The organism is Inquilinus limosus DSM 16000, from assembly GCF_000423185.1.
In the GTDB taxonomy this organism is placed as follows: domain Bacteria; phylum Pseudomonadota; class Alphaproteobacteria; order DSM-16000; family Inquilinaceae; genus Inquilinus; species Inquilinus limosus.
In genome coordinates this window covers 1-162,107 of record NZ_AUHM01000018.1, presented here as the reverse complement: position 1 = coordinate 162,107, position 162,107 = coordinate 1, and the positions used below count along the sequence as shown (strand labels likewise).

Annotated in this window: 157 protein-coding genes, 1 tRNA gene, 1 pseudogene and 1 riboswitch; of the genes and pseudogenes, 90 read left to right on the top strand and 69 right to left on the bottom strand. The window is 69.7% G+C overall.

Going from position 1 to position 162,107, the window contains the following annotated elements:
* Both G537_RS0117105 and oxlT read left to right on the top strand, forming a co-directional pair.
* Positions 1–470 (top strand): annotated as a pseudogene (locus G537_RS0117105) (succinate--CoA ligase subunit alpha); the annotation flags it as partial.
* A 320-nt stretch (positions 471–790) separates the two neighbouring features.
* Positions 791–2,107, top strand: a complete 1,317-nt coding sequence (gene oxlT / locus G537_RS38410) for an oxalate/formate MFS antiporter (RefSeq protein ID WP_034851993.1) — start codon at positions 791–793, stop codon at positions 2,105–2,107.
* An 81-nt stretch (positions 2,108–2,188) separates the two neighbouring features.
* Here oxlT and G537_RS0117095 read toward each other — a convergent pair whose 3' ends face one another.
* The 9 genes from G537_RS0117095 to G537_RS0117055 all read right to left on the bottom strand — a co-directional run bounded on the left by G537_RS0117095 (position 2,189) and on the right by G537_RS0117055 (position 10,053).
* Positions 2,189–2,383 carry a hypothetical protein gene (locus tag G537_RS0117095; protein WP_026871162.1) on the bottom strand — a complete coding sequence of 65 codons (195 nt, stop codon included), beginning with the start codon at positions 2,381–2,383 and terminating at the stop codon, positions 2,189–2,191.
* Positions 2,384–2,550: 167 nt separating this feature from the next.
* Positions 2,551–3,543: a Gfo/Idh/MocA family protein gene (locus G537_RS0117090; protein WP_026871161.1), complete on the bottom strand. Its 993-nt coding sequence runs from the start codon at positions 3,541–3,543 to the stop codon at positions 2,551–2,553.
* Positions 3,540–4,424, bottom strand: coding sequence for a sugar phosphate isomerase/epimerase family protein (locus tag G537_RS0117085; RefSeq protein WP_026871160.1), 885 nt, complete (start codon positions 4,422–4,424; stop codon positions 3,540–3,542). Before G537_RS0117085 ends, G537_RS0117090 begins: the two co-directional genes overlap by 4 nt.
* A 29-nt stretch (positions 4,425–4,453) precedes the next feature.
* The gene (locus G537_RS0117080) at positions 4,454–5,290 is read right to left on the bottom strand and encodes a carbohydrate ABC transporter permease (protein WP_155888634.1); all 837 of its coding nucleotides are present in this window, start codon (positions 5,288–5,290) and stop codon (positions 4,454–4,456) included.
* Complete coding sequence (locus G537_RS0117075) at positions 5,290–6,207, bottom strand: carbohydrate ABC transporter permease (RefSeq protein WP_034851992.1); 918 nt, start codon at positions 6,205–6,207, stop codon at positions 5,290–5,292. Before G537_RS0117075 ends, G537_RS0117080 begins: the two co-directional genes overlap by 1 nt.
* Before the next feature lie 13 nt (positions 6,208–6,220).
* A complete protein-coding gene (locus tag G537_RS0117070) occupies positions 6,221–7,435 on the bottom strand; it encodes an ABC transporter substrate-binding protein (protein ID WP_026871158.1) in 1,215 nt (404 codons plus the stop codon).
* A gap of 17 nt (positions 7,436–7,452) precedes the next feature.
* The gene (locus G537_RS0117065) at positions 7,453–8,415 is read right to left on the bottom strand and encodes an alpha/beta hydrolase (protein ID WP_026871157.1); all 963 of its coding nucleotides are present in this window, start codon (positions 8,413–8,415) and stop codon (positions 7,453–7,455) included.
* Positions 8,412–9,101: a GntR family transcriptional regulator gene (locus G537_RS0117060; RefSeq protein ID WP_034851991.1), complete on the bottom strand. Its 690-nt coding sequence runs from the start codon at positions 9,099–9,101 to the stop codon at positions 8,412–8,414. Before G537_RS0117060 ends, G537_RS0117065 begins: the two co-directional genes overlap by 4 nt.
* 193 nt (positions 9,102–9,294) lie before the next feature.
* A complete protein-coding gene (locus G537_RS0117055; protein WP_026871155.1) occupies positions 9,295–10,053 on the bottom strand; it encodes an IclR family transcriptional regulator in 759 nt (252 codons plus the stop codon).
* Between the two features lie 149 nt (positions 10,054–10,202).
* Here G537_RS0117055 and G537_RS0117050 point away from each other — a divergent pair, with 149 nt between their 5' ends.
* From G537_RS0117050 to G537_RS0116985, 14 genes are all read left to right on the top strand, one after another.
* Positions 10,203–11,267 (top strand): succinylglutamate desuccinylase/aspartoacylase family protein, encoded by a 1,065-nt coding sequence (locus G537_RS0117050; RefSeq protein WP_211230411.1) that lies wholly within the window; start codon positions 10,203–10,205, stop codon positions 11,265–11,267.
* Complete coding sequence (locus G537_RS0117045; protein ID WP_026871153.1) at positions 11,264–12,205, top strand: threonine ammonia-lyase; 942 nt, start codon at positions 11,264–11,266, stop codon at positions 12,203–12,205. Before G537_RS0117050 ends, G537_RS0117045 begins: the two co-directional genes overlap by 4 nt.
* A gap of 73 nt (positions 12,206–12,278) precedes the next feature.
* Positions 12,279–13,301 (top strand): sugar ABC transporter substrate-binding protein, encoded by a 1,023-nt coding sequence (locus G537_RS0117040; protein WP_026871152.1) that lies wholly within the window; start codon positions 12,279–12,281, stop codon positions 13,299–13,301.
* Between the two features lie 29 nt (positions 13,302–13,330).
* Complete coding sequence (locus tag G537_RS42955) at positions 13,331–15,904, top strand: ATP-binding cassette domain-containing protein (RefSeq protein WP_081688861.1); 2,574 nt, start codon at positions 13,331–13,333, stop codon at positions 15,902–15,904.
* Positions 15,901–16,920 (top strand): Gfo/Idh/MocA family protein, encoded by a 1,020-nt coding sequence (locus G537_RS0117030; protein ID WP_081688860.1) that lies wholly within the window; start codon positions 15,901–15,903, stop codon positions 16,918–16,920. The genes G537_RS42955 and G537_RS0117030 overlap by 4 nt, the downstream gene beginning before the upstream one ends.
* A gap of 13 nt (positions 16,921–16,933) precedes the next feature.
* Positions 16,934–17,908 carry an ABC transporter permease gene (locus tag G537_RS0117025; protein ID WP_026871149.1) on the top strand — a complete coding sequence of 325 codons (975 nt, stop codon included), beginning with the start codon at positions 16,934–16,936 and terminating at the stop codon, positions 17,906–17,908.
* Entirely contained in the window at positions 17,905–18,678 is a 774-nt protein-coding gene (locus G537_RS38400) for a creatininase family protein (RefSeq protein WP_081688859.1), read from the top strand. The genes G537_RS0117025 and G537_RS38400 overlap by 4 nt, the downstream gene beginning before the upstream one ends.
* Positions 18,679–18,705: 27 nt before the next feature.
* Positions 18,706–20,199 carry an aldehyde dehydrogenase family protein gene (locus G537_RS0117015; protein WP_026871148.1) on the top strand — a complete coding sequence of 498 codons (1,494 nt, stop codon included), beginning with the start codon at positions 18,706–18,708 and terminating at the stop codon, positions 20,197–20,199.
* Between the two features lie 217 nt (positions 20,200–20,416).
* On the top strand, positions 20,417–21,106 hold the full coding sequence (locus G537_RS0117010) for an N-acetylmannosamine-6-phosphate 2-epimerase (RefSeq protein WP_034851989.1): 690 nt from the start codon (positions 20,417–20,419) through the stop codon (positions 21,104–21,106).
* Positions 21,107–21,151: 45 nt separating this feature from the next.
* Positions 21,152–22,468 carry an ABC transporter substrate-binding protein gene (locus G537_RS0117005; protein ID WP_026871146.1) on the top strand — a complete coding sequence of 439 codons (1,317 nt, stop codon included), beginning with the start codon at positions 21,152–21,154 and terminating at the stop codon, positions 22,466–22,468.
* Positions 22,468–23,361, top strand: a complete 894-nt coding sequence (locus G537_RS0117000) for a carbohydrate ABC transporter permease (RefSeq protein ID WP_081688858.1) — start codon at positions 22,468–22,470, stop codon at positions 23,359–23,361. Before G537_RS0117005 ends, G537_RS0117000 begins: the two co-directional genes overlap by 1 nt.
* Complete coding sequence (locus tag G537_RS0116995) at positions 23,358–24,179, top strand: carbohydrate ABC transporter permease (RefSeq protein ID WP_034851987.1); 822 nt, start codon at positions 23,358–23,360, stop codon at positions 24,177–24,179. The genes G537_RS0117000 and G537_RS0116995 overlap by 4 nt, the downstream gene beginning before the upstream one ends.
* 9 nt (positions 24,180–24,188) lie before the next feature.
* Positions 24,189–25,034 (top strand): MurR/RpiR family transcriptional regulator, encoded by an 846-nt coding sequence (locus G537_RS0116990; protein ID WP_081688857.1) that lies wholly within the window; start codon positions 24,189–24,191, stop codon positions 25,032–25,034.
* Entirely contained in the window at positions 25,024–25,902 is an 879-nt protein-coding gene (locus G537_RS0116985) for an N-acetylmannosamine kinase (RefSeq protein ID WP_034851985.1), read from the top strand. The genes G537_RS0116990 and G537_RS0116985 overlap by 11 nt, the downstream gene beginning before the upstream one ends.
* 16 nt (positions 25,903–25,918) lie before the next feature.
* Here the strand turns inward: G537_RS0116985 and G537_RS0116980 are convergent, their stop codons facing one another.
* Complete coding sequence (locus G537_RS0116980; RefSeq protein ID WP_211230410.1) at positions 25,919–26,839, bottom strand: LysR family transcriptional regulator; 921 nt, start codon at positions 26,837–26,839, stop codon at positions 25,919–25,921.
* Between the two features lie 205 nt (positions 26,840–27,044).
* On the opposite strand from G537_RS0116980, the gene G537_RS0116975 reads away from it, so the two are divergent.
* The 11 genes from G537_RS0116975 to G537_RS0116925 all read left to right on the top strand — a co-directional run bounded on the left by G537_RS0116975 (position 27,045) and on the right by G537_RS0116925 (position 39,421).
* Entirely contained in the window at positions 27,045–28,130 is a 1,086-nt protein-coding gene (locus G537_RS0116975; RefSeq protein ID WP_026871140.1) for an ABC transporter ATP-binding protein, read from the top strand.
* A gap of 49 nt (positions 28,131–28,179) precedes the next feature.
* Entirely contained in the window at positions 28,180–28,893 is a 714-nt protein-coding gene (locus tag G537_RS0116970; RefSeq protein WP_026871139.1) for an HAD-IA family hydrolase, read from the top strand.
* Positions 28,894–28,906: 13 nt separating this feature from the next.
* Positions 28,907–30,214, top strand: coding sequence for an NAD(P)/FAD-dependent oxidoreductase (locus G537_RS0116965; RefSeq protein WP_026871138.1), 1,308 nt, complete (start codon positions 28,907–28,909; stop codon positions 30,212–30,214).
* 40 nt (positions 30,215–30,254) lie between these two features.
* Complete coding sequence (locus G537_RS0116960; RefSeq protein WP_026871137.1) at positions 30,255–31,295, top strand: ABC transporter substrate-binding protein; 1,041 nt, start codon at positions 30,255–30,257, stop codon at positions 31,293–31,295.
* Between the two features lie 21 nt (positions 31,296–31,316).
* The gene (locus G537_RS0116955) at positions 31,317–32,216 is read left to right on the top strand and encodes an ABC transporter permease (protein WP_051248504.1); all 900 of its coding nucleotides are present in this window, start codon (positions 31,317–31,319) and stop codon (positions 32,214–32,216) included.
* Positions 32,217–32,218: 2 nt separating this feature from the next.
* The gene (locus G537_RS0116950) at positions 32,219–33,016 is read left to right on the top strand and encodes an ABC transporter permease (protein ID WP_026871135.1); all 798 of its coding nucleotides are present in this window, start codon (positions 32,219–32,221) and stop codon (positions 33,014–33,016) included.
* Positions 33,013–34,713, top strand: a complete 1,701-nt coding sequence (locus G537_RS0116945) for a GMC family oxidoreductase (protein WP_026871134.1) — start codon at positions 33,013–33,015, stop codon at positions 34,711–34,713. Before G537_RS0116950 ends, G537_RS0116945 begins: the two co-directional genes overlap by 4 nt.
* 218 nt (positions 34,714–34,931) lie before the next feature.
* The gene (locus G537_RS0116940; protein WP_211230408.1) at positions 34,932–35,984 is read left to right on the top strand and encodes an ABC transporter substrate-binding protein; all 1,053 of its coding nucleotides are present in this window, start codon (positions 34,932–34,934) and stop codon (positions 35,982–35,984) included.
* A 28-nt stretch (positions 35,985–36,012) separates the two neighbouring features.
* Complete coding sequence (locus G537_RS0116935; RefSeq protein ID WP_026871132.1) at positions 36,013–37,515, top strand: sugar ABC transporter ATP-binding protein; 1,503 nt, start codon at positions 36,013–36,015, stop codon at positions 37,513–37,515.
* A complete protein-coding gene (locus G537_RS0116930) occupies positions 37,512–38,471 on the top strand; it encodes an ABC transporter permease (RefSeq protein ID WP_026871131.1) in 960 nt (319 codons plus the stop codon). The genes G537_RS0116935 and G537_RS0116930 overlap by 4 nt, the downstream gene beginning before the upstream one ends.
* Complete coding sequence (locus tag G537_RS0116925; protein WP_026871130.1) at positions 38,468–39,421, top strand: ABC transporter permease; 954 nt, start codon at positions 38,468–38,470, stop codon at positions 39,419–39,421. Before G537_RS0116930 ends, G537_RS0116925 begins: the two co-directional genes overlap by 4 nt.
* Here the strand turns inward: G537_RS0116925 and G537_RS0116920 are convergent.
* Positions 39,418–40,323, bottom strand: a complete 906-nt coding sequence (locus tag G537_RS0116920; RefSeq protein ID WP_026871129.1) for an amidohydrolase family protein — start codon at positions 40,321–40,323, stop codon at positions 39,418–39,420. The genes G537_RS0116925 and G537_RS0116920 overlap by 4 nt on opposite strands.
* Before the next feature lie 104 nt (positions 40,324–40,427).
* Between G537_RS0116920 and G537_RS0116915 the strand changes: the two genes are divergently transcribed.
* From G537_RS0116915 to G537_RS0116885, 7 genes are read left to right on the top strand one after another with little or no spacing between them, the layout of a single operon-like run.
* Positions 40,428–41,729: a type III PLP-dependent enzyme domain-containing protein gene (locus G537_RS0116915; protein WP_245579040.1), complete on the top strand. Its 1,302-nt coding sequence runs from the start codon at positions 40,428–40,430 to the stop codon at positions 41,727–41,729.
* 55 nt (positions 41,730–41,784) lie between these two features.
* A complete protein-coding gene (locus G537_RS0116910; protein ID WP_026871127.1) occupies positions 41,785–42,453 on the top strand; it encodes an amino acid ABC transporter permease in 669 nt (222 codons plus the stop codon).
* 12 nt (positions 42,454–42,465) lie between these two features.
* Positions 42,466–43,116 (top strand): amino acid ABC transporter permease, encoded by a 651-nt coding sequence (locus G537_RS0116905; RefSeq protein WP_026871126.1) that lies wholly within the window; start codon positions 42,466–42,468, stop codon positions 43,114–43,116.
* A complete protein-coding gene (locus G537_RS0116900; protein WP_026871125.1) occupies positions 43,103–43,831 on the top strand; it encodes an amino acid ABC transporter ATP-binding protein in 729 nt (242 codons plus the stop codon). The genes G537_RS0116905 and G537_RS0116900 overlap by 14 nt, the downstream gene beginning before the upstream one ends.
* A gap of 31 nt (positions 43,832–43,862) precedes the next feature.
* Positions 43,863–44,654 (top strand): transporter substrate-binding domain-containing protein, encoded by a 792-nt coding sequence (locus tag G537_RS0116895; RefSeq protein WP_034851982.1) that lies wholly within the window; start codon positions 43,863–43,865, stop codon positions 44,652–44,654.
* 54 nt (positions 44,655–44,708) lie between these two features.
* Positions 44,709–45,722: a M14 family metallopeptidase gene (locus G537_RS0116890; RefSeq protein WP_026871123.1), complete on the top strand. Its 1,014-nt coding sequence runs from the start codon at positions 44,709–44,711 to the stop codon at positions 45,720–45,722.
* A gap of 23 nt (positions 45,723–45,745) precedes the next feature.
* Positions 45,746–46,777: a LacI family DNA-binding transcriptional regulator gene (locus G537_RS0116885; protein WP_051248502.1), complete on the top strand. Its 1,032-nt coding sequence runs from the start codon at positions 45,746–45,748 to the stop codon at positions 46,775–46,777.
* A 44-nt stretch (positions 46,778–46,821) separates the two neighbouring features.
* On the opposite strand, the gene G537_RS43680 is transcribed toward G537_RS0116885, so the two are convergent.
* The 5 genes from G537_RS43680 to G537_RS42115 all read right to left on the bottom strand — a co-directional run bounded on the left by G537_RS43680 (position 46,822) and on the right by G537_RS42115 (position 50,640).
* Complete coding sequence (locus G537_RS43680; protein ID WP_155888632.1) at positions 46,822–46,980, bottom strand: hypothetical protein; 159 nt, start codon at positions 46,978–46,980, stop codon at positions 46,822–46,824.
* A gap of 68 nt (positions 46,981–47,048) precedes the next feature.
* The gene (locus G537_RS0116875; protein WP_162146117.1) at positions 47,049–47,924 is read right to left on the bottom strand and encodes a MipA/OmpV family protein; all 876 of its coding nucleotides are present in this window, start codon (positions 47,922–47,924) and stop codon (positions 47,049–47,051) included.
* Between the two features lie 88 nt (positions 47,925–48,012).
* Positions 48,013–49,362, bottom strand: a complete 1,350-nt coding sequence (locus G537_RS0116865) for a sensor histidine kinase (RefSeq protein ID WP_026871120.1) — start codon at positions 49,360–49,362, stop codon at positions 48,013–48,015.
* Positions 49,362–50,114 (bottom strand): response regulator, encoded by a 753-nt coding sequence (locus G537_RS0116860; RefSeq protein WP_026871119.1) that lies wholly within the window; start codon positions 50,112–50,114, stop codon positions 49,362–49,364. Before G537_RS0116860 ends, G537_RS0116865 begins: the two co-directional genes overlap by 1 nt.
* 64 nt (positions 50,115–50,178) lie before the next feature.
* On the bottom strand, positions 50,179–50,640 hold the full coding sequence (locus G537_RS42115; protein ID WP_051248500.1) for a GNAT family N-acetyltransferase: 462 nt from the start codon (positions 50,638–50,640) through the stop codon (positions 50,179–50,181).
* A gap of 116 nt (positions 50,641–50,756) precedes the next feature.
* On the opposite strand from G537_RS42115, the gene G537_RS0116850 reads away from it, so the two are divergent.
* Genes G537_RS0116850 through G537_RS0116830 form a run of 5 tightly spaced genes read left to right on the top strand, consistent with a single transcriptional unit; the run spans position 50,757 to position 56,515 of the window.
* Positions 50,757–51,809 (top strand): LacI family DNA-binding transcriptional regulator, encoded by a 1,053-nt coding sequence (locus tag G537_RS0116850; protein ID WP_026871118.1) that lies wholly within the window; start codon positions 50,757–50,759, stop codon positions 51,807–51,809.
* Complete coding sequence (locus tag G537_RS0116845) at positions 51,806–53,419, top strand: FAD-dependent oxidoreductase (protein WP_034851977.1); 1,614 nt, start codon at positions 51,806–51,808, stop codon at positions 53,417–53,419. Before G537_RS0116850 ends, G537_RS0116845 begins: the two co-directional genes overlap by 4 nt.
* Positions 53,420–53,458: 39 nt before the next feature.
* A complete protein-coding gene (locus G537_RS0116840; RefSeq protein ID WP_026871116.1) occupies positions 53,459–54,727 on the top strand; it encodes an ABC transporter substrate-binding protein in 1,269 nt (422 codons plus the stop codon).
* A gap of 23 nt (positions 54,728–54,750) precedes the next feature.
* Positions 54,751–55,683 carry a carbohydrate ABC transporter permease gene (locus G537_RS0116835; protein WP_051248510.1) on the top strand — a complete coding sequence of 311 codons (933 nt, stop codon included), beginning with the start codon at positions 54,751–54,753 and terminating at the stop codon, positions 55,681–55,683.
* Positions 55,673–56,515 carry a carbohydrate ABC transporter permease gene (locus G537_RS0116830; protein ID WP_026871114.1) on the top strand — a complete coding sequence of 281 codons (843 nt, stop codon included), beginning with the start codon at positions 55,673–55,675 and terminating at the stop codon, positions 56,513–56,515. Before G537_RS0116835 ends, G537_RS0116830 begins: the two co-directional genes overlap by 11 nt.
* A 22-nt stretch (positions 56,516–56,537) precedes the next feature.
* Here the strand turns inward: G537_RS0116830 and G537_RS0116825 are convergent, their stop codons facing one another.
* From G537_RS0116825 to G537_RS38390, 3 genes are read right to left on the bottom strand one after another with little or no spacing between them, the layout of a single operon-like run.
* A complete protein-coding gene (locus G537_RS0116825) occupies positions 56,538–58,655 on the bottom strand; it encodes a xanthine dehydrogenase family protein molybdopterin-binding subunit (RefSeq protein WP_026871113.1) in 2,118 nt (705 codons plus the stop codon).
* Positions 58,652–59,641 (bottom strand): FAD binding domain-containing protein, encoded by a 990-nt coding sequence (locus G537_RS0116820; protein WP_026871112.1) that lies wholly within the window; start codon positions 59,639–59,641, stop codon positions 58,652–58,654. The genes G537_RS0116825 and G537_RS0116820 overlap by 4 nt, the downstream gene beginning before the upstream one ends.
* 3 nt (positions 59,642–59,644) lie before the next feature.
* Complete coding sequence (locus G537_RS38390) at positions 59,645–60,151, bottom strand: (2Fe-2S)-binding protein (protein WP_051248499.1); 507 nt, start codon at positions 60,149–60,151, stop codon at positions 59,645–59,647.
* A 301-nt stretch (positions 60,152–60,452) separates the two neighbouring features.
* On the opposite strand from G537_RS38390, the gene G537_RS0116810 reads away from it, so the two are divergent.
* Positions 60,453–60,788 carry a winged helix-turn-helix transcriptional regulator gene (locus tag G537_RS0116810; RefSeq protein WP_026871111.1) on the top strand — a complete coding sequence of 112 codons (336 nt, stop codon included), beginning with the start codon at positions 60,453–60,455 and terminating at the stop codon, positions 60,786–60,788.
* A 33-nt stretch (positions 60,789–60,821) separates the two neighbouring features.
* Here the strand turns inward: G537_RS0116810 and G537_RS0116805 are convergent, their stop codons facing one another.
* The 5 genes from G537_RS0116805 to G537_RS0116785 all read right to left on the bottom strand — a co-directional run bounded on the left by G537_RS0116805 (position 60,822) and on the right by G537_RS0116785 (position 64,957).
* On the bottom strand, positions 60,822–61,148 hold the full coding sequence (locus G537_RS0116805) for a hypothetical protein (RefSeq protein WP_026871110.1): 327 nt from the start codon (positions 61,146–61,148) through the stop codon (positions 60,822–60,824).
* Between the two features lie 89 nt (positions 61,149–61,237).
* Positions 61,238–62,521: a TRAP transporter large permease gene (locus G537_RS0116800; protein ID WP_026871109.1), complete on the bottom strand. Its 1,284-nt coding sequence runs from the start codon at positions 62,519–62,521 to the stop codon at positions 61,238–61,240.
* A 9-nt stretch (positions 62,522–62,530) separates the two neighbouring features.
* Positions 62,531–63,028: a TRAP transporter small permease gene (locus G537_RS38385; RefSeq protein ID WP_034851975.1), complete on the bottom strand. Its 498-nt coding sequence runs from the start codon at positions 63,026–63,028 to the stop codon at positions 62,531–62,533.
* 133 nt (positions 63,029–63,161) lie between these two features.
* Positions 63,162–64,157, bottom strand: coding sequence for a C4-dicarboxylate TRAP transporter substrate-binding protein (locus G537_RS0116790; RefSeq protein ID WP_026871108.1), 996 nt, complete (start codon positions 64,155–64,157; stop codon positions 63,162–63,164).
* Between the two features lie 32 nt (positions 64,158–64,189).
* On the bottom strand, positions 64,190–64,957 hold the full coding sequence (locus tag G537_RS0116785; protein WP_245579039.1) for an SDR family oxidoreductase: 768 nt from the start codon (positions 64,955–64,957) through the stop codon (positions 64,190–64,192).
* 62 nt (positions 64,958–65,019) lie between these two features.
* Between G537_RS0116785 and G537_RS0116780 the strand changes: the two genes are divergently transcribed.
* From G537_RS0116780 to G537_RS0116765, 4 genes are all read left to right on the top strand, one after another.
* The gene (locus G537_RS0116780) at positions 65,020–66,006 is read left to right on the top strand and encodes a GntR family transcriptional regulator (RefSeq protein ID WP_245579038.1); all 987 of its coding nucleotides are present in this window, start codon (positions 65,020–65,022) and stop codon (positions 66,004–66,006) included.
* A 56-nt stretch (positions 66,007–66,062) separates the two neighbouring features.
* The gene (locus tag G537_RS0116775) at positions 66,063–67,304 is read left to right on the top strand and encodes a cation:proton antiporter (protein ID WP_026871105.1); all 1,242 of its coding nucleotides are present in this window, start codon (positions 66,063–66,065) and stop codon (positions 67,302–67,304) included.
* 61 nt (positions 67,305–67,365) lie between these two features.
* Positions 67,366–67,833 (top strand): HAD family hydrolase, encoded by a 468-nt coding sequence (locus G537_RS0116770; RefSeq protein ID WP_026871104.1) that lies wholly within the window; start codon positions 67,366–67,368, stop codon positions 67,831–67,833.
* A gap of 34 nt (positions 67,834–67,867) precedes the next feature.
* Positions 67,868–68,185: a hypothetical protein gene (locus tag G537_RS0116765; RefSeq protein WP_026871103.1), complete on the top strand. Its 318-nt coding sequence runs from the start codon at positions 67,868–67,870 to the stop codon at positions 68,183–68,185.
* A 5-nt stretch (positions 68,186–68,190) separates the two neighbouring features.
* Here the strand turns inward: G537_RS0116765 and G537_RS0116760 are convergent, their stop codons facing one another.
* The 4 genes from G537_RS0116760 to G537_RS0116745 form a co-directional block, all read right to left on the bottom strand.
* Complete coding sequence (locus tag G537_RS0116760; RefSeq protein WP_026871102.1) at positions 68,191–69,366, bottom strand: glycoside hydrolase family 172 protein; 1,176 nt, start codon at positions 69,364–69,366, stop codon at positions 68,191–68,193.
* A gap of 23 nt (positions 69,367–69,389) precedes the next feature.
* A complete protein-coding gene (locus G537_RS0116755) occupies positions 69,390–70,229 on the bottom strand; it encodes a carbohydrate ABC transporter permease (RefSeq protein ID WP_026871101.1) in 840 nt (279 codons plus the stop codon).
* Positions 70,222–71,169, bottom strand: coding sequence for a carbohydrate ABC transporter permease (locus G537_RS0116750; RefSeq protein ID WP_026871100.1), 948 nt, complete (start codon positions 71,167–71,169; stop codon positions 70,222–70,224). The genes G537_RS0116755 and G537_RS0116750 overlap by 8 nt, the downstream gene beginning before the upstream one ends.
* 232 nt (positions 71,170–71,401) lie before the next feature.
* On the bottom strand, positions 71,402–72,775 hold the full coding sequence (locus G537_RS0116745; RefSeq protein ID WP_051248497.1) for an ABC transporter substrate-binding protein: 1,374 nt from the start codon (positions 72,773–72,775) through the stop codon (positions 71,402–71,404).
* Between the two features lie 200 nt (positions 72,776–72,975).
* Between G537_RS0116745 and G537_RS0116740 the strand changes: the two genes are divergently transcribed.
* The 6 genes from G537_RS0116740 (at position 72,976) to G537_RS0116715 (ending at position 78,575) form a co-directional block, all read left to right on the top strand.
* Positions 72,976–73,986, top strand: a complete 1,011-nt coding sequence (locus G537_RS0116740) for a LacI family DNA-binding transcriptional regulator (RefSeq protein ID WP_034851970.1) — start codon at positions 72,976–72,978, stop codon at positions 73,984–73,986.
* Between the two features lie 124 nt (positions 73,987–74,110).
* Positions 74,111–75,253 carry an ABC transporter substrate-binding protein gene (locus G537_RS0116735; RefSeq protein WP_026871097.1) on the top strand — a complete coding sequence of 381 codons (1,143 nt, stop codon included), beginning with the start codon at positions 74,111–74,113 and terminating at the stop codon, positions 75,251–75,253.
* Complete coding sequence (locus tag G537_RS0116730) at positions 75,250–76,125, top strand: branched-chain amino acid ABC transporter permease (protein ID WP_026871096.1); 876 nt, start codon at positions 75,250–75,252, stop codon at positions 76,123–76,125. Before G537_RS0116735 ends, G537_RS0116730 begins: the two co-directional genes overlap by 4 nt.
* Entirely contained in the window at positions 76,122–77,105 is a 984-nt protein-coding gene (locus G537_RS0116725) for a branched-chain amino acid ABC transporter permease (protein WP_026871095.1), read from the top strand. The genes G537_RS0116730 and G537_RS0116725 overlap by 4 nt, the downstream gene beginning before the upstream one ends.
* Positions 77,102–77,845 carry an ABC transporter ATP-binding protein gene (locus G537_RS0116720; RefSeq protein WP_026871094.1) on the top strand — a complete coding sequence of 248 codons (744 nt, stop codon included), beginning with the start codon at positions 77,102–77,104 and terminating at the stop codon, positions 77,843–77,845. The genes G537_RS0116725 and G537_RS0116720 overlap by 4 nt, the downstream gene beginning before the upstream one ends.
* Complete coding sequence (locus G537_RS0116715; protein ID WP_211230407.1) at positions 77,835–78,575, top strand: ABC transporter ATP-binding protein; 741 nt, start codon at positions 77,835–77,837, stop codon at positions 78,573–78,575. The genes G537_RS0116720 and G537_RS0116715 overlap by 11 nt, the downstream gene beginning before the upstream one ends.
* Before the next feature lie 10 nt (positions 78,576–78,585).
* On the opposite strand, the gene G537_RS0116710 is transcribed toward G537_RS0116715, so the two are convergent.
* Genes G537_RS0116710 through G537_RS0116695 form a run of 4 tightly spaced genes read right to left on the bottom strand, consistent with a single transcriptional unit; the run spans position 78,586 to position 83,381 of the window.
* Complete coding sequence (locus G537_RS0116710; RefSeq protein WP_026871092.1) at positions 78,586–80,469, bottom strand: bifunctional sugar phosphate isomerase/epimerase/4-hydroxyphenylpyruvate dioxygenase family protein; 1,884 nt, start codon at positions 80,467–80,469, stop codon at positions 78,586–78,588.
* A 22-nt stretch (positions 80,470–80,491) separates the two neighbouring features.
* Positions 80,492–81,502, bottom strand: coding sequence for a TRAP transporter substrate-binding protein (locus tag G537_RS0116705; protein WP_026871091.1), 1,011 nt, complete (start codon positions 81,500–81,502; stop codon positions 80,492–80,494).
* Between the two features lie 43 nt (positions 81,503–81,545).
* On the bottom strand, positions 81,546–82,826 hold the full coding sequence (locus G537_RS0116700; protein WP_026871090.1) for a TRAP transporter large permease subunit: 1,281 nt from the start codon (positions 82,824–82,826) through the stop codon (positions 81,546–81,548).
* 3 nt (positions 82,827–82,829) lie between these two features.
* Positions 82,830–83,381 carry a TRAP transporter small permease gene (locus G537_RS0116695; RefSeq protein ID WP_026871089.1) on the bottom strand — a complete coding sequence of 184 codons (552 nt, stop codon included), beginning with the start codon at positions 83,379–83,381 and terminating at the stop codon, positions 82,830–82,832.
* Between the two features lie 222 nt (positions 83,382–83,603).
* Here G537_RS0116695 and G537_RS0116690 point away from each other — a divergent pair, with 222 nt between their 5' ends.
* Both G537_RS0116690 and G537_RS38380 read left to right on the top strand, forming a co-directional pair.
* The gene (locus G537_RS0116690) at positions 83,604–84,425 is read left to right on the top strand and encodes a cyclase family protein (protein ID WP_026871088.1); all 822 of its coding nucleotides are present in this window, start codon (positions 83,604–83,606) and stop codon (positions 84,423–84,425) included.
* A gap of 63 nt (positions 84,426–84,488) precedes the next feature.
* Entirely contained in the window at positions 84,489–85,262 is a 774-nt protein-coding gene (locus tag G537_RS38380) for a TetR/AcrR family transcriptional regulator (RefSeq protein WP_245579037.1), read from the top strand.
* Between the two features lie 219 nt (positions 85,263–85,481).
* Here G537_RS38380 and G537_RS38375 read toward each other — a convergent pair whose 3' ends face one another.
* Positions 85,482–86,381: a shikimate dehydrogenase gene (locus tag G537_RS38375; protein WP_034851967.1), complete on the bottom strand. Its 900-nt coding sequence runs from the start codon at positions 86,379–86,381 to the stop codon at positions 85,482–85,484.
* 331 nt (positions 86,382–86,712) lie between these two features.
* Between G537_RS38375 and G537_RS0116675 the strand changes: the two genes are divergently transcribed.
* Genes G537_RS0116675 through G537_RS0116645 form a run of 7 tightly spaced genes read left to right on the top strand, consistent with a single transcriptional unit; the run spans position 86,713 to position 93,318 of the window.
* Positions 86,713–88,053 (top strand): MmgE/PrpD family protein, encoded by a 1,341-nt coding sequence (locus G537_RS0116675; protein WP_051248496.1) that lies wholly within the window; start codon positions 86,713–86,715, stop codon positions 88,051–88,053.
* Between the two features lie 14 nt (positions 88,054–88,067).
* Entirely contained in the window at positions 88,068–88,877 is an 810-nt protein-coding gene (locus tag G537_RS0116670) for a transporter substrate-binding domain-containing protein (protein ID WP_026871086.1), read from the top strand.
* Between the two features lie 32 nt (positions 88,878–88,909).
* Entirely contained in the window at positions 88,910–89,728 is an 819-nt protein-coding gene (locus G537_RS0116665; protein ID WP_034851965.1) for a transporter substrate-binding domain-containing protein, read from the top strand.
* Complete coding sequence (locus G537_RS0116660; RefSeq protein ID WP_026871084.1) at positions 89,725–90,453, top strand: amino acid ABC transporter permease; 729 nt, start codon at positions 89,725–89,727, stop codon at positions 90,451–90,453. Before G537_RS0116665 ends, G537_RS0116660 begins: the two co-directional genes overlap by 4 nt.
* Positions 90,443–91,228 carry an amino acid ABC transporter permease gene (locus G537_RS0116655; RefSeq protein ID WP_026871083.1) on the top strand — a complete coding sequence of 262 codons (786 nt, stop codon included), beginning with the start codon at positions 90,443–90,445 and terminating at the stop codon, positions 91,226–91,228. Before G537_RS0116660 ends, G537_RS0116655 begins: the two co-directional genes overlap by 11 nt.
* Positions 91,215–91,988, top strand: a complete 774-nt coding sequence (locus G537_RS0116650; RefSeq protein WP_026871082.1) for an amino acid ABC transporter ATP-binding protein — start codon at positions 91,215–91,217, stop codon at positions 91,986–91,988. Before G537_RS0116655 ends, G537_RS0116650 begins: the two co-directional genes overlap by 14 nt.
* A gap of 16 nt (positions 91,989–92,004) precedes the next feature.
* On the top strand, positions 92,005–93,318 hold the full coding sequence (locus tag G537_RS0116645) for an LLM class flavin-dependent oxidoreductase (protein ID WP_026871081.1): 1,314 nt from the start codon (positions 92,005–92,007) through the stop codon (positions 93,316–93,318).
* A 197-nt stretch (positions 93,319–93,515) separates the two neighbouring features.
* Here G537_RS0116645 and garD read toward each other — a convergent pair whose 3' ends face one another.
* The 8 genes from garD to G537_RS38360 form a co-directional block, all read right to left on the bottom strand.
* Entirely contained in the window at positions 93,516–95,054 is a 1,539-nt protein-coding gene (gene garD / locus G537_RS0116640; RefSeq protein ID WP_026871080.1) for a galactarate dehydratase, read from the bottom strand.
* A gap of 13 nt (positions 95,055–95,067) precedes the next feature.
* Positions 95,068–96,006: a 5-dehydro-4-deoxyglucarate dehydratase gene (gene kdgD, locus G537_RS0116635; RefSeq protein WP_026871079.1), complete on the bottom strand. Its 939-nt coding sequence runs from the start codon at positions 96,004–96,006 to the stop codon at positions 95,068–95,070.
* 53 nt (positions 96,007–96,059) lie between these two features.
* Positions 96,060–96,719: a DNA-3-methyladenine glycosylase I gene (locus tag G537_RS38370; protein ID WP_051248495.1), complete on the bottom strand. Its 660-nt coding sequence runs from the start codon at positions 96,717–96,719 to the stop codon at positions 96,060–96,062.
* Positions 96,720–96,747: 28 nt separating this feature from the next.
* On the bottom strand, positions 96,748–96,981 hold the full coding sequence (locus G537_RS38365) for a YciI family protein (protein ID WP_026871078.1): 234 nt from the start codon (positions 96,979–96,981) through the stop codon (positions 96,748–96,750).
* A 149-nt stretch (positions 96,982–97,130) separates the two neighbouring features.
* Entirely contained in the window at positions 97,131–98,033 is a 903-nt protein-coding gene (locus G537_RS0116620) for a LysR family transcriptional regulator (RefSeq protein WP_026871077.1), read from the bottom strand.
* Positions 98,034–98,106: 73 nt separating this feature from the next.
* A complete protein-coding gene (locus G537_RS0116615) occupies positions 98,107–99,036 on the bottom strand; it encodes a LysR family transcriptional regulator (protein WP_026871076.1) in 930 nt (309 codons plus the stop codon).
* A gap of 95 nt (positions 99,037–99,131) precedes the next feature.
* Entirely contained in the window at positions 99,132–100,457 is a 1,326-nt protein-coding gene (locus tag G537_RS0116610) for an MFS transporter (RefSeq protein ID WP_026871075.1), read from the bottom strand.
* 120 nt (positions 100,458–100,577) lie between these two features.
* On the bottom strand, positions 100,578–101,264 hold the full coding sequence (locus G537_RS38360; protein WP_064742156.1) for a FadR/GntR family transcriptional regulator: 687 nt from the start codon (positions 101,262–101,264) through the stop codon (positions 100,578–100,580).
* Between the two features lie 222 nt (positions 101,265–101,486).
* On the opposite strand from G537_RS38360, the gene G537_RS0116600 reads away from it, so the two are divergent.
* From G537_RS0116600 to G537_RS0116565, 8 genes are all read left to right on the top strand, one after another.
* The gene (locus tag G537_RS0116600) at positions 101,487–102,800 is read left to right on the top strand and encodes an L-fuconate dehydratase (RefSeq protein ID WP_026871074.1); all 1,314 of its coding nucleotides are present in this window, start codon (positions 101,487–101,489) and stop codon (positions 102,798–102,800) included.
* Positions 102,797–104,113: an alpha-L-fucosidase gene (locus G537_RS0116595; RefSeq protein ID WP_026871073.1), complete on the top strand. Its 1,317-nt coding sequence runs from the start codon at positions 102,797–102,799 to the stop codon at positions 104,111–104,113. Before G537_RS0116600 ends, G537_RS0116595 begins: the two co-directional genes overlap by 4 nt.
* 67 nt (positions 104,114–104,180) lie before the next feature.
* Positions 104,181–105,398 (top strand): ABC transporter substrate-binding protein, encoded by a 1,218-nt coding sequence (locus G537_RS0116590; protein ID WP_026871072.1) that lies wholly within the window; start codon positions 104,181–104,183, stop codon positions 105,396–105,398.
* Positions 105,395–106,336, top strand: a complete 942-nt coding sequence (locus G537_RS0116585; protein ID WP_034851963.1) for a carbohydrate ABC transporter permease — start codon at positions 105,395–105,397, stop codon at positions 106,334–106,336. The genes G537_RS0116590 and G537_RS0116585 overlap by 4 nt, the downstream gene beginning before the upstream one ends.
* Positions 106,326–107,177, top strand: coding sequence for a carbohydrate ABC transporter permease (locus tag G537_RS0116580; RefSeq protein ID WP_026871070.1), 852 nt, complete (start codon positions 106,326–106,328; stop codon positions 107,175–107,177). The genes G537_RS0116585 and G537_RS0116580 overlap by 11 nt, the downstream gene beginning before the upstream one ends.
* Before the next feature lie 89 nt (positions 107,178–107,266).
* Positions 107,267–108,826 (top strand): HEAT repeat domain-containing protein, encoded by a 1,560-nt coding sequence (locus G537_RS0116575; protein ID WP_081688855.1) that lies wholly within the window; start codon positions 107,267–107,269, stop codon positions 108,824–108,826.
* Between the two features lie 92 nt (positions 108,827–108,918).
* Positions 108,919–109,659 (top strand): FadR/GntR family transcriptional regulator, encoded by a 741-nt coding sequence (locus G537_RS38355; RefSeq protein WP_051248492.1) that lies wholly within the window; start codon positions 108,919–108,921, stop codon positions 109,657–109,659.
* Between the two features lie 9 nt (positions 109,660–109,668).
* Positions 109,669–109,998, top strand: a complete 330-nt coding sequence (locus G537_RS0116565; RefSeq protein WP_026871068.1) for a TfoX/Sxy family protein — start codon at positions 109,669–109,671, stop codon at positions 109,996–109,998.
* On the opposite strand, the gene G537_RS0116560 is transcribed toward G537_RS0116565, so the two are convergent.
* The gene (locus G537_RS0116560) at positions 109,999–110,529 is read right to left on the bottom strand and encodes an AAA family ATPase (RefSeq protein WP_026871067.1); all 531 of its coding nucleotides are present in this window, start codon (positions 110,527–110,529) and stop codon (positions 109,999–110,001) included.
* A 99-nt stretch (positions 110,530–110,628) separates the two neighbouring features.
* Between G537_RS0116560 and G537_RS0116555 the strand changes: the two genes are divergently transcribed.
* Together G537_RS0116555 and G537_RS0116550 are read left to right on the top strand one after the other, a co-directional pair.
* On the top strand, positions 110,629–111,525 hold the full coding sequence (locus G537_RS0116555) for a LysR family transcriptional regulator (protein WP_034851961.1): 897 nt from the start codon (positions 110,629–110,631) through the stop codon (positions 111,523–111,525).
* 124 nt (positions 111,526–111,649) lie between these two features.
* Complete coding sequence (locus tag G537_RS0116550) at positions 111,650–112,669, top strand: SDR family NAD(P)-dependent oxidoreductase (RefSeq protein WP_051248491.1); 1,020 nt, start codon at positions 111,650–111,652, stop codon at positions 112,667–112,669.
* A gap of 27 nt (positions 112,670–112,696) precedes the next feature.
* On the opposite strand, the gene G537_RS0116545 is transcribed toward G537_RS0116550, so the two are convergent.
* Entirely contained in the window at positions 112,697–113,644 is a 948-nt protein-coding gene (locus G537_RS0116545; protein ID WP_026871064.1) for an AraC family transcriptional regulator, read from the bottom strand.
* Between the two features lie 146 nt (positions 113,645–113,790).
* Here G537_RS0116545 and G537_RS0116540 point away from each other — a divergent pair, with 146 nt between their 5' ends.
* Together G537_RS0116540 and G537_RS0116535 are read left to right on the top strand one after the other, a co-directional pair.
* Positions 113,791–114,243, top strand: a complete 453-nt coding sequence (locus G537_RS0116540; protein WP_026871063.1) for a (2Fe-2S)-binding protein — start codon at positions 113,791–113,793, stop codon at positions 114,241–114,243.
* 3 nt (positions 114,244–114,246) lie between these two features.
* Positions 114,247–116,466, top strand: a complete 2,220-nt coding sequence (locus tag G537_RS0116535) for a xanthine dehydrogenase family protein molybdopterin-binding subunit (RefSeq protein ID WP_026871062.1) — start codon at positions 114,247–114,249, stop codon at positions 116,464–116,466.
* 9 nt (positions 116,467–116,475) lie between these two features.
* On the opposite strand, the gene G537_RS0116530 is transcribed toward G537_RS0116535, so the two are convergent.
* On the bottom strand, positions 116,476–117,321 hold the full coding sequence (locus tag G537_RS0116530; RefSeq protein ID WP_211230406.1) for a helix-turn-helix transcriptional regulator: 846 nt from the start codon (positions 117,319–117,321) through the stop codon (positions 116,476–116,478).
* 98 nt (positions 117,322–117,419) lie between these two features.
* Here G537_RS0116530 and G537_RS0116525 point away from each other — a divergent pair, with 98 nt between their 5' ends.
* Positions 117,420–118,316, top strand: a complete 897-nt coding sequence (locus tag G537_RS0116525) for an SDR family oxidoreductase (RefSeq protein ID WP_026871060.1) — start codon at positions 117,420–117,422, stop codon at positions 118,314–118,316.
* Positions 118,317–118,355: 39 nt separating this feature from the next.
* Here G537_RS0116525 and G537_RS0116520 read toward each other — a convergent pair whose 3' ends face one another.
* From G537_RS0116520 to G537_RS0116510, 3 genes are all read right to left on the bottom strand, one after another.
* Positions 118,356–118,574 (bottom strand): hypothetical protein, encoded by a 219-nt coding sequence (locus tag G537_RS0116520; RefSeq protein ID WP_026871059.1) that lies wholly within the window; start codon positions 118,572–118,574, stop codon positions 118,356–118,358.
* 33 nt (positions 118,575–118,607) lie between these two features.
* Positions 118,608–118,859 (bottom strand): hypothetical protein, encoded by a 252-nt coding sequence (locus G537_RS0116515; RefSeq protein WP_155888631.1) that lies wholly within the window; start codon positions 118,857–118,859, stop codon positions 118,608–118,610.
* Positions 118,860–118,942: 83 nt separating this feature from the next.
* Positions 118,943–119,032: transfer RNA gene (locus G537_RS0116510), tRNA-Ser, on the bottom strand.
* 258 nt (positions 119,033–119,290) lie between these two features.
* Here G537_RS0116510 and rplU point away from each other — a divergent pair.
* The 5 genes from rplU (at position 119,291) to G537_RS0116485 (ending at position 122,493) form a co-directional block, all read left to right on the top strand.
* On the top strand, positions 119,291–119,605 hold the full coding sequence (gene rplU, locus G537_RS0116505; protein WP_026871057.1) for a 50S ribosomal protein L21: 315 nt from the start codon (positions 119,291–119,293) through the stop codon (positions 119,603–119,605).
* Between the two features lie 15 nt (positions 119,606–119,620).
* Positions 119,621–119,884, top strand: coding sequence for a 50S ribosomal protein L27 (rpmA, locus tag G537_RS0116500; RefSeq protein ID WP_026871056.1), 264 nt, complete (start codon positions 119,621–119,623; stop codon positions 119,882–119,884).
* Positions 119,885–120,082: 198 nt separating this feature from the next.
* On the top strand, positions 120,083–121,150 hold the full coding sequence (gene obgE / locus G537_RS38350) for a GTPase ObgE (protein WP_051248490.1): 1,068 nt from the start codon (positions 120,083–120,085) through the stop codon (positions 121,148–121,150).
* Positions 121,126–121,599 carry a GNAT family N-acetyltransferase gene (locus tag G537_RS0116490; RefSeq protein WP_026871055.1) on the top strand — a complete coding sequence of 158 codons (474 nt, stop codon included), beginning with the start codon at positions 121,126–121,128 and terminating at the stop codon, positions 121,597–121,599. The genes obgE and G537_RS0116490 overlap by 25 nt, the downstream gene beginning before the upstream one ends.
* Positions 121,600–122,493 carry a phosphotransferase family protein gene (locus G537_RS0116485; protein ID WP_026871054.1) on the top strand — a complete coding sequence of 298 codons (894 nt, stop codon included), beginning with the start codon at positions 121,600–121,602 and terminating at the stop codon, positions 122,491–122,493.
* Here G537_RS0116485 and G537_RS0116480 read toward each other — a convergent pair.
* On the bottom strand, positions 122,478–122,825 hold the full coding sequence (locus G537_RS0116480) for a gamma-glutamylcyclotransferase family protein (protein WP_026871053.1): 348 nt from the start codon (positions 122,823–122,825) through the stop codon (positions 122,478–122,480). The two genes, G537_RS0116485 and G537_RS0116480, sit on opposite strands and share 16 nt — an antisense overlap.
* Positions 122,826–122,978: 153 nt before the next feature.
* Here G537_RS0116480 and proB point away from each other — a divergent pair, with 153 nt between their 5' ends.
* Positions 122,979–124,094 carry a glutamate 5-kinase gene (proB, locus tag G537_RS0116475; protein WP_026871052.1) on the top strand — a complete coding sequence of 372 codons (1,116 nt, stop codon included), beginning with the start codon at positions 122,979–122,981 and terminating at the stop codon, positions 124,092–124,094.
* Here proB and G537_RS0116470 read toward each other — a convergent pair.
* The 3 genes from G537_RS0116470 to G537_RS38340 form a co-directional block, all read right to left on the bottom strand.
* Positions 124,091–124,921 carry a DMT family transporter gene (locus G537_RS0116470; RefSeq protein ID WP_026871051.1) on the bottom strand — a complete coding sequence of 277 codons (831 nt, stop codon included), beginning with the start codon at positions 124,919–124,921 and terminating at the stop codon, positions 124,091–124,093. The genes proB and G537_RS0116470 overlap by 4 nt on opposite strands.
* Before the next feature lie 41 nt (positions 124,922–124,962).
* A riboswitch (TPP riboswitch) is annotated at positions 124,963–125,068 on the bottom strand.
* Positions 125,069–125,111: 43 nt separating this feature from the next.
* Positions 125,112–126,758, bottom strand: coding sequence for a long-chain fatty acid--CoA ligase (locus G537_RS38345; protein ID WP_034851956.1), 1,647 nt, complete (start codon positions 126,756–126,758; stop codon positions 125,112–125,114).
* 109 nt (positions 126,759–126,867) lie between these two features.
* A complete protein-coding gene (locus tag G537_RS38340; protein WP_211230405.1) occupies positions 126,868–127,386 on the bottom strand; it encodes a cysteine dioxygenase in 519 nt (172 codons plus the stop codon).
* A gap of 205 nt (positions 127,387–127,591) precedes the next feature.
* Between G537_RS38340 and G537_RS0116455 the strand changes: the two genes are divergently transcribed.
* The gene (locus tag G537_RS0116455) at positions 127,592–128,086 is read left to right on the top strand and encodes an Lrp/AsnC family transcriptional regulator (RefSeq protein WP_026871050.1); all 495 of its coding nucleotides are present in this window, start codon (positions 127,592–127,594) and stop codon (positions 128,084–128,086) included.
* Positions 128,087–128,382: 296 nt separating this feature from the next.
* Here G537_RS0116455 and G537_RS42110 read toward each other — a convergent pair whose 3' ends face one another.
* Positions 128,383–129,588, bottom strand: coding sequence for a sensor histidine kinase (locus tag G537_RS42110; RefSeq protein WP_155888630.1), 1,206 nt, complete (start codon positions 129,586–129,588; stop codon positions 128,383–128,385).
* A gap of 37 nt (positions 129,589–129,625) precedes the next feature.
* On the bottom strand, positions 129,626–130,426 hold the full coding sequence (locus tag G537_RS0116445; protein WP_026871049.1) for a response regulator: 801 nt from the start codon (positions 130,424–130,426) through the stop codon (positions 129,626–129,628).
* A 200-nt stretch (positions 130,427–130,626) separates the two neighbouring features.
* Here G537_RS0116445 and G537_RS38330 point away from each other — a divergent pair, with 200 nt between their 5' ends.
* Together G537_RS38330 and G537_RS38325 are read left to right on the top strand one after the other, a co-directional pair.
* Positions 130,627–130,866, top strand: a complete 240-nt coding sequence (locus G537_RS38330) for a NepR family anti-sigma factor (protein WP_034851955.1) — start codon at positions 130,627–130,629, stop codon at positions 130,864–130,866.
* Positions 130,867–130,992: 126 nt separating this feature from the next.
* Positions 130,993–131,595 carry a sigma-70 family RNA polymerase sigma factor gene (locus G537_RS38325; protein ID WP_081688863.1) on the top strand — a complete coding sequence of 201 codons (603 nt, stop codon included), beginning with the start codon at positions 130,993–130,995 and terminating at the stop codon, positions 131,593–131,595.
* Positions 131,596–131,654: 59 nt separating this feature from the next.
* Here G537_RS38325 and G537_RS0116430 read toward each other — a convergent pair whose 3' ends face one another.
* Positions 131,655–132,896, bottom strand: a complete 1,242-nt coding sequence (locus tag G537_RS0116430) for an MFS transporter (RefSeq protein WP_026871048.1) — start codon at positions 132,894–132,896, stop codon at positions 131,655–131,657.
* 166 nt (positions 132,897–133,062) lie between these two features.
* On the opposite strand from G537_RS0116430, the gene G537_RS42105 reads away from it, so the two are divergent.
* Positions 133,063–134,988, top strand: coding sequence for an adenylate/guanylate cyclase domain-containing protein (locus G537_RS42105; protein WP_051248487.1), 1,926 nt, complete (start codon positions 133,063–133,065; stop codon positions 134,986–134,988).
* Here G537_RS42105 and G537_RS0116420 read toward each other — a convergent pair.
* Entirely contained in the window at positions 134,985–136,169 is a 1,185-nt protein-coding gene (locus G537_RS0116420; RefSeq protein WP_026871047.1) for a citrate/2-methylcitrate synthase, read from the bottom strand. The genes G537_RS42105 and G537_RS0116420 overlap by 4 nt on opposite strands.
* A 327-nt stretch (positions 136,170–136,496) precedes the next feature.
* On the opposite strand from G537_RS0116420, the gene G537_RS0116415 reads away from it, so the two are divergent.
* The gene (locus G537_RS0116415; protein WP_026871046.1) at positions 136,497–137,555 is read left to right on the top strand and encodes a citrate synthase/methylcitrate synthase; all 1,059 of its coding nucleotides are present in this window, start codon (positions 136,497–136,499) and stop codon (positions 137,553–137,555) included.
* 131 nt (positions 137,556–137,686) lie between these two features.
* On the opposite strand, the gene G537_RS45425 is transcribed toward G537_RS0116415, so the two are convergent.
* The 7 genes from G537_RS45425 to G537_RS0116380 form a co-directional block, all read right to left on the bottom strand.
* Positions 137,687–139,372 carry a calcium-binding protein gene (locus G537_RS45425; RefSeq protein ID WP_051248486.1) on the bottom strand — a complete coding sequence of 562 codons (1,686 nt, stop codon included), beginning with the start codon at positions 139,370–139,372 and terminating at the stop codon, positions 137,687–137,689.
* A 29-nt stretch (positions 139,373–139,401) separates the two neighbouring features.
* Positions 139,402–140,307, bottom strand: a complete 906-nt coding sequence (locus G537_RS38310) for an endonuclease III domain-containing protein (RefSeq protein WP_155888629.1) — start codon at positions 140,305–140,307, stop codon at positions 139,402–139,404.
* Positions 140,308–140,505: 198 nt separating this feature from the next.
* Positions 140,506–141,261 carry an SDR family NAD(P)-dependent oxidoreductase gene (locus G537_RS0116400; RefSeq protein WP_026871045.1) on the bottom strand — a complete coding sequence of 252 codons (756 nt, stop codon included), beginning with the start codon at positions 141,259–141,261 and terminating at the stop codon, positions 140,506–140,508.
* A gap of 11 nt (positions 141,262–141,272) precedes the next feature.
* On the bottom strand, positions 141,273–142,880 hold the full coding sequence (locus tag G537_RS0116395; RefSeq protein ID WP_026871044.1) for a GMC family oxidoreductase: 1,608 nt from the start codon (positions 142,878–142,880) through the stop codon (positions 141,273–141,275).
* A gap of 222 nt (positions 142,881–143,102) precedes the next feature.
* Positions 143,103–143,930 (bottom strand): carbohydrate ABC transporter permease, encoded by an 828-nt coding sequence (locus tag G537_RS0116390; protein ID WP_026871043.1) that lies wholly within the window; start codon positions 143,928–143,930, stop codon positions 143,103–143,105.
* A gap of 3 nt (positions 143,931–143,933) precedes the next feature.
* Positions 143,934–144,815: a carbohydrate ABC transporter permease gene (locus G537_RS0116385; protein ID WP_211230404.1), complete on the bottom strand. Its 882-nt coding sequence runs from the start codon at positions 144,813–144,815 to the stop codon at positions 143,934–143,936.
* A gap of 215 nt (positions 144,816–145,030) precedes the next feature.
* Positions 145,031–146,350 carry an ABC transporter substrate-binding protein gene (locus G537_RS0116380; protein WP_026871041.1) on the bottom strand — a complete coding sequence of 440 codons (1,320 nt, stop codon included), beginning with the start codon at positions 146,348–146,350 and terminating at the stop codon, positions 145,031–145,033.
* 244 nt (positions 146,351–146,594) lie between these two features.
* Here G537_RS0116380 and G537_RS0116370 point away from each other — a divergent pair, with 244 nt between their 5' ends.
* Positions 146,595–147,965 carry a serine hydrolase domain-containing protein gene (locus G537_RS0116370; protein WP_026871040.1) on the top strand — a complete coding sequence of 457 codons (1,371 nt, stop codon included), beginning with the start codon at positions 146,595–146,597 and terminating at the stop codon, positions 147,963–147,965.
* On the opposite strand, the gene G537_RS0116365 is transcribed toward G537_RS0116370, so the two are convergent.
* Positions 147,962–148,558: a CGNR zinc finger domain-containing protein gene (locus G537_RS0116365; protein WP_051248484.1), complete on the bottom strand. Its 597-nt coding sequence runs from the start codon at positions 148,556–148,558 to the stop codon at positions 147,962–147,964. The two genes, G537_RS0116370 and G537_RS0116365, sit on opposite strands and share 4 nt — an antisense overlap.
* 57 nt (positions 148,559–148,615) lie before the next feature.
* Between G537_RS0116365 and G537_RS38305 the strand changes: the two genes are divergently transcribed.
* The 4 genes from G537_RS38305 to G537_RS38300 all read left to right on the top strand — a co-directional run bounded on the left by G537_RS38305 (position 148,616) and on the right by G537_RS38300 (position 152,093).
* Complete coding sequence (locus G537_RS38305) at positions 148,616–149,542, top strand: EamA family transporter (RefSeq protein WP_064742152.1); 927 nt, start codon at positions 148,616–148,618, stop codon at positions 149,540–149,542.
* The gene (locus tag G537_RS0116355; RefSeq protein WP_026871038.1) at positions 149,517–150,593 is read left to right on the top strand and encodes a branched-chain amino acid ABC transporter substrate-binding protein; all 1,077 of its coding nucleotides are present in this window, start codon (positions 149,517–149,519) and stop codon (positions 150,591–150,593) included. Before G537_RS38305 ends, G537_RS0116355 begins: the two co-directional genes overlap by 26 nt.
* Before the next feature lie 188 nt (positions 150,594–150,781).
* The gene (locus G537_RS0116350; protein ID WP_026871037.1) at positions 150,782–151,021 is read left to right on the top strand and encodes a DUF2630 family protein; all 240 of its coding nucleotides are present in this window, start codon (positions 150,782–150,784) and stop codon (positions 151,019–151,021) included.
* A 265-nt stretch (positions 151,022–151,286) separates the two neighbouring features.
* Entirely contained in the window at positions 151,287–152,093 is an 807-nt protein-coding gene (locus G537_RS38300) for a calcium-binding protein (protein WP_051248483.1), read from the top strand.
* Between the two features lie 137 nt (positions 152,094–152,230).
* On the opposite strand, the gene G537_RS0116340 is transcribed toward G537_RS38300, so the two are convergent.
* Both G537_RS0116340 and G537_RS0116335 read right to left on the bottom strand, forming a co-directional pair.
* Positions 152,231–152,602, bottom strand: a complete 372-nt coding sequence (locus tag G537_RS0116340) for a PRC-barrel domain-containing protein (protein WP_026871036.1) — start codon at positions 152,600–152,602, stop codon at positions 152,231–152,233.
* Positions 152,603–153,081: 479 nt separating this feature from the next.
* Positions 153,082–153,804 carry a TerC family protein gene (locus G537_RS0116335; RefSeq protein ID WP_026871035.1) on the bottom strand — a complete coding sequence of 241 codons (723 nt, stop codon included), beginning with the start codon at positions 153,802–153,804 and terminating at the stop codon, positions 153,082–153,084.
* 223 nt (positions 153,805–154,027) lie between these two features.
* On the opposite strand from G537_RS0116335, the gene G537_RS42950 reads away from it, so the two are divergent.
* Both G537_RS42950 and G537_RS42945 read left to right on the top strand, forming a co-directional pair.
* Positions 154,028–154,510 carry a very short patch repair endonuclease gene (locus tag G537_RS42950; RefSeq protein WP_081688849.1) on the top strand — a complete coding sequence of 161 codons (483 nt, stop codon included), beginning with the start codon at positions 154,028–154,030 and terminating at the stop codon, positions 154,508–154,510.
* Between the two features lie 40 nt (positions 154,511–154,550).
* Positions 154,551–156,044, top strand: coding sequence for a DNA cytosine methyltransferase (locus G537_RS42945; RefSeq protein ID WP_034851952.1), 1,494 nt, complete (start codon positions 154,551–154,553; stop codon positions 156,042–156,044).
* On the opposite strand, the gene G537_RS42940 is transcribed toward G537_RS42945, so the two are convergent.
* From G537_RS42940 to G537_RS38290, 4 genes are all read right to left on the bottom strand, one after another.
* The gene (locus G537_RS42940) at positions 156,041–157,027 is read right to left on the bottom strand and encodes a PD-(D/E)XK motif protein (protein ID WP_081688848.1); all 987 of its coding nucleotides are present in this window, start codon (positions 157,025–157,027) and stop codon (positions 156,041–156,043) included. The genes G537_RS42945 and G537_RS42940 overlap by 4 nt on opposite strands.
* A complete protein-coding gene (locus G537_RS0116325; protein WP_211230403.1) occupies positions 157,011–159,278 on the bottom strand; it encodes a Z1 domain-containing protein in 2,268 nt (755 codons plus the stop codon). The genes G537_RS42940 and G537_RS0116325 overlap by 17 nt, the downstream gene beginning before the upstream one ends.
* 98 nt (positions 159,279–159,376) lie before the next feature.
* Complete coding sequence (locus G537_RS38295) at positions 159,377–161,404, bottom strand: ATP-binding protein (protein WP_034851949.1); 2,028 nt, start codon at positions 161,402–161,404, stop codon at positions 159,377–159,379.
* 493 nt (positions 161,405–161,897) lie between these two features.
* On the bottom strand, positions 161,898–162,107 hold a 210-nt coding region (locus G537_RS38290), incomplete at its 5' end, for a transposase (RefSeq protein ID WP_034851947.1).

Here is a 162,107-nt window from a genome sequence, read left to right as displayed (position 1 = left end):
ACCAGCGCGGCAAGATCGGCATCGTCAGCCGGTCGGGCACGCTGACCTATGAGGCGGTGGCGCAGACCACGGCGGCCGGCCTCGGCCAGACCACCTGCATCGGCATCGGCGGCGACCCGGTGAACGGCACCAGCTTCGTCGACGCGCTGGAGCTGTTCCTCGGCGACCCGGAGACCGAGGGCATCATCATGATCGGCGAGATCGGCGGCGACGCCGAGGTGATGGGCGCCGAGTTCATCAAGGCCAGCGGCACCACCAAGCCGGTGGTCGGCTTCATCGCCGGCCGCACCGCGCCCCCGGGCCGCCGCATGGGCCATGCCGGCGCCGTCATCTCCGGCGGCCACGACACCGCCGACCACAAGATCGAGGCCCTCAAGGCCGCCGGCATCGCCGTCGCCGACTCCCCCGCCGCTCTGGGCAGCACGATGATCCGGGTGCTGCAGGGCGGCGCCAGGGCGGCCGCCGAATAACGGCCACGAGATGCTGCGGCGCAGCCACGATTCCGGCTTGCCAGCGCGGCGGAAACGTTCTTTGGTATCTCAGGTTCTGCATTTGGTATGCCAGAGGGCCCGCCATAACGGCCCCGGATAACAACGACATAACCGAGGGGAGGGGCAGCCGATCGACACATCGGCACGACGGGTACTGCTGACCCACCGAATCCGGTCCACGCCGGTCCGGCGGCCGCAGTCCGGCGCACCCCTCCTCGAGGACGATGGCGTCCGTCACGGGCCGTCACCTCCGATGCCATGGGGTTGCCTCAACCGACATGCGAAGGATTGGGACGGAAATGCTGACTGAAACCTCATCTCAGACGGAGCCGGTTCGCAAAGGGCCGCCGGGGGGACGCTGGCTGCAGCTGCTCATCGGCATCGTCTGCATGGCGATGGTGGCCAATCTGCAATATGGCTGGACCCTGTTCGTCGGCCCGATCGATGCGACGCATCACTGGGGTCGGGCGGCGATCCAGGTCGCCTTCACCATCTTCGTTCTGACCGAGACTTGGCTGGTGCCGGTCGAAGGCTGGTTCGTCGACAAGTTCGGGCCGCGCGTCGTCGTCCTGGTCGGCGGCCTGCTCTGCGCCATCGCCTGGGCGATGAACTCGGCGGCGGATTCGCTGACCATGCTCTACATCGCCGCCGCCATCGGCGGCATCGGCGCCGGCGCCGTCTACGGCACCTGCGTCGGCGCGGCGCTGAAATGGTTCCCGGACCGGCGCGGCCTGGCGGCGGGGCTGACCGCGGCCGGCTTCGGCGCCGGCTCGGCCCTGACCATCGTGCCGATCGCCAACATGATCCACTCCTCGGGCTATGAGGCGACCTTCCTGACCTTCGGCCTGATCCAGGGCGGGGCGGTCGTGGTGCTGTCCTTCCTGCTGGCGACACCGGCCAAGGGGCAACTGCCGGTGGTGAAGCCTAAGGTGGTGCAGACCCGCCGCGACTATGCGCCGGCGGAGATGCTGCGCAGCCCGGTGTTCTGGGTGATGTATGCGATGTTCGTCATGGTGGCCTCGGGCGGCCTGCTGGCGACGGCGCAGCTGGCCCCGATCGCGGCCGACTTCAAGATCGGCGACACCCCGGTCAGCCTGCTGGGTCTGACCATGCCGGCCCTGACCTTCGCGCTGTCGCTCGACCGCGTGCTGAACGGCGTCACCCGGCCGTTCTTCGGCTGGGTCTCGGACCATATCGGCCGCGAGAACACGATGTTCCTCGCCTTCTTCCTGGAGGCGGTCGGCATCGTCATGCTGATGGAGTTCGGCCAGGACCCGGTGCTGTTCGTGATCCTGACGGCGATGGTGTTTTTCGCCTGGGGCGAGATCTACTCGCTGTTCCCGGCGACCTGCGGCGACACCTTCGGGTCGCGCTACGCCACCACCAATGCCGGGCTGCTGTACACCGCGAAGGGGACGGCCTCGCTGGTGGTGCCCTTCGCCAATGTCGCGGTCAGCCAGCTCGGCAGCTGGGACATGGTGTTCATCTTCGCCGCGCTGGTGAACGTGGTCGCGGCGGTGATGGCGATGTTCGTGCTCAAGCCGATGCGGGCCCGGGCGCTGGAACAGGCGCGGGCCCAGGCCGCCCTGGACGGGGAGCCGCGCCTCGCCAACTGAACCGGGCCGGGACGACCCCGGCAATCGAGACAATCCCCGGGAGGCAAGCCTGCTTGCCTCCCATTTCTTTGCGCGCGTGCCTCACATCGCCCGCATGAAGCTGGCCCAGGCCGGGTCGGCGGCTTCGGATTCGTCGGGCTGCGGGGCGCGGCCGAAGCGGGAGGCGGGGCGCAGCGCCAGCGGGGCGCGGCCCATCTCCGCCGGGGCCAGCCGGCCCGCGGCATAGGCCAGAAGCGCGAAGCCCAAGGCGGCACCGAGCACGAGAAGGGTGGTCATATCGCTCTCCTGCGTTCGTGTTGCGCTGCACATATGGCAGCGCGGCAGGGAGAGTGCAATGAAATCTGGTATACAAAATACATAGTACAGTTTTGCATTTCTGCATGACAGCCGATGCGCCAGGGAGCGGGCTCTCCCGCTGCTCGCCCGCCCCCGGCCTGCCAAGTCTATCCTTCGACTTGGCGCCGCAGTGTCTCCAGATGCCGCATGGCCGTGACGCCGTCGCGGATGGTGGGAGCGTCGGCCGCCTCGTCGCGGAAGGCCTTCAGCGTCACCTCCAGCAGGGCGTGGTAGCCCTTCACGTCCTCGTTGGCGGCGGCGGTGAAGTTGGGCGACCAGGTCAGGGCGTCCTGAGTGCCGGACAGCGTGGCACCGGGATCCTGGGTCTTGAAGGCGGGGTCGCGGTAGTAGGTCACGTCGATCACGTTGCGCACCTCCAGCCGCCGGTGGTCGCCCATGATCTGGATGAATTCCATCGGCGTGCCGCGCGACTGCACCGTGCCCATGACGATGGTGCCGATGGCGCCGCTGTCGAAGCCCAGCGCGATGTGCATCAAGAGGCGCCCCGGCCCGTTCTCGACCTTGCGCGCCGTGAGCTCGCGGATCGGCGAGGCGGCCAGGAAGGCCGGCAGGTCCATGTAGTGGATGCAGTGGTGCAGGAAGAATCCCGAATAGTCGACCGCGCCGCGGAAATAGGTCGGCGCCGTCATGTAGGAGCCGTAGAAGCCCAGCACCGGGCCGAACTCGCCGCCGCGGACGATGTTGCCGGCGATGCGGTTGCCGATCGACCAGCGTTTCATGAAGCCGACCACCAGCGGCTTGCCGGCGCGCTCCGACGCCGCCAGCAGCTCCTCCGCCTGCGCGAGAGTGCCGCCGGGCGGCTTCTCCATGAACACCGGCAGCCCCTTGGCCAGGGCGGCTAGGCCGATGGCGTGGTGCGCGGCGGGGCCGACCGCCATGCCGACCGCGTCCAGCCCGGGATGGGCCAAGAGGTCGCGATGGTCGGCGTAGGTCGCGCGGACGCCGAACTGGCGGGCGGCGCGGGCCAGGTTGGCGCCGTCGACGTCGCACAGCGCCACGAGCTCGACATCGTGGCGCGTCAGCTGCGGCAGCAGCATCTGGGTCGCGTGGGTGCCGCAGCCGATCCAGCCGATCTTCATCGCCGATGTCTCCCCATCGCCAAAGCGCCGCGCAGCAGGGCCAGGCTATGCGTCAGCTTCTCCGTCTCGTCCTCATGCGGCGGCCGCCATTGCGCGATCGGCACGCCGAAGCGGTCGTCGTCGCGGCGGAACGGCTCGACCGAGATCGGCCCCTCATAGCCGACCTCGGCCAGCGCCCGCGCCACCGCCACCCAGTCGGTCGCGCCGGTGCCGACGAAGCCGCGGTGGTTCTCGTTCGCCTGGAAATGGACGAAGCGGTCGCCGGCCAGGCGGATCGCCTCGGCGATGTCCGCCTCCTCCATATGCATGTGGAAGGTGTCGAGCATCAGCCGCACCTCCGGCCGGCCGACCAGATCGATCAGCTCCAGCCCCTGGCGGGTGGTGCACAGGACGTCGGTCTCGAACCGGTTCAGCGGCTCGACCGCCAGCGTCACCCCGTGGTCTCGGGCGGCGTCGGCGGCCCGGCGCAGCCCGTCGACGCACCAGTCCTGCCGGCGCAGGCGCAGATCCTCCGGCACCGGCGCCGGCGGCCGGCCGGCGAAGACCAGCGGGTTGCCGTAGAGCGGCCCGCCGACGATGCGGGCGCCGAGCTTTTCGGCGCAGTCGGCGGCGTAGCGCAGATACGCGACCCCGGCCTCGCGCGCGGCGGCACCGTCGCCGGTCAGGTTGCGCTGCAGGTTGACCCGGGCGGCCAGGACGACGGAGAGGCCGGACCCCTCCAGCGCCCGGCGGGTCTCGGCGAGGTCGAGCTCGCCCGGCTCCGGCACCAGCAGCTCGATGAAGTCGTAGCCCATGGCGCGGATCCGCTCGAACCAGCCGAAGTGCTCGGCGGTGAAGGGGCGCGCGACCTGCATGGAGATGAGGCCGATCGGGTTCGGCATTGTCGGGATCACTTTCGGTCGAGGGTCGGTCATCCCTTCACGGCGCCCTGGGTCAGGCCGCCGATCAGGCGTTTCTGGACGAGGAGGAACAGGATGGTGGCGGGCAGGGCGCCGACCACGCCGCCGGCGGTCAGCAGGCCCCATTCGATCTGGTACTCGCCGATCAGGGTCTGGATCGCGACGGTCATGGTGCGGACGGTGCGGCCGCCCAGCGTCAGGGCGTAGAGGTATTCGTTCCAGGCGGTGATGAAGATGTAGATGCCGGTCGCGACGAGCCCGGGGATGCAGAGCGGCAGGATCACCCGCCACAGCGCGCCGAGGCGACTGCAGCCATCGGTCATCGCCGCCTCGTCCAGGCTCTTCGGGATGGCGTCGATGTAGCTCGTCATCATCCAGATCGCGAAGGGGATGGCGACGGTGGCGTTGGCGATGATCAGCGCGATGTGGGTGTCGAGCAGCCCGAGCCGCCGCATCAGCACGAACAGCGGCAGGATCAGCAGCACGATCGGGAACATGTTGATGACCAGGAACTGGACCATCAGCAGCCGGCGCCCGGCGAAGCGGAAGCGCGAGAAGGCGTAGGCCGCGGTGACGCTGAGCGTCAGCCCGACCGCGACCGTGCCCAGCGCCACGATCAGGCTGTGGCCCATGTTCGCGAGGAAGCTGGTGCGGCCGAACAGCCGCTCGTAGCTGGCAGCGGTCCAGGCCGACGGGTCGGCGGCGACGCCGCGGCCGACGATGTCGTCCGGCGGCGTCAGCGAGGTCAGCGCCATCCACAGATAGGGGCCGAGCGCGAAGCCCGCGATCAGCAGCATCGGCAGATGGATCATGGCGACGCGCTGCCAGGGGGAGCTGCGGGTGACCATCAGTCCATGGTCCTCGTGGTGCGCCGCAGATAGGCCAGGACGAAGCCGGCGAGCAGCAGAGTGAAGATCACCGCCAGCGCCGAACCGTAGCCGAAGTCGAGATTGGTCCTGGCCTTGATGAAGGCGTAGAGCGGCAGGGTGTGGGTGGCGTAGCCGGGGCCGCCGCCGGTCATGACGAAGATCACGTCGATCGAGTTGGCGACCCAGATCAGCCGCAGCAGCACCGCGGTCGCGATCACCCCGGCGATCGAGGGCAGGGTGATCCGCCAGAACTGCTGCCAGGGCGTCGCGCCGTCGATCGCCGCCGCCTCGTACAGGTCGCGCGGCACCGCCTGCAGCCCGGCCAGGATCATCACTGCAAAGAAGGGGAAGCCCTGCCAGGTCAGGGTCAGGATGATGGCATAGAGCGACGTGCCGGGATCGGCCAGCCAGGGGAAGGCGCCCTGCAGCATGCCGAGCCGGACCAGCACGTCGTTCAGCACCCCGGCGTTGGGGTCGTAGATCCAGCGCCACATCAGGGCGATGACGACGCTGGGCAGCGCCCAGGGGATGATGACGACGGCCCGCGCCAGCGGCCGCCACCAGAAGCGCTGGTTCAGCAGCAGCGCGGTGACGAGGCCGAGCAGCAGCTGGGCCGGGACCGTGATCCCGACCCAGAGCGCCGTGTGCTGCAGCGAGGTCCAGAACACCGGGTCCGCCAGTGCCTTGGCGAAGTTGTCGAGCCCGGCGAAAGGCATCCGGTTCGGCCGGAACAGCACGAATTCGTGCAGGCTGAGGACCAGCGCCTGCAGCATCGGCAGGAACACGATCAGCAGCGTCACCAGCACCGCCGGGCTCAGCAGCACATAGGGCAGGATCCGGGTCCGCTTCTCGCCGCGGGCCGGCGCCGCCCGGGCCGTCGCCAGGGTCATCGACATCGGGTCCTCGGCCTTACTGGGCGTAGAGCTGCTCGATTTCCTGCATCATCTGCTCCGGCGTGATCTCGCCGGTCAGGGCCCGCTGCATCGCCGCCGGCCAGACCGTGTTGACGAAATCAGCGGTCTGGGAGACGGCGGGCAGGCTGTGGGCGAAGGGCAGGGACTGGACGGTGGCGTCGACGAAGCGCTTCTCGTGCAGGGTCCACTTCGCCGCGCCGCTCTTGGTCACCGGCAGCTGGCCGGTGGCCTTGTTGAACTCGACATTGGCGTCGCCGCTGGCCAGGAAGGCGATCCACTTCCAGGCGGCGTCCTTGTCCTCGGCCGAGGACAGGACGGCGAGGGATTCGTCGCCGTAGGAGGTCCAGCGGCCGCCGTTGCATTCCGGCACGGAAACGGCGGAGACCTTGTCGCCCAGCGCCTTCACCATGCCGGCGGAGGAGCCGATGTGGTGGATCGTCATCGCCGTCCGGCCCTGCTGGAAGGCGGCGATGATCTCCTGGAAGCCGTCATTCGGCGCCGAGGGCGGGAACAGCTTCTGGCCGCGATAGAGATCGACCAGCCAATTGTTGGCGGCGATCACCTCCGGCGTCGTCAGCCCGCCCTTCTCGAACTTGGCGCCGGCCGAGAGGACGAAGGGCCCCCAATGGTCGTAGCCGCCCTTGCCGCCGCGGAAGCCGAAGCCCCAGAGGTCCGGCTGCCCGTCGCCATTGGTGTCGCGGGTCAGCGCCTCGGCCGCCTTCTGGAATTCGTCGCAGCTCTTCGGCGGCTGCAGCCCGGCCTCGGCGAACAGGTCGGCGCGGTAGTAAAGATAGGAGACGACGTATTGGACCGGCAGGTAGTACTGCTGTCCGTCCGGCCCGGCATTGATCTTCAGCAGGTCGTCCTGCAGATCGGCCTTGCCGTCCCAGCCGGCGATCCGGTCGTCCAGCGGCTCCAGCGCCTCCATCTCCACCAGCCGCGGCTGGGCGAACAGCTTCACCATCGCCGCATCCGGCGCGTTGCCGCCGGCGATCGCGGTGTAGAGGTTGTCGTAATAGCTGTTCCAGGGGATGTTCTCGGCCTCGACCTTGATCCCCGGATTGGCCGCCTCGAACTTGGCGACGAGATCCGCCACCGGGTTGTCCGGATTGTCGAAATGGTACCAGAAGCGGACGGTGCTCTCGGCCTGCGCCGTCCCCGCGGCCAGAACCAGCAGCGCGGCCAGGGCCGCACCCTGCATCTTCCTCATGACGTTTCCTCCTCCCTCTATGCGTTGTCGTTGAAGCGCCGGGCCCAGGCCCCGGCCTCGGCGAAGGCCGTTCGGGCCTTTTGCAGCGCGGTGGTCATCTGCATGAAGCCGTGGATCACGCCGCGATGGACCCGCACCGGGTCCGCCCGTCCCAGCGCCCGCAGCCGCTCCCCGAGCGCCAGCGTGTCGCTGAGCAGCGGGTCGAGCCCGGCGGCGTTGAGATAGAGCGGCGGCAGCGTCCGCAGCGCGGCGTCCGACGCCATGAGGGGCGAGATCAGCGGCTCTTCCCAGGTGGCGGGATCGGGCGCGTACCAGTCCCGGTACCGGATCATCTTCGCGGTGGTCAGGCCGTAGCCGCCGGGGCCGAAGCGCCGGTGGGACTCGGTGTCGTGGTTGACGGCATAGACGCCGTAGAACAGCAGGCCGAAACCCGGCAGCTTCCGGCCGGCGTCCTGTTCGCGCAGCATCAGCGCCAGCGCCAGGTTGGCGCCGGCGGAATCGCCCGATACGCCGACCGGACCGGCGAGGCCATGCTGCGCCAGCACCTCCGGCAGGGCGCGCCAGGCCGCGATCGCGTCGTCCAGCCCGGCGGGGTAGGGATGTTCCGGCGCCAGGCGATAGTCGATGCCGATCACGGCCATGCCCGTGGCCTCGGCCAGGCAGCGCATGGCCCGGTCATGGGTGTCGAGGCTGCAGAAGGCCCAGCCGCCGCCATGGATGTAGAGGATCGCACCGCGCGCCGATGGCGGCCGGAACAGACGGGCGGGGCGAGGGGCGATGCCACCGGGCAGCACCAGCGCCTCCGTCTCCATCGGCGGCAGCTCCTGGTTCCAGCGGCGGTTGCCCGCCTCGGCCTGGGCCCGGCCCGCGGCGGCCGGCAGGGTGGTCGGGTCCGGCAGGTGCCCGTCCTCGGCGGCCAGCCGCGCCATGATCGCCGCCATCTCGGGGTTCGGGGCGTCGTTCGGATCGAAGCCGGTCATGCCGTGCGGCCCTCCTCGGCGGCGCCGAAGATCGACGGGCCGACATCGACGATGGTTTCGATATGGTGGCCGATGGCGGCGACCGCCGCGGCCTCGTCCCGCGCCGTCAGCGCCTCGACGATGGTCCAGTGTCGCCGGGCCGTGGCCATCAGGTCGCGCCGCTCGCCGCTGCGGGTGATCTTGAAGCGGTGGTTGTGCAGGATGCAGCGGTGCAGCAGCGGCTCCACCGCCGGCAGGCCGGCGGTCCGGAACAGGCGGCGGTGGAAGGCGCGGTCCAACTCGGTCTGCCCGTATTCGTCTCCGGCCCGCGCCTTCGCCTCCATCCCCTCGATCAGGGCGGTCAGGTCCGGCAGCAAGGCGGGGTCGGGGCGCCGCAGGGCGCGGACGATGCCGCGGGTCTCGATGCCATGGCGCAGCCGGAACATCTCGACGGCCTCGTCCTCGGTGCAGTCGGCGACGCGGGTGCCCTTGTGCGGCTGGCGATGCACCAGCCCTTCCTCCTGCAGCGCCAGCAGCGCCTCGCGCACCGTGCCCTGGCTGCACTGGAAGCGCTGCGCCAGCTCCAGCTCCAGCAGGGCCAGCCCGGGCGCGAGCTCGCCCAGCATGATCATGCGCTTGAGGCCGTCGAAGACCTCCGCGCTCTTGCCGGGCCGCACGCCCTCCTGCGCGATGGCGAGCATCTGCATCCCTGATTCGAATTATCGATATTGATAACGATATCGATAATTTGAGGATGTGCAAGCCCGATCCCAACCATAGGCAAAAGCCGTCATGGCGAGCCCGAAGGGGCGTGGCCATCCAGGGCAGCTCGCACCGGCCCCAGGATGGCCACGCCGGCTTCGCCGGCTCGCCATGACGACCCTCGAGGCGTGTTGGGAATCACGCGGCGGTCTGGCTGATCACGGCGCAGGCGCGCTTCAGGGCGTCCAGCGTGTCCATCAGCCGGACCTCCTGCCCGTGGCGCTTGATGCAGGTGATGATCATGCTGGCGACGGCGTGGCCGCTGCGGTCCAGGATCGGGCAGCAGATGTCGGTCAGGCCGACGAAATCCCGGCTCTCATGCAGCTCGAAGCCGCGGTCGCGGATGCGGGCCAGGTCCCTCGTCAGCTCCGCCTCGGTCACCCGGCCCTGCGCCTGGGGCAGGCTCTCGCGGATCAGGCGCTGCTGCGTCTCCGGCGGCTGGAAGGCGATGATCACCTGGCCCGAGGTGGCGTCCACCGCCGGCCGGTTGAAGCCGAGATTGAGGGTGAAGCTGATGTCCGGCTCGCCGGAGACGGAGGCCAGGACGACGGTGCGGCCGCGGTACAGCACCACCAGATGGGCGGAATGGCCGGTCTCGGCGGCCAGCGCGTTCATCACCGGAACCGCCTCGGTCACCAGGTTGCGCACCCGCGGCGTGCGCAGCCCCAGCGAGAACAGCCGGTTGGTCAGCGTCAGGTCGTCGGTGGCCGGGTCGCGGGCGAGGTAGTCCCGCTCCAGCAGCACCATCACCATGCGGAAGATCTCGCTCTTCGACCGGCCCAGCTCATCGGCGATGCGGGTCAGGGACAGCGGCTCGTCGCGGCTGGCCAGCAGTTCCAGGATGTCCAGGCCCTTCTCCAGCGCCGGCGCCGAATAGCCCGCCTTCTTCTCCGTCACATTCAACCCCCAAGCGATTCCGGGCCGGACTGTATCGCCGCCGCCGGCGTTCCGATGAGTGTTTTATATATGATGTTGACATCACCAATAAAACAACCCTAGCGTTTCTCCACGGCGGCGACGACAGCCGCAGGGGGGAGGCATTCGCGGTGGAAAACATCGAGACCGTGGCGGTGGGATCCAGCAGGGGCGGGCCGGCCGTGCGCCGCAGCACGGCGTTCACCGATATCGACTTCGACAAGCCGGGCCGGCAGGTCGGCTTCTTCCACATCCCGCAATCGCCGGACGACGACGCCTGGGGCACGGTGCGCATCCCGCTGGCGGTGATCGCCAACGGCACCGGCCCGACCGTGATCCTCGAGGGCGGCAATCACGGCGACGAATACGAGGGGCCGATCACCCTCGGCGAGATCATCCGCGACCTCGACCCCGGCACGATCCAGGGCCGGCTGATCCTGATCCCGGCGATCAACCTGCCGGCGGTGGTGGCCGGCAAGCGCACCTCGCCGGTCGACGGGCTGAACTTCAACCGGACCTTCCCGGGCGAGCCGGCCGGCACCATCACCCGGCAGATCTCGGCCTATGTGCAGGACGTGCTGCTGCCGCTGGGCGACGCCTTCCTCGACCTCCATTCCGGCGGCTCGTCGCTTGATATCCTTCCGAGCGCGATCGTCGAGCCGGCGGCCGATCCGGCGCATCTGCGGCGCAACATCGACGCCGTGCTGGCCTTCGACGCGCCGATCACCGTCGTGGTCGACAATCTGGGCGAGCCGCGCACCGCCACCGCCGCCGCCGTCGCCGCCGGGCTGACCGTGGTCGGCACCGAGATGGCGGGGGCGGGCACCGTGTCGCTCGACGCGCTGGCCCTCTGCCGGCGCGGCGTGCGCAGCGTGCTGGCGCATCTCGGCGTGCTCGATCCGTCCTTCGCGACGCCGCGCCGGCCCGATCCGAAGGTCTATGAGGTGCTGGGCGCCTCCGCCTATGTCATCGCCAGCGATGACGGCGTGTTCGAGCCCTATCATCGCAACGGCGCCGAGGTGCGGGCCGGGCAGCCGGCCGGGCGGATCCATTTCCTGCACGATCCCGGGCGCGCGCCGGTCGAGCTGCGCTACGGCGCCGACGGCATCGTCTACGCCCGGCGCCAGCCCGGGCGGGTGCGGCCCGGCAACTGCTGCCTGGTCGTCGCCTCGCCCTATCGCGGGAGCCTCGGATGATCGGCTTCGGCGACATCACGGCCGCGGCCGACCGGATCCGCGGCCATGTCCGGCGGACGCCGCTGATCCGGGCGGACCAGCTGCTCGAGGCGCCGACAGCGGCGCCGCTGTGGCTGAAGCTCGAGTGCCTGCAGGTCACCGGCTCCTTCAAGGCGCGTGGGGCGACCAACCGCCTCTTGGCCGCCGACCCGGCGGCGCTGGCCCGCGGCATCGTCACCGCCTCGGGCGGCAATCACGGCCTCGCCGTAGCCCGCGCCGGGCATCTCGCCCGGGTGAAGACCACCGTCTTCCTGCCCGGCAACGCGTCCCCGGCCAAGCGCGCCAAGCTGGCCGGCTGGGGCGCGGAGATCCGGATCGAAGGCATGGTGTGGGACGAGGCCGACCGCGCCGCCCGCGCCTTCGCCGGGGAGACGGGCGCCGTCTACTTCCATCCCTTCGCCGATCCCGAGGTGGTCGCGGGGCAGGGCACGGTGGCGCTGGAGATCGCCGAGGAGCTGCCGGAGGTCAGCCTGTTCCTGATCGCGATCGGCGGCGGCGGCCTGGCCGCCGGCATGGCGACGGCGATCCGCGCCACCTATCCGAAGGCCCGGATCGTCGGCATCGAGCCCGTCGGCTCCCCGACCCTGCGCGCCAGCCTGGACGCGGGGCGGGTGGTGACGCTCGACGCCGTCACCACCGCGGTGCCGACCATGGCCTGCGGCCGCACCGATCCGCGCATCTTCGACATCATCCGCAGCACCGTCGACGAGGTGGTGCTGATCGAGGACCGGGACATGGAGCGGGCGGCGCGCTGGCTGTGGTTCGAGCTCGGCCTCGCCGCCGACCTCAGCGGCGCCGCCTCGGTCGCGGCGCTGCAATCCGGCCGGGTCGTGCCGCGCCACGGCGACGTGGTCTGCGGCCTGGTGTGCGGCGCGGGGACGGACGGCCTCGCCGCCTGAGCGCGGGGCCCGGAGGCAAAGCCCTCCCAACAAGAACACTGCAACCGAGGCTTCACAGGAGAGGACGAGAACGATGATCAAGCATGTGCTGTCCGGCGTGGCCCTCACCGCGGTCCTGGCCCTGTCGGGCCTCGCATCCGCCGCCGAGCCGGTGCTCGGCCTCGCCGCCATCGACCTGCAGAACTCCTTCTTCGTGCGGATGAAGGAGGCGGGCGACACCGCCGCCAAGGACTACGGCGTCCAGGCGACCTGGCAGAGCGCCGAAGGCAGTCTGGAGAAGCAGGTCGCCATCATCGAGAACTTCATCAACCAGAAGGTCGACGCGATCCTGGTCGACCCGCTGGACAAGAACGCCCTGCTGCCGGTGATCAAGAAGGCCGAGGCCGCCAAGATCCCGGTCATCACCATGGGCAACAAGGTCGAGGGGGGCTGGAACACCTCGACGCTGTATCCGGACCAGGAGAACATGTCGATGGTGGCCCGCGCCCTCGGCACGACCCTCGGCGGCGAGGGTGAGGTCGCGCTGCTGGTCGGCACCCGCGGCAACTTCGTCTCCGACACCCGCGAGAAGGCCTTCACCGAGACGTTGGCCAAGGAGTTCCCGAACATCAAGCTGGTCGGCATCCAGCCCACCGGCTGGGATTCGGCCAAGGCCACCGACGCGGCCCAAACCTGGCTGACCACCTATCCGGACCTGAAGGCGATCGGCTGCATCTCGGACTCCATGTGCCTCGCCGCCAGCGCCGTGGCCCAGGCGATGGAGCGCAAGCTGCTCTATGCCGGCTATGACGGCGACGAGGAGATGCACCCGCTGCTCGAGGACGGGTCGATGGTGATGGACGTCCTGACCGGCGCCTATCGCGTCGGCTACTGGAACATCGCGGTCGCGGCGCGGCTGGCCAAGGGCGAGAGCATGCCCAAGGACCTGTACATGCCGACCTATTTCGTCACCTCCGACGCCACCGCCCAGGCGCTGGCCGGCAAGGGGCTGAAGGTCGAGCACATCACGCCGGAGGCGGCGACCAAGGCGGCGAAGGCCTATACCGAGCAGCTGGGGCCGCAGCAGCCCACCTCCGCCATGACCATCGGCCAGTGACCGGAGGGGCGAAGGGCAGGGAGGGGGCCATGTCTCCGAAGACGGCGGATGCAGCCCCGGCGCGGCGCGTCCTGCTCGCCGGCGCGGGTTTCGGCAACGACCTGGTGCTGGCCGGGCTGATCCTGCTGGTGCTGGTCGGCTTCGGCCTGGCCGGGCCCGGCTTCCTGTCCTTCGCCAACCTCGTCTCGATCGGCCAGCAGACGGCGGTGATCGCCATCGTCGGCTTCGCCATGACCGCGGTGATCATCGCCCGCGGCATCGACATCTCGGTCGGCAGCACCCTCGCCGTCGCCGGCATCGTCGCCGCCCAGGCCTACGGCGCGACCGGGTCGCCGCTGCTCGGCATCCTCGCGGCGCTGGCCGCCGGCGGCGCCATCGGGCTCGTCAACGGCCTGCTGATCAGCGCCGTCGGCATCAGCCCCTTCATCGCCACCCTGGCGACGCTGGCGGCGGGGAAGGGTGCGGCGCTCAGCCTGTCCGGCGCCTCCAGCATCCCGGTCGACAGCCCGGTGCTGCTCTGGGCCGGCAGCGCCGACATCGCCGGCGTCCCGGCGTCGCTGCTGCTGGCGCTGCTGCTGCTCGCCGGCTGGTGGGCGCTGCTGCACCGCACCGTGCTCGGCCGCTGGATCTTCGCGGTCGGCGGCAATGCCGGCGCGGCTAGGGCCTCGCTGATCCCGGTCCGCAGCGTGCAGACCCTGACCTATGTCCTGGCCGGCATGTCGGCCGGGCTCGGCGCCGTGGTCATCATCGGCCGCCTCGGCTCGGCCCAGCCTCTGGCCGGCACCGGGCTGGAGTTCGCGGCGATCACAGCCGCCATCGTCGGCGGCACCAAGCTGTCGGGCGGCGAAGGCAGCGTCACCGGCACCGCGCTGGGCGCGCTGCTGCTGGGCGCCATCAACACCGGCCTGTCCTTCCTGCAGGTGCCGCAGCAGGCGATCTACATCGTCACCGGCGGTCTGGTCCTGTTCGCGGTGCTGCTGAGCCAGCGCGACCGGCTGGCGGCCACCGTGGCGAAGTGGCGCCGCCGCAGCCGCGCCGCCCACACGGCGGAGGAGGCGGCCCAGGCCGTTCCGCGCCGGCTGGACCGGCACGAGCTGCGCATCGTCGGCCTCGGCAAGGTCTTCCCCGGCGTCAAGGCGCTGGAGGGCGTGGCTTTCGACATCTGCGCCGGCGAGGTGGTGGCGCTGGCGGGCGAGAACGGCGCCGGCAAGTCGACGCTGGTGAAGTGCCTGTCCGGCGTGCACCAGCCGGACGAGGGCGGGCTGATCCTGGATGGCCGCCCGGTGCGGCTGCGCACCCCGGCGGAGGCGGCGGCGGCCGGCATCGCCGTGATCCACCAGCATTTCAGCCTGGTGCCCGACCTGACCGTGGCCGAGAACCTGTTCCTGGGGCGCGAGCCGGGAGGCATCGCCCTGCGCCGGGCCGAGATGCGGCGCAAGGCGCAGGAGGTGATCGACCAGTTCGGCCTCGGCCTGCGGCCCGACGACCGCGTCGGCAACCTCACGGTCGGCCAGCGCCAGATGGTCGAGATCGCCAAGTCGATGCTGTCCGAGGCTTGGCTGGTGATCATGGACGAGCCGACCAGCGCCCTGTCGACCCGCGAGCGCGACCGCCTCTACGAGCTGATCGGCCGGATGAAGGGGATCGGCTGCGCCATCCTCTACATCTCACACAAGATGGAGGAGATCTTCACCCTGGCCGACCGCGCCGTGGTGCTGCGCGACGGCCGCTTCGTCGGCGACCGCGCGATCCGCGACCTCGACGAGCCGGCGCTGATCGGGATGATGGTCGGCCGCGACATCGGCAACGTCTTCCCGCACCGGCCGGTGCCGCGCGGCGACCTGCTGGCGGCGGTCGAGGACATCGCTGACGGCGGGCTGCTGCGTTCGGCCAGCCTGACGGTGCATGCGGGCGAGGTGGTGGCCCTGGCCGGGCTGATGGGCAGCGGCCGGTCCGAGGTGATGCGCTGCATCGCCGGCCTGTCCGCCCACCGCGCCGGGACGATCCGGATCGGCGGCGCCGAGCTACCGGCCGGCGATGCGCGGCGGGCAAATGCGCTGGGCGTCGCCTATGTGCCGGAGGACCGGCATCTCGAAGGCTTCGTCGGGCCGATGTCGATTCAGGACAACGTCACCCTGGCGTGGATCCGCGCGAAGTCCGCGCTGGGACTGGTGCGGCCATCGGCCCTGGCGGCCGAGGCCGGGCGGCTGATCCGTCAGCTCGGCGTCCGGCCACCCGATCCGCGCAAGCGCGTCGGCGATCTGTCCGGCGGCAACCAGCAGAAGGTGGTGATCGGCAAATGGCTGGCGACGCGCCCGCGGGTGCTGCTGCTGGACGAGCCGACGCGCGGCGTCGATGTCGGCGCGAAGTCGGAGCTGCACGCGCTGATCGCCGAGCTGAAGGCGCAGGGTGCCGGGATCCTGATGGTGTCGAGCGAGCTGCCCGAGGTGCTGGGCGTCGCCGACCGCATCGTGGTGATGCATGAGGGCCGCACCGCCGGCGAGCTGCCGCGCGGGGCGACCGAGACCGAGGTGATGGCGCTGGCCTTCGGCCGCGGCGCCGGGGCGCAACGCCTGACGAAACAGGAGAGGGTAGCGGGATGAGCAGGATGAGATTGGCCATCGTCGGCGCCGGCTTCATGGGGCAGTTCCACGCCCAGGCGATCGCCGGGCTGGAGACGGCGACCTTGTCGGCGGTCGTCGACCTGTCGGCGGAGCTCGGCCGCAAGACGGCCGACCAGTACGGCGCCCGGCACTTCGCGGACATCGATGCGGCGCTGGCCGCCGATGCCGCCGACGCCTATGTCGTGGCGCTGCCGGACACGCTGCATCGCGACGTCACCTGCGCCCTGCTCGAGGCCGGCAAGCCGGTGCTGGTCGAGAAGCCGATGGCGCACACGCTGGAGGCGGCGCAGGCCATGGCCGCGGCGGAGAGAAAGGGCGGCGGCCGCCTGCTGGTGGCCCATATCCTGCGCTTCGACCCGCGCTACGTGCAGGCGGCGGAGGCGGTGCGGGCCGGCAAGATCGGCGACCCGATCCACGCCACCTCCGGCCGGTTCACGGTGCGCGACATCGGCACCCGCATGAACGGCTCCTCCAGCGTCTGCTTCTATCTCGGCGTGCACGACGTCGACGCTCTGCAATGGATCAGCGGCGCCGACGTCACCCGGGTCTATTCCCGCGCCGTCTCCAAGCTGATGCCGAGCCTGGGCGTCCGGTCCGAGGATGCGATCTTCACCACCTGCGAGATGTCGAACGGCATGGTCGGCCAGCTCTATTTCGGCTGGTCGCTGCCGAGCGACATCCCGACCGGGATCTGGGCCCGGACCGAGGTGGTCGGCACCAAGGGCGTGGTCGATCTCGATGTCCGCGACCACGGCCTCAGGGTGCTGTCGAGCGGCGCCTGGAGCCTGCCGGACGGGCTGCACTGGCCGACCGTCAACGGCCGGATCATGGGCGACCTGTACGAGGAACTGCGCCACTTCGTGCAGGCGGTGCGCGAAGACAAGCCCTTCGTCATCTCGCTGCCCGAGGCGCTGCGCGCCGTCGCGGTCAACGACGCGATCCGGCGCAGCGTCGCCAGCGGCCAGCCCGAAGCAGTCGCCGACTGGCGCGGCTGACCGGAGCGGTCCGATGGACATCCGCCATCCCTGGCTCCGCCGCGCCCTCGATCTCGCGCCGCTGCTGCTGCTGATCCTGCTGGTGGCGGCGTTCGGGCTGATCGATGCGCGGGTGGTGACGCCCGACAGCCTGCGCAACGTGCTGGCCCAGGCCACGCCGGTGGCGCTGCTGGGGCTCGGCGCCTTCGTGGTGCTGCTGACCGGGGGCATCGACCTCTCGGCCGGGGTGGCGGTCGCCTTCTGCAGCGTGGTGATGGCCGGGCGGCTGGATGCCGGCGATCCGCTGGCCCTGGCCCTTCTCGCCGGCCTTGCCACCATGGCGCTGCTGGGTCTGCTGAACGGCCTGCTGGTCGGCTACCTGCGCGTGCCGCCCTTCGTCGTCACCCTGGCCACCATGGTGGCGGTGCAGGGGGCGACGCTGTGGGCGGCGCAGAAGGGCGTGCTGATCCTGAAGAGCCCGACACTGAAGGACATCGGCATCGGCCAGACGGCCGGCGTGCCGAACTCCGTGCTGCTGGTCGGGCTGATCGCCATCGGCGCCTGGTGGCTGATGCGGCAGACGCGCTTCGGCCTGCGCACCTACGCCATCGGCTCCGACCCCGCTGCGGCGCAGCTGGCCGGGGTGCCGCTGCCGCGGCAGCAGCTGCTGACCTATGTCGTCGCCGCGGTCTTCACCTTCCTGACCGCGGTGCTGATGATCAGCCGCGTGCCGGTCGTCACCCCCAATCTCGGCGGCACGCCGCTGCTGCTGGACGCCATCGCCGCGGCGGTGCTCGGCGGCACCAGCATCTTCGGCGGCCGCGGCACGGTGGCCGGGGTGGTGATCGGCGCCGTCATCGTCAGCCTCCTGACCAATGCCCTGCGCGTCTTCGGCGTGGACCCCTCCAGCATCGATCTGTTCAAGGGCGCGATCATCGTCCTGGCGCTGATCGCCGATGCCGGGATCCGGATGCTGCGCCTGCGCCTCGATGAAGGACGTATCGGATGACCTCGCCCCCCTTTGCTCCCGGCCCTGGCCGCCTGGCCTGGAGTTCATCACCGGAACTCGGCCAGGTCCGCGGCGCCGTGCTGGTGCCGACCGGCGCCGTGGAACAGCACGGGCCGCACCTCGCCACCGGCGTCGACATCTGGCTGGCGACCGCGGTGGCGCTCGGCGTCGCCGGCCGCGATCCGTCGATCCGGGTGGCGGAGCCGATCTCCTACGGCTCCTCGGCGCATCACCTGGCCTTCCCGGGCACGATCAGCCTGCGGCCCTCGACCTTCATCGCCGTGGTGGTCGATGTCTGCCGGTCCCTGGCCCGCGACGGCTTCTTCCCGATCGTGCTGAACGGCCATGGCGGCAACCGCGGCGCGCTGCAGGTGGCGGTGTCGGAGCTGGGCGCCGACGGCGTGCGCAGCGCCGCCTTCTCCTATTTCGACCTGATCCGCGAGGACGCGGCGGCGATCCTGCCCGATGCCGACCAGGGCTGCGGCCATGCCTGCGCGCTGGAGACCTCGCTGATGCTGCACCTGTTCCCGGGCTCGGCGCGGGAAGGGGCGATCCCGGCCGGCGGCACGCCCTCCTGCTGGCCCGACCCGCATCTCTACTCCCCCAGCCCGATCACGATCTGGCGCGGCTTCGAGGAGATCAATCCGACCGGGGTGATCGGTCGCCCCTCCGATGCCACCGCCGAGGCCGGGGCGAGGCTGTACGAGGCCGCCGTCAGCCGGTCGCTGGAGGCGGTGCTGCGCCTCCGCGACAGCTTCGTGCAGGCCTGACCCCTCCCTCCAACCGAGACGATCCCGATGAAGACGATCAAGGGCCTGAAGGTCACCACCGCGCCGTCCGGCGCCCCGGTCAGCCGCATGCGCATCGGCGGGCGCTGGGAGGAGGGCAGCTCCGGCGAGTTCCTGGAGGTCACCAGCCCGGCCACCGGGGCGGTGGTGGGCTTTGTGCCGCTCGGTACCCGCGCCGACGCGCAACGGGCGATCGCCGCGGCCAATGCGGCCAAGCCGAAGATCGCCGGCCTGTCGGTGTGGGAGCGGGCGAAGCTGTGTTTCGCCGTCGCCGACGCGATCGAGGGCCGCAAGGAGGCGCTGGCCCGCACCCTGTGCCTGGAGCAGGGCAAGCCCTACCACGCCGAGGCGCTGGGCGAGGTCGGTGCCGCGGTCGCCGCCTTCCGCAACGCCGGCGAGCAGATCAAGTGGTTGGAGACGGCGTGCTTCCCGGTCGAGGACCGCAACAAGCGCGCCTTCAGCTTCCTGCAGCCCAAGGGCGTGTTCGGCATCGTCACGCCCTGGAACTTCCCGCTGGCGCTGCCGTCGATCTATTATCTCGGGCCGGGCCTCGCGACCGGCAACGCCATGGTCTGGGTGCCGGCGCCGACCACCTCGATCATCGCCGAGAAGCTGATGGAATGTCTGATCGAGGCCGGCGTGCCGGACGGCGTCATCAACCTCGTGATCGGCGACGGGCCGGAGGTCGGCGACGAGGTGGTGTCCAATCCCGGCACCGACGCCGTCGCCTTCACCGGCAGCTCGGAGACCGGGCGGATCATCGCGTCCCGCGGCGCCGGCAAGCCGCTGATGATGGAGCTGGGCGGCAACGGCCCGACCATCGTCCTCGCCGACGCCGATCTCGACACCGCCGCGGCGCGGGTGGCGGCGGGCTGCTTCGCCAATGCCGGCCAGATCTGCACCGCGACCGAGCGCATCCTGGTGGACGATTCGGTGCACGACGCCTTCGTCGAGAAGCTGGTCGCGGCGGCGCGGGCGGTGAGGATGGGCGACCCGTTCGACCCCGCCACCACCATGGGGCCGCTGAACAACGAGCCGAACGCACAGAAGGTTGACGCCCATCTGGCCGACGCCCGGCAGCGCGGCGCCTCGATCCTGTTCGGCGGCGGCCGGGCCGAGGGGCTGGCGACGCGGCTGCACTACCAGCCGACGGTGATCGCCGACCTGTCGCCGGACAGCCTCTTGAACGTCGACGAGACCTTCGGCCCGGTGGTGCCGGTGCTGCGCTTCCGCGACGAGGAGGAGGCGCACCGTATCGTCGCCAAGAGCCGGCTCGGCCTGTCCGCCGCGGTGTTCACCCAGACCATCCGCCACGCCTTCCGCTGGGCCGAGGCGCTGAAGGTCGGCATCGTCAACGTCAACGAGATGAGCCCCTATTGGGAGATGCACATCCCGGCCGGCGGCGCGGCGGGGACCAGCAGCGGCATCGGCCGCACCGGCGGTCGCCACACGCTGCTGGAGATGTCGGATCTGAAGACCGTGACCATCGACATCAGCCGGTGAGGCGGTCGGCGGCCTCACGAACCCTCTCCGTCATCGCGAGACGCGCAGCGCCGTGGCGATCCATGGGCCGGTGCCACTGGATCGCCGCACCCCTTCGGGGCTCGCGATGACGGGAATGTCCCACAGATCAGAGGGCGGCGACTCTATGAGGCGATGGAGCAAATTTTCATTTAAAAATTCTGATTGATAAAAAGTTCCGTCTCCATACGATGGCGTCATGACCGACGCCGCCTCCGCCCTTGCCTCCGTCCTCGACCGCCTGCGCGGCCGATTGATCGTGTCCTGCCAGCCGGTCGTGGGCGGTCCGCTCGACCGCACCGAATTCGTGGTGGCGCTGGCCCGGGCCGTGGTCGGCGCCGGCGCCGCCGGCCTCCGGATCGAGGGGGTGGAGCGCGTCGCCGCGGTCTGCCGCATCGCCGGCGTGCCGGTGATCGGCATCGTCAAGACCGACCTGGCCGACAGCCCGGTGCGGATCACGCCGCATCTCGCCGATATCGACGCGCTGGCCGAGGCCGGCGCCGGGATCATCGCCTTCGACGCCACCGACCGCGTCCGGCCGGTCGCGGTGGCGGAGATGGTGACGCGCATCCATCGCCACGGCCGCATCGCCATGGCCGACGTCTCGACCCGGGCGGAAGGCCGGGCGGCTGCGGCGGCCGGGGCCGACATCGTCGCCTCGACCCTCGCCGGCTATGTCGCGGGGCCGGAGCCGACGGAGCCGGATCTGGCCCTGGTCGCCGACCTCGCCGCCGACGGCTTCACCGTGATCGCCGAGGGCAATGTCCGGACGCCGGAGCATGCCGCCTCGGCTTTGGCCGCGGGGGCGCATGCGGTGGTCGCCGGCTCGGCCATCACCCGACCGGAGCATGTGACGCGCTGGTTCCTCGACGCGATCGGCGCGGACTGAGGTCCATCCTTCAACCAAAACAAACAGGGGGCAACGACGATGACAATGCTGCGCAAGACCCTACTGGCGGGGCTGGCCCTGCCGTTCCTGTCCTCCGCCGCGATGGCCGGCGAGGTCACGCTGCTGTTCTGGCCGGGGCCGGAAAGCGAGGCGATGCAGAAGGCGATCGACGCCTATAATGCCGGGCCGGGTCAGGCGGACGGCGTCACCGTCAAGCAGCTGCTGTTCAGCCGCCAGGGCTATTTCGAGAAGGAGCAGGCGGATCTCGCGGCGGGGTCGAGCGAGTTCGACCTGGCGCTGGTCACCACCTACACGCTCGGCCGCTACGCGCCCTATCTGGAGCCGATCGACGCCCAGGTGCCGGCCGAGGCCAAGGCGGCCTTCGCGCCGGTGGCGCTGCAGTCCCTCACCCTGGACGGCAAGCTGTATGGCGTGCCGACCGACATCTCGCTGCACTTCCTCTACTACCGCAAGGACCTGGTCGACCGGCTGCTGTCGGACGCGGAGTGGCAGAAGCGCTACGCCGAGATCGCCAAGGAGAAGCTCGGCAAGGACCTGCAGCCCAAGGCGCCGGACGACTGGAACTGGGACGACTGGATCGCCGCCGCTTTGTTCTTCAGCGCCGCCGAGAATTCCGACAGCCCGACCCGCTTCGGCAGCGTGCTGCAGATGAAGAACCTGATCTTCAACGTCATGCTGTGGCAGGCGACGCTGGTGTCGAATGGCGGCGACTGGCTGGCCGACGGCAAGCCGGCGATCGACGGCCCGGCCGGCCGTACGGGCCTGCAGGTCTACAAGACCCTGATCGACGCCAAGGCGACGCCGCCGGGGTCGATCAGCTACGAATACGCCGAGGCCAACGCCGCCTTCCAGGCGGGCCAGGCGGCGACCATGCTGCAGTGGAACGCGGCCTATAACGAGCTGAACGACCCGGCCAAGTCGCCCGCCGTCGCCGGCAAGATCGGCCTGGCCCCGCTGCCGGCCGGCAGCGCCGGGCACAAGACCCATGTCCATTCCCTCGGCATCGGCCTGAACAAGGCGTCGAAGAACAAGGGCGACGCCGGCAAGTTCCTGGCCTGGCTGGCGGGCAAGGACGCGCTGACCGTCTACGCCCAGGCCGGCGGCACCCCGCCGGTGCCGGAGATCCTGAAGGCGATGGCGGCGACCCGGCCGGAATTCCCGCTGGTCGGGGATTTCGTCGACCGCTACGGCTTCGTCGTCACCGGCGGCACCGCCGCCTATGCAGTGCCGGTCTACGAGGTGCTGGCCGAGAAGTTCTCCGCCTTCTGGGCCGGGCAGATCGACCTCGACACCGCGCTGAAGCAGGCGGCCGAGGGCATGGCCGCGCGGATCAAGGGCTGATGGCATCGACCGCGGGGGCCGGGCGCCGGCCCTATGAGGGGCGCTGGGACGGGCTGTGGCTGCTCGGGCCGTTGCTGCTGTTCCTGGCGGCCCTGCTCGGCTTCCCGGCCGTCGCCAACCTCGTCTACAGCCTCAGCGAGGTTCGCTTCACCGGGCTGTGGTCGCCGCGCTGGGTCGGGCTCGACAACTACCGGGCGGTGCTGGCCGACCCGGCCTTCTGGGGCGCGGTCGGCTTCTCCGCCCGCTTCGCCGTGGCGGTCACCGCGGCGCAGCTGGTGCTCGGCTTCGCCCTGGTACTGGCGCTCGACCCGCTGATCGCCAGGCGGCGCTGGCTGATGGCGTTCCTGCTGCTGCCGATGATGGTGTCGCCGGCCCTCCTGGGCGTGATGTACCGGCTGATGCTGAACGACTTCGTCGGCATCATCCCGCAATACCTGCAGATGGTCGGCTTCAACGACAACCTGCTGGGCGTCGACTGGGCCTTCACCACCGTCGCGGCGATCGAGGTGCTGCAGTGGACGCCCTTCGCCTTCCTGGCGCTGCTGACCGCGTATCAGGCGATCCCGGGTGAGCTGGTGGAGGCGGCGCGGATCGACGGCGCCGGGCGCTGGGCGGTGTTCCGCCGCATCACCCTGCCGCTGATGGTGCCGGCGCTGGCGATCACCGGCTTCATCCGCTTCATCGACAGCTTCCGGGTGTTCGACCACATCTATGTGCTGACCGGCGGCGGCCCCGGCACACTGACCCAGAGCCTGTCGATCTACATCTACCGCACCTTCTTCCAGCAGGAGCGGATCGGCCCCGCCGTCGCCGCCTCGATGCTGCTGCTCCTGGCTTCGGTGGTGCTGCTGCGCCTCCTGATGGCCCAGATGCTGAAGGGATCGCGGCGATGACGCGCCTTATCGCCGGGCTGCGCTGGGCCGTGTTCCTGCTGGCGGTCTTCGTTCTCAACATCCCGGTCATCATCACGCTGCTGACCTCGCTGAAGACGACGCTGGACATCAACGCCTATCCGCCGGTCTGGCTGTTCACGCCGACCGCCGAGCACTACGTCACGGTGCTGACCGACCCGACACTCGACTTTCCGCGCTACCTGCTGAACTCGACCGCCATCGCCCTCGGCGGCACGGTGCTGGCGCTGGCGCTCGGCGTGCCGGCCGCCTACGCCATGGCGAAGCTGGGGAAGGGGACGAAAGCCGTCCTGCCCGTGGTCACCAATCTGCGAGCCCTGCCGCTGGTGATCTTCGCCATCCCCTTCTACCTGCTGTACCAGGCGCTCGGCCTGCTCGACACCCGGCTGGGCCTCGCTTTGATCTCCTGCATCATCAACCTGCCGCTGGCGCTGATCCTCTTGGTCGGCTTCCTGCAGGACCTGCCGCAGGAGATCGAGGAGGCGGCGCGGGTCGACGGCGCCTCCACCTTCGCCGTGCTGCGCCACATCGTGCTGCCGCTGGCCCGGCCGGTGCTGGTGGCGGTCGCGATCCTCAGCTTCATCTACAGCTGGAACGAGTTCCTGTTCGGCCTGATCCTGACCACCCGCAGCGCCGTGCCGGTGACGGTCGGGGCCACCTTCTTCATCACCTCCTGGGGCGTGAAGTGGGGCGCCACCGCGGCGGCGATGATGCTGAGCGTGCTGCCGCCGCTCTTGCTCGGCCTCGTCAGCTACCGCTATCTCGGCCGGGCGATGCTGGCGGGCGCGGTGAAGGGGTAGGATATGGCGATGAACGAGATCTCGACCATCGGGCGCAAGGTGCTGGCCAGCCTTCGGGCCACGAACCCCAGCCTGTCGCCGGCGCTGGAGCGGATCGGCGACTATGTGCTGGAGGGGCCGGAACGGGTGCTGTCCCAGACGGTCACCGAGCTGGCTGAGGCCTCCGGCTCCTCGGAGGCCTCGGTGATCCGCTTCTGCCGCGAGCAGGGCTTCCCCAGCTTCCAGGGCTTCAAGCTGGCGCTCGCCACCGAGCTGGCCACGGCCCAGCCGGCGCGGGCGGAGGAAGCGGGCCGGCACGCGCTGTTCCGCATCGTCGACCGCGCCGTCGACGCGCTGCGCCAGACCGAGGACCTGCTGGACCCGGCAGCGGTGGAGGCGGTGGCCGACCGGCTGCGCAAGGCGCGGCGGGTGCTGGTGTTCGGCGTCGGCGCTTCGGCCATCACCGCCCGTTACGCCCAGTACAAGCTGGCCCGGGTCGGGCTGCAGGCGGTGGCGCATGACGATCCCCACATGGCGGCGATGGCCACCGCGGCGATGCGGAAGGGGGATGTGGCGCTGGCGGTCTCCAGCTCGGGCTCCACCCTCGACGTGGTCCGGGCGGCCACGCTGGCGAAGGAGGCGGGCGCCTTCCTGGCGGCGATCACCAACCGGACCAAGAGCCCGCTGACCACGCTCGCCGACGTCGTGCTGCTGGCCGCGACGCCCGAGACGCCGCTGACCGGCGGCGCGCTCACCTCGAAGATCAGCCAGCTGGTGATCGTCGACATGCTGTTCGAGACCATCGCCGACCGCGATTCCGCCGCGCGCGACACCATCCGCCGCACCGCGCAGAGCGTGGCCGATCGTGGCTACTGAAAGGCCAGCGACGGTCGTCGATCTCGGCGGCACCAAGATCGCCGCGGCCCGGGTGGCCGGGGCGACGGTGCTGCAGCGGCGCCAGGCGCCGACCCCGCGCGACGGAAGGTTCGAAAGCCTGGTCGAGGCCGTCGCCGCCCTGGTGGCGGGCTGGGCCGACGGGCCGGTGGGCATCGCCACCACCGGCCTGGTGCGCGACGGCCGGCTCTCCGCCACCAACCCCGGCACCCTGCCGGTGCCGCCGGACTCGCCCCTGATCGCGGCATTGCAGGACCGGCTCGGCGTGCCGGTGCGGGCGGTGAACGACGCCCAGGCCGCGGCCTGGGGCGAGTATCGCCACGGTGCTGCGAAGGGCGTCGGCTCGATGGTGTTCCTGACCGTGTCGACCGGCGTCGGCGGCGGGCTGGTATTGGACGGCGAGTTGCGGGTCGGGCCGGGCGGCCTGGCCGGCCATCTCGGTCATGTCGTGGCGGTGCCGAACGGGCCGCTCTGCGGCTGCGGCCGGCGCGGCTGCGTCGAGGCCGTGGCCTCCGGCCGGGCCCTGGCCGCCGCGGCCACCGCGGCCTTCGGCGAGGCGATGGACGCGCCGGCGCTGTTCCGGCGGGCGGAAAGGGACCCGGCCGCCGCGGCGCTGATCGATCGCGCCGCAGCCGCCATCGCCCGGCTGCTGGCCGATCTCAAGGCGGCGCTGGACCTCGATCTCGCTGTGATCGGTGGCGGCGTCGGCCTGGCGGAGGGATTCCTCGGCCGGGTCGAGCGCGCTCTGGCGGACGAACCGCCGCTGTTCCGTATCCCCCTGCGCCCGGCTGCCCTCGGCCACGACGCCGGGCTGATCGGCATGGCCGATCTCGGCGCCGTCCGGTCATAGTCGCGTCTCCAGGCCGTCAGAACGCCGCGGCGCCGATCCCGAGCTCGGGATAGAGCGCGTCGAGCGCGCCGACATCCGACCGGGTCTGGACGATGATCCAGTCACGGATCTCGGCCACGGCCGTTCGCATCGGCCGGGCCCGCGAATGCACCAGCTGGCACAGCCGTCCGGTGCGCATCAGGCTGCGGGCGGCGGGCACCAGCGCCCCGGTCCCGAGCCAGTGCGAGGAGACCGTCACCCAGCCCAGCGCGATGCCCTGCCCCAGCAGCGCCGCCTGGACCACGATCGCGTAGTCGGAGAAGGTGAGCGTGCTCCTCGGCCCGATGCGGAGATCTTCGAACGCGTCCGCCCAATCCGGGTCGGAGCCGGCGAGGTTGATGATGGTGTTGCCGTCGGCGCCGTTCGCCGCCTTCTGCCGCTCGAGATAGGCCGGGCTGCAGATCGGCAGCATGATCTCGCGCATCACCAGGAACGTCTCGTGCTGCGCGTCGCCCCCGTCGACGAAGCGCATGCCGAGATCGACGTCGTCGACCGGCCCGTGCAGCGGCCCGGCGATCAGCTGGAAGCGCAGGTCGACCGACGGGAACTCCTTCTGCAGCCGGTTGATCCGCGGCATCAGCCAATGGGTGGTGAAGGCGGTGGACAGCGACAGCGTCACCGTCTCGGTGCCCGTGCGGCGGGCCTCGATCTCCCGGATCGCCGCCTCGATCCCGCTGAAGCCCTCGGCGATGCGGCGGTAGAGCGAGCGGCCGTCCTCGGTCAGCGCGATGCCGGCGGCCGAGCGGTCGAACAGCCGCACGCCAAGATGGGTTTCGAGCCGGCCGAGCATGCGGCTGACCGCCGGCTGGGTGACGTTCAGCTCCGCCGCCGCGCGGGTGAAGCTGCCGCAGCGCGCCGCCGCCTCGAACACGAAGAGGGCGTTTGAGGAGGGGAGCATCCGGCGCAGCTGGGTCATAATCTGAGTTTATGGACCGTCCAACCTTTTCGCAATTGCGTCGGTCGGGGGCGTTTGCTGTGATTGACCCATGGCATAGGGATCCCGGACGCGATCGCCCGCTCGGCGGAGAACGACGCGACGGATCCGGTCACGGCCGCTCATGCCTCCATGGCATGCGCGGCGCTCAGGGACAGGGCTCACGACCATGACGCAGCACGGCAGCACGGGCGTCTCGATCCGTTCCGTCAGCAAGCATTACGACGCCTTCCGGGCCCTCGACGATGTCAGCCTGACCATCGCGCCGGGCGAGTTCGTCTCGCTGCTCGGTCCCTCCGGCTCGGGCAAGACCACGCTGCTCAGCATCCTCGGCGGCTTCATCCAGGCCACCACCGGGTCGGTCCGGTTCGGCGACCGCGACGTCACCTTCACCCCGCCGCACAAGCGCGACATCGGCATCGTCTTCCAGAACTACGCCCTGTTCCCGCACATGACGGTGGGCGAGAACGTCGCCTTCCCGCTGCGGGCGCGGCGCCTGCCGAAATCCGGCTGGGCCGGCAAGGTGGCCGGGGCGCTGGCGATGGTCGAGCTGTCCGGCTACGAGAACCGCCGCATCTCCCAGCTCTCTGGCGGCCAGCGCCAGCGCGTCGCCCTGGCCCGCGCCATCGTGTTCGAGCCGCGGCTGATCCTGATGGACGAGCCGCTCTCCGCCCTCGACAAGCAGCTGCGCGACGCGATGCAGATCGAGCTGCGCCATCTGCACCGGCGCCTCGGCGCGACCATCGTCTACGTCACGCACGACCAGCGCGAGGCGCTGACGATGAGCGACCGGGTCGCCATCCTGCGCGACGGGCGGCTGGTGCAGATCGACACGCCGGAGCGGCTGCACGACCACCCGGCCGACAGCTTCGTCGCCAGCTTCATCGGCGAGGCGGCGCTGCTGCCGGTCACCCGTGCCGGACCCGACCGGGTGGCGCTGGGCGGCGCCGTGCTGCGCTCCGGCCGGCCGATCCCCGAAATGGGCGAGCTGCTGCTGGCTGTGCAGACGGAGAAGCTGCTGATCGACGACAGTGCGGGCGCTGACGGCGCCAACCGGCTGTCCGGCCGGGTGTCGGAGATCATCTATCAGGGCGAGAGCCTGAAGGTCTTCCTGACGCTCGACGACGGCACGGTGCTCAGCCTGCGTCAGCCGAGCCATCATGCGGCGCGCCGCAGCGTCCCGCCGGTCGGCGGCCGGATCGCCGTCACCCTCCATCCCGAAGACACCATCGTCGTCCCGCGCGCGGCCGCCTGAGCGGACGGCGCCAATCCTTCCGTTCACAACCCGAGAAGCGAAATCCCCCATGCCGTTCAGCGCCTTCAAAGTCCTCACCTTCGACGTCGTCGGCACCCTGATCGACTTCGAGACCGGAATCCTGGAGTCCGTCCGCCGGATCGGCGGCCGCGCGGCACAGGGGTTGAGCGACGACCGGATCTTCGAGGCCTACAAGCGCGGCCGTGACGCCCACCCCTACCGGTCGAGCGAGGCGATGTTCCATGTCTACAAGTCGCTGGCGGGTGAGCTGGAACTGCCGGCCGACGACCTGGCGGCGGGGGCGTTCCAGCTCGACGTGCTGCGCTGGCCGGCCTTCGCCGATTCCGCCGAGGCGCTGCGCCGCCTGCGCCGCCGCTTCCGGCTGGTGGCGATGACCAATGCCGACCGCACCGCCTTCTCCAGCTATTCCAACACGCTGGGCCATCCCTTCGACGACAGCGTCACTGCCGACGAGACCGGGACGGCCAAGCCGGACCCGAACTTCTTCTCCTTCAATCGCGGCCGGCAGTCGGCCTTCGGCTACAAGTTCGGCGAGATCCTGCATGTGGCCCAGAGCCAGCACCACGATATCGGGATCGCCCGCAAGCTGGGCTACAAGACCTGCTGGATCGAGCGCCGGCAGGGGATGCAGGGCTTCGGCGGCACGCCGGCGGTGGCGACCCTGACCACGCCGGACTTCCACTTCGCGACGCTGAAGCAGCTCGCCGACGCCGTCGAGGCGGCCGAGCCGCGGGCCGCCTGACCGGACCGTACCGATGATGGCCCTCCATTCCCCCAGGCCCGGCGGCAACTCGCTCTGGGCCGCGACCGCGGGCCCGGCGCCGCGCCTGCCGGCGCTGGACGGCGATGCGGCGGCGGATGTGGTCATCATCGGCGCCGGCTACACCGGCCTGTCGGCGGCGCGCCATATCGCCGCCGGCGGGCTCGACCCGCTGGTGCTCGACGCCAACGCGGTCGGGTGGGGGGCCAGCGGTCGCAACGGCGGCTTCGTCACCCCGAAGTTCCGCCTGTCACTGCCTGCCATCGCCGCGGCCTATGGCCGGGACATGGCGCGGCGGATGTACGAGCTGGGCCACGAGGCGGTCGATGCCGTCGAGAACCTGGTCGAGGAGTTCGGCATCGACAGCGCCGGCTTCGCCCGGGTCGGGCTGGTCAAGGCGGCGCACACCGAAAAGGCGCTGGCCGCGGTCGCCGCCGAGGCCGAGTGGATGAAGGCCGAGATGGGCGACGGCCACATCAGCCTGCTGTCGCGCGACGAGGTCCGGGCGGAGCTCGGCTCCGACGGCTTCGCCGGCGGCGCGTTGACCCGCGGCCCCGCCTGCATCCACCCGCTGAACTATGCGCGCGGGCTGGCCGCCGGCCTGTCGGCGCACGGCATCCGCATCCATGAGGACAGCCCGGCGCTGGCGATCCGGCGGGAGCAGGGGGCGGTGGTGGTGGAGACGCCGCGGGGCCGGGTGCGCGCGGGCCAGGCGATCATCGCCACCAACGCCTATTCCGACCTGACCGGCGCGACCCGCGAGATGCAGCGGACGCTGGTGCCGTTCCGCAGCGCCATCCTGGCGACCGCGCCGCTGCCGCCGGACCTCGCCGCAAGCCTGCTGCCGACGCGCCGGATCTGCAGCGAGACGCGGCGGATGATGCGCTGGTTCCGGATCGTCGACGGCCGTTTCGTCTTCGGCGGCCGCGGCGCCTTCGGCAAGACGGATTCGCCCGCGGCCTTCGCGGCGCTGCGCCGCGCCATGATCGCGCTGTTCCCGATGCTGGCCGACATCCCGGTCGAATACCGCTGGTCGGGCCTCGTCGCCATGACGCTGGATTCGGTGCCGCATGTCGGCCGGCGCGACGACCGCACTCTCTTCGCCCTCGGCTACAACGGCGCCGGCGTCGCCATGGCGAGCCTGATGGGCCGCTATCTCGCCGCCTTCGTGCGCGGCGAGACGCCGGATGTCGGGCTGCTCGACGCAAAGCGTCTGGCGCCGGTGCCGCTCTACTCGCTGCGCGAGCCGGCGGTGCGCGCCGTCGCCGGCTGGTACCAGATGCTCGACGCCGTCGGGCTGTGACATGCCGGAGATCCGGCCAACGAAACAGGGAGACAGGACCATGAGATCCGGGCTTCACCTCTTCGCCGCCGGCCTTGCCCTCGGCGCGCTGGCTTCGGGTACCGCCGGCGCCGAGCAGATCACCTTCGTGTCGCAGGGCGGCGCCTATCAGGAGGCGCAGACCAAGGCCATCCTCGATCCGGTGGCCGAGCAGCTGGGCATCACCGTGAACCAGGACAGCGCGCCGGACGCCTGGCCGGTGATCAAGACCCAGACCACGACCGGGAAGCCGATCTGGGACGTGGTCGACACCCCGACCAAGGACTGCCTGCGCGGCGGCGAGCAGGGCATGATCGAGAAGCTGGATTTCTCGAAGATCCCGAACGCCGCCGGCCTGCCGGACGCGTACAAGACGCCGTATTCGGTGGCCTATGAGTTCTATTCCAGCGTCCTGGCCTACAACACGGAGAAGTACGGCGACAATCCGCCGAAGACCTGGGCGGATTTTTGGGACCTGGAGAAGTTCCCCGGCACCCGGGCGCTGCGCAATAACCCGCTGGCGACGCTCGAGGCGGCGCTGCTGGCCGACGGCGTGGCGCCGGACAAGATCTACCCGCTGGATGTCGACCGCGCCTTCCGCAAGCTGGAGGAGATCAAGCCGCATATCGCGGTGTGGTGGACCTCCGGCGCCCAGTCCGCGCAGCTGCTCGCCGACGGCGAGGCCGACATGATCATGGCCTGGAACGGCCGCGTCTCCGCCGTGGCCAAGGAGGGCGCGCCAGTCGCCTTCACCTTCAACCAGGGCATGCTGCAGAACACCTCGCTGTGCATCCTAAAGGGCGCGCCGAACCTCGACACGGCGGTCAGGTTCGTCAACGCGGCGATCGCGCCGGACATCCAGGCCAACTTCCCGGCCTATATCGACTACGGCCCGGGCAATCCGAAAGCCTACGAGACCGGCAAGATCTCGCCCGAGCGCGCGGCGGAGATGCCGAGCGCCCCGGACAACGCCGCCAAGCAGGTGCTGGTGTCCACCGAGTGGTGGAGCTCCCCGGCCGGCGAGGAGGTGCTGAAGCGCTGGGCCTCCTTCATCCAGCAATAGCCGGCGGAAGCAAGGTCATCCATGTCCGCATCGACCATCAGCCCCTCGGTGTCGCAGCCGGCCATCAGGCCGTCGGTGTCGCAGGAACGTCGCGAGCAGCGGCTGACGCTCCTGCTGCTGGCGCCCGCCCTGGCGGTGATCGTCTGCCTCCTGATCGTGCCGCTCGGCTGGCTGGCCTGGCAGTCGATCCGCCAGGACGGCGGCTTCACGCTGGCCCACTACCAGCGCTTCGTGACCGACGATGCGACGTGGATGTCCTTCCTGCAGACCTTCCGCATCGCCTTCACCGTCACGTTGGCGGCGCTGCTGCTCGGCTATCCGGTCGCCTATGTGGCGGCGGCTGCGTCGCCGGGATGGCGGGTCGTGATCCTGGCGCTGGTGGTGCTGCCCTTCTGGACCAGCGTGCTGGTGCGGTCCTACGCTTGGCTGATCCTGCTGCAGCGGCGCGGCATCATCAATTCGGCGCTGACCGATCTCGGCCTGATCGACAGCCCCCTGCTGTTGGTCAACAACGAGCTCGGGACCGTGATCGCGACGATCCACATCCTGCTGCCCTTCATGGTGTTGCCGCTCTACGCCGCCATGCAGAAGATCCCGCGGGAGCTGACCATGGCGGGGGCCAGCCTGGGCGGATCGCCCGCCTTCGTGTTCCTGCGCGTCTTCCTGCCCCTGTCCCTGCCCGGCGTGATCGCGGGGGCGGTCCTGGTCTTCGCCCTGACGCTCGGCTTCTACATCACGCCGGAGCTGCTGGGCGGCGGGCGGACCTACATGGTGTCGATGCTCGTCTCCCGGAACATCGAGGTCTACAACGAATGGGGCGCCGCCTCGTCGATCAGCGTCGTCCTGCTCGTCTGCGTCTTCCTGATCTTCCGGGTCGCCAGCCTCTTCATCCCGTTCGAGCGGATCATGGGCGCGAGGTGAACGTGAGACTCTCCAAAGTCCTCCTTTACGGCTTCGTCGCGTTGGTCCTGATCTGGCTGGTGGTGCCGATCCTCATCGTCGTGCCGATGTCCTTCTCCGGCGCGCGGTTCCTGTCCTTCCCGCCGCCGTCCTGGTCGCTGCGCTGGTACGACTCCTATCTCGGCAATGCGGCCTGGATGCAGGCGACGCGGGTCAGCCTGATCGTGGCCGTGGCGAGCGCGGCCGTCGCCACCGTCCTCGGGACCGCGGCCGCCTATGCGCTGAACCTCACCCGCTCCAAGCTGCTGCGCGGCCTGCAGGTGGTCCTGCTGCTGCCGCTGGTGGTCCCGATCGTGATCACCGCCGTCGGCATCTTCCTCGTCTACGCCAATGTCGGGCTGCTGGCGACCATGACCGGGCTGATCCTGGCCAACGTCATGCTGGGGCTGCCCTATGTGGTGACGTCGGTGCTCGTCAGCCTGCGCAAATTCGATCCGGCGCAGGAGATGGCGGCGCTCAGCCTCGGCATGAACCGCTTCCGCACCTTCTTCGCCGTGACCCTGCCGCAGATCCGGTCCGGCGTGATCTCCGGCCTGCTCTTCGCCTTCATCTCGGCGCTCGACGAGACCGTGGTCGCGCTGTTCGTCTCCGGCGGCCAGTACCAGACCTTGACCAAGCGAATGTTCACCTCGCTGCGTGACGAGATCGACCCGACCATCGCCGCCATCAGCACGCTGCTGACCGCCGTCTCCCTCGTCATCCTCCTGCTGGCCTCGCTCAGCGCCAGGAACGCGGAGCGCAGGGGGGCCGCCGCCGGGTGAACACGGACTGCCTGATCCTGGGAGGCGGCTCCGCCGGCTGCGTCCTGGCCGCCAGGCTGTCGGAGGATCCCGGCCGCTCCGTCATCCTGGTGGAGGCGGGGCGGGACATCTCCGCCGGCAACGTCCCGGCCGACATCCTCAGCCGCTATCCCGGGCGGGCCTATCTCGACACCTCGAACATCTGGGGCTCGCTGACGGCGCTGATGGGATACGGCTGGTCGAACGCGGCCGCGCGCAGCGTCCGCCGCTACGAGCAGGCGAAGATCCTCGGCGGCGGCTCCGCCATCAACGCGCTGATGGCCAATCGCGGCTCGCCCGCCGACTATGCCGAGTGGGAGGCGCTGGGGGCGGCCGGCTGGGGCTGGGAGGACTGCCTGCCTTACTTTCGCAGGATCGAGGCCGACCGCGATTTCTCGGGCCCGCTGCACGGGGCGGACGGGCCGCTCACCATCCGCCGCATCGCCGACGACCGGATCTCGCCCTTCGTGCACCGGGTGATGCAGACGCTGGAGCGGCGCGGGCACCCGGTCCGGGCCGACCAGAACGGCCGCTGGGAGGACGGCGCGTATCGCGGCGCCATCGCGGTCAGCGACTGCGGCGAGCGTCTTCCGACCTCGATCGCCTATCTGACGCCCGAGGTTCGCCACAGGCCCAACCTGACGATCCTGACCGGTTGCCGTGCCGACCGGCTGCTGTTCGACGGCCGCGGCGTCACCGGTGCCGAAATCGTGGGCGCGGACGGCAGGCCGCAGGTGATCGGCGCCCGCGAGGTGATCGTCGCGGCGGGCGCGATCCACACCCCCGCGCTGCTGCTGCGCTCCGGCATCGGCCCGGCGGCCGAACTGCAGCCGCTCGGGATCCCGGTGGTGGCGAACGTTCTCGGCGTGGGGCGCAACCTGATGGAGCATCCATCTATCGCCGTGGCCGCCTTCCTGCCGCCGCGGATGCGGGTGCGGGATCGCGGTGAGCACCACGAGCAGGCGATCTGGCGCTTCTCGTCGGGGCGGGACGGGCTGCCGCAGGGCGACATGCATGCCGCCATCCTGTCGCGGTCCGGCTGGCATTCGGTCGGCCTGCGGATGGGCAGCCTGTTCTTCTGGGTGAACAAATCCTGCTCGCGCGGCTTCGTGAAACTCGCCTCGGCCGATCCGGCCGCCGAGCCGCATGTGGATTTCCGCATGCTGAGCGACCGCCGCGACCTCGACCGGCTGAAGATGGCCCTGCGGATGGGGGCGGAAGTCCTGCTGGATCCCCACATGGACGGGCATCGCGGCCCGGTCTTCCCCTCCAGCTATTCTCCCCGCGTGGCCAGGATCGCCGTGCCCGGCACCTGGAACGCGCTGCAGCGCGGCGCCCTGTCCGCGCTGCTCGACCTGGCCGGGCCGCTGCGCGCCGCGTTGGTCCATGCCGCCATCACCCTGGGGACGACGATGGAGGGCCTGCTGCGCGATGACGACGCAATGACCGAATTCGTGCGCCGGCATGTCGGCGGCACCTGGCATCCTTCGGGCACCTGCCGCATGGGGGCGGAGAACGATCCGGCAGCCGTGACTTCGCCGCGGGGCAAGGTCCACGGCGTTGACTGCCTCCGCGTCGCCGACGCCTCGCTGATGCCGTCCATCCCCTGCGCCAACACCAATGTCCCGACCATCATGATCGCCGAGCGGATCGCCGATTTCATCCAGGACGGGCGATAGGACGGGTCTGCGGAAGCCGTCGGCCGAATGGCTGATGACAACGTTGTCTTGACAGAATCCTGCCGGCCCGTCTCTCCTGGCGCGGGGATGATGTCGTCACGTCGGCGGCGCGTATCGGAAGATTGCGGCCGGCGCGGGGCGGCATCGCACCGGTCCGGGCCCGACCCGGACGAATCGACAACACACCGGGACGGCCCGGGTCAAACGGGAGAGGGATGATGATGAAGGATCTGGCGCGCCGCGCCGCCTGCCGCGCTGCCGTGGCGGTCGCGGCCCTGGGCGCCGCGACCGGCGCGGCCGACGCCGCCGCCAATTGCATCAAGGGCGACCGCAAGCCGCCCTTCACCGTCGGCTGGGCCAACATCTATTCCGTGCCCACCTGGATGAAGCAGACCGAAGGCACCATCAGCACGATGGTGGAGGAGCTGAAGGGCAAGGGGCTGGTCGACAAGCTGGTCATCACCGACGCCCAGGGCAACGCCAACACCCAGATCCAGCAGGTCCAGTCGATGATCGACGCCGATGTCGACGCGATCATCCTGATCGCCGGCTCGGCCACAGCGCTGGACCGCGTGGTCGCCGATGCCTGCGCCAAGGGCATCGCGGTGATCAACTTCGACAGCCTGGTGCAGACCGACAAGGTGACGGCCAAGATCAACACCGACTCGCTCGACTGGGGCCGCCAGGCCGCGGAGTGGCTGATCAAGCAGATCGGCGGCAAGGGCAAGATCATCGTGCTGAACGGCCCGGCCGGCATCTCGGTCAGCGACGACCGCCGCAAGGGCGCGACGCCCGTGCTGCAGGCCAATACGGGGGTCGAGGTGCTGGCCGAGACCAACACCGACTACAACGTCGCCCCCGCGCAGGAGGCGGTGACCAGCCTCCTGTTCAGCAATCCGGAGATCGACGGCATCCTGTCGCTGGGCGGCGCGCTGTCGGCCGGCGCGATCCTGGCGATGGAGCGGCAGGGCCGCGACTATGTGCCGATCACCGGCGAGAACTACCGCCAGTTCCTCGAGCTGTGGAAGCAGCACGAGCTGAAGGGCTGGGCGACGATGCAGCCGAACTGGCTCGGCGCGCTCGCGGTCTACACCGCGGTGCAGGCGCTCTCGGGCAAGGACGTGCCGGCCTTCGTCAAGGTGCCGCTGCCGGTGATCGACGACAGCAGCGTCGACGGCTATCTGGCGCGGGCCGACCAGTTCCCGGCCGACGGCTACATCTTCTCGGAATACGACACGAAGCTGTTCGACACGCTGCTGGCGGCGAAGTGAGCATGGGCTGCAAGGCGGGGGCGGCGCCGTGACGGCGCCGCCCATCCTGGCCGCAGAGGGAGTCTCCAAGGCCTTCTTCGGCAATCCGGTGCTGCGCGACGTCTCGATCGCGCTGCAGCCCGGCCGGGTCCATGCCCTGCTCGGCGAGAACGGGGCCGGCAAGTCGACCCTGATCAACATCCTGTCCGGGGCGCTGCGGCCGGATGGCGGCACGGTGCGGGTCGACGGCCGCGGCGCCGGCCACCTGACGCCGCGCGAGGCCCAGCGCGCCGGCATCGCCGTGGTGCAGCAGGAGCTGAGCCTGGCGCCGCACCTGTCGATCGCCGAGAATATCGGCCTCGGCGCCTATCCGCGGCGGCTCGGGCTGATCGACTATCGCACTCTGGCGGCGCGGGCTCGCGCTGCCTGCGAGCTGGTCGGGCTGGACGAGCCGCTGGACCTGCCGGTCGACGCACTTTCGCTCGGCCGCCGGCAGATGGTCGAGATCGCCAAGGCGCTGTACCGCAAGCCGCGGGTGCTGATCCTGGACGAGCCGACCTCCTCGCTGTCGGCGCATGAGGCGCAGACCCTGGCTCGGCTGGTCCGGCGGCTGCGCGACGAGGGCGTCGCCATCCTCTACATCTCGCACCGGCTGAACGAGGTGCTGGACCTCTGCGATTACGCCACCGTGCTGAAGGACGGCAGCCGCACCGCCGACCGGCCGCTGGAAGGCGTCGACCCGGAAGGGCTGGTGCGGCTGATGGTCGGGCGCGACCCGGGCGACCTGTTCCCGGCCTGGCAGCCTTTCGCCCAGCCGGAGATGGCGATCGAGATCCGCGGCTTCCGCGCGGGCGCGGCGCGGGAGGTCGACCTGACCGTGCGCTACGGCGAGGTGGTCGGGATCGGCGGGCTGGTCGGGCAGGGGCAGGAGGATTTGTTGCTCGGCCTCGTCGGCGCCCTGCCGGCGGGGGCCGATGCCGCACGCATCGCCGGGGCCGACCGGCCCTTCGCCAAGGTGACGGAGGCGACGGCGGCGGGGCTGGCCTATATCCCGGCCGACCGTAAGAAGGAGGGGCTGCTGCTGCCGCACAGCATCGCCTTCAACCTGTTGCTGCCGACCTTGGCGCGGCCTTCGCGCGGTCTGCGCGACCGGGCAGGGGAGGCGGCGACGGTGGCCGACCTCGCCAGGCGCCTGACCATCAAGGGCGACACGGCGCGGCCGGTGCAGGCGCTGTCCGGCGGCAACCAGCAGAAGGTGGCGCTGGCCAAATGGCTGCCGCTGATGCCCCGCGTGCTGCTGCTGAACGACCCCACGCGGGGCGTCGATGTCGAGACCAAGCGGGAGATCTACGTCATGCTGCGGGCGCTCGCCGCGCAGGGGAAGGCGGTGGTGCTGCTCAGCTCCGACACGCCGGAGCTGGTCCATCTCTGCGACCGGGTGGCGGTGATGTTCGCAGGCCGCACCGTGGCGACGCTGGAGCGGCCGGGGATCAGCGAGGAGGCGATCGTCGGCGCCGCCATGGGCGTCGCGGCGCCGGGGCTGGCGGCATGAGCGCGGCAGGGCGGGCCGCCCGGCCGCTCTACCGGGCGATCCAGGGCCGCCGGCACCAGGGGCTGCGCGGGTTGTATCTGATCGTGGCGCTGTTCCTGGCGCTGTATGTCGCGCTGTTCCCGGGGCTGGTCAGCGTCGAGGGCGTCGCCAAGTTCACCCAGAACTGGTTCCCGCTGGCGCTGGTGGCGATGGCCCAGGCGATGATCATGCTGACCGGCGGCATCAACCTCGCGGTCGGCGCCATGGTCAGTCTCGGCGCCGTGGTCGCCGCCACCAGCTTCGACGGCCTCTTCGGCGTGCCCGGCGGGGTGCTGGCCGTGGCCGCGATCGGCCTCGCGGTCGGGGCCGGGGCGGGGGCGATCGTCGCGGTCTTCCGGCTGCCGGCGATCATCGTCACCCTGGCTGGGTCCTTCATCCTCGGCGGCGCGGCGCTGCTGGTGCTGCCGCGGCCGGGCGGCGACGTGCCGGACTGGCTGTCGGAGCTTCTGGCCGGGCATCAGCCCGTGGCGGCGCTGCTGCTGGTGCTGCTGGCGGTCGCCTGGAAGCTGTACCTGGCGACGCCGATCGGCCTCGGCCTCTATGCCGCCGGCGACAACCCGGTCGGCGCCTACCGCTCCGGCGTGCCGGTCGACCTGGCCAAGGTCGTGGCCTATGCCGTCAGCTTCATGCTGGCGGCGCTGGCCGGGCTGTTCGTGGCGGCGCAGACGGGGTCGGGCGACCCGGTGATCGGCACGCCCTTCACCCTCAACTCCATCGCCGCGGCGGTGCTGGGCGGGGTCGGCTTCCTCGGCGGGGCCGGCACCATGCGCGGCGCCCTGGCCGGCAGCCTGCTGCTCAGCGTCATGATCAACGTCATGTTCTTCCTGGGATTTCCGCCCGTGGCGCAATACATCGCCCAGGGGCTGATCATCGTCGGCGCCGTGGCGCTGCCGCAGATTCGCTGGGGGCGGGCATGAGCGCGATCGCCGCGCGGCTGCCCACGATCCTGCGGCACAAGGCGGTGCTGGCCTGGCTGGTGGTGATCGCGGTCTGGATCGTCGCCAGCCTGCTGACCCGCGGCTTCGGCGCCTATGGCCATCTGCGCTACCTGCTGGAGCTCGCGGCCGTGATCGGCCTCGTCGCCGCCGGCCAGACGCTGGTGGTGATCGGCGGCGGCATCGATCTCGCGGTCGGTGCCGTGATTACGGTGACGGCGATCCTGCTGCCGCTGCTGTCGGTGGCCTGGGATCCGACCGGGCTGGTCGGGGTGGCGGCGACGCTGCTGGTGGCGGCCGGGATCGGCTTCCTCAACGGCCTCGGCATCGCCGCGCTGAGGGTGCATCCGCTGATCATGACGCTGGCGATGGCGACGCTGCTGCAGGGCCTCCTGGTGATCGTCGCCGGCGGCAGCGCCGTCACCGTGCGCAACCCGGTGGTCGAATGGCTCGGCTCCGCCCGACCGGCCGGGGTGCCGGTCGGCATCCTGCTCTGGCTCGTGGTCTCGGCCGGGGTGCTGGTGCTGCTGCACCGAACGGCCGTGGGCGCGCGGATCTTCGCCCTCGGCACCAGCCCGCTGGCGGCGCGCCTCTCCGGCGTCGATATCGGGCGGACGACGGTGTTGCTCTACACGCTGAGCGGGCTGATGGCGGGCATCGCCGGGGTGCTGGTGCTGGGCATGAACCGGCAGGGCTATGTCGGCATCGGCGACCCCTACCTCCTGACCTCGATCGCCGCGGTGGTGCTGGGCGGCACCTCGATCCTGGGTGGGCGCGGCACCTATGCCGGCACCATCCCGGGGGCGATCCTCCTGGTCACCATCACCGCCCTGATCACCGTGGTGAACGCCTCGCCCGGCTGGCGCAGCATCCTGTTCGGCGGGCTGATCCTGGGCCTGCTGCTGCTGTCGGGGCGGGAGGCGCGGCGTTAATCGATCCGGTACAGCCGGCGGGCGTTGTCGTGGAACAGCGCCCGCTGCTCGGCCGGGGTGAGGTCCGCGGTGATCGCCTTGAAGCCGTCCCAAACCTGGTCGAAGGAGGCGTGCAGCCCGGCCACCGGGAAGTCGCTGGCGAACAGCGACCGGTCGGGGCCGAAGGCGTCGAGGCAGGCCAGCACCACCTCGCGCAGGCTCTCCGGCGTCCAGTCGTGGTCATAGGCCACGAGGTCGGAGATCTTGAGATGGACGTTCGGCTCGCGCCCCAGCGCCGCCAGCCCGGCGCGCCAGTGGGCCATGCCCTCCGGGTCGCGGTCGGCCGGGCTGCCGCAATGGTTCAGGATGAAGATCTGGCCGGGGAAGTCGCGCACCAGCCGCAGCGCGTCCGCCATCTGGCCGGGATAGATCATCAGGTCGAAGGACAGGCCGTGCCCTTCCAGCCGCGCTAGGCCGCGGCGCCAGGCGGGGTCGTCCATCCGGTCCGGCCGGGCAGCGAAGCTGCGGGTCGGGTCGGGATGCCAGCTCAGGATATCGCGGATGCCGACAACGCGAGGGAAGGCCGCCTGCCGCTCGAGCAGCGCCGCCGCGTCAGGTGACTCGAGCGAGACATGGGCGACGTATCGCGTGGCGATGCCGTCCGCCTTGTCCAGCGTCTCCAGCCATTCCGTCTCCGCCACCGGATCGGCGGGATCCCAGCCGGCCTCGATATGCACGGTCGCGACCACCGGCTGGTTCCGCGCGTCCGCCCGATAGTCGGCCGGCAAATAGTTCCGCCGCAGCGGCCCGCTGTCGCCGAACACCATGTCCCGCGCCGGGCGCAGCCAGGGATGGCGGTCCATCGAGAGGTCCCAGAGATGATGGTGCGCATCGACGATCGGGCCGTCATAGGGCTGGGTCATGGGGCCTCTCCGCGGGGTCATGGATTTGTGACAACGTTGTCTTGACAGATAGCCTGCCGCTGCCGTCTAAGGAAGCCCAGGGACAGGGAAGGGGAGCGGCGATCGTGGCCGACGGGATCATCGACATGCTGCATGACGGCATCCGGGGCGTGCCGCCGGGCGCCGGGCCGATCCCGCTGGACGAGGTGGCCGCGCAAGGCTGGCACCCGGCCGAGGGCACCATGTCACTGCCGGTGCTGACCCTGGACGAGGAGGCTTTCGCCGCCAACCGCGCCCTGATGCTGCGCTATGCGGCGGAGCAGGGGGCGGCGATCGCCCCGCATGCCAAGACGCCGATGGCGCCGGCGCTGGCGGCCTTGCTGGTCGCGGCCGGGGCCTGGGGCACCACGGTGGCCGATATCCGCCAGGCCGCGGTGATGCTGCGCGCCGGGCTGAACCGGCTGATCCTGGCCAACCAGGTCGGCGGTGCGGGCGGCGCCCGCCGCCTGGCCCGGCTGCACGAGGTCTATCCCCGGGCCGAGATCTACGTCTTCGTCGATTCCCCGGAGGCCGCCGCCGCGCTGGACGCCGCCTGGGACGAGGCGCGGCTGGCGCCGCTGCCGGTGCTGGTCGAGGTCGGGGCCGGCCGCGCCGGCGCCCGCGACCTGGCGGCGGCGGAGCGGGTGATCGCCGCGGTCAAGGCCAGCGAGGGCCGGCTGCGCCTGGCCGGAATCGGCGCCTATGAGGGCGCGGCGGCGACGGCGGATGCGGAGCGGACGCAGGCGGCGATCGCCGGCCTCGCCGCGCTGGCGGCGGAGGCGTTCGGCAAAGTCCGCGCCGCCGTCGGGCCGCAGGCGCCGCTGATCCTGACCGCTGGCGGCTCCACCTATTTCGACCTGATCGTGCGGCATCTCGGTCCCGTCGCGGCCGCCGACGGCAAGGCCCGGCTGGTGCTGCGCAGCGGCGCGATCTTCTTCCACGACCACGGCATCTACAAGCGCGGCCTGGCGGCGCTGGACGCCCGGCAGGGCTTCCGCCTCGGCGGCGAGATCGCGAGCGCGTCGGAGGGCTTCCGGCCGGCGCTGCGGATCTGGGCCGAGGTGCTGTCGCGGCCCGAGCCTGGCCTCGCGATCTGCGGCATGGGTATGCGCGACGTTTCCCACGACCAGGACCTGCCGACGCCGCTGCGCCTGCACCGCGACGGGCGCCCGGTGCACGGCTTCGCCGGGCCGGACGAGGCGAAGGTGGCGAAGCTGAACGACCAGCACGCCTTCCTGGCGCTCGACGCCGGCAGCCCGGTCGCGGTCGGCGACGTGATCGAGTTCGGCATCTCCCACCCCTGCACCTGCCTCGACCGCTGGCGCGTGATCTGGGGCGTCGACGGCCGGGGCCAGGTCCGCGCCGCCTATCCGACCTGCTTCGGCTGACCCGGCCCATGACCGCCCCCGTCGCATCTTCGCGTCCTGAAAAGACAACGTTGTCATGGACCGCCTGAACTTCCGGCCGCTCTGGCGTTACGAGGGGCAGCTGCTGGACGGCGCCCTGATGACGCTGCTGCTGACCGGCATCGCCGCGGCAGCGGGACTCGCGATCGGCGTCGCTGGCGCGCTGGCGCTGCGCCACGGCCCGCGGCCGCTGCGGCTGCTGGTCCGCGCCTATGTCGAGCTGATCCGCAACACCCCGGCGCTGATCCAGCTGTTCCTGATCTTCTTCGTGCTGCCGGGGATGGGGCTGAGGCTGCCGCCCTTCGAGGCCGCGGCGGTGGCGCTGAGCCTCTATTTCGGCGCCTACGCCACCGAGATCGTGCGGTCGGGGCTCGACTCGATCCACCGCAGCCAGACGGAAGCCGCGTCCTGCCTCGGGCTCACGCGCTGGCAGGTGTTCCGCCACGTCGTGCTGCCGCCGGCGCTGCGCAACGTCTACCCGTCGATCACCAGCCAGTTCGTGCTGCTGCTGCTCGGCTCCTCGCTCGCCTCGCAGGTCTCGGCGGAGGAGCTGTTCCACACCGCCGGCTTCGTCGAGAGCCGCAGCTTCCGCAGCTTCGAGGTCTATGCCGTGGTCTGCGCCATGTATCTGGCGATGGTCGTGGTCTTCAAGGCGCTGTTCGCGGCGATCGGCCGGCTGGCCTTCCGCTGGCCGGTGCGGCGCTAGGGGAGGGGCCGGATGCGCATCTTCTCCGCCGGCGACCTGCTGTCGCTGCTGTCCGCCCTGCAATGGACGGTGGCGCTGACCCTGATCGCGCTCGGCAGCGGCGGGCCGTTGGCGCTAGGCCTCGCGGTGATGCGGGCCGGACGGGCAGCGCTGCCGCGCTGGATCGCGGCGCTGCTGCTGCAGGCGGTGCAGGGCGTGCCGCTGCTGGGCCTGCTGATGTTCTTCTACTTCGGCATGCCGGTGTTCCTCGGCGTCGACGTGCCGGCACTGGCCGCGGTCGCCGTCGCCTACACCATCTGGACCGCCGTGTTCCTGGGCGAGATCTGGCGCGGCGGCATCGAGGCGGTGAAGCCGGCGCAGTGGGAGGCGGCGGAATGCCTCGGCCTGACCAAATGGCAGCAGTTCCGCTGGGTGATCGGCCCGCAGGCCTTCCGCATCACCCTGCCGGCCACGGTCGGCTTCCTGGTGCAGTTGGTGAAGAACACGTCGCTGGCGTCCGTCGTCGGCTTCGTCGAGTTGGCGCGGGCCGGGCAGATCGCCAGCGCCGCCACCTTCCAGCCGCTGCTGACCTACACCGTCGTCGCTGCGATCTATTTCACGATCTGCTTCCCCCTGACCACCTGGTCGCGCTCGCTGGAGGTCCGTCTCAATGGCGCTCGTTGAAGTCCGGAACCTGCGCAAGCGCTTCGGCCCGGTCGAGGTGCTGAAGGGCGTCTCGCTGGACGTCGAGGAAGGCGAGATCGTCACCGTCATCGGCCGCTCCGGCTCCGGCAAGTCGACGCTGCTGCGCTGCATCAACGCGCTGGAGACGATCGAGGACGGCGAGGTGCGGATCGAGGGCAAGCCGGTGCGCGCCGGGATGAAGGATCTGCGGGCGCTGCGCCAGCGCGTCGGCATCGTGTTCCAGAGCTACAACCTGTTCCCGCATCTGACGGTCGAGCGCAACGTCACCCTGGCGCCGCTCCTGACCGGCCGGATCCGCAAGGACCAGGCGCGGGCGCTGGCGGAAGAGGTGCTGGGCCGGGTCGGCCTGGCCGACAAGATCGACGCCTGGCCCGAGCGGCTGTCCGGCGGTCAGCAGCAGCGCGTCGCCATTGCCCGCTGTCTCGCCATGTCGCCGCAGCTGATGCTGTTCGACGAGGTCACCTCCGCTCTCGACCCCGAGCTGGTGGGCGAGGTGCTGCGGGTGATGGAGCAGATGGCGCGCCAGGGCATGACCATGATCCTGGTGACGCACGAGATGGGCTTCGCCCGCAACGTCGCGACCAAGATCGTCTTCATGCATCAGGGCAAGGTCTGGGAGGAGGGGCCGCCGGACCGGATCTTCGGCGACCCGCAGACGCCGGAGCTGAAGAGCTTCATCGGCTCGGTGCAGTGACCCGAAGCAACAAACAGAAGGAGGTTTTCACATGATCACCGGATTCCGCCGTCTGCTGGCGGCCGCCGTGGCGGTCGCCGCCCTGGCCCTGCCGGCCGCGGCGCAGGCCGACAAGCTGCAGGACGTGCTCGACGCCGGCAAGCTCCGGGTCGGGGTGCTGATGGACGTGGCGCCCTGGGGGTTCAAGGACGAGAAGGGCGAGGCCATCGGCCTAGACATCGACTTGGCCAAACTGATGGCTGCCGACATGGGCGTGGAGCTCGAGCTGGTTCAGGTCACGGGTGCCAGCCGCATCCCGAGCCTGTTGGCCGACAAGGTCGACGTGCTGATCGCCGCCGCCGGAGCCACGCCGGAGCGGGCGCAGCAGGTTGCCTTCTCGCAGCCCTATGCCGCGGTCGACCTCGGCGTCTACGGGCCGAAGAGCATCAAGCCGTTCGAGGATGCAGCAGCCATGGCCGGCCACAGCATCGCCGTCGCCAAGGGCACGACTCTGGACCTGTGGCTGACCGAGAACGCGCCGGACGCCGCCTATAGCCGCTTCGAGGACGCGCCCTCCGCCGTCGCCGCCTATCTGTCGGGCCAGGCCGAGATGTTCGCCGAGAACAGCGCCATCGCCCGCACCGTGTCGCAGCAGAATCCGGGCAAGGAGGTTGAGCTGAAGTTCCTGATCCGCCAGTCTCCCGCCCATGTCGTGATCCCGCACGGTCAGCCGGACCTGCTGAACTGGATCAACACCTTCCTCTACTACAACCGCCTCAACGGCAAGCTGGCGAAGCTGCAGACCACCTGGTTCGGCGCGGCACAGCAATTGCCTTTGATGTGAGACCTCTGCCGCCGCCCGGCCGGCGGCGGCATTCCCTGCGCCCCGAGGACCGAGATGCATACGGGTCTGTTCCACACCATTGATTTCGACGCCGACGGCAAGGTCCTGGACCATCTGGGCCTGCCCTTCTCGGTCGACCGGTCGCCCTATTTCCACGTCAAGGTCCCGGTCGCGCGGATCAAGAGCGGCGACGGCCCGCGTGTGCTGCTGATGGCCGGCAACCATGGCGACGAATACGAGGGCGAGTTCGCCTTGGCCCGGCTGATCCGGCGCCTGGACCCGGCCCGGATGCGCGGAGCTGTGACCATCCTGCCGATGGCCAACGCGCCGGCGGTGCGGGCGTCGAAGCGCTGCTCGCCGCTCGACGGCGGCAATCTCAACCGCGCCTTCCCGGGCGACCCGGACGGCACCCCGACCCAGCGCATCGCCCATTTCCTCGAGCACGAGCTGTTTTCGCGGCACGACGTGGTGTTCGACCTGCATTCCGGCGGCACCTCGATGGCGCATCTGCCCTGCGCCCTGATCGAGCGCCATGCCGACCCCGAGCGGCAGGAGCGGGCGGTGGCGCTGATGCGGGCCCTTGGCCTGCCCTGGGGCTTCATCGCCGACAACGGGCCGGCGGCGCCGACCTCGATGGGCGCGGCGGCGCGGGCCGGGGCGATCGGCCTGTCCGGCGAGTTCGGCGGCGGCGGCACGGTGACGCCGGCGACCATGCGCGGCGCCTCGGCCGCGATCGACGCGCTGCTGCTGGCGCTTGGCGTGATCGACGCGCCGCTGCTCGGCCCTGCGCCGGAGCCCGGGCCGATGCGGCTCCTGTCCCTGTCCCGGCACAGCCAGGCGATCTACGCCACCGCGCCCGGCTGGTTCGAACCGGCGGTCGGACCGGGGGCCGAGGTCGCCGCCGGCGACCTGGCGGGGTGGGTCCACGATCTCGACCGGCTCGATGTGGCGGAGCAGCCGCTGCGCTTTGCCGAGGCCGGCGTCGTGATCTCGCACCGGTTGCACAGCCGGTGCGAACCGGGCGACTGTCTGATCCAGGTGGCCGAGGTGCTGGACACCGGCCGGTGAGGCGCAGGCGGGACGGAGGGGAGATGACGGATTCGGAGAAGCGGCCGCCCCGCATCGACGACGTCGCGCGCATCGCCGGGGTGGCGCCGATCACCGTGTCCCGCGCGCTGCGTCAGCCGGAGAAGGTGGCGGAGGACAAGCGCCGCCGCATCCTGGCGGCGATCGAGCAGACCGGCTACGAGCCCAACCAGGACGCCATCCGCCTGCGCTCCGGCGGCCGGCCGACAGCGGCGGTGACCTCTCCGTCGACCCTCGTCGCCGCCTTCGTCTCCAACATCGCCAACCCGCAATTCTCGCGCGCCGTGCGGGCCTGCGCCGAAGTGCTGGAGCCGGCGGGCTACCGGCTGATGATGGGCGAGACCGCCTATTCCTATGCGCGCGAGACGGCGATGATCCAGTCGCTGCGCGATCTCCGCCCGGCGGCGGTGCTGTTCACCGGCGTGATCGAGCTGGAGGAGAACCGCGAGACGCTGCGCTCGCTCGGCGTGCCGGTGATGGAGACCTGGGCCTATCCGCAGGACCCGATTGACATGCTGGTCGGCTTCTCCAACTTCGACGGTGGGCGGCTGGTCGGCGAGCATTTCGGCGAGCGGGGCTACCGCCGCGTCGCCTATGTCGGCCGAGGCGGCGGCCGCGGCGTGCTACGGCTGCAGGGCTTCAAGGAAGGCTTGGCCAAGCACGGCCTTCGCCCGGCGGCGGAGCTCTCGGTCGAGGGCCCGGCCGGCCTGGCCGAGGGCCGCCGCGCGATGGCTGCGCTGCTGGAACAGGGCGAGCGCCTCGACGCGGCCTTCTTCGGCAACGACCTGCTCGCGATCGGCGCCTTGTTCGAGGCGCGGCGCCGCGGTCTCGCCGTACCGGGCGACCTCGCCCTGGCCGGCTTCGGCGACATCGAGATGGCGGAGGAGTTGGAGCCGGGGCTGACCACGGTGCGGATCGACAGCGACGACATCGGCCGGCGCGCCGGGCGGATGCTGCTCACCCGCCTCGGCGGCGGGACGCCGGAACGCAGCATCGAGCTGGTCGACATCAGCCTCGTGGTCCGGGCGAGCGGGTAGGGAGGCCGGGCTACGGCATGTCGTCCCGGGACGGCATCGGCCCGTCATGGCGGCTCCCGGCGCGGCGGGATCGGCCGGGCCGAGTCCCGGGCGGCGCGGCAGAGAGCCCAGAGATAGGGGGCGGCGCAGAGCAGGATGCCGCCGAGCCAGAGCATGGCGAGGATCATGATGCGCCCCTCCAGGGCTTCGATGAGGCCGAGCACGATCGGGGTCTCCCGTCATCGCCGGTCATCCATCGCCTCCAGGGTCGTGCCGCGGCCGCGGGGCGGGCTCAGAAGCGATAGCCGAGCGCGAGCCCGACCGAGGGCTGCACTTCGCTCTGGGTGATCGGGCTGTCCGCCGCGTCGCCGAGGAGGACGCCCACATTCACGCTCGTGATGGCGACCCAGCTCTCGGAGATCTGCCAGTTGAGGCCGACCCGGAAATCGAGGCTCTTGAACCCGGCCCCGGCATCGAAGCGCTCCAGCCCCGATCTCCGGGACTGTGACGGCGAGACGCCGAAGAAGGTCTGCATGTAATCGTCGTCGGCCCAGGTGGCGGAGAGGCCGGAGGACAGGGTCCAGCTCTCGGACAGCGGCACTTTCACCGACACGCCGGGCCGGATCTGCAGCCCCTCGCTGCCGCCGAAATCCTTGGCGATGTCGAGGCCGAGTTGCACCATGCCGAAGGAATAGGATCCGAAGACATGGCCGCGCGCGGCGGCGTCGATGTCGCCCAGCCCCTTCAGGTGGTCGTCGTCATCCTCGTCCCGGCCCGGCGCCATGTCGATCGACAGGCCCAGCCGGAGGGCTTCGGTGCGCACGACGTTGACGCCGAGCCCGTATTCCATGTCGAGGAAGATCCGGTCCCGCCAGTTGACCGAGACGAAGGGCCCCGGCGTCACCGAGAAGTGGTCGGATCCCTCGTAGCTCGGCCCGATCCGGGCGCCGGCGCCGAGCACGAAGGTCCAGTCGCCGCCGCTGCCATCGTCGACGGCCGGCGGGGCAGGGGCATCCTCCGTCTGCAGGATGACCGCCTCCTGGGCCCCCGCGGGCATGGTGGTCGCGGCGAGGATCAGGCAGGCGCCGGCGAAGGTGAGCGGCGCGCGAATCCTGGTTCCAATATTCCGCTGTGAAGAAAAGGCGGCAGTCGAGAACGACGCTGACATGCAGTTCATCCCGTGGCTCTATGGAGCCGCGAGAATAGAAGTCGGCAGGACAGGCCGGTTTTAAGTTATGTTAAGAGATATTTCCGGCTCATTGGCCGGGGATCGGAACAGTCGCCGGCAGCGACATCCGGACGATCAGGCCGCGCGGCTCGCCGTCGAGCAGCTCGATGCGGCCGCCATGGCCGCGGACGACGTCGCGGGCGATCGACAGGCCCAGCCCGAAGCCCCTTCCTGCGGTCGCCGGGCGGGCGTCGTCGCCCTTGAAGAAGGGATCGAACACCTTCTGGCGCAGCGGCGCCGGAATGCCCGGGCCGTCATCCGCCACCTCGATCTCCGCGGCGCCGGCCTCGCCGAGCTTCAGCCCGACCCGCACCGTCGATCCGTGCTGCACGGCGTTGTCCACGACATTGCCGACCGCGCGCGTGAGCGCATTGGGCCGGCAGATCCAGGCCAGGCGCGGCGGCCCGGCATAGGCGACGCCGTGGCCGACATCGGCGAATTCGGTGCAGACGGTCTGCAGCAGGCTCGATAGGTCGACCCGCGACATCCGCTCCTCTCGGATGCCGGGGTGCAGGTACTCCAGGGTCTCGTCCAGCATGCCGCTGATCCGCACCACCTCGTGCAGGATGCCGTCGCGCAGCTCCGGGTCGTCGATCCGTTCGGCCCGCAGCCGCAGGCGGGTCAGGGGCGTCCGCAGGTCGTGGCTGATCGCGGCCAGCATGCGGTTCTGGTCGTCGATCAGGGCCCGGATGCGGGTGCGCATGTCGTTCAGGGCATCGGCGACCTGGCCGATCTCGCGCGGTCCCCGGCGGTCGACCATCCGGTCGTCGTCGGGCGAGCGTCCGAAGGATTCGGCCGCCGCCCCCAGCGCCGACAGCGGCGCGATGATCCAGCGCACCGCGTAGATCGAGAGGAACAGCACGAACACGATCATCGTGACGATGATCAGGACCGTGGGCTTGAGGATGAACCGCCACAGGCCGGCCCAGGTCGGTGTCGGGAACAGCAGGACGAACCGATCGTCGACCTGCACGACGAGACCATGGCCGGCACCGGAAGGAAGGTTGGCTCCGCGTGCCTCGATGCCCCAAAGGGTCTTCAGTTGATAGGCGATCAGCTCCGACAGGATCGACGTCGGCCCGCCTACAGACTGGGCGGCGAATTCCCCTGACGGCATTCGGATGACATCGGCGCCGGCACGCCGGGCGACGTCGAGGATCCCGTTGGCCTCTTCCGGGGTATCGGCGCTCTGGACGATCTGGGTGATCTTGGCGATTGCAGCCGCCGAAAGGATGACGCCGTCCCGCGCGTCGGGTTCCCTGAAGAACAGGAACAGGACGGTGCCGGTCAGCCCGATGCCGAGCAGCATCGAGGCGGCGACGATCCCGGTGATCTGGCTGACGACGCTGCGCGGCAGCAGGCGAGAGAGAAATCGCATCAGGTGGGCTCGACCCGCTCGGCGAACATGTAGCCGCCGAGGCGCACGGTCTTGATGTAGCGGGGATTGTCGGGGTCCGGCTCGATCTTCTGCCGGATGCGGCTGACATGGACGTCGATGCTGCGCTGGACCGGGCTGGCCAGGCCGCTATGCGTCAGCTCGATCAGCTGGTCGCGCGAAAGCACCTGGCCGGAATGCCGGCACAGCGCCGACAGCAGGTCGAACTCGACGCTGGTCATGGCGACCTGGACACCGTCGGGATCGTACAGCTGCCGCGACGCGGGATCGATCCGCCAGCCGGCGAAGCGCAGCGGACGCCTGCGGCCGTCCTGTCCGCCCTGGACGCGCCGCAGCAGCGCCCGGATGCGCGCCACCAGCTCGCGCGAATCGAACGGCTTGGGCAGGTAGTCGTCGGCCCCGATCTCCAGCCCGATGATCCGGTCGACCGCATCGCCGCGGGCCGTCACCATGATGATCGGGATGGTCGAGGCGGCGCGGAGCCGGCGGCAGATGCTGAGCCCGTCCTCCCCCGGCAGCATGATGTCGAGCACGACGAGGTCGACCTTGGCCCGGCCCAGCATCGAGTCCATCTCGGCCGCGGCGGTCGCGGCGGAAACGGAGAAGCCGCTTTCCGAGAGAACGCCCTGCAGCATCCGGGAGATCTCGAGATCGTCCTCGACGAGCAGCACATGCGGCTGCGCCTCCGGATGCGCCGCTGCGGAGGTCGACATGGTCTTTCTGGGTCCCGCCATGGCCCCATTGTCTCAGCGGGGCGAGGCGCGATCATCCGTCCAAATATTATTTTTTGTAAACGGCTCAGCCGAGGCGGCGGGTCAGCAGCCTACGGCCGTCCCAGGCGAAGCCGAAGCGGGAATAGAAGCCCTCCAGCCCGTGCCGGGCCTCGCCCTCCGGGGTGACCACCACGAACATCTCCGAACAGCCCATCGCCGCGCATCTGGCGGTGGCCGCGGCGATCAGGGCGGCGGCGACACCTCTTCTTCGCGCGGCCGGCAGGACATACAGATCGCCGATCTCGCCGAGGCGGCCGCCCTCCACATAGATCATGGTCGTGACCGTGGCGACGCCGACCGCCGACCCGTCCAGCCAGGCGAGCCCGACCCAGTGATGCGGATCCGCGATCATCTCCCGGACACTGCGGGCGATCATGGCGGCGGGCGTGGCAAACCCTTCCTCGTGAAGGAATCGTGCCAGCAGGTCGACAGCCAGATCGGCCGTGCCGCCGTCGGCATCGACGATCCGGAGCGCATGAGTCGTCATCGAGCCATGATGCCGGTTACGCCGCACGGTCGGAAGCGAGGGCCGGACCCGGCCGGTTGACCTGGGTACCGGATGCCGTTATCGTTCCTGATAATACGTATTATCGAGACGGAGCGATGTCGGGAGGGGGCGCGAGGCTGACGCAACGGGACATCGCAAGGCTGGCGGGCGTCAGCCAAGCGACTGTCTCGCTGGTGCTGAACTGGCGCGGCGACGGTTCGGCGCGGATTCCGGATCAGACGCGGGAGCGGGTGATGCAGGTGATCCGCGCCACCGGCTATGTCGCCGACCCGGCGGCACGGCAGTTGGTCGGGCGGCGCAACCATCTGCTCGGCGTCTTCACCTACGAGCCGGTTTTCCCGACGCTGCAGGCCGATTTCTACACCCCCTTCATGCTGGGGATCGAAGCGGCGGCGGAGCGCTTCGGCTACGACCTGCTGCTGTTCACCAGCGCGCCGGTGGCCGACGGGCGGCGCCGGATCTTCCACGAGAACAACCGGATGCGCCTGGCCGATGGCTGCATCCTGCTGGGCCGCACGCTGGATCGGGACGAGCTGGCCCGGCTGGTGGCCGACCGCTATCCCTTCGTCGCCGTCGGCCGCCGCGACGACGCCGGCGGGCCGGTGCCCTATGTCGGGGCCGACTACATCGACGCCACCGCGGCGCTGGTGCGGCGCGCCGTGGCGCTCGGCCATCGCCGCCTGGCCTTCATCGGCCCGGGCGGCGGCGCCGAATCCTCCGACGACCGCTGGGCCGGGTTCCGATCCGCGGTCGACAAGGCGGGGGTGGACTGGGTGCACGAGCCCGGCGAGGGCCGCGATCCCGGCGAGATCGTGGACGGGCTGCTGCGCGCCGGCGCCACCGCTGCCCTGGTCGAGGACCAGGCCGACGCCGTGGTGCTGGAGCGGGCGGCCCGCGACCGCGGCGTGGCGGTGCCGGACGACCTGTCGCTGATCGCACTGGGCAACCCGACGCGGCCGGTCGCGACCGATATCGATTTCACCTGCTTCCGCATCCCGCGTGAGGAGATGGGGCGGCAGGCGGTCGAGATCCTGACCCTGGTGATGAGCGGCCAGGAGGAGGGGCGGCAGCGGCTGCTGCCCTGCGAGCTGGCCGAGGGACAGACCCTCGGCCCGGCACCCGGCAAGCGGAAGGGACGGCGGGCATGACCCCGGAATTCGATGCGGATGTACTGGTGGTGGGGGGCGGCCTGGGCGGCGTCGCTGCGGCAGCGGCGTCGCTCAGGTCCGGCTGCTCGGTGATCCTGACCGAGGAATACGACTGGCTGGGCGGCCAGCTGACCAGCCAGGCGGTGCCGCCCGACGAGCATTCCTGGGTCGAGCGCTTCGGCGTCACCGCCAGCTATCGGGCCTTGCGTGAAGGCATCCGCGATTATTACCGCCGCCACTATCCGCTGACCGAGCGGTCGCGCGCTTGGCACGATCTCAATCCCGGCGCCGGCTGGGTCAGCCGGCTGTGCCACGAGCCGCGGGTGAGCCTGGCGGTGATCGAGGCGATGCTGGCGCCCTGGCGCGGCTCGGGCCGCCTCAAGGTGCTGCAGCCCTACCGCCCGGTGGCGGCCGATGTCGACGGCGACCGGGTGCGCGCCGTCCGCCTGGCCCATCGCGACGGCGGGCCGGACATCGTCGCCCGCGGCCGCTACGTGCTGGACGCGACCGAGACCGGTGCCCTCCTGCCGCTGACGGGCACCGAATACGTCACCGGCTTCGAATCCCGGGCCGAGACCGGCGAGCCCAGCGCGCCCGAGACCGCCCAGCCGCTGAACATGCAGGCGGTGTCGATCTGCTTCGCCATCGACCATGTCGACGGCAACCACGTCATCGACCGGCCCGCGAACTACGTCTTCTGGCGCGACTACCGGCCGGAGTTCTGGGGCGGGCCGCTGCTGGGCTGGCGGTCGCCGCATCCGCGCACGCTGGAGATCGTCGAGCGCAGCTTCACCCCGAACCCGGACGACGACCCGCTGGCGGTGAACGCCGACCAGCGGCTGAACCCGGGCGACGGCAACCTCTGGACCTTCCGGCGCATCGCCGCTCGCCGCAACTTCGCCGACGGCGCCTATGCCAGCGACATCACCCTCGTGAACTGGCCGATGATCGACTACTTCGAGGGGCCGGTGTTCGAGGTGCCGGAGGCCGAGGCGCAGCGTCACCTCGCCGGTGCCGAGGAGCTGTCGCGCTGCGTCCTCTACTGGCTGCAGACCGAGGCGCCGCGGCCGGACGGCGGCGCTGGCTTCCCGGGCCTCAGGCTGCGCAGCGACGTCACCGGCACGCTCGACGGCCTGGCCCAGGCGCCCTACATCCGCGAATCCCGCCGCATCCGCGCCGAGTACACGGTGGTGGAGCAGGACCTGTCCCTGGCGGTGCGCGGCGCCCGGGGCGCGGTGCGCTACCCCGATTCCGTCGGCGTCGGCATGTACCGGATCGACCTGCATCCCTCGACCGGCGGCGACAACTACATCGATGTCGGCTCCTGCCCGTTCGAGATCCCGCTCGGCGCCCTGCTGCCGCGGCGGATGGAGAACCTGCTGCCGGCCGGCAAGGCGATCGGCACCACCCACATCACCAATGGCTGCTATCGGCTGCATCCGGTGGAATGGAACATCGGCGAGGTGGCCGGCCATCTCGCCGCCTGGTGCCTGAAGCACGACCTGCCGCCGCGCGCGGTGCGGGCGCGGCCGGACCGGCTGGCCGCCTTCCAGGCCCGGCTGGAAGGGCAGGGGGTGGAGCTGCACTGGCCGGAGGTCGTCGGCTACTGACCGGCACTGCCGGATCCAATGGAAAAAGGGGAGGACGCCATGACGCTCGGACGCCGCATCTTCGCCACCGCCGCGGCCGGACTGCTGGCCGCGGCGGCCCTCGGGGCCCCGGCCCGGGCGGAGGGCATCGCGCTCCGGATGACGGTGTGGACCGGCAACAAGGCGCATCTGCAGCTGCTGGACGACATCGCCGCCGCCTACCGCAAGGACCATCCGGAGGTGGCGTCGATCACCTTCGAGACGCTGCCCTTCGACGGCTACACCACGGCGCTGACCACCCAGATCGCCGGCGGCAACGCCCCGGACCTGGCCTGGATCTTCGAGAATTCGGCACCGGATTTCGTCTCCTCCGGCGTGCTGTTGCCGCTGCAGGACACGCTGCGCGCGACGCCGGGCTACGGCTATGACGACCTCCTGCCCAGCGCCACCGCGCTGTGGCGCCGCGACGACGTGCTCTACGCCTATCCGTTCTCGACCTCGCCCTTCGGCGTCTTCGTCAACCTCGACCTGCTGAAGCAGGCCGGGGTGAAGCCGCCGGCGGAGCGGATCGCGGCTGGGGAGTGGGGCTGGGACACCGCCATTGCCGACGCCGCCGCGGTCCACGCCAAGACCGGCAAGGCCGGGCTGGTGGTCCGCGACTTCGACTACAAGCTGTGGGACAACCTCGCCACCGTCTGGAACGGCTGGGGCGCCGCACCGTGGAGCGCAGACGGCAAGGCCTGCGGCTTCGACCAGCCGCCGATGGCCGAGGCGATGCGCTTCCTGCACAAGGCGGTGTTCATCGACCAGGCGATGCCGGGCCCGGGCGCGCCGGCCGATTTCTTCGCCGGCGACGCGGCCATGACCATCACCCAGATCAGCCGGGCGGCTCTCCTGAAGGACGGCGCCTTCGCCTGGGACCTGGTGCCGCTGCCGAAGGGCCCGGCCGGCGAATACGCGGTGATCGGCCAGGCCGGCATCGGCGTGTTCAAGGCGAGGCCCAACGCGAAGACCGCCGCGGATTTCCTGGCCTTCCTGACCAATCCTGAGAATTCGGCGAAGCTGGCCCAGTTCTTCCCGCCGCCGCGCAAGAGCCAGCTCGTCGTCGATCTCCTGGCCAAGGCCAACCCGATGCTGAAGCCGGCGCAGATCGAGGCGGTCGTGGTGCGCGGCATCGAGATCGGGACGGTGAAGCCCAGCCATACCGGCAACGCCCAGATCGCCCAGGTGGTGCGGGCCGGGCTGGACGCGCTGTGGCAGCCCGATGCCGATGTCGACGCCGCGCTGAAGGCGGTGTGCGGCCGGATCCGGCCGCTCCTGGCGCGCTGACGATGGCGGCGCGGACCTCCACGATGGCGGCGGGTCCCGCCCAACCGGTGGAGGCCGCTGCTCCGAACCGGCCGTTCTGGACGCTCCGGCGCCGCGATGTCCTGGCCGGCTATCTCTTCGTCGCGCCGCAGCTGGCCGGCGTCGCGCTGTTCGTGCTGATGCCGCTGGCGCTGGTGGTCTGGTACAGCCTGCACGAATGGAACGTGCTGGCCGGCAGCTTCGACTATGCCGGCGACGTCAACTACCGGCTGCTGCTGGAGGATCCGGAGCTGCCGGGCGTTCTGCGCGCCACCGCCCTGTTCTCGATCGGCCTGGTGGTGTTGAACCTCAGCCTGGCGCTGCTTTTGGCGGTGCTGCTGAACCAGCGGCTGCGCGGCATGACGGTGTTCCGGGCCCTGTTCTTCTCGCCGGTCGTGGTGTCGCTGGTGGCCTGGACCATCGTCTGGGGCTTCCTCCTGCAGAAGGACGGCGGCATCAACGGCATCCTCGCCGTCTTCGGCGTCACCGGCCCCAACTGGCTGCGCGGCGAGACCACGGCGATGCTGTCGGTGATCGTGGTCCAGGTGTTCAAGAATGTCGGGCTGAACATGGTGCTGTTCCTGGCGGCGCTGCAGACCGTGCCGCAGGACCTGTACGAGGCGGCGCGGATCGAGGGCGCCGGCCGCTTCGCGCAGTTCCGCCGCATCACCCTGCCGCTGATCAGCCCGACCATCCTCCTGACCTCGATCATCACCATCGTCGGGTCGCTGCAGGTGTTCGCCCAGATCGCGGTGCTGACCCAGGGCGGGCCGGGGATCTCGACCACCGTCCTGGTCTACTACCTGTACCAGCAGGCCTTCCAGTTCCACGCCTTCGGCTACGGCTCGGCGCTCGCGGTGCTGCTGTTCCTCATCGTCGCGGTGCTGACCCTGGCGCAATGGCAGCTGCGCCGGCGGTGGGTGTTCCATGAGGGCTGATCTCACTCCCCACGCGCGCCTGGCCGTCTACGGCCTGATGTGCGTGCTGGCCATCCCCTTCGTCTTCCCGACCTGGTGGATGGTGACCTCCTCCTTCAAGCCGGTGCAGGAGATCTTCGCCTTCCCGCCGGCGCTGCTGCCGCGGCGCTTCGACCTCGAGGCCTACCGCCAGGTGTTCGAGCTGCAGCCCTTCGCCCTGCAGTACTGGAACAGCCTCTACATCGCCGCGGTGGTGACCTTCGGCACCATGGCGGTGGCGTCGCTGGGCGGCTACGCCTTCGCCCGCATCCGCTTCCCGGGCCAGAACCTGGTGTTCATGGTCGTGCTGCTGGCCCTGCTGGTGCCCAGCGAGGTGACCATCGTGCCGTTGTTCCGCTTCTTCCTGTGGCTCGGACTGGTTAACACCCACTGGCCGCTGATCCTGGTGCCGATCCTCGGCGCGCCCTGCGTGCTGGCGACCTTCATCATGCGCCAGTTCTTCATCACCCTGCCGCCGGAGCTGGAGGAGGCGGGGCGGATCGACGGGCTCGGCCGCTTCGGCCTGTTCTGGCGCATCGCCCTGCCGCTGGCCCGCCCGGCGCTCGGCGCCGTCGCCATCTTCACCTTCCTGCACAGCTGGAACCTGTATCTCGAGCCGATCGTCTTCCTCTCCTCGACCGAGAAGTTCACGCTGCCGCAGGCGCTGACCCAGTATGTCGACGCCTATGGCGGCCCGATGTGGAACGTGCAGCTGGCGGCGGTGACGCTGACGGCGCTGCCCGTGCTGATCGTCTTCATCCTCGCCCAGCGCCAGTTCATCGAGGGCCTGGCCCATACGGGGCTAAAAGGCTGAGCCTTTCGGCGATGGGCGATCGTCACGCCATCAGATGCTCCGGCCGGATCGGCAGCTCGCATACGCGCACCCCGGTGGCGTGGGACACGGCGTTGGCGATCGCGGCGCCGATGCCGATGGCGCCCAGCTCGCCGATGCCGCGAGCGCCGAGCGGGCTGGCATGCGGGTCGGGCGCCTCGACGAAGGCGACGTCGATCTCGCCCACATCGGCGTTCACCGGCACCAGATAGCCGGCCAGGTTCTTCGACAGGAACCGGCCGAGGCGGGGATCCATCTCCGATCTCTCCAGCAGCGCCTGGCCGATCCCCCAGATGATGCCGCCGGTCATCTGGCTGCGCGCGGTCCTGGGGTTGAGGATCCGGCCGGCGTCGTAGACGCCGACGACGCGGCTGACCCGGGGGATCGGGATGTCGCGGTCGACCCGCACCTCGGCGAAGACCGCGCCGAAGCTGAAGATCGGCGGGGTCGTTTCATTGTCGGCCGGCGACCACTCGCCCTCGGCCGACAGCCGCTCGACGCCGAGCCGCGCCAGCGCGCCGGCATAGCCCTCGGGCCCGTTGGCGCCGGCCTCGATCAGCTTCTCTTTCAAGGTCGTGGCGGCGGCCTGCACGGCGGAGCCGACGCTCATCGAGGTCGAGGAGCCGCCGGTGAAGGTGGTTTTGGGCAGCGCCGTGTCGGCGATCGCCAGGTCCACGCGCCCGACCGCCACGCCGAGCGCATCGGCGGCGATCTGGCGCAGGATCGTGCTCAGCCCCTGGCCGACATCGTGCGTCGCGGTCTCGACCAGCACCCGGCCGTCGCGGTCGATGCCGATCCGCGCCGTGGCCGGGAAGCGGAACGCCCGCAGCACCGCGGTCGCCATGCCCCAGCCGACGAGGTCGCGCCCATCGCGCATCGACCGCGGCGCCGGCGACCGGCCGGACCAGCCGAACCGGCGCGCCCCTTCCGCGTAGCACTCCCTCAGCCGCTTGGAGGAGAAGGGGCGGCCATCGGCCGGATAGGCCTCGGCATAGTTCCGGAGCCGGAGCTCGAGCGGGTCGAGGCCGAGGCGGTCGGCCAGCTCGTCCATGGCGATCTCGACCGGGACCAGGCCGACGCCGCCGAAGGGCGAGCGCATGGCGGACGGGCTGGCGCGGTCGAGACGCCGGCGGCGATGGCTGATCTTGAAGTTTGGCGTGGCATACATCGCGGGCGTGTCCCAGCCCGCCGCCTCGATGTAATGGCCGATATGGGAGCCCGCAGCGACCACATCGTGATGCAAGCCGGTCAAGGTGCCGTCGGCCCGGGCGCCCAAGGCCACGGTCTGGCGGGTTGCCGATTGGTAGCCCCAAGCCGTGTAGGACTGAGCCCGGGTCAGCACCAGCTTCACCGGGCGCTCCAGCTCCCGCGCCGCCATGGCCGCGAGCAGCTGGTGCGGCAGGCCCCACAGCTTGGCGCCGAAGCTGCCGCCGATGAAATCGTTGCGGACCCGCACCCGCGCCGGGTCGAGCCCGAGCGCCTGGGCCAGCGCCTCGCGCTCCTCCGCCACCCCCTGGGTCGAGTCATGCACGGTGAGCTGCCCGTCCTGCCACACCGCCAGGATCGCCCCCGGCTCGATCGGGTTGTGGTGCCGGTCGGCCGTGACATAGACGGCCTCGACGCGGGCATCGGCCTCGCGCCGGGCGGCCGCCACATCGCCCCAGGCGGTGTCGAGCGGCAGGCCGAAGAACTCGGTCACCGGCTCGGCCTGATCCGGGTTGGCGAGGAAATCCGCCTCGAACGGCTCCTCGTCATAGGAGACATGGACGAGGCGCGCCGCCTCCGTCGCCTGCTCCGGCGTCCCGGCAACCACCAGCGCCACCGGCTGTCCCTCGTACAGGACGCGGTCGCCCTGCAGCGGCGGCAGGTTGTCTTCCGCCAGCACCACGGTCACCTGGCCGAAGCGCGGTGCGTTCTCATGGCTGAAGATGGCGATCACGCCGGCCGCAGCCGATGCCCGGTCGAGATCAATCTTCGCGATCCGGGCCTTGGGTTTCGTCGCCGGAACGATCACCGCATGGGCCGCGCCGGCCACCGGCGTGTCGGCGGCGTAGCGCGCCGCGCCGGTGACCTTCGCCGGACCGTCCCGGCGGCTGACCGCCTGCCCGATTCCGCCGTTCATGCCGCGCCTCCCGCGATCTGCAGCGCCCGGATGACGGCGCGTTTGGCCAGTTCCACCTTGAAGCCGTTGCCGCGCCGCGGCCGCGCCTCGGCGAAGCCGGCGTCCAGGGCGCGCCGCAGCGCCGGCTCGTCCGCCGACGCCATGCCGCGCAGGGCTTCCTCCGCGTCCCGCAGCCGCCACGGCTTCGCCGCGACGCCGCCGAGCGCGATCCGCGCCTCGCGGATGACATCGCCGTCGAGGTCGAGCCCGACCGCCGCCGAGACCAGCGCGAATTCGTAGGACGCCCGCTCGCGCAGCTTGAGGTAATGCGACCGCCGCGCGGCGGCGGAGGCCGGCACCTCGATCGCTGTGACCAGTTCGCCGGGCTCCAGCACGGTCTCGGGGACGGAGGGGTCGTCGGGCAGGCGGTGGAACTCCGTCACCGGGATCGCACGCGGTCCGCCGGGCCCGTCGACATGCAGCACGGCGTCGAGCGCGGCCAGCGCCACCGCCACGTCCGACGGGTGGGTCGCGATGCAGTGCTCGGTCCAGCCGAAGATCGCGGCCGACCGGTCCTCGCCCGCCAGCGCAGCACAGCCGCTGCCCGGCCGGCGCCGGTTGCAGGGCAGCTCGACCTCGGCCCGGAAATAGGGGCAGCGGGTGCGCTGCATCAGGTTGCCACCGATCGAGGCCATGGTGCGGATCTGGGCGGAGGCGCTCTGCAGCAGAGCCTGCGAGATCGCGGGATAATCGCGCCGGATCGCCGGATGCTCGGCCAGATCGCTCATCCGGGCCAGCGCCCCGATCCGGAGGCCGTGCGCGTCGGCCGTGACGCCGTCCAGGCCGGGAACGCGATTCAGATCGACCAGGCGCCGCGGCGCGGCGATGCCGTCCTTCATCCAGTTCAGCAGCTCGGTGCCGCCGGCGATCACCGCCGTGCCCGGCTTGGCCGCGGCGCCGATGGCCTGCGCCAGGGTCGAAGCCCGTTCATAGGCGAAGCTCTGCATGGGTCAGGCTCCGGTCGCGGCCGCCGCACGCACCGCGGCGACGATCTGCGGATAGGCGGCGCAGCGGCAGAGATTGCCGCTCATGAACTCGCGGATCTCATCGTCCGAGCCGGCATGCCCCTCGCGGATGCAGGCGACCGCCGACATGATCTGCCCCGGCGTGCAGAAGCCGCACTGGAACGCGTCATGTTCGATGAAGGCGGCCTGCACGGGGTGCAGCCGGTCGCCCTCGGCCAGCCCCTCGATCGTGGTGATCTCGCGGCCCTCGGCCATGACCGCCAGCGTCAGGCACGACAGAGCCCGGCGGCCGTCGATGTGCACCGTGCAGGCGCCGCATTCGCCGCGGTCGCAGCCCTTCTTGCTCCCGGTCAGGCCGAGATGGTCGCGGAGCGCGTCGAGCAGCGTGACCCGAGGATCGATCCGGAGGCGCCGCGTGCGGCCGTTGACCCGCAGGGTCACCTCCGCTGTCGCATCCCCGGGAGATTCGATGGTGTTGGGTTCGGCGTCCATATGTCTCGCCCTTCCTGCTGCGCCCGAGGCCGGGTTCGGCTCGCTCGGTTGCTTGGAAGGTATTGGTTGATTGATTTTCCTCAAGTACCTACCTAAAACTCAGGTACTTACCTCGTGGTAAGAATTGTGGAGTTTGTGATATGAGGGAGTCACACCAGCAGTCTTTGAGATCGATTCTTCGGTCTCTTCCCCGTCATGGCGAGGCGCGGAGCGCCGTGGCCATCCAGGGGCCTGTGCCGCTGGATGGCCGCGCCCCTTCGGGGCTCGCCATGACGGGTCAACGTTTCGGGCAGCTGGTATCATGAGGGGAGAGCAGCCCTACAGTTGCGGCCTGGGGCCGGCCCTGGAGGTCATCGGCGGCAAGTGGAAGGCGCTGATCCTGTGGGAGATCCAGCTCCAGCCCCGGCGCTTCGGCGAACTGAAGCGGCTGGTGCCGGGGATCAGTGAGAAGATGCTGATCCAGCAGCTGCGGGAGATGGAGGCGGACGGCCTCGTCCACCGCGAGGTGTTCCATGAGGTGCCGCCGCGCGTGGAATATTCGGTGACGGAACTCGGCGCCTCGCTCAACCAGGCGCTCGGCCCGCTCGCCGATTGGGGCGAGAAGCATGCGGAGCGGGTCGCAGCCCGGCACCCCTGAGCCGTGAGGTTCGCTCCGGCGCGACTTCGTCGATCAGCGTTCGGCGGCCAGCCTTTCGCGGATGTGGTCCGGTCCGCCGGCCATCCTGCGGGCGAAAGGCCGGTCGGGATCGACGACCCGCCAGAAGGGCGCGCTGCCGTCCTGGCTGATGCGCACCAGGTGCCGCTGCGTGGTCACCGGGCAGCAGGCGTCGGCGCCGTATCTCGCTGCGAGCGCGCGCCTCAGTTCGGCCAGGTCCGACAGCTGGCCGGGCCGTGCGGCGCGGAGCGCGTCGGCGATCATGCTCTCGCTCGGGATCAGCATGCTCTGCGTCAGCTCCCTGCCTTTGCGACGCATTTTGATCACCGGTTCTTCGTTCATGGCTCGCCTCCAGACATGATCTCGCCAGAGGACGATCCGGATCGCCGCGACCCGACAAGCCCGGAACAATTTCTGCCGCGTGGCGGCGGTCACGGGCCGAAGATCAGGTTCGGCACGAACAGCACCGCCGAGGGCAGGAAGACGAGCAGCAGCGTCACCAGCGCGACCGCGGCGAACAGCGGCAGGGATTCGCGCGTGTACTCGCCGATCGGGATCTTCAGGATCGAGCAGACGGCGTACATCGCGGCGCCGACCGGCGGGGTGAAGTTGCCGATGGTGGCGGCGACGATGAAGACCAGGCCGAAATGCACCGGATCGCCGCCGAGGCTACGGATCAGCGGCAGGAAGATCGGCGTCAGCATGATGATCAGCACCGTGGCGTCGATGAAGAAGCCGGCCACCAGCAGCATCAGGACGATCAGGATCATCACGATTTCGAGATCGTCGGTCAGGCCGAGAATCGCGGCCGACACCGTGTCCGGCACCCGCTCCAGCACGATGCCGTAGCTGAAGATCGCCGACAGCACGATCAGGAACATCACCGCGCCGACATCGGCGAGGCTGCCTTCGAGCGCCTCGAGGAAGCTCTGCCGCCCGAGCTTGCGGTAGATCAGGAGGCCGACGACCATGGCGTAGACCACGGCGAAGGCGCCGATCTCGGACGGGGTGAAGATGCCGAGGCGCAGCCCCAGCAGCAGGAAGACCGGGAACAGCAGCGCCCAGATGCCGCCGCGCAGCGCCGTTGTCACCTCGGCGACGGTGGGCCGCGCCGCGCGTTCCGGCGGATAGCCGCGGCGCCGTGCCGTCAGCGAGATCGTCGCCGCCAGGGCCGCCCACAGCAGGAAGGCGGGAACGAAGCCGGCGGCGAACAGCCGGCCGATCGAGACCTGGCCGATCGTGCCGTAGATGATCATGCCAATGCCGGGCGGGATGATCGGCGTCAGCAGCGACCCGAAGGACAGAACGCCGGCGGCGAAGCCCCGCGACAGGCCGCGCTTCAGCATTTCCCGTCCCAGCATGCGCGCCTGCATCGCGGCGTCGGCGATCGCCGAGCCGGAGACGCCGCCCATCAGCGCCGCCAGTGCGATCGACACCTGGGCCAGGCCGCCGCGCAGCCGGCCGGTCAGCACCGCCGCGAGGTTGAGCAGCTGCTCGGTGATCCCGGACTTGTTGAGGAAATTGCCGGCGACGATGAACAGCGGCACGGCCAGCAGGGCGAAGTTCTGGGTCTGCGAGACGGTGAGCTGGATCGGGATGGTGTAGGGCAGCTCCGGATGCTGCAGGAAGAACAGCGCGCCGGAGATGCCGATGGCGAACGCCATCGGCATGCCCATCAGCATCAGGACCAGGAAGGCGATGGCGACGATCAGCATGGCGCCGCCTCAGACCGTCTGCGCCGGCTGCCGCTCGGCCGCCGGGACGCCGCGGTGGAGCTGCTTCAGCTTCAGCAGCGTGGTCAGAAGCAGCAGCATCGCCCCGACCGGCAGGCTCATCGTCACCCAGGAGTAGCTGACGTCGGGTATGCCCTGGAAGCTGCGGAAGCGGCTGATCCAGGACAGTCGCAGCCCGGCGCCGATCACGTAGATCAGGAAGGCGGCGATGATGACGAGGTTGCAGGTGGTGAGGGCTCGGCGGGCGGCCTCGGGCAGGCGCGCGGTCAGGATCTCGATCGACATCAGGTCGCCCTTGCGCCAGGCGATGTCGGCGCACAGGAAGCAGGCCCAGGCGAAGAGGCAGGTGGCGAGGTCGGTGGTCCAGTTGAGAGGATAGTGCGCCATGCGCGCGACGCCGCCGAGGAAGATCAGCCCGACCATCGCCACCAGGAAAGTCGCGGCGACCACGGCCTCCGCCCTGCACAGGATGGAATAGACTTTCGCCACGACCCCGCCTCCGCCGTTTCATCCCTCGTCATTGCGACCCCGGCCTTGAGCCGGGGGGAAGCAATCCAGGGCCACTCTACCGTCTTCTGGATTGCGTCGTCGGCTTCGCCTCCTCGCAATGACGGCTTTGGGCTCAGTTCTTGCCGATCTCCTGGTGGACCTTCTGCTTCGCCTCGACCAGGCCGAGGGTCTGGTAAGCCTGCTCGCCGGCCTTGCGGAAGGCGGCCAGGTCGACATCCTCGACGATGGTCATGCCGCGGTCCCGCAGCTCCTTCCTGATCTCGCCTTCCCGGGCGATGATCTTGGCCGAGGTCTCCTGCCCGGCGCGGCGGCACTCCTCGACCAGCGCGGTCTGATAGTCCTGGGGCAGGCTGTCGAAGAACTCGGCGCTGACCACCTCGAAATTCACCAGCAGGATGTGCCTGGTCTCGCTGGCGGTGCTCAGCACCTCGTAGAAGCGGCCGCCCGGAATGTTGCTGTAGACCAGCTCGACCCCGTCGATCGCCCGCTGCTGCAGGCCGGGATACATGTCGCCGAAGGCCATGGCGACCGGCGAGGCGCCGAGCGCGCGGATCGATTCCTGCCAGATCGGCGCCGGCGGGGTGCGGATGCGCTGGCCGCTCAGATCCTCCGGCTTGCGCACCGGCGTGTTGGTGAAGAAGTTGCGGTAGCCCTGCACCCAGTCGAAGCACACCACCTTCAGCCCGTGCTGCTTCGCCAGCTCCTCCTGCCAGGCGACGACGGTCGGGGCGGTGGAAAGCTTGCCCACCTCCTCCAGCGTCTCGACGAAATAGGGGCCGTTGATCACGGCGATGCCGGGGACATAGGTGCCGAGCCGGGCGGCGTCGGTGTTCTGCCCGACATTGGCGCCCTGGCGCATCTGCTCGATGATGTCCTCCTCGACGCCCAGCTGGGCGGAGTGGAAGACCTCGATCTTCAGCCCGCCCTTGGTGCGCTCCTCGACCCGTTGGGCCCAGGCCAGGAAGCCCTCGTGATAGGGCTCGCCCGGCGCCAGCACATGGTTGAAGCGCAGGGTGTAGCTCTCCTGCGCCGCAGCCGGCCCAACGGCCAGCGCCGCGAGGCCGAGCGTGACGCAGACCGGCCGGACCATTCTCCCCCAGTTCGTCATCTGCTGCTCCTTTGCGTCCGTCTCCCTGCCGCTCACAGCGTCTGCCCGCCGTCGACGACGAGGACGGTTCCGGTGGTGAAGGCGGCGTCGTCGCTCGCCAGATAGACCGCGGCGGCGGCCATTTCCGCCACGTCGCCCAGCCGGCCCATCGGCTGGCGGGCGACGAACTGCCGACGCGCCGCCTCCGGGTCGGGGGCGGCGGCGATCCGTTCCTCCAGCGACGGCGTGTGCGTGGTGCCGGGACACAGCGCGTTGCAGCGCACGCCATGGGCGATGACGTCGCGCGCCACCGCCTTGGTCAGGCCGATCACCGCCGCCTTGCTGGCGCCATAGGCGGCGCGGCCGGGCACGCCGGACAGGCTGGAGGCGACCGAGGCGACGTTGATGATCGCGCCGCTGCGCCGTTCCAGCATCGCCGGCAGCGCCGCCCGGATGGTGCGGAACATCGAGGTGACGTTCTGGTCCAGGCTCCGCGCCCAGTCGGCCTCGCTGCAGTCGAGGATGGTGCCGCTGTGCACCCAGCCGGCGCCGTTGAACAGGATGTCGAAGGGGCCTTCCGCCGCGATCGTCCGCTCGACCGCGGGACCGTCGGTGACGTCCAGCCCGACGGGTTTGATCGTGGAGGCCAGGGCAGGGAGGTCTTCCATCTTGCCCGGGGTGCGGCTCGCCGCCACCACCGCTGCGCCCTCATAGGCGAAGGCCAGAGCCACAGCCCGGCCGATGCCCTGGCCGGCCCCGGTCACGAACGCACGCTTGCCGTCCAGCCGGCCCATGGCGCCTCCCATCGGGCGAGCGGACATGCCGCTTCGCTCTCGCTGCACCTGTCGTGTGTCTTATGTATACTTTAGCCATGCACAGGCGGATGACAACCTCCGGCGTCGAGCCGCGGCTGCACCAGCGCGCCTTCGCCATCCTGGCGGCGCGGATCGGCGAAGGCAGCCTGCCGCCCGGCACCCGGCTCCTGGAATCGCATCTCGCCGGCAGCTTCGGCATCAGCCGCGCCCCGGCGCGGCAGGCGCTGGCGCGGCTGGAGGCGGAGGGGCTGGTCGAGCGGGCCGAGGGCCACGGCTATGTCGTCCGCGGTCCGGCCGGGGCTGCGCCGGCCGGGCCGGGGGAGGCGAGGGCGATCGAGCCGCTGCGTCTGACCGCGGCGGCGAGCTGGGAGCGCATCTACCGCGAGGTCGAGGCCGCGGTGGTGGCGCGCACCCCCTTCGCCGGCTGGCGCGTGATCGAGGCCGAGCTGGCGCGCCACTACGGCGTCAGCCGAACGGTCGCCCGCGACGTCATCGCCCGGCTGCATCAGCGCGGCGTGATCCGCAAGGACGACCGGTCGCGCTGGTACGCGCCGGCCCTGACCCGCGACTATGTGGCGGAGCTGTACGAGATGCGCTGGGTGCTGGAGCCGGTGGCGCTGGTCAACGCCGTGCCGGCGGTGCCGCGGGGCTTCGTCGCGACGATGCGCCGGCATCTGGAGCAGGCGATCGCCCGGGCCGAGGAGCTCGACGGCGCGGCGCTCGACGCGCTGGAGACCGAGATGCACGTCCAGCTCCTCGGCCATTGCGGCAACCGCACGATGATGGAAGCCCTGCGGCTCTACCAGTCGCTGCTGATCGCCCACAGCTTCCTCTATCGCTGGGGCCCGCGCCTCTACCCGACCGAGCCCTTCCTGCCCGAGCACATGGCCGTCGTCGAGCGCCTGGAAGCCGGGCGCGTGGCCGAGGCCGCCGGGGCGCTCGAACACCACCTCCGGGCCTCGCTCGACCGCGCCATGGCCCGGATCGACGTTGTCGCACGCGAGTTCCGGCCGGAGCCGCTGCCCTATCTCGCGCCGTATCGAGAGGGCGGCTGAGGCCTTCGGGGCGGCCGCGCAGGAAACCGGCACGGCGATCCTGCTGTTGGCCCGGCATGCCTGGGACGTTCGACGCATCGGCCGCCGTCATCATTGTGCTCGGCCTGCTGGTCCTGCTGTCGGCCTGGCTGCCGCTCGTCGTCCGAAGCCTGCCGCTGTCGCTGCCGATCATTGCCGTGGCCATCGGTTTCCTGGCGCCGCACGGCCCCTGGATCGAGCGCGCCTCCGCGCTGCTGCTCCAGCAGCGGGTGCTGGAGCAGATGACAGAGTTCGTGATCCTGGTGGCGCTGATGGGGGCGGGGCTGCGGATCGAGCGCCCCTTCGGCTGGCGCAGATGGCAGGCGACGTGGCGGCTGCTCGGCATCGCCATGCCGCTCACCATCGCCGCCATGGCGGTGCTGTGCTGGGCGGCTCTCGGCCTGACCTGGGCGGCGGCCCTGCTGGTCGCCGCCGCGCTGGCGCCGACCGATCCGGTGCTGGCCTGCGACGTGCAGGCCGGCCCGCCGGGGGAGGAGGAGGGCGGCGAGGTGCGCTTCGCCCTGACCTCCGAGGCCGGACTCAACGACGGCCTGGCCTTCCCCTTCGTCGTGCTCGCCATGACGCTCGCAACCACACCGCCGGAGGCGGCCTGGGTCCATTGGCTGGCGATCGACGTGGTCTGGAGGATCGGCTGCAGCGCGCTGATCGGCTACGCCGCCGGCCGCGTCTTCGGCTGGCTGACCTTCCGGCTGCCGCGTCTGAAGCTGTCCCGCACCGGCGACGGGCTGGTCGCCGTGGGCGTCACCCTGATCTCCTTCGGGGTGACCGAGCTCGCCGCCGGCTACGGCTTCGTCGCGGTGTTCATCGCCGCGGTGACGCTGCGGGCGACCGACCGCAGCAGCGAGTTCCACGGCGCGATGGCCGAGTTCTCGGAGCAGATAGAGCGCGTGCTCATGGTCGTCGTGCTCCTGGTCTTCGGCGCCGCGATCGGAACCGGCGCGCTCGGCCGGCTCGGCTGGGTCGATATCCTGGCCGCCGCCGCCCTGCTCCTGGTCATCCGGCCGCTGTGCGGCTGGGTCAGCCTGGTCGGCACGCCGTTGCCGCCCGCCGCGCGCGGGCTGATGGCCTTCTTCGGGATCCGCGGTCTCGGCACCTTCTACTACATGGCCTATGCCCTGGACCGCGTGCCGTTCCCGGACGGCGGCCGGCTCTGGACCATCGCCTCCTTCACGGTTCTGGCCTCGATCCTGATGCACGGCATCGCCGCGACGCCGCTGATGGCCTGGGCGGACCGCCGGCGCAGGGCCCGCGCATCCTGATGCCCCTGCCGACCGAACATGCGAAAGATCAGGGTCGTTGGCAGTGGGGACGGTGGTCGCGATGGCGCGGATCTATCTGGATTGCGACGGCGTGCTGGCGGATTTCGACCGCGGCGCCGCGGCGGTTCTCGGCATGCATCCCCGCGCCTATGAGCAGCGGTTCGGGCTGGCCCGGTTCTGGCAGGCGCTGGCGCGCGCGCCGGACTTCTTCGCCAATCTCGAGCTGATGCCGGATGCGATGGAGCTGTACGACGCCGTGCGGCACCTCGACCCCGTCATCCTGACCGGCCTGCCGCGCGGGGCCTGGGCCGAACCGCAGAAGCGGCGCTGGGCCGCGCGATACTTCCCCGGCGTGAAGGTCATTACCACCACGGCGGCGCTGAAATGCGAGCACTGCCATCCCGGCGACGCGCTGGTCGACGACCGGGACACATACCGGCATCTGTGGGAGCAGACCGGCGGCGTGTTCATCCACCACCGCAGCGCGGCGGACTCGATCGCGAAGCTGAGGCAGGCCGGCTTCCTGTAGGAACCGGAGACCGGCCTGCCGCCGTTGACCGGGTATGGCGAAGGAACCCGACACCAGCGCCGGCTGGACGGCGGAGCAGGCCTGGGATGCCCTGGGGCGGATCCGCGTGGTGGTCGAGGCCAGCATCCCGCCCCGCCTGATCGGCAGCGGCGACGGGCCGGAGCCGACTCTCGACCGCGAGGTGCTGGCCCTGGTCCAGGCGATCCGACTGATGGGCGCGCATATGCCCGACCAGCTCGACGAGGCGGTGCTGGCGGAGGCCCGCGCCTGGGGTGCGGACTCCAACGAGAGCGGCACCGCCACGGTCGACGACAGTGCCGACCCCAGCCCCGGCACGCGCGGGCTGCCGTAGCGGCGTCAGCCGCGCTCCTCGAAGGGCGCGCGGAAGCTCGGCAGCCGGTCCGTGACGGCAGGCAGCGGCGGGAAGGGCCTGTGCGGCTCGGCCTGGTACCAGAAGGCGATACTCGACACCTCGTCGTCGCGCCGGTTGGCGTGGCCACGCTCGATCGTCACCCGGATCGACCGCTTGAACACCACCGGATCCTCGATGTGGAACCGGTACAGCGTCACCGGCTCCTGCCAGTTCGGGCCACCGCCGGCGATGATGCCGTGATAGGGGGCGGAGTATTCCTGGTTCGGGCACCAGGCGGTGTTGAAATAGTCCTCGGTGCCGGTGCCGTGCAGCGTCGGCGGCCAGGCGTCATTGGCGCCCGGCGCGCTCTCCGGCCGGCCGGCGATCACCGGCTGCGGCGCCTCCGCCGCGATCTGCGGCTTGCGGCCGGCATCGGGCACCGAGATCCCGGGCTCGCCGTCGACGAAGATCATGTCGTCGCCCTCGCCGTACCAGTCCCAGTTGCGCGAGCGGCGCAGCGAGTAGACGCTCAGCAGGCAGCCGACATAGTGTCCGTGCCCGGCGGCGTCGAGGATGACATGGTTCTTCGCCCCGTCGGTGGTGACGCCGCCGAACAGCACCTCCTCGTTGCTGAGGCCCGCCTCGTCGAAGGGCTGCGGCGCGGCCCGGCGCCACTGGGCGTGAAAGCGGCCGAGGCCGTCCTCCAGCGCATCGTGCAGCTCGAGATCGATGTAGTAGTAGAACAGCAACTCGTGCTCGGCCTCGTTGGTCACGGCGAAGCGCATATGGCTGCCGAAGGGCATCGGGAAGTAGCAGTTGAAGCCGCGGCCGTCCTGCGGGCTCATCTGCAGCGGCAGGCTGGCGAAGTTGCGGGTCTGGGCATGGCCCATGCCGAAGAAGTCGCCCAGCGGGCATTCGATGCTGGGCTCGGCCTCGCCGTCCCACCAGGCGCGCAGCACGATCTTGCGCAGCGCGTGCCGGCTGGCGCAGTTGATGGTAACCCAGATGTGGGTGACGATGCCCGCGCCCGAGGCCTCGGCGATCGTCACCGTCTCGCCGGGCGCGATGTGCAGCCGGTCGTCGTTGCCGCCGGTGCGGTCCCAGCTGGAGAAGCGTCGGGTCCGGGCCTGGCGCAGCTTGGCGAGGCCGCGCAGCGGCGACAATCCGGCATTGCTCTGCATGGGGCTTCCTCTCGTCTCGGCGGCTACTTCAGGCCGCCCGTCTTGATCGATTCCACGATCTGCCGCTGGAACAGGACGAACAGCAGCAGGGTCGGCAGCGCCACCACGGTCGACGCGGCCATGATGTAGTTCCAGGAGGCGGAATACTGCGCCTGGAAGCTGGCGACCGCGACCTGCACCACCCAGAGGCTCGGGTCGGTGGTGATGGTCAGCGGCCACAGGAAGGCGTTCCAGTTGGCCAGGAAGAAGAAGATCGCCAGCGCCGCCAGGATGGGGCGGGACAGCGGCAGCACGATGCTCCAGTAGATCCGCCAGTAGCCGGCGCCGTCGATGAAGGCGGCCTCCTCCAGCTCGCGCGGCACGTTCAGGTAGAACTGGCGCAGCAGGAATATGCCGAAAGCGTTGAAGATCGCCGGCACGATCAGCCCGGCATAGGAGTTCACGAGGCCCAGCTGTCGCACCAGGATGAACAGGGGCACGATGATCACCGGCAGCGAGATCAGAAAGGTCGAGAACATGCCGAGGAAGATCGCCTCCCGCCCCGGGAAGCGCAGCCGGGCCAGGGCGTAGCCGGCCATGGAGTGGAACAGCAGCGCGATCACCGTCACCGATCCGGCGACCACCAGCGTGTTCAGCAGGAACCGCAGGAAGTCGACCTCGGTGAAGACGTAGAGGAAGTTCTCCAGCGTCGGCCGCGCCGGGATCAGCCCGGGGTCGAAGATCTCGTCCGGTCCCTTGAAGGCGATCGAGACCATCCACAGCAGCGGCGCCACGGATGTCAGCGCCAGCAGGGCCGAGGCGAGGAACCAGATCGTCCCGGCCGGGCGGAAGGCGCGGGCGGGGAGGGCGGCGGCGTCAGTCATAGTCGAAGCGCCCGCCGCGCGTGACCAGGAACAGCAGGGCGGTGAAGCCCAGCAGGATCAGGACCAGCACCGAGGCCATCGCCGCGGCGTAACCGTATTCGCCGAACTGGAAGGCCTGCTCGTAGATGTAATAGATCGCCAGCGAGGTGGAGTTGGCCGGGCCGCCCTTGGTCATGACATAGACCAGGTCGAAGGTCTGCGCGCCGGCCACGGCGGCGACCGTCGACACCAGCAGCACGAAGAAGCTGGTCGGCCGCAGCAGCGGCAGGGTGATGTACAGGAAGGCCGCGACCGGCCCGGCTCCGTCGATCCGCGCCGCCTCGTGATACTCGCGCGGGATGTCCTGCAGCCCGGACAGGAAGATCAGCATGTAATAGCCCATCAGGAACCAGACGCTGACGCCGACGATCGCGAACAGCGCGAGCTCCGGATCGCCGAGCCAGGACAGGCCGCCGAGGCCGAGGGCGGCGGAGAGCCGGCTGACCACGCCGATCTTGTCGATCAGCAGCACCTGCCAGATCAGCCCGACCACCACCAGGCTGACCATGTGCGGCAGGAAGAACATCGTCCGGAACAGGCCGGAGAAGCGGCTGCGCCGGTGCACCAGCAGGGCGAGGCCGAGTCCGGTGAGATAGAGGCTGGGCACCAGCAGCACGACATAGAGCAGGGTGACCTTCAGGCTCTCCAGGAACAGCGGGTCGGCCAGCATGCGCCGGTAGTTGGCGAAGCCGACGAAGCGGTAGCCGCCGAAGCCGGTGACACCGAAGAAGCCGAGGCTGAGCGACAGCAGCATCGGCCCGCCGACAAAGACCAGGAGGCCCAGCGCGTCGGGCAGCACGAAGAGATAGCCCGCGATCCACTCCCGATGCCGGGCGGACAGGCGACGGCGCCTCGGCACCACCGCCGTCTGTGAAACTGCAGTTGGCGAGGCCGTGCTCATGCCACCGGTCTTCTTTTCCAGTCCCCCCTCCCCTTGCGGGAGGGGGGCAGGGGGAGGGGTCTGCGCGCGTCCGCGCGCAAATGAATAAGATCGTCTCCATGTTCACCGCTCTCAGCGCACTGACGCCGGCGCGAGCTGAGAGAACCCCCTCCCCCTAGCCCCCTCCCGCGAGGGAAGGGGGGACTGGGGATGCAAGGACGCACGTGATCAGAAGCGCCGTGCATCGCCACGCTCATAGGATCGGCGCGCCGTCGTAGCCGGCCAGGAAGCTGTCGATCTGCTTCGCCGCCATCTCGGCCCGCTTGCCCGGATCCTCGCCGTTCAGCTGGCAGGCCTGGATGGCGTCGGAGATGGCCTTGTACACCTGCGGCGGCACGCGCGGCTCGCCACGGGCGGTCGGGAACACCTGTTCGGCGAAGGTCTTCATCGCGCCGCTGCCATAGGCCTGGGCCGCCTCGGCCTGCTGGAAGGCGGATTTGCGCGGCGGCATGTCGCTCTTGGCCTTGGTGCACCAGTCGACCACGCGCCGCACCGACCCGGCGTCCATCGACCCCAGCGCCCAGGCGCAGAACTTGCCCGCCGCCTCCGGATTGCGGCCGTTGGCGTTGGCGACGAAGGCCCAGCCGCCGGCCACGGTGCGGTCCTGGCCGCCGGCCGGCACCGGCAGCTTGAACACGCCGTATTCGAAATTCGGGTCGGCGTTGCGCATCGCCGCAATGCCCCAGATGCCGACATTCTGCATGGCGCAGTAGCCGGAGCCGAGATTGGCGGCGATGTCGTTGGCGCCGTAGCCCAGCGGCTTGCGCGGGGCGACGCCCTGGGCGATCGCGTCCTGCCAGAATTTCAGGGCGGCGCGGGCGGCGTCGGAGTTGAAGCCGCTCTTGCCGTCTTTCCCGACGATCTCGCCGCCGCCCTGCCACAGGAACGGGTACCAGGTGAAGTTCTGATAATAGCCGGGATTGGTCTCGAACAGGATGCCGAAGCGCCGATCGGTGGTCAGCTTCTTCGCCACTTCGAGAAGCTGGTCCCAGGTCTTCGGGATGTCGGCCTCGCCGAGGTCGGCCTCTTTGAAGGCCTTGACGCTGTAGTAGATCGCCATCGGCTCCACCTCCATCGGCAGGCCGTACAGCCCCTTGTCGACCAGCCGGGTGGCGATGGCGGTGTCGTAGTAATCGGCGCGGGCCTCGGCCGCGACATAGGGGGCGAGATTCAGCAGCGCGCCCCCATTGTGGTAGCGCAGGAAGTCGCCCGGGCTGATCAGGAAGATGTCGGGGCCCTCGCCGGCGGCGAAGGCGGTCTGCAGCTTGGTGCCGTTGATGTATTGCGAGGTCGGGATGTATTCCAGCTCGACCTTGATCTCCTGCAGGTCGTTCCAGGCCTTGACCGTGTCCTGGAACCACTGCACTTGGCCGGGCACCGGCCCGCCTGGCGCGTAGAACTGCCAGAACTTCAGCGGTCCCTCCTGCGCCCGCGCGCGGGAAAGGTAAGGCATCGGCAGCAGGCTGCCGCCGAGGACGGCGGTCCCCGCGGCCAGGATCGTCCGGCGGCCGAGCGGCGCGGGACCCTCGCCGTGTCCGGACACACGGGTGCCGTTGCGGTTGGTCATGGCGGTCCTCCCCTTGTCGCGACGCGTCGTGGCGTCAGCCTGACCAAGCGTCTGAAACCTTTCAGCCGGCCCGGCGAATCTGATGATGTTGCAGCCAGGCGGAGCCGACCGGTGTCCCGGAATTCGGCTGCCACCTTGTTGTTGAAACGTTTCAGAAAGGCTATCATCCGATCCGCGGCTTGGCAACGGCTTCGGGGATCATGGCGACATTGCGGGACGTGGCGAACCGGGCCGGGGTCTCGATCGGCTCGGTCTCCGCGGTGATCAACCGGACGGCCCCGGTCAGCACGGCGCTGCGCCAGCGGGTGATGGAAGCGATCGAGGAGCTGGGCTACGCCCCGGACGGGGTGGCGCGCAGCCTGAAGACCGGCCGCACCCGCACCATCGGCCTGATCATCCCGGACATCACCAACCCGCTCTTCGCCGCCCTGGCCAGCGCCATCGAGCGCGCCTGCGACGCCGCCGGCTACGCGCTGGTGCTGTGCGCCACCGCCGACGACCCGGAGAAGGAGCTGCGGCATCTGCAGCTGATGCGCACCCAGCGCGCCGACGGGCTGATCCTGGTGCTGAGCGGGGTCGAGCCCGGCGATGCCGGGGCGATCCGGCGCCTCGTCACCGTGCCGGCGGTGCTGGTGGACCGCACGCTGCAGGGGCTGGCCGATTTCGATTCGGTCACGCTCGACAACCGCGCCGCGGCGCGCATGGCGATGGAATACCTGATCCGCAGCGGCCATCGCCGCATCGGCATCGTCACCGGCCGGCCGGGGATCTCGATCTCGACCGATCGCTTGGAGGGCTATCGCGAGGCGCTGGCCGAGGCCGGAATCGGTTTCACCGAGGATCTCGCCGCCTGCGGCGACTTCCGCATCGACACGGCGATCGAAGCGACGGTGGCGCTGCTGCACCGCCGGCCGCGGCCGACCGCGATCTTCTCGACCAGCAACCTGACCACGATCGGGGTGATGCGGGCGATCGCCGAGCAGGGCTTCCGCTGCCCGCAGGACGTCTCGGTCGCCGCCATCGACGATTTCGAATGGGCCACCGCATTCTCGCCGCGGCTGACCGCGGTGGTGCAGCCGGTGCAGGCGATCGGCGCCCGGGCGGTGGACTGCCTCTTGGCCCGCCTCGGCGGCACGCCGCCGGCCGAACCGGCGCACCACGTGTTCGCGCCGCAGCTCGTGGTGCGGGACTCCTGCCGCGTGATCGGCTGAGCGGCGCCGCATCCCGTTTTGTCTGATATTTGACGTCATGCCTCTCGTCGCATGAGAGTCCTTGTGGTAGTCGGCCGGGATCGACCCGCAGAACAAGGCTGACCAGGACAGGGAGGAAGACGAGATGGGACCGCGATACATCCTCGGGGCGTGCATCGCCTTGGGCCTGGCCACGGCCGGGCCGGCGAGGGCCGAAGACCCGATCCGCATCGCCGATGTGATCGAGCTGTCCGGCGCCGGTGCCACGGTCGGCACCAATTGGAAGAACGCCATCGAGATGGCGGTCGAGGAGATCAACCAGAAGGGCGGCATCCTCGGCCGTCCCCTGGAGGTCTCGCATTACGATACCCAGACCAATCCCGGCATCTCCCGCGCCCAGGTGCAGAAGGCGCTGGACGAGGAGCCCTATGTGATCTTCGGGCCGATCTTCTCCGGCTCGGTCAAGGTCAACATGATGCTGGCGCAGCAGGCCGAGGTGCCGCAGTTCACCGGCGCCGAGGCGACCGAGATCACCCAGTCCGGCAACCCCTACATCTTCCGCACCTCGATCAGCCAGGCGGCGGCGATGCCGAAGCTGGCGACCTATCTGGCGAACGACCTGAAGGCGAAGAAGGTCGCGGTCGTCTGGGTGAACAACGATTTCGGCAAGGGCGGCCACGACGCCATCCTCGAGCAGATGAAGGCGCATGGCATCGAGGTGGTCGCCGACCTGTCGACCGAATCCGGCCAGGCCGATTTCGCCGCCGATGTGGTGAAGCTGAAATCCTCCGGCGCCGATGCCGCCATCGTCTACACCAATGAGGAGGAGAGCGCGCGCTTCCTGCGCGAGGCCCGCAAGCAGGCGATCGGCATCCCGCTGATCGGCGAGACCACGCTCTTGAACCAGAAGGTGATCGATCTGGCGGGGGAGGCGGCGAACGGCGTGCGCGGCCATGTCGGGCTGTCGGCCGATGCGCCGATCGACACTATCCGCGCCTTCCGCGAGCGCTTCCAGGCGCGCTACGGCTATCTGCCCGACCACAACGCGATCAAGGCGTATCTCGCGGTCTACGCCGTGCGCTACGCCACCGAGAAGATCGGCAAGGTCGACAGCGTGGCGCTGGCGGAGACGCTGCACGGGCTGACCATCACCACCCAGGACGAGCCGGGGATCCTGATCGACACCACCTGGGACGCCAATGGCGACGTCGACCGCGTCAGCTTCCTGGCCGAGGTCGAGAACGGCCGGCAGGTGATCGTGAAGACCCTGCCGAAGCTCGGCCAGTGAATCTCCTGCAGCTTCTCGCCTCGGGCCTGGCGACGGGCGCGATCTACGCCCTCGTCGCCGTCGGCTTCACCCTGCTCTGGCAGACCTCGCAGACCATCAACTTCGCCCAGGGCGAATTCGTGATGCTGCCGGCCTTCTTCATCCTGGCCGCGATGCGCTTCGGCGAGCTGCCGTTCTGGCCGGCGGTCGGCATCGGCGCGGTGCTGGCGCTGGTCATCCTCGGCGTGCTGTTCAAGCGCCTGCTGGTCGACCCGATGCTGCGCCACGGGGTGCTGCCGCTGGTGATCGCCACCATCGCCTTCGGCGTGTTCCTGAAGGAATCGGTGAAGGAGTTCTACAGCGCCGAGGCGCAGCCCTTCCCGGCGCTGGTGCCGGCCGGCGACCTGTCGCTCGGCGGCGTCACGCTGTCGCTGCAGGACCTCGCCGTGATCGCGGTCGCCGTCGCCGCGGTGATCGTGCTGCAGCTCTTCCTCAGCCGCACCCGCACCGGCCGCTGCATGCAGGCCACCGCCCAGAATCCCGTCGTGGCGCGGATCCTCGGCATCCCGGTCGAGCGCATGATCCTCTACACCTTCCTGATCAACGCCGGCCTGGTGACGCTGGCCTCGGTGCTGGTCAGCCCGATCTACCTCGCCAAGTTCTCGAACGGCGAGACACTGGGCCTGGCCGCCTTCATCGCCGCCATCGTCGGCGGCTTCAACCAGATCCGCGGCGCCATCGCCGGCGGGCTGCTGCTCGGCGTGCTCGACAACATCATGGCCGCCTATGTCTCGGCCCAATACCGCGCCGCCGTGCCGCTGCTCCTGCTGATCGCGGTGATCCTGTTCCGGCCGCAGGGCCTGCTGGGCCGGGCCGAGGAGCGCACGGTATGACCCGGCGTCGCTCCATCCTGGCCGGCGTCACGCTGGTCCTCACCCTGGCCGGCCTCGCCGCCTTGCCTTTCGGCCTCCGGTCCTACGGGATCTACCTGATCAGCACCTGGCTGGTGATGACCATCGCCGCGATGGGGCTGAACCTCACCCTCGGCTATGCCGGCCAAGTGTCGATGGCGCAGGCCGCCTTCGTCGGCATCGGCGCCTACACCGCGGCCCTCCTGACCACCCAGGGCTGGCCCTTCGGCGTCGCCTTCCTGGCCGCCGGCGCGATCAGCTTCGTCATCGGCTGGGGTCTCGGCTATCCGGCGCTGCGGGTGCAGCACCACTATCTGGCCTTCGTCACCCTGGCCTTCACCACGCTCGCCTATCTCGTCTTCCGCAACGAGGACTGGCTGACCGGCGGCATCACCGGCATCAGCGGCATCCCGCGGCCAGCGGTGCTGGGCTGGAAGACCGGCTCGGCCGTCGCCTTCTATCATTTCTGCCTGGGCGTGCTGGCGCTGCTGGCGGCCGCGCTGTGGTGGATCCTGCGTTCGTCCTGGGGCCGGGCCTTCGTGGCGCTGCGCGAGAACCCGGTGCGGGCGCAGTCGCTCGGCGTCGACACGCGGCGCTACACGCTGATCGCCTTTGCCCTCGGCTCGGCCTATGGCGGCTTCGCCGGCGCACTCTATGCGCCGCTGGTGCAGTTCGTCGACCCGACGCCCTTCGGCCTCGGCCTGTCGCTGAACCTGCTGCTGATGGTGGTGGTCGGCGGCGCCGGCACCTTCTTCGGGCCTTTCCTCGGCGCGCTGGTGGCGGTGCTGCTGCCGGAATGGCTGCGCTTCACCGAAGGCTACTACCTGATCCTCTATGCCCTGCTGGTGATGGTGCTGATGGCGGTGTGCCCGACGGGGCTGCTCGGCTTGGCCGACCGGCTGGTGCGGCCGGCCCGGCGCAGCCAGACGCCGGCGTCGGCAGCCGAGGAGACGGTTCGATGACCCCGGTGCTCGAGGTCAGCGACCTGCGCCGCAGCTTCGGCGGCATTGCGGCGGTCGATGGCATCTCCTTCGCGGTCCATCCGGGCGAGATCCTCGGCATCATCGGACCGAACGGCAGCGGAAAGTCGACCCTGTTCAACTGCATCCTCGGCCAGCTGAAGCCCACCTCCGGCGAGGTGCGGGTCGACGGACGGACCGTCACCGGCCTGCGTCCCTGCGACCTCAACCGCATGGGGGTCAGCCGCACCTTCCAGCTGCTGCAGATCTTCCCGCAGCTCTCGGTGCGCGAGAACCTGATCCTGGCGGGGCAGGAGCACCGGGGTTCGATGCTGTCCCGCCTGTTCGGCCGGCGCGACGCGGGGCTGGGCGCGGCCGCCGACCGGATGATCGCCTTCTTCCGGCTGCAGCACCTGGCCGACGCCAAAGCCGGGGGCCTCAGCTATGGCCAGCAGAAGCTGCTCGACGCTGCCATGGCCTTGATGGCCGGGCCGAAGCTGACGCTGCTGGACGAGCCGGCCGGCGGGGTCAACCCGACCATGCTGGCCGGGCTGAAGGACCGGCTGGCGGCGATGAACCGGGAGGAGGGGGCGACCTTCGTGGTGATCGAGCACAACATGGAATTCGTGATGTCGCTGTGCAGCCGCGTCCTGGTCCTGGCCGAGGGCCGCATCATCGCCCAGGGCGCGCCGGAGGAGGTCCGCCGCAACCCCGATGTGATCGAGGCCTATCTTGGACACTAACCCGATCCTCGAGCTGGAGGACGTGGTCGCCGGCTACGGCCGGATGACCATCCTCAACGGCACCAGCTTCCAGGTGGCGCGCGGCGCGATCACCACCGTGATCGGCCCGAACGGGGCCGGCAAGTCGACCGTGTTCAAGACCATCTACGGCCTCTTGCCCGCCCGCTCCGGCCGCATCCGCTTCGCCGGCACCGACATCACCAACGTGACGCCGCGGCGGCTGCTGGAGCTGGGCCTGTGCTACGTGCCCCAGGGCCGCAACATCTTTCCCGAGCTCAGCGTCCGCCACAATCTCGAGCTCGGCGGGGTGGCGGCCCGGAGCGTCGCCGACCTGCCGGGTCGGATCGAGGCGGCGATGGACCGCTTCCCCGTGCTGCGCCGCAAGTCGGACCGGCAGGCCTCGACCCTGTCGGGCGGCGAGCAGAAGCTGCTGGAGATCGCCCGCGCCCTGCTGCTGGACCCGAAGCTGATCCTGATCGACGAACCCTCGATCGGCCTGTCGCCGCTGATGGTGCAGGAGACCTTCGCCATCCTGACCGGCCTGCGCGACAAGGGCGTCTCGGTGCTGATGGTCGAGCAGAACGCCCGCAGCGCCCTGCAGATCTCGGATTACGGCCTGGTGCTGGAGCTCGGCCGCACCCGGCTGCAGGACCGGGCCGAGGCCATCCTCGCCGATCCCCGGATTGGCGAGATGTTCCTCGGCGGCGGGATGAAGACGGAGCCGGCCTGAGGAAGCCGCCTCAGCGCCGCGGCATGGTGACGTCCGGCGCAAGCCGCGTCTGCGCCGCCAGGCGGATCGGGGCGTTGGCGGCGCCGAAGCCGGCATAGTCCCGGCGCTCCACGATCTCGAAGAAGAAGCGGTCGGCGAAGCTGGTGGTGTAGAGCTGGAAGAACTCGCCACCGTTGTCGCGGTCGTAGAGGATGCCGGCCTCGCGCAGCCGGTGGACCAGATCCGGTTCCAGGCCGAAGCGGGCTTCGATGTCGTCGTAGTAGTTGGCCGGGATCGGCAGGAACGTGACGCCGCCCTCCCGCATCCGCGCGGCGGTCGCGAAGATGTCGCCGGTCTCCAGCGCGATGTGCTGGATGCCGGAGCCGAAGAACTCCGACAGGAAGCGCGCCGACAGGGTGCGCTGGCTGTGCGAGGCGTTCAGGACGATGCGCAGCGTGCCCTCGGCGTTCTGCACCACCTGGCTGCGCACCAGCCCGGCCGGGTCCGGGATCTCCAGCTCCGGCGTCTTCGCCAGATCGAAGATCGAGCTGTAGAACAGCAGCCAGGACAGCATCTCGTCATACTGCATCGACTGCGACAGGTGGTCGATCCGCACCAGCCCGGCCTCCGGCGCCGCGTCCTCGACCGGGAGGAAGTCGACCTCGCACCATCGCGCCAGGTCGTTGCCGGGATCGACGAAATAGATCAGGCTGCCGCCGACGCCGCGGATCGCCGGGATCTCCAGCTCGCCCGGCCCGACCTCCTGGCGGAAGCCGGTCGCCAGCAGGGCGCCCGCCCGCGCCGTCGCCGCCGCGGCGTCGTCCACCCTGAGGCAGATGGCGCAGGCGGCCGGGCCGTGCATGATGTAGGCGGCATGGGCATAGCCCTCCTTCTCGCGATTGACGAGGAGGCTGATCCCGCCCTGCGACCACAGGGTCACGTCCTTGGACCGGTGCCGGCCGCGCCGGGCGAAGCCGAGGCCGGCGAACAGCGCCTCCAGCTCGATCGCGCCGCCCTCGTCGACCGCGAATTCGACGAACTCGACGCCGAGGCACCGGGCGCGCTCCGGCAGCAGCGTCCGGGTCCGCTCGGCGTCGGGCTTGCGCCGCTCCAGCGTGTCGGCCAGCTGCAGCAGCGACCGCCGCCCGTCGATTGCGACCGACCGGGCCGACCCGGCCCGGAAATGATCGTTGAAGATCTCCAGCGAATAGACGCCGTCATAGCCGGTCGCGGCCACCGCCTCGGTGAACGCGACGACCGGCAGGTCGCCCTGCCCCGGCAGGTTGCGGAAATGCCGGCTCCAGGACAGGAGGTCCATCTCCAGCCGCGGCGCGTCGGCCAGCTGCACCAGGAAGATCTTGTCGGCCGGTATGGCGCGGATGCTGTCCGGATCGATGCCGCGCGACAGGGTATGGAAGCTGTCCAGGATCAGTCCGATGTTCGGATGGCCGGCGCGGCGCACCACCTCCCAGGCGTCGCGGTGGTCGTTGACGTGCCGGCCCCAGGCCAGCGCCTCGAAGCCGACCCTGAGACCGCGCTTCGCCGCCCGTTCCCCCAACTCGCGGAAATCCGCGGCGGCGCGGTCGATGCCGCCCAGCGCCGCCGGCGAGATGTTGGAACAGACGAGCAGCAGCTCGGCTCCCAGCTCGCCCATCAGGTCGAATTTCCGCTCGGCCCGGTCGAACACCCGGGCGCGCTGCGGCTCGGGCATGCCCTCGAAGTCGCGGAAGGGCTGGAAGGTGGTCACGGCGAGGCCGGCGTCGCGCACCATCCGCCCAACCTCGCGCGGCGTCGCGTCGAAGGACAGGAAGTCGTTCTCGAAGATCTCGACGCCGTCGAAGCCGGCGGCGGCGATGGCCTCCAGCTTGTCGCGCAGGTCGCCGCTCAGGGATACGGTCGCGATCGACGTCTTCATCGGACAGACCTTCCGGCGCTGGTCACTTCTTCCGCAGCTTGTCCAGCTCGGCCTGCAGCAGTGCCACGGTGTCCTCGCCGATCTTGGGGCGGAACTCCTCGAACACCGGCGCGGTGGCGGCGCGCAGCTTCGCCACTTCCTGGGGCGGCAACTCGGTGACCTCCATGCCGTTGGCGCGGATCTCGTCCAGCGCCTTGGCGTCCGCCTCGCGCGACACCTGGCGCTGATAGTCCCGCGCCTCGGTCGCGGCCGATTGCAGCAGCGCCCGCTCCTCGTCGTTCAGCTTGTCCCAGAACGCCTTGCTGACCAGGACGATCTGCGGGTTGTACTGGTGGCGGGTCAGGGTCAGGTACTTCTGCACCTCGTAGAACTTGGCGTTCAGGATGTTGGCCGACGGGTTCTCCTGGCCGTCGACGGTGCCGGTCTCCAGCGCGCCGTACAGCTCGGGGTACGGCATGGGCACGGCGTTGGCGCCCAGCGCGTTGAACAGCGCGATCGGGATCGGCGACTGGATGGTCCGGATCTTCAGCCCCTTGGTGTCGTCGACCTTCGCCACCGCATGGCGGTTGTTGGTCAGGTTGCGGAACCCCAGCTCCCAATAGGCCAGGCCGACCAGCCCCTTCTCGGGTAGCAACTGCAGCAGATGGTCGCCGAACGGGCCGTCCATCACCGCGTCGGCCTCCTGCGGCGTGTCGAACAGGAAGGGCAGGTCGACCGCGCCGAAGGCCGGGGCGTTGCCGGCCAGGATGCCGGCGTTCATCACCGCCATCTCGACGATGCCGCCCTGCAGCCCCGACAGGGTCTGCACGTCGCCGCCCAGCGTGCCGCCGGGGAACAGCTGCACGGTGATCTTGCCGCCGCTCTTCTCGGCGACGATCGCGGCGAACTTCTCCATGCCCGTGACCTGGGGATGGCCCTTGCTGTTCGCCGCCGCGAACTTGATGTGCTGCTCGCGGATCTCGGCCTGCGCCGCCGGGGCCAGCAGCAGCGCGGCCGACAGCGCGGCGATCAGGCCGGTCAGGGTCCTGGACATGTGATCCTCCCAGTCTTGCTTTGGTTGTCTTCCGTCGGCCCGGTCATCGGGCCAGCCACTTGGCCGGAACCGTCACCAGCTCCGGGAACAGGATCAGCAGGGCCAGCACCGCCAGCTGGGCCAGGAGGAAGGGCCAGACGCCCTTCATCAGCTCCTCCATGGTCAGCTTCGACACGCCGCAGACGACGTTCAGCACGGTGCCGACCGGCGGGGTGATCAGACCGATCGAGTTGTTGATGATGAACAGCACGCCGAAATAGACCGGATCGATGCCGGCCTGCTTGATCACCGGCATCAGCACCGGCGTCAGGATCAGGATGGTCGGGGTCATGTCCATGGCGGTGCCGACCGCCACGACCAGCAGCATGACCACCGCCATCAGCAGCATCGGACTGTCCATGAACGGGTCGAGCATCGCGGCCAGCTGGCCCGGCAGGTCGGCGACCGTGATCAGCCAGGCGGAAACGCCGGCGGCCGCCACCAGGAACATCACCACGCTGGTGGTCTTGGCGGCCGAGACGAACACGTCGAACAGCTGTCCGGGCCCCAGCTCGCGATAGACCACCATGGCCACGAACAGGGAATAGACCGCGGCGACGACGCCGGCCTCGGTCGGCGTGAACACGCCGAATTTCAGCCCGACGATGATGATCACCGGCAAGAACAGCGCCCACAGGCTGTCGGAGAGGGCGTGCAGGCGCTCGCGCCCGCTGCGGCGGGGCGGCAGGGCGACGGGCTCGTGCCGGATCACCAGCAGCCAGGCGATGCAGAGGGCGAGCGCGATCATCAGGCCGGGCGCGATCCCGGCCAGGAACAGCTTGGTGATCGAGACGCCGCCGATGACGCCGAACAGCACGAAGCCGATGCTGGGCGGGATGATCGGCCCGATGATCGCGGCCGAGGCGATCAGCCCGCCCGACCGGCCGGCGCTGTGGCCCGACTTCAGCATCATCGGCATCAGGAGGGCGCCGAGCGCCGCGGCATCGGCCACCGCCGACCCCGACAGGCTGGCGATCAGGCAGGCGGCGAGGATGACGACGAAGCCGAGCCCGCCGCGGATATGGCCGACCAGCGCCATGGCGAGGTCGACGATGCGGCGCGACAGGCCGCCGGCATTCATCACCTCGCCGGCCAGCAGGAAGAAGGGCACGGCCATCAGCGGGAAGCTGTCGGCGCCGTTGATGACGTTCTGGGCGACGATCTGGGAGTCGAACAGGCCGAGATGGATCATCAGTGCGACGCCGCTGAGGATCAGGGCGAAGGCGATCGGCATGCCGATCGCCATGGTGCCGAGCAGCGACGACAGGAAGACGGCGACGACCACGGCTCAGCCCTTCCGCGCGGCATGCGGGGAGGCGGCATCGAGGGCGGCGAGCTCCTCGGATTCGCGGACCACGATCAGCTCCTCGGGCCCGGCCCGGCCGAGGATCAGGCGGGCGAGGTCGGCCAGGATGATGATCGCGGCCGGCACCGCGAAGGCGATGCCGGCGCCGTACAGCAGCGCCATCGGATAGCCCACGGCCGGCGAGGCGACGTCGAGGTTGATCGTCGCCTGCTCGACGCTGCCCTTCAGCAGCAGCCAGATCGCCAGCAGCGCCAGCACGCCGGAGAGGGCGAGGCAGGCCTTGGCCGCCGGCCGCGGCAGGCGGCGCAGCAGCGTGTCGATGCCGATATGGCCGCGCTCGCGCAGCGCCACCACGGCGCCGAGGAAGATCAGCCAGACGAAGAACAGCCGCGACAGCTCCTCCGACGCGGTCAGCCCCTGGTTGAGGGCGTAGCGCAGCACGACATTGCCGAAGACCAGCACCACCATCCCGGCGAGCAGCAGGGCGATCAGGGCCTTCAGCAGCGCGAAATAGGCTTCGACGGCTAGACGCATCGGGCTCTCCCAGTGGTGGCCGCCGGCCGCGGCTTCGTTGGTCTTGAATTCTTCTTCCTCAGAAATGTACGAACTGGTACGTATAGTCAAGCGTTCGACGAAATCCCGCAGGAATCGGTCGTCGGATGCCTGTCTCCTGTCCAAGCCGGCGGGCAGGGAACGCGCTTGTCGACGCCGGCGGAGCCGCCTCCTCGAGGACGCGGCCAGGGAGAGGAAAGCGCCATGTGCCCACCGGGCTGTCTGGAGACGATCTGCCGCCACGTGACCCGGCGCGGCGTGCTGAAAGGCGGTATCGCGATGGCCGCCGCCTCGGCCGTCCCCGTTGCGGGCGCTGCCGCGGCGCCGGCCGCCCGGTCCTTCACCGACGTGCACGACCTGACCCATCCGCTGTTCGAAGGCTTCCCGACCTTCGACGGCTCGAAGTGGTTCACCATGGAGCCGGTGTTCCGCTACGCGAAGGACAAGCTGAACATCAACCGCTGGACGCTGATGGAGCACACCGGCACGCATATGGACGCGCCGGTGCACTTCTCGGCCGACGGGCGCAGCGTCGACGAGATCCCGGTCGCGGACCTGGTGGTGCCGCTGGCGGTGATCGACATCTCCACGCGGGCGCAGGACGACCCGGACAGCGCCGTGACACCCGACGACATCAAGCGCTGGGAGGCGACGAACGGCCCGTTGCCGGAAGGCTGCTGCGTGGTCATGAATTCCGGATGGCACCGGCTGCTGCACTCGCCGCGCTTCGCCGGGCGGGACGATGCCGGCAAGAACCACACGCCCGGCTTCCACGGCGAGACGGCCCATATGCTGATGACCGAGCGCAGCGTGAAGGGCATCGGCGTCGACACGCTGTCGCTCGATCTCGGCATCGAGACCGGCCGCTTCCCGGTGCATTACTCCTGGCTGCCGAGCGGGCGCTGGGGCGTTGAATGCCTGGCCAATCTCGACGGGCTGCCGGCCAAGGGCGCCCATCTCGTCCTCGGCGGCCCCAAGGTGAAGGGCGGGACCGGGGGGCCGAGCCGGGTGCTGGCGCTGGTGTAGAAGGGGACGCGGCCGCGGCGCGAAAGCGCTTGTTTGCCGCCAGGAAGTTCCGGAGAAGTAAGGGTGGTGTTCGCCGATCGGGGCGAAGGCGTCGGTGCGGGGGCGGGCCAGGAGATGTCGGGCAGGATCAGGTCGGGCGCGGCGGAGCGGAAGACCACCCGCAAGAACGATCCCGAGCGCACCAGGCAGGATATTCTCGAGGTCGCGACCGAGGAGTTCGCGACCTACGGCCTGAGCGGGGCGCGCGTCGACGCGATCGCGGAGCGGACGCGCACCTCCAAGCGCATGATCTACTATTATTTCGGCGGCAAGGAGGGGCTGTACCACGCGGTGCTGGAGAAGGCCTATGCGGATATCCGTGCCGCCGAGGCCGAGCTGCATCTCGAGGACCTGCCGCCGGAGGAGGCGATACGGCGGCTGGCGGAATTCACCTTCGACTACGACGAGGCGCATCCCGACTTCATCCGCCTGGTCAGCATCGAGAACATCCACCGGGCCGAGCACCTGCCGCACACCGCCTCGATCCGCAGCACCAATCTCGGCATCATCCAGACCATCGCATCGATCCAGGAGCGCGGCCGGAAGGCGGGCGTGTTCCGGGCCGAGATCGATCCGGTCGACCTGCACATGCTGATCAGCGCCTTCTGCTTCTTCCGCGTCTCCAACCGCCACACCTTCGGCACCATCTTCCGCCGCGACCTGTCGGAACCGGGGTTGCGGGAGAAGCATCGGCGGATGATCGGCGACGCCGTCATCCGCCTCCTGCAGGGCGGGGCGGAGGCGGCGGAGCTGTCATCGCCCGCGCTATCGGATGCGCACGTCCATCAGCGGAAGTGACCGCGGAGTAGGAGCGCGTAGCCTCTCCCGCTTGCGGGAGAGGCCGGACATCCGAAGGATGTCCGGGTGAGGGGACAGCGGCCTTACCGCGTTCACAGACCTCGCCGCGAGCGAGCGTACGATCCGCCCTATCCTGAAACAATGATCCAAGCATCGTGGCCGGAAGGCCCTCACCCGGAGCCGCTTCGCGTCTCCGACCTCTCCCGCAAGCGGGAGAGGCTACGCAATAGGCGGTTTTCCTCCTGAGTTCACCGACCACCCCGGCCCCAGCGAGGCGAAGTGCCGGGTCATCCGGTCGGCGTCCGGCGCGACGCCGGTGAACAGCCGGAACGCCTCCACGGCCTGGAACACCGCCATGCCGCCGCCGTCGAGCGTGCGGCAGCCGCGGGCGCGGGCCGTGCGCAGCAGCTCGGTCTCGAGCGGGAAATAGACGATCTCGGCGACCCAGTGCCGGGGCGCCAGCAGTTCGGCCGGCAAGGGCAGGCCGGGATATCTCGCCATCCCGGTCGGCGTGGCGTGGATCAGCCCGTCCGCGGCTGCCATGGCGGCGGCCAGATCCGCGCCCGCCACGGCGCGGCCCGCCCCGAACCGGGCGGAGAGGCCGGCGGCCATGGCCTCGGCCCGGCCCTGGTCGACATCGAAGATCGCCAGTTCGCCGATCCCGAGCGACAGGGCGGCGTGCGCCACCGCCGCACCCGCACCGCCGGCGCCGAGCTGGACCGCGCGGTCCCTGCGGACATCCGGCAGGCCGCGCCGGAAGCTCTCGGCGAAACCCCACCAGTCGGTGTTGTGGCCGATCCGCCGGCCATCCGCGAACACGATGGTGTTGACGGCGCCCAGCGCCCGTGCGTCGTCGGACAGCGCGTGCAGCAGCGGGATCACCGCCTGCTTGCAGGGATGGGTGACGTTGAGCCCGGCGAAGCCGCGCCGCTCCGCCGCCGCGACCAGCTCGGGCAGGGCCTCGACCCCGCGGCCGAGCACCTCCAGGTCGATCAGATCGTACTCGTAGCGCAGCCCTCGTTCGGCGCCCTCGCGCATGTGCAGGGCCGGGGTCCGCGACGCCTGGATGCCGGCGCCGATCAGGCCGACACGGATGGCGGCCGGGCGGATATGGGTCATGGGCGGCGGCCCTGGCCGAACTGTCCGAACCGCGGGGCTCCACAAGAATGCGCGATATGTCCTGGACGGCTCATGGTTCCTCGCCGGCGCCGATGTGTCTTCTCTCGAAAATGTACGAACTGGTACGTTCAGTCAATCGCCAGGCAGTGAGGCGCCGGGCAGGAGCGGGTGTCGTGAAAATTACGATCCAATTTTGCTGTTTAATGCAGGAATGGCAGATCGGATGTGAATTCGGTTGTGATCCGCCGCCGGCCTCTGTATGACGCCCCGAGGTGTTTTGCCCGGCATATCGGCCGGCACGCCCAAATCCCCGTTCTGCCGAAAGATCCCCATGGGCGACCGAACGATCACAGCCGCCAGTGCCGGGCTCATCCGTTCCTCGGCCCCGGCGCGCAGCCCGGAGGCGATCGCCGCCGCCCGCGAGGGTGTGCTCGATTTCCTGGCCAGCGCCTTCGGCGGCGTCGGCGACCGCGCCATCCCGCCGCTCGAGGCCGCGCTGGGGGTCGAGGGCGGGAAGGGCTCGGCCTCCGTCATCGGCCGGCGCGACCGCACGGCGCCGCTGGCCGCCGCCCTGCTCAACGGCACGATAGGCCATGCCCTCGACTATGACGACGTCCAGCGCAGCGTCGGCGGCCATCCCAGCACGGTGATCCTGCCGGCCCTGTTCGCCCTGGCGGAGGAGCGCGGCAGCACCGCCGAGGCGCTGCTCGACGCCTATGTCGTCGGGGTCGAGGCGATGGCCCGGATCGGCCTCGCCCTCGGCCGCCAGCATTACGAGGGGGGATTCCACCCGACCGCGACGCTCGGCACTATCGGCGCCGCGGCCGCGACCGCCTTCCTCGCGGGGCTGGACGAGGCGGGCACCGCCCGGGCGCTCGGCCTCGCCACCACCCAGTCGGCCGGGCTGCGGCTGCAGTTCGGCAGCGACGCCAAGCCTTTGCATGCCGGCCTCGCCGCGCGGGCGGGGCTGTTCGCCACCCGGCTGGCGCTGGCCGGCTTCGGCGCGGCCGATGACGCCTTCGACGGGCCGATCGGCTTCCTCGCCGTCTATGGCGGGGAGGGGACGGAGCCGAAGCGGGCGGTCGAAGGCTGGGGCGAGCCGTGGCAGATCGTCTCCCCCGGCCTGATCTTTAAGCGCTACGCCTGCTGCTCCGCCTCGCATTTCGCGGCCGACGCCGCCCTGGCGCTGAAGGCGGAGCATGCGATCGACCCGGCCTCGGTGGTCGAGGCGACCGTGACCTTCGCCCGCGGCGGCGATGCGGCCCTGACCGTGCGCCGGCCCCGCACCGGCCTGGAGGGCCGGTTCAGCGTCGAATATGTCGTCGCGGCGGTGCTGACCGACGGCCGGCTCGGCCTCGACCTCTTCGCCGATGGACCGGTGCGGCCGGAGCTCGCGGCCTTGGCCGCCAAGGTCGAGCGCCGGATCGACCCGGACGCCCCGCCGGTCTCGAACGACCCCGCCACCCGCTTCTCGACCGTCGAGATCCGCCTGGCCGACGGCCGCGTCCTGTCGCGCCGGGTCGACCGGCCGCTGCCTGCGGACGACCTCGCCGCCAAGTTCCGCGACGCCGCCGGCCCGGCCCCGACGCTCGCCGCCGTGCCGGAGATCGTTCGTTCGATGCGCAGCCGGGACGACCTCGCCGCCCTGTTCGCCGCCTTCCGCGCCGCCTGAATCAGAGACAGCCGATGATCCGCTCCCTCGCCCTCGCCGCGCTGCTCGGCCTGATCCCCGCCCTGGCGCAGGCCGATTCCACCCTCGACCGGATCAAGGACCGCGGCACCGTCGCGATCGGCATCCGCATCAACAGCACCGCCTTCGGCTCGCTCGACCCCAAGACCAACAGCTATCAGGGCTTCAATGTCGACCTGGCGGAGGAGATCGGCCGTCGCCTCGGCGCCAAGGTCGAGCTGGTCAGCGTCGAGCCGGCGAACCGCATCCAATTCCTGCAGCAGGGCAAGGTCGACCTGCTGGTGGCCTCGCTGAACGACACGCCGGAGCGGCGCGAGCAGGTGGCGATGGTCCCGACCTCCTACTACGCCAGCGGCGGCATCGCCCTGACCCGGCAGGACAGCGGCATCAACGACTGGGACGATGTCCGCGGCAAGCCGGTCTGCGCCTCGCAAGGCAGCATCCACGCCCGTTACCTGGCCGAGCATTACGGCGCCGAGATCAAGGCCTTCAAGACCTCGTCCGAGGCGCTGGAGACGTTCAAGGCCGGCGGCTGCGTCGCCTCGGCGCATGACGACGTGCTGCTCTACGCGCTGATCAAGGACCCGGCCTGGCAGGGCTACAAGCTGATCCTGCCCGCGGTCGAGGTCAGCGACTGGAAGATCGCGGCACGCAAGGGCCAGGACGACACCGTCGCGGCGCTCGACACCATCATCCGCGACCTGCACCGGACCGGCCGCCTGATCGAGATCGAGAAGGCCTGGGACATCACCCCGTCGCCGGCCCTGCAGGCGCTGCACGACCAGCTCGCCCAGGCCCAACCGTGACCCGGCCAGCCTCGACCCGGAAGGACAAGACCATGCGCCTCGCCGCAACCCTGCTCGCCGCCGCGGGCCTCCTGGCCGCCGCCTCCTCAGCGCAGGCCGATTCCACCCTCGACCGGGTCAAGGACCGCGGCGTGCTGACCGCCGGCATCCTGATCAACGGCACCGCCTTCGGCTTCCTCGACCCCGCCAGCAACACGGTGAAGGGCTTAAACGTCGACCTCGCCCAGGCGGTGGCCGACAAGCTCGGGGTCAGGCTCGACATCGTCACCGTCGATCCGCCGAACCGGGTGCAGTTCCTGCAGCAGGGCAAGGTCGACCTTCTCGTGGCCTCCTTCACCGACACGCCGGAGCGGCGCGAGCAGACCGCGATCATCCCGACTGCTTATTACGAGGTCGGCGGCGCCGCCATGACCCGCAAGGACGGCGGCATCGCCAGCTGGGAGGACCTGCGCGGCAAGACCGCCTGCGCTTCGCAGGGCAGCCATTACGCCCGGCTGCTGGCCACCGAATACGGCGCCGAGGTGCGGGCGCTGAAGACCTCGGCCGAGGCGCTGTCGACCCTGCGGGCGGGCGGCTGCGTCGTCTCGGTGCACGACAACACCCTGATCTATTCGCTGCTGAAGCAGCCGGAATGGCAGGACTACAAGGCCGACCTGCCGCTGATCGGTCTCGGCACCTGGGTCGCCGCGGTGCGCAAGGGCCAGGACGATACTGCCGCCCTGGTCGACGGCGTCATCCGCGACTTGCACAAGAGCGGCGGTCTGATCGAGATCGAGAAGCGGTGGGAGATCGCCCCGCCGTCGCCCTTCCTGGCGCAGATGCATGAGAAGCTGCTGAACGGCGGGTCATGATCGACACCCTGATCGACCGGCTGGCGGCGCTCGGGCTCGACTTCAGCTTCATCCAGGCGGCCTATGACCGCGGCCTGTTCCTCGACGGCGCGGTGACGACGGTCGAGATCGCGGTGCTGTCGATCCTCGGCAGCCTCGCGCTCGGCCTCGTCCTCACCGCCCTGCAGCTGACCCGGCGGCCCTGGCTGGCGGCGGTGATCCGCGCCCAGATCGAGCTGACTCGCAACACCCCGCCGCTGGTGCAGCTCTACTTCGCCTTCTTCGCGCTCAACGCCCTGATCGGCGCGGTGCGGGGCGATGCCGCCGCCGTGGTCACGCCCTTCGCCTGGGTCGTGATCGTGCTGTCGGTCTACAAAGCCGCCTTCAACGCCGAGGCGCTGCGCGCCGGCATCGAGGCGGTGCCGAAGGTGACGCTGGAGGCCGCGGCCGCGCTGGGCCTGACGCCGCGCCTGACCTTCCTGCTGGTGCGGCTGCCGATCGGGCTGCGCTTCGCGCTGCCGTCGCTGGTCAACAACGCCATCGACCTGGTGAAGACCTCGGCCATCGCCTCGGCCATCGCGGTCGGCGACATCACCTACGCCTCGATCATGATCTGGTCGGACCGGGACAACGTCACCGAGCTGATGATCCTGCTGCTGGTCTTCTTCAACATCCTGACCTTCGGCGTCGACCGCATCGGGCGGTGGCTGGAGCTGCGGCTGCGGATGCCCGGCTATGGTCAGTGACGCCGTCGCGGCCCCGCGCCGCCGCACCGCCGCCCTGCCGCTGCTGGCCGCGGCCGCCCTTGTCGGCGCAGCCGCCTGGGCGTTCTGGCCGCAGGTCGCGGACAACGCCGCCCTCCTGGCGCTGTGGATGCCGGTGCTGCTGCTGGGCTTCCTGCAGAACATCCTGATCGGTGCGGTGGCGATCGCGGCGGGCACGGCGGCCGGCCTGCTGGTCGGGGCGCTGCAGATCTCGCCGGTGCGGCCTTTGCGCTGGCCGGCCCGGGCCTTCGTGCTGTTCTTCCGCAACTCGCCCTGGCTGGTCTTCATCTATTTCATGACCTACATCCTGCCGTTCGAGATCGTGCTGGGGCGCAGCTACCTGCCGTTCCCGGACTGGCTGAAGGCCACGGTCGGCCTGGCCCTGCCGGCCTCGGCCAATGTCGCGGAGATCTTCCGCGGCGCCATCATGTCGATCCCCAGCGCGCAGTGGGACGCGGCCAGCTGCCTGTCCTTCAGCCGCGCCCAGATCTTCCGGCTGATCATCCTGCCGCAGTGCCTCAGGCGGATGCTGCCGCCCTGGATGAACCTCTACGCCATCATCACCAAGGGCACGGTGCTGGCCTCGCTGGTCGGGGTGACCGAGGTGCTGACCACGGCGCAGCGCGCCGCCAATTCGGTGCACCGCACCGACTTCACCTTGCTGGTCTACCTGACCGTCTTCCTGCTGTTCTTCCTGTATTGCTATCCGATCGCCCGGCTGACCCGCCGGCTGGAGCGGCGCCATGCCGGACGCTGAGATCCTGGCCGAGCTCGCCGGCGTCGAGGTCACGCTCGGCGGCACCAAGGTGCTGCGCGGCATCGACCTCGCCGTGCGGCGCGGCCAGGCGGTGTCGGTGATCGGCCCGTCGGGCTCCGGCAAGTCGACCATCCTGCGCTGCATCGCCGGGCTGCAGCCGGTCGATCGCGGCACCGTCACCGTCTGCGGCCTGCCGGTCCACGCGCTGCGTAAGCACGAGGCCAAGCGGCCGCTGTGGCGCCGCGTCGGCGTCGTGTTCCAGCAGTTCAACCTGTTCCCGCACCTGACCGTGCTCCAGAACCTCACCATCGCCCCGACCCGCGCCCTCGGCCGCGACGCGGGAGAGGTGGAGCGTGAGGCGCGGGGCCTGCTGGACCGGGTCGGCCTTGCGGACAAGGCCGGCGCCTATCCGTCCGAGCTGTCCGGCGGCCAGCAGCAGCGGGTGGCGATCGCCCGGTCGCTGGCGATGAAGCCGGAGCTGATCCTGTTCGACGAGGTCACCTCGGCCCTCGACCCCGAGACGGTGGGCGAGGTGCTGGCGATCATCCGCGACCTGGTGCGCGACGGCATGACCTGCCTCCTGGTGACGCATGAGCTGCGCTTCGCCGAGGAGATCAGCGACGAAATCCATTTCACCGAGGGCGGCGTGGTGGTCGAGCACGGCCCGCCCGCCGCCCTGTTCCATGCGCCGCGCCACGACCGCACCCGGACCTTCGTGAACCGGGCCCGGCCGGGCGCCCTTCCTTCCGACCGGATCTGAGCGAGCGACGACGAGAATGAGCGAGACCAAGCGCGAGATGAAGCTGGGCCTGTTCCTGCAGCCGCTGGGCCACCACGTGGCCGGCTGGCGCCACCCGGAGGCCGAGGCCGGGGTGCAGGACCTGACCCTGATCCAGCGCATCGCCCGGACGGCGGAGGACGCGAAGTTCGACATGGTCTTCCTGGCCGACGGCCTGACCACCGGCCGCGACGCCCACCCCTCCTGGGTCGTGCGGTTCGAGCCGCTGACCTTGCTGGCCGCGCTGGCGATGACCACCACCCGGATCGGCTTGGCCGCCACCGCCTCGACCACCTATGGCGACCCGTTCACCACCGCCCGCGCCTTCGCCTCGCTCGACCATCTCAGCCGGGGCCGCGCCGCCTGGAACGTGGTCACCACCTCCTATGACCGCTCGGCCAGCAATTTCAGCCGCGAGCAGCATCTCGAGCACGACCTGCGCTACGAGGTGGCGGAGGAGTTCGTGGACGTCGCCAAGGGGCTGTGGGACAGCTGGGACGAGGACGCCTTCCCGAAGGACAAGCAGGCGGGCGTCTTCTTCGACCCTTCGAAGTTCCACGAGCTGAACCACAAGGGCCGGTTCTTCTCGGTCAAGGGGCCGCTCAACGTCGCCCGGGCGCCGCAGGGCCATCCGGTGCTGATCCAGGCCGGCTCCTCCGACGTCGGCCAGGATTTCGCGGCGAAGATCGCCGAGGTCGTGTTCACCGCCCAGTTCGGCACCGACGAGGCGCGGGCCTTCTACCGCGGCCTGAAGGAGCGGGTGGCGGCGCAGGGGCGGCGGCCGGACCAGGTCCACATCATGCCCGGGGTGATGCCGGTGATCGGCCGCACCACGCAGGAGGCGAAGGACAGATATGCCGAGCTGCAGCGCTGGTCGGACGACAGCAACGCGCTGTTCCTGCTGTCCGAGCGCCTCGGCCACGACATCTCCGGCTATCCACTCGACGGGCCGCTGCCGGAGCTGCCGCCCTCGAACCAGAACCGCAGCCGGGCCGAGCTGCTGACCCGCCTGGCGCGCGAGCAGAACCTGACCATCCGCGAGCTGTACCACCTGGTCGCCAGCGCCCGCGGCCACCGCATCGTCTGGGGCACGGCGGAGGAGGTGGCGGACGCGCTTGCCGACTGGTTCACCGGCGGCGCCGCGGACGGCTTCAACATCATGCCGGCCTATTTCCCCGGCGCCTTCGAGGAGTTCACCGGCCAGGTGGTGCCGATCCTGCAGGAGCGTGGGTTGTTCCGGCGGGATTATGAGGGCACGACGCTGCGGGATCATCTCGGGCTGCCATATCCGAAGAGCCGCTGGGCGGCCTGACCGGCCCCAACTGGATAAGCCGGAGCCGCCCCCTCACCCGAAATCGCTTCGCGATTTCGACCTCTCCCCGAGGAGAGGTGTGAAGGGCCGCGGCTCTGACTCCCCTCTCCTTGGGGAGAGGGAGGGGCCCGACGCCGAAGGCGGCGGGAGGGTGAGGGGGATCGGACCGTGCCGCAGAACCGCAGGCTACGACGGCCTCACGTCACCGGCGCCGGGTTGAACAGCGTCAGCGCGTTGAACAGGCCCCAGCGGTCCGACCAGGGCTTGGCTCGGCCGCTGGCGACGTCCAGGATCAGCCGAAACAGGTCCCAGCCGACCTCTTCGATCGTCGCCTCGCCGCTGGCGATCCGCCCGGCGTCGAGGTCGATCAGGTCGGACCAGCGCTGCGCCAGGTCGGTGCGGGTCGACATCTTGATCACCGGCGCCGCCGCCAGGCCGTAGGGCGTCCCGCGGCCGGTGGTGAACACCTGCAGCGTCATGCCGGAGGCCAGCTGCAGCGTGCCGCAGACGAAGTCGCTGGCCGGGGTGGCGGCGAAGATCAGGCCTTTCTTCCGCACCCGCTCGCCGGGCGCCAGCACGTCGACGATCGGGCTCGTGCCCGACTTCACGACCGAGCCCAGCGCCTTCTCGACGACATTGGCCAGGCCGCCTTTCTTGTTTCCGGGCGACGGATTGGCGCTGCGGTCGGCCTCGCCGCGGGCGAGATAGGCGTCGTACCACGCCATCTCGCGGATCAGGGCGCGGGCAACCTCCTCGGTCGCCGCCCGCGGCGTCAGCAGGTGGATGGCGTCGCGCACCTCGGTGACCTCGGAGAACATCACCGTGGCGCCGGCGCGGACCAGGAGGTCGGCGGCGAAGCCCACCGCCGGGTTGGCGGTGACGCCGGAGAAGGCGTCGCTGCCGCCGCACTGCACCCCGACCACGAGGTCGGAGGCCGGGCAGGTCTCTCGGCGGCGCCGGTTCAGGATCTCGAGCCGCGCCTCGGCCATCGCCAGGATCGAATCGACCATGGCGCCGAAGCCGGCCTCCTCCTGCAGCCGGATGATGCCCGGAGGCATGCCGTCGGGCATCAGCCGCTCGGGCTGCAGCTTCTCGCAGCCCAGGCCGACGATCATCACCTCGCCGCCGAAATTCGGGTTCAGCGCCAGGTTCTGCAGGGTGCGGATCGGCACCACCGCCTCGGGCGCGTTAATGGCGACGCCGCAGCCATAGCTGTGGTTCAGCGCCACCACGTCGTCGACGTTCGGAAAGCGGGGCAGCAGCTGCTCCTTGATCCGCTTCACCGCGAAATCCAGCGTCCCGGCCACGCATTGCACGCTGGTGCTGATCGCCAGCACGTTCTTGGTGCCGACCGACCCGTCCGGGTTGCGGAAGCCCTCGAAGGTGTAGCCCTCGAGCGGCGGCAGCGGCGCCGCCGGCCGGGTCGCCAGCTCCAGCCGGTCGAGCGCCGGCGCGGCCGGAACCAGCACCGCCGCTTCCTCGACCCAGTCGCCGGCCCGGAGCGGCCGGGCGGCGCGGCCGATCACCTCCCCGTAGCGCCGGATCTCGGCGCCCTCGGGGATGTCGGTCAGGGCCACTTTGTGGCCCTGCGGCACGAACTGCCGCAGGGTCGGGCCGTCCGGAAGGCGGGTGCCCTCCGGCAGGCCGAAGGAATTGACCACGATGGCGACGTTGTCGGCCTCGTGCAGCCGGATGGTGCGGGGTGTTTCGGCGTGGGCCGTTCCTGGCTCCGGCATCGGCGCCCTCCCGTCAGGCCGCGGCGGCGAAACGGCTCTGCGCCAGGCCCTTGACCAGCGCGGCCAGCTGCTCGGTCTCGGCCTCGGTCAGGTCCACGAGCGGCGAGCGGACCGGGCCGGAATCCCGGCCGACCACCCGCATCCCGGCCTTGATGATCGAGACCGCATAGCCCTTGCGGCGGTTGCGGATCGCGATCAGCGGAAGGATGAAGTCGCGCAGCCCCGCCTGCACCGTCTCGCGGTCACGGCGACGCACCGCGGCGTAGAACTTGGTCGAGAACTCCGGCACGAAGTTGAACACGGCCGAGGAATAGGTGGTCACGCCCATCTCCAGATAGGGCAGGGCGAAGGTCTCGGCCGTCGGCAGGCCGCCGATATAGGTCAGGCGGTCGCCCATGCGCGAATAGACCCGCGTCATCAGCTCGATATCGCCGATCCCGTCCTTGTAGCCGACCAGGTTCGGACAGCGCTCGCACAGCCGGGCCAGGGTCTCGTCCGTCACGATCGCGTTGTCGCGGTTGTAGACGATGACGCCGAGCTTGGTGGCGGCGCAGACCGCCTCGATATGGGCCGCCAGCCCCTCCTGCTCGGAATGGACGAGATAGGGCGGCAGCAGCAGGATGCCGTCGGCGCCGGCGCGCTCGGCCGCCGCCGCCATCTCCCGCGCGATCGCGGTGCCGTAGCCGGCCCCGGCGATCACTGGCACGCGGCCGCGGGTCTCCGCCACCGCCGTGGCGACCACGGTCTCGACCTCGGATGGCGTCAGCGAGAAGAACTCCCCGGTGCCGCCGGCGGCGAACAGCCCGGCGACGTCGTAGCCGCACAGCCAGTCGAGGTTCGAGCGGTAGCGCTCCGCATCGAAGGCGTTGTTGCGGTCGAAGGGGGTGACCGGGAAGGACAGCAGGCCGGAGCCGAGGCGCTGCGCCATCTCGTTCGGGGTCATCTTGGCCATGAATCATCCTCCCGGCGTCGATATTGCGTTCGATGTCGGTTCTAGCGTCCGGATCAATTCCCTTCCAACCCAATTGCTGGATCGATTGATGCGGATTGAGTATCGAATGCCGGGCGTCTGAAGCTCCGACGCGCGCGCCCGACCTCGACCCGGATCACGCAGTCGGCGGCGTGATCGTTGATCAGCCCCATCGCCTGCATGAAGGCATAGACCGTGGTCGGACCGACGAAGGCCCAGCCGAGCTTTTTCAGATCCTTCGACAGGGCGATCGCCTCCGCCGAAACCGAGGCGGATTGCGGCGCCGCGAGCCGCGTCGGGTCCGGCTCGTAGCGCCGGAGGAAGGCGGCCAGCGAGCCTTCGCGCTCGACGAGGTCGCGGGCCCGCCGCGCATTGTTGATCACCGCCCCGATCTTGCCGCGGTGGCGAACGATCCCCTCGTCCTGGAGCAGGCGTTCGACATCGCGTTCGGTGAAGCGCGCCACCCTGTCGAAATCGAAGCCGTGAAAGGCGGCACGGAAATTCTCGCGCTTGGCCAGGATGGTGCGCCAGCTCAGCCCGGACTGGAAGCCTTCCAGGCACAGCTTCTCGAACAGGCGATGATCGTCCGCGACCGGAAAGCCCCATTCGGTGTCGTGATAGGCCAGGAACTCCGGCGCGGCGCCGCACCATCGGCAGCGCGGTCTTCCGTCCGGCCCGGCGATCGTCATGCTCATCGTTCAGCCCCTCCGGACAGGAAAGCACTCAGGCGAGCAGGAAATCCAGCCGCGCATCGGCCCTGGAGGGGGAGAACTCCAGGATCTCGGCTGTCACCACGCCCTTGGCCACGAACGGATCGGCGTCCACCCGGTCCTGCATCTCCGGCCGGCTCGTGCTGTGCGCCAGGATTCCGCCGCCCAGCCGCGGCTGCAGGCTGCCCGCCAGCAGGAACACGCCGTCGTCGAAGCCGCGCTGCAGCCACTCATTGTGGCCCTGCATGAACTGGCCGGCCCTGTTGTCCGAAAACCTGAGAAGGACACGAACATCGGTTTTTGCCCCTGTTGATATCCCGGGGCGGATCTTGGCCGTTCGGGGCCGCGTTCCCACTCGAAATTCCTGCACAGGGTGCTGAAAGAATTTTGATCGGCCTACGCCTCACCCGACAGCAGAGGCGCCGCTGCCTTCAACCTGCGGGCGAGGGCGTCGCACGCGGCCCGCACCCGTGGAACCCGTGCGATCTCCGGATGGACCAGCAGCCACAGGCCCTGGTCCAGGGCCGGAATCGGCGGCTCCGCTTGCACCAGCTCCGGAATGCTGCCGCCGACGAAACAGGGCAGGACGCCGAAGCCGATGCCGGAGCGGACAGCCCGGGCGGCGCCGAGCAGCGTGTTGGCGCGGAAGCGGATGCCGCCGTCGGGCACATGCGCCGCGACCCAGGTGCCGAGTTTGGTGCAGGCCAGCGCGGCGTCGAAGCCGACCCACGGCCGATCGTGGGCCCGGCCCGGTGGCCAGGCCGCCGCCAGCGACGTTTCGGCATAGACGGCCGCGGCCACCGTCCCCACGCGCCGCCCGCGCAGCGCCGGATCCGGGGAATCGGTGACGCGCAGGGCGATGTCGGCGGAGCGCTGCGCCAGCGACAGCACCTGGTTGGAGACCACGAGCTCCAGGGTCAGTTCCGGCGCGTCCCGGCAGATCTCGGCCAGCATCCCGGGCAGGAGATAGTCCGCCACGGCGTCGGGTGCCGTCAGCCGGACCGGGCCGCTCACGCTTCGGTCCCGTCCGGCGATCCGCCCCTCCAGCGCTGCGATGTCCTCCCGCAATCGACCGGCCAGCGCCCGGATTTCCTCGCCGGCCTCGGTCGGGCGGCACAGCGAGGGTGTGCGCTCGAACAGGCGCGCGCCGAGCCGCTGTTCGATATGCCGCAGCCGCCGCGACAGGGTGGGGTGGCTGATGCGCAGGACGGCCGCGGCGCCGGAGATGGTGCCGCTCTCGGCGACCGCCAGCACGAGGCGGAGATCGTCCCAGTTCAAAAGGGCCGTCTGCGAAGCCATGGGAGGGCGGTCTAGCCGAGGTCGTGGCGAAAGGTGATCGAGGATACAGCGAGCCGCGCCGGCGCGGGAGGTTTCAGTCCTCGAGCTCGCTTTCCTTGAGTTCGGCCGGCCGGTGCTGCTCCGCCATCCCGCGGGCGATGTCGAGGACGAGGGGCAGCAGCGGATTGTCGTTGTCCTGCCGCCAGGCGATGTAGAGCTCCGCCGGCCGCGGCGCCGCGAGGTCGAGCGGGCGCAGCGCGACGCCGCGGATCTGCAACTGCAGCGCCGCCTCCGGCACGATCGACAGGCCGAGGCCGGAGCGCACCAGGGCCAGGATCGAATGGATCTGGCTGAGATGCTGGACGTAATCGGGCAGCAGGCCGGACCGGGCGAACAGCTCGATCACCAGGTCGTGGAAATAGCGCGCCTCATGCGGCGCATACATGATGAAGGGCTCGCCGGCGAAGTCGCGGAGCGACAGGCTGGGGGCGGCGGCGAGGGGGTGGTCCTCCGGCACCGCCGCCATCAGCCGCTCCTCGGCGATGCGGAAGCTGTCGGTGCCGGCCTGCACCACCGGCGGCCGCAGCAGGCCGGCGTCGATCTGGCCGGAGGTGAGCGCCTCGGTCTGGTCGGCGGAGACCATCTCCCGCAGCACCAGCGTGGCGTCGGGCAGCCGGCGGCGGCAGGCGGCGACGAGGTCGGGCAGGCAGCTATAGGCCGAGGTGGCGGTGAAGCCGATGCCGATCGCGCCGGCCTGGCCGGCAGCGACGCGGCGGGCCAGGAGGGCGGCTCCTTCCGCCTGCTTCAGCAGGCGCCGCGCCTCGACCAGGAAGCTCTGCCCGGCCGGGGTCAGCCGGACCGACCGGCTGGTGCGCTCGAACAGAGCGACATCGAGGATGCGCTCCAGGATCTGCACCTGCCGGCTCAGCGGTGGTTGGGTCATGTTCAGCCGGGCGGCGGCGCGGCCGAAATGCAGCTCCTCGGCGACGGCGACGAAGCAGCGCAGCTGGTTGAGATCGAACATCAGGGGGCGTTCCGCGGCGGTTGCTGGCGGATACTGCCCCGGCCGGTGCAGTCGGCGAAAGGGGAGGGGCCGGACGGGGCCGGCGCCCAGGCGTCTCACCGCCGCAACTCGACCCGCTTGATCTCGCCGACCACGAAGAGATAGGCGGCCATGGCGATGAAGGCGTTGAGGCCGACGAACAGCAGCGCGCCGTTGAAGGAGCCGGTGGCGTGCAGGATGTAGCCGATGATGATCGGCGTGGTGATCCCGGCAGTGTTGCCGAACATGTTGAACAGCCCGCCGCTCAGCCCCGCGATCTCCTTCGGCGAGGTGTCGGAGACCACGGCCCAGCCCAGCGCGCCGATGCCCTTGCCGAAGAAGGCCAGCGCCATCAGCCCGACCACCAGCGTCGGGTCGTCGACGTAGTTGCAGCCGATGATGGTCATCGACAGCAGCATGCCGCAGACGATCGGCAGCTTCCGCGCCAGGGTCAGCGAGCCGGTGCGCTTGTAGAGGTGGTCGGAGATGACGCCGCCCAGCACGCCGCCGATGAAGCCGCACAGGGCGGGCAGCGAGGCGACGAAGCCGGCCTTCAGGATCGACATGCCGCGATCATTGACCAGGTAGATCGGGAACCAGGTCAGGAAGAAGTAGGTGATCACGTTGATGCAGTGCTGGGCGATGTAGATGCCGAGCAGCATGCGGTTGCCGAGCAGCTGCTTGACGTCGCTCCACCGTACCGCCGACGCGCCGGGCTTGGCGCCGCCGATCGACATCAGCGCGCCGCCTTGCTCGATATGCTCCAGCTCCGCCCGGTTGACCGACGGGTGCTCCTTGGGCCCGTGGATGGTGCGGTTCCACAGGGCCACGAGGACGATGCCGAGCGCGCCCATGACGAAGAAGGCCCAGCGCCAGCCATATTCCTGCACGATCCAGCTGGTCAGCGGGGCGAAGATCACCGGCGCGAAGTACTGGGCCGAGTTGAAGATCGCCGACGCCGTGCCGCGCTCGGCGCTGGGGAACCAGGCGGCGACGATCCGGGCGTTGCCCGGGAAGGACGGCGCCTCGGACAGACCGACGGCGAGGCGGAACAGGAACAGCAAGGCGACCGCGGCGCCGGCGCCGAAGAACCCAGCCCAGCCCTGCAGGAAGGTGAACAGCGACCAGAACAGGATGCCGAGGGCATAGACACGCTTGGTCTCGTAGCGGTCGAGCAGCCAGCCGCCCGGCACCTGCGCCGCGACATAGGACCAACTGAAGGCCGAGAAGATGTACCCCATCGCCACCGGGTCGATCCCGAACTCCTTCGAGAGCGGGGTGCCGGCGACGGAGATGATGGCGCGGTCGGCGTAGTTGAGCACCGTCACCGCGAACAGCATCAGAAGAATCTGATAGCGGACGCGACTCCTGGCGACGCGGTCGACGGCGGTGGTGACGGCCATCGGGTTCCTCCCGGATTCGGCTGTGAAAGCCCTGTTCTCGGGGCGAACCCTAGGAGCCGGTTCGATCCACTTCTATTTCCGAATGGGCATCGATCCATTCAGGAATGGCATTGAAGACCGTCAGTCCCACACCGCCAGCATCTCCTTCTGCACATAATCGAGATGCGCGGCCATCGCCGCCCGGGCCCGGTCCGGGTCGCCGGCGGCGATGGCGGCGGCGATGCCGTCATGGTCGGCCATGATGTGGTCCAAGAGGGCCGGCTGGCGCGCCAGATGCTGGTGGAAAGCGGCGCTCAGCCCCTCCTCGCGGCCGCGCCACAGGGTCAGGGCGATCTCCCGCAGCGCCTGGTTGCCGCAATGCTCGGCGATCAGCAGATGCAGGGCCCGGTCCGAGTCCTGCGACCATTCCCGACGCGCCGTCTGGCCGCGCATGGCGGCGACGATGCCGGCCAGCTCGGCCCGGCCCTCGGCCGTGATGTGGCGGGCCGCCAGCGCCGCCAGCTCCGGCTCCACCACCGCGCGGGCCTGCATGATCTCCAGCGCCGAATGGTCGGCTTCGGGCAGGGGGGCCTTGGCCGCGGCGCGGACGAAGGCGCCGACCCCGATCTTGACCTCGACCAGCCCCGCCACCTCCAGCGCGATCAGCGCCTCGCGCACGGTCGGGCGGCTGACCCCCAGCTCCTGCGCCAGGTCGCGCTCGGAGGGCAGCTGCTGCCCCGGCCTGAACTCGCCCGATTCGATCAGCGCCGTGATCTGCTCGGCGATCTGGATGTACAGCTTGCGATTGACGACCGCCTGAAGGGGCATCGCGCCCTGCCGCTCGATGAAATCCACCTCGGCTCGGCCGGACCAGACGGGGTCGTCTAAATCCCATCTGAGCTGGCCTGACCACTTGACAGCCTAGCCGCAGCGGAGCCCTAATGCCAAGGCCTGCCGTCGCCTGGCAGGGGAATAGCCGCCGGAAGAAGCGGTCGTGGAACGTCGCTTGGCGCCGCCGTCATGGCGCGCCGTTCTGGGACGGAGACACCCGTGAAGATCGATCGGATCAGCGTCCTCGACATCCGTTTCCCGACCGCGAAGAGGCTGGACGGGTCGGACGCGATGAATCCCGATCCCGACTATTCCGCCGCCTACGTGATCCTGTCGACCGACGACGGTCCGGAGGGCCACGGCCTGACCTTCGCTATCGGCCGCGGCAACGACATCGTCTGCGCCGCGATCGAAGCTTTAAAGCCGGCGGTGCTGGGCCGGGACCTCTCCGAGTTCACCCGAGACATGGGAGCCACCTACCGCCACCTGACCGGCGACAGCCAGCTGCGCTGGCTGGGGCCGGAGAAGGGGGTGATGCAGCTCGCCACCGCGGCGATGCTGAACGCGATCTGGGACCTCTGGGCCAAGGAGGAAGGCAAACCGCTGTGGCGCCTGCTCGCCGACATGACGCCCGAGGAGACGGTGCGCTGCATTGATTTCCGCTACATCACCGACGCCTTGACGCCGGCCGAGGCGGAGGAGCTGCTGCGCAAGCAGGAGGCCGGCAAGGCTGCGCGGATCGAGCGGCTGCTGGCCGAAGGCTATCCCGCCTACACCACCAGCGCCGGCTGGCTCGGCTACAGCGACGACAAGATCCGCCGCCTGGTGCGCGAGGCGCTGGCCCAGGGCTTCAAGGCGTTCAAGATCAAGGTCGGCGCCGACCGCGAGGCCGACCTGGCGCGCGCCGCTTTGGTGCGGGGCGAGATCGGCGACGAGCTGACCTTCATGGTCGACGCCAACCAGGTCTGGGATGTCGGCCAGGCGATCGAATGGTCGACCGCCCTCCTGCCCTTCAAGCCGCTGTGGGTGGAGGAGCCGACCAGCCCCGACGACATCCTCGGCCATGCCGCGATCGACCGGGTGCTGCGGCGCTACGGCACCCGGGTCGCGACCGGCGAGCACGTGCACAACCGGGTGATGTTCAAGCAGTACCTGCAGGCCGCGGCCCTCGGCTTCTGCCAGATCGACGCGGCCCGGGTCGGCGGCGTGAACGAGAACCTGGCCATCATCCTGATGGCCGCCAAGTTCGGCGTGCCGGTCTGCCCCCATGCCGGCGGCGTCGGCCTGTGCGAATACGTGCAGCACCTGTCGATGTGGGACTTCGTCGCCGTCAGCGGCAGCAAGGACCGCCGCTTCATCGAATATGTCGACCATCTGCACGAGCATTTCGCCGACCCGGTGCGGATCGTGGACGGCTGCTACGTCGCGCCGACCACGCCCGGCTACTCCATCACCATGAAGCCCGCCTCGCTCCAGGCCCACCGCTTCCCCGACGGCAGCGCCTGGCGCGACGACCAGGAGGCCCGCCCATGAGCGCCACCTTCCTGCCGGAGGAGAAGAAGGCCTGGTTCGTCCACGACCGCTTCGGCATGTTCATCCATTGGGGCCTCTACGCCCTGCCGGCGCGGCACGAATGGGTGAAGAGCCGGGAGGAGATCGGCGACGACGCCTACCGCACCTATTTCGAGCATTTCGATCCCGACCTCTACGACCCGCGCGACTGGGCGGCGCGGGCCCGCAAGGCCGGAATGAAATACGTGGTGCTGACCGCCAAGCACCATGAGGGCTTCTGCCTGTGGGACAGCAAGGTCACCGACTACAAGGCGACCAACACTCCTTATGGCCGCGACCTGATCAAGCCCTTCGTCGAGGCGTTCCGGGCCGAGGGGCTGAAGGTCGGCTTCTACTATTCGCTGCTCGACTGGCATCACCCGGACTTCGCCATCGACGTGCACCACCCGCAGCGCAACCATCCGGAGGCGGCGGCGCTGAACCAGGGGCGGGACATGCGCCGCTACGCCGCCTATATGCGCGACCAGGTGCGCGAGCTGCTGACCGGCTATGGCAAGATCGACATCCTGTGGTTCGACTTCTCCTACCCGAACCGGCCCTACGAGGACCTGCCGGGCAAGGGCCACAAGGACTGGGAGAGCGAACAGCTGCTGGCGCTGGTACGCGAGCTGCAGCCGGACGCGCTGGTCAACAACCGGCTCGATCTCGAGGAGGCGCTGAGCGTGCCGCCCGACATCACGACGCCGGAGCAGTTCCTGCCGCGGGAGGCACCGCGGGTGCTGGGCCAGGCGGTGACCTGGGAATCCTGCCACACCTTCAGCGGCTCCTGGGGCTATCACCGTGACGAGACCAGCTGGAAGAGCCCGGAGCAGCTGATCCAGCTGCTGGTCGACAACGTCGCCATGGGCGGCAACCTGCTGATGAATGTCGGCCCGACCGGCCGCGGCACCTTCGACGACCGCGCCAAGGCGGCGCTCGAGGTCTATGGCCGATGGCTCGATCTGCACGGCCGCAGCATCTATGGCTGCGGCCCGGCCGGCCCCGAGATCCCGGTGCCGCGCGACTGCCGGCTGACCCGCAACGGCAACCGGCTCTACGTCCATCTCTTCGCCTGGCCGTTCCGGCACCTGCATCTCGACGGGCTCGGCGGCAAGGTCGCCTACGCCCAGCTGCTGCACGATGCCAGCGAGGTGAAGCGGCTGGAACCGAAGGACCCCGCGCTGGGCGGCAACACCCATGTGCCGCTGACCGCCGGCACCCTGACGCTGGAGCTGCCGGTGCGCCGGCCCGACGTGACCGTGCCGGTGATCGAGCTGTTCCTGAAGGACGGCTGAGCCCGGCCGGACTCGCCCATCAAGCGCCCGCCCGGCAGAAGGCGGCCGCAGCAGGAGGACGAACGCCATGAAGACGCTGACGACCATTCTGACGGTGGCCGCCGCCGCATTGCTGTCCGCCGCCCCGGCCCGGGCCGAGCCGGTGACCCTGACCTGGCAGATGTGGGCCGGCACCGATGCCGAGATCGAGGCCTGGAAGCATGTCGCCGGGCTGATCAACAAGCAGTACCCCGACATCAAGGTCGAGCTGCAGACCTCCCCCTGGCGTGACTACTGGACCAAGCTGCCGACCCTCGCGGCGTCCAACACGCTGCCCGACATCGTCAGCATCCAGTCACTGCGCCTGTCCAACTTCACCACCCTGTTCGAGCCGCTGGACGATTATGTGAAGGAGGGCTTCGACCTCGGCCAGTTCGACCGCTCGATCCTCGACGGCCTCAGCTATGGCGGGCATCTCTACGCGCTGCCCTATGACTTCGGGCCCCTGGTCGTCTACTACAACCGCGACCTGTTCGCGAAATACAAGGTCGAGCCGCCCAAGGCCGGCTGGACACGGGATGATTTCCTGGCCGCGGCCAAGGCGCTGACCCAGGACGGCAATTACGGCTTCGCGGTCACCGCCAGCGATTGGCTGGAATTCGCGCTGTCCGACGGGGCGAAGTACCTGACCGAGGAGGGCGGGCTGAACTTCGCCGACCCGGAGCTGCAGGCCGCGTTCCAGTCCTACGTCGATCTGGTGACCAAGGAGAAGGTGGCGCCGGTGATCGCGGCCAGCGGCCAGCCCTCCGGCGACATCGCCCGCGGCCGCTTCCTGGCCGGCACCGTCGCCATGTACGTCACCGGCCCGTGGGAGATGATCAACATCCGCAAATCCTCCAACTTCCCGGTCGGGCTGGCGCCGCTGCCCGCCGGCAAGGCCGGCAGCATCACCTTCAGCGCCGGTTCGGGCTTCGGCATCAACAAGGCCGGCCCGCACAAGGACCTGGCCTGGAAGGCGATCCAGGTGCTGACCGGGCCGGAGGCGGAGCAGTATCTGGCATCGCAGGGCCGCGCCTTCCCGGCCCGGACCGCGCAGCAGGGCTACTGGTACGACGTCGCGGCACAAGGCGTCGCCAATGCCCGCGAGACCATCGACTTCGCCCTGAAGAACGCCCAGCCCTACCGCACCACCGCCAACTGGAACACGGTGTACGAGCTGCTGGAGCAATATGCGCCGCTGGCATATAGCGGGTCGCAGACCGGCGCCGAGGTGCTGGACACCGTGCAGGGCCTGGCCGCCGAATGACCGTGCAGGCCCAGGATCTCGGAACGCCGGTGGCGGCTGCCCCGCGGGCGCAGCGGCGGCGTCGGGCCTTCCGGGCGGAAGGGCGGGCCGCCTTCTGGTTCCTGCTGCCCAGCCTGCTCGGCTTCCTCGCCTTCCTGCTGTTCCCGCTGGTGGCGTCGCTGGCGCTCAGCTTCACCAACTGGCAGCTGCTGAACCAGCCGAAATTCGTCGGCCTGGCCAACTACACCCGGCTGTTCACGGTCGACCCCAGCTTCTGGCGGGCGCTGGTCAACACCGTCTTCTACACGACCGAGTACTTGGTGCTGAACATCGTGCTGGCGGTCGGCATGGCGGTCTGGATCTCCAGCCTGCGGTGGGGCAAGCGGTTTTTCCGGCTGATCTTCTTCCTGCCGACCTTCACCCCGATGATCGGCGCCTCGCTGGTCTGGGTGCTGATCTTCACCCCGGGCGGGCTGATGGATTGGCTCGTCCAGTCGCTCGGCCTGCCGATCCCGAACTTCCTGGTCGACCCGAACTGGGCGATGCAGGCGATCGTCATCGTCTCGCTGTGGTCGGGCTTCGGCTACAACCTGCTGCTGTTCGGGGCGGCGCTGGAATCGATCCCGCAGACCTATCTCGACGCCGCCCAGATCGACGGCGCCAATGCCTGGCAGCGCTTCTGGCGGATCAAGCTGCCGCTGATCTCGCCGACCCTGTTCTTCGGCACGGTGATGACCGCGATCACCGCGCTGCAGGTCTTCGACCAGGTCTATTCCATGACCCGCGGCGGGCCCGGCGCCGCCACCGCGACGCTCGGCTTCTTCATCTACCAGAACGGCTTCACCACCTACCGGATGGGCTACGCCTCCTCGATCGCCTGGGTGATGTTCGTCATCATCATGGCGCTCACGGCGCTCCAGTTCCGGCTGCAGCGGAAATGGGTGCATTATGACGACTAGGCCCAAGGCGGCCGGCGCCGTCACCGCCGGCACTCTGGTCTCGCAGGGGGCGATGGCGCTGGTGGCGCTGGCCTTCCTGTTCCCGTTCTTCTGGATGCTGACCAACGCGATCCGGCCGAATGGCGAGGTCCTGGCCGTGCCGCCGCGCCTGCTGCCCAGCGACTGGCAGTGGGGCAACTTCCTCGATGCCTGGGTCTACCTGCCCTTCGGCCGCTTCTTCCTGAACAGCGCACTGGTCTCCGGCGCCGTCACCGTGATCGTGCTGACCGTCTCCAGCCTCGCCGCCTATGCCTTCGCCCGGCTGCGCTTCGTCGGCCGCGACACGCTGTTCCTGACCTATCTCTCGACGCTGATGATCCCGCAGGCGGTACTGGTGATCCCGCTGTTCCTGCTGATCAGCAGGCTGGACTGGGTCAACACCTTCCAGGCGCTGATCCTGCCGGTCGCCTTCGGCTCCTTCGGCACCTTCATGCTGCGCCAGTTCTTCAAGACCATCCCGCGCGAGCTGGAGGAGGCGGCGCTGTGCGACGGCGCCTCGCGGCTGCGCATCCTGGTCAGCATCATCCTGCCTATGTCGCTGCCGGTCCTGGGCCTCCTGGCCCTGTTCACCTTCACGGCGCAGTGGAACAGCTTCCTGTGGCCGCTGATCATCGTGAACGGCACCGAGCATGCCACCATCCCGCTCGGCCTCACCATGTTCCAGACCCAGCAGGGCACGCAGTGGAACTACCTGATGGCCGGCGCCGCGATCTCGATGATCCCCGGCCTGTGCCTGACCATCCTGCTGCAACGCTACATCTTCAGCGGCATCGCCATGAATTCGGGCTTCGGCGGGCGGTAAGAGTTTTAGATGGGATCTAGACTTGCTAAATCCCACTTAGAGTCGCATCATCGGAAGAGCCACAAGAAGGGGGCGGGAAGGGAACGACTATGGACATGCATGTTCCGGCGCAGGCCGAGGCGCCGCGCCTCCTCACCGATGCGCAGATCCGGCAGTTCCTGGCGAACGGCTATCTGGTGCTGCAGACGGCGCTGCCGAAGTCGTTCCACGACCAGATCTTCCAGCGCTTCGACGAGCTGATCGGCGGCGACCGGCACGAAAACCCCGGCAACAACCTCCTGCCGCTGGTGCCGGAGATCAACGCCGTGTTCGAGGACCCGGTGGTGAAGGGCGCGCTGACCAGCGTGCTGGGGCCGGACTACGCAATGCACCCGCACCGGGCCCTGCATAAGAACCCGCCCGGCTCGCCGATCCAGAACTGGCACAAGGACAGCTACTGGGGCTACATGCGCCGGGTGCGGAACCACCGGCCGCGCTGGGTCATGATCATGTACTACCCGCAGGACACGCCGGCCGAGTTGGGGCCGACCGGGGTGGTGCCGGGCAGCCATCTGCTCGCCGCCGGGATCCGGGATCCGGATGCGCTGGAGAAGAACGGCTCCGGCCCCGCCGGATCGGTGCTGATGATCCACTACGACATCTGGCACCGGAAGATGAAGAACCTGACCGCGGACAAGCGGTTCATGATGAAGTTCGAGTTCATCCGCATGGCCCCGGTCGGGGCCCCGGCCTGGCCGCATGCCGACCCGGCCTGGCGGGCGCCGCAGCAGTTGCCGTCCTTTCCGATGGAGGCGGCGTGGAAGGCGCAGTGGCGCTGGCTGACCGGCGGCACCGCGGCCGGAGGCTCGCCGGATCTCGACGCCCTGCGTGCGGCCCTTGCCGGCACGCCGACGCAGGCCGCGACGGCGATGTCGACCATCGCCGATCTCGGCCCCGCCGCCGCGGCGCTGGTGCCTGCGCTGCTGCCCTGGCTCGACGGCGACGACGAGGCGCTGCAGCTCGACGCAGCCTATGCCCTGGGCGCGATCGGCGAGGCGGCGCTGCCGGACCTGCTGCAGCGGGTCGAGGCCGACACCCGCCAGGACCCGGAGGACGGCACGGTCAAGAGCGATGCCGGCCGGCTGACGGCGAAGGATTGCGTCGCCCTGTCCGCCACCTACGGGCTGGTCGAGGTCGGGGCGCCGGCCGTGCCGGGGCTGCTGCGCCTGCTGCGGGACGGCGCCGGCCGGGCGCGCAAGCTCGCCGCCTTCGCCCTCGGCGAGATCGCCGGCACCGGGCCGGAGGTGCGCGACGCGCTGATCGCCGCCACCCGCGACGCCGACCCGCATCTGCGCATCGCCGCGGTCGAGGCGCTGGGGCTGAAGCCGGCCGATGACACGATCGTCGCCGCGCTGGTCCAGGCGCTGGACGACGCGGACGAGGAGGTGCGCTTCGACGCCGTGCTCGGCCTGGCGCGGATGGGGCAGGCGGCCGCCGCGGCGGTGCCGGCGCTCGGCCGGGTGCTGACCGGGGACCCGAACCGGTATGTCCGCGGCTACGCGGTCGAGGCGCTGGCCCGCATCGGGGATGACGCGGCGCACCGGGTGCTGCTACCCTATCTCAAGCTCTCGCGCTGGTGTCCGATGACGACCTCGGCGAGCATTTTCTGACCTGTTTCCACGGCGCGGCATTGGCGGATCGGCGGCTCTCTCCTTCCAGCGGACCTTCACCAGGAGCCCAGGATCCGGAGGCGCTGGCCGCCTTGCTGGAGCGCACCCTGGCCGGCGCTTCCGGCCGCTCGCTCGCGGGCGGGGCGGTGCGCCAGACGGTGCAGGCGCTGGGCCGGGCCATCGTCGCCGGCCGCTACGACAGCGACGGGCCGCTACCGACCGAGACCGAGCTGGCGGCCGAATACGCGGTCGGCCGCAACGCCATGCGCGAGGCGATCAAGGTCCTGGCCGGCAAGGGGCTGATCCGCACCGCCCGCCGCTACGGCTCGCGCGTCCGGCCGCGGGAGGAATGGTCGATCCTCGATCCCGACGTGCTGGCTTGGCATCTGCGCGAACCGGACGGGATCGGCCGCTTCCTGGTCGAGATCTCCGAGCTGCGCGAGATCGTCGAGCCGCGGGCGGCGGAGCTCGCGGCCGAGCGGGCCTCGGCGGAGGAGGCGGAGGCGATCGTCGCCCTGGCGGCGCGGCTGGCGATCGAGGCCATGCCGCAGGTGCTGGACACCGACGTCGCCTTCCACCTGGCGGTGCTGAACGCCTCGCACAACCGGCTGCTGTCCGGCTTCGCCCGGCCGCTCGATGTGCTGCTGCGGGTGCAGTTCCTGGTCTCGGCGCACGGCATCGCCGCGGAATACGCCTACAGCCCTTCGGCCGATTACCATATGGCGATCGCCGAGGGCATCCGCGGCCGCGACCCGCAGAAGGCGCGCGACGCGGTGATGGCGATGCTGACCCGCAACCGCGGCATCGCCGAGAAGGTGGCAGGTCCAGGCTGAGGGGGCGGCATGGCGCGGGATCCGGGGCTGGAGGAGCTGGTGCGGGAGGCGCTGGGCGCAGAGCCCGGCCTGGACGAGAAGCCGATGTTCGGCGGCCTGGCCTGGCTGCTGCACGGCAATCTGCTGTGCGGCGCCCGCGTCGACGGGATGCTGGTCCGCCTCGGCAAGGGCAACGACGGTTGGGCGCTGGAGCAGCCGGACGTCGCGCCGATGATCATGCAGGGCCGGCGCATGCCGGGCTGGGTGCGGGCCGGGCCGGCGGCCTTCGGCGACGACGCCCTGCGCCGGCGGCTGCTCGACGCGGCGCTCGCCTTCGTCCGCTCCCTGCCGCCGAAATAGCTACGCCGCCAGCGCGTCCAGCACGAAGTCGGCGCGCTCGGCCACGCTCACCTTCGGCAGGACGACGACCTCATAGCCGAGCGCCGGATAGGCCTTGAGCAGCCGTTCGTATTCGGCCACGGCCGCGTCGAGGCCGTGGCGCCGCTCCGGATCGGTGCCGTAGATCTCGGGCCAGGGCGGGGTCAGGAACACCCGTCGGTGATAGGGATGCGGCCGGGCCAGCGTCTCCAGCGCCGGCTCGCCGGTCATGTGCTGCAGCGCCGCCGCGGCGTCGACCAGGCCGCGGTCGAAGAACACCCAACCCTCACGCGCCTCGGCCGCGGCGCGGTCGGCCAGCGCCATGGCGACGGCGCGGCGGGCGAAGGCAGCTCCGTCCACCCAGGGCAGCGCCTGGCCGCCGTTCTCCAACTCTTCCTTGACGATGCGCCGCCCGGGCTCCTCCACCACCGCGTGCCCGCGCCGGCCGAGCTCCGCCAGCAGCGTCGACTTGCCGCCGCCCGAGCAGCCGGAGATGACGACGAAACGGTTCATCGGGCCTTCCGCTGACATGAGCGTCTCCTTTCGAGGATAGCGAAACGACGTTATCGTTGGTGTGACATTCGGGGGTGACTGTTCCATCGGAGTCGCCAATTGGCGGTCGATCTCAACCACCTGATCCTGTTCTCGCGTGTGGTGAAGGCGGGCAGCTTTTCCGGTGCCGCGCGGATGCTGGGCCTGCCGAAGGCGACCGTCAGCCGGAACATCGCGCGGCTGGAGGAGGAGATCGGGGCGCGCCTGCTGCACCGCACGACGCGCAAGATCGAATTGACCTCGCTCGGCCGCGCCTATCTCGACGAGGTCGATCTCGGCCTCCGGCATCTGGAAGCCGCGTCCGAGCGGGTCGCGGCGGCGCAGCGGGTGCCCGGCGGCACGCTGCGGCTGACGGCGCCCGTCTATTTCGGCGTGCGCTACCTGATCGAGTGGGTGGCAGAGTTCTGCACCCGGTTCGCGGACGTCAAGGTGGAGTTACACCTCAGCGACGACTATGTCGATCTCATCGAGAGGCGTATCGACATCGCCATCCGCACCGGCCGGCTCTCCAGCTCGAGCCTCGTCGCCCGCAAGCTCGGCCCGGCGAAGCGGATCGTGGTCGCCAGCCCCGACTATCTGTCGCGCCGGGGCACGCCGCGGTCGGTCGGCGACCTGCCCGCGCATGACGCCGTCGTGCTGGGTCCGTCCGTGGACAGCGCCGTCTGGCGGCTCGATGGCCCGCAGGGGCCGGAGGAGGTCCATATGCAGGGCCGCATCGCCGTCAACAGCGCGCAGGCCGCGCTCCGCGCCGCGGTGGCCGGCCTGGGGCTCGCCCTGCTGCCCACCGGCGTCGTCCAGGACGATCTCGATGCCGGCAGGCTCCGGCAGGTCCTGAAACGGCACAGCGTCGACAGCGGCGGCCTGTATGCGGTCTATGCGAGCGGCCGTCATCCCACCGCGGCGCACCGCGCCCTGCTGGATTTCCTCGCCGCCAAGCTTCGCGCCCGGGCTGCCTGACCGGGCGCCGAAGCCGGCACCGCTGTTGGCGCATGTGAGACGGTGTTTCCAAATTGTTGCTCCTACCGCGACGCCTCCCCGCCATGTGATCCTGCGGCCGTCGATGACCACGGGAGGGCGTTCGATGGCCGTGAATGACGAAGGTCGGCTGCGGGCCGGAACCAGCCGCCGGGTGCTGCTGCAGGCCGGCATGGCGGCGGGGCTGATGGCGATGGCCCGCCCGCTCTGGGCGCAGGCGGCGCAGCCTCCGGTGGTCGTGATCACCGGCACCAGCTCCGGCTTCGGCCGCTTGATGGCGGAAGGCTTCGCCCGGCAGGGCGCGCGGGTCTTCGCGACGATGCGCGATCCCGGCGGCCGCAACGCGCCGGCAGCCCGCGAGCTCGCCGCACTGTCCAAGGACGGCCTGAGCCTGGAGGTGGTCGAGATCGACGTGCTGAGCGACGCGTCGGTCGCCGCCGGCATCTCCCGCGTGGCCGCCGCCGCCGGGCGGATCGACGTGCTGGTCAGCAATGCCGGCATCGTCGTCCCGGGCCCGGTGGAGGTGCAGACGCCGGCCTGGTTCGGCGCCAATCTGGAGACCAACCTGAACGGGGCGCTGCGCCTGTACCGCGCGGTGCTGCCGCAGATGCGCGCCCAGCGCGGCGGGACGATCATCCAGATGTCGAGCGCGCTCGGCCGCGCCATCGACCCGATGCTGGGCGGCTATTGCGCATCGAAGCTGGCCGTCGAGGCCGCCGCCGATGCGCTCGCCTACGAAGCCGCCGCCTCCAACATCGAGGTGGTCGTGGTGCAGCCCGCCGGCGCCTACCCGACGCAACTGCAGGCCAATGCGGTGCGCCACTGGGAGCGGATGCTGAACGACCTCCCGGATGCCGAGCGCGCGCGGACGGAGCCCTATGCGCGCCATATCGAGGCGATGCTGGCCGATCTCGTTCCCGATCCGGAGCTCGACCCGAAGGAGGTTTCGGACGCGGTCGTCGCGCTGGCCGCCATGGAGTTCGGCGGACGGCCATCGCGGCTGACGGTCGGCCCCTACAGGGACGGCATCGACCCGGTCAACGCCGCCCACGATCAGTTGCAGGCGGAGATGATCTCGCATAACCGGATCGCGGACCTCCTGACGCTGCGGCCGCAGCCGCGCTGACCGGCGCAGGACGCATCTCGTCCGTGCTCATCGCCCTGTTGCCGTCTCCCCATACGGGGAGACGAGGCGGGCGCCGCGGCCATATTGCCGCGGCGAGCAGCCCATCACCCGCTTGAAGGCGGTGCTGAAGGCGCTCTCGGATTCGTAGCCCAGCGACAGGGCGATTGCGGAGACGGGATCGCCGGAATTCGCCAGCCTGTCCGCCGCCAGCAGCATCCGCCAGCGCGTCAGGTATTCCATCGGCGTCTCCCCGACCGTCTCCCTGAACCTCAGGGCGAAGCTCGATCGCGACATGCCGGCATGCGCCGCCAGCGCCTGCAGCGTCCAGCGATGCGCCGGTCGGGCATGCATGGCGCCGATCGCCGCGCCCATCTGCCTGTCCGCCAGGGCGGAGAACCAGCCGACGCCGCCTCCCGACCCGTCCTCCAGGTGCAGCCGCAAGGCCTGGACCAGCATCATATGGGCGAGGTGCTGAGCGATCAGAAAACCGCCGGGCTGGCGCTCGTGCAGCTCCTGCATCATCCGCTCGACGGACCAGCGCAGCGCCGCCTGGTCCGGTTCCTTCCGGATATGCACGATGGGCGGCAGCATCCGCAGCAGGATGCCGGCATGGTCGCCGCTGACGGCGAAGCGGCTGCCGGCCAGAAAGAAGTCCCCGCCGCCGTTGAAGGTGACGACGCCGCCATCCCGCGCCGGCGGAAAGACAGTGCCGGCATCGACAGGCGCCAAGGCCATGTCGCTGGCCAGCCGGAAGGGCCGGCCGCTCGGCAGCACGAAGCAGTCCCCGGCCCTCAGGCGCACCGGGTCGGGAACGCCCTCCACGGACAGCCAGCACGCGCCGGACACCACGGCGTAGCACTTGATCCGGTCGTGCTGGTGGTCGAACTGGATCGACCAGTCTCCGCCGGCATCGAAGCCGGCCGACACATAGCTGCGCGGCTTCAGCAGCGACAGCACGTCTGAAAGCGGATCCATGAGCTGTCCTGGACGATCGCGAAGATAATGCGGACTTTCCAGCATAGCTCGTCTGTCGGCGGACTCCTATCGTTGGACTATCCAGCGGAGGTGATCCAGGGGCAGTGCCTCCGAAAGCCTGTAACCGGGTGGAGGGAGCAGCCTTCATGACAGCGTTCACGATCAACGGGCGCGCGGTGGACGTCGCCGCCAGGCACGACACACCGCTGCTGTGGGTGATCCGGGAGCATCTGAAGCTCACCGGCACCAAGTTCGGATGCGGCATCGCGCAGTGCGGCGCCTGCACCGTGCATGTCGACGGCGAGCCGGCGCGCTCCTGTGTGACCCCGCTCGAGAGCGTGGCCGGCCGGGCGGTGACGACGATCGAAGGTCTGTCGCCGGACGCCAGCCACCCGCTGCAGAAGTCCTGGATCGCGGAGCAGGTGCCGCAATGCGGCTACTGCCAGTCCGGGCAGATCATGCAGGCCGCAGCCCTCCTCGCGAGCAACCCCAGTCCCACCCGCGAGCAGATCATCGAGCACATGGACGGGAACATCTGCCGCTGCGGGACCTATCTGCGGATCATCAGCGCCATCCAGCGTGCGGCACGGGAGGCCTGAGCCGTGATCGCGACCTTGAAGCCTCACAGCCGCGCACTTTCGCGGCGCAGCTTTCTCGTCACCGCCGGCGGTTTCGGCATTGCCGTCGCGTTCGGCGGCCTGCCCGGAAACGCCTTGGGCGCCGCCGTGACGCTGGCGGCTGAGGGCCATTATCGGCCGAATGCCTGGGTGGCCATTGCGGCCGACGGCACCGTGACCGTCATGTCACCGGCCTCCGAGATGGGGCAGGGCATCATGACGACGCTGCCGTTGCTCATTGCCGAGGACATGGATGCCGACTGGGGCAAGGTGCGCGTCGTCCAGGCTCCGTCCGATGCGGAGACCTACGGCAATCCGGGCTTCTACGGCATCCAGCTGACCGGCGGCAGCGAATCCACGCGGGGCTACTACGAGATGCTGCGCCTGGTCGGTGCCCAGACCCGCAAGGTCCTGATCGCGGGTGCCGCCGGCCTGCTGAACGCACCGGCGGGCGAGCTCACGACCGAGCCCAATCGGGTCGTGCACGCACCGTCGGGCCGCTCGCTCGGTTACGGCGAGATCGCCGCGGCCGGCGAGCTTCCCGATCCGCTGCCGCAGGCGACCGTCGCCGATCTGAAGCCGCGCGAGCGGTGGCGCTACATCGGCGATCCGAAGATGACCCGCGTCGACGTGCCGTCGAAGGTCGACGGCAGCGCGATGTTCGGCAGCGACGTGCAGCTTCCGGGCATGCTGTACGGGGCGGTCTTGCGGGCACCCGTTCAGGACGAGACGCCGGAAGCCATCGACGACGCCGCAGCCAGGGCCGTACCGGGCATCAGGCAGATCGTCCCGCTGCCCTATGGCGTCGGTGTCATCGGCGAAACGATCGAGGCGACGATGCGGGCCAAGGATCTGCTCGACGTGACCTGGAGCGCGTCATCGCGGGTCCGCCGCTACACCAGCGACCGGCTGCTGGAACAGTACCGCAGCGTCGGCCGCGACCTCTCCCGGACGGGCGTCGATGCCCTCGCCGAAGGCGATGCATCGGCGGCGATCTCGGGGGCCGCGACGGTCATCGCGGTCGACTACATGAGCGACCATGTCTGCCACGCGACCATGGAGCCGATGAACGCCACGGCGCTTGTGGCCGGCGACACGGTCGAAATCTGGGCGCCGACTCAGGGCCCGACGGGTACGCAGGGCTTCGCCGCGGAGGTGGTCGGCACCACCCCGGACAAGGTCAAGGTGAACACGACGCTGCTCGGCGGCGGCTTCGGCCGCAAGGCGGAGGCCGACTTCATCATCGATGCGGTGTCGCTGGCCAAGGCGGTGCAGGGCCGTCCGGTCAAGGTCGTCTGGAGCCGCGAAGACGACGTCCGGCACGACAAGTTCCGGCCGCTCGCGGCGCAGCACATCCAGGTCGGGCTCGACGGCGGCGGGGCCATCCTCGGCTGGCGGCATCGCATCGTGGCGGATTCCATTTTCGCCCGGACCATGCCCAGGCTGCTCGAGAGCGCAGGAGGCCATGACGACGTCGTGACCGAGGGCGCGGAGTTCAACTACGCCGTCCCGGCGCATCGGATCGAGTATATCCGCCAGGACAACGGGCTGGACGTCGGCTTCTGGTTCGCGGTCGGGGTCGGCTACACCAGGTTCGCGATCGAATGCGTCGTCGACGAGATCGCGGCGGCCAGAAGTGTCGATCCCCTGGCGCTTCGGCTGGAGTTGCTGAAGGACCAGCCGCGGGCGCGCAGGGTGATCGAGACAGTCGCGCGGATGGCGGAATGGGACCGCCCGCGCGACGAACGGGCGCTCGGCCTCGCCTATTCCGATGCGTTCGGCTCCCACTGCGCACAGATCGCCGAGGTGTCGCTCGACCGGCAAAGCGGCGAGATTCGCGTGCACTCGGTGTGGTGCGCGGTCGATCCGGGGGTGGCGGTCCAGCCGCGCCACATCGAAGCGCTGATGATGACCGGGATCACGAACGGCATCAGCCACGCGCTGTTCGAACAGATCAACATCGTCGACGGCCGGGTGCAGGAGTCGAACTTCGACACCTATCGGGTGATCCGCATGTCCGAGGTGCCCGATATCGAGGTCGCCGTGATTCCGACGCCCGAGAGCCCGATCGGGGGCATCGGCCAGGTCGGCCTGCCGCCGGTCGGTCCCGCGATCGCCAATGCGGTGGCGCGGCTCACCGGCGGCGTTCGGCTGCGGCACTACCCGTTCCTGCCGCAGCGGGTGAAATCGGCGCTCGGGGCCTGAATTCGATCATCATGCCGGCGCGGAGCTCTGCGACCCGATGAGGGACTTGATCCGCTCGGCATCTTCCGGCGTCGCCGGATTGTAGACCACCATGCCGAGATCGGGCCGGCCGTCGACGCCGAAGGCCGAGAATTCGAAGGCGATCGGCCCGGCGATCGGGTGCCGCAGGCGCTTAACGCCCTCGCCGTAGCTGCGGACGTCGTTGTCGCGCCACATCGCTTCGAAGTCGGGACTCTGGCGGCAGAGCTCGTCCACCAGCGCTTCCACCTTCGCCGCGGCGCCGGCACGCGCCGCATCCGCCCTGAACGCCGCCACCACGAAGCGGGCGACGCCTTCCCAGTCGAACTGCGCGGCGCGGACGCGGGGATCCAGGAAGATCAGGCGCAGGATGTTGCGCTGCTCCGGCGGCAGCGAGCCGTAATCGGTCAGCACCGCGGCCGCGGCACGGTTCCAGGCGACGACGTCCCAGGTGGCGGTCTTCACCAGCGCCGGGCTGGGGTCCAGCGCGTCGAGCACGCGCTGCAGCCGTGGCGTGACCCCCTCGGCCGCAGCCTGCTGGTAGCGGATCCCGGGCGGTCGGCCCAGGCCGAGCAGAAAGAGGTGCTCGCGCTCCACATCCGTCAGCATCAGGGCGCGGGCGATGCGGTCGAGGACATCGGCCGAGGGCGCGCCGCCGCGGCCCTGTTCGAGCCATGTGTACCAGGTGGCGCTGATATTGGCACGCTGGGCCACCTCTTCCCGGCGCAGGCCGGGCGTGCGCCGGCGCGATCCGGACAGGCCGAAGGCCGCCGGGTCGAGCTTGGCGCGGCGGTCCTTCAGATAGGTCCCGAGCGGATTGTCGTTCGCGAGCGGCATGCCGATCCTGTTGGGTATTATACCTGTATAAGGTCACTCATTTACCAGCATAGCATGCGGGGAGACAGTCGCCTCCGTCCTCAACCGGAGATGTCCTCATGCGTGTCTTCGTCACCGGCGCCACTGGTTTCGTCGGTTCCGCCGTCGTCCGGGAACTAATCGGCGCGGGCCATCAGGTGCTCGGCCTGACCCGCTCCGACGCAGGCGCCGAATCCCTCCTTGCCGCGGGCGCGCAGCCGCACCGGGGCGACCTCGAGGATCTGGACAGCCTGCGCAGCGGCGCCGCGCGGTCGGACGGCGTGATCCACACCGCCTTCATCCACGACTTCTCGAGATTCAAGGAGAACTGCGAGGTCGACCGGCGCGCCATCGAGGCGCTCGGCGAAGCTCTCGCGGGCTCCGACCGCCCGCTGCTCGTCACCTCCGGGGCCGCGATCCAGGCGAGGGGCCCGATCGCGACCGAGGAGGACGCGCCCCTTCCCAACTCCGACTCCTATCCCCGCATGTCCGAGGCGGCCGCCGCCGCAGTGGCGGCGCGGGGCGTGCGCGCGGCGGTGGTGCGCCTGCCGCCCTCGGTCCATGGCGACGGCGATCACGGCTTCGTCCCGATCCTGAGCCGCCTGGCCCGGGAGACGGGCGTGTCGGCCTATGTGGGTGAGGGGCTCAACCGCTGGCCCGCCGTGCACCGGCTGGACGCCGGCCGAGTCTATCGGCTGGCGCTGGAGCGCGGCCCCGCCGCCGGGGCCCGGTATCACGCGATCGCCGAGGAGGGCGTGCCGTTCCGGGACATCGCCGAAGTGATCGGCCGCCGCCTGGGCGTGCCGGTGGCCTCCAAATCCACCGAGGAGGCGGCGGCCCATTTCGGCTGGTTCGCGATGTTCGCAGGGATGGACGCCCCGACCTCGAGCGAGCGGACCCGGGCCATGCTGGGCTGGGAGCCGAGGCAGCCCGGGCTGATCGCCGACATCGACCGGCCGACCTATTTCGAGGCCTGACGGGCATCGGAGGGGGGCGGCGGAAGGGGGGGAGGCCGGCTACGACCCGCTCTGCGGCCGGATCGCGGCGTCGATCGCCTCCCGCGCCGCATTGCCGACGGCGCCGTCCTCCTCCGGCCCGGGGCCCTGCTGCCAGGTGATCCGGATCGTGCCGTCCGGCTGCACCTGGAACCGGCCGCGGTATTCGCCGCAGTCCACCGTACCCTCGCCGGTCGTGTGGCGGACGGTCCAGTCCGAAGCCTTGTGCCCATGCGCCATGCTCCGCCTCCTCATAGATGGGAAGCCGGGCTCTTACCCTCCAGCATCCAGACGGCCGGACTTGCTCGCCTGGCGCCCGTCATCGGCCCGGGCGCAGGCCTCGTTGGCGGCACGCTGGATGGCGACGGCGTGCGGCCCATCCTCCGGGCCCTCGGTCCAGGTGATCTGAATGGCGCCCTGGCTGTTCTTCTTGTACCAGCCGCGATAGGCGCCGCAGCTCACGGATCCTCCGCCCTGGCCGGAGGGCAGGATGGTCCAGTCTTGCGGATCGTGACACTTCGCCATGCCCGGAGAACCGCCTGCGCGAGGCATGGGTTCCAGGGCTTCGCACCTTGGCGAGCCGCGTCGATCGACTTGTGAGAATGAAATGGCGGAGAGGGAGGGATTCGAACCCTCGGTGCCCTTGCGGACACAACGGTTTTCGAGACCGTCCTATTCAACCACTCTAGCACCTCTCCGCGAGGCGCGGCGGGCGGTGTCGAGACCCCCTCCGCGTGGCCGGCGCGGACCATAGTGGAGAGCGTTCGGCCATGCAAGCGTCGAATGCGGGGCGTTTCACCCGGTCCGCTCCATTCCGGCGTTGACAGCCGGCCGCGCCTGACTATAGTGCCGCGTTCACGGACACGGGTGCTGGTTCCGGCTGGCACCCGTGCCTGTTTTTGATCACCTGAGGACGGACCGCAAGGGGCGTCCTCCCAGTCGACGGCAGCTTGACCATGTTCGCAGTCATCCGCACGGGCGGGAAGCAGTACCGGGTTGCTCCGGACCAACTTGTCACGGTTGAGCGTCTCGACGCCGAGCCCGGCGCGTCCGTCACCCTGGACGAGGTGCTGATGGTCGGCGGCGACGGCGCCATCAAGATCGGCACGCCCGTGCTGGCCGGCGCCTCGGTCACCGCCGAGGTGGTCGAGCAGACCCGTGGCCCGAAGATCATCATCTTCAAGAAGAAGCGCCGCCAGAACTACCGGCGGAAGAAGGGCCACCGCCAGGACCTGACGGTGCTCAAGATCACCGCCATCGCCGGCGCGTAAAGAGGAGATCGACAGATGGCACATAAGAAGGCCGGTGGTTCGTCGCGCAACGGCCGCGATTCGGCGGGTCAGCGCCTCGGCGTGAAGAAGTTCGGCGGCCAGGTCGTCGTCCCGGGCAACATCATCGTCCGCCAGCGCGGCACCAAGTTCCATCCCGGCGTCAATGTCGGCATGGGCAAGGACCACACCCTGTTCGCGCTCGTTCCCGGCAACGTCCAGTTCAAGACCGCCGGCGGCCGGACCACGGTGTCGATCGCCCAGGCGGACGCCGCGGAGTAACGCCTCGCCCCCAGTGGATCAAACCGGATGCTTGATCTCCAAGCGTCCGGATAATGTGATCCACAACTTCAAAGGTTGGGGCTTGCAGGCTTGAGATCTGGTGAAGCGGGGGAATGGGCGACCATTCCCCCGCTTCCTGTTTTTGATGCGACAAGATCGGGGCCGGCCGGCGGGCCGGCGGCACAGAGCGATTCGGCCATGAAATTCCTCGACGAAGCCAAGATCTTCCTGAAGAGCGGCGACGGCGGGAATGGCTGCGTCGCCTTCCGGCGCGAGAAGTTCATCGAGTTCGGCGGCCCGAACGGCGGCGACGGCGGCCGCGGCGGCGACGTCTGGGTCGAAGCGGTGGACGGGCTCAACACCCTAATCGACTACCGCTACCAGCAGCATTTCAAGGCCGAGCGCGGCCATCACGGCATGGGCTCGGACCGTTCCGGTGCCAAGGGGCAGGACACGGTACTGCGCGTGCCGGTCGGCACCCAGGTGCTGGACGACGACAAGGAGACGGTGCTGGCCGACCTGACCGAGGTCGGGCAGCGCGTCCGGCTGCTCAAGGGCGGCGATGGCGGCTTCGGCAACGCCCATTTCAAGACCTCGACCAACCGCGCGCCGCGCCGCGCCGATCCCGGCTGGCCGGGGGAGGAGCGCTGGGTCTGGCTGCGGCTGAAGCTGATCGCCGATGCCGGCCTCGTCGGCCTGCCCAATGCCGGCAAGTCGACCTTCCTGGCCGCCACCAGCGCCGCTCGGCCCAAGATCGCCGACTATCCCTTCACCACGCTGCACCCGAATCTCGGCGTGGTCCGGGTCGACGACCACGAATTCGTGCTGGCCGACATCCCCGGCCTGATCGAGGGCGCGCACGAGGGCGCCGGACTCGGCGACCGCTTCCTCGGCCATGTCGAGCGCTGCGGCGTGCTGCTGCACCTGGTCGACGGCACCCAGGAGGATGTGGCCGAGGCCTATCGCGTGGTCCGCGGCGAGCTCGCCGCCTATGGCGGCGGCCTGGCGGCGAAGCCCGAGATCGTCGGCCTGAACAAGACCGACGCACTGGATGCGGAGACGCTGGCGGCGCGGCTGAAGGCGCTGAAGGCGGCGGCCGGCCGCAAGGCCAAGGTCGTGGCGCTGTCCGGCGCCACGGGCGGCGGCGTGCAGGAGGTGCTGCGCCTGCTCTGGACCCGAATCGCCGAAAGCCGCCCGGCCCCGGCGGCCGAGGAGCAGCCGGCACCGGCCGACATCACCCCATGGGCGCCGACGGACTCCGACTGAGCGGCCCGGCCGACTGTCAGGCGGTGGCCGCGTTCCTGACGGCGCATTGGGGCGCGCCGCTGATGGCGTTGCATGGCCGGCTGATCGATCTCCGGGACCTGCCGGCGATCGTCACAGAGCCTTTCGGGCGGGGCCTCGCCACCTTCGACCCGGAGGCCGGCGAGCTGATGTCGCTCGACGCCGATCCGCCGGGGCGGGGCGTCGGCACCGCGCTGGTCGAGGCCGTGGCGGCTGAGCTCAAGGCCCGCGGTCACCGGGTGATGCGGGTGACCACCACCAACGACAATCTCGATGCGCTGCGCTTCTACCAGCGTCGAGGCTTCCGCCTGGTCGTGCTTCGCCGCGGAGCAGTCGAGGCCGCCCGCCGGCTCAAGCCGTCGATCCCGCTGGTGGGCGCCCACGGCATCCCGATCCGCGACGAGATCGAGCTGGAGCGGGATCTGGGCTGAATGACGAATGTCTCGGACCAGGGCTCCGGTACTCTGCTCGACCAGCCGGCCCTCGCCAGGCTCGCTGCCCTCGTCGGCTCGCGCGCCGTCTCCGCGACCATTGTCGAGTCCGGCCAGAACAACCGGGTGCTCGATTTCGGCGACCGGATCGTGCGCCTGCCCCGCCACGCGGAGGCGGTAGCGGCGCTCCGGCGCGAGGCGGGGCTGCTAGGCCGCATCCGGCCGGCCCTGCCGATCGCCGTCCCGGATGTCCGGATCATCGAGAGCGAGATCGGCACCGTCGCCGTCCATGACCGCCTGCCGGGAGAGGCGTTCCATTCCCTCGGCGGCTTCGTTGGCGAGGACCGGCGCCGCCTGGCGCACGATCTGGCGTCCTTCCTGTGCAGCCTACACGGGCTGCCGGCCGGGGTTGTCGCCGACGGGCGGCGGGAGGACACCTGGCAGGAGCTTTCGCAGCGGCTGGCCGCCGATGTGCTGCCCCTTCTGTCGCCCACAGCCCGAACGGCGGTCGACGCCGCCTTCCACGGTTTCGCGGCCCGGGTCGGCGATCTCCCGGTTGCGGTGATCCACGGCGATTTCGGGACCGGGAACATCCTGGCCGCGCGGCGCCGCGTCACCGGCGTCATCGATTTCGCCGGATGCGGTCTCGGCGACCCGGCCTACGACTTCGCCAGCCTGGCCGCCGGGCTGGGCGATGCCTTCCTCGGCGCCATGGAACCGCTGTATCCGGGATTATCGGCGATGCGGGATCGGATCGCCTTCTACCGCGGCACCTTCCCGCTGCTCGACATCCTGTTCGGGCTCGACCATGGCGACGACGATACGCTGGCCGACGGCGTGGCCGGGGCCGAACGCCATTTCGCCGGACCTGCTCCGGCTCAGCGCCGAACGTAGACCCATGCCTCCAGCCCGGACTTCAGCCTGACCAGGATCCGCTTGTAGTCCGCCACCTCATAGGCGTCGGCGGCGGTGAGCTCGGCCTCGGTGATGCGGAACACCGTCCCTGCCACCTCGTCCGCCGCGTCGCCGCTGGGCTCGACGATCGGGTGGAAGCGCTTGCCGCTGGTCCGCACCACCTCCGGGTCGGTGATCTCGATCTCGCTGCGGCGCCAGCCGGGAATCGCGTCCGGCGCCCCGTCCAGCCGGCGGCCGAAGGAGGCGAGCTGGACATTCTCCTGCTGCAGCGTGCCATAGGAGAACAGGAGAACGGTCGCGGCCTCGGTCATGCATTCGGCTCCGGATCGGGGTGCGGGGCCGGATCATAGCCGCCGCGCGGTGGGGAGGGGAGGGCGGGTCGCGGAACGGCTTGGCTGGGATGCGGTCGGGAGGCTAGGAAGGAGCCTCTCTTTCGTCCGTCGCCCCTTCTCCCGAATCCCGTCATGACCGCTTCCCTCGCCCAGGCCCGCCGCATCGTCGTCAAGGTCGGATCCGCCCTGCTGGTCGACCCGCGCACCGGGCAGCTGCGCCGCGCCTGGCTCGACGCCCTGGCTGACGACGTAGCCCGCTGCCGGGCGCGCGGGCAGGAGGTGATCATCGTCTCCTCCGGCTCGATCGCGGCGGGGCGCGAGCATCTCGGCCTCAAGGGCCGGCCGTTGCGGCTGGAGGAGAAGCAGGCCGCCGCCGCCACCGGCCAGATCCGCCTGGCCCACGCCTATCAGGAGACGCTGGCCCGGCACGACATCACCGTGGCCCAGATCCTGCTGACGCTGCAGGACACCGAGGATCGCCGCCGCCACCTGAACGGCCGCGCCACGATCGAGACGCTGCTGCGGCTCGGCGCGGTGCCGGTGATCAACGAGAACGACACGGTGGCCACCGCCGAGATCCGCTTCGGCGACAACGACCGGCTGGCGGCGCGGGTGTCGCAGATGATCTCGGCCGACACGCTGGTGCTGCTGTCCGACATCGACGGACTCTACACCGCCGACCCGAAGCGTGACCCCTCGGCGACGCTGATCCCGGAGGTGAGCGAGCTGACGCCGGAGATCGAGGCGATGGCGGGCGAGGCGCTGCCCGGCTACTCCTCAGGCGGCATGGTCACCAAGCTGGTGGCCGCCCGCATCGCCATGGGCGCCGGCTGCCGCATGGTCATCGCCATGGGCAAGGAGGCGGCGCCGCTGAAGCGCATCGAATCCGGCGCGCCCTGCACCTGGTTCGTGCCGGGGGCGGAGCCGCGCACGGCGCGCAAGCGCTGGATCGCCGGCTCGCTGAAGCCGGTCGGGGCGGTGGTGATCGACGCCGGCGCGGCCAAGGCGCTGGCGGATGGCCGCAGCCTGCTGCCGGCCGGTGTCACCGCGGTCGAAGGCAGCTTCCGCCGCGGCGACCCGATCGCAGTCAAGGATGGGGACGGCCGGGTACTGGCCCGCGGCCTCTCGGCCTATGATTCCGACGACGCCGACCGCATCCGCGGCCACAAGAGCCGTGAGATCGAGACCATCCTCGGCTATCGCGGCCGGGACGAGATGATCCATCGCGACGACCTGGTGCTCGGCTAGGCGCCGAGGCAGATCGCGCCGACCGCCACCACGGCGCAGGCCGCGAGGCGGCGCGGCGTCAGCGCCTCGTGGAGGAAGATTCGGCCGATCAGCGCCGCGAACACCACGCTGGTCTCGCGCAGGGCGGAGATCGGGCCGGCCGGGCCCAGCGAGAAGGCGACGACCACGGCGCCATAGGCCAGCAGCGACAGCACGCCGCCGGCCAACGCCTTCAGCGCCTCGGGCGATCGCAGGTCGATCGTGATCCGCCCGCGCAGGGCGACGAAGGCGGCCGGCATCAGCAGCCCGTAGATCAGGAAGATCCAGGCGGCGTAGGCCTGGGCATTCCCGGCCAGGCGGACGCCGACGGCGTCGGTCGTGCTGTAGCCGGCGATGAACAGGCCGGTGACGAGCGCCAGCAGGATCGAGGCGGGCGTCGCCCGGCGGCGGCCGATGGCGAGGCTGATGATGCCGAGACCGACCAGGGCGATGCCCAGCAGCGCCAGGTCCGGCGGCCGCTGCCCCGTCGCCAGGAAGGCGCCCAGCGTCACCAGCAGGGGCACGCTGCCGCGGACCACGGGATAGACCTGCCCCAGCTCGCCATGGCGGTAGGCGAAGACCAGGAAGACGCTGTAGCCGACCTGAAGGGCGGAGGAGAGCAGGAGATACGGCCAGCTGGCAGGCTCGGGCAGCGGCAGCAGGGCGGCCCAGGGAATCGCAACGGTCGTGGCCGCGACGCTCATGACCATCATGGACCACAGCCGGTCGGCCCTTGCGCGCAGCACGGCATTCCAGGTCGCATGCAGCATGGCCGCGAACAGCGCCAGCCCGATGACGGCGGGGCTCATCCCCGTGTCCGGGCGGCGGAAGAAGCGATGACGAATAGGCCGCGCATGCTGTCCCCCATCCCTACGCCGGCATGACCCGGATCAGGTTCAGGGGTCGTCCCGCTGTCCGGGACCTCTCAGCCTGGCTCGGCTCCCCCTGGTGGCCGGGCGAGTATGGGCGGGATCTCCGGACCGGGCAATGCCCGCCGGGCTACGGCGCGGCCCGGCTCACCAGATGGTCGCGGTACCGCTTGCGCAGCTCGGTCTTCTGCAGCTTGCCGGTGGCGGTGTGCGGCAGCTCGTCGACGAAGACGACGTCGTCCGGCAGCCACCATTTCGCGACCTTGCCCTCGAACCAGGCCAGGATCTCCTCCTTGGTCGGGCTCTGGCCCGCCGCCGGCACCGCGATCAGCACCGGCCGCTCGTCCCATTTCGGGTGGCGGGCGCCGATCACCGCTGCCTCGCGCAGCTTCGGGTGGCCGACCGCGATGTTCTCGAGCGCGATCGAGCTGATCCATTCGCCGCCCGACTTGATCACGTCCTTGGCGCGGTCGACGATCTCGACATAGCCGCTCTCCTCCATGGTGGCGACGTCGCCGGTGCGGAACCAGCCGTCCGGGGTGAAGGCGGGGTCGTCGTCGCGGCCGAAATAGGCGGCGGCCACCCAGGGCCCGCGCACCAGGATCTCGCCGAAGGCGACGCCGTCCGCCGGCACCTCGCGGCCCTCGGCGTCGACGATGCGCAGTGCGATCCCGGGGATCGGCCGGCCCTGCTTGCGCTTCAGCGCCAGCCGCTCGGCCTCGTTCCGGCCGACGGTCTCCGGCTTCGGTGCGTTGAACAGGCCGATCGGGCTGGTCTCGGTCATGCCCCAGGCATGGCCGATCTCGACACCGTAATCCCGCTCGAACGCCTCGATCAGCGGCAGCGGGCAGGCGGAGCCGCCGATCACCAGCCGCGGCGGCCGGGCGAAGCGGCCGCCGCTCTCGCGCAGATGGGCCAGGAGGCCGAACCAGATCGTCGGCACGCCGGCCGAGAAGGTCACCCCGGTCTCCTCGATCAGCCGGAACAGCGAGGCCCCGTCCAGCCGCGGGCCCGGCAGCACCAGCGACGCCCCGGCGAGCGGCGCGACGAAGGGGATGCCCCAGGCGTTGACGTGGAACATCGGCACCACCGGCATGGCGACGTCGGTCGCGCGCAGGCCGAAGGCGTCGGGCTGGTTGGCCGCATAGGCGTGCAGCACGGTCGAGCGGTGCGACGACAGCACGCCCTTCGGCTCGCCGGTGGTGCCGGAGGAGTAGCAGAGGAAGGCGGCCGTGTTCTCGTCGAAGACCGGCCAGTCGAAGGTGTCCGGATGGCCGTCGATCAGCGCCTCGTAGTCGAGGATCTCGAAGCGGGCGGCGAGGGCGGGCGGCACCGGCTCGGCCGGCGGCTCCAGCAGCACCAGAGTCTTGAGATCCGGCGGCAGCCGGTCGCCGATCCCGGCCAGGATCGGCAGGAACATCGGGTCGAGGAACAGATGCGTGTCGCCGGCGTCCGAGAGGATGTAGGCGATCTGGTCCGGGAACAGCCGCGGATTGACCGTGTGGCACACCGCGCCGATGCCGCTGACGCCGTAATAGAGCTCGAGATGCCGGTGGTCGTTCCAGGCCAGCGTCGCCAGCCGCTCGCCCCGGGCAATGCCGCGCCCGGCCAGGGCATGGGCCAGCCGGGCGGTGCGGGCGGCGATCTCGGGATAGGAATGGACGACGGTGCTGCCGTCGCGGCGCTGGGTGGTCACCCGGGACTGGCGGTGGAGGCGCGCCGCATGCTCCAGCAGCGATCCGATCAGCAAGGGTCCGTGCTGCATCCGACCGAGCATCGCGTCCTCCCCTTCTGTCGCGGCGGGTGCGCCGCCTTTCACAGAGAATAGGGGGAAAGCTGGTCGAAGCTACAGAGAAAACCGGGGAAAGCCGCCTGAGAGGAGAGCTTCAGAACGGCGCGAGCAGGTACTCGCGGTCGACGGAGGAGGCATGCACGCGGTGGTCGAAGCCGTAGATGTGCAGCGAGATCGCGACCGAGCCGCTGTCATTGACCATCTGATGGATGCTGGGATGCGTGGTCGCCAGGCTCGCAATGTCGCCCGGCCGGTGCACGGCTTCCCAGGTCTTCGCCACCCGCATCCCGTCGAGGGCCCGGAAGCGGATCTCGGTCAGGCTGCCGCTGACGATGCCGAAGGCGCAGGAGCAGTGGTGGTCATGGATGGCCGTCCGGGCGCCCCTGTCCCACACCATCGCCCAGACGCTCGTCTCGGCATCGCCCCACAGCAGGTTGCGGGCGTAGCTGCCGGGCCGGCGCTCCAGGTCGAGGTCGCAGATGAGCCCGGGATGCGCCGTGAAATGCTCCAGCATCGCCCGCGGCGATCCGCCGAACTCCGGCAGGGTCTCCAGCATCGTGCCCCGCAGCCTCGCGGTGGACCGGAAGGCATCTGATGTGGCTGCGTGATTCATGGTCCGACCTGCCCCTCGATGCATGAGAGACAGGGTATGCCCGGCCGATGGGAATCAGTTTGCGTTGTTGGCGGGGACTGGCCTGTCTGTGGAAATCGACTTTCGGGTTTCGCCGGTTCGCTGGAATCTGCTTCTATGGTTGGCATCCTGGGTGATGCCTCTTGTCCAAGGCGGAGGCGCCGCCGCACAGAAGGGAACCCATGCCGTGGCCCGGCCGACGTCGCTCAAGCTCGACGAGATCGATCTCAGGATCCTGAAGGCGCTGCAGGCGGATGCGACGATCGCGCTCGCCGACCTCGCGGCGAAGGCCGGCATCTCCGCCACGCCGTGCTGGCGCCGGGTGCAGAAGCTGGAGCAGGCGGGCATCGTCCGCAGACGCGTGGCGTTGCTCGACAAGGCAGCCCTCAATGTCGGCGTGACGGTGTTCATCGCCGTGCGGACCAACCAGCACACGGTCGAATGGCTCGAGCGCTTCAGCCGTGCCGTGCGCGACCTTCCGGAGGTCGTCGACGTCTATCGCATGAGCGGTGAGATCGACTATCTGCTCAAGGCCTACGTCGCCGACATCGGCAGCTATGATGCGCTGTACAAGAAGATCATCGCGCGGATCGAGCTGGCGGACGTCACCTCGATGTTCGCCATGGAGGAGATCAAGTCGACGACCGAGATCCCGCTCACCTTCGTCTCCGCCTCCGCCTGAATTCGGCGGGCCAGGGCTTCCGGGCGGCTTTCGCCTCGCCGGCCGCGCGGATGATTCATGCGCGCAAAAACAAGCCGCGGGGGACCGCGGCTTGGTTGAGGTCGTTAGGAAGCGGAAGGGTGCAGAAGGTACTGCACGTGTAACTATACCATAAACGCGGCGAGAGTGGAGCGTTTTTCTAAAGGACCGGTGCGAGGCGATTGATCGGCCGAAGAAAAATTGACATACAAATCGGCTTGTACTTCGACGTCAGTATTATAGGGGGCGAAGTTTACGTTACGCTGTGAAGATTCTTTCTAGATCGCTGATTCGGCGCGTTTTTGGCTGGCATCCTTGGGCAGCGGGACGGTCAGGGTCGTCCGGGTGCCGCCGTTCCGGTCGATGGTCAGGCTACCGTCCAGCCGGCGGACCATGGCCTCGACCAGGGTCATGCCGAAGCCGCGCCGGTTGCCGTCGTCCGGCCGTCCGTCATCGACGATGGTCAGGGTCAGGTTGTCGTCGTCGGTGCGGTGCAGCGACACCGCGATATGGCCGCCGCGGCCGTCGCGGAAGCCGTGCTTCAGGCTGTTGGTGACCAACTCGTTCACGATCAGGCCGAGATGGATGGCGCTGTCCAGCGGGATCTGCTGGCGCGGTGCCTCCACCTTCAGCCCCACCGGTCCGGTGGTGGCGGCGAAGGTCGACTGCAGATGGGCGCACAGCTCCTGGACATAGCCGCCGGCATCGATATGCGACAGGTCGTCCGACCGGTACAGCTTCTGATGCACCAGGCTCAGCGACTGGATGCGGTTGCCGACCACCGCCAGCTCCTCCCGCACCGCCGGCTCGGTGGCGCGCGAGGCCTGCAGGTTCAGGAGGCTGGAGATGATCTGCAGGTTGTTGTTGACGCGGTGATGCACCTCGCGCATCAGCACGTCCTTCTCCTCCAGGCTGGCGCGCAGCGCCCGCTCCACCTCGCGCAGCTGGGCGTTGGCGGCGATCAGCTGCTCCTCGCGCTGGCGCAGCTCGGTCAGGCTGGCGATCTGCTCGACCGTCTGCCGGTGCACCTCCTCGAACGGGTCGACGCCGGTCTCGTCCGCCAGCGCCGCCATGGTCCGGTGCGCCAGCGCCGTCGGCTCGCGGCCGGCGGCGGCGGGCAGCTCCTTGCGCATCACCAGGCGGACCACGCCGCGGGCGTGGCGCAGCTCGACCGAATCCATCAGCGCCCGCACCGCCGCAGTGTCCATGCGCGGCCGCAGCGGCCCCTGGCTCGGCGGCCGGCGCGGCGCGGCCAGCACCATCTCCAGCGCCATCGGCGGGCCGGCGGTAACCAGCAGCGACAGGTTGGCCTGCTCGTAACGCGCCAGGAAGCTGCGCGTCATGGCCGAGGCCGCGGCGACGATCCGCACCCGGTCGCGGCCGTCGAAGCCCAGCTCGGTCGCCACCAGCCGCACGCGCTGGCGGGCGGCGATCACGTCGCGCTCCTCGCGGGTGTCGATGGCGGTGATGAGGGCGCTGGTCATGGTGGAGCCGCCGCCCGACCCGGTCGCCATCCCGGCGTCAGGCCGGCGCGAGCGGCGGGTGCATCGCCAGGGCCTGGCCGATCACCGAGACCAGCGCCTCGGGGCGGAACGGCTTGGTGACGACGAAGGTCGGCTCCAGCCGCTCGCCGGTCAGCAGCCGCTCGGGGAAGCCGGTGACGAAGACCACCGGCACCGAGATGCCGTTCAGAATCTCCTGCACCGCCTCGATGCCGCTGTCGCCGCCCTTGAGCTGGATGTCGGCCAGGACGATGTGCGGCGATGTGCGCTGCGACAGGGCCACCGCCTGGGCGTGGTCGGCGGCCGTGCCGCAGACGGTGTGGCCCATCTCCTCGACGATGCGGGCGATGTCCATGGCGATCAGCGGCTCGTCCTCGACGATCAGGACGCGGGCCGGGTGCTGGCGTTGCATCTCCTTTCGGGCGGCGTCGAGCTGGTCGCGCACCTCCGCCTCCGGCAGGTGCAGGATGAAGCCGACATCGGCGAAGGAGAAGCCTTCGAGCGAGACCAGCAGCAGCACCTGGCGCTGCGTCGGGGTCAGATGCGACAGCCGGGTCTCGACCGGCACCAGCCCCTCCAGCGGCGGCGCCGCGGCTTCCTCCCCGTCGGTGGCGTGCAGCAGGGTGCAGACGTCGTGGAACACGGCGAAAAGCTGGACCCGCAGGTCGCCGTCCGGCGAGATCCGCTGCGGGTCGGCCAGGATCGCCTCCAGGAACACCCGCATGTACTGGTCGCCCCGCTCCTGTGACCCGACCAGGGCCCGGGCATAGCGTCGCAGATAAGGCAGGTGCTTCAGGATCTCCTGGGAAGTGCCGGTCATTGCGTCCACCTTGACGAATGCGGAAGGGTGGCCCCCTTGGACCGCTATGCTTAGCGGCCGCCGGCCGTGATCGCAATCCGTTCCAATGCCGCAGAAGCCGTTCTGCGGGCAAGGGGTGGCACAGGAACTTCCATCCGGGTCGAGGATTGGTAATGTAACGCATGCCACTATCGGCCGAAGCAGAGCGGGATCGAGCGTTGATGAACCGACGGCGAGGCGAGCGGACGCGGAGGCGGGAACCCGGGGCGCGGCCGGCCGACTCCGGCCGGCCGGCACCGGACCGCCTGAAGCGGCCGCCGCAATTCGACAACTGGCTCTCGCAGCAGCTGCGATCGTTGTACGATCCGGTGCTCGAGGAGCCGTTGCCGGAGGACCTGATGCGGATGCTCGAGGAAAGCGCCAAGCGCGGCGACAAGCCGGAGGAGGATGAGGATCGCTGACCGAAATCGGTGCGGCGGATCGAGGACGGGCCGAATTTCTGCCTTATTCGGTGCCGAGAGTCCCGAGTGTACCGCCAAGAATCCCGCGTGGGCGGCAGGGCCGTCGGCGTCAACAAGGAGGGGAATGTGCCATTCGACTTTCACGCCGAGCTGACCAAGGCGATCCCGCATCTGCGGGCCTTCGCCCGTTCGCTCAGCGGTGATGCGGATCGCGCCGATGATCTGGTCCAGGACGCGATCCTTCGCGCGCTCCGGGCCGAGAGCCAGTTCACGCCGGGCACCAACTTCCGGGCCTGGATCTTCACGATCCTGCGCAACCAGTATGTCAACCAGCTGCGGCGCCGGAAATTCGTGGCCGAGCCGAAGGACGGGGTCGACCTCGACCTCCTCTGGGTGCCGCCGTCGCAGGATTCGAAGCTGGAGTTCCAGGATTTCCGCCGGGCGCTGATGATGCTGACGCCCGATCAGCGCGAGATCCTGCTGATGGTCGGCGCCTCGGGCTTCAGCTACGAGGAGGCGGCGGAGATCTGCAACTGCGCCGTCGGCACGGTGAAGAGCCGCCTGTCCCGGGCCCGGCGCGAGCTGGCGAGGCTGCTCAGCGCGGGGCGAGGATTGGCGAGACGAGGCGACTTCGCAGGCGAGCGGCGCGGACGCGGAGCCGCCGCGGCGCCGGCGAAAATGATGCGGCCTCGTCTCGCCCCGCAGCCCGCGTCGAGGCGGACGGCGTAGCGGCCGTCGCTTGGTCCTGATCGAGTGAAGCGGGCGGCCTCGGGGCCGCCCGTCTCGTTTCAGCCCGGCGTCTTCGAATCGCGCGGGGCCGTCAGCTCGCTGACGATCGGGCTGGTCGCCGGGCGGTTGACGAAGGGCTCGCGCTCCTCCGCCGGGGGAGCCTGGCGGCGGGTCATGCGCCAGGCGGTGAAGACGGCGGTGACGGCCGCCACCGCGGCGCCGTAGAGGAACAGGCCGTTCGGCCCGATCCGGTCGATCACGGCCGAGGCGACGAGCGGCCCGGCGCAGGCGCCGACGCCCCAGGACAGCAGCAGGCTGCTGGACAGCGCCACCGCGGTGCCGCGCGGCGCCAGGTCGTTGGCATGGGCGACGCAGATGCCGTAGGTCGAGATCGAGGCCGCGCCCCACAGGCCGAACAGCACCGCCAGCAGCCATTCGGATTCCGGCCGCACCAGGGCGAGCGTCAGCGACACCAGCATGGTGACGATGCTGGCGCCCAGCATCACCCCGCGCCGGTCGATCCGGTCGGACAGCCGGCCCAGCGGCCACTGCGCCAGCAGGTTGCCGACCTGGGCCATGGCCGGGATGGCGCCGGCCAGCCCAGCGCTGAGCCCGACCGCGAGGCCCCAGATCGGCCCGATCGAGGCGACGGCGTTGTTGATCAGCCCGCTGGCGACGCAGCCGATCAGCGCCGCCGGGGCGATCCGGTACAGCTTGCGCAGCGGCAGGGTGCGGATCGCCGCGATCGATGGGGTGCCGGCCCGGTTCAGCGCCACCGGGATCAGCGACATCGAATAGAAGGCGGAGGCGATCATGAACAGCCCCAGCACCACCGGCCCGCCGGTGAGCAGCAGCACGAACTGGCCGCCGACCAGCGCCACCTTCTGGACGATGGTGTAGACCGAGAACACCCGGCCGCGATGGGCGTTCGGCGTCATCTCGTTCAGCCAGCTCTCGGCCACGGTGAAGAGGCCGGCGGAGCAGAAGCCGGTGACCAGGCGCAGCGCCATCCACAGCGTCGGGTCGGGCGCGACGGCGAAGCTCAGCGCGGTCACCGAGCTGGCGGCGGCATAGGCGGCGAAGGCGCGGATATGCCCGACCGCGCCGATGATCCGGACCGACAGCACGCAGCCGGCGAGGAAGCTCAGCGAATGCGCCGTCGCCACGGCGCTGTAGGCCTGGATCGAATAGCCCGCCTCGGTCAGCGAGATCGGCAGGATGGTGATCAGGATGCCGTTGGCGATCTGCAGGACGGAGATGCCGAGGATGATGGCGGCGACGGGCAGGTAGAGGGCGGGCATGGTCCGGGCGGCGCGGGGCGTTTCTTCGCAGCCAAGCGCGGCCCCGCGAGGCGTGTCAAACGGCGAGATCGAGGGGCAGCCCCGATTTGTCGGGCATGGCCCGATCGGGGAGGTTCCGGCCGGCGCCTCGTCGGGCTAGGGTGGCGGCACAACCCTGGGAGGGGGCATGCGGGGCTTGGTTGCAGCCGGGCTCGGGCCGTGGAAGCTGCAGGCCGTGGTGGCGGCGGTGTTCGCCGTCATCGTCCTGGCGATCGCCGGCGGCCTGATCTGGTACAACAATGGCGAGGTGAGGAGGCTCGTCCGGGCCGACGCCAGCGCCCGCTTCGACCGGGTGGTCGAACGGGTGCGGGGCGAGTTCCAGGACGGGCTGCATCTGGCGCAGGTGGTGCTGGACACCTCCACGCTGACGATCGAGACCGATGTGCCCAAGGACCATCTGAGCGTGGTGGTGGGCGGTACGCTGCGCGATCTCGAGAAGGTGCTGCCGGCAGCCACCTCCTTCTTCGTCGCCTGGAACGATGGCCGCTTCGTCCTGGCGGAGTCGCTGGCGACGGCGCGATTGCCGGACATGAAGGCTGCGGCGCTGCCTGGAGCGGCCTATGTGCTCGAGTTCGTCGACCGCCGCTCGAATGGTGCGACCGCGCGCTGGGTGGTGACCGACGCCCGGGGGAGTCCGCTCGGCGAGCCGCAGACGGCGCCGACCGACTTCGACCCCCGCACCCGGCCCTGGTACGAACAGGCGTTCGCCACCACCGGGGCGGTGGTCACCGAGCCCTATCGCTTCGCCAACATGAATCAGGTGGGCCTGACCCTGGCGCGGAAGTCCCGCCTGGCCGGCGACGTGGTGTTCGGGATCGACATCGGCCTCGCGAGCGTCGACCACACCCTGGCCGATCTGCGCCGGCAACACGGACTCGATCTGGTGGTGTTCAGCCGGTCCGGAGAGCTGATCGCCCATCCTGACGGCGTCCGTTTCCGCACCGAGTTCCGGGAGGCGCGGGCGGAACATCTGCCGCGGATGACCGAGCTGGGGTCGCCGATCCTGGCCGAGATGTACCGCAGCTTCCAGGCCGTCGGCACCGGCCGGAACTTCACGGGGCAACTCGGGGACGAATCCTATCTCGAGCGCTTCGAGCTCATCGCCGCCAACATGCCCGACATCGTGCTGGGCATCGCCTATCCCTACGACCTGGTGGTCGGGCCGGCCGACCGCATCCGCTTCATCTCGCTGCTGATCGGCGTCGGCGCCACCATCCTGGCGCTCGGCATCGTCATGGTCGCGGCGCGCGCCCTGGCGCGGCCGCTGCGCCGGGTGACGGCGGAGCTCGGGCAGATCATGCGGTTCGACTTCCACGGCGGCGGCTCGGCGCGGTCGCGGATCGAGGAGATCCGGTCGCTCGCCGCCGCCATCGGGGTGCTCGGTCTCACCCTGCGGACCTTCGCTGCCTATGTTCCCGGACAGATCGTTCGCGGCATCGTCGCCCAGAAGCTGGTGCCGGCGCTGGGCGGCCGGCGCCAGCCGATCACCGTGCTGTTCTCCGATGTCGAGGGCTTCACCGCCCTGGCCGAGGGGCTGGCGCCGGAGGAGCTGATGGAGCGTACTTCGCGCTATTTCAGCGCCCTGGGGGAGGAGCTGATCGCCAGCGGCGCCACCATCGACAAGTATATCGGCGACAGCGTCATGGCGTTCTGGAACGCGCCGGAGCCTCAGCCCGACCATGTCCGCCGCGCCTGCATCGGTGCCCTGAACGCGGCTGCGCGGATCGACAAGCTGAACGCCGAGTTCGAGGCGGAGGGCAGCCGGCCGATGCCGACCCGCTTCGGCCTGCACACGGGCGACGCGGTGGTCGGCAATGTCGGCTCGGTCGACCGCATGAACTACACCGCGCTCGGCCATACCGTGAACGTCGCGGCGCGGCTCGAGGCGCTGAACAAGATCCACGGCACCACCATCCTGGTCAGCGACGCGGTCCGGCTGGAGGCGGGGGAGGCGTTCGAGTTCCGCTTCGTCGGCAACGAGGTGCCGCGCGGCGCGCGCGAGCCGGTGCCGATCTACGCCCTGGTCGGGCTGCGGGAGGGGGCGGAGCCCTAAGGATGGGGCCCGACGTAGCGGGCCCTGGGGCGGATCAGCCGGGCCGCCGCGTACTGCTCCATCACATGTGCCATCCAGCCGACGCTGCGGCCGAGGGCGAAGACCGCCAGCGGCGCCTCCGGCGGCAGACCGATCACCCGGGCCGACAGCACCAGGGCGAAGTCGAGCGTCGGTCTCTCGCCGGTCAGGTCGGCCACGGTCTCGGCCAGGGTGCGGGCGACGGCCAGCTCCGGCGCCTCCGGCCAGGCGGCGGCGAGGCGGTCGAGCAGGTGCTGCCCGCGCGGATCGCCTTCGGGGTAGAGGGTGTGGCCGAAGCCGGGCAGGTCCTCGCCGCGATGCAGCCGCTCCACCACCGTCCGGCGGGCATCGGCGGCGGCCAGCACCGTCTCCAGGAAGGCCCCGGTGCGGGCGCTCAGTCCGCCGTGCAGGGGGCCGTTCAGCGCCGCCAGGCCGGCGGCGACCGCGGCATGCGGCGAGGCGCCGGTCGATGCGGTGATGCGGGCGGCGAAGGTCGAGGCGGTCAGCTCGTGGTCGGCGCACAGCACCAGGGCCCGGCGCAGCAGGTCGGCGCCTTGGGGCGCGCCCCAGGCCTCCGCCAGGGCCTCATGCGCCGGCGCGGCCGAGGCCGGGCGCCGAAGCATCACCGCGGTCAGCCAGCGCAGCAGCCGCGCCCCCGTGCGCTGCAGCCCGGCGGCGGAGCGGGCGAGGGCGCGGTCGTCCTCGACGCCGAGCGCCGGCAGCACCGCCATGGCCCGCTCCAGCGGCGGCAAGCCGGTCGCCTCGGCGGCGATGCGTTCGGCGGTCGGCGGCAGCGGCGCGGCCGGGACGGCGAACGGGTCGTCGGCGGCGACGGACCACAGCAGCCCGGCGACGCTCTCCAGCGTCGCGCTGTCGGCCAGCCGCACCGCGTCGCGGCCGCGGTAGTACAGGCGCCCGCCGGCGACGAGGGTGATGCCTGACTCCAGCACTGGCTGACCCCAGTACAGGGGCGGCGGGGCGGTTTCGGGCTCTGATTTGCGGGCCAGGCGGCGGATGTCGGCGGCGGCGTAGCGGCGCTGGCGGCGGCCGGGCTCGGCGATCGAGCGGATCATGCCGCGGCTGACATAGGCGTACAGCGTCGCCAGGCTGACTCCCAGCTCCGCCGCCGCCTCGCTCGCCGACAGGGTCGGTTCCTGGATCATGGGCGGGGGAAGGCAGGATGGCCCGGGTATCCGCCCCAACGAGTCCTCCCTCCCCTTGCGGGAGGGGGGCAGGGGGAGGGGGCTGCCGCAGCTCGCGCAGGCGCCAGGAGTCCGTGCGACCGGAACGCCGGAATGTGGAAGCGCCACGCTCCTCGGAGAGACCCCCCTCCCCCTATCCCCCTCCCGCAAGGGGAGGGGGGACTCTTCAAATTGACCCGCCCGCTCATGATCCTGCCTGCTACAAAGCCTTTACATTGATCGCATCTATCAAGATTGACAACCTACCATTCGCTCGACCTGTTGTGCATCTGCGAAGAGGAGGTCGAGATGACGACAGGACTGGACGGCGTGGTCGCCGCCGAGACGGTGATGAGCCTGGTGGACGGGCAGCGCGGCGTGCTGGTGATCCGCGGCCTGCCGGTCGAGGAGGCGGCGCGGACCCTGGATTTCGAGGGCGTGCTGGCGCTGCTGTGGGACGGCTTCGCCGACACCGCGGACCTCAAGGCCCGGCTGGGCGGCGCCCGAGCCGCCGTCTTCCGCCACGTGCCGCGGCTGCTGCCGGCCGCATCCGGGCTGCCGCCGGTCGACGGGCTGCGGGCGATGATCGCCGGCCTGGCCGACAGCGAGGACGGCACGCCGCTCGGCCTGGTCGCTGCCATGCCGGTGTTCCTGGCGGCGCTGGTGCGCCAGGCGCAGGGCAAGGCCCCGGTCGCGCCCGACCCGAAGGCCGGCCACGCCGCCGACCTGCTACGCATGCTGGCGGATCGCCCGCCCGACCCGGATCTCGCGCGGGCGCTCGACGCCTATCTCGTCACCGTGTCCGATCATGGCCTCAACGCCTCCACCTTCGCCGCGCGGGTGGTGGCCTCGACCCTGGCCGGGACGGTGGCCTCGGTGACCGCCGCGCTCTGCGCGCTCAAGGGCCCGCTGCATGGCGGCGCGCCGGGGCCGGTGCTGGACATGCTCGACGCCGTCGGCACCGCCGGGGCCGCCCCCGGCTGGGTGGAGGCGGAGATCGCGGCCGGCCGCCGGCTGATGGGCTTCGGCCACCGCATCTACCGCACCCGTGACCCGCGGGCCGACGTGCTGAAGTCGGTCGTCGCCCGCCTGTCCAGCCCGCGCATCGCGCTGGCCGAGGCGGTGGAGAAGGCGGCTCTGGCGGCGCTGCGCCGGCACAAGCCGGACCGGCCGCTCGACACCAATGTCGAGTTCTACACCGCGCTGGTGCTCGATGCGGTCGGGCTCGACCGGTCGCTGTTCACCCCGGCCTTCGCCGTCGGCCGCGTCGCCGGCTGGACCGCGCATATCCTGGAGCAGGAGCAGACCGGCCGGCTGCTGCGGCCCGACAGCCGCTATGTCGGCCCGCAGCCCAGCCTGGCGGCGTAAAGATCGGTTCAGACGCGTCCCTCTGCCGTCATTGCGAGCGTAGCGAAGCAATCCAGGACGGCTCGCACCGGCCCCTGGATTGCTTCGTCGGCTTCGCCTCCTCGCAATGACGAAAGGCTTTCGCCTGGCGGCTAGACGAACGCGAAATCGTCCGCCTGCAGCGACGACCGGTCGACCCCGGGCAGGATGATCCTGTTCTCGGCGTCGAGCGCGATCGCGGTGCCATCCGCGCCGTAGTCGCGGGCATGGGCCATGACCTCGGCGAAGCCGGCGAAGACGTCGCGGTCGAACAGGATCACGTCGCCCGCCGCGCCGTCGAAATCGGTGACCACGTCGCGGCCGAAGCCGGGCTGGATGACGATCACATCCGCCCCGGCACCGCCAGCGATCCGGTCGCCCCCGGCGCCGCCATAGATCCGGTCGTCACCGCTGCCGCCGGCGATCACGTCGTTCCCGTCGCCGCCGACCAGCCGGTCGTCGCCGCCCAGCCCGCCCAGCCGGTCGTCCCCGGCCTCGCCGCGCAGGGCATTGGCGGCGGCGTCGCCCTCGAGCCGATCGGCGAAGGCGCTGCCCAGCAGGTTCTCGATGCCGGCATAGCTGTCGCCGGCGGCGTCGCCGGTATTGCCCTCGGGCCGGTCCAGGCTGGCCTGCACCCCGGCGAGGCTGGTGGCGTAGCCCGCCGCGTCGATGCCGTCGCCGCCGTCGAGGCTGTCCGCCCCGGCGCCGCCCTCCAGCAGGTCGTCGCCGGCGCCGCCGCTCAGGGAATCGTCGCCCAGGCCGCCGGCCAGGTAGTCCTTGCCGGCGGCGCCGCTCGCGATGTCGTTCGCCACGCCCAGCAGCAGAACGTCCGGCCCGTCAGTGCCGGAATAGGTGGGGGTGCCGTTCTCCTGCAGATAGACGTCCGATGCGTTGTTGGTGTCGCCGGGCGCCAGCGCGTCGTCGCTGGCGATGACGGTGGCGCTGCCGTCGGCCGTGGTGTCGGTGGCCAGCGGGCCGCTGACCGACTGCTCTCCGGTGGTGTCGTCGGTGACGGTGAGCTGGCCGTCGACGAAATGCACGTGGTAGCGCGGGCCGTCATATTCGGGGCCGCCAGTGAGGAAGGTGCTGGTGCCCGCCTCGAAGTCGAGCAAGTACCAGCCGTTGCCGGGAGCCCAGTCGCTCCGCTGCTCATAGACGGCGTATCGCGCATCGTCGGTGACCGTGACGTCGTAGGCGTCCTCCAGGGTGATCGTCTCGCCTGCCTCGACCCGGTGGATGGTCGCCGGGTGGTAGTATCCGCCGATGCCGAAGAAGTCCTCGTAGAAATAGACCGCGGCGCCGTTCGCCAGCATGTAGGGGCCGCCGTCGAACTCGTAGGCATCTCCGCCGTCGCCGTAGATGTGGACGGTGCTGCCGTCGGCCAGGTTTCTGAGCGTCAAGCCCTCGGCGCTGTAGGTGCCGTTGTAGGCCTCGGCCCAGACCACCCATTGGCCGTCGCCGGAGATCACCGGGTCTTTGCGGGTGATCTCCGGGTACGCCGGATCGCCGGAGACGCGGCTGTAATAGTCGTCCGCCCCGACCACGAGGTTCAGCGTGGTGCGCTCGACCGGTACGCCCGGCCCGCTGGCGCGAAGGACGATGGTGCCGGCCGCGGGGCTGGCATAGTCGTGCGACAGATGGATCGAGTTGCTTCCCGGCTCCACCGCGTAGGACTGCAGCGGCGAGCCGTCGCCCCAGTTGACGAAGATCCGCGTGGCGCCGTTCAGGGCGAGGTCGAGGCCCAGCGCCTGGCCGTCGGTCGGGTCGGGCGAGTAGGCGACATTGGTGATGAGCGGCATTTGAACCCTCCGAAATGGGAATCGGTGGTTCACGTCCTGGCAGACGGGCGGGCCTCCGGCTGTTCCGTTTTTGGGAAATTTATCAGATCGGCACGGGGGCGGACATTCGGGCGAGAGGTTTCGCTCAAAAAAGAAGGCTTCGTTCTCTTGGATCGGGATGCCAAAGCAAGATTTTCCGCTGAGTTCATCGGGCTGTCGGCGACGAAACCTGAGACGGGGAAGGGCAGGGCGAGCTGGCGGGCGGCATGCTCCGGCGCGGGACGGATGCGGCCGCGGCTGGGGCACAGCGTCCGCACCGGGCAGCTGCCGCAGCGGGGCCGCCGGTCGGCGCAGTGGCCATGGCCCAGCCGCTTGATCAGCCAGTGGTGCCGCTCGATCCGATCGTTGTCCCAGTCCGGCGGCAGCATTCCCAGCAATGGTCCGTGCGCCGCCTCGGCGCCGGCACGGCGGGAGACCAGCCCCAGCCGCTTCGCGGTGCGGAGATGACCGGTCGAGACCGGCAGGGCGCGCATGCGCAGTCGGCTGAACAGCAGCACCGAGGCTGCCGTCTTCGGTCCGACACCGGGCAGCTGCCGCAGCCAGGCGACGGCATCGGCGGCCGATCTCCCGGCCAGGAAGTCCAGCTCCAGCCGGCCGCGGGCGGCCTGCAGCGCCCGCAGCGCCTCCTGCAGAGTCTGTCTCTTCCTGTCCGGCCAGGTGGTGCGGCCGATCAGCCGCTCGATCACAGCCGGATCGGCGTCGAGCAGGTCCTGCCAGCGCGGGAAGCGGACGCGCAAGATGCGGTGGGCGGCCATCGCCACCGCATCCTCGGTGCGCGCGGACAGCAGCGCCAGCACCAGCACCTCGACCGGGTCGGGATACAGCCAGCGCGGCGGCGGCCCGAAGGCGGCGGCCAGAGCAGCGTCGATCCGGATCAGGCGGGCGGTGGCGGGCATGGCGTCGACCATGCCGGAAATTTAGAACAAAAGAAGAACTCGGGCGAATCGAATCAGAGAGGCACGCCGGGATGATGGGCCTTCCAATCCCATCATGGCGAGCCCCGAAGGGGCGCGGCCATCCAGCGGCACCGGCCCCTGGATGGCCACGGCGCTGCGCGCCTCGCCATGACGACCCTTATTCGAGGCGGGGCCTGATCACCAGGCCGTATACCCGCCGTCCGGACCCAGGATCGCGCCGGTGAAGAAGCCCGAGGCGTCGGCCGCCAGGAACAGGGCGGTGGCGGCGATCTCCCAGGGCTCGCCGCATCGGGCCATCGGCGTCATCTCGATCCAGGTATCGTACCATTCTTTCTTGGTGCGGCCGGCCAGCGTCATGTCGGTGGCGATGTAGCCCGGGGCGATGGCGTTGACGCGCACCCCGTGCGGCGCCCATTCGCAGGCCAGCGACTTGGTCAGCAGGTGCACCGCGGCCTTGCTGGCGTTGTAATGCGCCTGGCCCTGCGGCTTGTTGACGATGATGCCGGACATCGAGCCGATGTTGATCACGCTGCCGCGCCTGGCCGCCACCATGTGGCGGCCGAAGGCGCGGGCGCACCAGAACACGGCGTTGACGTTCAGGTCCATGACCTTGCGCCATTCCTCGTCGCTGGTCTCCAGCGCGTCGCTGTTGCGCGCCATGCCGGCATTGTTGACCAGGATGTCGACCCGGCCGTGCTTGGCTTGGACGCCGTCGGCCGCCTTGGTCACGGCGTCGGGGTCGGTGACGTCGAGCTGGATGAACTCCCCGCCCACCGCCTTGGCCGTGTCCGCGCCGATATCGGCCAGGATCTCGGCCACCACCACCTTGGCGCCGGCCTCGGCCAGCGCCTCGCAGGTCGCCCGGCCGATGCCGCGGCCGCCGCCGGTCACCACCGCCACGCGGCCGGATAGGTCGAATTTCTCGCGGTACATGGTCTTCTCCATCACATCGGAATCAGGTCGACCGCCCGGTCGGCGACCGCCAGAACCGGGGCGTTGGTGTTGCCGCTGGTCACCCGCGGCATGATCGAGGCGTCGATGACGCGCAGGGCCTCCACCCCGCGCACGCGCAGCGTGCGGTCGACCACAGCCGTCGGGTCGCTCTCCGGCCCCATGCGGCAGGTGCCGACCGGGTGGTAGTTGGTCTTGACCGTGCGCCGGCAATGCGCGGCCAGGTCGTCGTCGCTGGTGGTGGCGGCGCCGGGGAAGATCTCGCCGGTCACCATCCGCCGCACCGGATCGGCGGCCAGCACCCGGCGGGCATAGCGCAGCCCGGCCACCGACAGGCGCAGATCCTCCTGGTCGCCGAAGAAGGCGCAGTCGATCAGCGGCGGGTCGGCGGGATCGGCCGATCGCAGCGTCACCGACCCGCGCGCCTTCGGCCGCATCAGGCAGGCGTTCAGCGTCACCCCGTCGGTCGGCGCCACGCCTGTGACGTCGCGGTCGAGATAGACCGTCGGCACGCAGTACAGCTGCAGCTTCGGGTCGCTCTGGTCCTCGCTATCCGGGTCGATGAAGGCGCAGGCCTCGACGCCGGTCGTGGTCACCGGGCCGGTCTTGAACAGCAGGTATTGCAGCCCGGCCAGGATCATCGGCAGGCCGCGGTCGCGCCCGAAATAGCCATAAGCGCCGTTGGTGGCGGCGATCACCGGCACCTCGTGATGGTCCTGCAGATTGGCGCCGACGCCCGGCAGGTCCGCCACAACCGCGATGCCGTGCCGGCCCAGCGCCTCGGCCGGACCGATGCCGCTGAGCATGAGGAGCTTGGGCGAGGCGTAGGCGCCGGCGGCGAGGATCACCTCGCCGGCCGTGGCGCGGCGGCTCTGCCCGTCCTTGACGTAGTCCACACCCGTGGCACGGCCGCGCTCGACGCGGATGCGGGTGACCAGCGCTCCGGTCTCGACCGTCAGCTTCGGGTCGCCCAGCACCGGGGCCAGGAAGGCGGCGACGGCGCTGCAGCGGGTGCGGGTCGCGGCATCGATGGTGTGCTGCATGAAGCCGACGCCCGCCTGCTCGCCGGCGTTGAAGTCCGGCCGGTAGGGCACGCCCATGCCCTGCAGCGCCTGGACGAAGGCCCGGCTCATCGCGCAGTGCTGGCCGAGATGCGAAACCTTCAGCGGCCCGTCGGTGCCGTGGAAGGGCGCGCCGAGATGGTCGTTGCCCTCCTGCTTGACGAAATAGGGCAGCAGGTCGGCCCAGCCCCAGCCGGAGTTGCCGCCGAGCTCCGCGTCCCAGCCGTCATAGTCCTGCGGCCGGCCGCGCATATAGACCATGGCGTTGACCGCGCTGCCGCCGCCCAGCAGCTTGCCGGTCGGGATGATCGGCGCGCGTCCGCCCAGCTGCTCCTGCGGCAGGGTCTCGTTCAGGGTCAGGTAGGTGTCCTGGTTCAGGAACTTCATGTAGCCGGCCGGCATGTCCAGCAGCCGGCTGCCGCGCCGGCCCCCGGCCTCCAGCAGCAGCACCCGCGCCCGCCGCTCGGCCACCAGCCGGCTGGCGACCACGCACCCCGCGCTGCCGCCGCCGACGATGATGAAGTCGTAGCCGTCAGCCATGGTGGGTGGTGGTCCTGGCCGTTCGTGTCGGATAAGAGCAGCCGACAAGGCCGTTCCGCTCCGCAATGTCGCCTCTCCCGCTTGCGGGAGAGGTCGGAGCCGCGCCAGCGGCTCCGGGTGAGGGCAGTTTGTCGAGGCCGGTGCCAGCCCTCACCCGGTCGTCCTGCGGACGCCCGACCTCTCCCGCCCCGCGGGAGAGGTGATGCATCGAGCCGCCGGCACTCACTTCACCGCCCCGAAAGTCAGGCCGCGCACCAGCTGGCGCTGCGACAGCCAGCCCAGCACCAGGATCGGCGCGATGGCGAGTGTCGAGGCGGCGGAGAGCTTGGCCCAGAACAGCCCCTCGGGGCTGGAGAAGGAGGCGATGAAGGCGGTCAGCGGCCCGGAGTCCGGCCCGGTCAGGTTGATGCTCCAGAACGCCTCGTTCCAGCTCAGGATGATGGTCAGCAGCGAGGTCGAGACGATGCCGGGCAGGGTGGTGGGCAGCAGGATGTGCACCATCTCCTGCCAGGACCCGGCGCCGTCCACCCGCGCCGCCTCCAGGATCTCCCGCGGGTAGTCGCGGAAATAGGTGTACAGCATCCACACCACGATCGGCAGGTTGACCAGCGTCATCAGCAGCACCATGCCGATGACCGTGTTCAGGAGGCCGAGGTCGCGGAAGCCCAGATACATCGGCACCAGCACGCCGACCGCGGGCATCATCTTGGTCGACAGCATCCACAAGAGCGTGCCGTCGGTGCGCTTGGTCGGGAAGAAGGCCATGGAATAGGCCGCCATCCCGCCGATGACGAGGCACAGTAAGGTCGAGCCGAAGGCGATGTAGACCGAATTCAGGGCGTAGTGGAAATAGTCGATCCGGGATTCGACGGCGGCGTAGTTCTCCAGCGTCGGTGTGAAGAAGATCGACGGCGGCGTGGCGAAGGCCTCGACCTCGGTCTTGAAGCTGGTCAGCACCATCCAGCCGATCGGGAAGAACAGCACCAGCCCAACCGCCCAGCCCAGGACTGTGACGCCGAGGGTCTGCCGCGCGGAGCGTTTCACGGCCATGGCTCAGCCTCCCCGCTTGAGGGTGCGGGCCAGGGCGCGCACCAGGAAGAAGGCGACGATGTTGGCCAGGATCACCGCGACCACCCCGCCGGCCGAGGCGGCGCCGACGTTGAACTGCTGCAGGCCGTTCCGGTAGACGAGATAGGTCAGGTTGGTGCTGGCGGTGCCGGGGCCGCCGTTGGTGGTGACCAGGATCTCGGCGAAGATCGAGAGCAGGAAGATGGTCTGCACCATGATGACCACGCCGATTGCGTGCATCAGATGCGGCAGCACGATGAAGAAGAACATCGAGATCGGCCCGGCGCCGTCGATCCGCGCCGCCTCGCGCTGCTCATGGTCCAGCGACTGCAGCGCGGTCAGCAGGATCAGCACGGCGAAGGGCAGCCACTGCCAGGCGACCATGATGATGATCGCGGCCAGCGGCGCCTGGCTCAGCCAGTCGATCGGCTCGAGCCCGATTGCGCGCGCCACCCAGGTCAGGACGCCGGAGACCGGGTGCAGCAGCAGGTTCTTCCAGACCAGCGCGCTGACCGTCGGCATGACGAAGAAGGGCGCGATGACCAGCACCCGGACGATGCCGCGGCCGGGGAAGGGCTGGTCCAGCAGGATCGCGATCAGGGTGCCCAGCACCACGGTGATCGCCAGCACCGCCCCGACCAGGACCAGCGTGTTCTGGATCGCGTCCCAGAAGGCCGGGTCACCGACCAGGTAGATGTAGTTGTTCAGCCCCGCGAAGCCGCGCCGCAGCGGGTTCATCAGGTTGTAGCGCAGGGTCGAGAAGTAGATCGTCGCCGCCAGCGGCACGAAGGTCCACAGCAAGAGGACCGTGACCGATGGGGCGAGGAGCAGCGTCGCCTTGCGCCGGGTCGAGGCGATGGCGGCCATGGCGTGCATCCTTTCCTGACTGCGCGGAGGCGCGGTGATTTCGTCCGTGGCACCGCACACCCCCTCACCCTCCCGGCCCTGTCGGGCCGGGCCCCTCCCTCTCCCCGAGGAGAGGGATTGGTTACCTCTCCCTCGGGGAGAGGTCGGAAATCCGCCAGGATTTCCGGGTGAGGGGGCGAAATCGCGATAGCGATTTCGATGGGCGGGTCAGGCCGTCACTTGTACCCGCCCTGGACCATGGCCCGGTCGGCGGCCTCCTGCGAGGCCTTCAGGGCCTGGTCGACCGAGACCGTGCCGGCGAGGGCGGCGGCGATCTGCTGGCCGACCTCGGTGCCGATCGCCTGGAACTCCGGGATGCCGACGAACTGCACGCCGGTGTAGGGCACCTTCTCCACCGTGGCGTCGTTCGGGTCGGCGGTCTCGATCGCCTTCAGCACGAAGTCGGCGAAGGGCGCGGCCTTCTTGTACTCCGGGTTGGCATAGGTCGAGGCGCGGGTGCCGGGCGGCACCACGGTCCAGCCGTCGCTCTGCGCCACCTTCTGGATATAGGCCTTGGACGTGGCCCAGGTGATGAACGTCTTGGCCGCGTCCGGCGCCTTGGTCGACTTCGGCACCGCCAGCGCCCAGGACCACAGCCAGTGGTTGCCCTTCGGCGACTTGGCGATCGGCGCCTGGGCGAAGGCGACCTTGTCGGCGACGGTCGAGTCCTTCGGGTTGTACAGGTAGCCGGCGGCCGAGGTGGCGTCGATCCACATCGCGCATTTGCCGCTGGCGAACAGCGCCCGGTTCTCGTTGTGGCCGTTCGACGGTGCGCCCGGCGGGCCGTAGCTCTTCAAGAGGTCGACATAGAAGGTGATGGCCTCCTTCCACGCCGGGGTGTCGATGGTCGCGTTCCAGTTCTCGTCGAACCAGCGGCCGCCATAGGTGTTCACCAGCGGGCCGACGAAGGCCATGTTCTCGCCCCAGCCCGGCTTGCCGCGCAGGCAGATGCCGTAGATCTCGTGCGAGGGGTCGTGCAGCTTGGACGCGAACTCCTTGATCTGCTCGTAGGTCGGCTGCTCGGGCATGGTCAGGCCGGCCTTCTCGAACAGGTCCTTCCGGTAGAAGGTCATCGAGCTCTCGGCATAGAAGGGCAGGGCGTACAGCTTGCCCTCATGCGACAGCCCGTCCCGCACCGGCTTCAGCACGTCCTCGATGTCGTAGTCGGCCGGCAGGTCGTCCATCGGCAGCAGCCAGTCCTGCGCGCCCCAGATCGGCACCTCGTAGGTGCCGATGGTCAGCACGTCGAACTGCCCGCCATTGGTGGCGATGTCGGTGGTGACGCGCTGGCGCAGCACGTTCTCCTCCAGCACCACCCAGTTCAGCGCGATGCCGCTCTCCTTCTCGAAGTCCTTCGACAGGCGCTGCATGATGATCATGTCGGCGTTGTTGACCGTGGCGATGGTCAGCTTCTGCTGCGCCGTCGCCGCTCCGGACGCGAGCAGCAGCGCCAGCGCGCCCGCTCCGGCCAGGGCCTTGCACATCTTCCAGGACATGGTGGGCCTCCTCGGGTTGTTCCTCCACAGCCGCGTCTCTCGCGGTCTCGCTCTCTTCCGGCGGGAAGCCTACGCCGATTTGGGGGCGACGGCGCCTGACGGTCGATCGGCTGAGCTTGTGATTCTGCTCATCCAATGAACAGATGTTCATCCAGCACCTGGCCGGAGTCAAGCGCGGAGGTGCGGGCCGGTCCGCTTCGTGAGAGCCTGTGCGCCTCGCGACTCAGGAACGGATTCGGCTCCCATGGCGAAGTGGCTGCCCGCCGCCCTCGACTACGTCCCGCGCTGGCTCGACTTCCAGATGCGGCTGACCGAGCAGCCCGGCTGCGTCGTCGCCGTGGCCGAGAACGGCAGGATCGTGCTGGAGCAGGCCTTCGGCACGGTCGAGCTCGGCCGCAAGGCGCCGCTGACGCCGCGCCACCGCTTCCGCGTCGCCTCGCATTCCAAGACCTTCACCGCGGTCGGCATCCTGAAGCTGCGCGAGCAGGGGAAACTCGGCCTCGACGACCCGGCCGGCCGCCATGTCGACGGGCTGCACCCCTCGGTCGCATCCGCCACCATCGGCCAGCTGCTGTCGCATTCGGCCGGCCTCAGCCGCGACGGCGCCGACACCGACCACTGGATGGACCGCAAGCCCTTCCCGAACGAGGCGGAGCTGCGCGACGCCCTGGCCCAGCCGGCGCCGGTCCCGGCCAGCACCCGGTTCAAATACTCGAATTTCGGCTTCGGCCTGCTCGGGCTGGTGATCGAGGCGGTGACCGGCGAGGCCTATTCCGACTGGATCCATCGCGAGGTCGTCGCCGCCTCCGGCCTCGAGGAGACGGTGCCCGACCTGCCGTCGCCGGGCGCGACGCCGCTGGCCACCGGCCACAGCGGCAAGCAGCCGCTCGGTCGGCGGATGCCGATTCCGGGCACGACCCCGACCAACGCGCTGGCCTCCGCCACCGGCTTCGTCTCCACCGCCCGCGACCTCGCCCTGTTCTTCGGCCGGCTCGACCCCGAGGCGAAGCACGGCATCCTGTCGCCGGCGAGCCGGCGCGAGATGATCCGCCCGCAATGGCGCAACCCGGATGCGGAGGTGGAGCGGCATTACGGCCTCGGCACCATGATCGGCCGCACCGGCGACTTCGCCTGGTTCGGCCATGGCGGCGCCTTCCTGGGCTATATCAGCCGCACCGTGGTGCTGCCGGGGCAGGGGATCGCCGTCTCGGTGCTGACCAATGCGGTGGACGGCCCGGCCAACCCCTGGGCCGAGGGCATCGTCCACATCCTCTCCGCCGTCGCCAGGCACGGCGCGCCCGCGGCGAAGACCGCCGGCTGGGCCGGCCGGTGGTGCAGCACCTGGCGGACGATCGACCTGGTGCCGGCCGGGAACAAGGTGCTGGTCGCCGACCCGGCGCTGCCGACGCCCTTCCTCGATGCGCCGGAGATCACGCCGGACGGTCCGGACCGCGGCCGCATCACCCGCGCCCAGGGCTACAACAGCTACGGCGAGGTGGTGGAGCTCGAGCGCGACCGCAAGGGCGCGGTCACGGAGGTCCGCTACGCCGGCAGCCGGCTGCTGCCGGAGGCCAGGCTGGCGGCGGAGCTGAAGCGGCGCTACGAGGCCGGCTAGGCCCGCGCCCGCAGCCGCGCCCGGTGGCGGCTGGCCTTGGCGCGGTTGCCGCAATCGCCCATCGAGCACCAGCGCCGGTTCTGCGCCCGGCTCTCGTCGATGAACAGCCAGCCGCAGCCTTGCGCGTCCTGGCACTGCCGCACCCGGCCGGCGCGCGGGCCGGTCAGCAGCGCCGCGGCGGACAGCGCGATCGGCCGCAGCAGGCCGGGCGGGCCGGCCGGGCCGGGGCGCCAGGCCACGCCGCCGCCCTCCGGCACCAGCTCCGCCCCCGGCCCGGCCAGCCGGGCGTTGAGCACCGCGAGGTCCTCCGCCGCCGGCGCCGCGCCCGCGATCAGCGCCCGGAACGCGCCGTAGATCGCCTCGCGCAGCGCCAGCGCCGCCGCATGCAGCTCCGCCGCGCGGTCCGGCGCGATGCGGGCCAGTTGCGCCTCCTCTGCCAACCCGTTGGCGCCGAGCCAGCGCAGCAGCGCCTCCGGCGTCGGCAGCCGTTCCTCCTGCGGCCGCCGCAGCCGCCAGGCCATGGTGTTGACGAAGCGGATGCACAGCTCCTCCGCCTTCGCCTCCTGAGATCGGGAACCGCCCGTTCCGGCCACCCGTTGCCTCCTTGGTAACCTCCTATAAGGTTATATCCACAGGCACGGATGGCCAGCATGCGGTTCCGCCTCGCGGCGGCCTTCGCGGCGATCTACCTCGTCTGGGGCTCGACCTATCTCGCCATCGCCCTGGCGCTGCCCGCGATCCCGCCCTTCACCCTGATGGGCTCGCGCTCGCTGGCCGGCGGGCTGGTGCTGTTCGGCCTGGCCCGCGCCCGCGGCGCCCGGCCCGGCTGGCGCGACTGGCTGGCCGGCGCCGCCTGCGGCCTGCTGTTCTTCGTCGGCTGCCACGGCGTGCTGGCGGTGGCGGAGCAGCGCGTGCCCTCCGGCCTCGCCTCGATCCTGCTCGCCACCATCCCGTTCTGGACCGCGCTGATCGGCCTGGTGCTGCCGCTGGAGAAGCCGACGCGGCCGCGCACGCTGCTGCTGCTGGTGCCGGGCTTCGCCGGGGTGGCGCTGATCGCCTGGCGCGAGCTCGCCGGCGCCGGCCCGGCCCTGACCGACATGCTGATGCTGCTCGGCGCCGCCATGTCCTGGGCCCTCGGCTCGGTGGTGTCGGAGCGGCAGTCCGAGGTCCCCGCGGCCGCCCTCTCCGGCATGGCGCTGATCTCCGGCGGGCTCGTGCTGCTCGGCCTCGCCGCCGCGACCGGGGAGTGGCGCCGGGTCGACCCGGCCGGCCTCGCCGGCGTGCCCGGCCTCGCCTGGGCGCATCTGACGCTGCTCGGCACCATCGTCACCTTCGGCGCCTATGTCTGGCTGCTGGAGCGGGTGTCGCCGCCGCTGGTCGCCACCTACACCTTCGTCAACCCGATCGTCGCCGTGGCGCTCGGCTGGGCCGTGCTCGGCGAGGCCGCGACGCCGGAGATGCTGGCCGGCGGGGCCCTGGTGCTGGGCTCGCTCGTCGCCCTGCTGATGCTCGACCCGCCGGAAGCCAAGCGCAGGCGGAAGGAGGAGAGCCATGTCCCTGTCGGCGCCCGCTGCTAGGATCGGCGTCAGCGCGCCTTTGTCCGGCCGCGGCGCCGCGCTGGGCCGCGAGATGGCGCAGGCCGTCCGCCTCGCGGTCGAGGAGGCGACCGCGGCCGGCCTCGAGGTCGAGCTCGTGGAGCGCGACGATGCGGGCGAGGAGCAGGCCGGCCTCGCCATGGCCCGCGACCTCGCCGCCGACCCTTCGGTCCTGGCCGTGATCGGCCCCTACAACAGCAATGTCGCGCTGGCGGCGGCGCCGCTCTGCCGCGACGCGCGGCTGGCGCTGGTCGGGCCGATCGTCTCCAACCCGGCGCTGACCGACTCCGGCTGGGACAATGTCTTCCGCTTCACCGCCCGCGACGACGACACCGCGGCGGCGATCGCCCTGCACCTCGTCCAGGCCCTCGGCAAGCGCCGCGCCGCCCTGGTGGCGACGGCCACCACCTACGGGCGCAGCATGACGGGCCGCTTCGCCGACGCCTTCGCCCGGGCCGGCGGCGCCGTCCTGGCGCGGCGCGAGGTGGCGGAGGGCGAGGCCGGCTTCGACGGCCTCGTCGCCGCCCTGCCGGCGGAGACGGACGTGCTGTTCTACGGCGGCACCTATGAGGGCGCGCCGCTGCTCTCGGCCCTGCGCCGGGCCGGCCGGACGCTTCTCTTCGCCGCCGGCGACGGCTGCTGGGACCGGCCGAACTTCCTCGACCCCGCCGGGCCGGCGGCGGAGGCGGGGGAGGGCGTGCTGGTCCTCTCCGCCTGCCCGCAGCCGGGCGTGGTCCCCGGCGCGCGGGAGATGGTGGCGCGCTACGAGCGGCGCTTCGGCCCGGTGCTGAACTACGCGGTCAACGCCTATGACGCGGCGGCGCTGACCCTCGCCGCGCTGCGCGACGCCGCCGCGTCCCGCGAGGCCGTGCTCGAAGCCCTGCGCCGGACGGAGTGGCGCGGCGTCGCCTATCCCGGCCCGGTGCGCTGGGACGGCAAGGGCGACAACCTGGCGGCGGTGACGGCGCTGCACGTCGTGCGCGGCGGCCGCTTCGCCCAGGTGGCGATGGTGCCGAAGGGCCGCTCCCCCTGAGAGACCGCTTGGAAATGCGCTGGCGTGAGTCGGCTGGCGGTGGTTTCGAGAACCGGAGCGCAGCGGACATAAAGGTCCGTGAGCACCGGAATGAGCACCGGAAGCGGAGAAACCGCCGTCAGACGGCCGCGCCAGCGCATTTCCAAACGGTCTCGGACCAGACCGGCGGTTTGCGTTATTCTCTTCGCATGGCGAGCGATCGGACGGTGCTGAACCGGATCGAGAAGCTGGTGGCGGAGGAGGAGCGGCTGTGGGCCCGCGGCCGTCCGACCGACACCGAGCTGAAGCGGCTGCGCGAGATCGAGCGCGAGCTCGACCGCGCCTGGGACCTGCTGCGCCACCGCCGGGCCCTGCGCGAATACGGCCAGGACCCCGACGGCGCCCGGATGCGCCCCGCCGGCGCCGCCCGCGGCTACCGCGACGAGTGAGCGGAGCTGATCCAGGTTAGTGCCCGCGCGGCGTCGGCGGGTGCACCATAACCACGGCCCGGCCGCAGGGGGATGTCGGCGACGAGCGGCCTCCCGCACGCGTGGCCCCGCCGCTCAGCGGCGCGGCACCCGACCTGAACGCATCGCGAGATCGGCCGGCCCCGGGGCTCCGGTTCGGACGCTGTTACGCCGGTAACAGGCCGGGGGCCTCACGGACGCTTATACCGGATACGTCGGCAATCATTCGACCCAGGAGGAGCGAGCCATGTCCATCAGACTGGAATTCGGCACCGACGGACTCGATACGATCACCGCGAATGCCGGGGAGATGCTGATCGCCTTCGGCCTCGGCGGCGACGACACCCTCACGGGCGCCGAGCTGTCGGACCTGCTGTCCGGCGGCGACGGTGACGACACCCTCGCCGGCAATGCCGGCGACGACCTGCTCGACGGCGGCGACGGGAAGGACGACATCAACACCGGTGCCGGCAACGATCTCGTCTTCGCCGGCGACGGCGACGACAGCGTCGGCGGCATGGCCGGCAGCGACATCGTCTTCGGCGGCGCCGGCAACGATGTCATCGCCTGGAACGACCCCACGGGCGACCGCGTCTTCGGCGACGAGGGGAACGACATCCTCCGCGGCGGCGACGTCGCGGCCGACACGATCTTCGGCGGCGACGGGGACGACCTGATCCGCGCCGTCGCCAATCAGGAGCTCGCGGAGCACGCGGCGGACAACCTGTTCGGCGACAAGGGCAACGACACCGTCTTCGGCGGCAATGCCGACGACACGATCGAAGGCGGCGAGGGCGATGATTTCCTCGCCGGCTTCGGCGGCGCCGACACCTTCGTGTTCCGCGCCGACGCGCCCGGCAGCGACACGATCACCGACTTCGACTCGTCCCGGGATGTGGTCCGGCTCGCCGGCTTCGCGGACAATTTCGACCCGCTGGCGAATCTGAGCCAGGAATCCTCCGGCACGGTGCTCGACCTCGGCGCGGCCGGGCAGGTCCTCTTCCTCGGCCGCCTCGTCAACGAATTCGAGGCCGACGACTTCGTCCTCGTCTGACCGGGTCCGGCGGGTGGGACCGTCGCGGCGCCACCCGCCGTCTCCTCGCGCGGGCCGGGCCTGGGCATCCTTGTCCCCCTCCCCCTCGCGAGAGGGGGGCAGGGGGAGGGGGCTTTCGGCCAGGCCCGGCGCCGCGCCTATCTCCGGCCGCGGTAGTCGACCTGCGGCGCCGCCCGCAGCTGGTCCTTGGTGGCGTCCAGCGTCACCCGCCAGTCGTCGCCCTCGCGCTGCAGGTCGAGGGCGGCGGGGTCGATCGCGACATAGTGCTCGTCCATGCCGAGGAACCCGCCCACCGAGACGACGACGCCGCGGATGGTGGATTTGTTGGCGATGATCACGTCCTCGATCTCGCCGATGGTCTCGCCGCCGCGGTTGCGGACATCGGCGCCGACGAGGTTCGACCCGAGCAGGTCATTGGACTGGGGCGTGACGAAGCGCGGCTTGTCCTGCGCCACGGCCGTGCCCGCGACGGCCGAGAGGAGGACGAGGCCGAGAGCCAGACGACGCATACCGGATCTCCTCAATGACGGGGAAGGGCGGCGGGCCGGCCGACGCCGCGCCGCCGCGGTCCGGCGGTGTCGTCTCGCGATGGCGCATGGCCGTCTCCGCGCGCTGATGCACGTCCAACGGGAAAATCCGCCCTCCCGGTTCCACCCCCGATCGCCGGATCCGGGCCCGCGCTGAGCCCTTGCAGCGTTCCGCCTTCGCGCCGGATCTTTTCCGGTCCCCCCTCCCCTCGCGGGAGGGGGCTAGGGGGAGGGGGTTCTCCCAGCCCGCGCCGGCCCCGCCTTCACCGGCGCCCGGCCCGTCTTCCCTCTCCTCGGGGAGAGGGAGGGGCCCGTCGCGTCAGCGACGGGAGGGTGAGGGGGAGCGCCGGCGCCCCAGGACAATGCCAACCCCGATCCCCGATTCGTCATGGCGAGCCCCGCAGGGGCGTGGCCATCCAGCGACACCGGCCCGGACCGCCGCCCCGGCCGCGCCAGATGCGTTATGAAGCGGGCTGTGCGACGGCCCAGATCTCATGCCCCCCATCCCACATCATCTTGATCGCGACATAGAGGATGATCAGCAGCCCGACATAGGCGATCCAGCGGTGGCGGTGCAGCAGCCGGGCGACGAAGTTGGCGGCCAGGCCCATCAGCGCGACGGAGAGGGCGAGGCCGACGATCAGCACCTCGATGTGGTCGCGCGCGGTGCCGGCCACGGCCAGCACGTTGTCGAGCGACATCGACACGTCGGCCACCACGATCTGGGTGACGGCCTGGCGGAAGGTTTTGGTGGGGGCCGCCGCCGCCGGGGCCGCCGTATTCGAGTCCCCCCTCCCCTCGCGGGAGGGGGATAGGGGGAGGGGGTTCCCTCCGCCGGAACCGTCCCCACCCGCGACCGCCTCGTCCCCGTCCAGCGCCGCGGCCTCGGCGGCGTGGTCGGCGCGCAGCTCGCGCCACAGCTTCCAGCACACCCACAGCAGCAGGATGCCGCCGGCGAACAGCAGGCCGACGATCTGCAGCAGCTGGGTGGTGAACAGGGCGAAGACGATTCGCAGCACGGTGGCGGCGACGATGCCCCAGACGATGGCGCGCCGCCGCTCGTCGGCCGCGAGGCCCGCCGCGGCCATGCCGACGACGATGGCGTTATCGCCCGCCAGCGCCACGTCGATGATGACGACCTGGATCAGGGCGGTGAACTCGGCGAGCGAGAACCAGTCGGTCATGGCGGGGTCCGGGGTGGCGGGGAGCTGTGGCGAGGCGGGCGCTGGTTTAGCGCAGGACGGAGGGGGAGGGAACCCGAAGATGGTCAGAGCTGCAGCTTCACTGGAGCCTCGAACCTACCTGACGCTGGCGTAGCGAGAGCAAGCTTGCGATGTTGGAGAAGGTGTAGCTCACCAAGAATCAGGATTTGCTTAAAGAGATGTGTCGCTCGCGGATGACCCTTTGATGCAGTCTCGGACCTCTGCTGTGCCGACCCGGCCAAACTTCACGGATGTTCCGGAAGCCCGTCGCCGGAACATGTCCGCCATACGCGCCCGTGATACCAAGCCCGAATATGTTGTGCGCCGTTTGTTGCACCGACTCGGCTACCGCTTCCGACTTCATCGTAAGGATCTGCCCGGGCGGCCCGACATCGTTCTTCCAAGCCGTCGCAAAGTGATCCTTGTGCACGGTTGCTTCTGGCATCGCCACGGCTGCCGGAACTCGGTGCTTCCTCGCGCGCGGCGGGAGTGGTGGGAGGCCAAGCTGCGCCGCAATGCGGAGCGCGACGAGTCAAACTTGAAAGAACTCTGCGAGCTAGGGTGGTCGCCGCTGGTGGTCTGGGAATGTGAGATCGGGGACCGGGAAACACTGACGCGGGTCTTGCTTGACCACCTAGGCCCAGCCGGCTCCACGGCCGGGCGCAGTATGGTGCAAAATTATGACTGACTCAGCCGAGTCGCGCGGGATGGGGGGATCAGAAGGCGAAATGAATGTGAAGGCCGTATTCGGCCCCCAAGATCCTGTCCTCTTCCGCAAACTGGAGAGACTTCGTCAAGGCGAGCCCGCACGCATCCTCGATCTATTTTCAGGTGCCGGCGGAATCAGCCTGGGCTTTCAGCGAGCCGGCTTCCGGATCGAAGGCGCTCTTGAGATTGATCCTCTGGCGGCCCTCACACATGCGACGAACTTCCACGGACATTTGGAACGAGACGTATTCGCGATCCATGCTCGTCCCCGAGATATGACAAAGATGGACCCGGCGGCTCTGGCGGAGGAGCTTGGCCTGGGTGAAGTCCAGCATGCCGTCGACGTACTCGTCGGCGGTCCTCCTTGTCAGGCTTATGCCCGAGTCGGTCGCGCCAAGTTGCGAGAAGTGGCAGATCACCCGGAAGCGTTCCGGGTCGACCCGCGGGGCAATTTGTATCTTCGGTATCTGGCTTACGTCCGGGCATTTCAGCCTCTTGCCGTTCTGATGGAGAACGTGCCTGACATCCTCCACTACGGGCATCACAATGTGGCGGAGGAGATCGTTGAGGCACTTGGTGACCTCGGGTACACGGCGCGATATTCGCTGATCAATTCGGCTTTTCACGGCGTTCCCCAAATGCGGGATCGTGTTTATCTGATTGCCTATAGAAATGAGCTTGGCTTAACGGTCCGTTTTCCAAAGGCCACGCACTATGTTGAGTTGCCGCCAGGCTATGCGGGGACACGTGCGGTGGCTCTGCGTTATGTGGATCTCCTCGGAGGCTCGGGATATGTTTCACCGGATCTCGGTCATGAGGGACTGCCCGCCGCGATCACCGCCGAGGAGGCGATCGGAGATCTTGCGCCTATCAACGGACGCTCGGTGAGTCGAGGCGCCCGGCGCTTCAATGAGCTTTCCTCATATCGCACGGACCGCCAGCCGTCGCCTTATGCGATCCAGATGCGGACTTGGCCCGCGTTCACGTCGAACAAAGGCGTCTGGGATCATGTTATCCGTTACCTTCCTCGGGACCATCTTACGTTCGCCGAGATGCGGCCAGGTGCAGAATATCCGGAGGCACATGCGACGGCCGCGCGGATTGCAGCCCGATTGGCCTCGCAACGAGGTGTAAGGCAGGGGACACCGGAGTACCACAGGCTATGGACCAGTATCGTCCCGCCCTATGATGTATCCAAATTCCCCAATCGCTGGTGGAAGCTCCGACCAGACTTCCCTGTTCGGACCCTTATGGCTCATATCGGAAAAGACACCTATTCTCATATTCACTATGACGCAGCGCAGGCGCGAACAATTTCGGTTCGCGAGGCGGCCCGCCTGCAGTCCTTCCCGGATGGCTTCGTCTTTAGCGGCACCATGAACCCAGCCTTTCGTCAGATCGGGAATGCAGTGCCTCCATTGATGGCGTTTACTCTCGCCGAGATAATCGATCAAGATCTCCGAATCGCTGCAAATACGTTGGCAGAGTCGCCGTTAAAAGCAGCGGTGATCTAGGCCAAATGCTGTGATGATTTTACCATTTCAATAACTTCGTCCACACCGAGCGATGGGAGATTGGCAAGGCTAACGGTGTAGCGTATTGCCAATACTCCGGAAGGCAGGCGGAAGTCCTCACTGAGGCGCGGAAACTCCTCGTCGACATCGTATATTGCTGCTCCGCGGAGATGGAAACGGATGAGCTCTCCGGAGCTCCTCATCTCATCTGACCAGCCGACATGTGAGAGCTTAAGTAGGAAATCGTCAACGGCAGCAGGATCTGTCCGGATGGCATCTATGACTTCATCAATAAGTGATGCAGGCGTGAGTGCGCCCCCAATGGATATTTCAAGCTGTACTGAGGCTAGCAAAAGACGACGGCGGTGCGGAATCCAGAGTTGATCCAAACGAGAAATTTCATGCTCATGTCGGCTGGCGCGAGTGGTCTTTACCTCAATATGAAGATTTTCAGATATAAAGTCATGGCGTTCACTCTCTGGGCCACTCCAGAGCAAAACAGCGCGCGGTCCAAGTGCAGGCACCATGATCTTGGCGAGGATAATAAGTTCGCCGGCGAGGCCGATCTGGGTAGATTGATTCATATACTGGCGCGTAAGGCGCCAAGCCGATTGCCATTGCCTGATGATGGATGCGACGGCAGCCCACGGCTCGCGATTGTGAACATGCACTGCCTGTACTACCTCCCGGCAAACAGGGGTAAAGACGCGCTCGTGCGGAGCCGTTGCCACTAGGCCTAGGAACTGTCCTTCATCGGTAACGCGATGGCGAACCTTCAGCCCGTTCAGGTCAGGGTAATCCTGACCTGGCGGGCCACCGGTCACTGGTACAAGCAAATGGAGATCCCCTTCGGCGTCCATCCCCATGAGGATCAAAGTATCTTCGTCTCCATGACGAACGGCGCGCGTCACCAAGCCATCGTCCGAGATCGGACGCCCAGTCCTCAGCTCGGCCCAAAGCTCCGGATTAGGCTCCTCTGCCATCCGGGACCCCTCGATTGACGATAGAGGTGTGTGCGCCGTCAGACGTCCGTGGCAGGCTCAAAGCCACAGCGATCACAGCGTCTGTTCCGTTGATTCCAAGAGGACCTGGATCAAGCGGGTATAGGATGAGGAGCCCCTGCGTCGATGGGCGAGCCGCGCGCATGGCTTCAGCGTCGTAGTTGCCATTCCGCCGACGGTACGCCTCCGGGCCACTTGGCAGGTCGACCCCCTCATGCCGTGGATCGATCAGGATGCCAATACTCTCGGAACTCGTACGGGATCGGGTAACAACACCAGTCGGCAATCCGCCGACCTTTGTGATGGCGCCTTCATGGGAACCGGCGATGAATACTGACCAGTACAATAGTTCTCCTGCTTCGACGCGCCCTGTAATCCAGTCCGCCAGCTCGTGGCCTCGAAATGCAACCACATCATCATGGGTGCGATAGAGTCTGAGATACTCGCAGATAATTTCAGGCGGCACGTCCTGAAGCAGCCAGCCACCGGAGACCTGCCGCCCACCTCCGATACTGCTTACAAGACGTTCGGTCAGCAGTCGGTTCTCAGCCAAGCGATCGGGGGTGGCCAGCGGCAGGATGACCGTCTGGGGATGTTCGCCGGACCAGGAGTCCTGGACCTCCGTTGAAAGCCCCGATTTGTTCCGGGCGGTCAACAATAGACCGCTGTGCGCCCGCAGGCGGATCGCCATCTCATCCGGCCGGCGGCCGGCGCGCGCCAGGGCTCGAAGCGAGTCCCTCAGTGACTGCTCCACAAGCGCGAGCTCCGTGAACCAGTGGGCTATGCCGTCAGTGGTCCAGATGCGTATGAGGTCTTCGTAGCCGGTCCGGAAGCCATACCAGCGGGCCATCTGCAAGAGTGTGTCCGCCATATTGGTGGTCCGCAGGAAGTACGAGACCGTCAGGCCCTCCAAGGTGAGACCGCGGGACAACCTATTGCCGCCGACCACAACGAGATGACGCGCGGGATGGCGGTCGTACTCAAGGTTCTCGCCTGCGACGCTATTGAGCTCGAGGATTTCCAGCCCGGCCATTACCCGACAGGCGCGCGCGACGATTTCCTCTTCTTCACCCGGAAGCTCGACGCCTGCTAGATGATTCCGCAGAATCCCGGCGAAAAGATCGTCCAGCCTCTGCCTTTGCTGAAGCGCTTCTTGCCAGATCTCACGCTGGTCCTTGAGAGCGTTCGCGATGCGGGCTTGGTCCGCGGTCCGCGAGCTAACGTGGACTAGCATCGTATGCGGTTGATCCGCAAAACCGGGGCGAAGTTCCCGAATGGCGCCAGCGAGGCAGAAGGTGAGAAAGGCGTCCGAGAGGGAGGTGGGGATCAGAGCCTCAGCGGGGCCGACTTTGATCCCGGCGCTCGGACGCCGGCGGGAGCTGCGCAGCAATCCGACGTCGTCGTCCGGGACCGGCCTCAGGACATCGCGTCCTTGCGCCGAGACGCCAAAGAGCTCCTCGGTTCCCGTATAGCCTTCCGGTCTCGGCAACTGTAGGGCGAAGTCACGCGGGAACAGGTCTTCACCCACCTCCCTGTCGAGCGCCTGAGGATTTATGAAGATGTTGGCGAACGGTGTTGCTGTATAGGCGATATAGCTCACCCGAGGAAGGAGCCCAAGGAGGGTTCGGATCAACCTGTTCGTGGGGGAAGGCGCGGAAGCTTGGTCGCTGGCATCCTCCTCGTCATCAAGCGCTGGGTCCGGAGTCCGGTTGCCTTTCGTATTGATTGAGGCTTGGTCAGCCTCGTCGTCAATAATGAGTGCCGGAAGATTTTCAACAAGTGCTCCTGCGGATTCAAGAAACTCTATTAACTTCCGCAGGATATGTGTGTTCTTCTTGATGACCGCCAGAAAGGCGCCGTTACGGCACAGGATAGCCGGATCTGTGCCTTCGAAATCGGCCTCCCGTCCGGTGAGTAAGGTCCAGTCTAGAGGGTCTTCGCATTCTCCAGACAAGCCGACCAGTTCCCGTTCGAGGCGAGCCTGCGTTTGATCGCGTAGCGCATCGTGAATTCCGGAAAGCACGACAATCAGGCGATATCCCGCGTCTACAGCGCGGGCTGCGACGGCGGTGTAGTTTGCGGTCTTCCCGCTCTGCACATATCCAACGACGAGCCCGCGCCCGCTGAAGCGTCCATTTGTAAGTGGATCCCGTAGGTGCCGGAGTACCCGGAAGGATTCGGTCGCAAGTGAACGGACCTGATCTGGCTGCCAGCGTCCGTTGCTCAGGAGCATGTGCTCAAGCCGGTCCCAGATTGGCCACGGGCCCCCTGCCAACCGGTCCACCCAACTAGGCGCTGAGGGCGGCGTCGCAAGGATACGAAGCTGCGACATCAGCCCTCGGCCGAGTCCAACAGCAAGGGCTGCACACCCTTCTGATCGAGCACCGTCAGGAACGCTGCGAGCTCGCCCGTCCCTTCAGGATCGGTGGCGAGACGCCGCGCGAGAGCTGCGAGTTCCGGCAGGCGGTCGCTCACCTGCAGATCGCGTCCGCCGGTCAGATTCTGTGCTACTTTCCACGCGAAGCGATCCGTCGTAACCGGCCTATAGTTAACGGGTGGCCTCGTCGGCGCTGGCAGCGGAGGAGGAGCAGCAGGGGGTTCTGAAACGCCGCCGCTTAGCGGGCCCGTTGGCACTCCGCCTCCCGACGGCGATACCGGCACTTGGTTGGGCTGTGGCGCGGACCAAGATCCCGGTCGAGGTGCTGGCGGAGGTGAGGGAGCTTTCTTGTACTTGTTTTTGCTTGCATTTCGGGCGGGTGTTGCAAGCTTTTTGATTTCTTCCTGCAGGGACCGTGGCAGGCTCACCGAACGCTTGGTGATATTGATGTGGAATGTCGCATCAAGCTTGGCTCCAAAGGAGACGATAACCCTGGCGAGCTTCGTCTTCTCGTCGGAAGTGGACCACATCTGATGCCAGCCGCCCCACTTGATCAGGCGGTCGTTCCGGTAAATGAAAAGACCTTGGGACTCGTTACGCTTTCCGTAGAGCCCGACGCGCCCGAGCACAGCGTTGACCACTTCCGGACCATCCGCCTTGTGGTGCTGCCTGATTTCGTCCTCCGAAGGGAGGACGAATGGCTGGACTGTGATCGTCTCGTCACCGGAACTCGTGGGCATTCGGATTGGCTTAGCGTCGTAGTGCTCGGCCAGGGGGTGTCCCACAGGATTGTTAGGTTCCACGGGGATGTCATTGATTCGAATGGTAACTTTCTTCCTGTTTTTCGCATCCCCCTCAAGAAAGCGGTGGAAGACTAGACCGAGATGGCGACCAAGCTCCATGACCTCGGCGGAATAGGGGGAGACGCCCGGCACAGTCGGACCCACGGCCGGCGGCTTCATGTCCTTCCAAAGAACGACTGTACCTTGTTCTCCAAGGACGGTGGCCTCCTGCTCCCACTCTTCGAGGGGCGAGTTGTTGGCCACCCAGTCTCGTAGATTCTCCCTGTCCCAGGTGAGATGACTAACCGGCCCACCCCGGCGGCGGGTAACAACAGTAAATACGGGGGCTTGCGACCAGGACGCCCCTTTGAGACCGTAACCGAACTTGCCAAGGCTGTTCGCCTCGTATTCGACATCGCTCCCCAGCGTCATTGCCTCGGCGAGCTCGTTCTCTGACATGCCGTGACCGTTGTCCCGGATCGTCAGCCATCGCCCGTGACCGCCATTAGGTGGCGAGAAGACGATATCGATCTCGGTAGCGTCGGCACTGATCGCATTGTCAACGATGTCCGCAACGGCGCTTGAAAGGTCATGCCCTGTGTTGGCGATGATCTCCGCCAACCGCTGGGGATGAGGCGGCAGCCGCTTGCCGGCCGTATGTTTGTTGACCTCGTTCATAGGCTCGACGATCTCCTCAGCTGCCCCAAACATGTCCGGTCGGGCCTCATTGAACAGTCGCCACACACGTGAGCCCTCCCGCCCGTGCAGCGCAATCATGCCCGCCCGCGCCAGACCGGCGGTGGCGCCGTCCGCTAAGGCAGTAATGGTTACTTCATCACCTGCTTTGAACACTACCCAAGCACCGATTGCAGGATTGGTGCCCGCATCGACCTCCATGGCGAACAGGCACCCTGGCTCTACAAATTCATAGATCCGGTCCTTGGGGCAGTTTCCTTCGAGTCGCCAATTCTTCGCTTGGCGCGATAGCCAGTGTGGCTTCGTTATCACTCCAGCGTCAGTATCATATCGTAGAATGAGCGAGATGCGATCCGTATCCAGCGCTGCTGGGAAAACACGATCGACGACATCACTATCAAAGTTGATGGCGCGCTGTTTGGATCCTTCTTTCCCTTGCCGTCGATATTCATGAAACATCCCGAGCTCACTATGGGTCAGGACTCGCAGGATCAGGAATTTCATGGCAGAACTTTGAGCAAAGAACGAAATGAGGCTTGTCCGATCCCTTCGCCGGTTAGTGGCGGCCGGGAGTCTCCAACAACGATGACGCCCAATTGAGGAAGACTCAAGACCTAAGCCGGTAGGGGCAATCTCCACCGACTCCTCGCCCGGTACACGGAATACGGTGTAGCAGGCGCGCCCGAAATTGAGAGCGTCGTCGGGTGTCTAGGATGCAGCGGTGCGGCCGACCGTCAGCTTCTTCCAGCCACAAGATTGGCGCACGGTTTTCTTCGCCGATACACGCGGGTGAACACAGGCGCCGCGCACAGTGCGCAGTTGCGTTAACTCGCGATTATGTTCATGGTATGTTCCATGGACATGGCGCAGAGCGATGGCGAGGCGGGCGAGGCCCGGCCGTCCGATCCCGACCGAGGCTGTGTGGAAACGCGTGTTTGGTGAGGGCAGGTGGGGGTGTCGGCGTGCTACCGGCAAAGCAGATTGGGCAGATCGGATATCAGGCCCGGATCGCCTGGAGCAGGCCGCCGACGCCGAGGATCGAGATCACGCGCTTGAAGTTGTAGGCGAGGACCTGGAGGCTCATCTCGGTGCTGACCCGCTGTAATCCTCGGGTCAGGAAATGGGTGGCGCCCATCCAGGCTTTGAGGGTGCCGAACGGGTGCTCGGCCGTCTGTCGGCGGACGCGCATGGCGTCCGGCGTCCGGTC

Excerpts from the sequence above, each read along its gene's own strand:
- G537_RS0116960 (WP_026871137.1), top strand. The coding sequence starts at position 30,255 with ATGAGATCCGGGCTTCACCTCTTCGCCGCCGGCCTTGCCCTCGGCGCG.
- G537_RS0116530 (WP_211230406.1), bottom strand. The coding sequence starts at position 117,321 with ATGCCGCTCGCGAACGACAATCCGCTCGGGACCTATCTGAAGGACCGC.
- G537_RS0116900 (WP_026871125.1), top strand. The coding sequence starts at position 43,103 with ATGGCGCTCGTTGAAGTCCGGAACCTGCGCAAGCGCTTCGGCCCGGTC.
- G537_RS38400 (WP_081688859.1), top strand. The coding sequence starts at position 17,905 with ATGACCTCGCCCCCCTTTGCTCCCGGCCCTGGCCGCCTGGCCTGGAGT.
- G537_RS0116995 (WP_034851987.1), top strand. The coding sequence starts at position 23,358 with ATGACGCGCCTTATCGCCGGGCTGCGCTGGGCCGTGTTCCTGCTGGCG.
- G537_RS0116760 (WP_026871102.1), bottom strand. The coding sequence starts at position 69,366 with ATGCAGAGCAATGCCGGATTGTCGCCGCTGCGCGGCCTCGCCAAGCTG.
- G537_RS0116785 (WP_245579039.1), bottom strand. The coding sequence starts at position 64,957 with ATGTCCGCTCGCCCGATGGGAGGCGCCATGGGCCGGCTGGACGGCAAG.
- G537_RS0116590 (WP_026871072.1), top strand. The coding sequence starts at position 104,181 with ATGAAGACGCTGACGACCATTCTGACGGTGGCCGCCGCCGCATTGCTG.
- G537_RS0116925 (WP_026871130.1), top strand. The coding sequence starts at position 38,468 with ATGAGCGCGATCGCCGCGCGGCTGCCCACGATCCTGCGGCACAAGGCG.
- G537_RS45425 (WP_051248486.1), bottom strand. The coding sequence starts at position 139,372 with ATGCCGCTCATCACCAATGTCGCCTACTCGCCCGACCCGACCGACGGC.
- G537_RS38295 (WP_034851949.1), bottom strand. The coding sequence starts at position 161,404 with ATGAAATTCCTGATCCTGCGAGTCCTGACCCATAGTGAGCTCGGGATG.
- G537_RS0116620 (WP_026871077.1), bottom strand. The coding sequence starts at position 98,033 with ATGGCTTCGCAGACGGCCCTTTTGAACTGGGACGATCTCCGCCTCGTG.
- obgE (WP_051248490.1), top strand. The coding sequence starts at position 120,083 with ATGAAATTCCTCGACGAAGCCAAGATCTTCCTGAAGAGCGGCGACGGC.
- G537_RS0116840 (WP_026871116.1), top strand. The coding sequence starts at position 53,459 with ATGACGCTCGGACGCCGCATCTTCGCCACCGCCGCGGCCGGACTGCTG.
- rplU (WP_026871057.1), top strand. The coding sequence starts at position 119,291 with ATGTTCGCAGTCATCCGCACGGGCGGGAAGCAGTACCGGGTTGCTCCG.
- G537_RS0116825 (WP_026871113.1), bottom strand. The coding sequence starts at position 58,655 with ATGAACGGCGGAATCGGGCAGGCGGTCAGCCGCCGGGACGGTCCGGCG.
- G537_RS0116420 (WP_026871047.1), bottom strand. The coding sequence starts at position 136,169 with ATGATCCAGGAACCGACCCTGTCGGCGAGCGAGGCGGCGGCGGAGCTG.
- G537_RS0117095 (WP_026871162.1), bottom strand. The coding sequence starts at position 2,383 with ATGACCACCCTTCTCGTGCTCGGTGCCGCCTTGGGCTTCGCGCTTCTG.
- G537_RS0116335 (WP_026871035.1), bottom strand. The coding sequence starts at position 153,804 with ATGACCGACTGGTTCTCGCTCGCCGAGTTCACCGCCCTGATCCAGGTC.
- G537_RS42945 (WP_034851952.1), top strand. The coding sequence starts at position 154,551 with ATGAATGTGAAGGCCGTATTCGGCCCCCAAGATCCTGTCCTCTTCCGC.
- G537_RS0116655 (WP_026871083.1), top strand. The coding sequence starts at position 90,443 with ATGGTCAGTGACGCCGTCGCGGCCCCGCGCCGCCGCACCGCCGCCCTG.
- kdgD (WP_026871079.1), bottom strand. The coding sequence starts at position 96,006 with ATGGCCAAGATGACCCCGAACGAGATGGCGCAGCGCCTCGGCTCCGGC.
- G537_RS0117030 (WP_081688860.1), top strand. The coding sequence starts at position 15,901 with ATGAGCAGGATGAGATTGGCCATCGTCGGCGCCGGCTTCATGGGGCAG.
- G537_RS0116340 (WP_026871036.1), bottom strand. The coding sequence starts at position 152,602 with ATGCGTCGTCTGGCTCTCGGCCTCGTCCTCCTCTCGGCCGTCGCGGGC.
- G537_RS0116565 (WP_026871068.1), top strand. The coding sequence starts at position 109,669 with ATGGCGCGGGATCCGGGGCTGGAGGAGCTGGTGCGGGAGGCGCTGGGC.
- G537_RS0117010 (WP_034851989.1), top strand. The coding sequence starts at position 20,417 with ATGACCGACGCCGCCTCCGCCCTTGCCTCCGTCCTCGACCGCCTGCGC.
- G537_RS0116820 (WP_026871112.1), bottom strand. The coding sequence starts at position 59,641 with ATGCAGAGCTTCGCCTATGAACGGGCTTCGACCCTGGCGCAGGCCATC.
- G537_RS0116665 (WP_034851965.1), top strand. The coding sequence starts at position 88,910 with ATGCGCCTCGCCGCAACCCTGCTCGCCGCCGCGGGCCTCCTGGCCGCC.
- G537_RS0116670 (WP_026871086.1), top strand. The coding sequence starts at position 88,068 with ATGATCCGCTCCCTCGCCCTCGCCGCGCTGCTCGGCCTGATCCCCGCC.
- G537_RS0116540 (WP_026871063.1), top strand. The coding sequence starts at position 113,791 with ATGACAGCGTTCACGATCAACGGGCGCGCGGTGGACGTCGCCGCCAGG.
- G537_RS0116400 (WP_026871045.1), bottom strand. The coding sequence starts at position 141,261 with ATGTACCGCGAGAAATTCGACCTATCCGGCCGCGTGGCGGTGGTGACC.
- G537_RS0116885 (WP_051248502.1), top strand. The coding sequence starts at position 45,746 with ATGACGGATTCGGAGAAGCGGCCGCCCCGCATCGACGACGTCGCGCGC.
- G537_RS0116525 (WP_026871060.1), top strand. The coding sequence starts at position 117,420 with ATGCGTGTCTTCGTCACCGGCGCCACTGGTTTCGTCGGTTCCGCCGTC.
- G537_RS0116595 (WP_026871073.1), top strand. The coding sequence starts at position 102,797 with ATGAGCGCCACCTTCCTGCCGGAGGAGAAGAAGGCCTGGTTCGTCCAC.
- G537_RS0116575 (WP_081688855.1), top strand. The coding sequence starts at position 107,267 with ATGGACATGCATGTTCCGGCGCAGGCCGAGGCGCCGCGCCTCCTCACC.
- G537_RS0116835 (WP_051248510.1), top strand. The coding sequence starts at position 54,751 with ATGGCGGCGGGTCCCGCCCAACCGGTGGAGGCCGCTGCTCCGAACCGG.
- G537_RS0116755 (WP_026871101.1), bottom strand. The coding sequence starts at position 70,229 with ATGACTGACGCCGCCGCCCTCCCCGCCCGCGCCTTCCGCCCGGCCGGG.
- G537_RS0116930 (WP_026871131.1), top strand. The coding sequence starts at position 37,512 with ATGAGCGCGGCAGGGCGGGCCGCCCGGCCGCTCTACCGGGCGATCCAG.
- G537_RS38300 (WP_051248483.1), top strand. The coding sequence starts at position 151,287 with ATGTCCATCAGACTGGAATTCGGCACCGACGGACTCGATACGATCACC.
- G537_RS0116480 (WP_026871053.1), bottom strand. The coding sequence starts at position 122,825 with ATGACCGAGGCCGCGACCGTTCTCCTGTTCTCCTATGGCACGCTGCAG.
- G537_RS0116325 (WP_211230403.1), bottom strand. The coding sequence starts at position 159,278 with ATGCTCCTGAGCAACGGACGCTGGCAGCCAGATCAGGTCCGTTCACTT.
- G537_RS0117000 (WP_081688858.1), top strand. The coding sequence starts at position 22,468 with ATGGCATCGACCGCGGGGGCCGGGCGCCGGCCCTATGAGGGGCGCTGG.
- G537_RS0116490 (WP_026871055.1), top strand. The coding sequence starts at position 121,126 with ATGGGCGCCGACGGACTCCGACTGAGCGGCCCGGCCGACTGTCAGGCG.
- G537_RS0116430 (WP_026871048.1), bottom strand. The coding sequence starts at position 132,896 with ATGCCCGCCCTCTACCTGCCCGTCGCCGCCATCATCCTCGGCATCTCC.
- rpmA (WP_026871056.1), top strand. The coding sequence starts at position 119,621 with ATGGCACATAAGAAGGCCGGTGGTTCGTCGCGCAACGGCCGCGATTCG.
- G537_RS0116875 (WP_162146117.1), bottom strand. The coding sequence starts at position 47,924 with ATGTCAGCGTCGTTCTCGACTGCCGCCTTTTCTTCACAGCGGAATATT.
- G537_RS0116745 (WP_051248497.1), bottom strand. The coding sequence starts at position 72,775 with ATGACCAACCGCAACGGCACCCGTGTGTCCGGACACGGCGAGGGTCCC.
- G537_RS0116615 (WP_026871076.1), bottom strand. The coding sequence starts at position 99,036 with ATGTTCGATCTCAACCAGCTGCGCTGCTTCGTCGCCGTCGCCGAGGAG.
- G537_RS0116520 (WP_026871059.1), bottom strand. The coding sequence starts at position 118,574 with ATGGCGCATGGGCACAAGGCTTCGGACTGGACCGTCCGCCACACGACC.
- G537_RS38310 (WP_155888629.1), bottom strand. The coding sequence starts at position 140,307 with ATGCCCGCCACCGCCCGCCTGATCCGGATCGACGCTGCTCTGGCCGCC.
- G537_RS0116810 (WP_026871111.1), top strand. The coding sequence starts at position 60,453 with ATGAGGGGAGAGCAGCCCTACAGTTGCGGCCTGGGGCCGGCCCTGGAG.
- G537_RS0116990 (WP_081688857.1), top strand. The coding sequence starts at position 24,189 with ATGAACGAGATCTCGACCATCGGGCGCAAGGTGCTGGCCAGCCTTCGG.
- G537_RS0116690 (WP_026871088.1), top strand. The coding sequence starts at position 83,604 with ATGTGCCCACCGGGCTGTCTGGAGACGATCTGCCGCCACGTGACCCGG.
- G537_RS0117085 (WP_026871160.1), bottom strand. The coding sequence starts at position 4,424 with ATGCCGAACCCGATCGGCCTCATCTCCATGCAGGTCGCGCGCCCCTTC.
- G537_RS0117080 (WP_155888634.1), bottom strand. The coding sequence starts at position 5,290 with ATGGTCACCCGCAGCTCCCCCTGGCAGCGCGTCGCCATGATCCATCTG.
- G537_RS0116545 (WP_026871064.1), bottom strand. The coding sequence starts at position 113,644 with ATGGATCCGCTTTCAGACGTGCTGTCGCTGCTGAAGCCGCGCAGCTAT.
- G537_RS0116645 (WP_026871081.1), top strand. The coding sequence starts at position 92,005 with ATGAGCGAGACCAAGCGCGAGATGAAGCTGGGCCTGTTCCTGCAGCCG.
- G537_RS38345 (WP_034851956.1), bottom strand. The coding sequence starts at position 126,758 with ATGCTCGGTCGGATGCAGCACGGACCCTTGCTGATCGGATCGCTGCTG.
- G537_RS38340 (WP_211230405.1), bottom strand. The coding sequence starts at position 127,386 with ATGAATCACGCAGCCACATCAGATGCCTTCCGGTCCACCGCGAGGCTG.
- G537_RS0116550 (WP_051248491.1), top strand. The coding sequence starts at position 111,650 with ATGGCCGTGAATGACGAAGGTCGGCTGCGGGCCGGAACCAGCCGCCGG.
- G537_RS0117060 (WP_034851991.1), bottom strand. The coding sequence starts at position 9,101 with ATGCAGATGCTCGCCATCGCGCAGGAGGGCGTGCGGCCCGGCAAGAGC.
- G537_RS0116720 (WP_026871094.1), top strand. The coding sequence starts at position 77,102 with ATGACCCCGGTGCTCGAGGTCAGCGACCTGCGCCGCAGCTTCGGCGGC.
- G537_RS0117075 (WP_034851992.1), bottom strand. The coding sequence starts at position 6,207 with ATGTCGATGACCCTGGCGACGGCCCGGGCGGCGCCGGCCCGCGGCGAG.
- G537_RS0116920 (WP_026871129.1), bottom strand. The coding sequence starts at position 40,323 with ATGACCCAGCCCTATGACGGCCCGATCGTCGATGCGCACCATCATCTC.
- G537_RS0116585 (WP_034851963.1), top strand. The coding sequence starts at position 105,395 with ATGACCGTGCAGGCCCAGGATCTCGGAACGCCGGTGGCGGCTGCCCCG.
- G537_RS42110 (WP_155888630.1), bottom strand. The coding sequence starts at position 129,588 with ATGACCAGCGCCCTCATCACCGCCATCGACACCCGCGAGGAGCGCGAC.
- G537_RS0117045 (WP_026871153.1), top strand. The coding sequence starts at position 11,264 with ATGATCGGCTTCGGCGACATCACGGCCGCGGCCGACCGGATCCGCGGC.
- G537_RS0116740 (WP_034851970.1), top strand. The coding sequence starts at position 72,976 with ATGGCGACATTGCGGGACGTGGCGAACCGGGCCGGGGTCTCGATCGGC.
- G537_RS0116660 (WP_026871084.1), top strand. The coding sequence starts at position 89,725 with ATGATCGACACCCTGATCGACCGGCTGGCGGCGCTCGGGCTCGACTTC.
- G537_RS0116750 (WP_026871100.1), bottom strand. The coding sequence starts at position 71,169 with ATGAGCACGGCCTCGCCAACTGCAGTTTCACAGACGGCGGTGGTGCCG.
- G537_RS0116710 (WP_026871092.1), bottom strand. The coding sequence starts at position 80,469 with ATGAAGACGTCGATCGCGACCGTATCCCTGAGCGGCGACCTGCGCGAC.
- G537_RS42950 (WP_081688849.1), top strand. The coding sequence starts at position 154,028 with ATGCAGTCTCGGACCTCTGCTGTGCCGACCCGGCCAAACTTCACGGAT.
- G537_RS0117005 (WP_026871146.1), top strand. The coding sequence starts at position 21,152 with ATGCTGCGCAAGACCCTACTGGCGGGGCTGGCCCTGCCGTTCCTGTCC.
- G537_RS0116695 (WP_026871089.1), bottom strand. The coding sequence starts at position 83,381 with ATGCGTCTAGCCGTCGAAGCCTATTTCGCGCTGCTGAAGGCCCTGATC.
- G537_RS0116725 (WP_026871095.1), top strand. The coding sequence starts at position 76,122 with ATGACCCGGCGTCGCTCCATCCTGGCCGGCGTCACGCTGGTCCTCACC.
- G537_RS0117015 (WP_026871148.1), top strand. The coding sequence starts at position 18,706 with ATGAAGACGATCAAGGGCCTGAAGGTCACCACCGCGCCGTCCGGCGCC.
- G537_RS0116735 (WP_026871097.1), top strand. The coding sequence starts at position 74,111 with ATGGGACCGCGATACATCCTCGGGGCGTGCATCGCCTTGGGCCTGGCC.
- G537_RS0116380 (WP_026871041.1), bottom strand. The coding sequence starts at position 146,350 with ATGTCCTGGAAGATGTGCAAGGCCCTGGCCGGAGCGGGCGCGCTGGCG.
- G537_RS42105 (WP_051248487.1), top strand. The coding sequence starts at position 133,063 with ATGCGGGGCTTGGTTGCAGCCGGGCTCGGGCCGTGGAAGCTGCAGGCC.
- G537_RS0116940 (WP_211230408.1), top strand. The coding sequence starts at position 34,932 with ATGATGAAGGATCTGGCGCGCCGCGCCGCCTGCCGCGCTGCCGTGGCG.
- G537_RS0116560 (WP_026871067.1), bottom strand. The coding sequence starts at position 110,529 with ATGAACCGTTTCGTCGTCATCTCCGGCTGCTCGGGCGGCGGCAAGTCG.
- G537_RS0116385 (WP_211230404.1), bottom strand. The coding sequence starts at position 144,815 with ATGGCCGCCATCGCCTCGACCCGGCGCAAGGCGACGCTGCTCCTCGCC.
- G537_RS0116650 (WP_026871082.1), top strand. The coding sequence starts at position 91,215 with ATGCCGGACGCTGAGATCCTGGCCGAGCTCGCCGGCGTCGAGGTCACG.
- oxlT (WP_034851993.1), top strand. The coding sequence starts at position 791 with ATGCTGACTGAAACCTCATCTCAGACGGAGCCGGTTCGCAAAGGGCCG.
- G537_RS0116965 (WP_026871138.1), top strand. The coding sequence starts at position 28,907 with ATGATGGCCCTCCATTCCCCCAGGCCCGGCGGCAACTCGCTCTGGGCC.
- G537_RS42940 (WP_081688848.1), bottom strand. The coding sequence starts at position 157,027 with ATGGCAGAGGAGCCTAATCCGGAGCTTTGGGCCGAGCTGAGGACTGGG.
- G537_RS0116970 (WP_026871139.1), top strand. The coding sequence starts at position 28,180 with ATGCCGTTCAGCGCCTTCAAAGTCCTCACCTTCGACGTCGTCGGCACC.
- G537_RS0116705 (WP_026871091.1), bottom strand. The coding sequence starts at position 81,502 with ATGTCCAGGACCCTGACCGGCCTGATCGCCGCGCTGTCGGCCGCGCTG.
- G537_RS42955 (WP_081688861.1), top strand. The coding sequence starts at position 13,331 with ATGTCTCCGAAGACGGCGGATGCAGCCCCGGCGCGGCGCGTCCTGCTC.
- G537_RS0116865 (WP_026871120.1), bottom strand. The coding sequence starts at position 49,362 with ATGCGATTTCTCTCTCGCCTGCTGCCGCGCAGCGTCGTCAGCCAGATC.
- G537_RS0116800 (WP_026871109.1), bottom strand. The coding sequence starts at position 62,521 with ATGCTGATCGTCGCCATCGCCTTCCTGGTCCTGATGCTGATGGGCATG.
- garD (WP_026871080.1), bottom strand. The coding sequence starts at position 95,054 with ATGCCGGAGCCAGGAACGGCCCACGCCGAAACACCCCGCACCATCCGG.
- G537_RS38390 (WP_051248499.1), bottom strand. The coding sequence starts at position 60,151 with ATGGACGCCGAACCCAACACCATCGAATCTCCCGGGGATGCGACAGCG.
- G537_RS0116975 (WP_026871140.1), top strand. The coding sequence starts at position 27,045 with ATGACGCAGCACGGCAGCACGGGCGTCTCGATCCGTTCCGTCAGCAAG.
- G537_RS0116580 (WP_026871070.1), top strand. The coding sequence starts at position 106,326 with ATGACGACTAGGCCCAAGGCGGCCGGCGCCGTCACCGCCGGCACTCTG.
- G537_RS0116355 (WP_026871038.1), top strand. The coding sequence starts at position 149,517 with ATGTCCCTGTCGGCGCCCGCTGCTAGGATCGGCGTCAGCGCGCCTTTG.
- G537_RS0116955 (WP_051248504.1), top strand. The coding sequence starts at position 31,317 with ATGTCCGCATCGACCATCAGCCCCTCGGTGTCGCAGCCGGCCATCAGG.
- G537_RS0116780 (WP_245579038.1), top strand. The coding sequence starts at position 65,020 with ATGACAACCTCCGGCGTCGAGCCGCGGCTGCACCAGCGCGCCTTCGCC.
- G537_RS0116515 (WP_155888631.1), bottom strand. The coding sequence starts at position 118,859 with ATGGCGAAGTGTCACGATCCGCAAGACTGGACCATCCTGCCCTCCGGC.
- G537_RS38330 (WP_034851955.1), top strand. The coding sequence starts at position 130,627 with ATGAACCGACGGCGAGGCGAGCGGACGCGGAGGCGGGAACCCGGGGCG.
- G537_RS0116910 (WP_026871127.1), top strand. The coding sequence starts at position 41,785 with ATGGACCGCCTGAACTTCCGGCCGCTCTGGCGTTACGAGGGGCAGCTG.
- G537_RS0116610 (WP_026871075.1), bottom strand. The coding sequence starts at position 100,457 with ATGGCCGTCACCACCGCCGTCGACCGCGTCGCCAGGAGTCGCGTCCGC.
- G537_RS0117065 (WP_026871157.1), bottom strand. The coding sequence starts at position 8,415 with ATGACCGGCTTCGATCCGAACGACGCCCCGAACCCCGAGATGGCGGCG.
- G537_RS38305 (WP_064742152.1), top strand. The coding sequence starts at position 148,616 with ATGCGGTTCCGCCTCGCGGCGGCCTTCGCGGCGATCTACCTCGTCTGG.
- G537_RS0116395 (WP_026871044.1), bottom strand. The coding sequence starts at position 142,880 with ATGGCTGACGGCTACGACTTCATCATCGTCGGCGGCGGCAGCGCGGGG.
- G537_RS0116770 (WP_026871104.1), top strand. The coding sequence starts at position 67,366 with ATGGCGCGGATCTATCTGGATTGCGACGGCGTGCTGGCGGATTTCGAC.
- G537_RS0117070 (WP_026871158.1), bottom strand. The coding sequence starts at position 7,435 with ATGAGGAAGATGCAGGGTGCGGCCCTGGCCGCGCTGCTGGTTCTGGCC.
- G537_RS0116890 (WP_026871123.1), top strand. The coding sequence starts at position 44,709 with ATGCATACGGGTCTGTTCCACACCATTGATTTCGACGCCGACGGCAAG.
- G537_RS0117040 (WP_026871152.1), top strand. The coding sequence starts at position 12,279 with ATGATCAAGCATGTGCTGTCCGGCGTGGCCCTCACCGCGGTCCTGGCC.
- G537_RS0116390 (WP_026871043.1), bottom strand. The coding sequence starts at position 143,930 with ATGGCCGTGAAACGCTCCGCGCGGCAGACCCTCGGCGTCACAGTCCTG.
- G537_RS0116830 (WP_026871114.1), top strand. The coding sequence starts at position 55,673 with ATGAGGGCTGATCTCACTCCCCACGCGCGCCTGGCCGTCTACGGCCTG.
- G537_RS0116845 (WP_034851977.1), top strand. The coding sequence starts at position 51,806 with ATGACCCCGGAATTCGATGCGGATGTACTGGTGGTGGGGGGCGGCCTG.
- G537_RS0117090 (WP_026871161.1), bottom strand. The coding sequence starts at position 3,543 with ATGAAGATCGGCTGGATCGGCTGCGGCACCCACGCGACCCAGATGCTG.
- G537_RS38360 (WP_064742156.1), bottom strand. The coding sequence starts at position 101,264 with ATGCCCCTTCAGGCGGTCGTCAATCGCAAGCTGTACATCCAGATCGCC.
- G537_RS0116980 (WP_211230410.1), bottom strand. The coding sequence starts at position 26,839 with ATGCTCCCCTCCTCAAACGCCCTCTTCGTGTTCGAGGCGGCGGCGCGC.
- G537_RS0116415 (WP_026871046.1), top strand. The coding sequence starts at position 136,497 with ATGACGACAGGACTGGACGGCGTGGTCGCCGCCGAGACGGTGATGAGC.
- G537_RS0116850 (WP_026871118.1), top strand. The coding sequence starts at position 50,757 with ATGTCGGGAGGGGGCGCGAGGCTGACGCAACGGGACATCGCAAGGCTG.
- G537_RS0116790 (WP_026871108.1), bottom strand. The coding sequence starts at position 64,157 with ATGACGAACTGGGGGAGAATGGTCCGGCCGGTCTGCGTCACGCTCGGC.
- G537_RS0116775 (WP_026871105.1), top strand. The coding sequence starts at position 66,063 with ATGCCTGGGACGTTCGACGCATCGGCCGCCGTCATCATTGTGCTCGGC.
- G537_RS0116445 (WP_026871049.1), bottom strand. The coding sequence starts at position 130,426 with ATGACCGGCACTTCCCAGGAGATCCTGAAGCACCTGCCTTATCTGCGA.
- proB (WP_026871052.1), top strand. The coding sequence starts at position 122,979 with ATGACCGCTTCCCTCGCCCAGGCCCGCCGCATCGTCGTCAAGGTCGGA.
- G537_RS38365 (WP_026871078.1), bottom strand. The coding sequence starts at position 96,981 with ATGCAGGGCCACAATGAGTGGCTGCAGCGCGGCTTCGACGACGGCGTG.
- G537_RS38370 (WP_051248495.1), bottom strand. The coding sequence starts at position 96,719 with ATGAGCATGACGATCGCCGGGCCGGACGGAAGACCGCGCTGCCGATGG.
- G537_RS0116805 (WP_026871110.1), bottom strand. The coding sequence starts at position 61,148 with ATGAACGAAGAACCGGTGATCAAAATGCGTCGCAAAGGCAGGGAGCTG.
- G537_RS42115 (WP_051248500.1), bottom strand. The coding sequence starts at position 50,640 with ATGACGACTCATGCGCTCCGGATCGTCGATGCCGACGGCGGCACGGCC.
- G537_RS0116470 (WP_026871051.1), bottom strand. The coding sequence starts at position 124,921 with ATGAGCCCCGCCGTCATCGGGCTGGCGCTGTTCGCGGCCATGCTGCAT.
- G537_RS0116370 (WP_026871040.1), top strand. The coding sequence starts at position 146,595 with ATGGCGAAGTGGCTGCCCGCCGCCCTCGACTACGTCCCGCGCTGGCTC.
- G537_RS0116675 (WP_051248496.1), top strand. The coding sequence starts at position 86,713 with ATGGGCGACCGAACGATCACAGCCGCCAGTGCCGGGCTCATCCGTTCC.
- G537_RS0116860 (WP_026871119.1), bottom strand. The coding sequence starts at position 50,114 with ATGGCGGGACCCAGAAAGACCATGTCGACCTCCGCAGCGGCGCATCCG.
- G537_RS0116895 (WP_034851982.1), top strand. The coding sequence starts at position 43,863 with ATGATCACCGGATTCCGCCGTCTGCTGGCGGCCGCCGTGGCGGTCGCC.
- G537_RS0116485 (WP_026871054.1), top strand. The coding sequence starts at position 121,600 with ATGACGAATGTCTCGGACCAGGGCTCCGGTACTCTGCTCGACCAGCCG.
- G537_RS0116765 (WP_026871103.1), top strand. The coding sequence starts at position 67,868 with ATGGCGAAGGAACCCGACACCAGCGCCGGCTGGACGGCGGAGCAGGCC.
- G537_RS0116350 (WP_026871037.1), top strand. The coding sequence starts at position 150,782 with ATGGCGAGCGATCGGACGGTGCTGAACCGGATCGAGAAGCTGGTGGCG.
- G537_RS0116905 (WP_026871126.1), top strand. The coding sequence starts at position 42,466 with ATGCGCATCTTCTCCGCCGGCGACCTGCTGTCGCTGCTGTCCGCCCTG.
- G537_RS0117025 (WP_026871149.1), top strand. The coding sequence starts at position 16,934 with ATGGACATCCGCCATCCCTGGCTCCGCCGCGCCCTCGATCTCGCGCCG.
- G537_RS38375 (WP_034851967.1), bottom strand. The coding sequence starts at position 86,381 with ATGACCCATATCCGCCCGGCCGCCATCCGTGTCGGCCTGATCGGCGCC.